Here is a 227,115-nt window from a genome sequence, read left to right as displayed (position 1 = left end):
CGCCGTCGCGATCGCCTCGCCGATCAAGACCGTGGGCAGCCACAAGGTCTCGGTCAAGCTGCACGCCGACGTCCAGGCCAACCTCGACGTCAACGTCGTCGCCGCCTGAGCGCAGTCGTCACGCAGTCCGGAAGGGCCGGACCCCGTCACGGGGTCCGGCCCTTCCGGCCGTTCCGGGCCTGCTGCTCCGGCCGTTCCGGGGCTTTCCCGGGCCCTCCGGCCGTTCCGGGGCCCGTTCAGCCGCGGACGGCGCCGGTGACCATCCAGTGGCCGGTGCGCACCCGGCCGACCAGGAACGCGGCCCGGGTCAGCATGAACAGGTTCATCGCCCACCACAGCCCGGCCAGCCCCAGGCCCAGCGCGGGCACCGCCAGCGCCGCCGGGACGAACGCCAACAGGGTGGCCAGCATCGCCCGGGCCAGGTAGCGGCCGTCGCCCGCGCCCATCAGCACGCCGTCCAGCACGAACACCAGCCCGCCCACCGGCTGGGTCAGCGCGGCCAGTAGCAGGGCGGCGGACAGCTGGTGCTGCACGGCCGGGTCGGAGCTGAACAGCGGGACGTACAGCGGCCGGCCCAGCACCATCAGCAGCCCGAACAGCACGCCCGCGCCGAGGCCCCACTCGACCATCCGCCGGGTCGCCGCCCGGGTGCCGGGCAGGTCGCCCGCGCCCAGGTAGCGGCCGATGATCGCCTGCCCGGCGATGGCCACCGCGTCCAGCGCGAAGGCCACGAAGGACCAGACGGTCATGGTGATCTGATGGGCCGCCACCTCGGCGTCGCCCAGGTTGGCGGCCACCGCGGTGGCCAGCAGCAGCACCGCGCGCAGGCTCAGGGTGCGCACCAGCAGCGGGCCGCCGGCCCGGGCCGAGGCGCGGATGCCCGCGGTGTCCGGCCGCAGGGCCGCGCCCTCCCGGCGGGCGCCGCGGACCACCACCGCGACGTACACCGCGGCCATCGCGTTCTGGGCGATCACGGTGCCCCAGGCGGAGCCGGCCACGCCGAGCCCCGCGCCGTACACCAGGCCCAGGTTGAGCAGCAGGTTGGCGGTGAAGCCGCCGATCGCCACCAGCAGCGGGGTGCGGGTGTCCTGGAAGCCGCGCAGCACGCCGGTGGCGGCCAGCACCAGCAGCATCGCGGGCACCCCGAGCGCGCTGATCCGCAGGTAGGTGACGGCGTACGGGGCGGCGGTGGCGGAGGCGCCGAGCAGCCGGGCGGCCTGCGGGGCGAGCAGCAGGGTGAGCACCACCAGGCCGGCCGAGAGCAGCAGCGCCAGCCAGATCCCGTCGACGCCCTGCTGGACGGCGGCCCGCCGGTCGCCGGCCCCGATCCGGCGGGCCACCGCGGCGGTGGTGGCGTACGCGAGGAAGGCGAACACCCCGACGACGGTGGTGAGCGCGGCGGAGGCGACGCCCAGGCCGGCGAGCTGGGAGGTGCCGAGGTGGCCGACGATCGCGGAGTCGGCCATCAGGAACAGCGGTTCGGCGACCAGGGCGCCGAAGGCCGGGACGGCCAGGGCGAGGATCTCCCGGTCGTGGCGGCGGCGTTCGGCGGCGGCGGGGGACCTGACGGGCATGGGCCCAGCCTACTCATCCACAGGTAAGAGGTGAAGAGGCTTTTGAACTCTTACCGCCCTGTGGACGGCCGGTGTGTCGAACACCTCTTCGGGGGCGCGCCTGGTCGTGTGAAGAATTTCTCATGCACAGGCTAAGTGGGGAGTAGTCGCAGGTCAGCGAGTTGACATCGGGACGATAGGATGGTTATCCACAGGGTTGTGCACAGCTTTGGCCGGGTTCTCCACAGGCTGTGGGCAGTTATCCACACGCCCTGTGGATAACATCCCGGCGCGTCGGCCCTCCGCAGCCCCCCGCGGACCCGCCCCGACGGCCGTTCAGCACCGACCCGCGCGGGGCGGGTTCTGTCGGCTCGGTACCGTAAGAAGGACAGGCGCGGAGGACGGTACGCCACCGGACAGGCCCGCACCAACTCGCACGCTCGCTGATCGGGGAACACGCGTGACCGGCCCCCAGTACGACGACCACGACGCCCCGCCGCCCCCGGAGGACGACTGGCAGCCGTCCGACGACGCCTTCCCGCTCGACGCCTTCCCCGACGTCCCGGGCGACCGCCTGCCGGTCTCCCGCCGCTCCAACGGCCAGTCCGGTAGTTCCGGCGGCCGCGACGGCGGGCGCGAGGGCGGGCGTGACGGCGGCTCCGGCGGGCGCGAGGGCGGCTCCGGCGGGGGCTTCCAGCGGCGCGACGGCGGCAAGGGCGGCGACCGCTTCTCCGGCAAGGGCGAGCGCCGCGACCGGGACGGCGAGCGCGAGGGGGGCTTCGGCGGCGAGGGCTTCGAACGCGTCCCGCCGCAGGACCTGGCGGCCGAGCAGTCCGTGCTCGGCGGCATGCTGCTCTCCAAGGACGCCATCGCGGACGTCGTCGAGGTGCTCAAGCCCGCCGACTACTACCGCCCCGCCCACGAGCTGATCCACGGCGCGATCCTCGACCTCTACGCCCGCGGCGAGCCCGCCGACCCGATCACCGTGGCCGGTGAGCTCACCAAGCGCGGCGAGCTCACCCGGGTCGGCGGCGCCTCCTACCTGCACACCCTGGTCAACTCCGTCCCCACCGCGGCCAACGCCGAGTACTACGCCGAGATCGTCCACGAGCGCGCCGTCCTGCGCCGCCTGGTCGAGGCCGGCACCCGGATCGCCGGCATGGGCTACGCCGCCGAGGGCGACGTCGACGACATCGTCAACGCCGCCCAGGCCGAGATCTACGCCGTCACCGAGCAGCGCACCAACGAGGACTACGCGCCGCTCGCCGACATCATGGAGGGCGCCCTCGACGAGATCGAGGCGATCGGCTCCCGCTCCGGCCAGATGTCCGGCGTCCCCACCGGCTTCGCCGACTTCGACCAGCTCACCAACGGCCTCCACCCCGGCCAGATGATCGTCATCGCGGCCCGCCCGGCCATGGGCAAGTCGACCCTCGCACTGGACTTCGCCCGGGCCTGCTCGATCCACAACAACCTGCCGAGCGTGATCTTCTCGCTCGAAATGGGCCGCAACGAGATCGCCATGCGCCTGCTGTCGGCGGAGGCGCGGGTGGCGCTGCACCACATGCGGTCGGGGAACATGACCGACGACGACTGGACGCGGGTGGCCCGGCGGATGCCGGAGGTGAGCGCGGCGCCGCTGTACATCGACGACTCGCCGAACCTGTCGATGATGGAGATCCGGGCCAAGTGCCGGCGGCTCAAGCAGCGCAACGACCTGCGGCTGGTGGTGATCGACTACCTGCAGCTGATGCAGTCCGGCGGTTCGCGGCGGGCGGAGAGCCGGCAGCAGGAGGTCTCGGACATGTCCCGGAACCTGAAGCTGCTGGCCAAGGAGCTGGAGATCCCGGTGATCGCGCTCTCCCAGCTGAACCGAGGCCCCGAGCAGCGCACCGACAAGAAGCCGATGGTCTCCGACCTGCGCGAGTCCGGCTCGATCGAGCAGGACGCCGACATGGTCATCCTGCTGCACCGCGAGGACGCCTACGAGAAGGAGTCCCCCCGCGCGGGCGAGGCCGACCTGATCGTGGCCAAGCACCGCAACGGCCCGACCGCGACCATCACGGTGGCCTTCCAGGGCCACTACTCGCGCTTCGTCGACATGACTCGGGACGTGACCTGACCCGACCTCCGGGTTCTCGCGTTGCGCGGCGGCGGCCCGTGGCCGGTGCCGCCATCGCGGGGGGAGATGCCCGGGCGGGCCGTCCGTTCGGTGTGGGTGGGGGGATTTGAACCCCCAGCCTGTCGCCTTCATCGAGAGGCGGCTGCTCTGGACCGGTTGAGCTACACCCACGAGGCCCGGTGGGCCGTGCCGTCGATTCTGGGCCACGGACGGCCCGTCGGGCACCGGGTTTTGCGGCGCGGTCAGAACCAGTGCAGGCAGTGCGGCTCGCGGTCGGCGCGGAACAGGGCGTCGGCGCGGGCCGGGACGGCGGGGTGGTGGGCGCGGAGGTGGCCGGCGCGGACCAGGGTGCTGGGGGTGGTGCCGCCGAGCAGGATCGAGCCGAGGTCGCTGACGTCGAGGGAGAGGTCGGGGTCGCGGTCGGTGGGGACGCAGGTGGCCTCGCCGCCGCGGACGGTCAGCAGGTGGCGGTGGTGCTCGCCGAGGAAGGGGTCGTCGACGTCGAGGACCAGCGTGCCGTCGGTGCTCCAGCCGCGGGCGGTGAGCGCGCCGGGGACGTCCAGCACCCGGGCCCAGAGCCAGTCGGTGTGCTTGCCGGGCTGGGCGGCGTTGTGGTCGACCAGCTGCCAGGGCAGCGGGCTGTCCGGCGGGACGTGCCGGAGGACCACCTCCTGGACGAGGTCGTGGCCGAGCAGGTAGCGGACGAGCGCGGTGTGCGCGGCGTCGGTGACGGCGACGGTCTCGTCGACGACCAGGCTGCGCCCGTCCTCGATCGCGTAGCTGGCGTACCCGTCGGGCGTGCCGTCGGCGTCCCGGTGCAGGGCGATGTAGCGGGGCTCGGGGGCGATCGGCGGCCGGCCGGCGGCGCGGGCCCACCAGCGGTGCGGGCGGGAGACGGAGCCGGGGCGGGTGCGCCGGTAGCGGTCGTAGACCTGCTCCAGCAGGTCCACCGCCCGTTCGCGGCGCAGCAGTTCGACCGTGCCGTCCGGTTCGGCACCGGCCCGGGGCGGGGTGAGCGTGGCGCGGTGCCGGGGCACGGTCAGGCTGCGGGTGTAGGTGGCGGGGCCGTAGCCGAAGCGCCGGTAGATCACCGACTCGGAGGCGAGCAGCACGGACAGCACCTCGCCGCGCCCGCGCAGCTCGGCGAGCTGACGGCGCATCATCGCGGTGAGCACGCCCCGCCGCCGGTGCGAGGGCAGCACGCCGACGGCCGTCACCCCGGAGACCGGGACGATCCGCCCGCCGGGGAGGGTGAGTTCGAAGGTGTACGCCCCGGCGGTGCCGATCGCCCGGCCGTCGGCGTCCCGGGCGAGCAGGCCGCGCTCCGGCTCGAACGCCGACCACCAGACGCCGGTGCCGTCCTCGCCGGGCGGGTCGGGGAGCAGCGCGAACGCGGCGTGCACGGTCTCCACGAAGAGCTGGTGGTCCTGCTCGCCGCTGGGCCTGATGTCGATCACTGCCGCCGCCTCCGGGGTCGCCGTCTCGTCCGTCCGGCCCAGTGCAGCCGCCTGACGCGCGCACGGTCAAGCGATGAGGCGGCGCCGGGCGGTCGGATAGGGTCGGCCGCCATGGACGAGGAGCTGGAGCTGTACCCGCTGCCGGACGAAGTGCTGGCGCTGCTGGGCGAGTTGGAGGCGCCGCCGCGGCTGGTGGCGCACCTGCGGCTGGTGCACGACGTGGCGGTGCGGCTGGTGGACTGGACGGCCGAGCGCTGCCCGGAGCTGGTCCTCGACCGGGCCGCGGTGCTGTTCGGGGCGGCCACCCACGACATCGGGAAGGCGGTGCACCGCTCGGAGCTGTCCGGCCCCGGCTCGGCGCACGAGCCGGCCGGGCGGGAGCTGCTGCTGGCCGCCGGCGTGGAGCCCCGGCTGGCCCGGTTCGCGGCCGGGCACGCCGACTGGGGCCCGTCCTCCGGCCCCGAGGACCTGCTGGTCAGCCTGGCCGACAAGGTGTGGAAGGACAAGCGGGTGCCGGAGCTGGAGGACCTGCTGGTCGACGCCCTGGTGCGGGCGGGCGGCGGCGAGCGCTGGTCCTGGTTCCTGGCCCTGGACGAGCTGCTCACCGCCGTCGGCGCGGCCGCCGGGGCGCGCCTGGCCCACCAGGCGCGCCACCCCCTCTAGTCGAGCGTGACGGTGCTGCGGAAGACGGTCGCCCCCGGGCCGGTGAGCACCGTCTCGGCGCCGTCCGCGGGCAGGAACGCGGACTCGCCCCGGTGGAGCGTCAGGGTGCGTCCGCCGGAGGTGAGTTCGACCGTTCCGGCGGTGCACAGCAGGATCTGCGGGGCGTGGCCGGGCAGGGTGGCGGGGCGGTCGGCGAGGTCGTAGCGGGAGAGCCGGAACTCGTCGATCGGCACCGGGTAGAGCCGCTCGCCGTCCGGGCCGGCCTCGGGGCGCAGGACCTCGGGCCGGCCGCCCTCGAACCGGACCACCTTGAGCAGTTCGGGGACGTCCACGTGCTTGGGGGTGAAGCCGCAGCGCAGCACGTTGTCGGAGTTGGCCATGATCTCCACGCCGGTGCCGCGCAGGTACGCGTGCGGGAGGCCGGCGCCCAGGTAGAGCGCCTCGCCGGGCTGCAGCCGGACGTAGTTGAACAGCAGCGCGGCGATCAGCCCGGGGTCGCCGGGGCACTCGGCGGCGGCGAAGGCGTACCCGGCCAGCGCGCCGGTCGGGTCGGCGGGGGCGGCGTCGGTGACGGCGCGGGCGACGGCCGCCACGGTCTCCCGGCCCTCGGCGTCGGTCATGCCCAGCGCTACGGCCAGCGCCCCGGCCAGCGCCTCCGGCTCGGGCTTGGTGCGCAGCAGGTCGATCAGCGGGTCCAGCCCGGGGACGCCGAGCGAGGCCATCAGGTCGGCCGCCCCGGCGGGGTGGCGGAAGCCGCACAGGCCCTCGAACTCGCTGAGCGCGCAGATCAGTTCGGGCTTGTGGTTGTCGTCCTTGTAGTTGCGGTGCGGCGCGTCCAGCGGGACGCCCCGGGCCTCCTCGTCGGCGTACCCGGCCCGGGCCTGCTCGCGGGTCGGGTGGGCCTGCAGGGACAGCGGCAGCGCGGCGGCCAGCACCTTGACCAGGAACGGCAGCGTCGGCCCGAACCGCTCGACGGACGCGGCGCCCAGCTCGGCGACCGGGTCGGCGGCGATCACCTCGTCCAGCGCGACCGGGCCGTCCGCGCGCTCGATCCGGGACGGCGCGCCCGGGTGGGCGCCCATCCACAGCTCGGCCTGGGGCACCCCGGTGGCGGGCCGTCCGAGCAGCTCGGGGATGGCGGTCGCCGAACCCCAGGCGTAGTCGCGGACGGTGTTGTCGAGCCGGTCCATCAAGTGCTCCCAGATTGCGTGCGTGCGGAGGTGCCCGGTGCCCGGGGACCCTCGACAATAGTCGACGCCTCCGGCGCCCCGAGGGGTTGCGGTGATCACCCTCCTGGGCGTGCCCACCCGGCGGTACGGGGGCCCTCCGGCCAGGCTGGACGGGTAACGGGGCCGTCCTCGGCCCGCCGCACCGACCCGGGGAGCAGCCGTGACCGCGTCACCGACCGACGAGAGCGCCCGCGGCCGCGCGCCGGCCCCCCGCCCGCTGGAGGTCGAGGTCTTCACCGGCCCGGAGAGCGCGTTCTTCGCCACCTCCAGCCTGGTGATGGGCGAGCGCACGGCGATCCTGGTCGACGCCCAGCTGACCCGCAGCGCCGGGCGCGAGCTCGCCGAGTGGACCGCCGCCAAGGGCCGCGAGCTGCTGGCGATCGTGGTCAGCCACCGGCACCCCGACCACTACTTCGGCGCGGAGGAGGTGCTGCGGCTGTTCCCGGCCGCGCAACTGGTGGCCGCGCCCTCGGTGGTCGAGGGGATCGGGCGGACCGCCGCGGCGGAGGTCGCCGCGTGGAAGCCGGTGTACGGCGACGACGTCCCCGACCGGCCGCTGCTGCCCGCGCCGCTGCTCCCGCAGCCGCTGATGATCGACGGCCAGCTGATCCGGGTCCTCCAGCTCGGGCAGGGCGACACCGCGGGCTCCACCATCACCCACCTGCCGGGCACCCGCACCGTGATCGCGGGCGACTTCGTCTACAACGGCACCCACGTCCGGACGTCCGACACCGACCCGGACGCCCGCGGCCGATGGTCGCGCAACCTGGGCCTGATCTCCGACCTCGGCGCGGACCGGGTGATCGCCGGGCACCGCGCCCCCGGCATGGACGACGACGCGCACCGGGTGCTCGCCTTCACCGCCGGCTACCTGCGCGACTTCGACGAGGCGCTGCACGACCACCCCGAGGACCCGGAGGCGCTCACCGCCGCGATGAACGAGCGCTACGGCGGCCTGACCCTGCCGGCCATCCTGGAGCACGGCGCGGCGGCGAACACCGCCCGCCGGGAGATCCCGAGCACGGACGACGGGACCGACCGGGCCGGAGCGGCGCAGGCCGTCGACGGCGAGCGGTGATACTGCCGGTGTGACGGAGCATGTGACGGAGCGGGCGGTGGAGCGGGCCGTGGAGCACGCGGCGGGGCGCGGGCACGACGCGGTGGTGGTGGCCGGCGGCGCCGGGCGTCGGCTCGGCGGGGTGGACAAGCCGGCCCTGACGGTCGGCGGCCGACCGCTGCTGGACCGGGTGCTGGCGGCCTGCGCGGACGCCCGCGAGGTGCTGGTGGTCGGACCCGAGCGGCCCACCGAGCGGGCCGGGGCCCGCTGGCTGCGCGAGGACCCGCCGGGCGGCGGCCCGCTCGCGGCGGTGGCCGCCGCGCTGCCCGCGGTGTCCGCGCCGCGGGTCCTGCTGCTCGCCGCGGACCTGCCGTTCCTGGACGCCGGGACGGTGCGGCGGCTGCTGGCCGCCCTCGACGACCCCGCCCGGGACGGTGCCCTGCTGACCGACGCCACCGGCCGCGACCAGCCGTTGGCCGCCGCCTACCGCACCACCGCCCTGCGCGCCGCGCTCGCCGCCCTCGGCGACCCCGCCGACCGCCCCCTGCGCCACCTGCTCGCCGATCTCCGGCTGGCCCGGCTGCCCGACCCGGCCGACGCCTCCTTCGACTGCGACACCTGGACCGACCTCGCCGAGGCCCGCGACCGGGAGGCGGGACCGGGGGCTCGGTAGCAACCACCGGGGCGCGGGGAACGGCGGGAGGCGAAACCGGGGGCTCGGGGAACGGCGAGGCCGTGGCTGCCAGCGGTGCACTGCCGTTGCGCGCGACTGCTCCGGGTTCTGTTCGCCTGGCCCGAAGCAGCACGGACCGTCGGCGGACTCCGGTCGGCAGCAGCATCGACCCGCCGTTCCCCGGGCCCGCGTCCTCACGGCCGTGCGGCGCGGGCGGTGAGCGAAACGAAGCGCTGCGCTCACGGGGGAAGCGGTCCCCGGGGCACCGGATCGGGCAGCATGGGCGTCATGGAGCGCACATTGGACGAGTGGATGGCCGCGGCCGCTGCCGAACTGGGCCTGGACCTGGCGGTGGACGTCCGCGGGCTGCTGGACATGACCCGGGTGGTCGCGCACGGCGTCGAGCGCCCGGCGGCGCCGCTCACCGCGTTCCTGGTCGGCTACGCGGCGGCCGCGCGCGGCGGCGGCGCGGCGGCGGTGGCCGAGGCGAACGCGAAGGTGACGGCGCTGGCCGAGCGCTGGGCGGCCGGGACCGACGGTCCGCCGGGCGGACGGACGGTGAGCCGGGCGGCGGCGGGCGTGGCGGGCGAGGTCGGGGCGGACTCCGTCGCCGCGATGCTGCGCGGGTGCCCGTGGCCGGCGGCCCGGCACGCGGCGCGGTCGGCGGTCCGGCCGCTGCCCGCGGAGCGGTGGGCCTGGCGGCGGCGGCCGGGCGGACGCTGGCGGAGCCGCTGGCGGCGCTCACCGACCTGCCGGCCTTCGACACCTCGGCGATGGACGGCTGGGCGGTGGCCGGCCCGGGCCCGTGGCGGATGGCCGGCCGGGTGCTGGCGGGCCAGGACTGCGGGCCGCTGGCGGACGGCGCGGCGGTGGAGATCGCCACCGGCGCCCAGCTGCCGCCCGGCGCCACCGGGGTGCTCCGGCGCGAGCACGGCGTGCTCACCGAACGTCCGGACGGCGCGGCGCAGTTGCGCGGCGAGGTGGTGCCCGGGCAGGACGTCCGGCCGCGCGGCCAGGAGTGCGGCCGGGGCGAGGAACTGCTGCCCGCGGGGCTGCCGGTGACGCCCGCGGTCCTCGGCCTGGCCGCCGCCGCCGGGCACGACCGGCTGGCCGTGCACCGCCGACCGACCGTCGAACTGCTGGTTTTGGGCGACGAGTTGCTGGTGGCGGGGCTGCCCGGCCCGGGCCGGGTGCGGGACGCGCTGGGCCCGCTGCTGCCGCCGTGGCTGGCCGGGGCGGGGGCCGAACTGCTCGGCAGCCGCCACGTCCGGGACGACTTCGGGCTGCTGCGGGACGCGATCCGGCACTCGCCCGCGGACCTGGTGCTGACCACCGGCGGGACGGCCGCCGGGCCGGTGGACTTCCTGCACGCCGCGTTGGCGGCGGTCGGTGCCCGCCCGCTGGTGGACGGGGTGGCGGTGCGGCCCGGGCACCCGATGCTGCTGGCGGCGCTGCCCGGCGGCCGCCACCTGGTGGGCCTGCCCGGCAACCCGCTGGCCGCGGTGGCGGGGGCCGTCACGCTGGCGCTCCCGCTGCTGCACGCGCTGTCCGGCCGGGCGCTTCCGGCGGCCGGGCCCGCCGAACCGCTGGCCGCCGCGCTGCCCGGGCACCCCGTCGACACCCGGCTGCACCCGGTGCGCCGGAGCGCCGCCGGGCTGGTCCCGCTGCCGCACGACGGCCCGGCGATGCTGCGCGGCCTGGCCCGGGCCGAGGCGCTGGCGGTCGTCCCGCCCGGCGGCCTGGCGGCGGGGGAGTACGCCGAGGTGCTGGCGCTGCCGACGTCCTGAGGCCCGGCCGCGATGTTCCACGTGGAACGGCGGGGGGCGAAACCAGGGGCTCGATGAGAACGGCGGGAGGCGAAACCGGGGGCTCGGGGAACGGCGAGGCCGGGGCTGCTGGCGGTGCACTGCCGTTGCGCGCGTCGGCTTCTGGTTCCTGTTACGGCACGCAGCAGCACGGACACTTCGATGGGCTCCGGCCGTCAGCAGCACGGCCCCGCCGTTCCCCGGGCCCCTGAAGGGGCCACTGCGCAGCACGGCCCCGCCGTTCCCCGGGCCCCTGGTGTGCTCTCCCGAGCCGATCAGTGGGTGATCGGGGTGCCCGGCTTGATGACGATCAGGCGGTCGGTGAGTTGCAGGGCCGCCGCCTCCGGCTCGGTGTAGTTGAGCACCCGGCGGCCGCGCACCACCGCCACCACCAGGTCGTCCAGCTCGCGCGGGCTGCGTCCGGCCTCGGCCTTGGTGACCGGGCGCTCGGCGACGTCCAGGCCGTTGCCGTAGGTCAGCAGGTCCTCCATCACCGAGCCCGCGTTCGGGCTGAGCATCGACATGCCCAGCAGCCGGCCCGCCGAGCTGGACGAGGTGACCACCACGTCCGCGCCGCTCTGCCGCAGCAGCGGGGCGTTCTCGTCCTCGCGGACGGCGGCGACCACGGTGGCGCCCTTGTTCAGTTGGCGGGCGGTCAGGGTGATCAGCGCGGCGGTGTCGTCGCGCTGGGGTGCGACCACCACCTGGGCGGCGCGGGGCAGTTCGGCCCGGATCAGGGTCGCGGCCCGGGTGGCGTCGCCGAGCACGCCGACCAGCCCGTCGTGGGTGGCCTGGTCGATGGCCTTGGCCTGCGGGTCGACCACCACGATCGAGTCCTTCGGGACGCCCTGGCCGAGCAGGGTGTCCACGGCGCTGCGGCCCTTGGTGCCGTAGCCGATGACGACGGTGTGGTCCCGCACGGTCTGCCTCCAGCGTTCGATCCGCCACTGCAGGCGGGTGCGTTCGGTCAGCACTTCGAGGGTCGTGCCGACCAGGATGATCAGGAAGAGCACGCGCAGCGGGGTGATCACGAAGATGTTCACCAGCCGCGCGGTGTCGCTCACCGGGGTGATGTCGCCGTACCCGGTGGTGGAGAGGGTGACGGTGGCGTAGTAGGCCGAGTCGAGGAGGCTGACCGAGGAGTCCGCGTTGTCGTTGTAGCCCGCGTGGTCCGCGTACACGATCAGCGTGGTGGCCACCAGCACGCCCAGCGCCAGCAGCAGCCGGCGGGCGACCTGGCGCGTCGGCGGGCGGGTCGGCCGGGACGGCAGGGCGATCCGCCGGGTGGGGTCGGTGGTGTCGGTACCCGGGTCCCGGAAGCGACTGAGTGTCAGACGGGACGGCCGGGCACCCGGGTCGTGGGGCGGGTTGGAATTCGGCACAGGGACAAGGATGGAGGGTGCGGACGCCGCCGGGTGACGCCGGGGCCGGAGTGTCGCCACCCTGTCGCCCCGGCCCGGCGGGCCCTGACGGACTGTCCGTTGACGGCGAGGGGCACCTGGCGTACGGGAGCCGGGGGCGTAGCGTGGCGGCCATGCGAGCCATCACGATTCCCGAGCCCGGCGGCCCCGAGCGGCTGGTCTGGGCCGAGGTCCCCGATCCCGTCCCCGCGGCCGGCGAGGTGCTGGTCGAGGTCGCCGCCACCGCGGTCAACCGCGCCGACCTGCTCCAGCGCCAGGGCTTCTACGACCCGCCGCCCGGCAGTTCGCCGTACCCCGGCCTGGAGTGCGCGGGCCGGATCGCCGCGCTCGGCCCCGGGGTGGCCGGCTGGGCGGTCGGCGACGAGGTCTGCGCGCTGCTCGCGGGCGGCGGCTACGCCCAGCGGGTCGCCGTCCCGGCGGGCCAGCTGCTGCCGGTGCCGAAGGGGCTGACCGTCCAGCAGGCGGCGGCGTTGCCCGAGGTCGCCTGCACGGTGTGGTCGAACGTGTTCCAGGTCGCCCACCTGCGCCCCGGCGAGACCGTCCTGCTGCACGGCGGCGCCAGCGGCATTGGCACCATGGCGATCCAGCTGGCCAAGGCCGTCGGTGCCAGGGTCGCGGTCACCGCGGGCAGCGCCGAGCGGCTGGCCCGCTGCGCCGAGCTGGGCGCCGACCTGCTGATCGACTACCACCGGCAGGACTTCGTCGAGGAGGTCGCCGCGCTCGGCGGGGCCGACGTCGTCCTCGACATCATCGGCGCCAAGTACCTGCAGCGGAACATCGACGCCCTGGCCGTCAACGGCCGCCTGGTGGTGATCGGCCTGCAGGGCGGCACCAAGGCCGAGGTCGACCTCTCCGCCCTGCTGGCCAAGCGCGCCGCCCTGGTCGCCACCAACCTGCGCGGCCGCCCGCTCGGCGAGAAGGCCGCCATCGTCGCCGCCGTCCGCGAGCACGTCTGGCCGCTGGTCGAGGCGGGCGTGGTGCAGCCGGTGGTCGACCGCGTCCTGCCGATCACCGAGGCCGCCGAGGCGCACCGGGTGGTCGAGTCCGGCGCCCAGATCGGCAAGGTCGTCCTGGAGCTCTAGGGGGGTGCCGGGGCGGGGGTCGAAATGCCCGGAGTGTCTGAGTATGTGAGTCTGGTCACAAGCTGTTCCGCCTCCGTCCGCATCCCACTGCGGGCGGCCGTCGGGAGGACCTGCTTTCCATGCTCGCTCGCCGCCGCTCCGCGCTCCCCGTCCCGGCCGCCCCGGTTCCTGCGGCCCGGGCCACCGCCGTCCGTCCGTCCGTGCTGTGCCGCTGGGCGGTGCTGACCGGGGCGGCGCTGCCGTTGCTGCTGGCCGCCCCCGCGCTGGCCGTCGATCCGGCGGTCGGGGCGCGGCAGCAGGCGCAGGCGCAGCTGGACGCGGCCCGGCAGCAGGCGAGGGAGCAGCTGGACGCCGCGCGGCAGCAGGTGGCGGGGCTCGTGGCGCAGGCCGCGGAGCCGCCGGGGCCCCGGCGGACGGGCGGACGGGGCGGGCGGGGCGTCGGACGGGGCGATATCCGTGCCGTCCGCGCCGGCCGCCGCCACTGCCACCGCCACCCGGACTGCCGCGGCACCGGCCGTCCCGGCCGTGCCGGTGCTCCCCGTGCTGCCGCCCGTTCCGGTCGAGCCGGGTGAGTCGGGCGAACCGGCGGAGCCGGTGGGGTCGGGGCGGCCGCAGGTGCCGGTGGAGCCGTCCCCGGCCGCGTCGCTGCCGCCCGCTCCCGCACCGGCCCCCACGCCCTCGCCCGCCCCGGAGCCCAGCGCCGCGCCCGAGCCCACGCCCGAGCCTGTGCCCGCGCCCTCGGCGTCGGCGTCGGTCGGCGCGGCGGTGCCGGAGCCGCCCGCGCCGGAGCCGTCCGCCCCGGCCCCGGGCACGGGCGGCACCAGCAGCCGGTGGTGCCGATGCTCCCGGTCGGGCCCCGGACGCCGCCGTCCGCGGAGCGCCCGGCGGGCGGGCCGGACGGCGGGCAGCGGGCGGTGCCCGGCCGGGGCACCGGCCAGGGTCGGACGGGGACGCGGGCGCGGCCACCGGCGCGCCGGGCGCGGAGGCGGGCACCGGGCCGCCCCGACGGCCCGGGGTCGGAGCCGGAGCCGGGGGCGGACGCGGAGGAGCCGGCGGTGGCGGGCGGGGAGCTGGCGGCGGGCCCGCTGGTGCCGGTGGTGCCCGGGGTGCGCCACTGGGGCGACCCGTCCGTCCGGCAGCTGCCGCTGGGCGTCGGCCTGGGGCTGATGGGCCTCGGCCTGGGGCTGGTCGGTCTGCGGCTGCGCCGCCGGTGACGGGTGCGGCCGGGCCGGGACGATCGGCGGGCCGTTCGCGTTGACCACCGTGGCGGACGAAGCATATGAAGGAGTTATGACCAACCCGATGAACGAGCGGTCGCAGCAAGAACCCTTCCCGGCGGCACAGGCGGCGGGCGGGAGGCCAGAGGACAGTCCGAAGGTGCTGATCGTCGGGCCGGACGGGATGGCCGTGGGCACCGCGCCGGCCGGCGGACTGGGGCGGGGCGGCGAGGACGACGAGCCGCGCGAGCTCCCGGTGACCGAGATGGTCGAGCAGCCGGCGAAGGTGATGCGCATCGGCAGCATGATCAAGCAGCTGCTGGAGGAGGTGCGGGCGGCGCCCCTGGACGAGGCGAGCCGGGCGCGGTTGAAGGACATCCACGCCAGCTCGATCAAGGAACTGGAAATGGGCCTGGCCCCGGAGCTGGTCGAGGAGTTGGAGCGGCTGTCGCTGCCGTTCGCCGACGACACGATCCCGACCGAGGCCGAACTGCGCATCGCCCAGGCGCAGTTGGTGGGCTGGCTGGAGGGCCTGTTCCACGGCATCCAGACCGCGCTGTTCGCCCAGCAGATGGCGGCGCGGGCGCAGTTGGAGCAGATGCGGCGGGCGCTGCCCCCCGGTCTGCCCGGCGCGGAGGGTGACCAGGAGGAGGGTCCGGGCCGCGGAATCCGTTCCGGTCCGTACCTGTAGCCCTACCCTCGGTGGCCTCGCGGGGGCCGCGTTTCGGCGCGGCCCCGAACCGCTACCCTGACCGGTGTCCGGAAGTACCGCGCGCCGAGGGGGAGCTGGGACCATGACAGAGGGCACCACCGGGGGGCACTCGCTCGGGCACGGCCGCTACGTGCTGCAGCGGATGCTCGGGCAGGGCGGCATGGCCTCCGTCCACCTCGCCCACGACACGGTGCTGGACCGTCAGGTCGCGGTGAAGACGCTGCACACCGAGCTGGGCCGGGAGGCCTCGTTCAAGGAGCGGTTCCGGCGCGAGGCGCAGGCGGTGGCGCGGCTCCAGCACACCAACATCGTCTCGGTGTTCGACTCCGGCGAGGACGTCGCCCCGGACGGGTCGACCACGCCGTACATCGTGATGGAGTTCGTCGAGGGCCGTTCGCTCAAAGACGTGCTGGACGAGCAGGTGACCACGCTCGGGGCGATGCCCAACGAGCAGGCGCTGAAGATCACCGCCGCGGTGCTGGCGGCCCTGGAGGCCTCGCACGACCAGGGGCTGGTGCACCGCGACATCAAGCCGGCCAACGTGATGGTGTCCACCAAGGGCGTCGTCAAGGTGATGGACTTCGGCATCGCCCGCGCCCTGCAGTCCGGCGTCACCTCGATGACCCAGACCGGCATGGTGGTCGGCACCCCGCAGTACCTGTCGCCGGAGCAGGCGCTCGGCAAGAGCGTGGACGCCCGGTCCGACCTGTACTCGGTCGGCTGCATGCTGTTCGAACTGCTCAGCGGGCAGCTGCCGTTCGACGGCGACTCGGCGTTCTCGATCGCCTACAAGCACGTGCAGGAGACCCCGCCGGCGCCGTCCACGCTGAACCGGGCGGTCACCCCGGGGATCGACGCGCTGGTGGAGCGGGCGCTGCGGAAGGACCCGGCGCACCGGTTCCCGACCGCGGAGGCGATGCGCGAGGAGCTGGAGCGCGTCCTGGCGGGGGAGCGGAGCGGCGGCAACACGCCGTTGCAGGCGTCCACCCCGCTGGTGATCGGCGAGGGCCCGCGCTCGGTGCACGCCGCGCCGTCGCTGACCAACTTCCCGCCGGTGCCGCCGCCGCAGCAGCAGCCGTACCAGCCGGTGCCGGGCCCGCAGACCCCGCCGCCGTACGCGGCGCAGACGCCGCAGCCCTTCCCGCAGGTGGCGCAGACCCCGCCGCCGTTCCCGCAGCCGGTCTTCCCGCAGCAGCAGTTCCCGACGCACACCCCGCCGCCGATGATGGTGCCGCCGTACCCGGCGCCGAAGAGCGAGCGCAACGGCTGCTCGACCGCGGCGATCGTGATCTGCGTGATCGCCGGCGTGCTGATGCTGTCGTTCGTCATCCTGATGATCGTGGTCGCCAGCGCCAGCAACTGACGTCCGGGCGCAGCCGGTCAACACCGTACTCGAAGCCGCCGATCCGGCGGGCCCGCAGTGCCCGATCCGACCCCCGCGCGCGTCCTCCCGTTCCACGCCGGAGGGCGCGAGACGGTAGCGTGCTCGGGAAGAACCGACAGGGCGAACGCGCGCCGAGCGGGTGCCCGGGGCGAGGAGCGATGGGTCAGAGCGAACGACCGGACGACGGCGAGGACCAGCGACGGGACGTGCCCGGCGAGGACGCCCGGGACGGGGACGCGGGCGGGCCCGAGGAGGCCACCGGACCCACCGAGGCGATCCCGGCCGGGCCCCGGACCCCCGGCCGCGGCAGCGCCGTTCCGTTCCCCACGGTCGGTGACGGCCGCTACCGGCTGACCCGGCGGCTGGGCCGCGGCGGGATGGCCGAGGTGTTCGCCGCCCAGGACATCCGGCTGGGCCGCACCGTCGCCGTCAAGCTGCTGCGTTCGGAGCTCGCCGAGGACGACACCGCCCGGCTGCGCTTCACCCGCGAGGCGCACGCCGTCGCCGCGCTCAACCACCACTCGATCGTCGCGGTCTACGACACCGGCGAGGAGCAGCACGGCGGGGAGTCCACCCCGTACATCGTGATGGAGCTGGTCGAGGGCCGCACCGTGCGCGAGCTGCTGGTGGACGAGGAGGCGCCGCCGGTCGACCAGGCGCTGATCATCACCGCCGGGGTGCTGGAGGCGCTGGCCTACAGCCACCGGCACGGCATCGTGCATCGCGACATCAAGCCGGCCAACGTCATCATCACCACCACCGGCGCGGTCAAGGTGATGGACTTCGGCATCGCCCGCGCGCTGGCCGGCGGCGCCACCACCATGACCCAGACCGGCATGGTGATGGGCACCCCGCAGTACCTGTCGCCCGAGCAGGCCCTCGGCAAGTCCGTCGACCACCGCTCCGACCTGTACGCGGCCGGCTGCATGCTGTACGAACTGCTCACCCTGCGGCCGCCGTTCGTCGGCGAGACGCCGCTGTCGGTGGTCTACCAGCACGTCCAGGACGCGCCGGTGCCGCCGTCCCGGGCCAACGACCGGGTGCCGCCGCAGCTGGACGCGCTGGTGATGCGGGCGCTGGAGAAGAACCCGGACGACCGGTTCCAGAGCGCCGACGAGTTCCGCGCCCACGTGCAGCACGCGCTGCGGCAGATGCACGGCGCGGCCGGCGCGGGCTACCCGCCGGGCGCGGCCGGGCTGGCCGCGGCCGCCGCGGCCGGTGCCTGGGAGCGCACCCCGCAGACCGGCTCCGCCTCGCTCACCGAGCCGATGAGCCCGATGGCGGGCGGGGCGGGCGGGGCGGACGCCACCGAGGCGCTGCCGTACCGGGCCACCTCGGCGTACCGGACGCCCGCGCAGCCCTACCCGGCGGTGGTCGGGGCGGGCGGCGGCGGCGACGACGGCGGGGAGCCGGGCAAGCCGCGCCGCCGCAACCCGTGGGGCTGGGTGCTGGGCGCGGTCGCGCTGGTGCTCGCCGCCACCATCGGGGTCGCGCTGGCGCTGACCGCCAACAACGACAAGGAGACCCCGAAGGAGCAGCGGACCACGGCGCCGGCGCAGACGCCCAGCGCCCCGGCCTCCGACGAGCCGGTCGAGCGGCCCACCACGGCGGCGCCGACCCGCACCCCGAGCAACGGCACCCACCAGCAGGAGACGCCGAGCAGCACGCCCTCGCCGTCCGCCTCGCACTCGGCCAGCCCGTCCGCGTCCGCCTCGGCCAGCCCGTCGGCCTCGGCGTCGGCCAGTGCGTCGCCGAGCCCGACCGGGACCAGGACGGGCGGGTCGACGTCCTCCCCGTCCGCGCCCGCGTCCTCCAGCCCGAACGCGCCCAGCAGCCCGGCGGCCGGGGGAGGGTCGGACGCCCAGTAGGAGCCGGTGCGGGCAGGTCAGTTGGTGAAGGCGTCCATGACCTGCTCGTACTCCTGGCACCACCAGGTCAGCTGCCCGGCCGCGCCCGGGAACAGCGGGTCGGCGCGGTGGTCGCGGCGCTGGTAGCGCCACTGCAGCATCCACAGGTCGTTCAGCCGTTCCCACCAGACCCGGTGGACGGCGCGGGCGACCTGTTCGGCGTCCGCGGCGCCGGTGGCCCGGTAGGCGCGGGCCCAGTGGCGGACCCGGGGGAGGTCGAGGACGCCGGTGGCGCGGTCGTTGAACAGCAGGGTGGCGGCCCGGACGGCCTCCTCGGCGACCGGGTGCGGGGCGAGCTTGTCCCAGTCCAGGACGGCGCTGACGGTGTCGCCGAGGTGGAGCACGTTCAGGCCGTGGAAGTCGCCGTGGGTCCAGCCGGTGGGCGGGGCGTCGGCGGGGCCGGGGCGGCGGTGGCGGTGGGCGTCGAGCAGCTCCAGCCGCTCGGTGAGGTGCTCCTCGGCGCACCGGTCGAAGGCGTCGTAGGGGCGGTGCGCGCGGGCCAGGGCGCGGAGCTCGGCGACGATCCGCCGGGTCTCCTCGACCTCGGCGCCGAGCACCCCGTCCGGCTGCCGCAGCGGGGCGCACACCTCGGCCAGCGCGCCGTGCAACGCGCCCAGCAGGGTGCCGAGTTCGCCGCACCGCGCCGGGTCGAGCGCGGTGCCGTGGCGGTGGTTTCCGGCCACCCACGGGTAGAGCGCGAACAGCCGCCCGCCGTGCGCGGTGACGGTGCGGCCGTCCCGGGCGGCGAGCGGGGCGGGCACCGGCAGGCCGCGGGCGGCCAGGGCGGTGGTGGCGCGGTGCTGCGCGGTGATCGCGGGCCGGCCGGCGGTGGCCCGGTCGACGTAGCACTTGAGGAAGTAGGTGCCGTCCCCGGTGGTGACCCGGTAGCCCCGGTTGAGCAGGCCCTCCGCGACCGCGGTGACCGCCGTGGGCGGCGGTACGCGGTAGGCGCGCAGGACCCCGGCCACGGCGGCGTGCGCGACCGGGGGGCTGAGGGTTCCGACGGGGGGAGCGGTGGCGTCCGGGCGGGCCGGCGCGAGGGAGAGGGTCTGTCCGTCCGTCACGCACAGAGCGTATTACTCGGCGTGATGGGTGCTTGACACAGCGTGTGCGAATGTGCTCAGTGCTGCTGGTCGGCCTGGCGGCGGGCCACGTAGGCGGCGGCCTGGGTGCGGCGCTCCATGCCCATCTTGGCCAGCAGGCTGCTGACGTAGTTCTTCACCGTCTTCTCGGCCAGGTGCAGCTCGTTGCCGATCTGCCGGTTGGTCATCCCCTCGCCGATCAGATCGAGGATCCGGCGCTCCTGCTTCGTCAACTGCGCGATCCGCTCGTCCTCCTTCTCGCCCCCGTCGCGCAGCCGGGCCAGTACGCGGCTGGTGGCCACCGGGTCGAGCAGGGATTTGCCGGCCGCGACGTCGCGCACCGCGGAGAGCAGGTCGGTTCCGCGGATCGCTTTCAGGACATATCCGGAGGCCCCCGCCATGATCGAGTCGAACAGCGCCTCGTCGTCGGAGAAGGAAGTGAGCATCAGGCATTTCACCGAGGGGTCCTGGGAGCGGATCTCGCGGCACACTTCGACGCCGTTCCCGTCGGGGAGCCGGACGTCGAGCACCGCCACGTCCGGGTGGACGGCCGGAATGCGGTTGAGCGCCTCGGCGGCCGTCCCGGCCTCGCCCACCACCTCGATGTCGCCCTCCATGGAGAGCAGGTCGTGCACGCCGCGGCGGACCACTTCGTGATCATCGAGGAGAAACACCCTGATATGTCCGTTATCCGTCATTTGCAAAGCGTCGCACAAATCGATGCCGGTTACCCCCTATCGCAGCGGCCCGTGCCCGGATACCGTGCGCTGGTGTCCTGACCGGAACGGGTAAGCCGCGTCACACCGTCGGTTTCCCCACCGGAGAACAACTAGGACGTCCTAGCGCAAGCGCGCCAAAGGGCGTCGCTGGGTAACGTTCTCGTGAGGGACGCCGTCGGAAAGGGAACACCGCCTGCCCGCACTGGTGCGCACACCCACGCGCACGGGCCGGGGAGGCGACCGGACCGGCCACCGGCGACCCCGGGCGGCCGGACAGACCGAGGAGTGAACGTGACCGTCAAAAGCACGTCGAGGGCGCGCAAGAAGGCAGCCCCCGGCGTCCCCGACCCCGCCCGGGCCGGCATCGGCGCCGAGCCGGAGCTCGTCCAGCTGCTGACCCCGGAGGGCGACCGGGTCGAGCACCCGGAGTTCCCGCTCACCGTGACGCCGGAGGAGCTGCGCTCGCTCTACCGGGACCTGGTCCTGGTGCGGCGCTTCGACGCCGAGGCGACCTCGCTCCAGCGACAGGGCGAACTGGGCCTGTGGGCCTCGCTGTTGGGCCAGGAGGCGGCCCAGGTCGGCTCCGGGCGCGCGATGCGCACCGGCGACTACGCCTTCCCCACCTACCGCGAGCACGGCGTGGCCTGGTGCCGCGACGTGGACCCGCTGAACCTGCTCGGCATGTTCCGCGGCGTGAACCACGGCGGCTGGGACCCGAACGAGAAGAACTTCCACCTCTACACCATCGTGATCGGCTCGCAGACCCTGCACGCCACCGGGTACGCGATGGGCATCACCAAGGACGGCGCGGACGACGCGGTGGTCGCCTACTTCGGCGACGGCGCCTCCAGCCAGGGCGACGTCAACGAGGCCTTCACCTTCGCCTCGGTCTACAACGCGCCGGTGGTGTTCTTCTGCCAGAACAACCAGTGGGCGATCTCCGAGCCCACCACCGTGCAGACCCGCATCCCGCTGTACCGCCGCGCCTCCGGCTTCGGCTTCCCCGGCGTCCGGGTCGACGGCAACGACGTGCTGGCCTGCCTCGCGGTCACCCGCTGGGCGCTCGACCACGCCCGCAGCGGCCAGGGCCCGGTGCTGGTCGAGGCGTTCACCTACCGGATGGGCGCGCACACCACCTCCGACGACCCGACCCGCTACCGGCAGTCCGAGGAGACCGAGTCCTGGAAGGCCAAGGACCCGATCCTGCGGCTGAAGGCGCACCTGGAGAAGGAGGGCCTCGCCGACGAGGCGTTCTTCGCCGGGGTCGAGGCCGAGAGCGAGCAGCTCGGCCTGCGGGTCCGCGAGGGCGTCCGGTCGATGCCCGACCCCGACCCGACCCTGGTCTTCGACCACGTCTACAGCGAGCCGCACCCGCTGGTGGACGAGGAACGCGCCGAGTACGAGGCGTACGCCGCCTCCTTCGAGGGTGGGGAGCACCACTGATGGCCGGCCAGCTCAGCATCGCCAAGGCGCTCAACGACGCCCTGCGCAAGTCGCTGGAGAACGACCCGAAGACCGTCCTGATGGGCGAGGACATCGGCAAGCTCGGCGGCGTCTTCCGGATCACCGACGGCCTGCAGAAGGACTTCGGCGACGACCGGGTGATCGACACCCCGCTCGCCGAGTCCGGCATCGTCGGCACCGCGATCGGCCTCGCGCTGCGCGGCTACCGCCCGGTGGTGGAGATCCAGTTCGACGGCTTCGTCTACCCGGCCTTCGACCAGATCGTCTCCCAGCTCGCCAAGATGCACGCCCGCGCGCTCGGCCACGTCAAGATGCCGATCACCGTGCGCATCCCGTACGGCGGCGGCATCGGCGCGGTCGAGCACCACAGCGAGTCGCACGAGGCGTACTTCGCGCACACCGCCGGCCTGCGGGTGGTCAGCCCGTCCAACGCGCACGACGCGCACTGGATGCTGCGCCAGGCCATCGAGTCGGACGACCCGGTGGTCTTCCTGGAGCCCAAGCGCCGCTACTGGGACAAGGGCGAGGTCGGCGAGGACCCGATGCTGCCGCTGCACGCGGCGCGGATCGTCCGGCCCGGCACCGACGCCACGCTGATCGCCTACGGCCCGATGGTCAAGGTCTGCCAGGAGGCCGCGCAGGCCGCCGAGGAGGACGGCCGCCGGCTGGAGGTCGTCGACCTGCGCTCGATGTCGCCGATCGACTTCGCCACCCTGGAGGAGTCGGTCAAGCGCACCGGCCGCGCCGTCGTCGTGCACGAGGCCCCGGTCTTCCTGGGTCTGGGCGCGGAGCTCGCGGCCCGGCTCACCGAGCGCTGCTTCTACCACCTGGAGGCGCCGGTCCTGCGGGTCGGCGGCTACCACGCCCCCTACCCGCCGTCGCGGGTCGAGGAGGCCTACCTCCCCGACCTGGACCGCGTGCTCGACGCCGTCGACCGCGCGCTCGCGTTCTGAACAGGGGGCTGAGATGACCACTGACGTTCGCTCGCTCCGCGAGTTCAAGATGCCCGACGTGGGCGAGGGCCTGACCGAGGCCGAGATCCTCACCTGGTACGTCAAGCCGGGCGACGCCGTCACCGACGGGCAGGTGGTCTGCGAGGTGGAGACCGCCAAGGCCGCCGTCGAGCTGCCGATCCCGTTCACCGGCGTGGTCGAGGCGCTGCACTTCCCGGCGGGCGCCACCGTCGACGTCGGCACCTCGATCATCGCGGTGGCCGTCGCGGGCGCCGCGCCCGCGGGCGCGCCCGCCGCTCCTGCCGCTGCCCCCGCCGCCGAGGCGCCCGCCGAGGCGGAGCCGGAGCGGCGCGAGGTGCTGGTCGGCTACGGTCCGCGCACCGGCTCGGCGCAGCGCCGGGCCCGGCGCACCACCGGGACGGCCGCCGCGCCCGCGCCGGTGGCCGTTCCGGTGGCCGCGCCCGCTCCGGCCGCGCCCGCTCCCGCCCCGGCGCCGGTCGCGCCCGCGCCGGCCGTGCCCGTCGCGGCGGGGGAGCGTCCGCTGGCCAAGCCGCCGGTGCGCAAGCTCGCCAAGGACCTCGGGATCGACCTGCGCTCCGTGGTGCCGACCGGCCCGAACGGCGTGATCACCCGCGAGGACGTGCACGCCGCGGCGAGCACCGCCGCCGAGGCGGTCGTCGAGCCGGTGGCCGCCCCCGCCACCGCCCCCGCCCCGGTGGCGGCGGCCGAGCCGGCGCCGGTGCTGCCGGTGCCGAACGCGGCCGGGGACGTCCGGGTGCCGGTCAAGGGCGTGCGCAAGGCCACCGCGCAGGCGATGGTGGCCTCCGCGTTCACCGCGCCGCACGTCACCGAGTTCGTCCAGGTCGACGTGACCCGGACGATGAAGCTGGTGCGCAAGCTCAAGGAGAGCGGCGAGCTCGGCGCCGGGGTGCGGGTCAGCCCGCTGCTGCTGGTCGCCAAGGCGCTGCTCACCGCCGTCAAGCGGCACCCGGAGATCAACGCCAGCTGGGACGAGGCGGCCCAGGAGATCGTCATCCGGGGCGCGGTCAACCTCGGCATCGCCGCGGCCACCCCGCGCGGCCTGATCGTCCCGAACGTCAAGGACGCCGGCTCCCGCACCCTCTCCCAACTGGCGGTCGCCCTGGGCGAGTTGGTGGAGACCGCGCGGCAGGGCAGGACCGCTCCGGCGGACATGTCGGGCGGCACCATCACCATCACCAACGTCGGCGTGTTCGGCGTCGACACCGGCACCCCGATCCTCAACCCGGGCGAGGCGGCGATCCTGGCCTTCGGTGCCGTCCGGGAGCTGCCCTGGGTGCACAAGGGCAAGGTGGTGCCCCGCCAGGTCACCACGCTGGCGCTCTCCTTCGACCACCGGCTGGTCGACGGCGAGCTGGGCTCCAAGGTGCTGGCGGACACCGCCGCGATCCTGGAGTACCCGAAGCGCCTGATCACCTGGGGCTGACCGGCCCCGCCCCGCAGGGCCCCGTTCCGCACGCCGGAGCGGGGCCCTGCGGCGTTGCGCGGGCCGGCCACGCCGGGGGCGCCGGGCCCGGTGTCAGGCGCGGGCGGAGTGCCAGCTGTCCCGGGCCAGCGCGTGGAAGTCCGCCGAGGCCGGGACGCCGAGGCCGAGCGCCGCGGACAGCAGGGCGGCGGTGGCCGGGCGCGGGCCGGCCACGCCGCGCTCCAGGTCGGACAGGGTGCGGACGCCGAGCCCGGCCTTCGCGGCCAGTTCCCGCTGGGTCAGCCTGGCGTCCCTGCGGTGGGCGCGCAGTGCGCACCCGAACGTTTCGCGCGGGTCGGTCCCCCGCCTGGTTTCCACGGCCTCGTCCCCCCTGTCGTTCCCCCGTTCGGCAGCGTATCCCGTCCGGCGGGCGGCCGGTCGGCTTTCCAACTCCGGTGCTTCGATTCGGAATTGGGAATTCCGGCGACGGCCTAGCGGAAATCACCCGGCCGGGTCCGGCATTGGGCCGCCCGAGGGAGTTTCGCGCCGACCCGGCCCGGCGCCGGGCCGCGACGGGTACGTGTGTGCGACCAAGCCGCCCGCGCAGCCAGGCCGGGCGGCCGTCGCAGCGAGGACCCCCGCGTATGCCGACTGGTGCTCCCGGACCCGTGATGCGTTCGGCGGCCGCCCTGCTCCTGGTGGCCGCCGCCGTGCTGCCCGCCGTGGTGGAGCTGGCCTCGCCCGCGCCCTCGACCGCGATAGGGCCGCCGCCCGGCCCCGAGCGGATCGCGCGGCCCGTCGGCCACCCCGACCTGCGGGCCCCCGGCGCACCCTCGGTGGACCTGCGGCTGACCGGCGCGGCGTCCAACCGGATCACCCTGGTGCTGCTGGGCGACGGCTACACCGCCGCCCAGCAGCAGCTGTTCCACGACCAGGCGGACCGGGCCTGGCGGGCGCTGCTGGAGATCGAGCCGTTCCGCACCTACCAGGGGTTCTTCAACATACGGCGGGTGGACGTGGTCTCCCCGGTGGCCGGGATCGCCGAGACCGAGAGCGCCGGGAAGGCCACCGCCACCCCGCTCGGGATGCGCTTCTGGTGCGAGGGCACCGCCCGCCTGCTGTGCGCGGACGAGCAGGCCACCGCCCGCTGGGCCGGGCAGGGCGACGGCCCGCAGTACCTGATCGCGCTGGCCAACTCCACCGAGTACGGCGGCGCGGGCGGCACCGGGGTGACCACGCTGGCCGGCGGCAGCCCGGACGCCGGGCGGATCATCCAGCACGAGATCGGCCACACCGTCGGCACCCTGGGCGACGAGTACGACTCGGCGCCGAACGACCCGGACTACCCGAACCTGTCCACGGTGGACGCCGACGAGATGCTGCGCCAGAAGACCAAGTGGTGGCGCTGGCTGGGCGCCGAGTCGCCGGACGGCGACGGCGTGATCGGCGCCTACCGCAGCGCCAACGGCCTGTACCGGCCGACCGCCGACTCGGTGATGCGGACCCTGGGCAGCGCGTACAACCTGCCCTCCCGGGAGGCGATCATCGAGCAGCTGTACCGCCGGGTGAAGCCCGCCGACGAGCCCGAGCCGGCGGCCGGGCAGGTCGACGGGCGGCCCCGGCTGCACGTGCGGCCGCTGGCGCTGACCGGCCCGCGGCAGCTGCGGATCAGCTGGACGCTGGACGGGCGGCCGGTGGAGGCGAGCAGCGCGGACGGCACCTGGCTGGACACCGGGGCGCTGGCGCTGGAGCCGGGCGGCCGGCACACCGTCACGGCGACCGTCCAGGACACCACCGACTGGGTGCGCGACGAGGCGTTCCGCGAGCAGTACATGACCCGGACGGTGAACTGGACGCTGACCGGCTGAAACCGGACGTTCCGGCCACCCCGGCCGAAAGGTCAGGTCATGGGATGACTAGCCTGGTCCCACTATGAGCGTGGACCCCGCCCCGACCGCCCCGTCCCCCCTGTCCGCACCCGCTCCCCGCCGCCCGGCCGACACCCCCGTCGCCGCCCCGGCCCCCGCCACCGCCGCTCCCGGACCGGCCCCCGCCCCGGCCGCGGCGGCCTTCCACCCGCCGGGCGGCCGCGCCGCCTGGTTCGCCTGGTCGCTCGGCGTCGCCGTCTACGTCCTCGCCGTGGTGCACCGCACCAGCCTCGGCGTGGCCGGGCTGGACGCCTCCGCCCGGTTCGGCATCGGCGCCTCCGCCCTGTCCACCTTCTCGATCCTCCAGGTCCTGGTGTACGCCGGGATGCAGGTCCCGGTCGGCCTGCTGGTCGACCGGATCGGCCCGCGCCGGGTGCTGCTGCTGGGCGTGGCGCTGATGAGCGCCGGGCAGCTGGCGTTCGCCTTCTCCACCGCGTTCGCGCCCGCGCTGGCCTCCCGCGCGGTGCTCGGCTGCGGCGACGCGATGACCTTCATCAGCGTGCTGCGGGTCGCCGCCCGCTGGTTCCCGGCCGCCCGCAACCCGTTCGTCGTCCAGCTCACCGGCCTGATCGGCACCGGCGGCAACCTGGTCACCACCGTGGTGCTCGCCCAGGCGCTGCACGCCGCCGGGTGGAGCGCCACCTTCGGCACGATCGCGCTGACCGGCGTGCCGGTCTTCGTCGTCGTGCTGGTGCTGCTCAGGGAGGCCCCGCCGGGCGCGCCGGCGCCGGTGCGGCACGAGAGCCCGCGGCTGCCGGTCGGGCAGCAGATCCGGGCCGCCTGGTCCGAGCCCGGCACCCGGCTCGGGATGTGGGTGCACTTCACCACGGCGTTCCCGGCCTCCGCGTTCGGCCTGCTGTGGGGGCTGCCCTACCTGGTCGAGGGGCAGGGCATGTCCCGGGCCGGGGCGGGCGGGATGCTCAGCCTGCTGGTGCTCAGCGGCATGGCCTTCGGCCTGCTGTTCGGCCGGCTGGTCTCCCGCACGGCCGCCTCCCGGCTGCCGATCGCCTTCACCGTGCTCGCCGTCACCGCGCTGTGCTGGACGGCCGCGCTGGCCTGGCCGGACGGGCACCCGCCGCTCTGGCTGCTGGTGGTGCTGATGCTGGTGATGGGCAGCAACGGCCCGGCCTCGCTGATCGGCCTGGACTACGCCCGCGCGTACAACCCCGCCGAGCGGATGGGCACCGCCTCCGGCATCGCCAACATGGGCGGCTTCATCGGCTCGATGATCACGCTGCTCGGCATCGGCGTCCTGCTGGACGCGCTGGCCGACCCGGGCAGCGACGGCTACGGCGCGCACGCCTACCAGGTGGCGTTCTGCTTCCAGTTGCTGCCGCTGCTGCTCGGGACGGCGATGATCCTGCGGCTGCGCCGCAAGCTGGACCGGTAGGGCGCCGGGCCCCGGCGGTTCAGGGGGTGCTCACCAGGTGGGCGAGCACCCGGCCGCCCAGCTCCTGGTCGCCGATCACGTTGACGATCGCGGTCTCCGGGCGGACCCGGCCGCAGCACAGCCGGACGAAGGTCTGCCAGTCCATCGACAGCCGCACCTCGGGGGCCAGCACCACCGAGTCGTCCACGGTGCCCCGGCCGTCCGCGCCGATCCGCACCGTGCGGTGGAACGGCAGCGCGCCCGCGACGTCGAAGGCCACGGTGGCGCCGATCGGCGCGCCCGCCTCCTTGGCGACCTGCCTGGGCAGCGAGTCGATCAGCAGGTCCCTGGTCACCACCGCGGCCGGGGAGTCCAGGTTGCCGGGCACCTGGAGCGCACGGCGCAGGTCCTGCTCGTGCACCCAGACGTCGAAGGCGCGCAGCCGCAGCAGCGTCGCGTACGGGACGTCCCGGGCGAGCGGGCCGGCCGGCCAGCGCACCGGGTCGTCCGGGCCGTGCTTGGCGTTGCGCAGCGCCCGGGAGCGGCGGATCACCGTGTACTCCAGCTCGCTGGTGACCTCCACCGGCGTCCAGCAGCGGCGCTTGTCGACCGGCAGCTCCATGTACCGGGTGAACTCGTTCGTCACGTGCCGCAGGTCGCGCGGGAGGGCGTGGATCGGCCGCGGGTCGCCGAGCAGCTCGGACTCGACGCCGATGATGTGCGAGACCACGTCCCGCACCGACCAGCCGGGGCACTCGGTGGCCCGGTTCCACGCGTCGGTCGGCAGCGGGGCGAGCAGCTCGGATATGGACTCGATCGACTGCGTCCACGCGTCGGTGTACGCCTGCACCGTCTGGTTGTCCGTCACGGGTATCTCCGGCCCCTCCGTCGGCTTGCGTCGTCCCACGTCGCCCGGGCTGCCGAGACCTCGCACGGACGCGCATAGGGCACGTTACGCTGCCGGGTGAGAGCAGGGCAGCGCTTTCGGGTGACGATCGTAGGACTCTTGCCGTGGACGGTGGTACTGTGCGCGCTTCATTGATCCAACTCGCCGTGTCGGACGCCGAACCGGCCGCCGAGCGGCGGGCCAGGGCCGCGGCCCTGGTCCGCGCCCAGGACGGCGCCGACCTGGTGGTGCTGCCCGAGCTGTGGCCGGTCGGCGGCTTCGCGTACGACGCCTGGGCGGGCGGCGCCGAACCGCTGGACGGCCCCACCGCCGAGGCGATGGCCGCCGCCGCGCGGGCCGTGGGCTGCTGGCTGCACGCCGGTTCGATCGTCGAGCGGGACCCGGACGGCCCGATCTACAACACCTCGCTGCTGTTCGCCCCCGACGGCGAACTCGTCCGCACCTACCGCAAGATCCACCGCTTCGGCTTCGACAGCGGCGAGGCGGTCGCGATGGGCGCCGGCCAGGAGATCGTCACCGCCGACGCCGGTTTCGCCGTGCTGGGCCTGGCCACCTGCTACGACCTGCGCTTCCCCGAGCTGTTCCGGGCCCTGCTGGACGGCGGCGCCGAACTGCTGGTCGTCCCGGCCGCCTGGCCCGCCCGCCGGGCCGAGCACTGGAACCTGCTGGCCCGGGCCCGCGCCGTCGAGGAGCAGGCCCTCGTGCTCGCCTGCAACACCGCCGGCACCCACGGCGGGGTCGAGCAGGCCGGTCGCAGCATCGTGGTCGACCCCTGGGGCCGGGTGCTGGCCGAGGCCGGGCCGGACGAGCAGGTGCTCACCGTCGACTTCGACCCGGCCGAGGTCGCCCGGTGCCGGGCCGACTTCCCGGTCCACCGGGACCGGCTGCTCGGCATCCCCGCCCCCGTGCAGCGCTGACCCCGGGCGGCCCTGCCACCCCCGTGCGGCGCCGGGGGCGCCGGTCCGACGGCGAGGGCGCGGAATTTTTCCGTGCCCTTGGTCCGGATTGACCATTCCGGGGTACTCTGTGCGCGTTTTGTGGGCCGGGTCCCGGCCGCGTGAGGGCGCGGCACGGAGAGGGGGCGGCGATGAGCGCTGCGGGAACCGGGGACGGACGCGCCCTGATCCGGCGCAACAGCCTCCGCGAACAGATCGCCGACGCCCTGCGCGAGGAGATGATGGCCGGCCGGCTCCCGGCCGGGCGCAACTTCACCGTCAAGGAGATCGCCGACGTCTACGGCGTCTCGGCCACCCCCGCCCGGGAGGCGATGGTCGACCTGGCCGCCCAGGGGCTGCTGGTCAGCGAACCGCACCGCGGCTTCACCGTCCCGGAGTTCAGCTGGGAGGACTTCCTGGAGATCTTCGAGGCCCGCACCCTGCTCACCGACAACGCGCTGCGCCACCTGGCCGACCGCGGGCTGCAGGACTACGACTGGTCCCGGCTGCCCTCGCTGCGCCGCCGGGCCGACGCGGCCGCCCGGGCCGCCCGGGCCGGCCAGCTCGACGTCCTGGTCGGCTGCGACCTGCGGTTCTGGCAGGAGGCCGCCGCGCTGCTGGGCAACGACCGGATCGCCGACTACCTCGGCTGGCTGCGGATCCAGTCCTGGATGTTCGCCGCCCCGCACCTGCGGGCCGTCGGCGGCGACCTGGCGGGCATCTGCTGGGACCGGCACAACGAGCTGGTCGACCGGATCGAGGCCCGCGACCGGTACGGGGCGCACCGGGTCGTCAACGAGTACAACCTGTTCACCGTCGAGCTGCTCGCCCGGCGGCTCGGCCGGCCCCTCGACGGCGTCGCGGTGCTCCGGCTGCTGCGCGAGCCGGTCGGCCCGGCCACCGTCGCGACGGTGGCGCAGCCGCCCGCGATCGTCCCCCAACCGGCCGCCGGGGCCGTCGGGTTGGGCCGGGTGCCGATGCCGCGCTTCGTGCCCCCCGGCCGCTTCGCCCGGCCGTTCCGACCGGGCAGCGGCGAGCCCGCCGCGGGCCGGTAGGGTTGGGGCCCGTTGCCCCGCCACCCGAGAGGATGAGCCGGCCCATGGCCTGCGACCTCTGGCTCGTCCCGCTCGTGGACGTGCTCTCCCACAGCCCCGAGAACCCGTTCCGCGAGGACCTCGACCGCTACGACGCGGTGCTCGCCCAGCACGGGCTGCCGCCCGTCCCGGTCCACCCGTACGTGCCGGGCTTCTCCGGGGACGTCGAGGCGATAGCCGCGTTCGACTACGACTCGCTGCACTTCCTGCGCCGCGCCTACCTGTTGGGGCTCACCGGGTTCGAGGTGACACCGGTGGACGCGCTCGGCAGCGACTACGAACAGCTGCTGGAGATGTTCGAGAGCACCGCCGAACAGTCCCACCTGGTCTGGCACTTCGACCACGCCGGGGCGTACCTGCCGGTGGAATTCCAGGCTCCGCTGGTCGCCGACGAACTCCTGGCCGCGGGCGGCCCGTTGGGCTCCTCGTACGGGCTGCTGCGCGAACTCCAGGCCGTCGCCCCGCTGTTGGGGATCGACCCGCTCGACCCCCCGATGCCCACCCGCCCGCTGGGGCCCACCCAGCTGGAGCAGACGTTCGGGCCGCCGATCGACGACCTGCACCCCTACGCGCGGGAGCGCCACGCCTGGGCCGGGCTCTACACGGCGGCGACCCGCAGCGTCACCCAGGGCTCGATGGTCGTCTTCGCCTAGCCGGAGCCGGAGCCGGAGCCGGAGCCGGAGCCTGGCCCGGGCCCGCCCGGCCCGCCGTCCGCCCGGCCCGCCGTCCGCCCCGGTCTAGCGCAGCGGGCCCTCCGGCGGGCGCTGGCGCGGCATGGTGGGGCGGGTGCCCGGCGGGGGCAGGACGCGGACCTGGGCGCCGGAGCCGCCCTCGCTGCGGCCGCCCCAGGCGCCCGGGCCCTGGGTGGGCAGCTGGCTCATGCCCGCGCGGAACTCCAGCATCCACTCGGAGGTCTCGGTGCGGACCATGTCGGAGACGTCCTCGCAGAAGCGGCGCAGCACGCCGAGGCAGCGCTCGGCGGCCTCGCCCGCGGTGCCCTCGGTGGGGCCGAGGACCTCCCGGACGCACTCGGAGGCCCAGTCGAACTGGAAGGCCTCCAGCCGGCGCTGCAGGGCCTGCGAGGTGGAGACGTCGCGCATCCAGCCGGAGGTGAGCCCGAAGGCGCGGTCGGCGAGCAGCGCGGCGGCGGCCAGGGCGAGGCCGGTGTAGCCCCACTCCATCGCGTGCGGCAGCCGGTCGGTCAGCGAGACCAGCGGGGCGGTGACGCCGCCCACGGTGAAGACCGCGGCGGAGAAGCGCAGCAGGCGGGCCCAGCGGCGCTTCCAGACCCGGTCCCGGCGGTACCAGTCGATCGCCTCGACGGCGCGCTCCTCCGACCAGCGGTAGAGCTCCTCCAGCCGTTCGGCGGGCTCGCCCCAGTCCCCGAGCGGGAACTGGCGCGCGCTCAGGTCCGCGCGCCGGCGGGTCGGCGTCCGTCCGCCGGCGCCCGGGACGGACTGGTCGTCGTCGGCGACCTCCTTGCCCCAGGGGCTCTCCTCGGGCTGCATTTCCGGCTGGCTCACCTGTGGCGCTCCCTGTGGCGGGGTGACTGCGGAGGCCCGGCGGGCACCGGGACCGAACGGTACGGAGTCCGAGCGTCCCGGGGGGTCGGGCCGTCGGCTCGTGGAACTGGCGGTTCGTGGTACGGCGGGACGGACCCGTGGCGCCGAGCGCGGGCCGCAGCCGCCCATGGTGCCGTGCCCGGCGTGCCGCCGGGTCCTGGTCCAACAGCACTTCTTACCGCCAAATGGCTGACCGTGGGGGCGCTTCCGCAGTGATCGTTATGTGATTTCACCTCCGGAAGCCGAGGTGGGAGGGTTGCGGCGGGTGGCCGGATTTCACCCGTCCGAGCGAGGCCGGGCCGGGTCGCCGGTGTGACGGCACGGCTGTTCGGGGAACCTCCGGTGTCTTCCTGCGAATCCGGGCGGCGCGCGGGCCGCCGGAGCGGGAGCTCGCGACGGAGCCGCCGACGGTGCGGAACCGGCCACCGACTAGGCTTGGCAGGCGTGAAGGTCCTCGTCATCGGAACCGGCGCCCGCGAACACGCCCTGTGCCGCTCACTGTCCCAAGATCCCGCCGTCACCGAGCTGCACTGCGCCCCGGGCAACGCCGGGATCGCGCGGGTCGCCGCCCTGCACCCGGTCGACCAGCTGGACGGCGCCGCGGTCACCGCGCTCGCCCAGGAACTGGGTGCCGACCTGGTGGTCGTCGGCCCGGAGGCCCCGCTGGTGGCCGGCGTCGCCGAGCCGCTGCGGGCGGCCGGCATCCCGGTCTTCGGCCCCGGCCGGGAGGCCGCGCAGCTGGAGGGCTCCAAGGCCTTCGCCAAGGACGTGATGGCCGCGGCCGGCGTCCCCACCGCGCGCTCCTACGTCTGCACCACCGAGCAGGAGGCCGCCGCGGCGCTGGACGCGTTCGGCGCCCCGTACGTGGTGAAGGACGACGGCCTGGCGGCCGGCAAGGGCGTCGTGGTCACCGAGGACCGCGCCGCCGCGCTGGAGCACGCCGCGGCCTGCGACCGGATCGTCATCGAGGAGTACCTGGACGGCCCCGAGGTGTCGCTGTTCGCGATCACCGACGGCACCACCGTGCTCCCGCTCGTCCCCGCGCAGGACTTCAAGCGCGCGCTGGACGGCGACCAGGGCCCCAACACCGGCGGCATGGGCGCCTACTCGCCGCTGCCCTGGGCCCCCGAGGGCCTGGTCGCCGAGGTGCTGGAGAGCGTCCTGCAGCCGACCGTGGACGAGCTGCGCCACCGCGGCACCCCGTTCTCCGGCCTGCTGTACGCGGGCCTGGCGCTGACCTCGCGCGGCACCCGGGTGATCGAGTTCAACGCCCGCTTCGGCGACCCGGAGACCCAGGTCGTGCTGGCCCGGCTGCGCACTCCGCTGGCCGGCGTGCTGCTGGCCGCCGCCGACGGCACGCTCGGCGGGCTGGAGCCGCTGCGCTGGTCCGACGAGGCCGCGGTCACCGTGGTGATGGCCTCCGAGGGCTACCCGGCGAACCCGCGCACCGGCGACCCGATCGAGGGCCTGGAGGCGGCGGAGGCCGACGGCACCGCCTTCGTGCTGCACGCCGGCACCAAGGCCGGCCCGGACGGCGAGGTGCTGACCGCGGGCGGCCGGGTGCTGTCCGTCACCGCCGTCGGCGCGGACCTCGCCGAGGCCCGGGCCAGGGCCTACGCGGGCGTCGCGGAGATCTCCTTCAAGGGCGCCCAGCACCGCACCGACATCGCGGCCAAGGCCGCGCAGTAGGCGCGGTGGCCGTGCAGTAGCAGATCGCTCCCGCGGGGCGCCGTGCCCGGACCGACCCGTCCGGACGCAGCGCCCCGCGGCGTTTCCCGAGGTCGCGGCGGTCAGCGCGGGCACCGGAAAACCAGCCCTTCGGGTGATGGGCCGGGCATCCTGCTGACGGGGCGCGAGCGGGGGCCTTAGGGTGCGCTGCATCGCGCCGGGGCGGGGGCCCGGGCGCGGACGCGGCTCGTCGCCCCGGCGCGCCGGGGGGATGCTGGGAGCGGTGGCGCGCCCTGCCGCGGTGTCACCAGGACGGGTGGAATCGCCGGAGTTCCGGAACACCCGCCCGCACCGCGGCGTCGAGACTGGCAGGAGAGCGCCACGCGAGTCGTACCACCGGGTTCGGCATCCGCCGCTTCCCGTACCGGAATTGATCGAGTCGAGTCGGCTGCGAAGGGGGTGCCGCGGCGATGGCTGCAGTGGACACCGCACGCGCACGAGCCCAGGCCGTCCTGCGTCTGCGCGGACGGGCCGTGGCCACCGCCGCGCTGCCCGCCGCCTGCGCGGCGGTGCTGCTGGCCGGGCGGTTCACCGGACACATAGGCGCCCCCGGGTCGCCGGACGCCCCGCTCTGGGACGGCGTCCGGTGGGCGGTCTGCGCGGTCGCCGCGCTCACCCTGGCGCTGGCCGCCCTGGTGGGCCGGGCGCACCGGCGGGCCGTCCCGCCGGTCATCCCGGCGGTGCCGCTGGCCCGGGCCGACGCGCCGGAGCTGTACCGGCTGATCGAGGAGCTCGCCGAGCGCCTCGACGTGCCGGCGCCCGCCGCGATCGCGCTCACCCCGGACTGCGACAGCTGGCTGGAGGAGCCGCACCGCCCGCCGGGCCGGCGGACGGGAGCGACCGGCCGCGGGGCGGCCCCCGCCGCGCCGGTGCTGGTGATCGGCTCCCCCTTCCTGTGGTGGATGCGGGCCGGCGAGCTGTGCGCCCTGCTGGCCCCGGTGGTGGCCGGCGGCGCCGCGGCCGCCGACCCGGACATCGCCGCCGCCCGCCGCTGGGTGCGCACCCTGGACGCCTCGCTGGGCGAGCGCCGGCGCGGCCCCGCCGCCCTGGTCGGCCTGGTCGACCGCCGGCTGCTGGGCGCCTGCCGGGAGCACTCCGCGGAGCTGGAGCACGCCGTCGCCGCCTGGTCCTCCGAGCAGGCCAGGGCGGTCGACTACGGACCGCGGATCGCCGCCCAGGCCCAGGTCGGCCTGGCCTACGCGGGCTGGGACCGGCTGCTCACCCGGGTCGCGCTGCCCGCCTGGCGGCTCGGCCTGCACCCCGCGCACCTGAACGCCGGCGTGGTCTCCGCGCTGACCGAGCTCTCCCGCCGGGACCGGCTCGCCGACGGCTACGAGAACCGGCTCGGCGACCGCCCCGCCTGCGACCTGCTGGAGGAGCCGGGCCTGGTCGACACCCGGGTCTCCCGGCTGGCCGCCGAACTGCTGCACGAGGAGCCCGCCGAGGGCTGGCAGCAGCTGGACTGGGAGGACTACCCGCGGCTGGTGGTCGACCGGGGCTGGCGGGCCCAAGCCGCCGCGCTGCAGGCCGCGCTCGGCGACGACCGCGTGCACACCGGCCCGGCGCTGGACCGGCTGCTGGCCCGGCTGGCGGCCGGCGAGGCGGAGGAGCTGGCCGCCGCGCTGGCCGGCCAGGTGGCGCGCGCCGCCGAGGTCGCGCCCCCGCTGCCCCCCGTGCGCAGCGGCCGCGACCTGCTGGTCGAGCACCTCACCGCCACCGTCTGCTGCGCCGCGGTGGACGCCGGCACCGCCGCTCCGGGGCTGGACTGGCTGGACGGCCCGGTGCTGCTCTGCGCGGCCGCCCCCCGGGGCGAGCTGGCGCCCGCGGTGGCGATGGCGGTCGAGGACGGGCAGGACGGTCCGCTGCGCGGATGGCTGGAACGGGCCGGGATCAGGGTGGAGCGACCGGTGCGACTTTCGGGCTGAACCGGGACGGTTTCGGACCGTCCGGGGGAAGCCGGTTTCATCCGTACCAATTGCTACGGTGGGGTGACGCTTCGCCGACCAACTGTGGTGTGCTGGTCGGCACGCACATCCGCATGGCAATTGCCAACCCTCGGTGGATGGGCGAAGGGTGGGGAGGGGCGCGTGGGGACGGAGTCCAACCGCCGGTGGGAGTCCGGCACGCTGGCGCACGGGGTGTCCGACCCGTTCGGGCAGGGCCCGCTGCCGTGGCTGCGCAGCCCGGACCACTACCTGGCGGACGGCGAGGGCGTGGTCCCCTGGTACGTGAGCGTGGACGCGCCCGGCCAGCGCCCGGTCGACGGCTCGGCCCGGCCGCGCCCGGCGGTCAGCGGCCCGCGCAACGCGGACGACGTGCGCCGGCAGATCAAGGGCTTCGCCTCGGCGGGCGTGGCCCGCCCCGGCGGCTCGGTGGACTTCCGGGTGACGGTCAACCCGCCGCAGGAGTTCCAGGTCGACGTCTACCGGATCGGCCACGACGCCGGGGACGGCGCCCGGCAGGTGTACTCCAGCCCGCTGATCTCCGGCCTGGCCCAGCCCGCGCCGATGGTCGCCGACCGCACCGTCTCCTGCCACCACTGGTGGCTGTCCTGGCGGCTCCAGGTCCCGTCCGACTGGCGCTCCGGCGCGTACGTCGCCGTGCTGACCACCGCCGACGGCGGGCACCGCAGCCACATCCCGTTCACCGTGCGGGACTTCGCCCCGGCGGACCTGCTGCTGGTGCTGCCGGACGTCACCTGGCAGGCGTACAACCTGTTCCCCGAGGACGGGCACCTGGGCGCCAGCCTGTACCACGCCTGGGACGGGGCCGGGCACCTGGTGGGGGAGGGCGAGGCCGCCGTCACGGTCTCCTTCGACCGGCCGCACGCCGGGGCCGGGCTGCCGCTGCACGTCGGGCACGCCTACGACTTCATCCGCTGGGCCGAGCGCTACGGCTACGACCTGGGCTACGCCACCGCGACCGACCTGCACGCCGGGCTGGTGGACGCCTCCCGCTACAAGGCGCTGGTCTTCCCCGGGCACGACGAGTACTGGTCGGAGCCGATGCGGCGGGCCGCCGAGCGGGCCCGGGACGGCGGCACCTCGCTGGTGTTCCTGTCCGCCAACAGCGTGTACTGGCGGGTCGAGCTGTCCGCGGGCGCCGACGGCGAGCCGTCCCGGCTGCTGAACTGCCGCAAGCGCCAGCGGGTCACCCCCGACCACCCCGCCGCCGGGGTGCCGGGCGCGGCCTCCGCGCTGTGGCGGGACGCCGGGGAGCCCGAGCAGCACCTGCTGGGCATCCAGTACGCGGGCGGCGTGCCCGCGCCGGTGCCGCTGGTGGCCCGCAACACCGGGCACTGGCTGTGGCAGGGCACCGGGCTGGCGGACGGCGACGAACTGCCCGGCCTGGTCGCCGGGGAGGCCGACCGCTACTACCCGAAGGTCCAACTGCCCGCGCACACCGAGCGGGTGCTGCTCGCGCACTCCCCGTACCGGGACGCGGCCGGGCGGGCCACCCACCAGGAGACCTCGCTGTACCGGGCGCCCAGCGGCGCGTACGTGTTCGCCGCCGGGACGTTCGCCTGGTCGCCCGCGCTGGACCGGCCCGGGCACACCGACGAGCGGATCCAGCGCGCCACCGCCAACCTGCTGGACCACCTGTGCAAGGAGGGGCGCACCGGCGACTGAGCGCGCGGGCGTGAAAGACTCGGTCGCAGAGCCCCCCAGCTGTGAGGACTGACTGAGCGTGAGCGGATTCGTCACCAAGCCCGAGCCGGTCCAGGTGCCCGGCCTGGTCCACCTGCACACCGGCAAGGTGCGCGACCTGTACCGGGACGCCGACGGGAACCTGGTGATGGTGGCCAGCGACCGGACGTCCGCGTACGACTGGGTGCTGCCCAACGAGATCCCCGACAAGGGCCGGATCCTCACCCAGCTCTCGCTGTGGTGGTTCGAGCGGATCGCCGACATCGTCCCCAACCACGTGATCTCCACCGAGCTGCCCGCGGGCGCCCCCGCGGACTGGGCCGGGCGCACCCTGGTCTGCCGCAGCCTCGACATGGTGCCGGTGGAGTGCGTGGCCCGCGGCTACCTGGCCGGCTCCGGCCTGGAGGAGTACCGGGTCTCCCGCACGGTGTGCGGCGTCGGGCTGCCCGAGGGCCTGGACAACGGCTCCGAGCTGCCCGGCCCGATCTACACCCCGGCGCTCAAGGCCGAGGTCGGCGAGCACGACGAGAACGTCCCCTACGAGGAGACCGCCCGCCGGGTCGGCGTCGAACTCGCCGCCACCCTGCGGCAGACCACCCTCGCGGTGTACTCCCGGGCCCGGGACATCGCCCGCGAGCGCGGCCTGATCCTGGCCGACACCAAGTTCGAGTTCGGCCTGCTGGACGGCGAACTGGTCATCGGCGACGAGGTGCTCACCCCCGACTCCTCGCGCTTCTGGCCCGCCGACGCGTGGGAGCCCGGCCACGACCAGCCGTCCTTCGACAAGCAGATCATCCGCGACTGGCTGACCTCGCCCGCCTCCGGCTGGGACCGCAAGAGCGAGAACCCGCCGCCGCGGCTGCCCGACGAGGTGGTCGCCCACACCCGGCAGCGCTACATCGACGCGTACGAGAAGCTCACCGGCCTCACCTGGAAGTGACGCCCCGTCACGGCCGGCTGTGGGGCCCGCCTCACAGCCAGCCGTGCTCGCGGGCGATCCGGACCGCCGCGTGGCGGTTCTCCGCGCCGAGCTTGCCCGCCGCCGAGGACAGGTAGTTGCGGACGGTGCCCGGCGAGAGGGCGGCCCGTTCGGCGATCTCGGCGACCGACGAGCCGTCCGCGGCCAGCTCCAGCACGTCCGTCTCGCGCGGCGTCAGCGGGGAGTCGCCCGCGCTGATCGCCTCCGCGGCCAGCTCCGGGTCCACGTAGCGGCCGCCGGCCCGGACGGTGCGGATGATGCCGGCCAGGTCGGAGGCGGAGACCGTCTTGGGCAGGAAGCCGCGCACCCCGACCTCCAGCGCCCGCTTCAGGTAGCCCGGGCGGCCGTGCCCGGTCACGATCATCACCCGGCACTCCGGCAGCCGGTGGCGCAGCTCGGCCGCCACCTCCAGGCCGTCCAGGCCCGGCATCTGGAGGTCCAGCACCGCCACGTCCGGGCGGTGCGCGGCGGCCATCGCCAGCGCCTCCGGCCCGGAGGCCGCCTCGGCGACCACCGTCAGGTCGTCCTCCAGCGCCAGCAGCGCGGCCAGGGCGCCGCGGATCAGGTGCTCGTCGTCCGCGAGCAGTACCCGCACCGGGTCGGTCATCTCTTGAACTCCACAGTGTCGATCGGTAGTTCGGCGGTCAGTCGGAACCGCCCGGGGCCGCTGCCGGCCGTGCTCAGGGTGCCGCCGTGCGCGGCCAGCCGCTCGCCCAGGCCGCGCAGGCCGTTGCCGGAGCCCTCCGCGCGCGGCGGCGGCACGGCGGGCACGCCGTCGTTCTCCACCTCCAGCAGCGCGGTGCCGCCCGAGACCCGCAGCCGGAACCGGCAGTTCGCGGCCTCCGAGTGCCGCAGCACGTTGGTCGCGGCCTCCCGCACCACCCAGCCCAGCACCGACTGGGCCCCGGCGGGCAGGCCGTCCGCGCCGGACAGCTCGGTGCGGCAGTCCACGTTCGCGGCGCGCAGCACCGAGGCGGCGCCGGTCAGTTCGGTGTGCAGCTCGACGGTGCGGTAGCCGCGCACCACCTCGCGCACCTCGCGCTGCGAGTCCTGGGCGATCCGCTGCACCTCGGTCATCTGGTCGACCGCCTCCGGCCGGCCGCGGCGGGCCAGCTGCACGGCCAGCTCGCTCTTCAGCGCGATGGTGGCCAGGTTGCGGCCCAGCACGTCGTGCAGGTCGCGGGAGAAGCGCAGCCGCTCCTCGGCGACCGCCAGGCGGGCCTGGGTCTCCCGGGCGGCGTCCAGGTCCCAGACCACCTTGGCGTTCCAGGCCGAGCCGCGGGCGGTGCAGGCGGCGATCGCCGACCCGATCAGGCAGCCCGTCGACATCCCGGCCACCGACCCGGGGGAGGCGCCCGTCAGCAGCAGCGGCAGCGCGAGCAGCAGCAGGCCCGCCACGGCGGCCGCGGCCGTCTCCGGGGCCGGGAGCGCGACCGCGGTGGTGGCGATCCAGAAGGTCATGGTCAGGATCGCGACCGTCAGCGGGAACGAGGCGCCCTCCGACTCCGCCGGCGGACCGAGCAGCAGCACCGCCACCGAGACGCCCACCGACACCGCGCCCGCCGCCCCCGCCCAGCCGCGGGGGCGGGGCCGCCGGCCCAGGTAGGCGGCCAGTCCGTTGCGGACCAGCACCGCGTTCAGCGCCGCCGCCGCCGGGGAGCCGACCGCGCCCACCGCCAGGGCCGCGCCCCCCACCTCGCCCCGGCCGAAGCTCCCGGCCACCATGCCGAACGTCACCACCGGCTGCATCAGCGCCACCGCGTACAGCGACCAGCGCACGTACAGCTCGTTGCGCTGCGGCTTGGACAGCGCCCGCCAGCGGCGGACCGGTCGTGGCCTGCTCACCCGCACCGTTCGGCCCCCCCGTTCCTCGACGATCGTCGGACGAATCTAGCGGCGCGGTTCCCAGCGGAACCAGCGGCGGGCGGCCCAGGCCGCGGCGGCGGCCCAGGCGGCGGCCAGCAGCAGGGGCGGTGCGGCCGGGCCCCACGTCCCGGCGAAGCCCTCGGACGGGCCGGTGCCGTCGGTGCCGAGCCAGCCGATGCGCAGCAGCTGGAACGCGGGGGTGGTCGGGAGCAGGCGGCAGACGTTCGCCACGGCGTCCGGCACGGACTCCAGCGGGATCATCAGGCCGGAGCCGAACTGGGCGGCCAGCAGCAGCGGGAGGGTGGTGATGCCGGCCGTCTCGACGGTCTTGGTGGCCGCGCTGGACAGCGCGGCCAGGGCGGTCAGCAGCAGCGCGGACAGGGCCAGTCCGGCCAGCACCAGCAGCGGGTTCGCGGGGGCGCGCAGGCCGAGCAGGGCGAGGCCGCCGACGCCCAGCAGCAGGCACTGGAGCAGCGCCAGCCCGATCGAGGGGACGGCGGTGCCGAGCAGCACCTCGGTGTCGGCGGCCTCGCCGGTGCGCAGCCGCTTCAGCACCAGCTCGTTGCGGCGGGCGGTGTAGGCGGTGGTCAGGTTGGTGTAGACGACCACCAGCAGGACGACGCCCATCGAGCTGGTGACCAGGTTGCCGTTCACGTCCAGGCCCGGGGTGTGCTCGGCGGCGGCCCGCAGGATCGAGCGGAGCGAGCCGACCAGGGCGAACGGCAGCACCAGGGCCAGGAACACCGCGGTGCGGTTGCGGCGCAGCAGCACGACCTCGGCCCGGCCCAGGGCCAGCAGCCGGGAGAGCGGGGTCGGGGCGGGGGCGGCGGTGCTCATGCGGCACGTCCGATCTGCGACGGGGCGGCGGGGGAGCCGGGGGAGGCCGGGTCGGCCGGGGACGCGGCGACGGCCAGGAAGGCCTCCTCCAGCGAGGCACTGCGGGCGTCCAGCCGGGCCAGTTCGACCCGGTGCCGGGCGGCCCAGCCGAGCAACTCGGTGAGCGTGCCCTGGAGGTCGTGGGTGCGCAGCAGCACCCGGCGGCCGTCGAGCTCGGTGCTGGTGCCGGGCAGCGGCGGCAGGGCGGGGGCGGCGGGTTCGCCGGTGCGCCCGGGCAGTTCGAAGCCGATCCGGGCGGGGTGCGCGGCCAGCACCTCGGCGACGGTGCCGCCGGTGACCACCCGGCCGTGGTGCATGATCGCCAGCCGGTCGGCCAGCTCCTCGGCCTCCTCCAGGTAGTGCGTGGTGAGCACCACCGTGGTGCCGGCCGTCCGCAGGTCGCGGATCAGCCGCCAGACCGCGGCGCGGGCCTCCGGGTCCAGGCCGGTGGACGGCTCGTCCAGGAACAGCACCTCGGGGCGGCCGAGCAGGGCCATCGCCAGGTCGAGCCGGCGGCGCTCGCCGCCGGACAGCTGCTTGACCCGCACCGAGCGCCGGGGCAGCAGGCCGACCAGGTCGAGCGCCTCGTCGACGGCCCGGGCGCCGGTGGTCAGGCCGGCCCAGCAGCGGCCGGTCTCGGCCAGGGTGAGCTCGCCGGGGAAGCCGCCCTCCTGGAGCATGATGCCGATCCGGGGCCGCAGCGCGGCCCGGTCCCGGCGCGGGTCGAGGCCGAGCACCCGGACCTCGCCGGCGCTGGGCCCGGCCAGGCCCTCCAGCACCTCCAGGGTGGAGGTCTTGCCCGCGCCGTTGGTGCCCAGCAGGGCGAACAGCTCACCGGGGGCGACGCCGAGGTCCAGGCCGCGGACGGCCTCGAAGCCGGCGGCGCCGGACGGCCCGTAGCGGCGGTGCAGCCCGCGGGCCTCGACGGCGGGGCGGGAACGGCTGGTGTCGGTCATGGCTCCAGCCTCCCGGCGGCCGGGGCCCGCCAGTAGTGCGGACCGTCACCGGGCGCCGGTGCGCGCGCACGGGTGGGCGGTGACAAATGTCATCGGTGCCGACCGGCCGGGCGGCGTGGTGCGGGCACGGAACGCCGAAGGCCCCCCTCGGTGGAGGGGGGCCTTCGGAACCGAGCGGACGACGAGATTCGAACTCGCGACCCTCACCTTGGCAAGGTGATGCTCTACCAACTGAGCCACGTCCGCAGGATATGGAGTTGTACTGCACCAGTCTGTTCACGCTGACTGCGAGCGGACGACGAGATTCGAACTCGCGACCCTCACCTTGGCAAGGTGATGCTCTACCAACTGAGCCACGTCCGCACGGCGCCTGGGCGCCGGCCGCCCCGCTCGGGTTCCCCCGGTTGCGGCGACGAGAAATACTCTACAACATCGATCGGCGTGCTCGCCCCACCCTTCTCCGGCGCCTTCCCCGGCGGCGTGGCCGGGGAGGGCCGGCGGGCCCGCAACGGGCCCGTGGCGACGGTCAGTTGTTCTCGGCGAACGCCTCGTACACGTGCTTCGGGATGCGGCCGCGGGCGGGCAGCTCGTGTCCGTTCGACTGGGCCCAGGCGCGCACCGCGGCCGGGTCCGGGGTGAGGGCGGTGCGGCGGAAGGACTTTCCGCTGCGGCTCTGCCGGCGGCCGGCGGCGACGAACGGGGCGAGGGCCTCCCGGAGCTTTTCCGCGTTGTCGGCGGACAGGTCGATCTCGTACGACTTCCCGTCCACGCCGAAGTGAACGGTTTCCGCGGCGGTGCCGCCGTCCAGATCGTCGGAGAGCGTGACGACTACACGCTGAGCCATGGGTGTCAATCCTCTCGGGCAATTCGGCCGTCGGGGGTCTCGGATGCCCCGCCGGTCCGCTGGGCCGGGATCGCGGCATCCGCCGGCGGGCAGGGGAGCCCACGCCGAGATGCGGCGCGTTCGGCTGCCGGTCGCCCTATTCTGCACCCCTGGGGCGGTGAAATCGTAGAGTTGGGGATTCCTTTTTTCGGGATATTCACGTGCTTCCCCCGGCCGCCGATACCCGGGTCGATACCCGGGCCGATACCGGCCCCGATAGCCGCCGGTTGCAGACGGGATTAAAGCGGCGAAATCGGATGCCCGGGAGGGGCGTCGGGGCCGCTGGACCCTTGGGGCGTAAGGGGTGTTGGTCTACGCGCGTTACCGCCGGTGGCCCGCAAGCGGCCCCCCGACCCCAGGTAGTCTGGAGTTCCCCCGCCTTCACGCAATCACCACCGGGAGTGCCAGTGGCACGCGTCGTAGTCGACGTCATGCTCAAGCCGGAGATCCTCGACCCCCAGGGCCAGGCGGTGCAGCGTGCACTGCCGCGTCTCGGGTTCGCCGGGATCGCCGACGTCCGCCAGGGCAAGCGTTTCGAACTGGAGCTGGAGGGGCCGGTCGACGACGCCGCGCTCGCCCGCATCCGCGAGGCCGCCGAGACCTTCCTCGCCAATACCGTGATCGAGGACTTCACCGTCCGCGTCGAGGAGGAGGAGAAGTGACCACCCGTGTCGGCGTCGTCACTTTCCCCGGTTCCCTCGACGACCGCGACGCCCAGCGCGCGGTCCGCCTGGCCGGCGCCGAGCCGGTCGCCCTCTGGCACCGTGACAAGGATCTCCACCAGGTCGACGCCGTCGTCCTGCCCGGCGGATTCTCCTACGGCGACTATCTGCGCTGCGGCGCCATCTCCCGCTTCTCGCCGGTGATGGACACCGTCATCGAGCAGGCGAAGCTCGGAATGCCGGTCCTCGGTATCTGCAACGGCTTCCAGGTGCTGTGCGAATCGCACCTGCTGCCCGGCGCGCTCACCCGGAACGACTCGCTGCACTTCATCTGCCGCGACCAGAAGCTGCGGATCGAGAACGCCGCCACCGCCTGGACGTCGGATTACTCGGCCGGCCAGGAAATCGTCGTTCCGCTGAAGAACGGCGAGGGCCGCTTCGTCGCCGACGAGCACGTGCTCGACGAGCTGGAGGCGGAGGGCCGCGTGGTGGCCCGGTACCTCGATCTGAACCCGAACGGTTCGTACCGCGACATCGCCGGCATCACCAACGCCGCCGGCAATGTCGTCGGCCTGATGCCGCACCCGGAGCACGCCGTGGAGCCGCTCACCGGTCCGACCACCGAGGGCCTGGGCTTCTTCACTTCCGTCCTGAAGCAGCTGGTGAACGCCTGATGAGCCTCGACACCGTCAAGAACGCCGAGCAGACCCCGGACGCCGGTCAGCCCTGGGCCGAACTCGGCCTCAAGGAGGACGAGTACGCGCGGATCCGCGAGATCCTCGGCCGCCGCCCGACCGGCGCCGAGCTCGCGATGTACTCGGTGATGTGGTCGGAGCACTGCTCGTACAAGAGCTCCAAGGTGCACCTCAAGCAGTTCGGCGAGAAGGCCCCCGCCAACGACGCCATGCTCGTCGGCATCGGCGAGAACGCCGGCGTCGTCGACGTCGGCCAGGGCTACGCCGTCACCTTCAAGGTCGAGTCGCACAACCACCCGTCGTACATCGAGCCCTACCAGGGCGCGGCCACCGGCATCGGCGGCATCGTGCGCGACATCCTGGCGATGGGCGCCCGCCCGGTCGCCGTGATGGACCCGCTGCGCTTCGGCGCGGCCGACCACCCCGACACCCGGCGCGTGCTGCCCGGGATCGTCGCGGGCATCGGCGGCTACGGCAACTGCCTGGGCCTGCCGAACATCGGCGGCGAGGTCGTCTTCGACTCCTGCTACCAGGGCAACCCGCTGGTCAACGCGCTCTGCGTGGGCGTGATGAAGCACGAGGACATCCACCTCGCGCAGGCCTCCGGCCCCGGCAACAAGGTCATCCTGTACGGAGCCCGCACCGGCGGCGACGGCATCGGCGGCGTCTCGGTGCTCGCCTCGGAGACCTTCGACGCGACCGGCCCGGCCAAGCGCCCCGCCGTCCAGGTCGGCGACCCGTTCCAGGAGAAGCTGCTCATCGAGTGCACCCTGGAGATCTTCAAGGAAGACCTCGTCGCGGGCATCCAGGACCTCGGCGGCGCCGGGCTGTCCTGCGCCACCTCGGAGCTGGCCTCGGCCGGCACCGGCGGCATGCGGATCGAGCTGGACACCGTCCCGCTGCGCGACCACACGCTCTCGCCCGAGGAGATCCTCATGAGCGAGTCGCAGGAGCGCATGTGCGCGATCGTCGAGCCCGGCAAGGTCGACCGCTTCCTGGAGATCTGCGAGAAGTGGGACGTCATCGCCACCGTCATCGGCGAGGTGACCGACGGCGAGCGGCTGGAGATCTTCTGGCACGGTGAGCTGGTCGTCGACGTGCCGCCGCGCACCGTCGCCCACGAGGGCCCGACGTACCACCGCCCGTTCGCCCGCCCGTCCTGGCAGGACGCGCTCCAGGCCGACGCCCCGACCGCCGAGCGCCTCGCGCGTCCGGCGAACGGCGCGGAGCTGAAGGACGCGCTGCTCAAGGTCGCCGGCTCGCCGAACCAGGCCTCGAAGGCGTGGATCACCGACCAGTACGACCGCTACGTGCTGGGCAACACGGTGCTCGCCACCCCCGAGGACTCCGGCATGATCCGGATCGACGAGGAGACCAACCTCGGCGTCTCGGTCGCCACCGACGGCAACGGCCGCTACGCCAAGCTGGACCCGTACACCGGCGCCCAGCTGGCCCTGGCCGAGGCGTACCGCAACGTCGCGGCCGGCGGCGCCAAGCCGCTCGCGGTCTCCGACTGCCTCAACTTCGGCTCCCCCGAGGACCCGGACGTGATGTGGCAGTTCGCCGAGGCCACCCGCGGCCTGGCCGACGCCTGCCAGGTGCTCGGCACCCCGGTCACCGGCGGCAACGTCTCGCTGTACAACCAGACCGGCGACGTCGCCATCCACCCGACCCCCGTGGTCGCGGTGCTCGGCGTCATCGACGACGTCACCCGGCGCACCCCGGTCGGCTTCGGCGAGGAGGGCCAGCTGCTCTACCTGCTCGGCGACACCGCCGACGAGCTGGGCGGCTCCGCCTGGTCGCAGGTCGTGCACAACCACCTCGGCGGCCTGCCGCCCAAGGTGGACCTGGAGCGCGAGCGGCTGCTCGGCGACATCCTGATCGCCGCCTCCCGCGACGGCATGGTCGACGCCGCGCACGACCTCTCCGACGGCGGCCTCGCGCAGGCCCTGGTGGAGAGCTGCCTCAAGGGCGGCAACGGCGCCCGGATCGTCGTCCCCGAGGGCGTCGACCCGTTCGTGTTCCTGTTCTCCGAGTCCGCCGGTCGTGCCGTGGTGGCCGTCCCGCGCAGCGAGGAGCTCCGGTTCAACGACATGTGCGGCGCCCGCGGCCTGCCCGCGGCCCGGATCGGCGTGGTGGACGGCGAGGCGCTGGAGGTCCAGGGCCAGTTCACCGTCACCCTGGCCGAGCTGCGCGACGCCCACACCGGCGTCATCGAGGCGCTGCTCGCCTGACGCCCCGCCGGCGTCCCGCGCCGACGTCGCGTCAACCCCGCGGGGCGGGCGGACCGGTACTCCCGGACCGCCCGCCCCGCGGGTTTTGTACGCTGCGGGCATGCCCACCGTGAAACCCCGAACCTACGACCCGGTGAAGGTGCGTGCCGCGCTCACCGGGCAGCTCGACGCGATCACCGCCGCCGTCCGCGAGCTGGACGACGACCGGCTGGCCCGGCCGACCCGGCTGGGGGAGTGGCGGGTGCGCGAACTCGTGGCCCACCTCGGCATGGTGGTCAGCTGGGTGCCGCTGCACCTGGACGAACCGCTGCCGCCGCAGGCCCCGATCACCCCGCTGGACTGGGCCGCGAGCACCCGCACCGCGGCCGCCGCCATCAACTCCACCGCCGTCGAGCTGGTCGCCGAGCAGTTCGCCGGGGACGCCGCCCAGGTCTCCGGCGAACTCGACCGGCAGGTCGGCGCGTTGTGGGAGGCCCTGGACAGCGAGGCGGGCCGGGACCCGGGCCGGATCATCCCCATGCGGTTCGGCCCGATGCCGCTGGCGGGCTTCCTGGTCACCCGGCTGGTCGAGACCGTGGTGCACGCCGACGACCTGGCCGCCGCGCTGGGCCTGGACGCCTTCCCGCACGACCCGTTCGCGCTGGCCTCCACCGCCCGGCTGCTCGCCGACGCCTTCGCCGTCCAAGTACCGGGCGGCTCGGTCGAGTTGCGCATCCCGCCGTACGCCGTGGTGCAGGCCGTCGAAGGCCCCCGGCACACCCGCGGCACCCCGCCGAACGTGGTGGAGACCGACGCCCTCACCTGGATCCGGCTGGCCACCGGCCGACTCGCCTGGACCGACGTGCTGGACACCGCGCTCACCGCCAGCGGCGAGCGCAGCGACCTGTCCGGGTACCTGCCCGTACTGGGCTGATCCCCTCGGCAGTCGGGCGGGCCGGATCAGCAGCCGTAGCGGAACTCGCCCAGGATGCCCGCCCAGACCGGGCTGTCGGCGAGCCCGGGTTCGACGGCGTCCAGCTTGGCGGCCAGCTCGGCGAACACCTGGTCGATGTCCGGCACGGGGTCCCCGTCGTCCTCGTCCGCTCCGGGGTGGTTCCCGTCCTCGTCGGGCTCCTCGTCGAGGTGGGCGGGGTACAGCTCGGCGAACCCCGCCAGGTGCTCGCGGCACCAGTCGATGTCCTCCTGGTCCAGGAGCCCGACCACGGTGAGCATCTCCGTTGCACCGAAGGCGAGTTGGCAGCGGGCGAGGGAGTGCAGGCCGCGGTGGGCCGGCCGCCCGCCGACGGTGGGCGGCTCGTGCACGTCCAGGGCGTAGACCTCGCCGGTGCTGCCGTCCAGCGCGAAGGTGGCGGACCCGGAGAAGCCCACCGCCACCAGGTCGGCGCCGTCCTTCGGCAGGGTGGGCCAGTACTCGGCGGGGCTGTGCGGCGCGAGGGCCTCGGCCAGGGTGCGCAACGGCAACGGCGCGGGGGAGACGACCGCGCTGGGGGCGTCGACCAGGCCGATCTCACTGAGGTGGGCCCGGGCGCCGGGATCGGTGATGACGCCCGGCAGCTCCTCGACGGGAACGCGGCGCAGGCCGTCGGCGCCGTAGACGGCTTCGAGTTCGGCCCGGGTGACGGGAGCGATCGGCGGCCGGGAGTCGGTGGACGTCATGCCGGGCAGCCTAGAGCTTGTCCGGCCGGTCACTGACTGCCTGGGCTGTGGCCGAGGTCCTGTGGTCGCGGTGGTGCCCCTGACCTTTGACAGGCGACCTTGACCGATTGACAGGTGAGTTCGACCGCCGAGTCCAAGGGGACAGCACGTTCTCGAGAGCGGCGGGGTCGGTGTCAGAGGCCTCTGCGAGAGTACGGATCATGAAGCGATCCGACGATCTCCTGGCAGGGCTGGACGACATCGACTGGGCGTCCCTGGGGCACGCCTACGGCAGCGCCGAGGACGTGCCCGACCAACTCCGGGCGGCGTGCGGGCCGGACGAAAGGGCCCGGGAGACGGCCTTCCGCGTCCTGTTCGGCAACATCTTCCACCAGGGCACCCGCTACTCGGCCTCCCCGTACGCCGTCCCGTTCCTCGCCCGGATCGCCGTCGCGGGCCCGGCCGCCGCGCGGGGCGACGCGCTGCTGCTGCTGACCCGGCTGGCCATCGACTGGCACGACGAGTACGACCTCCCCCTCGGGATCGACACCGCCGCGTGGCGCGCCGCAGCCGTCAGCCCCGAAGAGAACCTGCGCTGGTTCGACGAGCAGATCGCCACCGAGACCGACGCGGAGCGGCTGGAGAACCTGCGCAAGGGGCGGGCCTACTGCGCGGCGGGGCACCCCATCGACAGCCGTGAGGGTGCTCTGCGCTCCTACGACGCGGTCCGCGCCCAACTCCCCTCCCTGCTCGAACTGCTCGACAACCCCGCCCCGGACATCCGTACCAGGACCGCATACCTTCTCGGCTGGTTTCCCGAAGAAGCCGGCACCGCCCTGCCCCCGCTGCTGGAATGCCTCGACGGCGAGCAGGACCCGGTCTGCGCCGCCACGGTCCTCATCGCGGTCGGACTCCTCGACGACCGGGACCCGGACGGCCGCCTCCGGCGCCGCCTCGACCATCCCCTCCCCCTCCTGCGCTGGGCGGCCGCCACCGCCCTCGCCCGCCTCCTTGTCGCCCACCCGGCCGCCGCGCCCGGCCTCCCGCCGGTCGAGCGCGTCGCCGCCGAACTGGCCGCCTTCGGGGCCGCGCCCGTTCCCGAGCCCGCCACCGCCCACAACGCGGGAGACCTGCACGGCTACACCGTCCGCAGCCTGCTGCACTTGATGGGGGCCGCTCAGGAACCGGACGGGGTCCTCCTGGAGATCGTCCGCGCCCTGCCCCACATCAAGGAGACCGGCGTCGTGCCCCGCCCACTGGCGGCCCGCGCCGAGAACCTGATGGAAGCCCTGTTCGAACCCGCGGACGCAGCACCGGAGTTCATCGAGCTCTCCCCCGGACGACAGAAGCTGCTGGAGGTCCTGGCCGAGCTGCTGACCGCCGAAGACTTCCAGCCCTGGCCGATGGGCTCGGACCTCCACCAGCAGTTCACCCGGTGCGGCTTCCCTGGCACCCGCCCCGCCCTCCGCGCCTACGTCGGTCTGGACACCGAGGGCGAGGACCCCTACGCCCCCCTCCCCGACCCCTGGGCAGCATTCCGCTGACCCCGCCTCCCTCCAGGCCCTGGCAACTGGTCAAGATCGGCTGACAGGAACCCAGCACCGGTCAAACCAGCCCGGCAATCGGTCAAGTTCGCCTGTCAAAGGTCAGCCCCTGCGGAAGGACCATCGGGACGAGCTGTGGCACCCCCCGCCCCATGCAGTCGCACGTGTGTGTATCGTTCACGCGCGCCACACGGTTCGCACAATTACCTCCTCGGGCGAAATGCCCGTTTCACTGAGTTTCCGGGGGATATTTCCATGCGCTCCATTCGCCTGCTGGCCGCCTCGGCGGTTCTCGCCACGGCCGCGCTCGGGTTCGGCGCCGCCACCGCGTCGGCGACCGCAGCACCGAAGATGCCGTGTTTCGGCGGTGTCCAGCATCACCCCGAACTTGCCACCACCTGGCCGGGGTTCCCCGCCAAGCTGGTCAAGGGCGGTCCCGCCGTGGAGTCCACCGTCACCTTCCGGAACTCCGTGGACCACGAGGTCAAGGACTTCCAGACCGCGCTCTACGCCGCCTACCTGAGCGGCGAATTGCCGGCCGGGTCCTTCGCCGTCGAGATCAAGGCTCCCGGCGGTGCATGGAAGAAGGTCGACTTCGGCACCGGTGACTTCTCTTCCATCATCGATTCCGGGACGTACCAGATTCCGAAGGGTGCCTCGCTGACGCTCGCACTCCGTGTCGCGGCCACCGCCAAGGCGCCGGCCGGGAAGTACCAGACCACGGAGAGCGGCGGGTCGGCACTCCTGGAGGAGGACAGCGACACGTTCGTTCCGTTGGACTCGGCCGACCAGAAGCCTGCGTCCGACCAGAACGGCACGGGGGTCTGCACGCAGTTCACCGGATACGCGTTCCACGACTTCACCGTGGTGGACAGCGACACGACGACCACTCCGTCGGCCGAGCCCTCGCACTCGGCGACGGCGTCGGCGACCGCTGCCGCCAGCACGCCGGCTGCTGCGCAGACCACTGCATCGGCTGCTGCGCAGACCACTGCACCGGCCGCTGCATCGACCACGCAGGCCGCTCACAAGGGCGCTGAGCTCGCCGAGACCGGCGCGGGCAACACGATGCGGATCGCCGTCGGCGGTGCCGCGATCCTGGCGCTCGGTGCCGGAATCCTGGTGGCCCTGCGCCGCCGCCAAGGCACGCACAGCTGATTCGCGCGAACCCGACGGCCGCCCCGCCCGGTACTGCTGGGCGGGCGTCCGGCAGTACCGGCCTCATGGCGCACGGGCGCACCGTCCAGGAACGACACGGCGATCCGAGCGGGTGGCAGTCACATGATCGGCCGGACCGTGCTCAGTTCGGGAGGATCAACTTCCTTCGAAACGGCCGGACTTGAGGGCGGTGACGAAGGCGGCGAAGCTACCGGTGGTGAACAGCAGGACGGGGCCCTCGGGGTCCTTGGAGTCGCGGACGGGGACGGTGCCGGGGCGGGCCGTGGGAGCCCACTCGACGCAGTTGCCGCCGTCGGTGCTGTGGCTGCTCTTCACCCAGTGGGCGCCGGACAGGTCGGTGTGGGGCATCGGCGTTCCTTCCGCGGTGGGTCCAGGTCCGTCGGAACAGGGTTTCCCGGTTTGGGGCATGAAGAAGCCCCGCGTGCTCAAGTGCTTGAACTGCGGGGCCGGATACTGCTGCTCGTTGGTCAGATCTCGCCGAACTGACCGGACTTGGCCGCAGCGACGAAGGCGGAGAAGCCGGTCGCGGTGAACACCAGCGCGGGGCCGTGGGGGTCCTTGGAGTCCCGGACCGGGACGACACCGTGAGTGGTGGCGAACTCGGGCGCGAACTCGACGCAGTCTCCACCGTCGGTGCTGTGGCTGCTCTTCACCCAGTGAGCCTTGGGCAGGTCGATGCGGGTCATGAGAGTTCCTCCCGAGCGGTTCGGATCATGGCTAGCGAAGGGGCCGTCGAGGCGGACTCCACCAGAAGTCGATCGTATCGCTTGGACCAGGACGCGACGGTTTCCCGGCTTCGTTCCATATAGCCCCGGGCCAGGGACTCCGCGTAGCCGAGCATCGAACGGTCGGGCAGGGTGAGCAGCACCACCGGCATCCTGAACGGCACCCGCTCCCCGAGGTCGAACGGGGCAACCTGCAAAACGACTTGGGGGCTCATGGCCATGGTCTCAAGGTAGGCGAGCTGCTCCGCCATGACTTCGGGTCCGCCCACGATACGGCGGATGCAACCCTCGTCCAGCACGGCGTGCATGAGGGGCGCGGTCGGGCGGCGGAAGATCTGTTGGCGGTTCGCGAGGAAGGAGACCCGAGCCTCCGCCTGGGCCTCGGTGATGTCGCCGCGTCGTACCGCAGCCATCGCCAGGGCCGAAGCATAGGCGGGCGTCTGGAGTTGGCTCGGGATGACGCCCAACTGGAAAGTGCGGAGGACCCGGCACCTCGCCTCGGCCTCCACGTACTCGGTGAATCCCTCCACCAGACTCGCGTTCGAATAGAGTCGCCAGAGCTCCTGGAACCGCGAGCCCGTGCCGAACACCTCGTCGGCCTTGACCGCGAATGTAAAAGTCAGTCCCCGCTTACCTCGTTCGATGAGCGAGATGTAGCCGTTGCTGTAGCCCATCTGCTGGGAGAGCCTGACCTGCGACCAGCCCCGGGCCGCCCTTGACCTGGCGAGTTCCCGGCCGAAGCGCAGCGCGGGAGATGACACCACATCAACTTCGTTGTCGGTTTCCATCGTTGCGCCCCTTATACAGGCCGGAATAGTCGACGGTCGATCCCTGGCGAGCGTAGCCCTTCTTGCCGATGCTTGTGACACACAGAACGCAGAAAGAAGCGGACGGTGACAGGCGCGTAGGGGCGTTTCTCCGGCGTGCGCCCGGCCGTGCCCCGCCCCAGGGGCGTTGACGCCCCCCGCCCGCTTCTTTCCCGCACCGCCACTTGCGAGGTTCATCGCCATGCCAGACCGCCAATATGCAAGCCAGAAAGCCAGGTTGACGATTCGGGTCTACCGGGTGCGGCCTGACGGGGCCCGGGTGCCGGTCTCCTCCTGCTGTTCGGACGAGCAGGAGGATCTGCCGCTGGTCTCGGCGTTGACCTGGCCGGCCTGTGCCTGTCCGCGCTGCGCGGCGGCCGTTGCCGAAGTGGCCTGACCTCACCGAACACGACGAAGGGAAGCACGTGCTGTACACCGGACAACCGTTGGTGGCCGTCGACGTCCTGCAACGGTTCCTGCGCGGCGGGTTCGCCGACTGCGAGCAGGCTTCGGACTCGCTGGAGCGCGCCTTCCTGGCGGCCCGGTTGGACCCGCCGCCGGGGCTCTCGCCGGTCTACCGCGACGACGTCCCGCCGGAGAGCGCCGGTCTCGCGCTGGGGTGCGCGGGGTTGCCGTGGGCGCAGAAGCTGGCCGAGGCGCTGGTCGAACTCGCGGTGCTGCGCGGGGAGTTCCCCGCCGCCGTCCGCGTCGCGTCGCCGTCCGAGCTGGGCCCCGAGGCCCGCTCCGCGCTGGGGGCCGCCTCGTGAGCGACGAGGTGCTGCGGCAACGCGCCTGGCGGATCGCCGAACAGCTCGCCAAGGCGGGCGGCGGCGGGGAGGCCGAGCTGACCGTGATCCCGAACGGCTACCGGATCGAACTCGACATCCTCCGCCCGCACGGCACCGACGACCACGCGGCCGTCCTGACCGCCCTCGCGCTCGGCGACCGGTGGGGGCACCACTACTCCCCGCCCTCCCGCAACAACGGCACCGCCCGCGAGACCGTCTGGAGCGAGGTGCACCACAACGTGCCCGAGAAGAAAGGCAGTTAGGCGGCCGCGGGCGGCGGGAAGGACGGGCGGCGGCGTCAGGGGGCGGACGGGCCGCTGAGGTACTTGCCGTTCGAGTCGTAGGGCCAGGCGTTGGCCACGCAGCCCTTGAGGCCGTAGATCTGCTGCATCATCGCGGGGGCGGGCTCGCCCGGGCCGGGGCAGCTCTCGTGGCCGTGGCCGATCCGGTGGCCGACCTCGTGGTTGATGATCAGGGCCCGGTAGTCGTCCAGGCTGCCGTCGAACTGGGGTGAACCGGTCAGCCAGCGCTTGGAGTTGACCACCACCTGCTTGCCGACGTCGCAGTTCACCTCGCCCCCGGTGTCGAGGCCGCCGGTCGCGCAGATCCCGTCCGCGGTGTCGGGGGAGGCGATCTTGACGGTGAAGTCGTAGCTGCCGGAGGAGACCAGCTGGAAGCTGTCGCGCTTGTCCGTGGTCCAGCTGCGCGGGTCGGACAGCACGGCCTGGACGGCGGCCGCGGCGCCGTTCGGGTCGATGCCGATGCCGTTCTCGACCTCCACCCGGTAGCGGCGCACGACGCCGCCGGTGCCGACCCGGTCGCCGTTGGCGGTGGCGCTGGTGAAGCTGCCGCTGCCGTGGGCGACGATCTCCGGCTGCGCACTGGACGACGAGGTGCCGGACGACGGGGTGCCGGACGGCCCGCCGCTCGACGGCGGGGCGTCGGAGGGCTGCGGGCCGGGCTGCTCGGCGGTGGCCGAGGGGGCCGCGGTCGGGTCGGGCAGCTGCGGGACGGCCCGGGCCTGGGTGGTCGGGCCGCTGGTGGGCGTCCGCGGTGACTGCTGGTCCAGGGCGAACAGCCCGGCGGTGCCGAGGGCGGCGAGCAGCGCGGTGCAGCCCACGGTGACGCCCAGGCGCCGGCGGGCGGACCGGCGGGCGGGCCGGCGGCGGCTGCGGGGGGCTGCGCGCATCTGGACTTCCCTCGGGACGGCGGCATGGCAGGCGGTGCGGGTGGCACGTCCGTGCGAACGTGCCGCACCGTGAACATACGCGGTATGGCCCTGCTTGGTTCCCGGAACCCCCCGATCCGGACGTGAACGGACTTGGCAGGGTCCGGACCGGGGCTGACCAGGGGCGGAGCGGTGACCGGGCGGTGGCCGAGGGGAAGCCGCGCGGTGGCCGAGGGGCGGTCGGGCCGTGACCGGCCGGGGGATCAGGCGTGGATGCCGGCGGCGAGGCGGGCCAGCACCCGGCCGAGCGGCTCCCCGCTCAGCGCCCGTTCGCCGTCGTTCGGCGGGTTCTGCGAGAGCAGCAGCACGAGGTCCCCGTCGCCCTTCGCCGGGACGCGGGCGATCGCGGCCAGCCCGCCGTCGGGGGTGACCAGCGGTGCGGCGCCGGGGGCCGGGCGCTGGGCGTAGACGGTCTCCAGCCGGGCGGCCGAGAGCTTCCCGGCCGCCTGGATCTTCGGCAGCATCATGCTGACGCCGACGTCGTTCACCGGGACGGCCAGCAGGTCGAGGGTGATCGGGCCGCCGTCGATCATCCAGACGCAGGTGATCCAGCCGGTCGGCGGGCGTCCGGGCACGGAGGCCATGGACGGCGGCGGCTTCACCCCGGACGGCCAGGGCTCCGGATCGGTGGCCTCGGTGGTCTCGCCGGTGGCGGGCTTGTCCTCCTCGGTCCCGGCGTTGGCGGTCAGGCCGACGCCGGTGGCCTTGAGCGCGGCGGCGAGGTCCAGCCCGAACGGGCAGGTGCCGGAGCCCGCTGCGCCGAGTTCCTGCGCGGTGGAGCGGACCTTCGGGTAGGACAGCGCGGTGGCGTCCTTGCCGTCGTCGGAGCGGTCGGAGCCGCCGGAGCAGGCGCCCGCGCCGAGGACGACGGCCAGGGCGGCGGGCAGCGCGAGCAGGCGGCGGACGGTCGGGCCGGTGGTGCGGCGGGTGCGGTGAGCGATCACCGCACCAGGCTATGCCTCGTGCCGGAGACCGGAGTTGACGTTCCATCGGATCGGCAGGATCGGCCGGATCGGTCGCCCGGCCCGGGCGGTCGGCCGTCGCGGTCGGTCGTCGCAGTCGGTCGTCGCGGTCGGTCGTCGCGGTCAGCCGTTGCGGGCGGTCAGCGCCTCGGCGAGTTCGCGGATGCCGGCCTCGCGCTCGGCGGCGGTGTCGCCGTAGTCGAAGCTGTGGGTGAACTCGGCCTGCCGGAAGGTCTCGGCCATCCACACGCTGCAGTAGTGGCCGGGCATGAAGCAGGCCTGTAGCTCGGTGTAGACCTCCAGGACGCCCTCGGGCCGCGCGCCCCCTTCGGCCAGCCGCTGCCAGAGGGCCTCCTCGGGGTGCAGCGCGAGCGAGCCGTCGGCGGTGAGGATCTGCTCGCCGCCCTGCCGGTCGCGGTACTTGAACGCCGCGTACCCGGGCACGCCCCGGGTGTGCCGGACGTCCTCCAGCACCCGGGGCCACCAGTTCTCGTCGCTCTCGAAGGCCCGCAGGTCGGTGGCGCGCAGCCGGCTCTCGACCGAGCCGAACAGCCCGAAGACCTCCTGCGGCTGCTCGGCGGCGGCCAGCCGGCGCAGCACGTCGTCGAGCTCGGCGAGCGAGTCGAGGAAGGCGGCGAGGCTGCTGTTGACCGGGATCGGGCGCTCCCGGAAGGCGAGGAAGACCGCCCACACCCGGCCGGCCGGGTCGACGCACAGCTCGGCGCCGCGGTCGGTGCCCAGGCGCGCCCAGGGGTCCTCGCCGCCGGTCGGCGCGGGGAGCCCCCGCTGCGCGGCGAAGTCGGCCAGCGCCGGGGCGTCGTCCGCCGAGGTGGCGAAGTACGGACCGACCCGGAGGGGGAGACCGCAGTCGGCGAGCAGTCCGGCCGCCTCGGCGGGGAGCGCGGTCGCCGCGAGGTCCGCCGCCGTGGGGCGACGCAGGCCGCCGGGGCCGAACCGGTCGAGCAGGCGCCGGGAGAGTTCTGCGGTCATGCGGGAAGCCTATCGGTGCGGGGACGGACGGACGGCGGGACGGTCAGGCGGGCGGGCGGTGCAGGCGGGCGAGCAGCGCGGGCGGGCGGCGCAGGCAGGCGGCGCGGGACGGCGACGGGCCGCCCCCCGGTGCGGGGGACGGCCCGTCGGTTCGGTCGGGTGCCGGTCTCAGTGCTCCTGCTTGAGCACGGTGTACGCCTCGGCGCTGCTGTCCTTCAGGAACTGCCAGCAGCGGGCCTCCTCCTCGGTCTCCTTGATCGCGCCGGCGGCCCGGGCGAGCGCCGCCAGACAGCGCAGGAAGCCGCGGTTGCCGCGGTGCTCCCACGGCACGGGGCCGTGGCCCTTCCAGCCGTTGCGGCGCAGCGCGTCCAGGCCGCGGTGGTAGCCGGTGCGGGCGTACGCGTAGGACTCCACCGTCCGCCCGGCCGCGAACGCGTCGTCCGCGAGCATCGCCCAGGCGAGGCAGAACGCCGGGTACTCGGCCGCCACCTGGGTCGGCGAGGCCGACTCCTCGGCGAGCATCCGGTACGGGTGCTCCTCCTCCGGCAGGAGGGTCGGCCCGGGGCCGTCAAGAAGGTTCTTGTGCGTCTCCATGGTGTGCCAGTCTGCCACCCGGGGAGGCGGGCCGGTCACGGCCGCGGCGAGGGACCGGCCCGGTCCGTGCTTCCGCCCCGGGGGGTGGAAGCACGGGACGCGTGACGCCGGGGAAGAGGAGGGCCTGCCCCGGGGACGGGCCGGACGCCTGTGCGCGCCGCGGCCCTCCACCGGCGGATTCTGCGGTCCGCCGGCAGCCCCGGGGAGAAGGCTCCCCGCAGGCCTCCTCCCCGGGTCAGGTCGCGGGCCTCGTGCGGTCCGGACACGGCTCGGAAGCTTTCTCCCCACAGTACCCGCTTCTCCTGACACTGCAGACGTTCACGGGTGCCGTTTTCTGCCGTGTTCTTTCTCTCGGGGCAAGGGAATTGACTGTCCGTCAGGTATTCGTCAGCCGTCCGTCACCGGCCCGGCACGCACGTCGGGGGTGCCGGTTCCCTGGGTGGGAACCGGCACCCCCGACGAGCGTCCGATCGGGACGCCGGATCAGACGAACAGCACCAGCTCGCGGACCCCGTTGTTCTGGTCCACCAGCTGGATCTTGTTTCCGCTCTCGTGCTCACGTTCCACCAGGTCGAGGAGAGCGACGGCGCGGCGAACGGTCTCGGTGATGGAGATGCCGCGTTTCTTGTGGCGCTTCAAGACCTCCTCGGTCTCCGCGTTGATGTTGATGCTCAACCTGGTGAAGCCCTTTGGCTCGACGTTCTCCGGCATCTTCGAAGGCCCCTTGTTTCTCGTCCGCCGCGGCACAGGAATCGCGGCGCGGCCCGGTGGTGTGCGTGGATTCCGGGCCATGTGTGTCTGTATCGACCGACGCAAGGACGGGGCGAGCCCTGGCTGTTACCGCTCTCCGAAGTGCAGAAATTCCGGATCGCGCTGGCCGTGACGGGCTGCTCGGACCGGTGGATCCCCCCTGATGCGACGGGCTTGCGGATGCCATCCATCATGCCCCGGTGCGCATGCAGTGTCAACGAGGAATGCATACTGTGAGTGTCGGATGTTGAGAAAATGTTGATCTAACCAACACTAGGTACTACTTTCATCAACTTCGGTGGTAGGATCGACTTCCCGTGCATCCCTCGGCGCCGGGGCCGCTTGGCCCGTCCCGGACCCACACCGGGACAAGATCAACAGATCATCTGGGAGACCTCAATGTCTACCGATTCCGCGCGCACCGAACACCCAGTCCCGGACGAGTGCCCCTACTGGCACGCCAGGCGCCAGGGGGTCTCCCCCGAACCCGACCCGGTGTCCGGCTGCCCGCTGATGGCCGGGGTGGACTGCCCGGTGAACGCCTACGCAGGCCCGCCGGTTCCACAACCACCGGTCGGAGAAGACGAGTTGATCACTCGTGAGCTCCCCGACCCGGTCATCCCGCACCAGCGGTCGTTGACCGAGAACAAACCCCCGAGGTCAGCAGACCCCGGGGGTTTCGTGAAACTGCGGCCCGCCGGAGTCATCCGGTGCGACCGCTGCAAGCGGGGGCACGATGTCTGAGCACCTGCTGCCGGGCCTGCCGCCGCAGGACGGCGGAGCCGACTCCGGGCCGGGCGACACCGCCCGGCCCGAGCCGGACCAGGAACTGTCCGAGGACGCCCCGCCGGCGGCCGGCGGCTTCTGGGAGTTCCGCGCCATCCAGAACGACCAGCGGATGCACGAGACGCGCCGCCCGCTGGCGATCGGGCTGTTCTGCCTGCTGGCCTTCATCGAGGTGGTGCCGCTGCTCGCCTTCGTGGCCGGGCGGTGGACCCACTTCGGGGTGGAGCAGCTGACCGCGGCCGAGACCTTCACCACCCCGGTGGTGACCGTCATCGGCATGGCGGTCGCCTTCTACTTCGCGAACAACAACCGCCGCCACTGACCCCGGGAGGCCGACACGACGGCGCCCCCGCACCCCGAGGGACCCGGGGTGCGGGGGCGCCGTCGTGCGCGGAGCGCCTACTTCACGCGCGGAGCGCCTACTTCATGCGCTTGCCGGCCGAGCGCAGCTGCTGCGCGGCCTCGGTGACGCGGTGGGCCATGCCGGCCTCGGCCAGCTTGCCCCAGGTGCGCGGGTCGTAGGTGTTCTTCTTGCCGACCTCGCCGTCGACCTTCAGCACGCCGTCGTAGTTGCGGAACACGTGGTCCACGACCGGGCGGGTGAAGGCGTACTGGGTGTCGGTGTCGAGGTTCATCTTGACGACGCCGTTCTCCAGCGCGGTCAGGATCTCCTGCTCGGTGGAGCCGGAGCCGCCGTGGAAGACGAAGTCGAACGGGTCCTGCTTGCCGTACTTCTTGCCGATCTCGGCCTGCAGGTCGGCGAGCAGCTCCGGACGCAGCACCACGTTGCCGGGCTTGTACACGCCGTGCACGTTGCCGAACGAGGCGGCCAGCAGGTAGCGGCCCTTCTCGCCCAGGCCGAGCGCCTCGGCGGTGCGCACCGCGTCGGCCACGGTGGTGTACAGCTCGTCGTTGATCTCGTGGGTGACGCCGTCCTCCTCGCCGCCGGTCGGGGTGATCTCGACCTCGAGGATGATCCGGGCGGCGGCGGCCTGGGCGAGCAGCTCCTCGCCGATGGCCAGGTTGTCGGCCAGGGTTTCGGCCGAGCCGTCCCACATGTGCGACTGGAACAGCGGGTTCTCGCCGCGGGCCACGCGCTCGGCGGAGATCGCCAGCAGCGGGCGGACGTAGCCGTCCAGCTTGTCCTTCGGGCAGTGGTCGGTGTGCAGCGCGACGGTGACGTCGTACTTGGCCGCGACGATGTGCGCGAACTCGGCCAGCGCGACCGCGCCGGTCACCATGTCCTTGTTGTACTGGCCGCCCAGGAACTCCGCACCACCCGTGGAGATCTGGACGATGCCGTCGCTCTCGGCCTCGGCGAAGCCGCGCAGCGCGGCGTGCAGGGTCTGCGTCGAGGTGACGTTGATGGCCGGGTAGGCGAACTTGCCTGCCTTGGCCCGGTCGAGCATCTCGTTGTAGGCCTCGGGAGTTGCGATGGGCATGCGGATCCGCTCCTGTCGGTGTGGGGCGATCGGACGACGCTGTCCGAAGGCTCGATACGCCTGTGGTTCACGACATCGATGCGGTGCGAGCGAAGAGGGTGGTAGCTCGACCGCGGGCCGGACACCTCGGCCATCTTCCCAGACTCCCCCTCCGGACACACCCAGCGGCCCGCCACTTGGGACGGGCCGCCGCACCGGGCACCTGCGGCGCCGCCGCCGGGCACCCGCGGCGGGCCCGGCGGCGGCGCGGTTCGGACCCTCTGTTAAGGCTTCGCAAAGCAGTACGGGCTATCCTGCGCGCGTGGAACACATCCAGCTCGCCGTCAACGTCCTCGACGCCAAATCGCTCGTCGCCTCCGTCGGCGCCATCGGGATCCTGGCGATCATCTTCGCCGAGACCGGCCTGCTGGTCGGGTTCTTCTTCCCCGGTGACTCGCTGCTGATCCTGGCCGGTGTCGCCGCCTCCAGCGCCGCCGACAAGGTGCTCGGCGAAGGCGCCCAGATGAACATCGCCCTGCTGCTGATCGGCGCGCCGATCTGCGCCGTCGTCGGCGCCCAGCTCGGACACCTGCTCGGCCGGAAGGTCGGCCCGAAGATGTTCGACAAGCCGAACTCGAAGATCTTCCGGCCCGAGTACGTGGAGAAGGCCGAGGAGTACTTCGAGAAGTTCGGCCCGGCCAAGGCCGTGGTGATGGCCCGCTTCATCCCGATCGTGCGGACCTTCCTCAACCCGGTCGCCGGCACCCTGCAGATGCCCGCCCGGACCTTCTTCGTCTGGAACGTGGTCGGCGGTGTGCTGTGGACCGAGACCATGCTGCTGATCGGCTACTTCACCGGTGACCAGCTCGCCCCGGTGATCGACAAGTACCTGCTGCCCGCGATGGCGCTGATCATCCTGATCTCGGTCTCGCCGATCTTCGTCGAGGTGCTCCGCGAGCGGAAGAAGAAGAAGGCCGCCGCGGCCGCCGGCGGCACCGCCGCGCGGGAGAGCGAGCCGGTCTCCAGCGGCCGCCACCGCAAGAGCTGACCACGTAGCCGAGAGGGCCCGACCACCGGACGGTGGTCGGGCCCTCTTCGCGTGGTGCCCTCTTCGCGTGGTGTCGCCTTCGCGTGGTGTCGCCTTCGCGTTGTTCCACGTGGAACGTGGAACGGGGCTCAGCGGCTCACAGGCCCAGGTCGTCCAGGGTGTACGCGGTGACGTACGGCAGGCCCGCCTCGGCGATGGCCGGGGCCGCGCCGCGCTCCACGATCACCGCGACGCCGACCACCTCGGCGCCCGCCTCGCGCAGCGCCTCGACCGCGGTCAGCACCGAGCCGCCGGTGGTCGAGGTGTCCTCCACCGCCAGCACCCGGCGGCCCTTGACGTCCGGGCCCTCGATCCGGCGCTGGAGGCCGTGCGCCTTGCCCGCCTTGCGGACCACGAACGCGTCCAGCTTGCGGCCGCGGGCCGCCGCCGCGTGCAGCATCGCCGCGGCCACCGGGTCGGCGCCCAGGGTCAGACCGCCCACCGCGTCGAACTCCAGGTCCGCCGCCGCGTCCAGCATCACGGTGCCGACCAGCGGCGCCGCCTCGGCGTCCAGCGTGATCCGGCGCAGGTCGACGTAGTAGTCGGCCTCCCGGCCGGAGGAGAGGGTGACCTTGCCGTGCACGACGGCCTTGTCCTTGATCTGCGCCAGCAGGGCGTCGCGGTCGTTGCTCATGGGCAGCCAGTTTAGTGGGTACCCACTACGGCCTAGCGCCGCCGCAGGGCCCGGACCAGCACCACCGCGCCGCTGATCAGCGCGACCCCGCCGCCGATCATCCACGGCAGCGCGCTGCGCTCGCCGTGCGCGCCGGGCAGCAGCGTCGGCTCCGCGCCGCCCCAGCGGGAGGCGGCCCGGGCGCGGGCGCTGTGGGCCGGCGGGCGGGCGCGTACCGGCCGTGCGGCGGGGCGTGGTCGACCTCCTCGGCGGACCGGCCGACGATGCTGCGCCGCACCGGGGCGCCCTCCTGCTCGTAGCCGGGCTCCGGGCGCGGGGCGGCGGGCACCGGGGCGGGCAGGTCGTCCGCGTCGTCGAAGGAGATCAGGTCGGACAGGTCGTCGTCCAGGTCCTGGCCGCGGTCGCGGTCGTCCAGGAAGACCACGGTGGCGCCGTCCGACGGGTCGCCCTCCGGGCCGTCCGGGCCGTCCTCCTCGTCGCCGTGGTCGGCGGGCTCGGACAGCTCGGCGACCAGCGCCGCCACCGCCCGGTCGATCAGTCGGCGGCCGGTGGACTCCAGCGCCTCGTCGTCGAAGCCGGCCAGCCGCCCGGAGGCGGTCAGGCCGCTGGCGAAGCGGATCGCGGTCTCGCCGGTGCGCTCCTCCAGGGTGATCCGCAGCTCGGCGGCGACCGGGGCCGCGCCGCGGATCTCCTCGCCGCTCAGCCGCAGCACGAGCGCGCCGCCCTGCCAGGCGCCCACCACCAGCCGGCCGGCGAAGGTGATGGTCGACCCGGCGATCCGGATCCTGAGCCGGCTGTCCGCCCCCGCGGGCGCGGACGCCGACGCGACCGCGCTCAGCCCCGGCACGCAGCGGGCCACCAGTTCGCGGTCCACCAGCGCCTCCCGGACCACCTCGGCGGGCACCGGGACGACAACCTCATGCTCCATACCGGCGAGCCTACCGACCGCCCGCCGCCGTGCCGAGCCCTCCACGCGAAGCCGGGCCGACCAACCCGCCAATGGACGCACCGTCCCGCGCGCCCGGCCGCCCGACCCGCCCCGGGCCGAACTGACCGGCGGGGCGGGTCCCTTCGGCGGCGGGGCAGGTGCCTTCGGCGGCCGGGCGGGGCGTGCCGGCGGGCCTGCCGGGCCTGCGGCCGGGGATCGCGACGGCGTTCCGCGGTCGGGGCGCCGTCGCGGCGCCGTCGGGCGCGGGCCGGGCGGGCGCCTTCAGGGGCCGAGCAGGGTGTGCGGCGGCGGCAGCGGGCCGGGCGGCGGGCCGCCAGCCGGGCCTCGGAGGCGCGCAGCGCGGGCACGGTGAGCGAGCGCGGGGCCGGTACGTCCGGCGACAGGTCCAGCACGGGGGCGGTGCGGGCGGCCAGCAGGAACGCCGGGTCCGGGTCCGGACGCCCGCACTCCGCGGCCGCCGGGGCGCCGCCGCCCTGGTACGCCACCGCCGCCAGGCCCGCCGCGTCCAGGCCGGACTCGGCCGTCCACAGCCCGCCGTCCGGCACGCCGCCGCGGGCCGCCAGCCGGCCCGCCGGGGCGAGCAGGCGGGCGGCCAGGCCGAAGAACTCGCGGGAGCGGTACTTGCCGTTCGCGGCCGAGCCGTCCAGGTCCGAGACGATCACGTCGAAGCGCTGCCCGGCCGTCCGCAGCCAGCCCATCGGCTCGGCCAGGACCAGCCGCACCCGGGGGTCGTCGAAGGCGTGCCCGGTCAGCGCGGCGAACGCGGCGTCCCGGCGGGCCAGCGCGGGCAGGGCGGCGTCCCGCTCGACCACCAGCACGCTGCGCACCGCCGGGTGCCGCAGCACCTCGCGCAGCGCCAGGCCGTCGCCGCCGCCCAGCACCAGCACCCTCCCGCTCGGCCCGGCGGCCAGCGCGGGGCGCACCAGCGCCTCGTGGTCGCGGTACTCGCCGGGGCCGCAGACCGCCAGCCGGCCGTCCAGGAACAGCTCCAGCGGCGGCCCGGTGCGCTGGGCGGGCACCCGGGGCGCGTCGTCGGCGGTGGTGCCGTCGGCCGCGGTCCGGTCCGGGGCGCCGTCCGGGCCGCCGGTCAGCACGATCTCCTGGTAGCGGCTCTGGGCGGCGAACCGGATCGGGCCGCCGTACAGCGCGTGCCGGGCGGCGCGCTCGATCGCGCCGGTGCAGGCGGCGGCCAGCGCGAGCAGGGCGAGGACCAGGCCGCAGCCCGTCCACAGCAGCAGCCGGGTGCGCGGGGCCGGCTCGGAGCGGAACAGCCAGAGCACCACCACGGCGCCCGCCACCGCGTTCACCGCACCGGTCAGCAGCGCTCCGGCGGTCTGGCCGAAGGCGGGCAGCAGCACGAACGGGAAGGCCAGGCCGCCGATCAGCGCGCCCACGTAGTCGGCGGCGAACAGGTCGGCCACGGCGCGGCCGGCGTGCTCCTGGCGGATCCGCTGGATCAGCGTCATCAGCAGCGGGATCTCCGCGCCGATCAGCAGGCCGATCAGCACGGTGGCGGCGATCAGCGCGACCAGGGTGGCGCGCGGCTGGTGCAGCCAGGCCCAGCCGCAGTACAGCGCGAGCGCGGACAGGCCGCCGGTCAGCGACAGCGCGTACTCGACCAGGGCGAAGGAGGTGGCCGGGCGGCGGGTGAGGCCCTTGGCGAGCAGCGAGCCGACGCCCATCGCGAACACCATCACCGACAGCACCACGGAGGTCTGGGTGACCGAGTCGCCCAGCAGGTAGCCGCCGAGGGCGACCAGTTCGAGTTCGTACACCAGGCCGCAGGCCGCGCAGACGAACGCGGCCAGCAGGACCAGCACGCGGGCCGGGCGGGGCGCCAGGGCCAGCGGTATGGCGCCGCCGGCCCGGACCGCGCCGCTGGGGACCGCGGCGCGGGGAGCGGTGGGCCGGGGGGCGGCCGCGGGCGGTGGCGCGGTGGCGTCCGGACCCGGCTGCGCGGGCCGTCCGACCGGGTGGTTGATCATGAATGAACGCTAGGCGAGAGCCCGGGTGAATGGCTGCACCCATCCGGGGGACAGACCGGGGTGCCGGGTTGACGCCCGCTCACCACCCGACCTGCACCGGGGCGCCCGCGGCGGCCCGCGCCGCCGCGTCCCCGGCGGACCGGTCGGTTTCGGGGCGGCCGGTGCCGGGCAGCGAGAGCGAGGAGCGGGTGCACACCAGCCGGCCCTCCTGCGGGTAGGCGTGCCACGTCCGCCAGTGCACCCGGCGGTCCTCGCAGTGCGCGACCAGCGCGGTGAAGGCGCTCGGGTCGCCCGGGAAGACCCCGGCCAGCGCCCGCGGGTGCCCCTCGACCAGGGCCAGCAGCTCCTGCGCCCGGGCCTCGAACACGTACGGCGGCAGCTCCTCGATCCGGGCCGCGAACTCGTACTCCCAGCCGGCCACCTGCTCGGCCACCCGGGCGGGCAGCGGGGTGCGGCGGCCCGGCAGGCAGGCCACCGTCTCCAGGCAGTCGCCCGGCCCGGCGGCCAGCACCACCTGGTGCGAGGCGCCCAGCAGCCGCAGCTGGAGGGTGCCCCGGAGGCCGTTCGGGGCGCTGCAGGCGCCGTCGAGTCTGAGGTCGCGGACGGCCAGCGCGGGCAGCGGCTCGCCGCCCAGCTGCCAGGCCAGGTCGCCGGCGCGGGTGTCCGTGTAGGAGGTCTGCAAGGTGGTGAGCATGCTCGGCTCCGCGTTTCAGCTCCGTGCGCGCCCCCGGTGCGACCGGAGTCCGCCCTCGTGCGTGAGGCTGTTCGAGACTGTCCGATCCGGGGCGCTGCCGACCGTGGAAGGAAGGATTCCGGCTGGAGATTCAGCAGCAGAGAAGCACGAATTCTCCGGGTCCGTCGGGGATTTACCCATGTTTGGCACTCATTCACCGTTCTGGGGCCTGTGTCCGACTGGGTGTGATCGGTCCCGGGTTGCACTCTGCCCACCGTGCGCCTTCGCGCGGGTATCGCAAGCCGTGCGCTCCGGTAGCGCACGCCCCGCGCCCCCGCGCCAGGCCCGCACCACCCGCCCCCGCCGACCTCCGGGTCCGCCCCGGGCCGGCTCCCGAATCCGTGCCCGACGGGGCTCCACGAGGCTCCCACCACCGTGTCCGGCGGGCCCCGGTCCCCGGCAGGGGGACAGGAACCGAAGCGGAGGCTTGCGCGTCTACCCTGGCGCCACCGAGCATGACAAGTGCCTGTTCGAACTGGGGGGTTGGCATTGTCGATCGACCTGCCGTCGGAGCTCGTCTGGATCATGGACCTGATGGGGCTCAACTGGCCTGATGTGGACGAGGACGAGCTGCGCGAATGGGCTCAGCACGTACGGGAGTTCGGCCAGGGGATGGCGGAGTCCCACGACGACACGGACGTGCTGCTGAAGAACCTCGGCGGCGCGTACGAGGGCGCGGGCTACGAGGCCATGCTGACCCGCTGGGGCCAGGCCTCGACCGGGCACATGACCGTGCTGATCGACTGCTGCGGCGTGCTGGCGACGGCCCTGGAGGTCGCCGCCGAGGCGGTGACGGTGGCCAAGGGCGTGGTGATCGCCCAGCTGGTGGCGATGGCCGCCGAGATGGCGGCGGCGGCCGCGGCGGCGGTCGCCACCTTCGGGATAGCGGCGGCGGCGGAGGCGGCGATCGTCGAGGCGGGCAAGCGGATAGTGAACGCGATCATCCAGGAGATCGAGGACGCCGTCGTCGGACAGTTGGTCTCGATGGCGGTCGAGCCCTTCCAGGCGGCCATCGAGAAGGCGGTCTCCGGTCTGGTGTTCCAAGGGGTCGAGGCGGCGCTCGGAGTGGGAGGCGGCAAGTGAGCAAGGGTTTCAAGGCGGACCCGGAAGCGCTCGCACAGACCGCGAAGCGGGCCCACGAGCACGCCAACCGGATCGAGCGGCACTCGCGCGACCTGGACGCCAAGACCCGGGGCCGGGTCCTCGGACGCGGCAAGCTCGGCCAGATCGTCGACAAGGCGGTCCGCCCGGTCCTCGACTCGATGATCGGCGACATGTCGAAGGCGATGGCCGGCGGCCACCGCTCCATCGGCCGCGGCCTGGAGATCACCAGGAAGAACCTCGACGATGCCGAGGCGGCGGTCCAGAAGGGCTTCAAGAACGCGGGCAGCTCGCTCTCCAAGGAGAAGGTCAAGCTCGAACCCGGCCAGTCCGTACCGGGCAAGAAGGCGCTCCGCCAGCTCTACAACCGTCGGATCGGCGAGCGGGTGGACGACCTCGCCCAGCAGGGCCACGGCGTGGGCCGGCACCTGCGGGTGACGGACCAGCAGCTCAAGGACCGCCTGGGCACGCCCGTCATGCAGGGCCCGGCCCACGCGCAGACCGTTGCCAAGGAGAGGGCGACCGGTTACGTCCAGTCGACCAACAAGATCGACCCGCTGCACGGCCCGGACGCCAAGAACCGGCTGTCCCCGCCCGACCTCTACTACGACGGCGACCGCGGCGCCCCGAACAGGCACAAGTGCGACAGTTGCTCCACGGCCTTCAAGGACGAGGAGTCCTTCGTCTACGCGGACCAGTACGCGCGCTCCAAGATCGACCCCAGTCGCCCCGAGCCCCACGTCATCGAGTTCTCCCCGCAAGAGGCGTGGGGGCCGGGCGGGCACACCGGAAAATTCCGCGGCTACTACATAGACCCGGACAACCCGATCGGCCACGACGGGTCGGTCAACTACAAGGACGTCAATTTCAAGGACGCCACGATAAAGGCGATATACAAGTCGGACGGTAATGGCGAACTCAAACTCCACACGATGTTCCCGGAGCCGGCGTACAAGCACAACCGGTCCCGGCACCAGGGGATATGATACTCTGCCCCGTCGTAGTGCCGGCACCAGTGGAATGCGGTGAATTCTTATGGGTTGGACGGCTTGGGAGATTCCGGGCTGGCATGACGACGATCGGCTCCGCCAGTTCTACAAGAACGCTTTCCACCCGGAGTTGATCGACGACATCGAGATGTACCGCGACGGGGCGCGCGACGGCAGCCCGTACGCGGCCCGGCTGCGCGCGAGCCTGGAGTACCTGCTGGAACAACGGCCCGCGTCGGTCAAGGAGTGGTGGAGCCTCTCCCGGTACGCGTTCCAGTCGGAGGACGAGCTCTACGAATTCCTCGCGGACGTCCACGCGTATTTCTACGGCGATCGCGTCGAGCCGCCGATCGCTCCCGCCCCCTGATTTCCGACGGGCCGAACGAAGGAGACCCGCCCTCATGCTGTTCCGTGACGAACTGCCGCCCCGCACCGGCCCGTGGGCGAGCCGCTTCGATTCCGAGGAATCACTGGTCCAGGCCGAGGACGCCCTCCGGGCGGCGGCCCTGGCGACCCACGACCTCTCCCCGGTCCTGCCGTTCGAGGCCGTCTACGGTCCCTTCATGAACTGCGCGGGAAAGGCCACGGCGTTCGCCATCGACCCGCGGGAGCCCTACGGCCCCGACGGCGAGGTCAACTACGTCCGCGCCGACTTCCTGACGCTCGGCCTGCTGTACGGCGTCTACCGCCCGGCCGAGGGCACCGGCCCGGCCGGGCCGGTGGACGAGGGCGACCTGTGGAACACCACGGTCTACCCGTACCCGGGGGGCGTCCTGGACCCGACCACCGTCCCGCTCGCCGAACTCGGGCTCGACGTGCCGGGCGTGGACCGGCGCTTCGTGCACTTCTGCGCGGCGGCGCTCGGGGTCGAGGCCGTCGACGACCTCGGTGAGCTGCGCGACACCTTCGACGCCGCCTGGCCGGACTACCGCGAGGTCATCCGGGCCGGCCTGCTGCACGTCGTGCGCAACCGCCCACTGTCGGTCGACCGGTGGTACCAGCTGACCTACGTGCGCTTCCCCGACCAGCAGGACCTCACCGCCTACCTGGCCCAGGTGTACGCCTACCTCTTCGACGGCTTCGACGCGATGCCGCCGGCCCCCCAGTAGCGGGAGCCCTCAGAGCCGCCGCAGCCGGGCGACGGCCTCCCGCAGGACCTCGTCGCGCTTGCAGAAGGCGAAGCGCACCTGGGCCCGGCCGGCCTCGGTGTCGTCGTAGAAGACGGCGTTCGGGATGGCGACGACGCCGCAGCGCGCGGGCAGGCTCCGGCAGAACTCGATGCCGTCCTTCTCGCCGAGCGGGGTGATGTCGGTGGTGACGAAGTACGTGCCCTGCGGCTCGAAGACCCGGAAGCCGGCCTCGGCCAGGCCCCCGGCGAGCAGGTCGCGCTTGCGGTGCAGGTCGGCGCGGAAGTCCGCGTAGTACGCGTCGGGCAGCCGCAGCGCCTCGGCGACGGCGTACTGGAACGGGCCGGCGCTGACGTAGGTCAGGTACTGCTTGGCGGTGCGGACGGCGGCCACCAGTTCGGGGGAGCCGGTGACCCAGCCGACCTTCCAGCCGGTGAAGGAGAAGGTCTTGCCCGCGGAGGAGATGGCGACGGTGCGCTCGCGCATGCCGGGCAGGGCGGCGAGCGGGTGGTGGGCGCCGGTGAAGACCAGGTGCTCGTAGACCTCGTCGGTGACGACCAGCAGGTCGTGCTCGATCGCGAGTTCGGCGATCCCCGCCAGCTCCTCGGGGGTGAGGACGGTGCCGGTCGGGTTGTGCGGGGTGTTGACCAGCAGCAGCCGGGTGCGCGGGGTGATCAGCGAGCGCAGCTCGTCCAGGTCCGGGCGGAAGGACGGCTGGCGGAGCGTCAGCGGGACGCGCCGGGCCCCGGCCATCGCGATGCAGGCGGCGTACGAGTCGTAGAACGGCTCGAAGGCGATCACCTCGTCGCCTGGCTCCAGCAGCGCCAGCAGCGCGGCGGCGATCGCCTCGGTGGCGCCCGCGGTGACCAGCACCTCGGTGTCCGGGTCGTGGGCCAGGCCGTAGAACCGCTGCTGGTGCTCGGCGACGGCGGTGCGCAGTTCGGGGATGCCGGGCCCCGGCGGGTACTGGTTGCCGAGCCCCTCGCGCAGCGCCCGCACCGCGGCCTCCCGGACTTCCTCGGGCCCGTCGGTGTCGGGGAATCCCTGTCCGAGGTTGATCGAACCGGTGGCGGTGGCCAGGGCGGACATCTCGGCGAAGATCGTCGTGCCCATGCCCGCCAGACTGCGGTTCAGCAGCGGCCTCGTGCTCATCGGTGGCTCCTCGCGAACGGTGTGGTGGGGGCCATCATCCAGGGGCGCGCGGCGGACGCCAAGGGCGGTCAGCGCGGGAGCGCCCGGAGGGCCTCGGCGAGGGTGGTGCCGGCGGACCGCCGGGCCAGGAAGCCGTCGCCGACGTACTCGGCGAGGTGCCAGCGCCCGTCGGCCTCCAGCAGCGCCGGGCAGGGGTCGGCCTCCGGCGGGACGAAGAGCAGGGCGCGCAGCCACGGCCGCAGCCCCTCGAACCACTTGCTCCAGCCCGCGCACCCGCTCGGCCACAGGTGCAGCGAGCGCTGCCGGTCGGCGCCGCGTACCAGAGCAGGTCGGGGCTCGGGCTCAGCGGCAGGTGGGCGTCGAAGCACAGGTGCAGGGCGCGGAGCAGCAGGCTCGTGGCGGAGTCGTCGGCGGGGGCCTCCGGGTGGCCGAGCAGCCGGTCGGTGGTGCGGTGGTGGACGGTGTGCGGCTCGCGGACGGCGGACCAATCGTGGTACGGGCGGTTCGGCGGGGTCGCTTCCGCACCATCCGCACCAGGAGGTGACGGGACGCTCGGTCATTCCCTCCGTTTCCTCTGGAAAAGGAGCTTCACTCTGATTCCCGGGGGCGGTTTCACGCATTGTTCACGTTCGCCCGGCGAAACGCGGCAGCTCAGCGGAGTGCGGCCGGGAATTCTTCCTACGCCGTTCATCGTGGTTCACACCGCCGCTATTGACGTGTCACGTTCACCGGCGGCAGGGTAGCTCCCGCTCGACCGTCCGGTCGGGCGAAACCGCGAGCAGGGAGGTTCTCGTGAAGTCGACCGCTGCCCTCAAGAAGACCGCGAAGAAGATCACCGTCCGTCGGACCGGCGACGTCCGCCTGACCTCGGCCGCCTGTCAGTGCCCGTACCACGCTGCCGCCTGACGGTGACCCCGTGAGACGCGCCCGGGTCGGCCGGAACGCCCCGGCGCGACCGCCGTGCCGGGGAATTCCGGAAAACCCGTGCGGGCGGCGGTCCGGAATTCCGGCCGCCGCGGAACGCCAGACGATTTGGGGGCGCCGTGAACGAATCCACCATCGCGCTGCACGAGCTGAGTTTCGTTCCGGAGGGCGACGAGGTGCTGGTCGGCCGGCTCGACACCGGTTCGTACGCGGTGTTCCCGGCGGACGGCGCCCAGCTGCTCCGGCGGCTCACCGAGGGAATGCCGCTGGACGCGGCCGCCGAGTGGTACGAGGAGACCTTCGAGGAGGCGGTGGACGTCGAGGACTTCCTCGACACCATCCGCGAACTCGGCTTCGTCCGGGAGACCGGGGACGAGCGGGCCGAGCCCGCCGCGCCGGTGGGCCTGCGCCGGCTGGGGCGGGCGGCGTTCTCCGCACCGGCCTGGGTCTGCTACCTGGCCGTGGTGCTGCTGTGGCTGCTGGCACTGACCCGGTACGACGGGCTGCGGCCCGACCCCTCGCAGGTCTTCTTCGTGAAGTCGCTGCTGGTGGTGCAGCTGGTGATCACCTTCGGCCAGGTCCCGCTGCTGCTGGCGCACGAGGGCTTCCACATCCTGGCCGGGCGCCGGCTCGGCCTGCCGACCAAGCTGCGGCTGAGCAACCGGCTGACGTACATCGTCGCCGAGACCGAGACCAACGGGCTGCTGAGCGTCGAGCGCCGCAAGCGCTACCTGCCGTTCCTGGCGGGCATGCTGTGCGACGCCGTGGTGCTGGCCGGGCTCGGCCTGGCCGCGCTGGCCGGGCGGCACGCCGACGGGAGCTTCTCCACCGCGGGCCGGCTCTGCCTGGCGCTCGCCTTCACCGTGGTGATGCGGATCGTCTGGCAGTTCCAGCTCTACCTGCGCACCGATCTCTACTACGTCTTCGCCACCGCGCTGGGCTGCTACGACCTGCACGAGGCGGCCAAGGCCGTGCTGCGCAACCGGATCTGGCGCCGGCTCGGCCGCCCCGAACGGCAGGTCGACGAGAGCGGGTGGACCGCGCAGGACCGCCGGGTCGGCGCCTTCTACGGCCCGTTCATCGTGCTCGGCTTCTGCACCCTGGCCGCGATCACCGTGTTCGCCAGCATCCCGGTCACTCTGGAGTACCTGCGGATCGCCGCCCGCGCGCTCGGCTCGGGCCGGGTCGACGCCCGTTTCTGGGACTCCGCGCTCTCGCTGCTGCTGAACGCGGCCCAGGTCGCCACGCTGATCGTGCTGGCCCGCCGCAAGCGCCGCGAACAGCGCCGCCCCCTCGCCCCGGCCGCCCCCGGGGCCGTCACCACCGCCTAGACCGGGCCGCCCGCCGCCCCGACCGCTTCGGCCGTTCCCGCTTCGGCCCGCCCCGCCGCCCCGATCGCTCCCGCCGCCCCGCCGCCCCGCTCGCCTCGAAGGAAGGGTGAACCCGCAGATGGCCTCCCACCGCTGGATCGCCGGCACGCTCCCGACCCCCGCCGAGCCGGACGAGGACGGCACCGTCACCGCCCGCTGCCACCGGCGGCTGCGCGGGCCGTACACCGGGGTGGACACCGTGCTGCGCGCCGTGCTGCCCGAGGCGGTCCGCCGGTGGCCCGAGCTGGTCGACTTCCACCGGGTGGAACTGCTGTACGGGATGCCCGAGTTGGAGGACCTGATCGGCCCCGCGCCGCGCACCCTGGCACTCGACTCCTCGTACCGGGAGCGCACCCGGTTCTTCGGCGCCGGAATGATCCGCTGCATGAGCCAGGGCGTGGTCACCTTCCTGACCGAGCACGCCCGCCGGCTGCGCACGGCCGGCGAGCCGCCGCTGCGCCTGCTGCTCACCCAGGTCGAGCACGCCGAGCCGACCACCCAGGAGCTGATCGCCCTGCTGCTGCGCCGGGCCGACCCCGAACGGCTGCGGGTGACCGTCCGCACCGGCCCGGGCGAGCTGCCCGCCGACCTGCGCGACGCGCTGCGCCGGTACGCCGAACGGGCCGAGCCGGCGGCCGACGGCGAACGGGCGCCCGGTCGCGGCGGGGAGGAGGCCGTCCGGTCCTACGTGCGCGGCGACTGCACCTCCGACGACCCGGCCGAGCAGCGCGCCTACCGGGAGGCGGCGCCCGAGCTGCGCGCCCGGCTGCACGACCGGCGGGCCGAGGAGCTGGAACGCGCCGGGGCCGGCCCCGGGCAGCGGGTCGGCGCGCTGACGCACCACCGCGAGCACGGCGGCGACCCGGCCGGGGCCGGGCGGGCCGCACTGCTGGAGGCCCAGCGGTACTGCGTCGAGGTGGGCTTCTCGGCCGCGGTGGTCGACCTCGGACTGCGCGGCCGGGCCGTCACCGACCCGGACGAGCACCAGCACGACTTCTGGGAGTTCACCCAGCAGGCGGCGGCGGCCTGCATCCCGCTGGGCCGCACCGAGCAGTCGATGGAGCTGTACCTCGACGTCATCCAGCGCTTCCCGGACCCGAAGGTCCACATGATGACCAGCTACTCCATCGCGATGCTGCACACCCGCTTCCTGCGGCCGCGCGACCACGACCTGGCGCTGCGCTGGCAGAACAACGCGGCCGCGATCGCGAGCATCCTGCCCGACGAGGCCGAGCGGCTCACCTTCAGCGTCTTCCACGACAACGGCCTGGCCCTGGTCGAGATGCACCGCGGCAACCTGGAGCGGGCGCTGTCCCTGGTGGAGTCCTGCATCGCCCGGCTCGACGCCCGCCTGACCGAGGACCAGTGGCGCCTGCACCGCTCCCAACTGCTGTACAACCGGGCCCGGTTGCTCACCGCCACCGACCGGCTGGACGAGGCGTTCGCGGACTACTCCACCCTGGTCGACCTCGACCCGTACTACACCGACTACCTCTCCGAGCGGGCCCGGATCCACCGCGTCCGGGGCGACTTCGACGCCGCGCTGGCCGACTACGACCGCGCGGTGGAACTCGCCCCGCCGTTCCCCGAGCTGTACTACAACCGGGGCACCGCCCGGGCCGAGGCGGGCGATCCCAAGGGCGCGCTGGCCGACTTCGGCTACGCCCTGGAGATGGAGCCGGACGACCTCGACACCCGGCTGGCCCGGGCCGAACTCCTGCTGGAGGAGGAGGAGTTCGACGCCGCGATGGCGGACGTCGAGGCCGGCCTCGAACGGCGGCCCGAGGACGCCCGGCTGCTGTGCATGCGCGGCACCGTCGCCCTGCAGCGCGGCGACCTCGCCGAGGCGCTGGCCGCACTGGACGCCGCGCTGGCCCGCGACCCCGAGTACCCGGCCGCGCTGCTCAACCGGGCCGTCGTCCAGCACGAGCAGGGCCGCCCGGCGGCCGCCGTCGCCGACCTGACCGCCCTGCTCGACCTGGTCGGCGAGGACCCCGACGTGCTGCTCAACCGCGGCATCGCGCACCTGGCCGACGGCCGCCCCGACCTGGCCCTGGCCGACTTCGACCGGGCGCTGGCCCTGCCCGGCGCCGACCTCGCCGAACTGGCGGCGCACCGGGCCCGCTGCACCGGCTGACCGCCCCCGGGCCGGGGCGGACGTGCTGGGGGCCGACGAGGACGGCCGCGGACCGTCCTGCCGACGCGGACGGGCCCGCCGCCTGCGTGTCGCGCAGGGCGGCGGGCCCGTCCGGGGCTGCTGCGGGGGAGGGGTCAGGCCTCGTCGGCCGGGCCCTCGTCCTCGGTGGCGGCGTCGTCGCCGTCCTCGGCCTTGCCGTCGCCGAGCTGCTCGACCATCCACTGCTCGAAGCCGACCGCGGCCTGCGTCCAGTTGGCGGTGGTGCCGACGAAGTACTCCAGGTTGACGCCGTTGCCGACGATCATCTGGGACTCACCGATCAGCCGGACCACGCCGTCGTCGTGGGTGTGGGTGTAGACCTTGGGCCACAGGGTCTCGCGGTTCCACTCGTCGATCAGCGCGAGGATCTCGGGCTTCTGCTCCAGCGGGAACGGACGGTCGTAGAACGCCCGGACCGCGAACAGCTCCTTGTGGTCGCCGCGGAACATGTAGTAGACGCGGAAGTTCTCCCAGGGGGCGGTGAGGTCGCCCTCCTCGTCCACCACGTGCTTGAGCTGCATCTGGTCCAGCAGCTGGGCCACCAGGTTCTGGTCCGGGACGATCACCGGCGGCGGCCCGGCCGGAGCGCCACCGGGCTGGCCGCCACCCTGCGGCAGGCCGAAGGACGGGATGGACGACGGGTCGATGCTCACGGGGGTGTCCCTTTCACGGTGCACGGTCGGCTGCCGATGGGGGGCCGCCTTTCCTGTCTCCATCCTGCCTCATTCGGGGCCCGGGGCACAGGGTGCACCTCGGTGAGTGATCATGTCCCTGCAAGCCGTGGCGCCCGCACCGGAACCGCCGCCCGCGCCGCCCCGCCGGGGCCCGGACCGGACGGCCGGTCAGTGCCCCTGCCCGGTACGGGAGTTGCGCGGCCGGGGGCGGGCCGTTAGCGTCCGACCGGATATGTCCCGGGCCGGGCCGCGGGGGTGCGCCGCCGACCGGGGGACGTCGCACGGCTGGGGGAGCGCATGACGGTACGGGGTGCCTCCGGCACGCGCCGCCGGGTGGGCCGGGTGCCCGCGGCGGCGGCCGCCGGGCTGCTGCTGGCGGGCCTGGCGGGCTGCTTCCCGTCCGGCGAGGGGCGGCGGGCCCGGGCCTGCCGCCGCCGTCGGTCCCGGCCGCCCGCCGGCGCCGGCCAGCGCCCGGGCCGGGATGGCGGCCCTGCCGCTGGCCGCCTACGGGCAGGACGAGGAGCAGGCCCGCCGCCGCTTCCGGGCCGTCCGGGTGCTCACCGCGCAGTGCATGCGACAGGCCGGCTTCCCGTCCTACGACCCCGGGGACGGCTTCCTGCCGCCGGACGGCCCGACGGGCGAGACCACCGGCGCGGGAGGTGTCGCGGACGGCGGTACGGGCACCGGCGCGGGCGGTGTCGCGGACGGGAGCGCGGCCGGGGCGTTCGGGTACCTCGGGGCGCAGGCGGGCACGCGGGGCTTCCACACCGCCCGGGCGGAGCCGGCCGGGGCCGGGGCGCGGCAGGTCCCCGAGGCGGAGCAGCGGGCGGGCGACGACTGCGCGCGCAGGGGCCTGGAGCGGATCACCGACGCCGAGTCGGAGCCCGCCGAGCTGTACCGGCGGCTGTACGGGGAGTCGCTGCGGGCCACCGCCGCGGACGCCCGGGTGGTGGCCGCCACCGCCGCCTGGCGGGAGTGCGTGGGCCGGGCGGGCGTCCGGGCCGAGGACCCGCAGTCGCTGGCGGTGCAGTACCAGGGCGCCGGGCCGGACGTCACGCCGCAGGAGCTGGCCGCGGCCCGGGCCGACGAGCGGTGCACCGCCGAGGTGAACCTGGCGGGCCTGTGGTTCGCGGTGCTGGCGGGCTACCAGCGCGAGCAGGTCGCCCGGCACGCCGGGGAGTTGGAGCCGCTGAAGCGGGCGCTCGTCGAACAGGACCGCCGCTACGCCCGGATCATCGACACCGACGGCTGAAGCGGCGGCCGGGTCGGCGGCGCACGCGCGTCGGCGGGCGGCGCCGGGAGGAGCCCGGTGCCGCCCGCCGACGGTGCGTCACTTCGCCAGTGAGGTGCGCGGCCCGACGGTCAGCCGGTCGGCGGAGCCGTCGTGGTCGACCACCACCGTCTCGCCGTCGTGCACCCGCCCGGAGAGGATCTCCTTGGCCAGCTGGTCGCCGATCGCGGACTGCACCAGCCGGCGCAGCGGCCGGGCGCCGTACGCCGGGTCGTAGCCGGTGAGCGAGAGCCAGTCCCGGGCCGCCGGGGTGACGTCCAGGGTGAGCCGGCGCTCGCGCAGGCGGCGGGAGAGCGCGTCGACCTGGAGGTCGACGATCCGGCTCAGCTCGGCGGTGCCCAGCGGGTCGAACACCACGATGTCGTCCAGCCGGTTCAGGAACTCCGGCTTGAAGGACTGCCGCACCGTCTCCAGCACCAGCTCCTTCTTGCGCTCCTCGGGCGTGGCCGGGTTGACCAGGTACTGGGAGCCCAGGTTGGAGGTGAGGATCAGGATCGCGTTGCGGAAGTCCACCGTGCGGCCCTGGCCGTCGGTGAGGCGGCCGTCGTCCAGCACCTGGAGCAGCACGTCGAACACCTCGGGGTGGGCCTTCTCCACCTCGTCCAGCAGGACGACGCTGTACGGGCGGCGGCGGACCGCCTCGGTGAGCTGGCCGCCCTCCTCGTAGCCGACGTACCCGGGCGGGGCGCCGACCAGGCGGGAGACCGAGTGCTTCTCGCCGTACTCGCTCATGTCGATCCGGACCATGGCGCGCTCGTCGTCGAAGAGGAAGTCCGCCAGCGCCTTGGCCAGCTCGGTCTTGCCGACGCCGGTCGGGCCGAGGAACAGGAACGAGCCGGTCGGGCGGTCCGGGTCGGCGATGCCGGAGCGGGTGCGGCGCACCGCGTCGGAGACGGCGCGGACGGCCTCGTGCTGGCCGATCAGGCGGCGGCCGAGCTCCTCCTCCATCCGCAGCAGCTTGGCGCTCTCGCCCTCCAGCAGCCGGCCGGCCGGGATGCCCGTCCAGGACGCGACCACGTCCGCCACGTCGTCCGGGCCGACCTGCTCCTTGACCATGGTGGTGCTCGGCTCGTCCGCCGCGCGGTCCTGCGCCTCGGTGAGCTCGCGCTCGGCGGCCGGGATCTCGGCGTACATCAGCTTGGAGGCGCGCTCGAAGTCGCCGTCGCGCTGGGCGCGGTCCAGGGCGCCGCGCAGGTCGTCCAGGCGCTCCTTGAGCTCGCCGACCCGGTTGAGCGACTTCTTCTCCTGCTCCCAGCGGGCGTTGAGGGTGCTCAGCTGCTCCTGCTTGTCCGCCAGGTCCCGCCGGAGCTTGCCGAGCCGCTCGACCGAGGCCGGGTCGGACTCCTTCTCCAGCGCCAGCTCCTCCATCCGCAGCCGGTCGACCGAGCGCTGCAGCTCGTCGATCTCCACCGGGGAGGAGTCGATCTCCATCCGCAGCCGGGAGGCGGCCTCGTCGACCAGGTCGATCGCCTTGTCGGGCAGGAAGCGGGCGGTGATGTACCGGTTGGACAGCGTCGCCGCGGCGACCAGGGCGGCGTCGGTGATCTCCACCTTGTGGTGCGCCTCGTAGCGGCCCTTGAGGCCGCGCAGGATCGCGATGGTGTCCTCGACGGTCGGCTCGCCGACCATGACCTGCTGGAAGCGGCGCTCCAGGGCCGGGTCCTTCTCGATCCGCTCGCGGTACTCGTCCAGCGTAGTGGCGCCGACCATCCGCAGCTCGCCGCGGGCCAGCATCGGCTTGAGCATGTTGCCCGCGTCCATCGAGGAGTCGCCGCCGGCGCCCGCGCCGACCATGGTGTGCAGCTCGTCGATGAAGGTGATCACCTGGCCGTCGGACGCCTTGATGTCGTTCAGGACGGCCTTGAGCCGCTCCTCGAACTCGCCGCGGAACTTGGCACCCGCGACCATCGCCGCCAGGTCGAGCGAGACCAGGCGCTTGCCGCGCAGCGACTCCGGCACGTCGCCCGCGACGATCCGCTGGGCCAGGCCCTCGACCACGGCGGTCTTGCCGACGCCGGGCTCGCCGATCAGCACCGGGTTGTTCTTGGTGCGCCGGGAGAGCACCTGCACCACCCGGCGGATCTCCTGGTCGCGGCCGATCACCGGGTCGAGCTTGCCGTCCCGGGCGGCCTGGGTCAGGTCCGAGCCGTACTTCTCCAGCGCCTTGTAGGTGCCCTCCGGGTCCTTCGAGGTGACCCGGGCGCTGCCCCGGACCTCCTTGAACGCGGCCAGCAGCGCCTGGGCGGTGGCCCCCTGCTGCCGCAGCAACTCGGCGACCGGCCCGCCCTCGGCGGCCAGGCCGACCAGCAGGTGCTCGGTGGAGACGTACTGGTCGTCCAGGTCGTCGGCGCGCTTCCCGGCCTCCTCCAGCACGGCCAGGGTGTCGCGCGCGAGGTTCGGCGCGGCGACCGTGGAGCCCTGGGCGGCGGGCAGGGCGGCGGCCTGCTGGCGGGCGGCGGCGGTGACGCGCCCGGCGTCCGCCCCGACGGCCTCCAGCAGCGGGCGGGCCAGGCCGTCCGGCTGGTCGAGCAGGGCCAGCAGGATGTGCACCGGCTTGACGTCCGGGTTCCCCGCGGCGCTGGCCTGCCGGATGGCGGAGGACAGCGCCTCCTGCGTCTTGCTGGTGAACTTACTGGCGTCCACTGCGGGCATACCCCTCTCGTCTCGGGACTGGTGCGAGTCTGCTGACTACAGCATGCACTAAGTTGAGTCTATTCCGCTCAGGTTTTACGAAGGGTTTCCGCTCAGTTCTTCCGGACGCCCCGCCGTTCGGGCGCGGGCGCCCGGGTCAGCCCCAGCAGCTCGCGGGCTGGCCCGGCCGGGCGCTGGCCGGCCGGCCAGACCGCGCGCAGCGGCCGCTGGAGCTCCAGGCCCTCCAGCGGCACCGCCACCAGCCGACGGGTGGCCAGCTCCTCGGTCACCGCCAGCTCGCTCAGGCAGACCGGGTCCGCGCCGGTCATCGCGGCCGCCTTCAGCGCCGTCGAGGAGGCCAGCTCCAGCCGGGGCGCGGCCGGGCCGCCGTACGGGGCGAGCGCCTCCTCCAGCACCTCCCGGGTGCCGGAGCCGACCTCGCGCAGCACCAGCGGGGTGGCGGCCAGCTCGGCGCCGGTCACCGGGGCGCGGCGGCGGGCCCAGCGGTGCTCGGGGGAGACCACCACCACCAGCCGGTCGGCGGCCACCACCGCGCCGGACAGGCCGGGCGGGGTGGAGGTGCCCTCGACGAAACCGAGGTCGGCCTCGCCGGCCAGCACCTGGGCGGCCACGTCGTGCGAGTTGGCGGTGCGCAGGGTGACGGCGGTGCCCGGGCTGGCCTCGTGCAGGGCCAGCAGCCAGCCGGGCATCAGGTACTCGGCGACGGTCAGGCTGGCCACCACCCGCAGCCGGGCGTCCCGGCGGCCGCGCAGCGCGTCGATCCCGGCGTCCAGGGCCTGCGCGGCCTCCACCACCTGCCGGGCCCACTCGACCACCAGCCGGCCCGCCTCGGTGGGCCGGGAGCCGCGCGGCGAGCGCTCCAGCAGCGGCACCCCGATCTGCCGCTCCATGCCCTTGATCCGGGCGCTCGCGGCGGGCTGGCTGACGCCCAGTTCGGCGGCGGCCCGGCCGACGCTGCCCAGCCGGGCCACGGCGAGCAGCAGCTCCAGGGCGCCGAGTTCCGGGACGTGCGGGGAGAGAGCCATAGGCCCAGGCTATGTCCTCATAGCGGACGTCCCGCTACCCGCGTCCCCCGCGGCGGCCGAGGGTGGAGCCATGGCAACCCTCCTCGCGCCGCGCGCCACCCTGCGCGGCCTCGACCTCTCCCGGCTCGGACCCCACTGGTACGCCACCGTGATGGGCACCGCGATCACCGGCAACGCCGCCGCCGCGCTGCCGGTGGACGTCCCCGGCCGGGCGGCCCTCGCCGAGGCGGTCTGGACGCTCTCGCTGCTGATGCTGGCCGTCCTGCTGGCCGGCCGCGCCGTCCACCTGACCCGGCACCGCGAGCAGGCCCGGCGCACCCTGCTGGAGGACCCGTCCGCCGCCGTCTTCTACGGCTGCCCGCCGATGGCCCTGCTGGCCGTCGGCTACGGCGCGCTGACCGTCGGCGGCCCGCTGCTCGGCGACCGGACCGCCCTCGCGCTCGACGTCCTGCTGTGGACGACGGGCACGGCGTACGCCCTGCTGGTGGCCGCCGGACTGCCGTACCTGATGATCACCCGGCACCGGCTGTCCGCGCTGGAGGCCAACCCGACCTGGCTGCTGCCGGTGGTCGCGCCGATGGTGTCCGCCGCGCTCGGCCCCGCGCTGGTCCCGCACCTGCCCGGGGGGACGGCCCGGCAGGCGCTGCTGTACGGCTGCGCGGCGATGTTCGGCGCCAGCCTGCTGGCCACCCTGGTGCTGCTGCCGGTGGTCCTCGGCGGCCTGCTCCACAGCAAGCTGCCCGCCCTGGTGCTCACCCCCTCGCTGTTCCTGGTGCTCGGCCCGCTGGGCCAGTCCACCACCGCCGTGCAGAAGTTCGCCGACGCGGTGCCGCTGGCCCTCCCCGGGGGCGGCGAGCGGGCCGCCGCCGTCGCCCGCGCCCTGGCCGAGGTGTACGGCGTCGCGGTGATGGGATTCGCCCTGCTCTGGCTGGCGGTCGCCCTGGCGGCCAACCTGCGGGCCCTGCGGGCCGAAATGCCGTTCGCGATGACCTGGTGGGCCGCCACCTTCCCGGTCGGAACGCTCGTCACCGGCTCGATCGGGCTCGCCGCCCACACCGGATTCGCCGGATTCACCGCGCTCGCCGCCGGGCTCTACCTGCTGCTGCTCGCCGCCTGGGCGGTGGCGCTGGTGCGCACCGCGGCCGGTCTGCGGGCGGGCCGCCTGCTGTGACCTGCGCGGATGCGGGGGCGCGCTGGCGCACCGGCGCCCGGGCGCCCGACGGTGCGGGTGGGGCCGGGGGCGTCGGCAGCGGTGCCGGGGCCGGGCCGGAGCGGGCGGTTCGCGGGCGGCCGTTATTCAGCGGTGCGCATTCCGGATCGGTGGATTCTGCGGAGGACCGTCGAATTCCGGTGGAGGGCAGTGACATTCCGGGCCGCCGCGACGCCACCGGCCCGCACCTGCCGCGACGGCCTCCCGAATGCGTGTTCGGGAGAGGGGGGGCAATGCGGCGGAAAGCGCCATTCGGGGCGCCGCGCCGGGGCGTTTGCTGCAGGTTCCTGCACTTGCGGGAACCTGCACCCGGAGAGCACTTGTTCGGAGTTCGCGCCGCTGTGAGGGTGTAGTCACGCCAGGTCGTCCGGGGCAGCCGCAGCCCGAGTCGGCGACTTGCTCTTCGCGTGGGGGCGACAGGTGCGTTCGTATCTGCGCAACGGGGGGAAGAGCACCGGCCGGTACGCCACGTGTGGTGGTGGCTACCGGGACCGGATCGGTGAGGCGTTGCTGCTCCGCCTCACCGAAGCGCCATGACGCTGGCGTGACACGAGCGGGTCCTCCGGGATCCGGGTGCCGAACGGCACCCGCCCCGGGGGACGCGCCCGTAACCGCGGACGACTCCCGCCGTCGGACCGGACGGCCCGGCTGGGATCATCATCCGCAAACGGAGGAACACGGCAGGGAGTGCTCGACGTGGCAGCGGACCACCCGAAGTCCGAACCGGACACCGCGCCGCCCCGACCGGGCGGCGGGCCCGCGGACCGGGACACCGCACCGTCCGGACCGGACGGCGGACCGTCCGACCCGACGACCGGAGCGTTCGACCCGGGGACCGTGCCTTTCGAGCCGGGCGCCGGAGCGTTCGACCCGGGCACCGGCCTGCCCGAGGAGGACGCCACCCGGCTCTACCTGGCCGTCCTCGCCGTCGGCGGCCGGGTACCGTTCGACGGGCCGCCCGCGCTCGGCCCCGACCTCACCCCCGAACGCCAACAGGCCCTGCTGGAACAGCTGGTGGCGATCGGACTGGTCCTGCCCAACCGGGCTGACCGCTGCTACGTCGCGGTCAGCCCGCGCGCCGTCGCCGAACGCCTCGGCGCCGACCTGCGCTCCCGCGCCACCCGCCTGCTGCTCGACGCCAACCGGCTGCCCGCCGCCCTCGACCCGCTCGCCCGCGCCTACGACGCCGTCCCCCGCCCCGTCGGCCGGACCGGACGGGCCGTCTACGTCGACGGCCAGGAGGACATCCGGCTGCGGATCGCCCAACTGGTCTCCGACTGCCGCCTCGAACTGCTCAGCGCCCAGCCCGGCCTGCGCCCGCCCGCCGTCCTCGAACTCGCCCACACCCAGGACCGGCGGATGCTCAGCCGGGGCGCCACCCTGCGCGCCCTCTACCAGCCCGTCGCGCTCACCGAGGACAGCGCCGTCCGGCACGCCACCTCGATGACCGAGCACGGCGCCCAACTGCGCGTCCTGGACGAGCCGTTCCTCCGCCTGATCGTCATCGACCGGCGGATCGCCGTCATCCCCGCCACCGAGGACCACAGCCGCGCCGCCTTCGTCGAGGACCCCGCCGCCATCGCCTACCTGGTGGCCGGCTTCGAACGGGACTGGTCCCGCGCCGAACAGGTCCACTGGCACCGCCTCGACACCCGCACCCTCACCCGCACCATCACCGACCGGGTCGGCCGCCTGCTCGCCCAGGGCCTCACCCAGCGCGCCGTCGCCACCCGCCTCGGCCTCTCCGAACGCACCGTGGCCGGCCACATCTCCCGCCTGCGCGACCTGTACGGCGCCGGCACCCTGTTCCAGCTCGGCTGGCTGATGAGAGGCGGCGGCGGGCATGGCTGACCCGATCCCCACGCACGCGGCCCCGCCGGTCCCCGCGTCCGCCGCCGCCGTGTCCGCGTCCGCCGCGTCCGCCGCCGTGGCCGCCGCGGTGGCCGCCGCCGCGGCGACCGGGTGCGGGCCGCTGGACGAACGGGCCTGGCGCCTCTACCTGGACGTCCTCGAAGCCGGCGGCCGGATCGCGGCCGAAGCCGTCCCCGCCGCCTACGTCGCCGCCCGGGCTTCGCACGCCGCCCGTGCCGCCCACGCCGCCGACCCCGGCCGGGGCCCGCTCGCCGAACTGCTGCGCACCGGCCTGCTGGTCTCCGACGGCATGGACGGCTCCTACCTGGCCGTCGATCCCCGCTTCGTGGCCGACACCCTCGGCACCGAGATGAACGCCGAGGCCACCCGCCTGCTCAACCGGGCCGAGCGCCTGGCCGCCGACCTCGACCCGCTGATCGCCGCCTACGACAGCGTGCCCCGCCCGTCCGGACCCGGCTCCGCCGACGTCCAGGTCACCGGACGCGAGCACATCCGGCAGCGGATCGCCCAACTCGGCGCCGCCTGCCGGGAGGAGGCCCTGACCGCCCAGCCCGGCCACGCCGTCCCCGCCGCCCTGGAACTCTCGCTGCGCCAGGAGCTCCCGCTGCTGCGCCGCGGCTGCCGGATCCTCACCCTCTACCAGCCCACCGCCCTCGCCGAACCCGCCGTGATCCGCTACGCCGCCACCGTCACCGAGGCCGGCGGCGAGGTCCGGCTCCTCGACGAGCCCTTCCAGCGCGCCCTGGTCTTCGACCGCGCCACCGCCGTGGTGCCCGCCTCCGACGACCTCGGCCGGGCCGCCGTGCTCTCCGACCCCGCCACCGTGGCGATGATCGTCGCCAACTTCGACCGCGACTGGGCCCGGGCCGAACGCGTCTGCTGGAACACCCTGCTCGACAGCACCCCCACCCGGCCCGCCGCCGCCGACCGGATCGGCCGCCTGCTCGCCCAGGGCCTCACCCAGAAGGCCATCGCCACCCGCCTCGGCCTCTCCGAACGCACCGTGGCCGGCCACATCTCCCGCCTGCGCGACCTGTACGGCGCCGAGACCCTGTTCCAGCTCGGCTGGCTGATGCGGGACGGCGGGCACCGTGCCTGAACCGATGGGGTCCGCGCCGAACGAGGCCGAGAAGGCGCTGTACCTGGCCGTGCTGCGGGCCGGCGGCCGGGTGCCCGTCCGGGAGGCGGCCGAGCAGGACGCCGCCGCCACCGCCCGGCTGATCGCGCTGGGGCTGCTGGTCCACCACGACGAGAGCGAGCAGCTCACCGCCGTCAACCCGCGCACCGTCAGCGGCCGGCTGAGCCGGGAGCTGCGCGAGGCCGGCACCCGGCTGTTCGAGGCGGCCGAGCACGTCCCCGCCGAACTCGACGGCCTCACCGACGCGTACGACAGCGCCGCCCGGCGCGAGGACCACGGGCGGCAGATCATGCACGTGCTGGACGTGGACCGGATCCGCCACCGCCTGCTGCAGATCGAGGCGGACTTCCGCGAGGAGGTGCTGGCCGCCCAGCCCGGCCGACGTCCGCCGGTGTACCTGGAGAAGAGCGCCCGCAGCGAGAAGGCGCTGGCGGGCGGCGCCCGGATGGACATCCTCTACCAGCCCGTCGGCAAGTCCGACCCGGCGGTGGTCGACTACGCGGTGCGGGCCACCGGCTGGGGCATGCGGCTGCGCGTCCTGGACGAGGACTTCACCCGGATGCTGATCTTCGACCGCAAGGTGGCGATCATCTCCGCGTCCGCCGACAACCGCACCGCCGCGTTCATCGAGGACCCCGCGGTGGTCGACCACCTGGTACGGCTCTTCCTCCGCGACTGGGAGCGCGCCGAACGCGTCCCCTGGCACGACCTCGCGGGCGACAGCGTCCCCCCGGTCGCCGAACAGATCGGCCGCCTGCTCACCACCGGCCTCACCCAGCGCGCGGTGGCCTCCCGCCTCGGCCTGTCCGAACGCACCGTCGCCGAACACATCGCCCGCCTGCGCGAACGCTACGACGCCGCCACCCTCTTCCAGCTCGGCTGGCTGATGCGGGAGGGGGCCCGGTGAGCACGAGCCTGCCGAACGGGGCCGAGCGCGCCCTGTACCGCGACGTGCTCGCCCAGGGCGGCCGGGTGCTGTTCCGCGAGGCGATGCAGCAGGACCCGGACGCCACCCTCGGGCTGATCCGGTCGGGCCTGCTCGTCCGGCACGACACCGACCAGTCGCTGACGGCCGTCAACCCGCGCGCGGTCGGCGCCCGGCTCAGCGCCGACCTGCGCAGCGCCGCCACCCGGAAACTGGTGCAGGCCGAACGCGCCGCCGGGCAACTGGACGACCTCACCCACGCGTACGACAGCTCCCCGCAGCGCGTCGACCGCCGCAGCGAGGTGCAGCACGTCACGACCGGCCAGCAGATCCGGCACCGGATCATGCAGATCGAGGCCGAGATGCGCGAGGAGACGCTCGCCTACCAGCCCGGCGGCGCCAGGCCCACCCGCTTCATGCGGCAGTCCCTGATCCGCGACCGGCACTTCCTCGCGGCCGGGATCGCCCTGCGCACCCTCTACCAGCCCGGCGCGCTCACCCACCGCCCCACCGTCTCGTACGCGGCCTCCGTGACCCGCGCGGGCGAGGGCATCCGCGTCCTGGACGAGCCGTTCCGGAAGATGCTGATCTTCGACCGCAAGATCGCGATCATCAGCGCCGCCCCCGACGACAGCAGCGCCGCGTTCGTCGAGGACCCGGCCGTGCTGACCGCCATGGTCGGCCTGTTCGAGCGCGACTGGGCCCGCGCCGCGATCGTCGACTGGCACGCCCTGGCGGGCCGTCCGCGCACGACGGGCGTCCCGCCGGAGCTGACCGACCTGCTCGCGGCCGGCCTGACCCAGAAGGCCATCGCCTCCCGGCTGTCCCTCTCCGAGCGCACCGTCGCCGCGCACATCGCCCGCCTGCGCGAGCACCACGACGCCGAAACCCTGTTCCAGCTCGGCTGGCTGATGCGCGGAGGAGCCTGAGATGACGGTCCGGTTGCCGAACGAGGCCGAGCGCGCCCTGTACCGCGACGTCGTCGCGCAGGGCGGGATGGTGCTGCTCCGCGAGGCGATGGAGCAGGACCCGGACGCGGCCCTCGGGCTGATCGGGCTCGGGCTGCTGCTGCACCACGACCACGGGGAGATGCTGACGGCGGCTCACCCCGGTTCGTTCGGCGCGCGGTTGAGCGCCGAGCTGCGCAACTCGGCGACGGGGAAGCTGCGGGCGGCCGAGCACGCCGCGGCCCAGCTGGAGGACCTGGCGCAGGCGTACGACGCCGCCGCGCGCCGCGGCCGTTCGGCGCGGCCGCTGCAACTGGTGGCGGGGCCGCAGATCTCGCACCACATCGCCCGGATCGAGTCCGAGATGCGCGAGGAGACGCTGGCGGCCCAGCCCGGCGGGGCCCGGCCGATCCATGACATGCGGCAGACCAGGGCCCGTTCGCTGGGCTTCCTGGCGAGCGGCATCGAGCTGCGTTCGATCTACCAGCCGGGCGCGCTCCTCGACCCTCCCACCGTCTCGTACGCGGCCGAACTCACCGCCGCGGGCGAGCGGTTCAGGGTGCTGGACGAGCCGTTCCGCCGGATGGTGATCTTCGACCGCCGGGCCGCGGTGGTCTCGGCGGCCCCGGACGACCGCCAGGCGGTGCTGGTGGAGGACCCGGCGGTGCTGACCACCCTGGTGGCCCTGTTCGAGCGGGACTGGGCGCGGGCCGAACGGGTCGACTGGCAGGCCCTGGCGGGGCGTCCGCGGGAGAGCGGGGTGCCGTCCGAGCTGACCGACCTCCTCGCGGCGGGTCTGACCCAGCGGGCGATCGCCTCCCGCCTCGGGCTTTCGGAGCGGACGGTGGCCGGTCACATCGCCCGGCTGCGGGAGTTCTACGATGCGGAGACCCTGTTCCAGCTCGGCTGGCAGCTGCGCGGGGTGTCCGGACGACCCACCGTGCCGCCGGGGTAGGACCCGGGGCGGACGGCCGAGGAGGAGTGGGAGCTGTGAGCGAGTCGAACGGAGCCGCACTGCCGAGCGAGTCGGAGCGGCGGTTGTACCAGCAGATCCTGGACCAGGGCGGGCGGGTCTCGTTCCGCGAGGCGGTCGAGCAGGACCCGACCGGGGTGCTGCGGCTGATGGAGCTGGGGCTGCTGGTGCACGACGCCGCGGACCAGGCGCTGACGGCGGTCAACCCGCGCGCGGTCAGCGACCGGATCAGTGCCGAGCTGCGCGCCGAGGGCACCCGGATGCTGCTGCGCGCCGAGGAGATGCCGACGCTGCTGGAGGACCTCACCCACGCCTACGACGCGACGCCGCGCCGGGCCGACCGCTCCAGCGTGGTGCAGCACGTCGACCGGACCGAGCAGATCCGGCACCGCGTCCAGCAGTTGGCGAGCGAGGCGTACGAGGAGGAGCTGTCCCTGCACCCGGGCGGGGCCGGGCCGGCGGACCTGCTGGAGGAGTCGCCGGAGCGCACCCGCCGCTTCCTGGAGCGGGGTGCGAGCATCCGCACCGTCTACGAGCCGACCGCGCTGCTGGACGAGACGACGGTTCGCTGGGCGGAGAGGGTCACCGGCTGGGGAGGCCGGTTCCGCACCTTGAGCGAACCCTTCAGCAGAATGTTGATCTTCGACCGCCGGATCGCCGTCGTTCCGGCGTCGGCCGACCATTCGAGTGCCGCGTTCATCGAGGATCCGGCGGTGGTCTCGTTCCTGGTCGCCGCCTTCGAGCGGGACTGGGAGCGGGCCGAGCGGATCCAGTGGCGCTCCGCCGAGCACGAGGGCGAGAGCGTGGTCCCGGTCCACGAGCAGGTGGGCCGGCTGCTCGCCCAGGGCCTGACCCAGAAGACCATCGCCTCCCGGTTGGGCCTCGGTGAGCGCACCGTCGCCGCGCACATCTCGCGGCTGCGCGAACTCCACGACGCGGAGACCCTGTTCCAGCTGGGCTGGCAGATGCGGGGAGCCGGGGAACCGCGTGCGGGGGACGCCGACGACTGACCCGCGGTCAGCCGGTGGCGATCTCCGGGGACCAGAAGCCGTACGGGGCGTGCTCGCGGCGCGGACGCGGGAACTGCTCGCCGGGCGCGGTCCAGAAGCCGCCGCGCAGCGACAGCGCCATCCCGGCCCAGTCCAGCGCGGTCTCCACGGTGTGGTGCAGCGCCTCCTGCGACCAGGTGTCGTCGAACACCAGCGGCAGCACCGGCGAGACCTGCTCGATGGTCGCGATCAGCGGGTTGTGCGTGATCGCCTCGTCCACCAGCAGCACGATCGGCTTGCGCAGCGCCGACGCCCAGCCGAGCTCCAGGCTCACCCCGGCCGACAGCGGCGCGCCCACGTAGGCGAACACCAGGTCCGCGCTCTGCATCGCCCGGAAGTCGGAGGGCACCCGCTGCTCCGGCGCCCGCCCCGCCACCGTCCACGCGTCACTGTGGTGCGCGCTGTACACCGCCGCCCCGCTGTCCAGCAGCGTGCTTCGCAACGTGGTCAGCCGAGTCCGGCTCGCCAACGTCACCACACTGTCCGCCGGCCCGGTCAGCCGCATCAGCGGCGCGGCCAGGAAGACCCGTGCGCGACGCCCTTCGGCGCGGTGCTGCAGGTGGTGCTCACTCATGTCGACTCCGGGTGATTTGCCTGCCAAAGGGAGCTAGGACTGGCAGGCGGATCGGACAATGGCTGCTCAGCGGACTGTTGTGACGCGTTGATCGTCTATTTGAATGAGCATCGGCAAGTGTGGTGAGCCTGTCGAGCCCAATCGAGAGCGAACTGATCGTCCATCGCGGCGCGACCCCTCGTCCAGGTTCGAGAGGTGTCATCTGGACGCCTGGCAGAGAGATGACAGCCTTCCCCGCGCCCAGGGGTGACATGGCGTAACGCTTGCGGTACCTTCGCACGGTAGTTTGGTGCCCGGTGTCGGATTTGTATCGAGAGGGGAATTAGGGGTGGGCATAATGTCGCGCATGCGCCGGATTGTCCTGAAGGCGGTACTTCCGGTGGCCTGTGGCGTTGCGGTGGTGCTCGGAGCGCTGGTCTTCAGCCAGGACGCAGCTTCGGACCGGGCGAATCAGGCGGGCCAGGCGGGCCAGGCGGATCGATCGGTCACTCTGGCCGCATTGGATCTTAACTGGGGTTGATGGGATCGGTTCTGAGCGCGGGTGCTGTGCCTGGACGGGGGCGTTTTCTCCCTGTGGGCGTAGAAAATGCCGGGCCTCCGCACCTCGCTGTGGTCGATCCTTGTCACTCTTCGGCGATTTCGGTTGTGCTCGTTGCGGATCGGCCCAGGGCGTAGCCCAGTTGGAAGAGCGAGTCGACATTGTAGTCCTCTCGCATCTCCGCCAGGTGCCTGGCGAGCGTCCTCTCGCTGATTCCCAGGCGGCGGGCGATGACGCGGTGGTTGGTTCCCGCGAGGAGTAGGTCCACAATTGTCTGCCTGAGTCGCGAAACCACTTCCTGTGGGACGTTCCGCTCTCCGTCGAAATCTAGCGCGCGGGTCCAATTCCGCTCAAATACTTCTTCCTGCAGGAAGTTGACCACTGATTGGTCATGGATGAAGGTGGCGAAGTTGTTGATGTCCTCGACCGACGGCAGGACGGCGACCTTTCGATCTATGATGATCAGCCGGGTATAGGGCTCGTCGAGGGTGCGGAACTGCCAGCCTTCTGCTGATAGGGTCGCCACGTAGTCGCGGGTCGACTGGTGGTAACGGGTGCTTGCGTGGTAGATCGTTCGCATGGCCGTGCCGCGGCGGACGGATTTCAGATCGCCTTCCAGGCTCCCGGCAAGCAGTTCGGGAGGGCGAGGCCCCCCGGGTTGCATCGCCACTGCCTCGGTGATTCCCGCCGCAGTGATCTGCTGCAGACGCTGGTTTATGAGCGCCTGTCCGCGGACGTATTCGATGGCACCGCCGCTCTGCTCTGGTGAGTGAAACGCATCGGCGAGCTCGGTGAGTTCGGACGGAATGGAAACTGCGCGGGACAGCAGGTCCAATGCTTGGCGTTGCCAGCGGATGCTCAGCGTGGATGCCAACTGTGAGGGGTCGATTGCGACGAGATTTCCGGCGTGATCGGTGTCGTGGACGAGCAGGCCCAGCGAAACCAGTTCGTCGAGTGCGGCGCCGGATATTTCCGAGTCGATTTTGACGGTGCCGCCGAGATCTTTGATGATCCGGAGGTAGAGCGCATGGGCTTCGGCGGACAAGCTGTTCGAACCGTAGGCCGTGCCAGGGAGATCACGCGCGCTCATCCTCACCCCTTGTCGCTGGCCTGTCAGTTCACCCCACGGGCTCCGGGCATCTGACTGAGTTTAGGCCGGAGTCGGATGCCCGAGCCGGATTATTTTCTACTCTGGCTGGTCCTGCCAGCTGGTGCTCGCTGGCACTCTCTCACGGAACGGAGAGTCGCCGGCACCCCCCGAACGGGAGGTACCGGCGGCGTCGTGCCGATGGTGCTCAGCGCTTGGGCCGCCACACCACCAGTGCGCTGGACTGCTGGACCTGCTGGTAGGGGACCAGGTCGCGGCGGTAGGAGGCGTGGACGGCGGCCTCGCGCTGCTGGAGGGTGGCGGCGGCGCCCTCCAGGGCGTCGACGAGTTCGGCGACGCGGGACTGGAGGGCGGCGACCTGGTTCTCCAGTTCGATGATGCGCTTGATACCGGCCAGGTTGATGCCCTCGTCCTGGGAGAGGCGCTGGACCTCGCGCAGCTGCTGGATGTCCCGGGCGGAGTAGCGGCGGCCGCGGCCGGCCGTGCGGTCGGGGCTGACCAGGCCGAGGCGGTCGTACTGGCGGAGGGTCTGCGGGTGCAGGCCGGAGAGTTCGGCGGCGACGGAGATGACGTAGACCGGGGTGTCCTCGGTGAGGACGTACGGCGGGGCGGCGGCGCGGGGGCGGCCGCCGCCGGGCAGGCCCTCGCCGAGACCGGGGCCGGGGCCGATCCGGCCGGTGCCGTCGGGGCCGTGGCTACTGTCGGAGTGGGGACTCATCGGGATCTCACGCTCCCTCCGCCGCCTTGAACAGGGCGGCTCGCGGGTCGTCCGAGGCGGTGGCCTCGCGGTACTGCTCCAGTGCCGTCAGCGCGTCTCCGGTGACGTGCGTGGGCACCGTGACCTCCACGGTGACCAGCAGGTCGCCGCGGGTGCCGTCTTTGCGGGTGGCGCCCTTGCCGCGGGCCCGCATGGTCAGGCCGTTGGCGCTGCCGGGGGGCAGCTTGAGCTTCACGGCCGGGCCGTTCAGGGTCGGCACCTCGATGGTGCCGCCGAGCGCGGCTTCGGGGAAGCTCACCGGCACCGTGACCGTGAGGTTGTCGCCCTTGCGTCCGAACACCGGGTGCGGGTCGACGTGCACGGTGACGTAGAGGTCCCCGGGCTGGCCGCCGCGCTCGCCCTGGGCGCCCTTGCCCTTGAGCCTGATCCGCTGGCCGTCCTGCACCCCGGCCGGGATGCGGACCTGCATGGTGCGGGCCGAGGAGGCCCGGCCGCTGCCGTGGCAGACGGTGCACGGGTCGTCGACGATCATGCCGCGGCCCTTGCAGTCCCGGCAGGGCTCGGAGAGGGCGAAGGCGCCCTGGCCGCGGCTGACGGTGCCGGCGCCGACGCAGGTCGGACAGACCCGCGGGGTGGTGCCGGCCTTGGCGCCCGTCCCGGCGCAGGCGCGGCAGGCGGCCTGGGAGGTCATCCGCAGCGGCACGGTCGCGCCGTCCACGGCCTCCTCGAAGTTCAGCGTGACCTCGGTCTCGACGTCCGCCCCGCGGCGCGGCTGGGCGGTCTGTCGGCCGCCGCGGTTGAACAGGCCGCCGAACACGTCGCCGATGCCGCCGCCGCTGCCGCCGCCCCCGCCGTTGAACAGGTCCCCGAAGTCGAAGCCGCCGGCCGCGCCCGCCCCGCCGGGGCGGAAGCCGCCGCCCGCGAACAGCGAGCGGGCCTCGTCGTACTCCTTGCGGCGCTTCTCGTCGGAGAGCACGTCGTACGCCTCGGAGATGTCCTTGAACCGCTCCTCGGCCTTGGTGTCACCCTTGTTCGCGTCCGGGTGGAACTCGCGGGCCAGCTTGCGGTAGGTCTTCTTGATCTCTGCGGCGGTGGCGTCCTTGGGCACGCCGAGGACCTTGTAGTAGTCCTTCTCCACGTAGTCCTTAGCGCTCATGGCCTTTGACCGCCACCTCCCGGAATCCCGAAGTTCTGTTGCGAAGCGGCGCCGCGGCGCGGCGCCTCGATACGGCGCTGCGGAGCCGGCCGCCGTACTGGACGACGTACGACTCCGCAGCGCACGGGGACTCTACTCAGCTGTCGGACGAACCGTCAGCCTTGTCGTCGTCCGGCTCGCCGGTGGTCTGGGTGCCCGGCTGGGGCTCCGCGACCGCGACCATCGCCGGGCGGATGATCCGCTCGCCGATCCGGTACCCGGGCTGGAGGATCTGCACGCAGGTGTCCTCCGTCACGTCCGACGAGTAGCTGTGCATCAGCGCCTCGTGGATGGTCGGGTCGAAGGGCTCGCCCTCCTTGCCGAACTGCTGCAGCCCGAGCTTGGCGACGACCGTCTCCAGCGACTCGGCGACCGACTTGAAGCCGCCCGTCACCTCGCCGTGCTCGCGGGCCCGGCCGATGTCGTCCAGCACCGGGACCAGCGACTCCAGGATGTTGGAGACGGCGATCTCGCGGACGGTGGACCGGTCCCGCTCGACCCGCTTGCGGTAGTTCTGGTACTCGGCCTGGAGCCGCTGCAGGTCGGCGGTGCGCTCGCCGGCCTCGCGCTTGGCGGCGGCCAGCTCGTCGGCACCGGCGCCCGCGACGGCCTCCTCGGCTGCCTTGAGCACGGCCTCCTCGGCGGCGGAGTCGTCGCCGGGCTGCTCGCCCTGCGGCTTCTCCGTCATGCCGCACCGCCCTTGGGCTTCTCGTCGTCGACGATCTCGGCGTCCACCACGTCGTCGTCCTTGGCGCCCGCCTCGCCGGCCCCGGCCGCACCGGCCGCCGCGCCCGCGCCGTCGGCCTGCGCGTACAGCGCCGCGCCGAGCTTCTGGGCGGTGGTGGAGACCTTCTCGGTGGCGGTGCGGATGGCCGCGATGTCCTCGCCCTTGAGGGTCTCCTTGAGCTCGCCGATGGCGGTCTCGACCTCGGTCTTGACGTCGGCCGGGAGCTTGTCCGCGTTGTCCGCGATGAACTTCTCGGTCGAGTAGACGAGCTGCTCGCCCTGGTTGCGGGTCTCGACGGCCTCGCGGCGCTTGGTGTCCTCCTCCGCGTAGCGCTCGGCCTCCTCGCGCATGCGGTTGACCTCGTCCTTCGGCAGCGAGGAGCCGCCGGTGACGGTCATCTTCTGCTCCTTGCCGGTGCCGAGGTCCTTCGCGGCCACGTGCATGATGCCGTTGGCGTCGATGTCGAAGGTGACCTCGATCTGCGGCAGGCCGCGGGGGGCCGGCGGCAGGCCGGTCAGCTCGAACATGCCGAGCTTCTTGTTGTACGCCGCGATCTCGCGCTCGCCCTGGTAGACCTGGATCTGGACGGAGGGCTGGTTGTCCTCGGCGGTGGTGAAGATCTCCGAGCGCTTGGTCGGGATCGTGGTGTTGCGCTCGATCAGCTTGGTCATGATGCCGCCCTTGGTCTCGATGCCGAGGGACAGCGGGGTGACGTCGAGCAGCAGGACGTCCTTGACCTCGCCCTTGAGGACACCGGCCTGGAGCGAGGCGCCGATGGCGACGACCTCGTCCGGGTTGACGCCCTTGTTGGCGTCCTTGCCGCCGGTCAGCTCCTTGACGAGCTCGGCGACGGCCGGCATGCGGGTCGAGCCGCCGACCAGGACCACGTGGTCGATCTCGGACAGCTGGATGCCGGCGTCCTTGATCACGTTGTGGAACGGGACCTTGCAGCGGTCCAGCAGGTCGGCGGTGAGCTGCTGGAACTGGGAGCGGGTGAGCTTCTCGTCCAGGTGCAGCGGGCCCTCGGCGGAGGCCGTGATGTAGGGCAGGTTGATCGAGGTCTCCGAGGAGGAGGACAGCTCGATCTTGGCCTTCTCGGCGGCCTCGCGCAGGCGCTGGACGGCCATCTTGTCCTTGGACAGGTCGACGCCGTGGCCGGACTGGAAGACCTTCACCAGGTGGTCGACGACCCGCTGGTCCCAGTCGTCGCCGCCGAGGTGGTTGTCGCCGTTGGTGGCCTTGACCTCGACCACGCCGTCGCCGATCTCCAGCAGCGACACGTCGAAGGTGCCGCCGCCGAGGTCGAAGACCAGGATGGTCTGGTCGTCCTTGTCCAGGCCGTAGGCCAGGGCGGCCGCGGTCGGCTCGTTGACGATGCGCAGGACGTTCAGGCCCGCGATCTCGCCGGCCTCCTTGGTGGCCTGGCGCTCGGAGTCGTTGAAGTACGCCGGGACGGTGATGACGGCGTCGGTGACCGTCTCGCCCAGGTAGGACTCGGCGTCCCGCTTGAGCTTCTGCAGGACGAAGGCGGAGATCTGCTGCGGCGTGAAGTCCTTGCCGTCGATGCCGATCTTCCAGTCGGTGCCCATGTGGCGCTTGACCGAGCGGATGGTGCGGTCCACGTTGGTGACCGCCTGGCGCTTGGCCACCTCGCCGACGAGCACCTCGCCGTTCTTGGCGAAGGCGACGACGGACGGCGTGGTCCGAGCGCCCTCGGCGTTGGTGATGACCGTGGGCTCACCGCCCTCAAGAACACTGACGACGGAGTTCGTCGTACCGAGGTCGATGCCGACCGCGCGTGCCATCGTGAATACCTCCGGGGAGAAGTTGAGCAGTACGGACTCAAGGATGCACGACCGGTCCGGCGGCGTCAACAGCTTTGAGCCGGTGTCGCTCAACTTTACTGAGCGCTTATGTCGCGAGGGGTGCGGCGGCTGCGCCGGACGGGTGAGTCGGGGCTTAGTGACTGCCGCCATACCTTGAACATCTTCTGGTGGAGTGTTAACGAGCGGTAATGTCCGGCGGGTCAGCCCTCCAAGTTACCGACCAGTACACTCTCTGGAGGACTGGGCACCACTGGGAACAAGCCGCTGGAGACGGAGAGCCGATGCAGCTAGCAGCGATCGTCATCTCGCTGGTCACCTTCGTGATCGGCACCGCGCTCGCCGCCCGGGCGGCGCTGTACATCTACAAGGTGGTGCGCACCGGCTCCGCCGACACCACCCGCTTCGGGCAGCCCGCGCAGCGGGCCGCCACCGTGGTCAAGGAGTTCCTCGGCCACACCCGGATGAACCGCTGGGGCGTCGTCGGCGTCGCCCACTGGTTCGTCGCCGTCGGCTTCTTCTCCCTGGTGCTCACCCTGGTGAACGCCTTCGGGCAGCTCTTCGACGCCGAGTTCGTCCTCCCGGTGATCGGCCACTGGCTGCCGTGGAACGTCTTCGTCGAACTGATCGGCACCCTCACCACCCTGGGCATCCTCGTCCTGATGGCGGTCCGCCTGCTCAGCCTGCCCTCCCGGGCCGGCCGCAAGTCCCGGTTCGCCGGCTCGATCGCCTGGCAGGCCTTCTACGTCGAGTACACGATCCTCGGCATCGGCCTGTGCATCATGATGCTCCGCGGCCTGGAGGGCGCCCTGGAGGGCGTCGACTCCTACGACCCGGCCTACCTGGTCTCGTACCCGATCGCCGCCGCCTTCCACGGCACCGCGCACGGCACCCTGGTCAACCTGGTCTACCTGTTCGCGATGCTGAAGATCTGCATCTCCTTCGCCTGGGCGATCACCATCGGCGTCAACCCCTCGATGGGCGTCGCCTGGCACCGCTTCCTGGCGTTCTTCAACATCTACTTCAAGCGCGAGGACGACGGCGGCACCGCGCTCGGCGCGCTGCGCCCGATGACCAGCGGCGGCGCCCCGATCGACTTCGAGGACCCGGCGGACGACGCCGTGTTCGGCGTCTCCCAGGTCGAGCACTTCTCCTGGAAGGGCATCCTCGACTTCTCCACCTGCACCGAGTGCGGCCGCTGCCAGTCGCAGTGCCCGGCCTGGAACACCGGCAAGCCGCTGTCGCCCAAGCTGCTGATCATGAGCCTGCGCGAGCACGCCTTCGCCAAGGCCCCGTACCTGCTGGCCGGCGGCGGCAAGTCCGTGGAGGGCGAGGAGCGGGCGACGGCCGAGCAGCTGGCCGGCGTCCCTGCCGCCGCCCTGGCCGAGGCCGAGCGCCCGCTGATCGGCACCGCCGAGGCCGGCCCCAACGGTGAATTGGGCGGCGTCATCGACCCGGACGTGCTGTGGTCCTGCACCACCTGCGGCGCCTGCGTCGAGCAGTGCCCGGTCGACATCGAGCACATCGACCACATCGTCGACATGCGCCGCTACCAGGTGATGATCGAGAGCAGCTTCCCGACCGAGGCCGGGACGATGCTCAAGAACCTGGAGAACAAGGGCAACCCGTGGGGCCTGGCCACCAAGGCGCGCCTGGACTGGGTCAAGGAGCTGAAGAAGGAGACCGGCATCGAGGTGCCGGTGATCGGCGAGGACATCGACCCCGCCGAGGTCGAGTACCTCTACTGGGTCGGCTGCGCCGGCGCCCTGGAGGACCGGGCCAAGAAGACCACCAAGGCCTTCGCCGAACTGCTGCACACCGCGGGCGTGAAGTTCGCGATCCTCGGCAAGGAGGAGACCTGCACCGGTGACTCCCCGCGCCGCCTGGGCAACGAGTTCCTGTTCCAGATGCTGGGCGCGCAGAACGTCGAGACCCTGAACGCCGCGCTGGAGGCTGCGTCTGAAGGAGTGATGGGCCCCACCAAGCGGATCGTCGCCACCTGCCCGCACTGCTTCAACACCATCGCCAACGAGTACCCGCAGCTCGGCGGCCACTTCGAGGTCATCCACCACACCCAGCTGCTCCAGCACCTGATCGACGAGGGCAAGCTGCTGCCGGTCAACCCGGTGGAGGGCCTGATCACCTACCACGACCCGTGCTACCTCGGCCGGCACAACAAGGTCTACACCCCGCCGCGCGAGATCATCGGCAAGGTGCCCGGCCTGCGCAACGAGGAGATGCACCGTCACAAGGAGCGCGGCTTCTGCTGCGGCGCCGGCGGCGCCCGGATGTGGATGGAGGAGCGGATCGGCAAGCGGATCAACACCGAGCGGGTCGACGAGGCGCTGTCGCTGAACCCCGACATCGTCTCCACCGCCTGCCCGTTCTGCCTGGTGATGCTCTCCGACTCGGTCAACGGCAAGAAGAACGAGGGCGCGGCAAAGGAGCACCTGAAGGTGGTCGACGTGGCCCAGCTGCTGCTGGAGTCGGTCAAGGCCGTCCCGACCGCCGAGGCCGAGCCGGTCGACGCCTGACGCCCGCTCACCCCGCCCGTCACCCCCGGACCCCGGACGCTCGCAGCGGCGCCGGGGTCCGGCCCGTTCGGGGACGCAGGGGCCGGGCGCGGGCGGGGCGTGGGCGGGGTGCGGGCCGGGCACGGGCCGGGCACGGGCCGGGCGCGGGTCCGCCGGGGCGGCTCAGGGGCGGCCCAGGGGTGGCTCCGGGCGGGACTCCGGGGCCCGGGCCCCCGGGCGGCAGCCACTGCGGAGCGTTCCCGGCGGGCCGTCGCGGCCGGATGTGCCGATTCGTACACCGGATCGACCTGGCCGGTGGCGCTCGGACGCTGTTCGGGCAAATAGAGTATGCGGCGGAGCCAGGGAGAGTACTGGCTCCGTCGAGGGGCGTGCCGCGCCGCCTCGACCAGTTCACCGAGCGAGCACACCGGACCCTGTCGTGCCGGGCCGCCGGAATTCGACCACGGGAGACATCACATGACCCAGGCGATCATGCTGGTCGGCGGAAAGGGCACCCGACTCCGCCCGCTGACCACCCACACGCCGAAGCCGATGCTGCCCGTGGCGGGCGTCCCCTTCATCGCCCACCAGCTGGCCCGCGCCGCCGCGGCCGGCGTCACCCGCGTCGTGCTCGCCACCTCGTACCTCGCCGACGTGTTCGTCGACCACTTCCAGGACGGCAGCCCCTACGGCATCGAGCTGGTCTACCTCACCGAGGAGGAACCGCTGGGCACCGGCGGCGCGATCCGCAACGCCGCCTCCGGCCTGACCTGCGGCCCGGACGAGCCGGTGCTGGTCTTCAACGGCGACATCCTCTCCGGCCTGGACATCGCCGCCCTGCGCGACGGGCACCGCGACTCCGGGGCCGACGTCACCCTGCACCTCACCCGGGTGGCCGACCCGCGCGCCTTCGGTCTCGTCCCGACCGACCGGGACGGCCGGGTGCTCGCCTTCCTGGAGAAGCCCGAGACGCCCGAGCAGATCGTCACCGACCAGATCAACGCGGGCTGCTACGTCTTCACCCGTTCGGTCATCGACCGCATCCCGGCCGGCCGCGAGGTCTCGGTCGAGCGCGAGACCTTCCCCGAGCTGCTCGCCACCGGCGCGCTGCTGCGCGGCGTCGTCGACACCTCGTACTGGCTGGACCTGGGCACCCCCGGCGCGTTCGTCCGCGGCTCGGCCGACCTGGTGCTCGGCAAGGTCGACTCCCCGGCCGTCCCCGGCCCCACCGGCGAGGCGCTGCTGCTGCCCGGCTCGGCCGTCGACCCGGCCGCCGTGCTGAGCTCCGGCACCGTCGTCTCCAAGGGCGCGCAGATCGCCGCCGGCGCCATCGTCGAGGGCAGCGTCGTGCTGCCGGGCGCCCGCATCCAGGCCGGTGCGTACATCAAGGACTCCATCGTCGGCGCCTACGCCGAGATCGGTGAGCGCTGCTCGCTGGACGGCGTGGTGATCGGCGACGGCGCCGTCCTGGAGGCCGAGAACGAGCTCCCCAACGGCCTGCGGATCGCCTGCGGCACCCGCCTCCCGGTCGGCGCCGTGCGCCTGTCCGCGGGCCCCGGCGGCTGCGAGGCCGGCCTGAGCAACGCCGCCGCGGTGCACGCGCCCGGCGCCCGCGTCAAGGGCTGACCCCACCGCGCACCCCCTTCGGCGGGGCCGGACCGCAGCGTCACAGGACGGCTGCAATCCGGCCCCGCCGCCATGATCACCCGACGGCGGGTCAGCCCTTGCGGGTACCGTCGAAGCGTGGCTGGCAATCGACACGACGACGGACGGGGCGCCGACCCCCGGCACGGCTGGTCGGCACCCCGACCGGGCGTCCCCCAGGGCGACCCGTACCAGGGCGTGCCCACCGGCGCCCCCGAGTACTTCACCGCCCCGCACCCCGCCCACCCCGGCCCGTCCGGGCCCGGCGACCAGCCCGGCCACACCAGGGCCTTCGCCCTCGGCGAGCAGCCCTACGGCGAGCCGTACCCGTACGGCGGCCAGGACGGCCACGGCTACGGGCAGGACGGCTACGGGCACGACGGCTACGGCCAGGGCGGCCAGGGCGGGTACGACGGCTACGACGGCTACGAGCAGGGCGGTCACGACGGCTACGGCCGCGGCGGCTACGAGCAGGGTCCGGCGGACAACGTCGCCGTCTACCGGGCCGGCGGGCAGGCCGCGCCGCACACCGGCGGGCCCCGGCTGCCCTGGCGGCAGCTGCTGGTCGGGATCTACCGCAGCCCCGGCGCCACCTTCGACCGGATGCGCGACCACCAGGTGTGGCTGCCCGCGCTGTGCGTGTCGCTGCTGTACGGCGTGCTCGCGGTGTTCGCCATCGACTCCACCTACGACCAGGTGGTGCACTCCACCTTCGCGGTCGCGCTGTGGGCGCTCGGCGGCGCCGCGCTCGGCTTCACGCTGGCGGGCGGGGTGCTCTCCGCGGTGACGTACGCGCTGGCCCGGCAGTTCGGCGGCGACGGCCCCTGGCAGTCCACGGTCGGCCTGGCCGCGCTGATCAGCTGGACCACCGACGCCCCGCGGCTGCTGCTCGCGCTCTTCCTGCCGGTCGGCAACCCCGTCGTGCAGGCGGTCGGCTGGGCGACCTGGGTCGGCTGCGCGGTGCTGCTGACCGTCATGGTGCGCCGGATCCACGACCTGCCCTGGGGCAAGGCGGCCGGCGCGGCCGCGGTGCAGCTGCTGGCGCTGCTGGTGCTGATCAAGCTGCCCACCCTGGGCTGACGCCACCCGCGGGCCCGTCCCGCGGCGCGTCCCGGGGGCGGTGCCGGGGGCGGTGCCGGGGGCGGTGCCGGGGACGGGGTCGGGGACGGTCCGTCCGGGTTTGTAGGGTGGGTCGTCCGGCCCGCCCTCACCCTCACACCCCGCCCGGAGCCCGCGCATGAGCCTGCCCACCACCCACGTCAGCTTCCCGGCCGGGGCGGTGACCGGCGAGTCCCCGGTCCTCGTCGTGCACGCCCTCCCCGACGGCCGCACCGCCGTGGTCACCGAGGCCACCCCGTTCCACCCCGTCGACCACACCTGGCCCGACCAGCCCGCCGACCACGGCACCCTCACCGTCGACGGCACCGCCCACCCCGTCGTCGACTGCCTCACCGGCGCGGCCGGTCCGGCCGGCGAGTTCGCGGTCGGCGCCGACATCCCGGTCCGGCGCGGCGAGGAGGACTGGGCCTGGCTGGTGCTGCACGTGCTGCCCGCCGGCGCGCTCGGCCCCGACGCGGTCGGACGCACCGCGCACCTCGCCGTCGACGCCGACCGCCGCGCCCGGCTCTCCGCCGCGCACACCGGCTGCCACCTGCTGGCCCTCGCGCTGAACGCCGCGCTCGCCCCGCGCTGGCGCAAGGACCCGGGCCGCGCCGACGCCCTCGGCCACCCCGACTTCGACAGCCTCGCCATGGACGGCTCGGTGATGGACACCGCCGCCAGCACCGACACCTACCGGATCGGCAAGTCCCTGAAGAAGAAGGGCTTCACCGCCGACGCCACCGACACCCTGCCGGCCCTGGCCGACGCCCTCCCCGCCCTCACCGCGGACGTCAACGCCCGCCTGGCCGCCTGGGTCGCCGCCGACGCCCCGGTCCGGATCGACACCCCCGGCCCCGGGCTCACCGCCCGCCGCCGCTGGCACACCGACCTCCCCGAGGGCCCCGCCGACATCGCCTGCGGCGGCACCCACCTCCACCACCTCGGCGAACTCACCGCCCTGCGCACCGAACTGGCGCTCTCCGCGGACGGCACCGAACTCACCGCCGTCACCACCCCCGTCCGCGCCTGAGCCGCCTGCGCCCGACCTCTCGCGCCCGACCTCTCGCGTCCGGTCCTCTCGTGGACGCGGCGGAGGCCGGCCCCGTGCCCGGGACCGGCCCCCGTCGCCGCACTCCGTCGGGATCAGACCTGGGTGCGGTGGAAGTTCAGGTAGGAGCGGGACGGCGTCGGGCCGCGCTGCCCCTGGTACCGCGAGCCGTAGCGCTCCGAGCCGTACGGGTGCTCGGACGGCGAGGAGAGCCGGAACAGGCACAGCTGCCCGATCTTCATGCCCGGGTACAGCTTGATCGGCAGCGTCGCGACGTTCGACAGCTCCAGCGTCACGTGCCCGCTGAATCCCGGGTCGATGAAGCCCGCCGTCGAGTGCGTCAGCAGCCCGAGCCGGCCCAGGCTCGACTTGCCCTCCAGCCGGGAGGCCACGTCGTCGGGCAGCGTGATCACCTCGTAGGTGGACGCCAGCACGAACTCGCCGGGGTGCAGGATGAACGCCTCGTCCCCCTCCGGCTCGACCAGCCGGGTCAGGTCCGGCTGCTCCTCGGAGGGGTCGATGTGCGGATAGCGGTGGTTCTCGAAAACCCGGAAGAACCGGTCCAGGCGGACGTCGATGCTCGACGGCTGGACCATCGACGGCTCGAACGGGTCGATCACGACCCGCCCCTTGTCGATCTCGGCACGGATGTCGTTGTCGGAGAGCAGCACGCCCCGAGCGTACGTGCCACGGGGCGGACGCCCCAAAAGCGCCCGCCCCGTGGACTGCTCCGGCCGGGCCGCTACGCCAGCGACTCCACCGCCACCAGCCGCAGACCGCGCGCCAGTTCGTCCGCCGACAGCTCCGAAACGTCCGCCGGCACCGAACTCCGCAACCGCCCGCACCTGGGGCACCGCAACAACCGCCCCGGCCCCAACCGCCCCGCCTGCAAGTGCTGCATCGGGAACGCCGCCGTACTGAACACGTGCCCCTCGGCACAACGAACCACGGTGCGCTGCTCCATCGGTCCCCTTCCCACACTTCCGCCGACAGCGTCACATTAGGGGATCTACCGGACACCGCCCACCCAGGCTCGCCGCCACCGGAAACCCTGCGCTCACCACCCCGCACCATGGGGTACAGTGGTCCTTGATCGGGCCGTCACTGACGGTTCGTCAGCTGCGGGTGTAGTTTAATGGTAGAACATGAGCTTCCCAAGCTTAGAGCGCGAGTTCGATTCTCGTCACCCGCTCCACGGTAAAGCCCCAGGTCAGCGGCCTGGGGCTTGCTCGTTGTCTAGACCAATTTCGAGCTCTTGCGCGACTAGCGCGCAGAAAAATGTACCTCCAGGGATGACGGACCGTCAGATTTTGGGGTACTCGGAATTTTGTTCGATGGTCGTCTTGAATGGCGAGACGCATTTTCTGTGATCTGGGTCACGGGATTTTTCGGGCACATGTGATCTGCGCCACGTGCCGTGCGGGCGGGTGTTTCTGATGAAACGCCAGGTCAGGAAGGTGATTCCGACTCTTTCCGATCCTCCGTGCCTTAACCATTATTGTCCCCTGGTGACCGCCGGAGGCCTCCGCAAGGAAGTGACGATCCGTCAGATCAGGGGTGGAAACGGCTGCGCGACTAGCGCGCGACTATGTACCTCCACAGCACGCTCAACCGCTTCGAAGCCCAACTCGGTCATGGTCGGGCGAGGCCCCGACCGGACCCGGTGAGGGCGGCTGAGAAGGTGACGCCCTGTTACTGGCGGTTGTTCTTCCGGTCGAGGCAGGCGGCCGCGTCCACGCGGATGTCGTCGTCGAGTTCGGGGTTGTCGGCGAGGGCGGTCAGCCGCTCCACGCCCGCCTCCCGGTAGCCGTCTACCTCGGCCAAGGCGGCAGCCGCGTCCACGCGGGCGTGGTCGTCGAGTTCGGGGTTGTCGGCGAAAGCGGCCAAGCGACTCGCGCCGGCCTCAAGGATTTCATCAACTCCTGGGCTCAGGCCGGGCCTTCCCGAATCAGTCCCACCGACCGCAGGAGAGAACCTGATGGATCTTCACCCGTTCGCCCTCGCCACCGTCCCGCTCGTGTTCGTCCGTCTCGTCCGCCGACCGCGCGACGCCCGTGCCCTCGCCGGTGCCCTGCGCGACCTGCTCACCCTGTGGCTGGTCCTGCGCGGCACCGACCCGGCCGAGCGCGGGCCGCTGCTGCGCGCCCACCGCTCCTGGCGGCTGCCGGACAGCACGGTGCCTGCGGTCCGGCGCGGGCGCCGGAGTCCTGGCGGCCGATGAAGAGGGCGGCGCTCCGGAACTGCTGCACCCTCAGGCCCCGGTGATGCGGGGAGGCCGGGGCAGCATGACAGGCGGCCCCGGCGGGGCAGGTGAGGTGTGAAGCCCTACCCGCCTCGCCGAGGCCGTGGCTGCGGCGGATCCGGTGCCCGTGCCGGGCGGACCGCCGCTGTCGTCTGCCCTACCTGGCCAGGTCGCGGACGAGGGTGCTGCTGACCTGGGGCAGTTCTCCGTACTCGGGGTCGTCGCTGTCGACGGGGAGTTGGTGGATCACGGCGGCGAGGCGGGGCGGGAGCTTCACGTCGAGGCCCTCGTGGCACAGGGTGAGGATCTCGGCGAGGACTCCGGCCGGGAGCAGGGAGCTCTGGAAGTCCAGGGCGCGCTGCGGAGTGCGGGGTTCGGCATCCAGGGCGTCGGCCTGGTGGCGCCAGACTTCGGCGTCGCCGAGTTCGCCGAGGCTGCGGTGGAGCAGGCTCAGGCAGGATGCGGCGGTATAGGAGCCGCCGCCGGCCGCGAACTGCCACCAGAACTGGGCGCCGTCGCGGTGGCCCGCGACGTACAGCAGCGCGCCCAGCACGAGGGCGCCCTCGGGGTGGATGCGGTCGTTGTTGACGAGCAGGTCCAAGGACGCGGCGGCGGTCGGCATCCCGAGGACCAGGGTGGTGGCGAGGCCGAGTTCGTGGGTGGCCTGGGCGTGCTCGGTGGAGAACGGACGCGGGGCGACCAGGAACCTGTTCCAGGCGTCGTCGTCCGCCTCGGTCGGGTTCCGGGGAACTTGGACTTCCCTCGGGTTGGGCTGCACGCCGCGGCCGGTGCTCATTGGCGCTCTCCCCGCGTGCCGCCGAGCGCCACGGCCAGGCGGTCGAGGGCCTGGGAGGCGGTGGAGCGGACGTTCACCTCGCCCGTCCCGAGGTAGTCGGCGATCTGGGCGTCCGGCAGGTCGAGCAGGTAGCGCAGCACGATCACATCGCGGCGCCGTTCCGGCAGCCTTCGCAGCGCGGCGTACAGCTGCTGGTGGCTGCCCTCGGTCATGAGGTCCTGTGCCCGCTCGGCGGCGGACTTCACGGCGTAGACCCAGCTCGGGACGGACTCCCGGGTGGGCAGCGGACGGCCGGTCAGGAGCATCTCGGCCAAGGCCGCGCCGATCTCCTCCTTGAGGATCGTCCAGGCGTGGAAGGCGGGGATCTGCTCACGCAGGATGCGCGGCCACTCCTGCCACACGCGCTTCCGCACGGCCGACAGCGCCTTGGCAGCGGCCTCTTCGTCACGCAGCTGTGCCCTGGCGAACCCGGCCCACGCCTTGGTGCGCGACTCGCAGAACGCGTCGAACGTCAGGCGGCTCCGGTCTCCTACCGCCCAGTCGCTCTCGTTCACGTTCCATTCCTCCCCGGCGGCGCCTGTTCGGTCGCCACCCCAGCGGGCCGCCGGCACCGGGAGCCCCGGGGCCGGTCGGCGGTCACAGCGGGAACTGGCGTCCCGCATAAGAACATTAAGTCGCAATAAGGGCCCAGATGTTAAATCGCTGCACAGAATTTCAGGGCCGGAAATAAGTGCTGATAAATGAAAAGCCTACTTTTCTCGGATGGCGACCGAGAATGATCAACTGGCGACCGGGGCTGACCGGGTCGCCAGGTGCTTCTCGGGGACGTGCTGCGCGGCTCTTGATTGCCTGTTCACAGGTATGGGCATAGTGGGGTGGGGGTCGCGCCAGGGTTCGCCACCGTTCGCCACGGCGGCGTAGGTTGCGGTTCGACCTGCCCGGTGTACGGCGAACTAGCGGACTTTCTGGGGGAGTTCATGGCAGACGCAAGCGCTCAGGCCGATGACGTCGAGGTCAAGCTTGACATCCACCGCCCGCACTCGGCGCGCATGTACGACTTCTACCTGGGCGGCACCACCAACTTCCCCGCAGATCGCGAGGCGGCTGGGCAGGCCCTCGCGGTGTTCCCCTTCGCGCGTTCCGCCGCCCGTGCCAACCGGGCCTTCATGCGCCGCTCGACGCGGATACTGGCCCGTTCCGGTATCCGGCAGTTCTTGGACGTCGGTACCGGCATCCCGACGTCGCCGAACTTGCACGAGGTCGCGCAGCAGGTCGCGCCGGACGCTGCTGTCGTCTACGCCGACAACGACCCGATCGTCCTGCTGCACGCCAAGGCGCTGTTGCACGGCACCGAGCAGGGTGTCACCTCCTATGTCCAGGCGGATGTCCGGGATCCCGCCTTTCTGTTGGAAGCCGCCGCTCGTACCCTCGACTTCAGCCGCCCGATCGCGCTGTCGATGAACGCACTGCTGCACTTCGTCCCCGATGAGGCGCGCCAGATCGCCGAGGGCTTCAAGGCCGAGTTGCCCAGCGGCTCCGCGCTGGTGATCAGCCACCTCACCCAGGACTTCGCGCCGGAGGAGACCGCCCGCGTCATCCAGGTCTACACCGCGGCCGGAACGCCCGTCGTGGCCCGCACCCGTGCCGAGTTCGCCGAGTTCTTCACCGGCTGGGACCTCCTGGAGCCGGGAGTCGCGGCAACGCCCCGCTGGAACCCGGAGTCCGACACCGACATCGAGCCCGTTACCGACATCGAAGCCTCCTGCTACGGAGCGGTCGCCATCCGCCCCTGAACCCTCACGACGAGTCTGCCACCTGCGGGGCCCCGTTGTTCAAGCCCCGGAGGACTGGTTCGGACGAATGCGCCGAGGGGCGTCCGGCTGCTGGTGTGTGCTGGAGAAGGCGCAGCGTCGGCGGTGCCGATGACGTGGTCAACGCTCCGGGGCTGGTGTGGGAACGGCCCCCTGCAGCAGCCCCGGAGCGTTCATGGACTCAGCCGTGCCGGGTACCAGGGCCGCGCCGGGCCGGCCGCCGCCGCATCGGACGGCGGGACTTCTCCACCTTGCGGGCGGTCGGGCCACGCCGAGAAGTGGGGCGCTGCCGCCGCTGGTAGATGCGGTGGAGTTGGTCGTGCCTACCGGTCCGGGAGCTGGCCTGGCGCAGTGAACCGGGGCTCGAACGGTGCTGCTGTCGGTGGTGGAGCAGGAACTGCAGCCAGATGTCGAGGCCGCCCACGAGCATGAGGGCGACCAGCTTGACGAGGGTCTCCTCGCCGAGCGACTTGAAGAAGGACACCAGAGGTTCCGATCAGGAAGAAGGGTCTCCGCTTGTGGTCGGAGGGGGTGGTCCTGATCAGGCGGCCAGGGCCAGCTGCTGCCCGAGATGCCGGGCAGCACTGGCCGAGGGCGGCCGGGGAACCAGCGGCGTCGTCAGTCTCGTCACCCCGCAGGCCATCGTCAGTGGCTCCGTCTCCCATCCACAGACCGGCAGGGGAGACGCAATCGCAATCTTGACAATGACACTGGGAAGCAAGAGCCAACTTGCAGAAGCAAGTTGCCGCGCGGTGAGGGACTGAGCGTGCCCCCATCGCCACTTTTCGAGCAGCACGACCACCTGGCCCGTCGGGATGACCGGTACGAAATCGACGGGCTCGCTGGTCGGCCGGCGGGTGTGGGAAGCGGGCAGGAGATAGGCATCCATGACGGCGGACGAGCCGCCGCGGAGGTCATTTCCCTGCTGGAGCATCTCCTGGAGCCAGTGTTCCAGGGCGTATGAAGCTATACAGATCTTGATGGCGCCGGTAGCGATACCGATCTCTGCGGCACCGTCCGCACCGTGAGACCTGGCGTGCGGGCTTGACCGGAGGATCTTGGCCTGCTTCACGACGCGATCGTCGATCAGTGCCAGGTGCCGCCTCAGGTTCGTCGACCGGAGATGCCGTAGCCGTGCCCGGCTGGCGGATGCCGGTAGAGCGGCCAGAGCCATGGAGCTGGACAGGTCGGACTCGACCTTGGGCAGCTCAATGGGTCTCATATATCCGAATCTAGTGTCGCCAGGGCGGTGGCACGGGAGAGGCCGAGATCTTCACCCGATCGGGTGATGCCCGTTGGTGCGCGGGGTGGCCAGCGCGGGATCGGACTCCACCAGCCTGACCGCCAGATGGATGGTGCCGTCCAGCGAGAACTCCCGGCTGAGGACCGAGCGGACTTCGGACGTATCGGGGATTTCAAGCAGTGTCCACTCTCTCCGAAATCCCCTGCCTACTGATCAACTCCCGCACTACGATGCGCAGATGAACGATCTGGTGCCACCCGGTCGGCGCACCCTGTACCGGCGCGACTCGCTGCGCCGCGCCCTGCTGGACACCTCCGTGTTGACCACGGACATCATCGCGGCGACCAGGCGCAAGGCGCCGTCCTCGTTCGTCGCCGGAGCCCGGGCAGGGACGGTGCGGTGCCTGATCCCGGAGCACGTGTGGAAGGAGGTACCGCGGGTGCTCGCCGACCGGCACCGCGAAGGGGGCCGGTTCGACCTGGAGCGGGCGCTGCAGCTGTGGAACTCCCGGTACGCGCCCGTCCTGTACGTCGTCAAGGCCGACGGCCTGCCGATGACCCCGCACGCCCAGGTCCTCGCCACCCGCGACGCCTCCGACGTGCCGATGCTGCAGCTCGCCGCCGTGATCGCCCCGGTGGTGCTCATCGGCACCGACGCGGACCTGCTCGCCAGCGGACTCGCCGCCGGCGACTGGATCGCCCTGCGCAAGGCTTTGGGAGACGTAGGCGTGACCGAAGGCGACATGGCCGACCTGGAGAACAAGATCGAGTCAGCGATGGTTCTCGCAGTGCGTGTGGGCATCGAGGTCACCATGGCGCCCAAGCGGCTGGCCGCGACGGCGCTGACCGGCGCGGCGGCGGCCGGAGCCCTGTACTGGTGGCGCAAGACCCACCCCCGGCCGGCCGAGCGCTCCCAGCGGCAGCCGGTGCTGCCCATGCTGCTGAGCCGCTTCTCGACCAAGGTGGCCGGGCTGGCGGAGCGGCACACCCGCGGGGAGGACCTGTGGCAGCAGGCCGAGCTGGGCACCCCCGGCGACACGGTGCTGCACCAGGTCGCCCGGACCCTGGTCGGCTCCCGGAGACCGATGACCCGCACCGCGATCGTCGAGCGCCTGGGCGAAGTTGTGCCCGGCACCGGACACACCGCGCGGATGGCCTCGGTCCTGGACGTGCTCACCGCGCACGAGATGTTCGTGGAGGTCGACCGCGGGCACTGGCAGGTCGGACGGCTCGGTCGCCCCTGATCCTGCTGCCTGTTCAGAGCGTCAAGGACCGACCGATACGACCCACGGGTTCGGCAACCTTGGCGAACTGGCCAGCATCCGCAAAGCCCTTCCTGAAGTGCAGTTTTACCCTTCACCAGGTCGGGCGCCTGCCCTGGGGAGGAAGTTGTCTTCGCCCCCAGGACCAGATCCAATTGGCCGAGCCGCGCCGCACCTTGCAGCATCATCTGCGGCAGGGCGCAGATACGATCCGGCAGTGACCCCAGCTGAGCTGCGCAGTTTGCTGATCAACCACCTTCCGTCCATGCCCGGAATCGAGGCGGCCGTTCCCTGGCCTGGCCGTCCGTATGGGCTTGCCGTTACCGCCGCTGGAGCGGGCACCGTCTACTGGACGATCACCGGGGCGTCGAACACCGCGCCCAGCGCCGAGCCCGGCGAGCGCCTGGCCGAGCAGCCGGCCCCCGATCTGCCTGGTGGGAAGGCGGCGACGGCGGAGATCGAGCAGGCCCTACTGACTGCCGCGAAGGCCGGTGACACCGAGGAGCACTTCGTGCGTGCCAAGCGCTACAGCACCGAGCCCACCCCGCCGGCCGTCGGCTACGGGGTGACGATCGACGCGGTGGACGGCTGGCGACTTTTCCTGGCGTGCATCGGCACCGCCCGGCGCGGCGAAGAGTTGCACCAGCAGCGCTACTTCCATCCCGATGCCACCGTCTGAGAGTGACCAGCTGGGTGAGGTTCGCTGACCCGACCGAACCCCGCACCCAGGGTGATCGACAGGGTCTCCAGCCTGTGCCGTACCGCCTCGTGCGGTGCTGGCGCCCCGACTGCGGATCATGGCGACCATAGTGGAGACCTTGACGACCCGGGCCGAGCCCGGGACACCTCAGGGCAGTCGCGTACCAGCCCGTCAGCGTGTTCTGCGGATGGCGTCGGTGGCGGCCTGGGCGATGGCGGCGGGGGCGCTGGAGGGTCGTGGCAGGTGGAGCAGGGTGGTTCCGGGTAGGTGCCGGGATCCGGCGGTGAGGGTGAGTTGGAGTACGGCGCAGCCGGCGGAGGTGAGGCGTTTGATGCGGGTGACGGCCGGGGCTGTTTCGTCGGGGTCGTAGTGGGCGTCGGTGACGATCACCAGGAGGCGGCCGGTGCCGGGGCGGCTGAGGTCGAGGCCGTGGTCGAGTGCGTCGATGGCGGCGTGGAGGTTGTGGGCGCCGCCGTTGGCGTTGAATGTCGTCACGCGCTCCGGTGCCCGGTGGGTGGGGCGGGTCAGGGCGGTCAGGTTCTGGTCGTAGGCGATGGTGGCGGTGCGGGAGTCGGGGTCGGTCAGGGTTGCTGCGCGGGCCACGATCCAGGCGGCGGAGGCGACGGGCGCGCAGGCGGCGCGCATGGAGCCGGAGACGTCGACCGCGATCCCCACCCGCAGCGGCGGGGTGGGGGAGTGGCGGCGGCGGGTTTGGGTGAACGGCTCTGCGGTGGGCACCGCGCCGGCGGCGCGTTGGGCGTCGCGGGCGAGGGCGGCGCGCATGTTGAGGCGGCCGGGCGGGGTGGGGCTGGTGGTCCGCTCCTCGGTTCGCTCGCGGTAGGCCGCGGCTCGCAGTGCGCGGCTCAGGCGGGCGGCGGCGCTCTGCTCGGCGGTGGTGGGCCTGCGGGTGCCGGTGATCGGGTTGCTGCTCGGCCTCGGTGCGCCGCGGGGGCTGACGGTGGTGCCGTTGGGGGTGAAGACCGACTTGGCGGTGGAGGCGGCCCGGCGTCGCTGGGCGGCCTGCTGGGTGCGGTTCTTGGCCTGGGCGCTGGACCGCTTGGCCATGGCGTTGTTCGCGGCGGCTTGTGCCGCGAGGTCGGCGGCGTCGTTGGCGTCCATGCGGTCCATGACGACGCCCACGGCTTTGGAGAGCAGGTCGGCGAGGTTCTCCGGCACGGGCCGGGTGGGGGCGGCGCTGTCCAGGGCGGCGCACCAGTCCTGGGCGTGCGCGAGCATGGTGGCGGCGTCGTGGTCGGCGCACTGGTGGGCGGCGGTCCATATGCCGGTGAGGGTGGCCAGCAGGTCGGCGCCCAGGACCTTCTTGCACAGGTTGGCCATGGCCTGGGTCTCGCCGGCGTCCAGGATGCCGGCGTCCCGGCGGCCGAGGATGAGGGCTGCGGTGCCGGCGGCGTGCGCGATGCCCTGGAGGGTGGGGTTGGCGATATCGGGCGCGACCAGGGTTCGGGCGCTGGTGCGCAGGTACGTGCGGTCGGTGGGACGCCTGACCAGGTGGGCGCCCTCGGCGCGGCTCTCCTCCAGCAGGAGCGCGGCCTCGATGACACGGGGATCTTCCGCGTCGGCCTGCTCCGTCCACCGGGTGTGGACGGCGTGGGCGGCCTCGTGAACGAACACGCCCCAGGCGGCGGGGTAGCGGTCCTCGTCGCCCACGATCCGCGGGTGGACCTCGTGGGGCTGGAGGGGGTCGAACAGGGCGGAGTCGAACTCGATCTCCCCCAGCCAGGGGGAGAACGCGGCCGGTGCGCCGCTGCGGGTGCCCGGCCGGCAGGTGACGAGCAGATCCTGACGGCCGGACAGGGCGACCAGCCGGTCGCCGAGTTCGGCTCCCACCCGCAGCCACGCGGCCGGGGAAGCAGAGGGTCGCCGGGGCAGGGCGCCGTCGTCGTCCCAGCGCGCGAGGTCGGCGTCATCGCCAGCTGTGGTGGTGGAGGGCTGGATGTGGTGATGGGTGCTCATCGCTGGCGGCTCCGGGGTGCGGGTGCGGAGCTGACCGGCGGACGCTGAGCGGCGGCGGTGGCGGAGAGCTGCTGGCCGAGGGTGAGGGGGGAGAGCTGCTTGATGCCGGTGGCCTTGGTGACGGCGTCGGCGACGGCGTCGCGGTCCTCGAGGGGCGCGATGCCGACCAGGTTCGCGAGCGCGGCCTTGGTGCCGAGGACGGCCTCCGTCTTCTGGTAGCTGATCAGCTCCCGCAACTGGGGAGCCCAGCCCAGTTCGCCGACCTCGACCTGGCGGGCCAGGCTCCGGGCGGCTCGGACCACTCGGGCGTCGATCCGCAGGGCCAGCGCGAGGTCGTAGTCCGTCGAGACCTGGACCTGCACGGCGAACCGGGACGCCAGCGCGTCCGTCAGGACCGCGCCGTGGACGCCGGGGTTGTGGCCGGCCAGCACGAAGAAGCCTTGCTTGGCCTGGATGGTCTCGCCCTTGTGGGCCTTGACCTGGATCTGGCGGCGCCCGTCCATCGCCGGGTAGAGCGCGGCCAGCACTTTGGGTGAGATCAGGGACGCATCGTCGATCAGCAGGGCGCGGCCCTCGGTCATCGCGGTGACCAGCGGGCCGTACTGGAAGACGTAGCCTCCGCCGTCGGCCTGCGTGTACTCGCCGATCAGGTCGCCGACCGTGGTGTCGCCGTCGCCGGCGACGGTGATCAGGTCGGGGAAGGCCGCCTCCACCAGCGAGGTCTTGCCGGTGCCCGGGGGGCCGTAGAGCAGCACCGGCACGTCCGCGGCGCGCAGGCGGGCCAGCACCTCGACGTCGGGCAGGTCGGCCAGCTCTCGGGGGTGGTAGAGCTGGCCGCCCGGGCGGCGGATCGGGCCGCCAGGCTTGGGTGCGGGTGCGGGTGCGGGTGCGGGTGCGGGTGCGGGTGCGGGTGCGGGTGCGGTCGTACGGGCCTTGGCCGCGGCGGCGCGGGGGGAATGGGTGCCCGGCGGGCTGATCACCGGGTTCTGCCCGGCAGCGGCGGTCAGCGGGTTCGCGCGGTACTGCTTCCCGCCGACCCGGTCGGCCTCACCGCGTTTCACCAGGGTCTCGACCGCCTGCACGACGGCCCCGCTGGAGTGGCCGAGCGCCTTGGATATCTGCCCGGTGGTGAGCGCGTCCGCCGACCGGTCGGCCAGCAGGCGGGCGATTTTGGCCCGCAGCTCGCCGGGCCTGGCGGGGTCTGGTTTGACGGGCGGTGCAGGTGTGGTCAAAGCGAGAAGCCTCCAACGGGTGTGCGTGCGGGCGGAGTTCGGTTAGGCGGGTCGGGATCTGGGCCGGCTGACCGCTGTGTGGTCGGAAGTGCTGGACGGGAGGTCGGGGCGGGGCGGCTGGAGAGGCGCGGCTGCTGTCCCGAGGCGGCGGAGCGGCGAGCGCGGGTGCTGGCCCTGCGCTTTGGCAGCTGCCGCGCGGTCGGTGCCGGGTTCGGTACGGGATGCCGCGGGCGGCGGTTCGCGGTGCTCTTCGAAGCGCTGCCCGGCCTGCTCCCACCAGGACTTCGCCAGCTCGCCGTCCTCTGATACCGCTTGGCACTGGAGGCGGTGGCTGGGCATGTCGCCGGTGAGAGGTGCGAGGGCGTGGGGAACGGCGGCGGTGACCAAGTCGGTGTGGGCGTGCTCGCCGAGGACGATCACGTCGGCATCGTCCAGGCCCAGGTACAGGGCCTGGTTGCGGATGGTGTCGGCGCGCACCGACTTCTCGTCGCCCACCTGGATCTCGTTGTACATGAGCCAGAAGTCCAGGTCCACGAGCCCGTGCAGGTCGTTGACGATGTAGATCAGGCCCCGTTCGGCGGTCAGCGCGTCGGCGGCTGTGCGCAGGGAGCGGTGGTGGCCACTGTAGAACTCGCCGGCCCGCAGCGCGTTGGGCCGACCGGCCTCATTGGTCCCGGGGTCGGTCCTCTCGGCGCCGCCCGAGATCACCACGATCCTGCGGCGCGGGGTGTCCACCCCGTGCTGCCGGGCGTAGGCCCGCCCGGCAGCTGTGAGGTGGATGTCCGGCGGGCCGAACAGCTCCTCGTACCGGTAGGTGCGGCCCCCCGTGGTGCGGGGGCGCATGTAGGCGAGTCCTTCGCGCATCAGGACTTGGTGTGTGCGGGCGTTGAAGCGGTTGGGGACCTGGTGGTTGGGGTCGCCGGCTGCCGCGATGACGGCGTCGTGGGGCTTGGGGGAGAGCTTGGACGGGTCCGGCAAGCGGTTTCTCCAGATGGGTTGGCAGGTAGGGCGGGGTCAGGCGCGGCGTCGGATGGGGTGGACCGTCGCCATCGGGCCGGAGGTACCGTGCGGCGGTCCGGGGCGTGGAGGCTGGGGCTGCTGCGTGCCCATGTCGTGCCGGACGCGGGACTCCATCTTGGCGGCGAGTTCGCGCTGGCGGCGCTCGGTCGAGTGCTGGTAGATCATCGCGGCGCGCACCGAGGAGTGGCCCATGCGGACCATGAGGTCCTTCAAACTGGCACCTTCCTCGGCCAGCAGGTTGTTGCCGGTGCCGCGCAGGTCGTAGAACGTGAAGTTCTCGGGCAGCGGCTCGACCTGCTCGACGGGTTCCTCCTCTTCGACGAGTTCGGCCAAGCCTTGCTCGTCGAAGCCCTTGAGGATCTCCCCGACCGGGACGTCGGTGGCCGGGAGAGCGGAGAGGTCACGCCGCTCCTTCTGCTCGACGGGTTCCTCCTCTTCGACGAGTTCGGCCAAGCCTTGCTCGTCGAAGCCCTTGAGGATCTCCCCGACCGGGACGTCGGTGGCCGGGAGAGCGGAGAGGTCACGCCGCTCCTTCTGCTCGACGGGTTCCTCCTCTTCGACGAGTTCGGCCAAGCCTTGCTCGTCGAAGCCCTTGAGGATCTCCCCGACCGGGACGTCGGCGGCCGGGAGAGCGGAGAGGTCACGCCGCTCCTTGCGGGTGAACTCGTGCGGTTTGAAGGGATTCTGAGCCGATCGGCCGACCTTGGCGCGGGCCTTGCGGAACTTGCGGCCGAACGTCGACCCGCGCAGGCGCCCACCGCGTTCACCGACGAACAGGTACCCCTCAAGGCCCTCCTCGGCGAACCAGGCCATGTGCTGGCGCAGGGGGGTATCGAGGAACGGGGGCAGGTGCACTCTGCGTTTGCCGGCCCTCGACTTGGTCTCGCCGGTGACCCGCTGACCGCTGTTCAGCTCCGGGGCGGCCTCCGTGATCCGCAGGATGCGCTTGTCCACGTCCACGTCGCGGCGGCGCAGGGCGGCGAGTTCCTCGGGGCGCAGGGAGGCGAACGCGCCGAGGAAGACCATCAGCCGCCAACGCGGGCCCATGTACTCGGCGAGTTCGAAGACCTGGGCGACGGTGGCCACCGGCCGCTCGTCCGGGTGCTCCTCGCCCGCGCCCTTGATCTGGCAGGGGTTGCGGGGGATCGCCTCGTCGTCGGCGGCGGTCTGCATGATCGCCTTCAGCAGGCGGTAGGACTTGGCGACCGTGGTGGCGCCGGTGGTGGCCTTCTTCTTGGCGTGCCAGGTGCGCACCGCGGCGGGCGTGATCTCGTTGAGCGGGAGTTCGGCGAAGGTCGGCAGGATGTGCAACCGCAGCAGGCGCTGGTACAGCTCCACGGTGAGCGGGAACAGGCCGCGTTCGGCGACCCACTGCGCGGAGAAGTCCTTGAAGAGGACCTTCCCGGCGGTGGGGTCGATCCACGTGCCCTTGTGGATCTCGGCCTCGGTGACGGTGAGCCAGACCTCGGCGTCGGTCTTGGACTCGAAGGTGTGGGGGGCGTTGTGGGTGGTGCCGGCCGGATCACGGTAGCTGGCTCCCCACCGCCCGGACTTGTGCTGACGGATGTTGCCGAATCTGCGGCGGGTGGGTTCGGTCTTCTTGCGCGGGCTCAGGCGGCACCGCCCCCGTGCCGGTCGCGCCGGCTGCGGACGGCGGCGACGGTACCGGCGGCGATGTAGGAGTCGAGGGTGCTCTGGGCGATGCGGACGTGGGTCCCCATCTTGACGAAGGCGATCCGCCGCTCGGCGATCAGGCGACGGACGAACCGCTCGCCGGTGCCGAGGCGTTCGGCGACGCGGGCAACGGTGAGGTACTGCTCGGGCATGGGGAGGTGGCGCCTTTCTGCGGGACGCCCCAGGCGGGCGTCGTGGGTGGGGATCGCCCGGCAGCGCGAGGTCGAAAGAGGCCGGCCCGGTGACAGGGCGGTTCTCTATTCCCTCCGGGACGAAGTGAGACATCGGCAACAACGCCTGGTATATGCCGATTTGGGCATGTAGTGTGGCCGGTCCATCCGCCGGAGCGGCCCGGCGGGGGAGGAACGAGGGGGGACCGACATGGTGCTGCGGGTATTCCGCCGGGACGGCGACTCGGCGACGGAGCTGGTCGGCACGGCCGTTCTGCTGGAGCGGGACCTCCAGGCGTACGTCGAGCGGAACATGGCGACGTTGCTGGGCGTCCGCTTCCTCGACACGGAGGTTCGGACCGGTCCGCTGCACGGCGGCCGGATCGACTCGCTCGGCCTGGACGAGGACGGCAGCCCCGTGATCGTCGAGTACAAGCGGACCCGGGATCACAACGTCATCAACCAGGCGCTGTTCTACCTGGCGTGGCTGCGCGACCACCGAGACGCCTTCGAGGCGCTGGTGGTGCGCCGGCTCGGCCAGGAGGCGGCCGCCGAGGTCGATTGGAGCAACCCGCGGATCATCTGCATCGCCGCCGACTACTCCCGCTACGACGTGCACGCGATCGGGGAGATGAACCGGCGCATCGACCTGGTCCGCTACCGCGCCTTCGGCGAGGAGCTGCTGACGCTGGAGCTGGTGGCCTCGGTCGCCGGGAGCGCGGCCCGCAGCGGCAGCGGCGCCCTGGCCGTGGCACGGCCCACGGCCGAGCAGCGCCTCGCCGGCGCCGCGCGGGTCGTGCGGGCGCTGTACGACGACCTCGACGGCCGGCTGCTCGACTACGGCGACGTGCACAGCGTCCAGCTCAAGCAGTACGTCGCCTACCGCCGGGGGCCGAACTTCGCCTCGGTGAAGGTCCAGGTGAGCTCGCTGCTGGTCTACCTGCGCCTGGACCCGGCCGCCGTCGACCTGGAGGAGGGCTTCACCCGCGACGTGCACGGGATTGGCCACCACGGCACCGGCGACCTGGAGGTGCGGATCGCCTCACCGGCGGCCCTGGTGAGGGCGGCGCCGCTGCTGCGGGCGGCCTACGAGGCGGTGGCCTAGCCGCCGCGGCGTTTGCGTCTGCCCAAGGGGAGCCAGAACACGGGGCCGGCGGTCAGCGGCTGCGGGGCCGGGGCGGGGCGGAGGGGCCGGCGATGGGTGCGTCGGTGCGGGCGGTCGCGTTGCTGCGCGGGGCCGCCGGCTCGGCGGCCAGCGAGGCGAGTCGGGCGTGGGCGCCGGGGAAGACCGCGGCCCGGATGCGCTCGCGGGTGTCGGTGCCGCGCATGCGGACGGCGTGAGCCAGGTCGGGCTGGACGGCGGTGGTGTAGTGCCCGCGCTGGAGCCGCTCCACGGCCACGGCCACGGCGTCGAGTCCTTCGCCCGGTTGGGAGGGGGCGAGGTAGAGGTCGAGGCCGGGACGGTAGCGCCAGCCGGCTTGGCTGAGGACCGCACCGGGGTGGATGGGCAGGCCCTCGGCGACCATGGCGACGATGGCCCCGTCCGGGTGCTGGGCGAAGGCGACGTCCGCTTGCCCGCGCGGCGGCAAGGTGGTGCCGGGGACGTCGAACGGCGGCTCGGTGTCGACGCGGTGGCCCATCGTGCGCAGGGCCCGCACGGCTGTCCGGGTCCGTTCCTCGCCGCCGCGCTCGGGATCGGAGAGGCGGAAGAAACCGGGGATCTCGCCCGGCAGGAAGCCGACGGCGGACAGGAGCGCGTCGGCCAGGGGCCCGGTCCACCGCCCGCCGTACGAGGCGTAGACGTCGGGGCGTTGGTGGTGGCGGAAGATCGTGACGTCGATGGTGCGGTTGTCGCCGATCGGGGCGTCGTCGTGGATGGGGTCGGGATTCAGCGGTCCTCGGCTCGGGTCGGGGGCACTGGGGCGGCGGGGTCGGCGGAGCGCCGGTCCGCTCGGAGCGGGCGGTGACGGCTACCGCGGGTTCAGCGGGCGGGGCGGCCCATTGGAGGGGATGCCGCTTCGGCGGGCGCCGCGCCGTCGGCCGCCGCGGCGGCGGCGAGGATCGGCTTCGTGGTGCGGGAGGCGGCTGCGGCCACCCGTTGGGCGATGGTGGTGGCGGGCGGCGTGATGCGGGAGGCGGGTTGTTCGGGTGCTGGCGGATCGAGCCGAGCCAGGGTGGAGAGCAGCCGCTTGTCCATCCGGCGCGCGTCCCGGGTGACCGGGTCTGGTGAGGTCAGGGTGCGGGCGAGCGCGTCGGTGATGACGGTGGGCGCGCCGGCGCTCACCTTGGCCTGCCAGTAGGGCGGCTGCCCGCTCCGACCGCGGGGGCCGGCCTCGACGTGGATGTGGGGATCGCCCAGGTCGAGCGGGTCGCCGGGCGGATCGACGCGCACCCGCACCCGGGCGAGGAGGTCGGGCGACTCCACGACGAGGGCGCCGTCGCGGTAGACGCTGCGCCAGCCCGCACCGCTCAGGATGCCCAGCAGGGAGCGGCAGTCGGTGGGCGTCCGGAGGGCAGGGTGCTCCTCACCGGAGCGGGCGGCCGTGTCGCGGTCAGTGGGGCCGAGCGGTTCGCGGACGGCGGTGATGCGCCACCAGTCGTCGGGGTCGGCCAGGGCTTCGCCGAGCCAGAACCGGCGGTCGGGGCTCCACGCCAGGTACGAGCTGAACGGCAGGTGCTTGTCGATCTTCCAGGCCCATTCACCGGTGACCCATTCGAAGGGATGGAAGTCGGGGGCGGGGCCGGCCAGGTAGGCGGGGTGCACGTCGATGATGGCGGGCTGGGTGTCGGGGATGGGGCGGGTCCGTTCATGGGCGGGTGGACGGGGCGGTGTAGTGGGTCAGCGCTGGCGGCCCCGATGCGGGAGGTGGTGCTGCTCGGGTGCACCGGCGGCGTCGGCCCGGACCGTGTCGGCGTCCACGGAGCGGTGCCGGGCGGCCGTGGCGCGGTCGACGCTCGCCGTCGGGCGCGGCTTCAAGGGGGTGATGGTCAGGTCCACCATGTGCGCGGCGGGGACCTGGCGGGCGAGCCGGGCGACCGGCTCGGTGCGGGTGAGGGCGGTGGCGAGCGCGGTGCGCAGTGGCCGGGGCACCAGGTCGGTCATCTCGATGGTCCATCCCGTCCGCACGTCCGGGCTGACGTCGCCCCCGGTGATCAGCCAGCCCGGAGCGCCGCTCTGGGCGCGCGGGAGGTTGCTGGTGTGGTCGACCATGGCGGTTCCGCCGTCGGGCGAGGTCCACATGGTGTGGCCGTCCACGCTGTCCTGGCCCCAGCCGGCCTCGGCCAGGGGCTCCAGGCCGCCGGACGGCGTGGAGTGGTGCAGGTCGGCCGGTGCGGTGGCGTAGGTGGTGGCGAGCGCCTGGTGGACGGCGGTGGTCATCTCCGCGGGGGTCTGCCGGTCGGCGCAGAACTCCCACAGCGGCTGACGGGTCGACGGGTCGGTGTAGGCCGTGCGCCACACGCTGCCGTTGGCGTAGGTCGTCTCGGTGGTGCTGATCCGGCCGCAGGGGCTGACGTACGTGGTGGACCGGGTGTCGGCGAGCGTCCATCCGGCGGCCAGCAGCGGGGCCGCGGGGGCGGTGGCTGCGAGGTGGCCGCGTCCGGCGAGGTGCGGGGGCGCTGCTTCGACCAGCGGTGCGGAGCGGGGGGAGCCGGGGGCGAACAGCTCGCCGGCCTTGTCGCCGAGGGCGGTGAAGCGGCGGCAGATCTCGTCGGAGGCGCTCTGCCAGAGGTGGTCGGGGAGATCGTGCCACCGCGTGCCCTCGACGGCGCGGCTGGCGATGTGGTCGCCGATGCCTTCCAGGATCCCCGACGGGTCGTCGACGGTGGCGATCATCTCGGCGGCGATCAGGCTCGCCGCGCTCCACAGGTCCTCGTTGCCGAAGCGCAGTTCGCCCAGCGGCAGCGCGGGCACGGCCCCGCGGGTCTGCTCCTTCCACACCTGCTGGTGCGGTCGGTCGGTCAGGCCGAGCAGCTGGTGGCTGTAGCGGGCGGAGTCCATGACGAGGTCGAGGGTGAGCATCGCGGCCAGGTGCTGCTGCTCGCCGGGGAGTTCACCCCACGTGGTGCGCCCCTGGCGGCTGGCGAGGGGGAAGTCGGCGAGGCATTCCACGGCCTCCTCCACGGTCAGGTAGCCGTCGGCGCTGGTCAGCAGGCTGGTCAGCGCCTGGGCGGCGGCGCGGGTGAGGTCCTCGTCGGTGTGGGCAGGAGGAAGGGGGGTGAGGCCTGTCTCGGTGATCGTGTATCCGGCGTGGGCGAGGAGGCGCTCGTCCATCCGTTCCGGGTCGCGGCGCAGCGGGGCCGGGTCGGTCAGCGCGCGGGCGAAGGCGCTGGTGACCTGGTCGGGGGTGTTCGTGGTGAACCGGGCCTGCCAGTAGGGATCGTGCTGGTCGGGGCCGACCGTGACGGTCAGCGCGCAGCCGGCTCCGAGGTCGAGCGGGTCGGCGGCGCGGCGCAGAAAGGCGTGGGCGAGGTAGTCCGGCGACACGGCGTGCCGCACGCCGTGGGGTTCGCTGAGGCCGCGCCATCCGGTGGCGATGAGGCTGTCGAGGAACGCGTCGCCGTCGAAGGCGTCCTGCCCGCCGGGGCGCCTGTTGTGCTCCGGCAGGAGGGGCAGGGTGTGGGCGGTGGCGGTGACGAGTTCTTCCGGGGTCTGCGCGGAGAACGCGGCCGTCCACAGCGGCGGGGCGGTGGCTTCGGGGGCGGCCGAGATGCGCCATCGGGTGTCGGGGTCGAGCCGGTTCGAGGTCAGGCGCAGTCGCTGGTCGGGGCTGGTGACGGAGGTCTGCTCCATGGGCCGGTCGTAGGTCTGCTGCCAGGCGGGTTCCAGGAGCAGCCGGTTGATGGGCAGGCTGCGGTTCTCGGCTCCCGCGAGGTAGCGGGGCAGGACGGGGAGGGTGCCCGGGACGGGTTCGGTGGTGATCGGGGACGGTCCCTTCAGGGGGTTGCGGGTGGGGCGGTCGGGGGTCGCCCCGGCGGCGGGCAGGGTGCTGTGGGCGGTGGCTCCTGCGGGTGCGCGGCCCGGGCCTCTGTGCGCGAGGACGCCGCTGCGGGTCAGCGCCGGTACCTCGGGTACGGGCTGTGCTGTTCGGGCACGTGGGGGCTGTCGGCCGGGGTCGTGCCGGTGCCCACGGTGCGGTGCCGGGCGGCCGCGGCGCGGCTGATGATGACTGCGGGGGCTGCCGGGCGCGGCTTCAGGGGGGTGAGGGTCAGGTGCTTCGCGTGTTCGGCGGGGACCTGGCGGGCGAGCCGTGCGACCGGGGTGGTGCGGGTGAGGGCGGTGGCGAGAGCGGTTTTCAGCGGCCGGGGCGCACGGTCGGTCATCTCGATGGTCCAACCCGCCTGCACATCCGGGCCGATGTCGCCCCCGGTGACCAGCCAGCCGGGAGTGCTGCCCGGTGTGTGCACGAGGTCGCTGGTGTAGTCGATCATTGCCGTCCTGTCGCCGGGCGGGCTCCAGAAGACGTGGCCGGCCTCGCTGTCCTGGCTCCAGCCGGCTTGGGCCAGGGGTTCCCGCCAGGAGGAGTAGCGCAGGTTGGTCCGGGCAGTGCCGGGTGCGGCGAGCGCCTGGTGGACGGCGGTGGTGATCTCGGCGGGAGTCCGTTCGTCTGCGTCGAGGATCCACAGCGGTTTGCCGGTGGCCGGGTCGGTGCAGACCGTGAGCCACCCGGTGCCGTTGGCGGTGGGTATCTCGTCGGCACGGAACCGGCCGCAGGGGCTGGCATACCTGGGGAACAGGGCATCGGCGAACGTCCACCCGGCGGCCAGCAGAGGTGCTGCGGGAGCGGAGGCCGTGAGGTGGCCGGGTCCGGCGAGGTGGGCGGGAGCCACTTCGACCAGCGGGGCGGGCCGGGGCATGCCGGGGGCGAACAGCTCGCCGGCCGCCTCGCCGAGCGCGGTGAAGCGGCGGCGGACCTCGTCGTGCGCAGGCCACTGGGCATGGTCCGGCAGTTCCCCCCAGCACACGCTTTCACCGTCCGGGGTGCTGCGGCCGGCGATCGGCTGGTCGTAGAAGCCCGCCACCACTCCGTCCGCCTCGATGCTGCGGATGACGTGGGCGGCGACGGTGCCCGCTGCCGCGTACAGGTCCTCGTTGGTGAAGCGCAGGCTCTCCAGCGGCACGGCCGGAACGGCCCCGCCGACGATGCGGTCCCACGCCGGGCGGTTGACGACGCCGTCTGGGCCGAATCGGTCGTGGCTGTGGGCGGCGGCGTCCGCGTCGCTCAGGCCGAGCAGGCGGTGGACGTACCGCGCCGAGTCCTTGACCAGGTCGAGGGCGAGCATCGCGCCCAGCAGCCGCTGCTCCAAAGGCAGTTCGCCCCAGACGGTGGGCGCCCTGGGGCCCTGGCCCGTGCTGGGCAGGACCTGGTCGGCCAGCACGGCGATCGCGTCGTCGACCCTCACCACCTGCTCCGCGAAGGCGAGCAGGCTGGAGAGCGTCTGCGCGGCGGCGAGGTCGAGGTCGTGGTCGGTGTAGGCGGGTGGGAGCGGCACGGGGCCGTCCTCGGTCATGGTGTACCCGGCGTGGGCGAGCAGGTGCTTGTCCATCCGTTCCGGGTCGCGTCGCAGCGGCGCCGGGTCGGTCAGCGCGCGGACGAAGGCGCTGGTGACCAGCTCGGGGACGTCCGAGGTGAACAGGGCCTGCCAGTACGGCTCGCCGGCGTCCGCGGGGCCGGCTTCGATCGCCAGCGCGCAGTGCCCCATCAGGTCGAGGGGGTCGGCGTTTGGGCGCAGGACGGCGCGGGCGAGGTGGTCGGGGGACTCGACGCGCCGGACGCCGCTGGTCTGCTCCCGCTCGCGCCAGCCTGCGGCGACGAGCGCGTCCAGGGCGGCGTCGCCGTTGAACTGCCCCTCTTTCAGCGCCGGGTGGACCTCGCCGGTCCAGTCCGTCCCGGGCCGGGCGACGATGAGGGACTCGGTGATGGCGGTGATGAACTCCTCGGGGGTGCCCTGGGAGAGGGCGACCATCCACTGGGGTGGGCCGAGGGGTTCGCGGGCGGCCGAGACGCGCCACCGGGCGCCGGGGTCGAGCTGGCCCGAGGCGATGCGGATCCGGTGGTCGGGGCTGGAGGTGAAGGTCTGGCCAAGGGCGTAGTTGTGGTTGTGCAGCCAGTGGAGGCCCAGGACGTGGCGGGCAACGGGATCGGACGGGCCGCCGGGGCCGGCGAGGTGGCGGGCGGCGATGTCGAGGTGGGGGTCCGAGTCGGGGTCGGCGGCGATCGGGGATGCGTCCTTTCGCGGGTCAGCGGTGGCGGCGTTCACCGCCGGGCGATGGGGGATCGGTGGCGGCGGGGGCGGGCGTGGTGCCTTCGGAGGGGCGGTGAAGGCCGTGGGCGGTGGCGGCGGCGGAGCGGGTGGGGCGGGCCCCGATGCGGACCTGGGGCACGTGGGCGGCCGGGACCTGCCCGCGCAGGCGCTCGGCCGGCTGTGGTTCGACGACCTCGGTGAGCGCGGCGATCACGAGCGCGTTCGGGCAGTGGGTGGTGAACTCGGCCTGCCAGCGGAGGTGTTCGTATCCGCGCGGCCCGCCCCAGACGACGGCGCCGGGCACGGTGACGGCGGAACCGGAGACCTGGACGGGCAGGTGGATGCCGCCGGTGCCGTCGGCGCGGGTGAAATCGCTGCCCAGAGCGGTCTCCCTCCACGGCGGGTCGGCGTCCTCCACCGTGAGGTGGACGGCCGCGTCCAAGGGGCGGCCCTCCCACAGCAGGGCGTCGTACCGGGCGTCCGGGTGGTGGTCGAGCGAGGAGGTGAGGTGGTCGGCGACGGCCATCACGACCTCCACCGGGGTGCGGGGGCAGAACCGGGCCTGCCAGTGGAGTTCACCGACGGGGGAGGTGTAGGCGGCGATGGTCCAGCGGGGCTGGTCGCCCTCGGCTTCGTGGTCCAGCTCGATTCGGGCGGTGTGCTGGTCGTGGACGGCGAAGGTGGTGCTGTCGTGGGGGCGCCAGCGCTGCCAGGTCTCGTTCTCCTCGAAGAACTGGTGGAACGCGGTATCGGGGTTACCGGGGCCGGCGAGGTGGCCGGGGGTGACGATGACGGGGGTGCCGGGGGTCAGGTGGAACTCCGTACGGCGTGCAGGGGCGGGGTGTCGAGGGTCATCTGCCGTTCCTCTTCGCAGGATCGGCCGCGGCCTGGGCCGCGGTGGCGTTCGGGCCGGACAGTGGTCCCGGTGCGGGTGCGGTCGGCAGGACGCGGCTGACCGTGAGTGCGGCGGCGGATCGCCCTGACGCCCGCTGCGGGTCGGGGGCCTGGCGGTCGAGGTGGCGCTGCAGCAGCTCGGCGGCGGCGGTGAGGCTCTCGCGGGCGCCCTCGAATGCCCGCTGCAGGTGCTCGACGGCCTCGGCCCGGCGGGGGCCGTCGGCGTGGACGGCGAGGTACTCGGCCTGTTCGAGGACTGGGCCCAGGGTGCGGATCATCGTCCGGCGGGTGGTGATGAGCAGCTCGGCCTGGATTTCGTGGCCGCCCTGCAGCAGGAGGTCGATGCCGGCGGTGGTGGCCTCGATCGGCTTGGTCATCAGGCTGACGTGGTCGTCGGCCAGGACTGTGTCCCAGCCGGCGGCCCTGAACATGGCGAGGCCCTCGGTGAGGTCGCCGGTGACCTCCGCGAGGGCCTGGGCGGCGAGGTGGAGGGTGAGGTCGCCGTCGTTGCCGGGGCCGAGGTTGTGGGGGTGTGCGGCGCGCAGGGCCTGCAGTTCGGCCGGGGTGTAGGCGGGCACAGGGATTCTTTCAGCGGTGGGGAGCGGGGCGGGGCGCGGCCGTGGTGAGGCTGCTCGGCGGCGGGGCGCTCAGGACGGTCTTGGGCCCGCCGGCCGCGACGAGCGTGGGGCTCGCTCCGGTGGCCGCCGCGGCCCGTCGGCCGGCGGCAACCGGTACGGCCGTCAGCCGCTCCGGGAGCCCGTCGGCGTTGCGCAGCAGCGGCTCGGGACTTGCGACGGCGGAGGCGAAGGCGTGCAGTACCGGTAGCGGGACGTTGGCGGTGAACCGGGCGGTCCACGAGGTGGCCCGGTCGCCGCTCTCGCACGTGACCTTGAGGAACGGGTCGCGCCAGGGGCCGTCCCTGTGCAGCGGCGGGGCGATCAGGGCCAGGCGCGCGGTGACGAGACGGTCGGGCGAGGCGAGGGTGAATGACCGGGCGGTGACGGTCTCCGACCACCCCTGCAGCGCGAAGGGGTACATGGCCCCCAGCCCCGAGCCGCCCCGGACGAACGCGCGGTTCTCGTTGGCACCGTTGCTCTCCTCCAGCACGGTGGCGACCTCGTCGAGCGCGGCGGCGACCATTTCGGGCGGGGTGTGCCAGCCGAAGGCCATCTGCCAGTCGGCCATCCCCCCGGAGTAGGCGTCGCTGCGGGCGACGATCTGCCACGGGTCGTCGTGGTCGTTGCGGAAGCCCATCCGGATTCGCTCGCAGGGCGAGGCGAACGGGGTGAAGTACTCGGCGGGGCCGTCCACGGCGGGGCGGGTGTGCCAGCCGTACGCCTCGGGGATGGCGCGCAGGACGGTGTCGATCTCGCCGTTCTCGGAGCCGGCGAGGTAGCGCGGGGTGACGTGGACCATGTTGTCCGGCTCGTACCAGTCCTGGGCGCGGACGACGGCGTCGGTGAAGAGGGGAAGGGGAGTCAGGGGGGCCTCTCGGGCGGGTTGGTGGCGGAAGTAGGGCACCGGTCAGCGACGGTGGGGCCGGGGGCGGTCTGCTTCCGAGGATGCGGGGGCTGCTTCGGTGCCGGGCTGCGTCGCCGCGTCGGGCCTGCTGTCGAGGCGGGCGGCCTCGGCGCGGTCCCGGGCGGACGGCAGCAGGGGCGTCTCGATCCCGCGGATCCACTCGGTGGCAGCTTCGCGGCTGCTGAAGGTCGCGCCCCGTAGGCGCGAAGTGGACTCGCCGGTGCGGAAGCTGACGAACACGGTCACGGGCTTGCTGGGGTCGGGCGGGGTGCGGTCGGTGGCGATGGCGTAGGTCACGAAGCGGTCGCCGGCTCGGCTGGAGTGGGAGTAGTGGATCTTGAACCGCTTCCCCGATTTCCCCAGCAAGGCTTCGATCTTGGTGGACTCCGAGTCGCCTAAGGGGAGGAAGACCTCTCCGGCGAGTCGGCGGAGCCGGTCGCGGTCGGCGCCCTGGCCGGCCAGCCAGTTCTCGGCTAGCGGCGGCAGCGGCTGCTCCCGCATCTCGGCGCGCAGCTCCGTGTGGCCCGGCTCGATGTGCAGGTGGACGCCGACGAAGGGCGCTCGGCCCTGGTGGTGGCGGCCGTGGTCGTAGACCAGGTAGTAGTGGTCGCCCGCGCCGCCCTCCGGTGGGCCGTAGCCGTAGAGGACCACGCGGTCGCGGTCGTAGTCGGCGAGCCACTCCAGGACTTCGCGGGTGCGGTGGCCGGCGGCCTGGAGGTCGTCGAGGCCGAGTTCGCTGGCGAGGTCGCTGACCTCGGGATAGTACGTCAGGGGCGTTCTTCTATCGGGCGAAGGGGACATGGCGGCAGGGCGGGGGCTCCTGTGGGCGCGGGCCCGGTGTCAGCGCGCCGGGCGTGGGGCTTCGGCCTGGGGCAGGGTGCTGGTGGCGAAGGGCCCGGGCGGACGGGGGATGGGACCGGTGGGAGCGGGGTGTCTACGGGCGGCCGCCATGCGGGGGCCGGGCGCACGGTGGTGGACGAGCGGTGGGAGGGGGTGGACGAGGACGCGGGCGGCGGCCGCGACCAGGTGTGTCGGGGTGTCGCGGGTGAAGTCGACTGTCCACCGGCGGGGGCTGTTATCGGCTCCGCACCAGAGCGTGATCGTGTCCTCGTACCGGTCGAGTTCGTCGCCCTGCCAGGGCTCGGGGTGGCGCTGGAGGGACAGTCCGGCGAGCCCGGCTCGGGGCTTGGGCGAGGTGACGGTGGTGCGGATGTCGGTGTGCTCGGTCCTCCAGCCGGCCGCGGTGAGGACGGCGGTGGCTTCGGCGACGTCGCGGGTGGCGCCGGTGAGGCGGTCGGGGTCGCTCTCCAGGGTCCGCGCCACCGTGTCGAGGATCGCGGCGACGACCAGCGGGGGTGTCTGCGGGGAGAACTCGGCCCGCCACTGGGGCAGTTGGAAGGGGCCGTCGGTGACGTCGAGCTTCCACGGCCAGAAGTGGTCGGGCAGGTGGCCGGCGTGCACCAGGCCGCACGGGCTGGCCACGAAGGTGTTCCCGGTCTCGGGGTTGTGGTGGTGCGGCCAGCCGCGCTCGCCGGTCAGGACGCTCAGGGCCTGCTGGACGTCGCCCGGGGATCCGGGGCCTTCCAGGCAGTGCCCGGCGACGGCCGACGGACCGCCGCTCATCGACTCGCGGCTCAACGCTCCTTCTCCCGGAGGGAGTTCACGGCGTCCGGTCGGCTGTTGGTGCTGTTCATCGAGTGCTCCCTGGCTGCGGGCGTGATGGGCGGAGGGGTGCTGTGCGCCGTCGGGGCGCCCGGGTGGCGGGCCGCAGAGGTCCGCCGCCCGGGCGCGCCTCTACGGGCGGTCGGCCCGTTCGGCCTTGAGAATCGCGACGGCCTCCTGGGCGCGGCGGGTGCTGACGCCGAAGCCCTGGGTCCGGACCGCGGCCGAGACGGTGCGGATGTTGACGGGGCTGCCCTCCGGCAGGTCCTCGCGGGCGATCCGCAGAACGCTCTCCAGCGGGACTCCCTTGGCCCGCTTGCGCGGTGTGCGCGGGGCGGGCTCGGTCGGCCGCTCGTCCGCGTCCGCGTCCGGGGTCGTGTCGTCGAAGGCGGGGAGCACGGTGGACGCGTTCTCGGCGGCCTCGGCCCGTCGGCGCTCCTCCTCCTCGACGAGCGGCCGGCAGGCGGCGGCGACCAGGTGGGCCGGGGTGGCGTCGGCGAAGCGGACCTGCCAGCGCTCACCCTTCTCGTCCCGGCCCCACAGAGTCCAGGCGAGTCGGCCGCCGAGGTAGGAGTGCTCCAGGCCGAACTCCTGCCGGTACCGGCCGGTCTCGGGCAGGCACGCGGAGGCGTTCTCCACGCGCGGGCCGCGCAGGGCCCGCCGCTGGTCGCGCGGGTTCGGCTCGGCCAGGTCGCGGGCGAGCGCGCACAGGAGCGAGGCGAAGACCGCGTCGGGGGTGCGGGTGCTGAACTCGGCCCGCCACAGGACGTCTCCGGCAGGGCTGGCGTAGGCGGTCACGGTCAGCGCCGGCTCCCAGGTGGCGCCGGGGTCGTCCTCGACGCGCACCCGCTGGCACGGGCTGACGAAGACGTCGCGGCCGTTGGCCAGGTGGTGCAGCGACCAGTCGCTCGCGCACCAGCCCGGGCAGCCGCTGGCGCCGCAGCCGTCGGAGTCGGGACCGCAGCCGGAGGTCCGGTCGGGGTCGGGGGAACAGGGGGTGGGCAGGGTGGATCTCCTTGCGGTGGTGGGTGGTTGGGGGAAGGCGGCTAGGTCAGGCCGGGTCGGCTTCGGCGAGGCTCTGCCGGGCCTCGGCCAGGCGGCGCTCGGCGATGTCCGCGTAGTGCTCGGTGAGCTCGATGCCGAGGAAGGAGCGGCCCTCCAGCAGGGCGGCGACCCCGGTGGAGCCGCTGCCCGCGGTGAAGTCGAGGACGGTGCCGCCGGGCGGGCAGATCTTCACCAGCTCGCGCATCATGCCGAGCGGCTTCTGGGTGATGTGCTCGCGGCTGGAGCCCTTGGGCTGGCTGCCCTCCAGCAGTCCGCGCAGGTAGACGGGGTTTCGGTCGCCGTCCATCGCGCCCTTGGAGCCCCAGGCCACGAACTCCGCGTTCTGGGTGAAGCGGCCCTTCTGCGGGCGCGCGGCGGGCTTGTACCAGGGCACGATGCCGCGCCACAGCCAGCCGCCGGCCTGCAGCGCGTCGGTCGTGGTCGGCAGCTGCCGCCAGTCCGAAAAAACGGCCACGGTGCCGCCGTCGACGGTCAGCCGGTACGCCTCGGCGAGCAGCTGGGACAACCAGAAGCCATAGCTGCGCTGATCCTTGTGCTCGCCGGGGAAGTCCGGCAGTACGACCTTCACGCCGCTCGTGTACTTCTCGCGGGCGGTCCGGCCGGTGCGCTCCTGGGTGGTGCGGCCGCCGCTGTTGTACGGGGGGTCGCAGATCACGCAGTCGACCGTCCGGCCGGGCAGTTCGGTCAGCCGGGTCAGGGCGTCGCCCCGAAGGAGGGTGTAGTCGGGGTCGGTTCGGGTCAAGTGGTCATGTCCTCGCAGGGGTTGGGAGTGCCGCCGGTCGGCGGGGGCGCGGCCCGCGCGCTGTCGCGCAGACCGGCCGAAGGCCCGGTGACGGGGCGGGTGGGGAGGACCCGCCGCGATCCTCGCCGCTGGGCCTGGACAAGAACGTAGGCGGGCCGATATCTCCCGGGCAAGGAATTCAGGAATGTTCGCGAACATCCGCGGATTCCTTGCCCGGGAGATATCGGCCCGCCTAGCGTCTTGCTTGTCGCCAGGGACACCGAGGCGCTGACCTGCACCGACGGAAGCGGGAACTTCCTTCGAGCGCAGGCGCATCGGAAGTCCGGCCGATTCCACCACACCCCCCGGCAGCGCACGCACGCCCTTGGACGAGTCTGCCCGCGCTGCCACTCACACGATCGGAGACACCCGTGCCGGGAATCCCCCTGCCCGCTTTCTGGACCGCCCGCGACCCGGGCCCGCGCCGAGGAGGTCCGCGCCGCCGGCGGCGCCGGTGAAGAAGATCGCCGCCGCCCTCGCGGCCGGGATCCTGCTGGCCCCGTTCGCCGTGGTCGTGCCGTTCGCGGCCATCGAAGGGAACGCGGCGGCGGCCTGTCCGACCGCGGAGGCGCAGGGCGTGGACAGCGCCGCCGTCGAGGCGGCGGTCAAGCTGATCCTGGGCGGAGGCTCCGGCCCCACCGTCCCGGTGGAGGGCCTGGATCTGCCCACCACCCAGATCCCGATGGCCAAGGCCATCGTCGCCACCGGCATCGCCCTGCAGGTCCCGGCCCGCGGCCAGATCATCGCCCTGGCCACCGCGATGCAGGAGTCCCGCCTGCGCAACCTCACCTACGGCGACCGCGACTCGATGGGGTTGTTCCAGCAGCGGCCGTCCCAGGGCTGGGGCACCCCCGAGCAGGTCACCGACCCCGTCTACGCGAGCACCTCCTTCTACAAGGCGCTGCTGGCGGTGCCCGGTTGGCAGGAGCTGCCGCTCACCGTCGCCGCGCAGAAGGTCCAGCTCAGCGGCTTCCCCGAGGCGTACGCGCAGTGGGAGCCGTTGGCCACCGCCCTTCAGCAGGCGATCGGCGCCTCGCTCGGCGCACCCGCCGCCGGCACCGCGCCGACGCCCACGGCCTCACCGGGCTCGTGCACGCCGCCGGGCGCGGACACCGACTGGGGCGTGATCCCGCCCGGCACCCTGCCAGCCGGCTACCAGATCCCCAGCGACGCACCCCTGCCCGTGCAGTCCGCTATCCGCTGGGCCCTCGGCCAGCTCAACACCCCCTACCAGTGGGGCGGTTCCTGCACCAACAGCCACGGTGAGGACCCGATGGGCCGCTGCGACTGCAGCAGCCTCGTGATGCAGGCGTACCGGGCCGCGGGCGTCAACACCCTCGACCGCGTCACCTACGACCAGGTCAAGCAGGGCACTGCCGTCCAGGTCGGCGACCTGCGCCCCGGCGACCTGCTGTTCACCGAGCCGGGCGCGAAGGGCCCCGAGCATGTCGGGATGTACATCGGCTCCGGCCTGGTGGTGCACGCCCCGCACACCGGCGACGTGGTCCGCATCGCCCAGTGGGACTCCTGGAAATCCGGCGTGATCGCCATCCGCCGCATCGTCCCCTGACCTCCCCCTCCCTTCCCTTCCTTCCCCCTTTCCTCCGTGCCGCAGCGGCGCGCCGTCCCGCGCCCCGGCATGCCCAAATCCCCCTGGAGAAACGTTTGTCCATACTCGCTGAGGCGATCACCCACCTGGCCTACGACCCGGGCGTCACCCCGGCCGAAGGCGGTCTACCTGGCCTGGCGGTCTTGAAGAAGGTCGTCTCCTCGATCAACCTGTTCGCGATCATCGCCACGGTCGGCGCGCTCGCCGTCGCCGGCGTCGTGTGGGCCTGGGGCCACCACACGGGCAGCCACGGCGCCGAGGCGAAGGGCAAGCAGGGCGTCCTGGCCGCCGGCGGTGTCGCCCTGCTGCTGGGCGCCGCGAACGGCCTGGTGAGCTTCTTCAGCACCCTCGGGACGCAGGTCAAGTAAGTGACCAAGTCCCATCTGAGCAGCAGCAATCCGGTCTTCGGGCGGCGGCTGCTGATCGGGCTGGGCGTGCTGCTGGCCGCCGCCCTGCTGGCCGGGCTCGCCGCCCGGCTGGCGGGCGGCGGCCACGCCGACCACTCCGCCACCCAGCCCACCGCCGCCCCCCGGCCCACCTCCTCGTCGACCGCCTCCGCCGAACCGTCCGGCGAGGCCACAGGGAACGTGGCCCGTCCCCCGCACACCACCTCCCCGACCGACTACGCCACCGCGCTCGCGCGCACCCTGTGGTCCTACGACACCCGCGCGCTCGACCAGCAGAACTTCGTCAACGGCCTTCGGCTGTGGCTCACTTCGGAGAGCCAGTATGCCGACGGCGCCTCCGTCGAGGCCCAGGTCCCCGACCCGGTGCTCTGGTCGCGGATGCGCGACAACGAGCAGACCTCCACCGCCCGCGACCTGGAGGCGCACCTACCGGACGGCTTCCGGCAGGCCGTCGCCCAGGACCCCGGCGCGCTGAGCCGGGCGTACATCTACGCCGTCACCGTCACCGGCACCGTCGACATCGCCTGGAGCGGCGGCGGCCGCGGCGGCGAGTCCCGGGCGATCACCCTGGCCGTGCAGTGCCGCCCGCAGCAGGACTGCGCGCTGGCCGCCATCGCCCCCACCGTCTACCCGTGAGCCGACCGCTCCCCTCTCCATAAGGAGCTGATCCCCTATCGGGTTCTGCGACCTCCCCCTCGCCGGCGCGCTGTGCGACCTCACCCCCGGCGGCGTCGCCAGCGGCATCACCACCAGCATCGGCAACTGGATCGCCCAGTCGGCCGGCGACCTCGCCAAGTCCGCGGTCGACATGGCCAGTCGGGCCGTCGACCAGACCACCTTCGTCGACCTCTCCGCCCAGTGGTTCCGCGACACCTACTCGCTCATCCTTCCCATCGCGCTGACGGTGATCGTCTGCACGTTCACCCTGCAGCTCGTCAGGGCCGCTTGGCGCCGCGACGGACAGGCCCTCGGCCAGGCCGTCACCGGCACCGTCTCCTCGGTCTTCTTCGCGATGTGCGCGATCACCTTCACCTCCGTCGCCATCGCCGTGGTCGAGGCCCTCTCCCGGGGCCTGTTCACCATCGCCAACTCCAGCATGGACGACGCGGTGCGCCGCCTCGTCAAGGTCTCGATGATCACCGCGACCACCCCGCTCGGCTGGGCGATCCCCGCCCTGACAGCCCTGGGCTGCGCCGTCGGCGCGATCCTCTACTGGGGCATGATGATCTTCCGCAAGGTCAGCATCCTCGTCCTGGTCGTCCTCGCGCCGCTGGCCGCGTCGGGCGGCCCCTGGGAGCCGACACGCGACTGGAGACGCCGCTGGGTAGAGGCCACCGCCACCGTCGTCGTCTCGAAGCTCGTGATGACGATCATCATGCTGGTGGGCGTCTCCGCGATCGGCGAGAGCGACACCAAGGACGGCCTGACCGCGCTGAGCGACATCATCGCCGGCCTGGTCGTGATGGCCCTGGTCCTGTGCTGCCCGTTCATGGTCTACAAGTTCGTTCACTGGGCGGGCGACGGTCAGGCCCACGACCTGCACCGCTCCACCGCCGCGGGCCTGCAGACCGCCACCGCCGCCGCCAAGAAGGGCGGGCAGATGGCGATGAGCGCGGGCGCCGGAGGCTCGGGTGCCGCCGCAGGCGGTGCCGGAGCTGTCGGCGCGGGCGGTGCCGCCAGCCCGCAGGGCCCCTCCCAGGTACCCGGCCAGAGCGGCGCGGGCGGCGGGTCCTCGGCCGACAGCGTCACCAGCACCCTCGCCAAGGCGACCCCGACCAGCTTCCGCTACGGGGCACCCACCCGCTCCGGGCCGGGCGACGGCGGCGTCCCGCTGCTGACCCGCTCCACCCCCGCGCCGCGATCCGACGGCGACCAGGCCACACCCCTGCTGGCCTACAGCGGCTCCTCCGGCTCCGCCCCCGCGGCCTTCCCGGCAGGCGGATCCCCGGCCGCGTCCCCCACCGGCGGAGCCCCGGCCGCCTCCCCCGCGACGAAGGCGGCCAGCGCCTCCGGCTCGCCCCGGATCTCCACGCCCGGCTCCACCGGCGCACCCCCCGCGGCCGGACCCTCCGCCGCAGGGCCGTCCCCGGCCGGGCCTTCCGCCGCCGTGCCCGCCGCTCCCGTCGGCGGCGCCGCTTCGCCCGCAGCCGCCGGTCCGGCCTTCAACCCGGTCATCGTGCCGCCCGCAGGCCGCCCGTCCACCCCGTCCCCGGCCGGGCAGCGCTTCCGCTTCCCCGAGCGCCCGCCGTCCTCCTGACGCCCGCTGCCCCCTCCCCGCCTCCAAGCGCCCTCCCGGACTGCCCATCGTCCGGGAGGCCCGGGACCGGCCCCTCCGCCCCCGCACCCCAGGTAGAAAACAGCCCTGACCAGCGAATACCCCGACACGATCCGATTCCCCTCCCGCACCCGCCGAGGCATCCTCCTCGGCCTGACCCTCCCGCAGCTCGCCATCGCCGGCACCGGCGGCCTGCTGCTGCTCGCCGTCCTGATGACCATGGGCGTCGCCGCCGCCCTGGCCTTCACCCCGCTGTGGGCCCTGCTCGGCGCCGCCGTCCTCGTCCGCATCCGCGGCCGCTCCGTCGCCGAGTGGGTGCCGATCGCCCTGCGCTACCAGCTGCGCCGCACCCGCGGCCAACTCCTTTGGCTGGCAAGGCCGTCCACCCGCCCCCGCCGTGAGGGGCTGCTGCACCTGCCCGGTACCGCGGCCTCCCTGCGCGCGGTCACCAGCCCCGACGGCCGCCTCGGCGCCGTCCACGACCAGCAACAGAACACCCTCACCGCCGTCACCCGCGTCTCCTCCCGCGCGTTCGCCCTCCTCGACCCCGCCACCCAGAACGCCAACGTCTCCGGCTGGGGCCGGGCCCTGGCCGCGCTCTCCCGCTCCGGGCAGATCGCCCGCATCCAGGTCATCGAGCGCACCGTCCCCGACTCCGGCGACACCCTGCAGCGCTACTGGCTGGAGCACGGCCGCCCCTCCACCCCCGTCGCCGGCCCCATCTACGAGGAACTCCTCGCCGCCGCCGGACCGAGCGCCGCCCCGCACGAGGCGTACATCGCCGTCTCCCTCGACCTGCGCGAGGCCCGCCGCCTGATCAACCAGGCCGGCGGCGGCCTAGCCGGAGCGTTCGCCGTCCTGCAGCAACTGACCGCCTCCCTCGACCAGTCGGTGCGCGGCGCGGGCCTGGCCCCGGGCGGCTGGCTGACCGCCGGAGAGATCGCCGCCGTCGTGCGCACCGCCTACGACCCGGCCGTCCTGGGCGCGCTGGAGCGCTGGAGCGAGAACGGCCGCCCGGAGGCCGACGTCGCCGCCGCCGGCCCCGTCGTCCTGGTCGAGGAGGCGGAGTCGATCCGCACCGACTCCGCGCACCACACCGTCTACTGGATCGAGCAGTGGCCCCGCACCGAGACCTCGGCCGGGTTCCTCCACCAACTGCTCTACAGCAGCGGCGTGCGCCGCACCCTGTCGATCACCTACGCCCCGCAGCAGCTCGACGCCGCCCTCAAGGACGTCCAGCGCCGGAAAGCCACGATCATCGCGGACGCCGCCGAGCGCGTGCGCCGCGGCCAGGTCGACTCCGAGACCGACACCGTCGAGTACGCCGACGTCAAGGCCCGCGAGCTGCAGCTGATCGCCGGCCACGCGGACGTCGCGATGACCGGCCTGCTCGTCGTCTCCGCCGACGACCCCGAGCAGCTCAGCGCCGCCTGCGCCCAGGTCGAAACCGCCGCCGTCGCCGCCCTGATCGACCTGCGCCGCCTGACGATGCAGCAGGCCGAGGCGTTCACCGCCGCCCTGCCCCTCGCCCGACTCTGACCGCCGAAGGGCACCCCGCTCCTTGACCCACGACCTCCCCGACCGCTCGGACCTGCTGCGCTTCGCCTGCGCCGCGATCGACGTCCACCACCACACCCGCCTCGCCGACGGCGAGGCCGTCTCCCGCACCGAACTCGACGACCTCCACGCCCACACCGTCGCCCTGTTCGGCCTCCTGGACACCGCCACCACCCGCACCCGCCCCCACGCCCCCGCCGCCGCGGAGCACCTCCACAACGCGAGGATCCGCCTGTGGCAGGTCTGCGAGCACCTCCACGACGCCTACCACGACGCCCCCCGCGTCGACGGCCGCCGACCCACCCGCGAAGCCTGCGCCTCCCGACTGCCCTACGGAGCGCCCGACCTGACGATCTGCCAGCGCCGCGCCGTCACCGCCGCCCGGCTGCGCCAGATCACCACCCCCGCCGACCTGCACGCCCCCGCCCCCGGCCTCCTGCGCCGCTGAGCCCTACCTGCAGAGAGGAGACCGGTTGCGCAACCGCACCACCACCAGCGCCAGTCCCCTGTTCACCCCCGCCCGCGGCAACCGTGCCGAGCGCCGCCGCGCCCGCCGCGACCTCGCCGAGGCCCGCCGCCAGGCCCGCCTCGCCGACCAGCCGGTACGCCGCACCGCCGGAGAGGTCGACGAACTCGACGAACGCCCCCTCTACCCGGCCACCGGTAGGCCCGGCCCCGCCTCCGCCCGCGGCGGCAAGCTCAAGCTGCCCCCGCACCGCATGACCACCGCGGTGGCTGCCCATGCGTTCCCGTTCCTCGCCGAAGGCGGCCTCGGCGCGGGCGGCGTCTACCTCGGCCGCGATGTCCACTCCGAAGCGTCCTACCTCTTCGACCCCTTCGCGTTGTATGGCCGCGTCGAAGGCTTCACCAACCCGAACGTCGTGCTGGCCGGCGTGATCGGCATGGGCAAGTCGGCGCTCGCCAAGTCCATCGCGACCAGGTCGATCGCCCACGGCTACAAGGTCTACGTCCCCTGCGACCCGAAGGGCGAATGGACTCTCGTCGCAAAGGAGTTGGGCGGCCGGACGATCTCGCTCGGGCCCGGCATGAGCGGACGCCTCAACCCGCTCGACGCCCCGCCCCCGCCGCCGGGCTCCGACCCGGACGACTGGGCGGCCGAGGTCCGCAAGCGCCGACTGCTGCTGCTGGCCGCGCTGGCCCGCACCGTCCTGCACCGCGACCTGCTGCCGATGGAGCACACCGCGCTCGACGTCGCCCTCGACGAGGTCGTCGCCGACGCCCACCGCACCGGCCGCGTCCCCCTGCTGGGCCACATCGCCTCCATGCTCGGCAACGCTGCCCGCCTCGACGACGCACTCGGCGACCCGGCCCGCCGCCTGGGCACCGCCGCCGAGGACCTCGCCCACGCCCTGCGCCGCCTCGTCCAGGGCGACCTGGCCAACATGTTCGACGCCCCCTCCACGGTCGCCTTCGACCCGAGCGCGCCGATGCTGTCGATCGACCTGTCCGCCCTGGGCTCCGCGGGCGACGACACCGGCCTGATCCTCGCGATGACCTGCGCCTCCGCCTGGATGGAGGCCGCGCTCTCCGACCCGCGCGGTGGCCGCCGCTGGGTCATCTACGACGAGGCGTGGCGCCTGATGCGCCACCTGCCGCTGCTGGAGCGCATGCAGGCCCAGCTCAAGCTCGCCCGCGGCCTGGGCATCGCCAACCTCATCGTCATCCACCGCCTGTCCGACCTGCTGTCGGCCGGCGACGCCGGATCCCGCGGCCGAGTCCTCGCCGAGGGCCTGCTCTCCGACTGCGCCACCCGCATCATCTACCGGCAAGAGCCCGACCAACTCGCCGCCACCGCAAGCCTGCTGGGCCTAACAGGCGTGGAGACCGAGGCCATCGCCAACTGCGGCCGGGGCCGCGGACTCCACAAACTCGCCGGCCGCTCCTTCATCGTCCAGCACGTCCTGCACCCCGCCGAGCGCGCCCTGTTCGACACCGACGCCCGGATGGGCGAGAACCCCCGCGGGTTCACGAACCCCGAAGCCCTGCGGGCCGCGTGACCCGCTCCCGCCTCCCCACCGCCCGCCCTGCCCGGCGGTGACCCTCGACACCGACCCCACCCAAACCAGGAGAACCCCCCCATCGAAGCCCATCCCACCGCTGCCGTCTTCCCCATGCTCGACGACGACGATCTGCACGCGCTCGCCGAGGACATCAAGGAACTCGGCCAGATCCACCCGATCGTCCTCGACGAGCACGGCCGGATCCTCGACGGCCGAAACCGCCTCGCCGCGTGCGAGATCGCCGGAGTCGAGCCGCAGTTCACCACCTACGACGGCACCGACGCCGCCACCTACGCCCTGTCGGTCAACATCCGCCGCCGCAACCTGACCAAGGGCCAACTGGCCATGATCGCGGCGAAGGCCGGTTCACTTAGTGAACAGCAGGGCCGTTCACCGAGTGAACAGCCCGTCCGTTCACTGAGTGAACAGACCGGGGTCTCCCTCGGCCGTATCGGACAGGCGAGCACCGTCCTGCGCCACGCCCCCGACCTCGTCGAATTGGTGATCAGTGGTGCCATCGGCCTCACCGAGGCATACAAGACCGCCCGGGAAAACAAGGCGCAGGCGGACTCCGCCGAGTCCCAGCTCGCCCGGCTGCGGGCGGAGGACCCGGAGCTGGCCGACAAGGTCGTCGACGGGGAGCTGACGCTGCCCGGGGCGTGGGCGGAGCGCAAGGAACGCGCGGAGGAGGAAGTCCGCCGGCGCAAGGTCGCCACCACCTTCCTGTGCGAGACGGTCCCGCCGCTGGCCCAGGCCCGCGGCACCGGCACCGCCCTGCTCTACGACCCGCAGTTCATGCTCACCGGCCGGGCGATCACCGCCGAGGTCATCGACCAGGCCATCGAGGCCCTGGCCGAGATGGCCCAGGCGTGGCGTGAGCGTGAGGCCGCGTGAGCGTGACCGCCGACCTGCGGCTGTGGCAGATCGTCGAGGACGTCGCCGCCCACGTCACCGACGAGGCCGGACGCTTCCGCCGCAGCGACCTGGAAGCGGAACTGCGCGAGCGGCTGGCCGACGAGGACCTGGACGTCCACGTCCGTTCGGCCGCCGTCGGCAAGCTCGCCGGCTCCCTCGTGCGCGGCTTCGGCGAGCGCCGCAGCCCCAAGCCCCGCCGCCGCGCCTCGATGTTCCACCCACAGGGCATCTTGAAACTGGGCGGCGGCGTGTGGGTGTGGATGGAGCACGCCACCCCCACCGACCTCCTCGAATGGGGCCGCCTGTCCACCCGCAACCTGGCCAAGGTCGCCGTCGCCGAGGCCGACCGCCAGGACTACGTCGCCGAGCGCCTGGACGCCTTCCGCCTCCACAGCGGCCTCACCCACCTCGGCGAACTGGAACGCGCGGTCTACGGCTACACCGGCCCCGACCCCGCCGGCTCCGGCGGCGGGGGGCAGGAGCCGTGACGCACGTGAGCGTCGCCTACGACGCTGCCCTGGGCGTCCACACCGCCCTCGCGCCCGACGCGGTCTGCGCCGCGCAACTGGTCGAGGCCGGCTTCCTCCAGCACAGCGCCGACATTCTGTACCGCCTGCCCGAGGAGCCGGTGGTCTCCGCCGAGCGGATGATCCGCGACGCCGCCCGGTTCCTGGCCGCGCACGGGTGCGGCCTGCTGCGCCTGTACTCCGAGGACGAGCAGCGCCAGCAGGTCGAGCAGGCCGGTCCGGCGGGCGAGGCCCGCCCGGTGCGGACCACCGGCCCCGGGACGGTCTTCCACCACCACGTGAGTGCGGACATCGAAGCCGGCCATCTTGTCATCAACGCCCGCTACTCGGGCGCGCACGGCGAGGTCGAGCTGCTCGGCACCTATCCGGCCACCGGGAAGGCCGCGACCTTCTACACCGAGTCCGGCAGCACCTGGTGGGGCGTCATCCACTACCCCGACCTCTCCGCCGCCGAAGAGGGCTTCGGGAGGCCGCAGTCCCTGCCCGCGGCGACCTCCCCGCCCGCCGCCGCCGACGCTCGCGCCTCGGCCGCCCACACCACCACGCGCAACGCCGACCGTCTCCACCCCGACCGGCCCAGCACCCCCGCGCCCACGGCGCCCGCTCCCGCTAAGGCTCCCCGCCTGGCGTTCTGACCCGCCCGCTTCCCCGCCCCCGGAGGTACCCATGCCCGCCCTGTCCGCACCCCTCACCCGCTTCGACGCCCGGGTCGAGGCGGCCACCAGCCTCAGCATCGCCGCCCTGCACGCCCAGGACGGCCTCGACGACGCGGACGCCCGCCTGCGCGACGCCCACCGGCGCCTGGCCCAAGCCGAGACCCAGACCGCGTTCGAGCTCGTCCGGCTGCGACTGGCCACCGACCGCCAGCGCCGGGTCGACGACCAGCTGCTGGACGACATCGCCACCCAGCTGGAAGTCCTGGAGGACATCGCCACCGCGCGGGACGAGGCCGAGCAGGACCTGCTGGACCTCCTGGCCCGGGCCGAGCAGCAGCACAGCGCCGCCGCCGTGGCCGCCACCGCGGCCCGGATCGCCGCGCAGGGCCGATGACCCCCGCGCACCGGCCGGCGGTGGCCTTCGGCTGGAATTGCGACGTCGGCGAGTTCGCCATCGCCTCTGACGAGGACGACCCGCTGGTGCGGCTGGCCCTCGACCACTGCGGCTTCGACCGCCGGATCGAACCGCTGGGAGCCTGGACGATTGCACCGGGTGCTGCCGACGAACACGAGCAGATCGAGGCCGCCTCCACAGCCGTCGACCTGCTGATCGTGGCCGGCCACCGCGTGGCCAACTGGCACGAGCCCGGCCAGAGTTCGGCGGATGTCGCCCGCCACTACCGATGGCTGCGCAGCCAGGACCCGTTTCCCGACGCCGCCGCAGTCGCCCGCACCGCCAGCGCCCAAGCCCAGGCCCGGCTGGCGGCCGACATGGTGCCCCGGCACGCCAGAGCCCTCACCGAAGAGGTCGCCGACGGGCGGCTGCGGGTGGAGGCCCGGCGCATCCTCGGGGGAGTCGAGTGGATGCTGGCCACCCCCGCCGCAGAGCCCGACCACTACCTCGGCCTGCTCCATTCCCGGCGCTACGGCTACCTCGGCATCACCGACGACTACGCCCACTGGCACGCCGGCCAGGCCCGCCGGGACTTCCGCGTCCACACCCTGCGCGAGACCGCAGTGCCAAGGCCCGCCCGCACCCGCGCGCCGGCCCCCGCCGCCCCGGTGCCCCTGCCCGCCCGCCTGGCGCAGCGCCCCGTTCACCCCGCCGTCGCGGTACCCGACGCCCGCCGCCGCTGACGCCGCTTCCCGTCCCTCTTCGATCAGCGAGACCCCATGCCTGCAGACATCTCCTTCGCCCCCGGCCCGGACGGCGCGATCACCGCCCGCACCGTGGCCCGCCTGCCCGACAGCGCCCGCCGACTCCTCGAACAGCAGGACGCGGTGCGGACCGGCGACGGCTCCTACCTCTTCACCGGCTCCGACGCCGTCGCTCGCGCCGCCCGCGCCGCCTTCTTCCTGAACGTCGGCGGACTGCGGGTGGACACCTTCAGCGGTCCGCTGGAGCCGGAGCGCGTCCTCGTCCCGGACGGCGCCGACGTCGTCTTCGCCCGCCACCCCGTCGAGGGGATCGTCGCGGCGACCGCCACCGACGCCGCCGAGACCCTGGTGCCCCAGGTCCTGGCGAAGTTCGGGTTCACCCACGACAGCGGCCGGGACATCTACCTGCAGCCGTCCGGCCTGGGCGAGCACCAGACGTTGGTGGCCGCCGCCCGCGTGAGCCTGGTCCTGCAGAACCTGGGCGTCCAGGTCGCCACCCGCGGGCTCGCCGCCCCGCCGGCCTCCGCCGACCGGCTCGCCGAGGCGGTCGAGGACCTCGCCGTCGAACGGGTCAACATCCGAAGCCTGACCGACAGCCGCGACATCGCCGACCTGCTGGACGCCGCCAGCGACCAGGACACCGGCGCCCTGTCGCAACTGTCCGGCCTGCTCGACGACATCGGCCACTGGGCCTCCGGCCTGCCCGTCGGCCAGGACCAGCAGATCGGCGGCCGGATCGACGAGGCCCGCATCGCCACCGAGGCCCTGCACATCAGCATCGCCGACCTGCAGCGCCACCTCTCCGGCCTCGACGCAGTCCTGGACACCTCCGCGGTCCGCTCGGCCCGCTCCAGCGCCGCCACCGCATCCACCGCCGCGGCCGCCCACGCCCTGATCGGCGGACCGATCCTGCAGAGCCCCGCCCCGGCGTCCGCCGCCGTCCTGCCGCAGGCCGCCCCCGTCGCCTCTCTCTAGGAGCTTCCATCCCCGACCCCACCATCCAGTTCGTCCGGCACCCGGTGCACGGCGTCGCGGTCACCGGCATCGACCAGGCGACCTACCAGCACCGCCGCCTGCTGGCCGACTACGGCTTCACCCCGCTGGCGGGCGCCGACGACCTCCTCGTCCTGACCGCCCGCACCGACAGCGTCTTCCTGCACGCCCGGCAGGCCGTCGCCGCCCTGCGCTCCACCGGCGCCGCCGTCAGCGCGGACGCCGTCTTCGACTACGCCGAGCACCCGGGCTACCCCAGCCCGGCCGCCGCCGCTGCCGGACCCAACCCCAGGATCGTCACCCCCGGCACCGGGCCTGCGGCCGACGTCGTCCTCGGCACGCACCCCGAGCACGGCATCACCGCCGCCGACCGCTCCGGCCGTGATGACGCCGCCCAGCTCCTCGCCCAGCAGGGCTTCTACCGCACCCCCGGCAACCCGGAGCTGTTCGCGCTGAACCTCCCGGACAACGACGGCACCCGGCGCGCCACCGACGCCGTCACCGCCCTGCGAGCCGCCGGACTCCACGTCAGCACCGACCTGGCCTACGAGTCCCGCGCCGCCGAGGCCGCACCGGCGCCGCCCACGCACACCGGGCCCGCCGACCCGTTCCTGACCCGGCCCGCTCCCGCCGTGCCACCGAAGGACACCGCCCTGTCCGAGCGGTCCGCACCGCCCGCCGGCACCGCCGCGGCCGACCCGTTCCACACCCGGCTGCACCCCGCCCCGGCCGCCGAAGGCGCCCCCGACGCCCGGATCGCGGCCATGGTGACCAACCGGCAGAAGACGCTCACCGTGATCGGCGAGATCCTCGCCGCCCTGTCCCAGCAGCTGCGCGACGACCCGGACTCGCTCGACCCCGTCGCGGTCGCCGCCACCCTGGCCGACGCCCAGAGCACGCTCGGCGGCGTCCGGCAGGACCTGGAGGCGATCACCGCCGCCGCCCCGGCCCGCCCCCGCGCCGCCGCCCACACCGGTCGAGCGGCCGTCACCCCCGCGCTGAGCGCCCGCGCCCGAGCCGCCCGCGCCACCAGCGTGCGCCTGGGCCGCGTCACCGCGTCCCAGCCCGCCGAGGCCGTGCGCCGCGCCGAGGACCCGCGCGTCGCCTACAGCATCCACACCCGCTGACCTGGAGATTCTCCCACCTTGCCCGTCAAGAAGATCTGGACCGTCGAGCACGCCTGCTCGCACAGCACCGACCACGACCTCTCCACCCGCCCGGCCGACCGGCGCGCCGGCTACGCCCGCTGGCTCGCCGGGCGCGACTGCACCGACTGCTGGCGCGCCCAGCGAGAGGACGACGACGCCGGCCGCACCGCCTGGCTGGAGACCCGGCGCGCCGAGGAGCAGCAGGCCGCCACCTGGTGGGCCAACCAGTTCCGCATGCCGCCGCTGTCCGGCCCCGAACGCGCCCTGGCCTGGGGCGAGCGCTCGCGCCACCAGCTGATGACCGCCGCCTACCGCGTGCTGGTCGCCGAGGGAAGCCTCACCGAGAGCGCCTGGGAAGAAGTCGAGGCCCAGGCGCGCGCCGTCGACCGGGCCGGCTGGTGGATCGACCAGCGCGACGCCGAACCGGGCGACCTGCCGGAGCTGCTGGCGGCCGCCACCGACGCCGACCGCTCCACCGAAAACCCCCACCACTGACCAGCCAGGAGACCCGCACCCCTTGCCACCCCTGACCACAGCTCTCGCCCACGACCAGTCCGACACCGCCGAGACCGGCCGGATCGCGGCTCAGGCGATTCGCCGCCTCGGCGACGCCCTGCACGACAATCCCACCCCCGCCGCCGGCGCCCTCGCCCTCACCGCCATCGAGACCGCGCTGTTCGAGATCGAGGAGGCGCTGCGCCTGGCCGCGGAGAGCGCCGCAGTCAGCGGCGGGACTCCCGCCGACTTCGTGCTGTCGGAGCAGCTGAGCGCCGCGGCCCTGAATGCCGTCCGCCTGCGCACGCAGGTGGAGGCCGCGGCGATGCGACTGCTCGGGCACGCCAACGCCTCCCCGACGCCCGCGCCGGCCACCCGCATCGAGCGCCGCCGCGCCGCCGCACTCGCCTCCGCCTCCGCCTCCGCGACAGCGACGCCGTCCCCGGCCACGGCCACCGGCATCGAACTGGCCGCCAACACGGGCTCCGTCGCCCGGAGCATGCGCTGAACACGCCCGAGATCAGCATCGTGCCGGGCTCCTTCGGCCCGGTGGAGGTACGCGGCGCCGACGAGAGGGCCCTGCGCCTGATCGCGAACCTCGGCTTCCGCCCCCCGCGGAGGGCCGCCGCCCCGGTGCACCTGCAGACGCAGGAGGGACCGCTCATCTGGCGCGCCCTGGCCACCCGGGCCGCTGAGCGGCTGGCCGCCGCCGGCTACCGGGTCGACCTCGATGCGGAGTTGCGGGTCTCCGACCTCGACGAGCGGACGATGGAGGCCCTCGACTCCATGTCCCGCAGCATCGACCAACTGCTGGGCCTGCTGGAGGAGATGGACAGCGTCCACGACCTCTCCGACGCCGCCGCCCAGCTGGTCAGCGGCCCGCACGGCCCCATCTACGCGATGGCCGATGTGCTCCAGCGGGCAGGCGACCACGTCCGCCGCACCGCGGGCGAGGGCCCCGACGGCGGCCTGGCCGACTTCTTCCACACCGGCAGCCGGAGCATGGCCGACCTCGCCGCCTCCGCCGACGCCGTCAGCTACCTTCCCCGCCCCGCGGCCACCGCGGACCGCCGCCAGGCCGCCACCGTCCGCTCCACTTCCATCGGGACCGGAGCGTCCCCACCGCCCGTCCGCGCCGAAGCCGCCCCCGCTGCGGAGCGCGCGAACGGGAGCAGCTCCCTCCAGGCGGCGAGCACGGAACCCGACCCCGCCACTGCGGTGCGCCGGCTTACCGCCCGGCTCGACGAGACGGCCGACCCCGCCGAGGCGGCCCGCCTCGTCGAGCAGGCGGAGCAGCACCTCGAAGCGCTGTCGGACTTCTTCGGCGCCGCGGCGCGCTGGAGCGGTGCCCGGGAGGGGACCGCCCACCTACAGCTCGACCTCGGCCGCACCAGCCAGGACGTGTACGACGCGGGCGCCGACCTCGCGGACGTGGTCGTCGGCCTGCGCGACGCCGCCCCCCGCCCCGCCGGCATCCGTTCCACAGCCGCCCCGACGGCCGCCACCGCGTCGGCCGCAGCCCCGGCTGCACCGGCGCAGGCCCGGCCGGGGCTGCGGCGATGAAGAAACGTTCCTTCCCTTGATTCCGAGCATCACCCGCTACGCCAGTACCCGGGACCTGCTGGTATCCGCCCAGCAGCAGGCCTGCCACCGCCCCGGCCACCCGCGGGTGCGGGTCGTCGCCGCCTGGCGCCCCGTCGTCGAGCTGCCCCGGCCGGAAACCGCCGAACTCGACGCGCTCGCCGCCGACCTGGACGCCGACCTCATCCGCCTGCGGCCCGAGCGCGAGCGCCGTCCGGGGCGCGAGCGGGACGTGTGGCACTGCACGCTGCGCGACCACCCCGACTCGCCCCTGCTCACCGACGCCCGCTGGGCCGAGGCCATCCGCCGGGTGCTGGCCGCCACCGGCATCGCCCCCGGCGGCGACGCGCCGTCCTGCCGCTGGATCGCGCTGCGGGTGGACAGCCACGAGGTGCGGATCATCGCGCCCCTCGCCCGCCCGGACGGCCGCCCCCCGCAACTGGAGCGCGACCTGTCCCGCGCCATGGCCGTCTGCCAGCTGCTCGACGTCGAATCCCGCCGCCTCGCCGCTGCGGCGCTGCTCGGCCCCGGTACCCGCCCGGTCCGCAGCACCCCCGCCCCGGCCCGAGAGCCGACTCCCGCACCGCCCGCACGCCGATCCCGCTGAACGAAAGGCACCCTCCTGCCCCAACCCCACGCCCGCCCACCCGCCAACCGTGCCCACGACGCCACCGCCCGGATGTCCCACGCCATCGCCGAGCTGGGCGAATACGTCGAGGCGATGAACCCCGACGAGGCCGCCGAACTTCTCCACGGGCTGTTCCTGCCGCCCGGCCCCGTCCAGGCGCTCGCCGCGCTCCTCACCCGCCTCGGCGCCTACGCCGCCGACGCCTGGAGCGACCCGGCCGTCCACGAGCCGCTCTATCGCGAAGGTGCCGAACTCGCCCTCGGCGCCTACCGGGTGGCCGCCGTCGCCGACCGGCTCGGACACCTCGACGCCGCCGAAACCCGGCGGCGGTACTCGGCCGCCCGCGCCTTCTCGCCCGCCGCCCAGGCGGCCGGACCGGGCGCCCGCATCCACCAGGCCGCCACCGCCGAGGCCGCCCGCACCGCCGCCCCGCACCCGCGGATCGCCGAGCCGCCCGCACGCTGACCGCGCCCCACCCGACGGGGCGACGGCACCCCTTCCCGCCGACTGCGCTGCTTCGAGCCGCAGTTGAGCTTCCCCACGCCGACCGCGCTGTCTTCGCGCGCGCTGCGGCTTCCCCGCGCCGACCGCGTGCTGCTTCCCGCGGTCCGGCTTCCCCTGCAAGGACCCCCACTGCCCCCCTCCTCCCCTTCCTCACCGTCCCCGTCCCCGGGCACCGACGCCCTCCTCTACACCCTGATCGGCGCCGGATCGGCGCTGATCGCCTACGGCTCCCTCGCCTGGGTCTGCGGCAACACCACCAACACCCTTGCCGGGAGCGGCAGCTGGGCGCCGTTCCAGCCGATCGCCGCTGCCCTGCACCCGCAGCAGACCTGGCCCGCCCTGGGCGCCGTCGCGCTCCTGCTCGGCGCCCGGATCGCCCCCGGCCTCCTCGCCGTCGCCGCCGCGGCCCTCGGCCTGCGGGTGTGGCTGCGCCGCCGCTCCAAGTCCGCCGGTCTCGCCACCAGCCGCGACCTCGCGGTGCTGCTGCCCAAGGAGATCACCGCGAAGGCCAAGAGCCTGCGCCCCAGCCTGGCCGCGGCGAAGCCCGGCAGCATCCGCCCCCAGGACACCGGCATCCTGCTCGGCACCCTGGGCGAGAGCGGCCCGGAGGTCCGCGCGTCCTGGGAGGACGTCGCCGTGGCCATCATGGCGCCGCGAAGCGGCAAGACGACCAGCCTGGCGGTGCCGTCGATCCTGTCCGCCCCCGGCCCGGTCCTGCTGACCTCCAACAAGGCGGCGGGCGACGCGTTCACCGCGACCGTCGATGCCCGCTCTGCCGTCGGCCGCGTGTGGACGATGGACCCGCAGCAGATCGCCCACACCGAGCAGGCCATGTGGTGGGATCCGCTGCACGACGCCCGCGACCTGCCCGGCGCCCGCCGTCTGGCCGGGCACTTCGTCACCGCGAGCGTCGACGCCTCCAACGCCACCGACTTCTGGTCCACCGCCGCCGCCAACACCCTCACGGCGCTGTTCCTCGCGGCGGGCGCCGACGGCAGGCCGATCACCGACGTCCTCGGGTGGCTCGCCCAGCCCTCCGACCGCACCCCGATCGACCTCCTCAAGGCGAACGGGCTCACCGCCATCGCCGCCCAGCTGCAGGGCACCGTCTCCGGCGCCGTCGAAACGCGCGACGGCATCTACGAGACGGCCCGTCAGTACGCGGCCTGCCTGCTGGACCCCGGCATCGCCGTCTGGGTCACCCCGTCCGACACCCTGCCGGAGTTCAAGCCGTCGGCCTTCGCCTCCAGTCGCGACACCCTGTTCCTGCTGTCCAAGGACGGCGGCGGCTCGGCGTCGGCGCTGATCGCCGCGGCGGCCGACTCCGTGATGCGCTCCGCCGTCGTCCAGGCCGAGCGCGACGGCGGCCGGCTCGACCCGCCGTTGCTGGCCATCCTCGACGAGGCCGCCAACGTGTGCAAGATCCAGGATCTCCCGGATCTGTATTCGCACTTGGGTTCGCGCGGGGTCATCCCGATCACGATCCTGCAGTCCTACCGGCAGGGCCAGAAGTGCTGGGGCGAGGCGGGCATGGACGCCATGTGGTCCGCCGCCACGATCAAGGTCCTGGGCAGCGGCATCGACGACGCCGACTTCGCCGACAAGCTCAGCCGCCTGGTGGGCGAGCACGACGTCGAGAGCGTCTCCCACTCCACCTCGGAGTCGGGCCGCTCCACCTCCACCTCGATGCGGCAGGAGCGGATCCTGCCGCCCGACCAGATCCGCGCCCTGCCCAAGGGCAAGGCCCTGCTGCTGGCCACCGGTATCAAGCCCGCCCTGCTCCAACTGCGGCCTTGGTACAAGGAGCCCGGCGCCGCGGGGATCGGCAAGGCGTCCGCCGCGCAGACCGCAGCGATCACCGCACGGGCCCTCGCCAAGGCAGGGGCCGCCGCGTGAACCCCACCCCCGCCCCCTCCGGCACGGCCCCCGCGGTGCCGACCGTGCGCACGCTTTCTCTAGGTGCCGGCGTGCAGTCGACCACCCTGCTGCTGCTCTCCGCCCTCGGAGAACTGCCCAAGTTGGATGCCGCGATCTTCGCCGACACCGGCTGGGAGCCGAAGCGCGTCTACGAGCACCTCGACCGCATCGAGCGCGAGATCGCCGCCCCGGCCGGCATACCCATCCTGCGGGTCGCCTCCGGCAACATCAGGTCGGACGCCCTCGACCCCGGCCACCGCTTCGCCAGCATGCCGCTCTACGTCCTCAACCAGGACGGCAGCCCCGGTATGACACGTCGTCAGTGTACGGGCGAATATAAGATCAAACCAATAAAGCAGCAGGTCAGGGCGCTCCTCGGATACCCCTACCCGGCCCGCATCCCGTCGGCGGTCTTCGCTGAGCAGTGGATCGGCATCTCGACGGACGAGTTCCACCGGGCCAAGGACGCCGACGTCCGCTACACCCGCAACCGCTTCCCGCTGATCGAGCTGGGCCTCTCGCGCGGCGACTGCCTGGCCCTGCTCGCCGAACACGGGCTGGAGAGCACCCCGAAGTCCAGCTGCCTGGGCTGCCCGTTCCACGGCAACGCCCAATGGAGGGCGATCCGCGACGGAGACCCCGAGGAGTGGGCCGACGTCGTCGAGTTCGACGCCGCGATCCGCACGGGCAACGCGCGGGCGACCGCCGACGGCCGACCGCTGCTTGGCCAGGCGTACCTGCACCGCTCCCGCGTCCCGCTCTCCGAGGCGCCCATCGACCACCGCACCCGCCGCGAACGCCTCGGCACGCAGGAGCGCATCGCCTTCGACCGCGAAGAGTTCGGGCCCGAGGACGGCTGCTCCCCGTACTCCTGCCGCTCCGGGGAGCCGGTATGAGCTTCTCCGGGATGATCGACAACCTGTGCAGGGAATGGACCGCCTCCGACCAGCACGGCGCCGCGATCCTGCGCCACCTCTGGTGGGACCCCGAGCAGTACGAGCCGGTCGCCAGCTGCCAAAATCGCGACGGCAGCGAGCACTTCATCGTGGTCTCGGACGTTCTGGCCTACGGCATGCCGTGGGTGGAACAGCGGGCGACAGGAATCCACCTCCGGCTCGACCCGGCCGAACGGATCTGTCACGCCCGTGAGCAGGCCGCCATGACCTATGCGTGGGCGAGCCACTGGCTCGTGCAGCGCGGAGCCGACCCGGCTGCCCTCGCTCAGTACCGGCCCGTCCCGGCCGACCCGTACGGGTGGGGCGACTTCAAGGCCACGGGCCTGATATCGGCCGGCGACTACCGCTACGCCCGGCCCGCCGATGCCCGTACCCGGGTGATCGAGGAGCGCATCCGCCGCTCCGGCGACCGCTACCGGCTCCTCGGCCAGCAGATGGCCTACTCGGGGAATGCCGTCGACGACGATCTGCGCGAAGCCCACTACGTCCTGCTGCTGGACAACCACCCCCACGCCGCAGAGCGCCGCTACGTCGTGCAGCTGGAGACGGTCCACCGCCTACGGGCCGTCTACACCCTCGACGAGGGCGGGTTCCAGACCGAGAAGGAAGCGAAGCAGTGGGTCGACCGGATCGATGCGCGCGACGTCGCCCCGTTGCCAGCCACCGACCCGGCCACCGGACTCCCCGCCGCTCCACGGATCGCCGCGCCCACTGCGGCGCCCGCCGCCTTCCAACCGCCCAGCACTCCAAGGCGGTTCACGCGGTGAACACAGCCGATTGGTCTCGCCAGACACTTCCTGGGCGCTGGCGCGGCCGAGGCCGCCCCGCTGCCGCCCGCAGCCCGTGGCTCCTCGGCATGGCTCCGACTCCGGCCCGCCCCGTCCTTTGTCTCCTCACCCCTACCTGGAGGTATCCCCCTTGGATCCCTGGCGCACCCCCATCGTCCCCGAAGACGGCCGCTCCTCGCACTCCTGTAGGTCCGGGGGGGCCGTGTGAACTTCGTCGAGATGATCGACAATCTGTACCAGCAGTGGAAGTCTGCCGACGAGGCCAGCGGCCGTTTCCTGCGCGACCTGTGGTTCGACAGCGAGCACTACGTGGTGGCCGCGGCTGACCAGAACTCCGACGGCGAGCACTTCATCATCGCCGGGAACGAGCTGGCCATGGGCGAGCCGTGGGCGGATGAGCGCGCGGTGGCCATCCACGTCCGGCGCGACCTGGACAAGCGGACCTGCCATGTCCGCAGAGCCCACACCCTCACCTACGGGTGGGCCGGCCACTGGCTCGTGCGGCGTGGCGCCGACCCCGACGCCCTCGCCCGCTACCGTCCCCTGCCCGCCAACCCCTACAGCCGGAGACCCGGCGGTGACGACTGCCAGGCTGAGGGCCTGATCTCGGCCAGCCACTACTGGTACGCGCGGCCCGGCGACGCTCGCACCCGGACGATCGAGGACCGCATCCGCCGCTCCGGCGACCGCTACGAGATCCTCACCAGGCAGATGGCCTACTCCGAGCACGCTACGGACGGAGAGCGTGAGGCCCACTGGGTGCTGCTGCTGGACAACCACCCCCGTGCCGCAGAGCGCCGCTACGTCGTGCAGCTGGAGACGGTCCACCGCCTACGGGCCGTCTACACCCTGGGCGAGGGCGCTTTCCGGACCGAGAAGGAAGCCCAGGAGTGGACCTACCGCATCGACGCGCGCGGCAGCGCCCCGCTGCCGGCCACCGACCCGGCCACCGGACTCCCCGCCGCTCCTCGGAGTACCGGGCCCGCTGCGGCGCCCGCTGCCTTCCAACCGCCCAGCACCCCGCGGCGGTTCACGCGGTGAACGCACCCGCCCAGCTCACGCCCCGGGCTCGGGCACCGGAACCCAGCGGCCCTCCCGCTGCCCGCGGCCCTGCGGAACAGCTGCCGCCTCCGGCCCGCCCGCACCTCTCTGTCTCCCCATCCCACCCGGAGGTACCCCACTTGGATCCCTGGCGCACCCCGGTCGACCGGGCCAAGGCGCTGCGCCTGATCAGCCCGCTGCCCGACGGCACCGTAGCCGGTGTCCAGCAGGTGGCCCGGCGCGGCGACATGACCGTCACCGCCATCCTGACCCAGACCATCCGCCAAGACACGTGGTCCGGCATCCAGGTCAGCATCCTCTCCCCGAGCGCCGGCGCGGTCGCCTCAAACTGGTTCGGCTTCGCGGAGCACGGCACCTTTGACGAGAGCCGTTACCCCCGCGACGTGCGCGACGGCGAACTGGACCGGCTCAACCAGCAGGCGTACCGCCTGCGACCGGATCGGCTGCGCGACGCCGTGGAGGACTACACCGCGGCCTTCGCGCTGCCGTGCGCCCCGCAGTTCGCGGCCGCCGCCCGCCTGGGGGCGCTGTCGGCGATGGCCCGCCGACTGGACCACGTCCGCTCCACCCACTCCGCGGTCCTGGCCGGCCGGGCCTTCGAGCACGCGGAAGTCCTGAGGGAGGTGGCGCAGGAGATCCATGCCTCCCTGCTCCCGCTGACGGGCGAGTGGAAAGCCGCCGACAGTGCGCCGTTCAGCCTGCCCGCCGGACTGAGCGCCCTGCGCAGGCTCCGCGACGTGCTCACCTGCGTGGCGGACCGCGCCGACGAGGCCGGGCGCGGCGAGGGGACGGCGTTCAGACTGCACGCCAAGGACCTGGACGACATCGACACGGAGATCACCGCAGACCTGGCAGGCCCCCGTGCCGCCGACGGTACCCGTGCCGCCGCGGCGACGAGCTCCTCCCCGGCGTCCTCTTCGACGCCCGCCCCCGACCGCCCCGCCGCCTCCCCGGCCCCGACCCAGGTCCGGGGGAGCGGGCACCGGCCGGCGGGGCGGCGGTGACCCCGCAGATGGAGGCCGAGCAAGCCGTCCTCGGCGCACTGCTCCTCGCACCACATCAACTAGGCACTGTTGCGCGCTGGTTGAGGCCGGAGCACTTCTACCGGCCCGCGCACGCGGCGCTGTTCGACGCGCTACTCGCCCAGCAGCGGGCGCGCCACCCGGCGCTCGTCGGGGAGGACGCCGAGGCGCGGCGGGCGTGGGCGCTGGAGGCGATGGGAGCGGCCGCGGCGGCCTGCCCGGCCTTCGCCCCTTCCTACGGACACACCCTGATCTCGGCCTGCCCCGCCTCCGAGCACGCCGCTGTCTACGGCCGGATGGTGCTGGAGAGCGCGGTGCGGCGGGAGGTCCACGAGCACGCCCACCGGTTGCTGGCCGCCGCCCGCACCGCCGACGCCGAGCCCGAGGCGGTGCTGCGGCTGACTGCGGACCTGCGCGCCGTGATCGACCGCCTCGCCGACACCTGGGGCGCTCTCGATGCCCGCCCGCTGCCCGCCCCGGGCACGTGGCCGACGGAGCTGTCCGAGACCGCGGCGAGGCAGACCCTGCACCAGGAGGAGGCGCTGCTCGCCTCACTGAGCGCCGCACCCGGCGAACTCGCGGACCTGGTGGGCTGGCTGCACCCTGGAGACCTCCTCGACGCCGGGCACCGCGAGGTCTACCGGGCCTTGGCCGCCCTCGGCCACCGCAGCGAGCCGATTGACCCGCTGACCGTGCTGTGGGAGGTCCAGCACCGCGGCGCCCTCACCGACGGCGCCCTCACCGCCGACCGCGTGCGCACCCTCACCCGCGCCGGCTACCAGGGAGAGCCGGGCTACTGGGCCGAGCAGGTCCTGCGCGCCTCCCTGCTGCGCACGACCGCCTCCCGCGCCGGAGCGGTGCGCCTGCTGGCGATGGATGCCTCCGTCCCCGCCGCCCGCCTGCTCGGCTCGGCTCTGCACACCCTCCGCGGCGCCGAAGCCGTCCAGGACCGCTGGTGCACCGTGACCGGCCACGACGGCCCGCCCGCCCGGGGCGACCCCGCCATGGTGCGCCGCGGCGCCGCCCGCGCCCGCACCCTCACCCCGCAGCCCGCAGCGGGCCCCGCAGCCGGGCCTTCACCGGCCCAGCGGGCGGCCCCTGCCCGAGCACCCGTCAGGAGCACGTACTGACCCAGCAGCACATCGACCCGCCGCAGCGGCCGCCCACCCCGGCCGCCACCCGGCTGCGGGCCCACGCCGACACCGTCGACCAGTTGGCTGCCGCCCTGCCTCGCGCGTACCGCGAGCAGGGGCCGCCTTCGGTGGAGGAACTCCTGGTCCACGCTGAGCGGATCAGCGAGCGCCACCAGGTGGTGATGCGCACCGCTGTCGCCCTGGCCCGGGCGCCGCTGGCCACCGGCGTCCAGCGCGCCACAGCCCGGGCGCTCGCCGACGCCGGAGCCCATATCGCCCAAGCCCTGGCCGCCGTCAGCCGGGCCGGTGCCATGGCCGCCCGACTCCACGAGGTCGACGGCCTCGAAGGTCCGATCGCCGATAACGTCCGCGGACGGGCGGGCCTGGGATTGAACATGGCGCTGTCGCGCACCCGGCTCGCCCTCGCGGACGCCAGCGACGGCCTGCGCCTGCAGGCCCGCACCAGCCACTCCGAGGCCCTCCCGGCCCGCCGCCGCGCCGCCGTCGCCCGCAGCACCGCCACCGCCCGAGCGGCATCCGCCCTCCCTGCCGCGGCCCCTCTCACGGCTTCCGTCCTCCCCGCTCCCGCCGCCGCACCGCGCCGCTAGCCACCCCTGTCCCTCCGGAGACCCCCATCCCCACTACCACCCCCACACCCGCCGACCTGCCCAGGGAGATCGCCGACCTGCGCGGTGTGTTCCACCACCTGGCCCTCACGCTCAACTCCCACCCGTCCATCCCCGCCCACCCCACTGTCCCCACCTCCGAGTCCCTGACCCAGGCCGCCGAGAGGGCCATGACCGTGATGCGGCACTGCACGATCCGCCTCGACGAACTCGGCAGCCTCGCCACCGACCCGGTCGGGCGGATCGCCGCCCGGGGCTTTCGAGCAGGACGCCAGTACGCCACATACGCCAACCGCCACCTGGCCGAAGCGATCGAGGGCGCCACTGCCCTCGAAAGCGCCGCGGACGCCGACCCCAGCGACCCGCAGGCCAAGGACGGCGAGGAAAAGCTCGCGTGCCAGGTCCTGAACTCCGCGGCCATCGCCTACAACTCGCTGATCGCCGGCATGCGGGCGGTTGCCACGGCCGCGGAGGACTTCCCGCGCCTCGGGGTGCCGCAGCCCGCCGCCGTTGCCCGGCGCCCCCGATCGGCCTCCACGGTAGCCGCCGCGCAGGGCCTGGCGGTCGACCACGGCGGGCGGCGCCGGTGAGCGACATCGCGATCGAGGACATCCAGCGTCTGGCCGACCTCGCCGACCGGCTGGCCGACATCCGGCGCGACGTGCGGCGCACCGCCCGCCGCCCACCGGCCAAGAGGCCCGCTCTGCTGGCGCAGCACATCGCCGACCTGGGCACCTACATCGCCATAGCGGCAGGGCTGCGGGCCGAATTGTCGCAGAGCCCCGGACCGCGGGTCCTCAACGTGGGCGAGGACTGGGGCCCCAAGTTCGCCGCCACCCGAGCAGCCGATGCCCTGCAGCGGATGACCGATCTGCTGGACAACTCCTGCGCTCTCGCCAACCAGACCCGCACCCGGGGCAACATCCGCAGCCACTTCTACTCGCCCGGCCTGGCCGAGCGCGTCGCACAGCGATTCACCGACATCGACGCGCTGCTCTCCCACACCATCACCGAGATCCGCCGCACCCGCAGCGGCCTCGCCCAGGCCCGCAGACGCGAACTCGAACGCGAGCAGGAGGCGCTGGCTGACCCGAACGGCACGGCCGCACGCTACCTGGCCGAGCAGGCCCGCTACCTGGCCCAGCCCCTGGTCATGGTGCCGAACGGGTACATGGCCGAGGCCGCGGAGAGCGCCGCCCAGGCCGCCCGCCGCCGCGGCGCCACCCGGATCGTCTCCTCGCCGCCGCCCACCGGCACGCCCGACACCCCCAGTAGCACCGCGGCCGCGAAGGCCGCGCACCGCTGACCCGGATCGGAGAACAACGCCTTGCCCGACAGCGACCCGCAGGCGCTGCTGCGCAGTACCGCCTACCGGCTGGAGTCCGTGCGCAGCACGCTGATCCCGGTGCTGGCCTTGGGCCGGGCGGCCGAGGCCGCCTGGCCCATGACCCACCTGACGTCGGTGCTCGCCGACTTCACCGACGAGTACCTCTTCAGGGTCTCGGACCCCGCCGCAGACCGCGGCTTCCTGGCAGCGCTGACCGGCGCGGCCGAGCACGCCGCCCGTGCCCTGGCCGACATCGCGGGCACCGCCACCGCCCTGCTCGACCCGCGATCCGACCGGCCCCCGCAGGTCGGCGAGGCCCTCGCCCGCGCGGACGAAGCGGTGGCCGAGGCCGCCCGCCTCCTGAGCGAGGCGGCCGACCGGATCGCGTCCGCCCCGCTGCCCGCCCCGCTGCCCGCCGTCACCGAGTTGGCCCGTCGCCGCGCCACCCGCGGCGCCGCCACGACCCGGTCCGCGATCGTCAGCACCCCGCCCCCCACCTCCGCCCCCGATGCCCCGGCCGCCCCTGGTGCCACCGTCACCCCCCTGCACCGGGGCCGCTGAGGCCCCACCATCTGGAGCCCGCCCTGCCCCGCCTCACCGACCGCCAGCAGCAACTGCTCGCCCTCACCGAACACGTGGACGCCGCCGTCGCCGCCTGGCCCTCCCGTCCCGGAGAGCCCTTCCGCCTGCCGTCCTGCGAGTTCGCCGTCGAGCAGCTGGCCACCCTGCAGGCCCTACACGCGCGGGCCGTCGCCGTCGCCGCCCACCCGCGAGACCCGTTCGCCGCCCCGGACGTGGCGGAGACGGCCCGCCGCGAGGCCACGGCCGCCGCCCGCACTGCCAGCCTCGTCGCCCTCGCCTCGTACAACCTGAGCGAGATCCTCGAACTTGCCATCGACGCGGACGGCCGGGAGCGCCCGCCCACCCCGCTGGTCCTGGGATTCGCCGAGCATGCGCACCGGTCCGTGGGCGACGCCCTGGGCGATGCCGCCCGGCGCCTGCACCTGCACACCGACCACCTCGCCGGACGGCCGGACGGCCCCCGCAACCAGTACGGGGCCGTGCGCCGCGCCGCCGCCCAGCTGCGCTCCGCCGTCCGCCCGGCACCCGAGGACGCGCCGGCCCCCGCAGCCGACACCGCGGCGCCCGCCCCCGAGACGTCCAAACCTTTCCCGCGCCGCTGACCGTCCGCGGCGTTGCCCGCCCCGCCCGGCTGCCCACCCGCCGGAGCGCGAGGCCACCTCCTCCCACCCGCTGTCGCCGACCACCCGCGACCGGGATCCCCCGCTTCCCCGGAGCCCCACCTGTACCTCCCCCTCCACGTCCAGGCCGACATCCTGGCCGCCACCGCCCATATGCTGCGCGACCACGGCAAAAGGATCGCGCAGCTCGCCCAGCTCCCCGCCATCCCCCCGTCCAGCACCGTCAGCGACCACCTGCACGGCTTCGTCCGGCTCCACGACCACCTCCTCGGCGAGAGCGAACCGTCGATGTCGGGCGCCGACCGCGACTCTGTCGACGCCGTCGCCCACCAGCGGGCCGGCGTCGCCTACGCCTGGGCCGCGGTGCTGACGGCCCGCGCGCACCTGGTCGCCGCACCCGCCCTGGTGGCCGCCGTCCAGGTCGAAGGACGCGGCCGGGCCGCCACCGCCGAGGAACTGGCCCTCTTCCGCACCGCGCTGAGCGACGCCCGCACCGTCATCGAGGAGGCCGCCAGCGCCACCGTGCGCGTCGCGCGCAACCTGTCGGGCCCCGAGCCGGACGTGCTGCGCACCCTCAACTCCCGTCCCGCCGGGGCGAAGGCCGCCAGCGCCGCCCGCGCCAGGGCCAAGCCCGCGCGGATCGTCTCGGCGACCGCGCCGCACAGCGCTGCCCCGGCGGTGCAGGCCGCCTCGTCGTCGGGGCGGACCCGGTGAGCGCCGACTTGCCGGGGCCGCGGATCGGCTCGCTGTGCTCCGGCTACGGCGGCCTGGACCTAGGCGTCCAGGCCGTCCTGGGCGGCAGCATCGCCTGGCACGCCGACCCCGCCCCGGCCGCCGCCGCGATCCTCGAACATCACTGGCCGGGCGTCCTGAACCTGGGCGACATCGAGACGGTCGACTTCCGCACCGTCGAGCCGGTGTGCGTGCTCGTCGCCGGCTTCCCGTGCACCGACGTCTCCGTGGCCGGCACCCGGCGCGGCCTGGCCGAGGGCACCCGTTCCGGGCTGTGGCACACCATCGCCCGCGCCATATCAACTCTCCGACCCTGCCTGGTGGTTCTTGAAAACGTCCGCGGCCTCCTGTCCACCGCCGCCCATTCCCCGGCAGCCGATGGCGACGTGGAATTCTGCCCGTGGTGTCTGGGAGAAACAGGAGCTGAGCATCCTCTGCGGGCACTCGGTGCCGTACTCGGAGACCTGGCCCTGCGCGGGTACGATGCGCGCTGGCAGGTGCTACCCGCAAGCGCCGTCGGAGCCCCCCACCGCCGCGAGCGCGTCTTCCTCACCGCCTGGCCTGCCGACGCCGAGTGCCCGGGACTTCAAGGGCCCGGACACGCGCCGGGAGAGCCTGGGGCATGTGGTGCTGCTGCTCACCCCCACCTCCAACTTGGGCACGATCGGGGGCAGTCAGCATCCGGACCTGCGCAGGGCGGGCGGGCACGGCCCGAACCTCTCGGACCTGGTGGAGCACCTGCTGCCGACCCCGCGCGCGTCCGGCAGGGCCAAGGGCGGGCCGAACCGGCGCGGGAGCCGGGGCGACCTGACGATGTCGAGCGCCGCGGCGAGGATGCTGCCGACACCGAGGGCCGGCGACGCCGGGACGCCGGGTCGCCGCGGCGGCGGGGGCTTCCGGCCGCCGCTGTCGCAGGTGGCGCTGCCGATGTGGGCCTCGAAGCCGGGGGAGTCGGCCGCTGGGGGGAGTACACCGCCGCCATCGCCCGATGGGAGTACGTGACCCGCCCCGCACCGGCCCCGGTGGATTCGCGAGGGCGCCTCACCCCGGAGTTCGTGGAATGGGTCATGGGCCTCGAAGAAGGGTGGGTGACGCAGATCACAGGGCTTTCCAGATCTGCGAAACTGACCGCCCTCGGCAACGGAGTCGTTCCCCAACAGGCGGCCATGGCAATGGAATTGCTGACACCGGGAATTCCTCTGTGCGGGAATCACCGAATTCCTTGACAGGGGGATTCGGGCTTCCATAAGCCATCGGATATCTCCCGCGCAAGGACATGGGCGGCGGGCAGGGTCGTGGTCATCACCCCGACCCGCCGAGATTCCGGAGCAGCTCTTGTCCACCTCACCTCCCGACGACCCGCCGGAGCGCGGCCAGGTCACCGCCGAGACGCTCGCCGAGTGGCGCGCGACCCTGGCTGCGCTCCAGGCGGAGCGGGACTCGCTGGCGATTGTGGCCGACCGCCTCGCCCAGGACTACGACGAGGGCGACGACGACCTCCTGGACCTGGAGTTGGACCTCGGCCCCGGCTTCGACGGCGCCGACGGAGCCGAGGGCGAGTCCGTGTCGTTGACCATCCTGGCCTTCGATGACGCGTCCCTCGCCGAGGAGGTCCGCACGATGACCCCTTGGGTGGACCACATCCTGCTGTCCGCCTACGGGGCGGAGATCGCCTCCGGCCGGCCGTGGTGCACCCGGTGGCCCGAGCACGACGAGGCTCTCGCCCGCATCCACCACTGCTGGCTGGCCTGGCAGGAGCTGACCGACTCCCGCTCCGGGGCGACCGGCCCGAGCGTGTGGCAGCGCGACCACCTGGAGCCGCTGCTTCTCAAGCTCCGCTCCCCGGACGGCCCGTTCGGCGCGTGCACGACCAACCCGGACCATCCGCACCACCGGCTGCTGCCGACCCCGCCGCACACCGACCTCTCCTCGCTGCCCGTCGCCGGGCAGCCCCGCGCCAGCGTCTGACCCTCCCGGGCGGTGACCTCCCCGCCCACCGCCGACGCGCGCACCCCCCCGCCGCCCTCCCCAGTGCCCCAGCTCCGCGAAGGATTCCACCACCATGTCTACGCCCACCCCCGTGCCCTCCTCGGTCGTGCCCGACCTCTCCCTGGCCCCCCGCGTGCAGAAGGCCATCGCCGCACTGGGCGCGTCGAACACCATCTCGGTCCTGCGGACCCTGGACCGCAACGGCGGCAAGCTGCTGAACGGGTCGTTCTCCAGCGCGATGCCGTGGATGGGCTCCGCCCTGGGTGCCCGGCTGGTGACGATGGAGGAGGACGGCCTCGTGGCGCGCTCCGGCTCCGGCCGGGACGGCGCGGTCGCCCTGACCGAGGCCGGGCGCGAGGCCCTGCAGATCCAGGTGCCCGTCGCCCGCTGGGCCTCCGCCCACCAGAGCCGCCCGACCACCGGCACCGGCCCCGGCGCCTACACCGCACAGGCGCTGGCCTCCCTCGACCGCCGCTACACGGTCGCCACGCTGTGGGCGATTGCCTCCGAGGGCGAGCCGGTGTACCCGTCGGAGATCCAGGACCTGGTTCTGCCCGCCGAGGGCCCGCACCCCGCTGTCCTCTACCAGCGCCTGGCCAAGCTGTGGGAAACGGGCCTGGTCGTGCGCACGGGCGAGCGCCGCGCCTACCTGTACGACCTCTCCGAGGCCGGCCGGGAGCTGCTGGAGCCGCTTGAGGTCCTCGCCCGGTGGGCCGAGCGCCACGTTCCCGCCCCGGAAGCCGACAAGGCCCCCGCCCCCGAGTCGCGGCAGGCCGCCCGGCCCGTCCTCCCGTCGCCCGTGAGTGCGCCCGCCCCCGCCGCCGTGCCCTCGCCCGCCGCCCTGACCGCCGCCCGCGCGGGCGCCGCCACCGTCCGCTCGACCGCCGCGCTCAGCTTCAGCCACGAGCCCGCCCCGCAGGCGGCCCTGCTGGTGGCCAACCACGTTGCCGCGCACCGGCGCTGACGGGAGGACGCACACCATGGAAGCCACCCCCACCGCCCCCGCCAGGGGATCGAACCCGATACTGCACCGCATGGGGCAGCCCGACTCCTACCTGCCCGAACGGCTCGCCGACGCCCTCGTCGACATCCGCCCCGCCTACCTCGCCCCGCCCACCCTCCGATCCACCGCCGCGGCGGCGCGCACCCTGAGTGCCGCACGGTGGCGGGCGGGCGAAGGACGCCTGGGCCGCGAGTTCCACCACCCGCGGAGCCGGAGCGTCGTGCTCGTCACCGCATTCAGCAGCGAGCGCCCGCAGGACGCCCTGATCGCCAGCGGTCCTGGCTGGCACGCGACGTTCAGCGCCCTGGCGCCCGACGAGGTCCTCGCGTACGCCGCTGCCGGGCTCGTCGACCACGCCGAGAACGGACCGGACGGCGCCGACCCGGAGGGCGCGCTGGCCGGCCTGGCCGAGGCCGGATGGAGCGGCGCGCACCGCCGAGCAGGCATGGTCGAGGCCATCGCCCCCGACGCCTTGGCCGAACTGCGCTGGGGCCCCGACGAGGACACCGGCCAGCCGTCCCTGCAGATCATCGCCGGAAGTGCCCACCGCAACCCCTGGTACGCCGAACTGCGCGGATCGGCCTGCCCCGCCCAGCTCACCGAGGCCGTTCTGACCGCTCTGGCCAGCCCGGCCCCGGCCCGCCGCCGACTGCGCGAGGTCCCCGTCGATCTGCTCCAGGACCTCGACATCACCCCCACCCACCCCCGCGCCGCCGCGGCCACCGCTCCGTCTCCTTCGGCCGCCGCCCGCGCGGCAGCCCTCGGGGCGCCGATCCTCAGCTCGCCCGCACCGCTCAGCTCCGACTCCGCCCGGAGGGCCCGTTGACGTCCCCGACCCTTTCCCTGCCCGGCAGCGCCGCGAGCGACCTGGCGGCCGACCTGGCGGAGGAGAGCGAGCAGGTCCAGGCCCTCGCCCACGCCCTCGGCCTGCCGCCGACCGCCCCCGACGGCACCCGCCTGCTCAGCCGCCACCTGCTGGCCACGCTCGTCCACCTGGCCACCGCCACCGCGACGGCCGCCGCCCTCGTCGACCTCACCGACGCCCCAGCCCTGGCGCACCTGCGCCCCCTGTCCAGCATCACCTCCGCCCTGTCCGGCCTGCTGGCCGCGAACGCGGCGATGGTCGACACCCTGCACCACCTCGCAGCCGAACCCGCCGCCGCCGAGGCCGCCGGCCTGCTGCGCACCAGCCGCGGGCAGGCCGCCGCCCTGCTCACCAGCGCCTCGGCCCACCTCGGCACCGCCGCCGCCCAACTGCGCCCGCCGCTCGTCTCGCCGTGAACGCGCACCCACCCCACCCGCCTCTCCCGGAGCCCGCGACCATCACCTCCCCGCGCCCGCCCGCTCTGCACACCGTTCTCGCCGCCCCGCACGTCACCCCCCTGCTTGCCGGAACCCTCACCGGTCGCCTGCCCGCCGCCATGGCGCCGATCGCCCTGCTGCTCACCGTCCGGGCCGAGCACGGCCCCGTCCTGTTGGGCGCCGCCCTCGCCTCGCTCTACGCCTTGGCGAGCGCGATCGGCCAGCCGCTGCTCGGCCGGCTCGTCGACCGCACCCGCCTGGTGCCCGTCGCCGCCGCCACCGCCGCGCTCTCCACCACCGCGTTCGCCCTGCTCGCCGCCTCGGGTTGCACCGCCCACCCGGCCGCCGCCGCGGTGTTGGCCGTGCTCGCCGGAGCCGCGACCCCGCCGCTGGAGGCCGCGATGCGTGCCATGTGGCCCCGCCTGCTGCCCCGGCCCGAGGAACAGCGCGCCGCGTTCACTCTCGACAGCGTCAGCCAGGAGCTGCTCTTCGTCATCGGGCCCCTGACCGCGACCATCCTCGCCCAACTCGCCTCACCCGCCAGCGCCCTGGCGGTGTGCGCGGTCGCCACGGCGGCGGGCACGGCGGCCGTCGCCGCGCAGCAACCCTCCCGCCGCACGCCACCGGCGGCCCACCGCGAGGTGCACTGGACGGGAGCGCTGCGCTCGCGCGGACTGCTGCTCCTGCTGGCCGCGATGTTCTTCCTCGGCGTCAACCTCGGCGCGTTCAACGTGCTCGCGCTCACCCTCGCCGACGCCACCGGCAGCACCTGGCTGGCCGGACTCCTGCCCGCCACCGTGTCCGTCGGAAGCCTGGCCGGCGGGCTCCTCTTCGCCCGCTCGCCCTGGCCGCACCCGCCCAGCCGTCAACTCCTCTACGCTGCAGCCGGATTCGCCCTGTGCGGTCTGCCGCTGCTGCTCGTCACCTCCCCGCCGTTCGTCCTCGCCGTCAGCTTGTGCCCCGGCCTCTACCTCGCCCCGCTGGTGGCCACCGCGTTCCTCCTCGCCGACCGGCTCGCCCTGCCCGGCACCGCGACCGAGGCCGCCGCCTGGCTGATCGCCGTGATCGGCCTCGGCCAGGCGGCCGGCTCCGCCGCTGCCGGCCGCCTCGCCGCTCTGGGCACTACCGGCGCCGCCTGCGTCCCGGTGATGGCCGCCGTCCTGGTCGCCGCGATCCTCGCCGCCCGCCACGACCTCCTCACCCCCACCACCCCTATGGAGAAGCCCGCTTGACCCACCGCACCACCACCGGCTCGACGTCCCGCATCCATCTCGTGTGGGATTGGAACGGGACGGTCCGCGACGACCTCGACGACCACGTCGCGGCCCTCAACGCAACGCTGCCCCGCATCGGCGGCCCCCTGATCGACACCGCCACCTACCGGGCGCTGCACGCCGTCCCGATCCGCGGCTTCTACGACACGCTGGTCGGCCGGACGATCACCGACGAGGAGTGGAGCCGCAGCAACAAGGAGTTCCTCGACGTGCTCCACCGGCGGCCGGTGCGCCTGCGCGCCGGGGTCCGCCAGCTCATGCTGGGCCTGCGAGCGGCCGGCCACCGCCAGAGCCTGCTCTCCCTGGCCCCGCACGATCGGCTGCTGGCCGAGGTCGAGCAGGTCGGGATCGGAGGGCTGCTGGAGCGGATCGACGGCCGAACCGGAGAACCGGCGCACTCCAAGGCCCCGGCCCTGGCCGCCCACCTGGCCGCCCTCGGCGTCGAGCCGAGCCGCGCCCTGGTGATCGGCGACAGCCTCGACGACGCCGTCGCCGCCCAAGAGGTCGGCGCCGTCGCCGTGCTGCACACCGGCGGCCTGCACAGCGCCGAGCGCCTGGCCGCCGCCGGCGTCCCCCTCGCCGACACCCTGCGCGAAGCCGCCGAGATGGGCATCGCCCTCCTGAACAGCCGCCCGGGGGTGGGACGGTGACCCAGCCCGCTCCCCAAGGCGCTCCCCGCTCGACCCGGGTCGGCACCGAGATGGTCCTGCGCATCCTCGACGTACCCGACCTGCGATCGATCCCCGGCTGGAGAGAGGACGAGAACACCCCGCTGGGCCGCTCCGCCGCCGACATCGCCCACCTCGCCCGACGTCTGGACATCCTCCAGCAGACCCTGGTGAACGTGGCCACCAGTATCCGCCGCGATATGGACCGGGTAGTCGACGGCACCGACGTCGACCTGCAGTCCTGCGGTGTCCTCGGCAGCAGCGGTCAGAGCCTGGACTCCCTCATCGTCCGCCGCACCGCGCTCCTCCAAGAGCTGGAGCGCTCCGTCGGGCTCCACCTGGCCCTCGCCGCCTCACCGTTGGCGCCGCCGTTCGGGCAGCGACCCGCTGCACCCGCGCCTGCGAAGAAGGACAAGAAGCTCACCGCTCCCCAGCGAGAGGCGCTGGAGGCGGTGTCCACCGGCAAGGTCACCATGTACAGCAGCAGCAAACGGGGGGAACTGCGGATGCTGACTCACGGGGCGAAGGTCAGCCGCAAGGCTCTCGGCAACCTGCTCCAGCGCAAGCTGGTTGAGCGCGACACCAGCACCAGCCTGTTCGTGGGGCAGACGGTCCGGCCCACCGCCACCGGGCTGCGGATGCTGGCCGTCCAGAACACCGCACCGGCCCCCGCGCCCGCCGCGTCCCCGCGCAGCATCGCACCGGCCATCGCCGCTGCCCGGAGGCCGCGGTGAACGCCGGCCCGGCGCCCGCACGGACGCTCGACGGCACCCCGGCCTTCGCCGGGCGGCTGATCGTCATGGAGCGCCTCGGCCTGGACACCTACGACATGCTGGACCGGCATCCCGATCCCGGTGAACTGCGGACCCTGGCAAGGCTGCTGAGAGGGCAGGCGAACCGGGTCGACGACGCCGACGACCAGCTGCGCCGCCTGGCCGCCTCCGCGATCACCCGCCTGGAACGCACCCGCAACGGCGACCACATGGACATCCGCTCCCACGGCCTGCTGCGCACCCTCGCCACCGACATCGAGACCCTCGCCGCCCGCTACGACCTCGGCGTCGAGCAGCTCGGCCGCGACCTGCACGCCTACCGGCAGGCAGTCGAGCGCTCCACCGGGACCGAGCAGCACTCCCGCACCCAGGCCGCCCAGGCCCGCTCCTCCGCCGCGGCCGCCCCCGACGCCGCGCTCACCGCCGCGGCGCCCGGGACGCGCACCCCGCCCGGCGCCGGAGCACAGCCCGCCCCATCCCGTCCGTCCCGCTGAACCGGGCCAACACGCCCAGGAGGCAAGCTTGGGAACCTGGGACATCGGCGCGTTCGACAGCGACCACGCCGGAGAGTTCGGCACCGAGGTCGGCAACGCCCGGCCGGGGCGCCGAGGCGCCGTCATCGAGGAGCGCCTGATGCGCTTCAACGCCGCGCCCGAACCCGACTACTACCTGCGCGACGAAGCCATCGCCGCCGCGGCCCTGGTGGCCGCGCAGTGCCCCGGCGGACCGGACGGCAGCGCCCCGTACTGGCCCCGGGTGAAGATCCCGCAACTCCCGGCGCACCTGCGCCCGCTGGCCGCCACCGCCCTCGACAAGGTGCTGGCCGGCGTGCAGGACGACATGGAGCTCTGGTGCCGGACCGGCAACCGAGAAAAGGGCGAGCAGTGGCTGGAGGGGATCGAGGACCTGCGAAGGGTCCTCGACCCGCACACCCCGCACACGGTCGCCTACACGCCTGCGCCGCCGCTGCCCACCGAGGTTGGCACCCTCGCCGTCCACCGGGCGCTCGGCGTCGACCGGATCCGCGCCCTGTCCGGCGCGGGAAGCAGCGGCCCGCTGGGCTCACTGGTCCGGCAGCTCGGCCGGGCCGCGCTGCGGCTGGACGCGGCGCACAAGAGCGTCCAGACGGCCGTGGAGCACACGGTGCAGGAACTCGACGGCGTCCGGCAGCGCCTCCAGGACGCCGCCGCCGACTCCGAGGGGGAGTTCCATCCGCGCGACGTGCCCTCCTTCGCGGTCCCCGCCGCGCTCGCAGCGGCCATGGCCCAGCGGGCCGAGCGCCACCGGCACCTGCAGGACCTGATCGGCCTGTACCGGGAGCTGTCCGCCCCGCATCCCGCCGCCGGCCGTGCGGCAGCCGCACGGGCCTCCACCCGCACTTCCTCCCGAACCGCACCCAGCCCCGCGGCGCAGACCGTGCTGCCCGTCCCGGCATCCGACACCGCCCGGCGCCACTGACCGAAAGAACCCCTCATCGACCCCGCTCCCTCCTTCACGAACTTCGGCTTCCGCGTCGACGACCTCGAACCGGCCAGCGCCGAGACCGATGCCCACCTGGCCGTCATGGACCTCGTCGCGGTTTCAGAGCAGCACCGCGTCGACGGTGAGCGCGACACCTCCTATCTCGTCCTCTACAACGGCGCGCACGCGTTCGACGACGTGCCGGGTCTGCTCGCGATGGTCGCTGTCCGCGTCCAGCGCGACCGGGCGGCGGAAGTGGTCGAGATGGAGCGAGCGTGGCACCCCCTGGTCGCCTTGGCCGAAGCCTGGCTGGTCCGGCGCGGCGCCGACCCGGCGGCCTTCACCCGCCACGGCGGGATCGAACCGGCAGACGGGGAGACTGAGCGTATCGAGGTGCTGCTGCGGGGCTCCGGCACCCTCCGGTTCGAAATCCATGACGACTACAGCTTCGACACCCCGCCGTACGACACCTGGGTCATCGCCACCGACACCCTGGCCGCCGACCCCGCCCGGTCGGTGCGCGTCTTCCACGACCGCCGCCAGGTCGACGACGACACCCGCACCCTGCGCGAGGGCCACTTCGCCAGCGTCGAGGAGGCCCTCGCGTGGACCGAAGACCTCGACTCCCCGCTCCCGCTGGCCGTCCTGTCGCCCAGCGCCCGCGCCGCGGCGGCCTTGCTCGGCACCTCCTCCGCGGCCGCCGGCTGGGCGCACGTCGTCAGCGCCCCGCCGCCCGCCGCCCCGCCGGAGCACCGGTCGGCCGCCGAGCCGCTGACCGCCCCTCATCCGCTCCCTGTACCCACGCACCGACCGACCGGTGCCGGCCACCACCGGCTGCTGCGACCGGTGCCCGTCCACCGCAGCCAACCGAAGAGGAAACCCCGACCATCACCACTTCCCTCCACGTCCAACCGCTCTACCTCGCCGGCCCCGGTGACACCTCCGCCGTCACCACGGCTCTCTCCCGCCTCGGCTGGCGCCCGGAGCACAACGGCGTCAGCATCCTGCGCTCGCCCTGCGGGTCAGCACGGCTCGAACCACCGGCCGACGACGACCTCTGGTTCCTCGCCCGTACGGCTCCCGAGGGCGGATACGACCTGTGGTCGGTCACCTTCACCGCCGGCACGCCCGCCGAGATCCTCGGCGCCACCGTACTCACCGTCGCCCACTCACTCCGCGGCGCCGCCCCTACCCGCCTGGAGCGCCTCGGCGACCCCAATAGCGTCATGTCCGGCAGCAACTGGACATACCGTGCACCAAGGTCGATGACCAGCCTGGTACGCACGTGGGTGTCGCCTGATCGGCAGGCCACCGCCGAGTTCAACGAACGCCTCCGCAGCCCGGAGAAGCTGACCATCATGGTCAAGAACGGTCGCGCCGACGCCGGAGGTTGGGCGGCGGACTTCGAGCGCGATGCACCGAACTATGTTGTCAATGCCGCGTTGGAACTGGCCGTCGGCGACCGGAGTGCCGCCCGCCCGGTCAGCGATCTTCCCGTCGCGAACCTGACCCTGCTCTCCACTCCCACCCCGGCCGGAGGCCCGGTCGACCGGCGCTCGGCGGCACTCTCACTCTCGCGCCCTGTCCGCCTGCCCCTGGGGGCGGTGCGTCCGCCCGCACCGGCGGCACCCGCACCGGCTGCGCCACTGACCGGGGGCCGCCGATGCTGACCGGCCCCGACCTCGCCACCACCCCCGACGAACAGGTCGGCACGCTGCTCCAGTTCGGCCAGGACCTCGCCGCCCGGCTGCCGGGCACATGGTCCGCCGACAGCATCGACATCAGCACCGGCGCCGCCCGCTCCGACCTGCACGATCAGTTGTGGGACCAGGCCGTCGCTGACTGGATCTTGTGGGCGCTCGCCTACCAGCGCGCGGGAATCGTCACGGACGGCGGGCTGCGGACGCTGCTCGTCCTGCCACGCCCGCACCCGTACACCGGCCAGTACGCCGTCGCGCCCCTGCTGCCCGAAGCCCTCGGCACCGCCTATGACTTCGAGGACCTCACCCCGCAGGGCATCACCGTCGGCTCCGACCCCGCCCGCGCCGCCTTCGCCGTCCGCACCCGGCTGCTGCCCCGCTACAGCGGCGCCCTGCGCGCCGTGCTGGCACGGGAGATCGGCACGAGCCCGCCTAGCGGAGCCGAGACGGCCGACGGGACCGCCGCCGGCGAATCCGGCTCGGAGCCCGAGGACGCACCCGCGTACGTGAGCGACGGCCGCCGCTGGCACAGCGATCCGCGCGACGCCCTGGTGCTGCGCCAAGCCGTTCGGTCCCTGCTGCTCGCCGCCGAAGTGCGCTTCGACGAGGAGCTGACGGGCGCCACGGACGTCCTGGCGGGCGGCGGCGAATACATCTGCGACCGCGAGGGCCTCGATGCGGACCTCGCGCCGGTCATCGAGGCCGCCGCCCTCACCGCGGTGCTGGACGCCGCCGGCCTGCGCGTGCACTCCCTCCTGGACCCGGCACTGCCCGACCGCGTGGAGCAGCTGGAGTCCTGGCCGCAGCAGCGGCAACGCCAGGCGTTCCAACTCGCCGCCCGCCCCCTCGCCCCGCAGGCCGCCGGCCGGCACGCTGCCGCGCGCGTCCGCTCCGCCACACACCCGGCGCCAGTCATCCGCCCCGCCACCGCAGCGGCCCCCGCCCCCGCCCCGCCGGCTGCCCACCTGCCGGCCCGACCGACCCTGTGAAGGAACCCCGTTCTGCCCACTGCCCCGCACCTGCTCGTCCGACCGCTGCACCTCGCCGGCCCCGGCACAGGCACCGACGACGCCATCGCCGACCTTGTCGACCACTTCGGCTGGAGGCTGCACCGCAGCACCTACTCCGGCCCGGTCCTGCGCTGCCCCCAGCAGATGGCGTGGCTGGGCCGCCGCTTCGACCTCCTCGGTGAATCCCCCGGTTGGGAACTGGAGTTCTCGAACCCGATGTGGACACGTCGGCCCTGGTGGTTCGCCTTCGACGACGCCACCCCGGGCGAGGTCACCGCCACCGTCCTGTCCGACCTCGCGCACCGGCTGGAGTACGCCTCCGGGCAAGCCTGCTACCCGGCACCCGGCTGGGGCGGTGCCCTCGCGGTGCTGCGGGAGGGCGGGTGGGCGCTCGGGCAGCGCGACGGCCACGACGTCCTGCTCGCCCCCGACCGCCTGGCCGCCCTCACCCGCTCCCTGTACGACGAGAGCGCCCCCACGGTGCTCACCGGCGCCGCCGACCACGGCACGTGGAGCGTCACCTTCAGCCCGCACGCCCCCGCCTTCCTGCTGCACAGCGCCGCGGCCGCCCTGCTGCGCCCGGCGGTGCGCCCGACGGACCAGGTGCCCGCCGCTCACCGGGAGCGGATGTCTCTCGAACCGCTCCCGCCTTCGCCGGGGCCCCGCTCCCTGGTCTCCCCCCGTTACCTGGCCGGCCCTGCGGACCGCGGGCCGATGCCGCCGCGCCTCTCGGACCTGTGGCACGCCGCCAAACCCGGCCAGGTGGTCAGCCCCTGCGGACGGGCACGCATGGAGACAAGCCCAGAGGGTGGCCTGCGGGTGTACGCGAACCCGCACCCCCTCGATATCAACGTGGCGTGGCGGGCACGCTTCACCCCGAACACGCCCAGCGAGATTACCGACGCCTGGCTGGAGCACCTGACCGACTCGGTGGCCGCCGACATCGACCTCGGTACCGACTTCACCTACGTCCAGGGCGGGGACATGACGCTGGGTGAGGCCGTCGACCCGCTCACCTCGGCCGGATGGAGCGCGTACTCCGACGCCACCTGTCTGCGCCTGCGCGCGCCCGGCGGTTACGCGAGCGCGAGCATCCCGCACGGCCGGGCCCCGCACTCCCCGCAGACCACGATCGCCGAAGCCCTCGCTAGCCCCCTGCGCTGGGGCGCATCCTTCGACGTCACCGCCCCCTCGGGACGCTGGCACGCCCACCTGACCAGTCTCACCCCGCCGCACCTTGTCCGCGCCCTGATAACGGAGCTGGCCGACCCGGCCCCGCTCCCGCGCGACGCCGGCCGGATTCCTCGGCAGCTCCTCACCTCGGTGCGCCTCGCGGCCGCTTCCCCGCCGCTGTCCCCGGCCGCAGCCGCCTCGCGCGTGCGCAGCCTGCACACCGCACCGTCACCCGGCACGGCCCCGGCCGCTCCCCGCCCGACACCGCAAGCGGCCGACCAGTCGGCCCGCCGCACCGCGCACACCCGATAACCGCCGCCCCACCACCGGAGACTGCCCTGTCCACCAGCTTCCGCGACCTGATCGAGCGCCAGGACTGGGCCGATCCCTCCAACATGGTCGCCGTCACCCCCCGCCACTTCGTCGGCCCTCTGCACGACGACGAGCGGCTCCTCGCCGAGTTCCTCACCGACCGGGGCTGGCAGCAGCCCCGCGAAGACCGGCTGATCCGCTCCTGCGGCCGACTCGGCGTCCACCTGCCGCGCGGTACTTTCCCCGAGTGGACCGTGTGGGGCGCCCAGCACCACGGGGCCCAGATCGCCTGGAGCCTCACCGTCCGCTCGTCCGTCCCGATCGAACTGCTGGCCGCCACCGTCACCGAGGCGGAAGTCATCCTGGACGAGGCCCCGGCCGGCGCCCGCGAGCCCTACGTCCGGGGCCTGCTGGCCCTCGGGCTGATCCCCCTGGCCCGGGCCGGCTGGACGGACGAGGTCAACCCGCGCGGAGCCGTCACCTTCCGGCCCCCCGACGGCTACGCCAACGCCGTTGCCAAGGTCCCGTCCGGCCTGCACGAGCTGCGGGGGAGGGCCGCCGCGACCGTCTCCTCCTACGGCCCCAACAGCTACTGGGAGGCGCAGTTCACCACCGGCACCCCCTCGCGCGTCCTGGCCGCCTTCACCCGCGAACTCGCCAGCGACGAACCCCTGCTGCGCACCGCCGACTTCCGCGACCTCACCTACACCCGCCCGCACGTCACCATCCGCTCCCTCGCCGAGACCGGCGAGGAGGGCCTCTCGCCCGCGGCGCTGGCGGCCCGCAGCAAGAGCAGCGCCCCCACCCCGGCCCCCGCGCCGGTCTCCTCCACCCCTTCGGCCGCCCCGGCCACCGCCGCCCCGGCGAACACCGCCGGCCGGTAGAACACCGCGCCGACACCGACCCCGTGAACGGAACCCATGCCCACGCCCACCGACCCGATCGACGCCGTCTCCACTGCCGTCCGCGGCATCCAGCAGGCCATGGCCGACTGGAACGCGGTCAGCGACTCCTTCTGCGACAGGGACGGCCAGGTCGTGGACACCGGCGGCTGGGAGAGCGGCATCGTCACCCGAGACCTCGCCGCCTGGCGGCACTTCCGGGCCGTCCTGGAGCACGGCGTCCCCTTCCTGCTCCTGACCAAGGACGTCGCCCGCCCCACCACGCCCGACGTCACCCACGCCCACCGCACCCTCGTGGCAACCCTTTCCAGCGCCCATCGCACCCTCCACGCGATGATCGACTCCCCGCACGAGGAGGACCACCCGCTGCGGGAGAACGTCGCGGCCGAGATCTGGCACGAGATCGTCAGCTGGGCCGAGCACGCGCCCCTCGTCCTGGACGCCCGGCGGCGCGCCGAAGCCGCCCCGCCGAAGGCCGCCCTGCCCAGGCCCACGCGGGCGGAGCGGACCGCGCTCGTGCGCACCGCCGCCGGCCGGATGCCCGACGTCGCGCACGCAGCGGTCCTCGCCGCCGCGGCCCAGCCCGAGCACCTCCTCGACAAGCGCTTGCACCAGCGCACGCTGGACTACCTGATCGAGCGGGGCATGGCCCAGGTCCGGCCTCTGCCCGACGGCCACCGGATCACCCGCGACCACCAGTTCGCACTCGCCGTCCACCTCACCGAGGCCGGACGCCAGTACGCGCTGGAGCAGGGAGCCCGCGCCCTGCCGCGCCGCGCGGTCGTCGTCGCCTGCGGATCCCGCAAGGCCGCCCCGGCACCCGGGGCGACCACCGTGCCGGCCGGAGACCTCTACACCGGCAGCTACCACCGGGCCCTGCGCCGCACCGCCGAGGTCCTCACCGGCGACTGGGGCACCGTCTACATCCTCTCCGCCCAGGCCGGGCTGGTGCCCACCGACCGCCTCCTGGCCCCCTACGACCTCCGCATCACCGACCCGCGTGCCGTCACCGGCGAGCAACTGCGCCACCAGGCAGCCGCGCTCGACCTGGAGCACGCCGACGTGATCTTCCTCGGCGGCGGCAAGTACGCGCGCGCCCTCGCCTCCGCGGTCCCGCACCGCGCGATGCCGCTCGCCGGCACCCGCGGCATGGGCGAGCAGCTGCAACTGCTCAAGCACGCCCGCGCCGACACCGACGACGGCCTCCAGCTGCGCACCGCCTGGTGGGCGCAGGCCGATTTCATCCGCACCCGGCAAGCCGCCTCGCGAGCAGCGAATTTCGGCCGCCCGGCCGCCCTCCCCGGCACCGCCGACCGCTCCGCACCCAGACGCTGACCACCACCCCGGCGTGACCGACTCCCGCCGCTCTCGTTGGACCGCCCGACGGGCGGCGCGCTCCGACACCCCCCGGTACGCGCGCCGCCCTGCGCTCACCGCCCCGACCCCCACACCCCGCAGTCCAGCTCGTGGACGCTGGTGACCATCACCGTCCCGCCCAGCGCCACCCTGCGGGTCACCGCCGCCGTGCAGCAGCGCACCGGCTCCGCCGCTCGCTCGGGGCCGGCCCGGGGCACGGGCGGATCCGCAGCATCCTCACCGCCGCGGCCGACGGCGTCCTGCTCAAGCTCGTACAGGCTGATACCGAGCTGCGCCGCACGGGCACGGCGTCGGCTCCTACGGGGTCCTCGACGGTTCACCGCACCAGCATGCCCGCCCAACTCCCGGACATGGCGGAACCGGCCCGTGCCGGGCCGAACGCCCCGGAGCTGGAGTCGTGGAACTTCGGCGCGGTGTTCGCCTGGGGCAGACGCCATCCGCTACGCGAACCGGCCTGACCAGAGCAAACATGGACGTTCCCCCCCGCCCGACAGGAAGGGACGCCCCATCACCTCCACTCCCGCCGTCCCGGACTCCAAGCTCGTCGGCCTCTTCGCCTCGGTCCGCTACATCGCTATCGTCGGCACCGTCGCCACCGCCTCCACCGCCGCCGTCTGCCTGGTCCTGCACCACGTACTCCTGTGCACTTCCCTCGCCCTGACCTGCTGCCAGCAGGTCAGCCTCCAGATCAAGCTCCACCGGCTCCAGAACACCGTGCTGGCCCTCGCCGTCGCGCAGGTGCCGCCGCAGCGCCGCCCTTCCGAGTAGCCGACGGCACACCGCCACCCCGGCCCGTCCGACCCCCTCGCTCCGCCGATCTGGAGAAGCCTTGAAGCCGAAGCTGTTCGTCCGCACCCGTAAGGCCGCTGTTCTGCTCTGGGGCGCCGCGAGCGCTGCCACGGCGCTGACCTGCGCCGTCCTCACCGTCCACGACGCCTTCGACCATGACCCCGTTGTCGCCTGGCATCTGATCGTCATGGGCCTGGCCGCCTTCAACCTTTGGGGCGCCGCCACCGTCTTGGATCGGCGCACCGACACTGAGGTCTTGCACCGCCTGCGGCTGGTCCGGACCCCCAGCAGCGCCGCCGATCTCGCCCGCCACCTCGGCCGCCGACCCGGCCCGGTGCGCCTGAGCCTGCTGCGCCTGGTCCGCCGGGGCCAGGCCGTGCAGGCGGACATCGTCAGCGGTGTTGCCCGCTACACCGTCCGCTGACCGGCGCAGCCCGCCGACGGCGGGAGTGCTGAAACACGTAGGGCCCGCACCGCGAACGCGGTGCGGGCCCTACGTGTTTGTCGTGCCGGTCGGCTTCGGGGCGGCGGCGCCCTACGGGCTGCCGGTCGAACGAGGACGGGCCTGCCGGAGCATCGGCGAGCTGCTGGTGGTGCGGGGAACCGCGCCGGCTACTACCCGAAGTAGGTGTAGGCGAGGAGGCCGTCGAAGCCGAGGCCGCGGTACATCTCCTCCATGCTGCTCCACTCGGTATCGGGGCCGGGAAGTCGCGCCTCGATGGCGCCCTTGGTGTCCAGGTCGTGCTCCAGCCACTCCATGGTGCAGCGGCAGCGGACGAAGACCTCGGGACCGATCGTGGTCAGGAGCCAGTCGCGCTCGGCGCCGCAGGCCGGGCAGGTGATGAGGGTGCCGCGCGGGGTGAGCGGGGCGGGGTGGGGGATGGCCAGGACGGCGGGCGGCTCCGGCGCGGGCTCGGGGCTCTGGCCGAAGCGGTAGTGGGTGTATCGGGGGGTGTGGGGGTCGCGGCCGTCGGGAGTAGTCAAGGAGCCCCTCTCGCGTGGTGTCGTGCGAGAGGGTAAATGCTCGGAGACGAGAGTTAGTTCCGTAATGTCAGGATTTGCCGATGTGGGGTGCGTCACTCCGTTTCGTGCTGTCGGTCTTGTCGGGGAAGGGAGTTGACGGCTGTGAGGCTGTCGGTGGGAGGGTGGCGGTGCGGCGGGCCCGGCGTGAGCAGTGCGTCGGGCCCGCCGCTCGGGGTCAGCCGGTGGGGGAGAGGCGGATGTCGAGCAGCGCGGCGGCGTGGTTGAGGCGTTCGTCGACCTCGGCCGTGGTGGTGCCGGTGGCGACGAGGTGGGCGAGGCGGGAGGTGTGGAGGGTGCCGCCGTCGGCGGGCAGCAGGATTTGCTGGCCGGGTCCGCGTTCCCAGCGAAGGCGCTCCAGCCAGGCGGGGGTGCCGAGTTCGGGGCGGGCCTGGGCGTGGTGGACGGTGCCGGAGGAGTGGGGGGAGATGAAGCGGACGCCGGCGGTGGCGCGGCGGGTGGGGGTGAGGTCGACGGGGCGGCCCAGGGCGAGGTCGGCGGCGACGGCGGGCAGGTCGATGCCGGTGGCGAGGTTCACCAGGTGGCCGATGAGGTCGCCGCCGAGGCGGCCGTTGGCCTCGATCAGGCGGGGCCCGGTGGGGGTCAGGCGCATCTCGACGTGGCTGATGCCGCGGGTGACGCCGAGGGCGGCGAGGGCGGCGGCGGCGACTGGACCGACCCGGTCGAGCAGCGGGTCCTCGGCGGTGACGGTGTGTCCGATCTCGTCGAACCGAGGCTCCGGGCCGAGCTGCTTGTGGGTGACGGCGACGGGGGTGGTGATGCCGTGGACGGTGACGCACTCGACGCTGATCTCCGGGCCCGGCAGGTACTCCTCCACCAGGACCCCGCCGTCCTGCGCGGCCTGGTCGGCGTAGGCGAAGGCGGCGGCGAGCTCCTCGGCGGTCTCGGCCTTGACGACGCCGATGCTGCCCGCGTGGGAGGTCGGCTTGAGGACGACGGGGAAGCCGATGCGGCGGGCGGCGGCGGTGGCCTCGGTGAGGGAGGCGGTGTGGATCGAGAGGGCGGAGGGCACGCCGTCGGCGGCCCAGACGGCGCGGGCGGCGCTCTTGTCGCGGCAGGCGGCTGCGGTCGCTGCGCCCGGGCCGGGCAGGTGGAGGTCGGCGGCGACGGTTGCGGCGGGCACCAGGCAGTACTCGTCCCAGGTCAGGACGCCCGCGATCTCGTGCCGGGCGGCGAGGCGGGCGACGGCGGCGCGCAGGGCGTCCAGGTCGTGGGGGTCGGCGACCTCGTGGTCGCGCAGGTGCTCCAGCTGCCAGGTCGGCGCGGCGGCGTCGATCAGGGCGACGGGGTGGCGGCGGGCGACGCTCTCCAGGCAGTAGGCCCGGTAGGCGGGGTTGCCGATGGCGATCACGACGAGCACGCGGTCGGTGTCGGGGTGGGGCATTCGGTCCTTTCGGGGAACAGCGGAAGTGGTCGTGGACGGCGTGGCCGGGGTCAGGGCCGGTGCGCCAGGGGGCGGTTGTCCTGCCGGGTGAGGGCGGCGGCGCACAGCGCGGCGAGCAGTGCGCTGCCGGCCCAGAGCCAGCCGGTGCCGAGGTCGAGTGCGGCGGCGCCCAGCAGCGGGGCCAGGAGGGCGGAGCCGCCGAACGCCGAGCCCCAGATGCCGAGGTAGCGGCCCCGGGCACTGTCGGGGGCGAGGGAGGAGACGTGCGCGGCGGCGCCCACGCAGAACGTGATCTCGCCGACCGTCCACACCACGGCGGCGCCGACGTACCCGGCCGTGCTGTGCGCGAAGGCGTTCGCGCCCATGCCGAGCCCGATGGCGGCCGCGCCCGCGGCGCACACGCGCAGCGGCGCGGTGCGGTCCATCCACGGCTGCAGCAGCGGCTGCAGGGCCAGGACGGCGAGCGCGTTGGCGACGTTGACCGCGCCGTAGACGCCTGCGGACAGGCCGTCGGCGTGGATGGCCAGCGGCACGCCGTAGACCATCTGCTGGTAGACCGTCAGGACGCCGAGCGAGAGCGCGCTGAAGGCCAGCAGGCGTCCGTCGCGCAGCGCCTGGTGCTGGCCGGAGGGGTTGGTGCCGCCGCGGCCGGCGGGCCGTTTGCCGCCGGGCAGGGCGAGGATGGCGAGGGCGAAGACGGTGCAGGTGGCGGCGTCGACCGCGCACAGCCAGGTGATGTGGGAGGAGGCGAGGTAGCCGCCGACGACGCCGGACAGGGCGCCGCCGACGTTCAGCGCCCAGTACTGGATGCCGTAGCCGCGGGCACGGCGCTCGGCGGGGACGAGGTCGGCGATCCACGCGCCGACGGCGGTGCGCGGCGCGTCGAAGACCAGCCCGATCACCGCCGCCAGGGTCATCAGTTCGGGGACGGTGGTGGCGCGGGCGAGCAGCGCGTACGCGGCGGCGGTGGCGGCGAGCGCGCCGGCGATGGTCGTCTTGCGGCCGAGGCGGTCGGCGGCCGCGCCGGCCAGCGGCTGGCCCAGCACCCACCCGACGCCGAACACTGCCAGCACGGTCCCGGCCTGGGCGGCGGACAGGTGCAGGCTGGTGACCAGGTACAGGGTGAGGTAGGGGACGAGGACGGCTCCGGTGCGGCTGACGCCGAATCCGGCTGCCAGCACCCAGAAGGCGAGGGGGAAGCGGGCGGGCGCGGGCGGGGGTGCTGTCGCCGGGAGGTGGTCGGCGGCGGCGTTCGGCAAGGGGGAGGCTCCAGGGAAGGTCGATGGGGGAGGGGCGGTCAGGTCCGGGAGGGGAGGGAGTCCTCGTCGACGCGCAGGTCGAGGGCGGTGTACAGGTCGGCGACGGCCCGGTCGACGACGTCGTTGTCGCAGCTGCCGTAGAGGATCCGGCCGGCGGTGGTCATGGTGCCGATGCCCTCGGGCACCTGGTCGCCGACGGTCAGGCGGATGTCGGCGTCCAGCACGCCGGGCAGGGCCTCGATGGTGGCGCGGTCGGCGACGCGGGTGACCCTGCCGGGCGGCGCGGAGATCATCGCGGCGGTGAGCGCCGCGAAGCGCGCAGTGGTACCGAGGACCGGGAACTGGTCGGCGGCCAAGGCGGCGAGGGTCTGCGGCAGGTCGAAGGCGTACATGCGGGAGGCGAGTTCGGTGATCGCACCGCCGCCGGGCCGGGCGGCGGCCTCGCCGACGACCCACCCCAGGTCGCGGGTCTCCAAGATCTCGCAGTGCACCACGCCGGTCTGCTGGCCCAGTGCGGCGGCGGTGCGGCGGGCAAGGTGAACCAGGTGCCGGGCCACCGGCAGGTCCGGGCGCAGCACGGTGTCGTAGGAGCGGCCGTTGAGGGTGGTCAGCAGCGGGGCGTTGTAGCGGCCGGGCACCGCGAGGAGGACATCGCCCCGGTAGACGTACAGGTCGACGAAGTACTCGGCTTCGACATCGAGGTACTTCTCGACGAGGAACCCGTTCGCCGCCTCGTGGAGGGAGTCCAGGACGTGGCCGGCGGTGAACCGCCCGGTGGGGTCGGTGGCCCGGGTGTCGAACGCGCCCTGGTCGGCCAGCTCCCGCAGGTGCTGCTCGTCGTTGACCACGAGGGTGTGCACCGAGGCGAGGCCGGCGCGGGGCTTGACCAGGACGGGCCACCCGTACTCCTGGGCGAACTCGGGGATCTGCTCGGCCCGGTGGATGACGCGGTGCGGCGCGACCTGGAGGTCGGCGGCGGCCAGCGCGGTCTTCATGACGGCCTTGTCGGTGTAGGCGAGGGCGCCCTCCAGGCTCAGGCCGGGCAGGCCGCGCAGCTCGCGCAGGTAGGCGGCGGCGACGACGGCCTGCTCGTCGATGGTGGCGACGGCGTCGAGGTGCGGCAGCCACGGCTCGAGTTCGGCGAGCGCGTCCATGTCGTCCCAGTGGGTGACGGTGTACCGGCCGGGGTCATCGGCGCTGCCGGTGCCGACGGGCTGAAGCAGGAAGACGGTGTGGCCGGCAGCGGCGAGGGCGTGCTCCAGGACGGGGTTGCCGGTGGACAGGACGAGGATGCGCATCGGGGCGGCTCCAGACGTGGAAGGGGAGTTGGGGAGAGCGGAGTTGGCTCGGTACTCGGGATCGGTGCGGGGTGGTGCGGCCGCCGACGGAGCCGAAGGGGGCGTCCGTCGGCGGCCGGGTCAGCGGCGGCGGGACGAGTCGGCCGGACGGGTGTCGGCGACGGCGGCCGCAATGGAGGTGCCGGCGGGTTCCGGGGTCGGCCGGCGGGCCGGGACGGGGAGCTTGGCCAGGTGTCGCACCCGCCAGGTCAGCACTGCGGTCACGGAGTCCGCGGTGCCCAGCTCCCGCCAGGCCCGGGCGCGCTCCAGCAGCGCCTGCGGATCGTGGCCGACAGCCTCGGCCTCGGCCAGAGCGGCGGCGAGCGCGTCGAACTCCGGCTCGGCCAGCAACCGCCCGGCCTCGCCGGGGGCCGCCCGGCGCAGGGCCTGCTCCTGGCGCCCGCGCACCTCCGGGGGCAGCTGCCGGCCGCGCTGCGCGAGTGCGGCCATCGGCCGGGCGGCGGCCTGGCGGTAGGCGGCTCGCAGGTGCTCGGCGCTGGCACGGGCGGCGGCGGCCTGCTGGCGGTGGCCGTGTTCGGCGTGCCAGCGGCTGCTCGCGATCACCAGCAGCAGTAGCGCGGCCAGCAAGGTGGCCGCGGCGGCGGCGTCCGGCGCCCGGTTGGTGGTGTAGCCGCCTGCCAGGATCTGCCGGGCCGCCGAGCGCATGCCGTAGTCCGCGTCGCGGGCGGCCCGGATGTGCGAGCGCGACGCCCGCTCGTACGCCCTGGCGGCCGCGAGGAGTTCGGCCCGCTGCGCGGGCATCGCCGTGCCTACGAGCGCGTCCAGCACCTCGCCCGTGTCGGCGATGACCGCGGCGGCGCCCTGGTCGTCCTCACCGTCGAGGACATCGAGGACGTCGTCGACGGCGGCGGACGCCACGTAGCGGGCCCGGGCCGGGGCGGAGCGGCGCTCGCCCGCCAGCCCAGCCGCCGGGGACTGCCGCTCCTCATCGGCCCCGGTGCCCGGTGCGCCGAAGCGGGCCCGGATCTTCGGCAGCGTCAGGTCCGGCGCCAGCCGATACCCGCCGAAGAACACCGGATTCCCGGCGGCGTCGCGCTCGCCGACGACGGCCACGCTGTAACCGAAGGTGTCCCCGGACGGGCCCGTCTTGCGGTTGACCAGCACACCGGTGCTCTCCAGCCGGGCGAAGAACTCCTCCTCGCTGTCCGCGCCGGCCAGGGCCTGACGGACCGCATCACGGAGCCGCTGCCGACTGGTGTCGGGATGGCCCAACCGCTGGGCCTTGTGCTTCTCCCGGTTGCTCGGCTCCTTCGCCTTCGTGCCGTCGCCCGGGTTGAGCTCGCGCAGCCCCCACTCCTTCTCGATCTTGCGGCACTCCGCCTGCGCCCGGCTGAAGTCGTGCTCGATGTCGGCCTTGCGCAGGTCGCCGCGCACGATGGTGGCGGCGATGTGGATGTGGTCGGCGGCATGTCGCACCGCCACCCACCGGCAGCCGTCCGGGTCGCCCTCGGGCGCGATACCGGTGGCGGCGACCACCCGCCGGGCCACCTGCGCCCACTCCTGCTCACTGAGCGGCCGGTCCTCCGGGGCGGTGCGGACCGAGCAGTGCCAGACGTGTCTCTTCAGCGCCCGCTTGGTGCCGCGCTGCTGCACCCGCAGCTCCAGCGCGCTCTGGAGTTGCTTGAGCGAAGCACCCGGGTCGCGGCCCGGATCGGGCGCGAAGTTGTCCCAACTCGCGATCAGGTGCGGGTCGGTGTGCTCATCCCGCCGGCCAGGGCCATAGAGGTAAGCGAGCAGCCCGTACAGCCGCGACCCGCGGGTGATGTTGGGGTTCAGGACTACTTCCGATCCCTCAGCAGACCTGAGGCGGTCGAGTCCAGTTGGGTGATCGTGTCGCGGACCGCCGCGAGCGCGGCCACCAGGTCCGCCGGGTGCGGGATCCCACCGGAGTTCAGCTGGTGGGCAATCTGGTTCAGGTTGTTGCCGGCACGGGCAGCTTCGCTGCGCGCGGCGGAGAGCGCGTCGATCGCTCGGTCGAGCTGGTCGGTGGAGTCGAGGGAGGAGTCGGGACGGGATGCGGCGCTCAGCGCGACGCTCGCGACGAAGCGGGCGACGGTCACGGCGCGCTCGTCAGCAGCACGACGAATCGCTGCTTGCTCGTCGCTGCTCACACGGATCGTCAAGAAGCGCTTGCGTTGCACGGGGAAGTGGTGGCGGCGACGCGGACGGCGGACGGGGCGCTCGTCGGTGTACTCGTCATCGTCGTAGTCGATGGACTCGATGCTCATCAGGTGCTCTGGTCTTCCTGTCGGTTCGTCCTCCGGAGCCCCCTGGCTCCGGAGGCTGGGATTCGAGCCGAGCGCCCTCGCTCGGCTCGAATCCCAGCTCCCCGCCCTCGCGGGCGGGGCCGAGCCCTTGGAGTGCCCTTTAGGGCACTCCAAGGGGATAGCTCGCTCCGCCGTAGGTGGCAACTCGCTTGCCATGAAAGCGGGTTGAAGGCTTCTCGGCGGGGGTTCGCGTTGCTCGCGGCCGGCTAGAAATCGGCGTCCATGTCGGCCAGTCCGCGGGCGGCGAACGCGCCGATCACGTGGTCCATGACCAGCTCCTCGACCTGGTCCGCGGTGAGATGCTCGGGGTGTCCGGTGCCGGTGCGGCGGACCCTCCACCGGCCGCCCCCGAGCTGCTCGGCCGTGTGCAGGTGGCGGTGGGTGACGAGGACGGTCATGAAGTCGCCGACGATGTCCTGGTCGATGGTGAGAACGGCGGTGCTCATGGGGGTGCTCCTGGAGTGGGTCTGGGGGAGAGGGAAGGGAGGTCAGCGGCGTCGTGCCGGTGGTGACTTGTCGGCCCGCAGGACCTCCAGGACCGCGCCAAGCGCCTCGTTCGACGCCCGGTGGCCCGCCTGCCGGAGGGCTGTGCGTACGACGGTCCGGGACGCCCGACCAGCAGCCGCGGCAGCCTCGCGTCCGATAGCCAGCAGCACGGGATCCGCTGACGGTTTCGTCGAGATGCCGGGTCCGCTCGGTCCGCGGGTCTGGTCCGGTCCGTCCGGGGTGGGGTGCTCCGGTCCGCTCGGTCCGCTCGGTCCGGCCGGTCCGCTCGGTCCGCGGGTCTGGTCCGGTCCGTCCGGGATGGGGTGCTCCGGTCCGCTCGGTCCGCTCGGTCCGCTCGGTCCGGCCGGTTCGCTCGGTCCGCGGGTCTGGTCCGGTCCGTCCGGGGTGGGGTGCTCCGGTCCGTTCGGTCCGCTCGGTCCGTCCGGTTCGCTCGGTCCGTCCGGTCCGTTCGGTCCGTCCGGTCCGTTCGGTCCGCTTGGTCCGTCCGGTCCGCTCGGTTCGCTCGGTCCGGCCGGTTCGCTCGGTCCGCGGGTCTGGTCCGGTCCGTCCGGGGTGGGGTGTTCCGGTCCGTTCGGTCCGCTTGGTCCGTCCGGTCCGCTCGGTTCGCTCGGTCCGTCCGGTCCGTTCGGTCCGCGGGTCTGGTCCGGTCCGTCCGGGGCGGGGTGTTCCGGTCCGTCCGGTCCGTCCGGTCCGCTCGGGGCGGTGTGCTCGGTCTGTGGTCCGTTCAGGACTGTCTGCCGGCCGCGCCGTTGGGTCTCACGGGTGTATCTGCGGACGGACTGGCGGTACAGCTGGAGGTTCTTCTCGGCGGACCGGGTGCCGGCTGTGGGCGAGAGACCGGTGCTCAGTTCTGCCGCTGCGGTCCGCTGCATGGTGTGGTCCAGCTCAGGAGTACTGGTCGGGCTTGCGGTTGCTTGGTCGTCGGCTCCGACGCGCTCGTTGGAGACCTGGCCGATGGCCGGGGCGGGTGAGTCCGGTTCGGGCACGTCCGTCGTTGAAGCGGTGTTGTGCCGGTTGACGAGGATGCCGAGGTGGACCGCGCCGGCGAGGGCCAGCGGTGCGATCGTGCTCAGGAAGGCCACCGGGACGTCGCCCAGCTTCAGGGCGTCGGCCGTTTGCCCGGGGGCTTGTTGGTTGAGGCGGACGGCGTGGAGCGCGTTGGCCCAGACGCTGGTGCCGGTCGCGCCGGCGAAGAGCGACCAGGTGTAGGTGCGGGCCTTGAGGGGTGCTTCCTGCAGGAGGACCAGGGCGCGGACGCCGTAGCCGATGAAGCCGTCGACGACGACCGGGAAGATGTAGGTGAGCTGGCTGCGGATGTGGATGGCCTGCGCCATCTGCTGCAGGGCGTCGTAGCTGAGGGTGAAGCCGGCGGTGCCGAGCAGGCCGATCGCGGCGATGTCCCAGGGGGAGACCTTGGAGCGGGGCAGCTTCACGCCGCGACGGCCAGGACGACGGGGGCGAACTCCTGCTGGTGCTGGCGCAGCTCGTCGGCGAGGGCGATCTCCTCGATGCGGTCGCGCTCGGGGATGTTCGCCAGCTCGCTGTTGGCGTTCCGGCGGCGCTTGGTCGCGGCCTTGTATCCGATGCCCATCGCCGGGGCCCAGACCTCCCAGCCGATGCCGGCCAGCTCCGCGATCCGGACGACGGCGCGCTTCTCCGCGTCGGTCAGCCGGACCAGTGCACCGAGCAGGGCCGCCTTGATCTGGTCGAACCGCGGCTGGTCCTCGCGATGGGTGAGGCGCAGACCGATTTCCTCGCCGGTGACGCCGCCGCGGATGCCCTCCGTGGTGCGGCACGCGACCGCGTCGTCCAGGCACTCACTGCGCACGGGGCAGCTCTGGCAGATGGCCAGTGCCCGGCGGTGGGCGGCGATCCGCGGCGGGGCGAACCAGTCGTCCGGCTGGGGATCGCGGGCGCACAGGGCCTGCAGCCGCCAGTGCTGGCTGCCGCGGACGAGGCCGCTGACGAAGGCGGTTTCCAGTTCCCGGACGACATCGGTCTCCGTTTTGGAGAGGACGTCGGCCTCCGGCATGCGGGGCTTGAGCTGGTGGATGGTCGCGTTCATGGGGTGGTGTCTCCATCGCGCCGCAGATGTGCGGTCGGCGCGGGGCAGAGGCGCTCCGGGGCACGGCGAGGCCGGGCCCGCACGGGCGCTGGTTCGGTGAAGGGATGAAGGCGCGGTCGGCGGCCGCGCGCAATGCCCGGACTGGGCCGCGGCGGTCGGTCGGCGGGGCCGAGGCCATGCTCGGCGACCGACGGTGCGAGCGAGCGGTCTTAGCGGCGGTGCTCGTCGCGGCCGCGGTGCTCAGCGGCGGGCGCCGTTGCGGCCGGGCACCGGTAGGCCGGGGCCGCGCGGTGCGGCGTCGCCTCGGCGGCGCGGGCCGCAAGCAGCGCCGTCGCACCGGCGCTGCGGGCGCCAGCTCCCGCGGGTTGCTCTGTACGCAGTGGCGTCATCGTGGTTCAATCCCTTCCGTGAAGGGCAGCAGCCCGACTCGTCCAAGGGCGGGGCCGCTGCTCTGGGTGTTGTACGTCACAAGTGGGCGTGCACGACCGACGCCTGCGAGTTCCCGCTCGCGGGCGTTTCGTCGTTTCTGGGGCCTGTTTCGCCGCCCGATCGCTACGGCTCGTGGCCGTATCCCGGGCTGGTCGTCGGTCGGCCGAGCGACACCGTCGCTGTACGTGGCCGACCCGCGAGGTGGTCGCCGCTACGCGTCGTGACGCCCGAAGGCGTCACGCGTTCCGCGCCGACCGGAGAGCCCGCGGCAGGGGCAGGCGGTGTGCGGCTTGTGTGCCATCGCCTGACTTCCCCTCAGATGGTTCGTGTGCCGTGGGCTCTGGGGAATACGTTAGGTATTCGCCTGGATACCGGTCAACGAATTCAATATATCTACGCGAGTAGATAAAGGGTTTTTTCAAGGACTGAGAAATGATCATGAAGTCCACCCGGCTAACCCTGCGCAAACCGGACAACTCGCCTGACCTGCGCCTGCGACCTGCGATCTTTGCCGTGGGTGACGGAGCGTATCGGCTACCCAGGGTCACGGACCGCATGTTGTCCGCTAGTGGATCTTGAATGTCCGGGTGATGAGACCCTTGCTCAAGGCGAGGGGGGTGCTGATTCTCGGGGGTATATTCGCTGCCCGGGTGAATCTCCCAGTCAAGGGATTCACCGAAGAATCCACCGTGCAATATTTAGGATTGAACGATGCGAGCTGTAGTTGTACGCGAGTTCGGCGGCCCCGAGGTGCTGGAGCTGAGCGAGATGCCCGAGCCGGCGACGCGCCCCAGCAGCCTCAAGCTCCGCACCCGCCTGGCCGGTGTCAACTTCGCGGACGTCCACCTGCGGGAGGGCACGTACCCGGCGCCGATGCCCTGCCCGTTCATCCCGGGCAACGAGGTCCTCGGGGAGAGCGAGGACGGCCGCCGCTTCGTCGCCCTCGGCAAGGGCGGCGGCTACGCCGAGGCGGCTGCCGTCCACCGCAAGTTGGCCTTCGAGGTCCCGGACGCCGTCGCCGACCGCGACGCCATCGCCCTCATGCTCCAGGGCAACACGGCCTGGCACCTGCTGCACACCGACCTGCGCCTGACCGCCGAGGACACCCTGCTGGTTCCCGCGGCCGCCGGCGGAGTCGGCTCCCTGGCCGTGCAGCTCGCCAAGCACACCGGCGCGAAGGTCGTCGCGATGGCCGGCACCGAAGCCAAGCGGCAGCTCGCCGCCGACCTCGGCGCCGACGCCGTCGTCGACTCCTCCACCGCCGAGGGCCTGACCGAGCGCATCCTCGACGCCGCGGGCGGCCACGTCACCGCCGCCATGGAGATGACCGGCGGAGACGTCTTCCACGCCACGCTCGACGCCCTCTCGCCCCGCGGCCGACTCTCCGTCTTCGGCTCCGTGACCGGGACTCAGGGCCTGGTGCCCATCGCGCAGCTCGTCGGCCAGTCCAAGTCCGTCACCGGATTCTGGCTGCCCTCGCTCTACCCCTCGCGCACGCTGCTGAACGAGTCGATGGCCGCGCTGTTCGCCGCGGTTGCCGACGGCTGGCTCAAGCCGCTCCACGGCCCGACCTACAAGCTCGGCCAGGCCCGCCAGGCCCACGCCGACCTCGCCGCCCGCCTCACCACGGGCAAGGTCGTCCTCGACCTGAGCCTCTGAACCACCCCTGACTTCTCCTTCTCCCTCTTCTCTGCTGCCCGCACCAGGCGGGCACGCGGCCCACCAAGTCGCGCCGCCGAGCGCCACGCGACGATCCCTCTGGGGGGTTCTTGATGAACAGCGCCATCACCACCACCGCGCCCGACCGCCAGGACCGGCCGGTCGCCAAGCCTGCCTCGCTCGCCGACAAAGCGTTCAGTGTCCAACAGGCTTTCACCCGGCTCTCCACCCCCGGCAGCGTGCACGCGCTGCGCGCCATCGCCGAAGAGGCCGGCCTGGACGACGCCACCGTCCACCGCATCCTGCAGACCGGCGTCAGCCGGGGCGTCTTCGAGCAGGTAGGCCGGGGCCGATACCGCCTTGGCACCGGGACGGCCCGCGCCGGACTCCATGCCATGGCCGATGCCCCCGGCGCCGCCTCCACCCACAGCATCCTGGTCACCCTTCACCGGGCCACCGGCGGACTCGCCCTCCTCTACGTCCTCAGCCCCTTCGGCGGCGCCCGCCGCCTGTGCACCGACTACGCCATCGGCGACCGAGACCCCGCGGAGGTCGGCATGACGGCGGAGGACGTCGTCACCGTCTCCCGCTCCCTGCGCACCGGCGCCTCCGGGCGCGTCATCCTCGCCTACCTCCCCCAGAGGATCCGGGACCTGGTCCTGGCCGAGGACGTACCCCCGACCGCCGGACCGGGCGTCATCCGCGACAACGACGCCCTCGCCACCTCGCTGGGCGAGATCCGACGACTCGGCTTCGCCATCGGCCGACAGGAGTGCATGACCGGCTGGGACAGCGTCTCGGCCCCTGTTTTTTGGGACGACACGATCATGGGCTCCGTCCTCCTGCTCCGCCCCAGCAACGAGATGCCCGCGGACCTGCGCCCGATGATCTACCACACCCGCCGGGCGGCGGAGGAGATCTCCCAGCTCACCCTGTCGCCCGTAACGCCGACAGGATGAACCGCCACTACGCGAGCGCCCGGGCCGCGCAGCAACCAGCCCACGGAGGAAGAGAGCAGTGGTGCCAGAACGCCTGATCCGGGCCCTGGTCTACGCGGGCATCCTCGCAGGGATCCTGCTCTGGGCGCGCTTCGCGGTCGTCGCCACCGACTGGCTCGACAAGGCCGGCGGAGGCTGACCATACCCACCGCTTCCCGCCCTCCCGCCGATGCGAGAGCGCCGCGCGGCGGTAGGGCGGGAAGCCGCCGCTCAGCCCACCGAGACCACCCGGCCCCCCGTCGGGCGCAGCCCCGCCCGCGCCCGCGCGGCACCCGCCGGGGTGCTCGCCTGCCCGCCGCCGACCTTGACCGCGGGCTTCGGGCGGCCCTGGCACGGCCCGCACAGGCCCGAACGCGGGACCGGATCACCGCAGTTGGCACACTCGTGCTTCTGCGGTGCCTGCGGCTGCTCGGGGGCGCACACGGGCGGCAGTTTGTCCACCAGCCGGCTCCGGACCACCGCCCGCGGCGAGTGGATCCGCTCCGGCAGTCCCGGCAGCAGCGCCTGCGCCAGCTCCGCCGCGCCGAAGCCCCGCGCCAGCCACCGCGCCGCCAGCGGGGCCAGCGCCAGCGCCTCCGCCTCCCCCAGGCGCAGCCGCGGCTCCGGCCGCAGTGCCCGGTGCAGCGCCAGCGCCGCCGCCCGGGTCCGCTCGTCCGGCGGCTCCACCTTCTGGTCGTCGGACTTCGTCCGCCCGCCCGCGCTCCGCACTGCCGACCGCTGCTCGGCGCTCGTGCTGCCGTCGGCCGCCTTCGGGGGGAGGGGGGAGGGTGCTTTCTCACCGTTCTTTACAGGAAGGGCCTCACGTACACCGGACGCCGGCTCACCGGACGCCGGACGGGGGGCAGCCGGTCGGGCCTGCCGCTCGGCCTCCTCCTGGACGGCCTGCCGGATGATCTCCGCGCCCGGCCGATGCGGGACGTCGAACACGTGCGCCTCGCTGCGGATCGTCCCGTCGGGCATCCGCACCTTCACCACCAGGTAGTAGCCGGCCTCCCGCAGCTCCTTGAAGGCCGCGCGGATCGCGGAGCGCCCCTGGACGCTGGAGTCCGCGATCTGCTGGGCGTCCTCCGACCAGCCGTCGGGGCGGGAGAGCAGGTCCGCGAGGAGACCGCGGGCGGTGAAGGACAGTCGCCGGTCCTGAGTGAGGGTGTTGGGCAGCACGATGAAGCCGCGCGCGTGCGCGCTACGATGAACCTGCAAGGGGAGTGACTCTCCTGTTGCCGGACCCCGGGGTGTTGACGCACCGCCGGGGTCACCTGTTTTCGGTTGGACCACGGAACGTAGCAGGGCATGGTTTGGCGAAGCGAGTCTTGCTCCAGCGACCTTGATCACATGCCTGCCCATGCGGTAGCTGGTGCCTAGGCATGGGTTAGTTACGGTCCGCGCTTCGGATGCCGTCGGCGACGGTCCCCTTGTTCTGGGGCATCATCGGCCGGAGCTGTCAGTGTAGGGTTTCTGGTTGCGCTGGTGCGGACTCCGCCGTGGTCGGAACGCATCGTGGTAGTCGGCTCATCTTGGAGGACAGGTGCCAGCGGTTCAGCGGATCACCTCTCGCAACGCCCGGTTCCAGCAGTGGGAAGCCGTGCTCACCAACCGGAAGAAGCGCAACCAGCTCGGCGAGTTCCTCGTGCAGGGAGTCCGGCCGATCTCGCTGGCGGTGGAGTACGGCTGGCCGATCCACGCTCTGCTCTACGACGACCGGCGGAAGCTGTCGAGCTGGGCGCAGGAACTGCTGCGGACGACCCGGGCCGAGCGGGTCGTGATGGCCCCCAAGCTGCTGGCAGAGCTGGGTGAGAAGACCGAGGGCGCGCCCGAGGTGATCGCGGTGGTCGGCGTGCCGGCGGACGACCTCGGTCGGATCGAGGTCGGGCCGGACTTCCTGGGCGTCTTGTTCGACCGGCCGACCACGCCGGGCAACATCGGGAGCATCATCCGGTCGGCGGACGCCTTCGGCGCTCACGGGATGATCGTTTCGGGCCATGCCGCCGATGTCTACGACCCGAAGGCCGTGCGGGCGACCACGGGAAGCCTGTTCTCGCTGCCGTCCGTCCGGGTGCCGGGGCCGAACGAGGTGATGGCCTGGGTGGAGCAGCAGCGCGCGGCCGGCCGCCCGCTGGTCCTGGTGGGCACGGACGAGAAGGGCGACGCCGACGTCTACGATTTCGACCTGACCCAGCCCGTGCTGCTGCTGGTGGGCAACGAGACGACCGGGCTGTCCAGCGCGTGGCGGGAACTGTGCGACTTCACGGTGAGCATCCCTATGACGGGCGCAGCCAGTTCGCTGAACGCCGCGAACGCCACGACCGCCATCCTGTACGAGGCTTCCCGGCAGCGGATCGCGGCCGGGAAGCGCTCGCGCTGATCGCTGGTCAGGTCCAGGTGCCGCCCGCGAGGGAACGGCGGTAGACCTCCAGGTACTTCGCGGCGATCACCTGGTGGCCCCAGCGCTCGACGGCGGTGGCCCGAAGGTACGCCGGGGTGGGGAGGCCGGCCAGGATCTTGGCGGCCTCCTCCCGGGTGGGCGTGCGCTCCACCGGCACGACGGTGCCGACGTGCGGGGCGATCTCGGCGAGGCAACCATTGTCGGTGGCGATGACCGGCGTGCCGCTGACGGCGGCCTCGGCGACGACGGTGGCGCCGGGCTCGATCCACTCGCATCCGAAGGGGCCTCCGAACGGCTGGGAGAGGACCAGGAGGGCCTGGGCGGCGGCGAGCAGGTCAGTGCGGTGGCTGCCTCCGACCTCGCCGAGGTACTCGGCGGTGCCGGGGTAGTCGGTGAGGATGCCGCGCAGGTAGTCCGGTTCCCATGCCGGTCCGGCGAGTTTCAGCGGGAGGCCAGCGGCCTCGGCGAAGGCGGCGGCGTCCCGCGCACCCTTGTGGACGGAGACCCGACCGAGGAACAGCAGGAAGTCCTCCTTCTCCTCTCGGTAGGTGTAGCGGTCGGGGTTGACCGGCAACCGGATGACCGGCGCGTCCGCGGACCCGGCGGCGCGGCGCTGGGCGTGGGAGAGGTAGATGCCGTTCGCCGTGTGCTCGGGTACGCCGTTGAGGTGGTGGGTGCGGACGGCGGGCCAGTCGGGTTCGGCGGGCAGCAGCTGGCCGTTGGTGTGGTCGTGCACCACGTCCGGGCCGAACGCGCTCAGCGCGGCCCGGGTGGTGGCGGCGGAGACGGTCAGGCCCGGCCGGACGGTGCTGCCCGGGGCACCGATCAGGAGGATCTCGCAGCCCGCTGCGAGGAGTCCGTCGATGAGGGTGGCGACCACCCACTGGATGCCGCCGTAGCCCTGTGGCGGGACGGTGATCCACTGGCTGGTGTCCTGCCCGTATCGGTGGGGCGGGTTGAGCATGGCGATCTTCACGGCTGCCTCTGGGCCGGGTCGAGGAGTTCACGGCCGATGCCGGCCAGTACGGCGGCGGTGTAGAGGAGGGCGAGCGCGGTGGGCCGAGCGCCGGGGCCGCCGGAGCGGTTGCGTCTCCATTCCTTGTGCAGGCCGGCGCGGGCGGCGCGGCGGCGGACTTCGCTGCGGCCCTGCCAGTAGGCGCGGCGCAGGAGGTAGTCGGGGCGGAGCCGGTGGGCGGGGATCAGGTGGCGGACCTGGGTGTCGTGGAGGACGGTGGTAGTCGCGCCGAGGGCGGTGAGCTGGCGTACGAGGGTGGTGTCTTCGGCGGAGGCCAGGTTGGTGCCGACGCGGCCCAGGCGGCTGTCGAAGTCGAGGCCGAGCAGGCGGGCGTGGTCGCGGTCGAGGGCGAAGCACCCGCCCCAGATGCTGGCGGGCAGATCGGGATGGTGGGAGCCGAGGTAGTGCAGCTGCCCGGCGGTGAGCCACCTCGGGGTTCGGCGGCCTTGGAGGTCGGCGGTGATCCGGGTGCCAGCCACGTGTGCTCCGTCGCCGAGCGCGGTGCGCAGGTGCTCGATGGCGTCGGTGGTGGGGACGATGTCGTCGTCCACGAACACGACGTGCTGGGTGGGGGCCTCTTTCAACGCGAGGTTGCGGCTGTAGGACAGGCCGATGGTGGCGCCGTTGAAGAAGATGGTGCATCGCCGGTCGGCGGTCTCGGCGAGCCGCCGCTGGGTGGCGGCGTCCGCGGCGGCGTCCACGACGACCAGGAGATGGTCGTCCAGGCCGAGGAGGCCGGTCAGCCGGTCGAGGGCGGCCAACAGCAGGTTCGGCCGGTTGCTGCACACCGCCACGGTGAGCGGGACGGTCACCGGGTCACCGCCGGGCGGCGCCGGGCCGGAGCGCGGCCGGTGAGCCGGGTGGCCAGGTCGGCGAGGTCGCGGGCGTGCAGGCTGTGGTCGGCGGCGGGGTGCCGGCGGACCTCCAGGCGTTCGGCCCGCACCTCCCGGTAGGCGGCGACCAGTGCCGGGTCGGTGCCGGGCGGGGCGCTCCAGCCAGTGGGCGGGGTGACGAGGGCGGCGTGGGCGCCGAGGCGCTGGGCGGGGGCGGCGTCGTGGTCGGGCCGGTCGCCGACCATGAGGGTGGTGGCCGGGTTCCAGCCGAGCTGCTCGATGGCCCAGCCGAGCAGGCCAGGGTCGGGCTTGGCGACGCCCGCGGTGGTGTCGAGGGCGACGAGGGCCAGGTGCTGGGCGGCCCCGCTGGTGCGCAGGACCTCCTCGCACTCGGGGGGCTGGTTGGCGACCACGCACACCGGCCGGTGCTCGGCGAGGGCGGCGAGCGCGGTGACGGAGCCGGGGACCAGCTGCGCGAGGTCGGCCCAGCGGCGGCGGACGCTGGTCCAGGCGTGCGCGCCAGCCGGGCTGTAGAGGCCGGGGCTGGCGGTGGCGCTGGCCCGCTGGAGGTAGAAGCGGCGCATCTCGGCGGTGAAGCGCTCGATGGTCAGGGTCGGGTCGGCTTCGCTGGCCAGTTCCAGGACGCCTTGGAGCCAGGCGAGTTCGAAGGGCTCGTCGTAGTAGAGGACACCGCCGACGTCGGTGGCGACGGCCTCGACGGCCGGGGCGGGGGCGGGCTTGGTCACGGGGTGTCCGTCCGGGAGGTGGCGGTGGTGTACCACTCGGGCTGGGTGTCGGAGCCGGTTTCGAGGGTGAGCGTGCTGCGCGGGGTGACGGGGCCGTGGGCCTTGGCCCAGGCGGCGGTGGCGGCCAGGCCGGCGGCCAGCGGGGTGTCCTCCCAGCCGCCGAGGAGCATCCGGGCCAGTTCGCTGCTGGTGTAGGCGGCGTGGACTTCCTCGCGGGTGTCCAGGTGGCGGATCGGGTGGTCGGGGACGCCCATGGCCTCGCGGACCGCGTGGGCCATCTCCAGGACGGTGCAGGGCTGCTGGCTGCCGACGTTGATCACCCGCCCCCAGTGCTGGGGGTTATCGGCGGCGTCGAGGAAGCAGCCGACGATGTCGTGTACGTAGGTGAAGGAGCGGCGCTGGCTGCCGTCGCCGTAGACGGTGATCGGCTCGCCGCGCATGACCTGGTTGAGGAAGATCGCCACGGCGTTGCGCAGCGGGTCGGACATGTTCTGCCGCTCGCCGTAGACGTTGTGCATCCGCAGCGCGGTGAACGGCAGGCCCTGCATCTGCGCGGTGATGGCGAGTTCGCGCTCGATGGTCAACTTGGCGTTGCCGTAGCTGTCGACGGGCTGGGGGTGGTCGTCCTCGCACATCGGGACGCGGCCGGTGCCGTAGACGGCGACGGAGGAGGCGTAGGAGAAGTACCGGACCTTCGTGCGCAGGGCGGCGTTGACCAGGTGGATGCTGCCGAGGACGTTGACCTCGTAGTTGTGGGCCTTTACGGCGTGGCTGATGCCTTCGGCGGCGAAGGCGGCGAGGTGGAAGACGCTGTCGAAGGCATGGCTGGCGAAGAGGTCGTCCACGGTGGCGCGGTCGGCGATCGAGCCGACGACGAGCCGCGCGCCGTCGGGGACGTTCTCCTTCTTGCCGCCGTCGAGGTTGTCCAGGACGACGACGTCGTGGCCGGCGGCCAGGAGCCGGTCGGCGAGGTGGGAGCCGAGGAATCCGGCTCCGCCGGTCACCAGGTGCAGGGCCATGCGGTTCTCCGATCGGGTTGGGAGGGTCAGGAGTTGAGGAGGGCGCGCACCCGGGCGATGTCCGCGGTGGCGAGCGCGACCTGGGTGGGGAGCCGGGTGGCGAGGTGGTCGTGGAGCTTGGCGGTGTCGAGGCGGGCGAGGTGTTCGGCGGCGGCCGGGTCGGCCGTGAAGTCGGCGATGTCGCGGTGGACGTCCGCGGACGGGACGGCGGGTCCGTAGGTGTCGGCGAGGACGCCGTGGAACTTCGGGCTGTGGCCGAGGGCGACGGCGGGGGTGCCGCTGGACAGGGCGCCGATCGAGGCGTGCAGGCGCTCGGAGATCACCAGCTCCGCCCCGCCGAGGACGGCCTTGTAGTCGGCGGCCCCGGTCCCGGCGCCGTCGAGGACGTGTACCGGCACGTTCGGGAGACGGGCCGCGATCTGCCAGGCCAGGAGGCGGTCGTCGTTGTGCTCGCGGGAGTCGTGGCAGTGCGGGACCAGGACCAGCGGGCGGCGGCGGACGCGCCACAGGGTGTCGGCGAGGCGGGTCAGCGCATCGAGGTGCTGGGCGTCGGTGACCGTGCTGTAGCGGGTGACGCCCCGGCTCGGTGCGAGGCACACGTACTCCTGGACGGGGTCGAGGCCGGCGTCGGCGAGCAGCTGCGCGGTGCGGTCGGTGCCGGACGGTTGGAGGAGGAATGCGGGGTCAGCGGAGAGCACCACCTGGTCGGCGGGCAGGACGAGTTCGCCGGTGAGGTAGGCCAGGGTGGTGGTCTCGCGGACGGTCAGCAGGTCGAGGCGGGCGGCGGTGGCGGTGAACGCGGTCTGCTCGGCCGGGTCGGTGAACGGGCCGACGGACTGGCCGACCATCGCGGTGGGGACGCCGAGCTTGTGGGCCCGGTCGAGCACCGCGAGGTAGGAGGTGGAGACGCCGTAGTCGGAGGTGTGCAGGTCACCGCCCGTGGCGAGGACCAGGTCCGCGTGCTTGACGAGGCGGGAGGCGCGTTCGCGGCGGTGCTGCTCGGTTTCAACCGGCCGCATCGTGGCCCAGGAGCGGGAGACGACGAACGGGTCCGCGGTGCAGTCGGCACCGCTTCCGGCGAGCGCTTCGGCGTCCAGGTCTGGGGTCTGGGTGAGGACGATGACCGTGGTGTCCGCCGCGACGGTCAGCGCGGTGGCCAGGGAACGGACGAGGGCCTCGACTCCTCGGCTCTCGCAGCTGGTGACGCCGGTGATCAGGATGTTGGGCACGGTGGGCTCCCGGGCTAGTTGGTGAAGGCGAGGAGGTCGCCCAGGACGCGCCGGTAGTTGAATCGGCGGCGGAGGCCGTCCTGGACACGGCCGAGCCGCTGGCGGTTGGCGTGGCTGTCGCGCAGGAGCCGCGTGAGGTCCTCGGCCAGGTCGCCGCCGAGCAGGAACGGGGCGATCTCCTCGCCGTAGAGGTCGGTGGTGTAGGCGAGTTCGGGCGGCAGGACGGGCATGGTGCCGGCCGCGACAGTCTCGAACATGCGGGGGGTCAGCAGGTGCTGGTGGGCGAACAGGGGACGGGCCAGGACCGGAGTGATCTCAGCCTTCGCCATCTGGGTGAGGACCTGGCCGAACGGGACGGGGCCAGTGACCTTCACACCGTGCTCTGCCAGCCAGCCGGGCCGGTTGGCGGTGGCGGTGAGGTGATCGGGGTGCGGGTCGCCGGACCACCAGCGGCCGGCCACCCGCAGCCGGGTCAGCGGCGGCCTCGCCGACCGGGCGGCCTCGATGAGCTGGGCGACGGCGTCCCAGCGCCACCAGTTCGCGCCGACGTACTGGAGGTCGTAGGTCGCGGCCGGTGCCCGCTCCGGGCGGTGCACCGGCTTGGGCATCCCGAAGTAGGAGAAGAACCGCGCGCCGTCGGGGAGTTCGCCGAGGCGCGGCTGGAGGATCAGGTCGCTCAACCGCCGGTACAGCTGCTGCCACGGCTGGTGGCCGTAGGCTCCGGCGGAGTCGTCCACGCCGAGGACGGTGTGCTCGCCCCAGTGGGCGTCCGGGTCCAGGACGATCCGGCGCTCCCTCGGGAAGCGCTCGCACAGCTCCAGCCGCTGCTCGTCCAGGAACTGGCGGCCCTCGAAGACCAGGACCAGGTGGGTGCCCCAGGCGAGGTCGTCGACGACCGGAAGCAGGCCGGGAACCTGGTCGTCCAGACGGCACAGCGGCCCGGCGAGGGCGACTTCGCAGTCCAGCGCCGGGGCGGCGCGCACGTACTCGGCGACCATGTGCGCCGATCCGGCCTGCCAGTGGAAGTCCCCGGCGAACAGCACCCTCACCGCATGACCCCGGCGGCGCGCAGGCGGCGGTGGGCGCGGCGGCGGCGCGCGATGGTCGGGGCGAGCCGCAGCAGCCACCACGTGGCGGCGGCCGTCTCCGCGCACCCGCGGAGCGGGGTGGTGTTCCCGCCGACCGAGCGGCCGGCCAGGTCCTGGCGCAGCCACCGCCCGGCCAGGGAGATGATCGCGGGCCACGTCCAGCTGATGTCCGTGAGCAGGAAGTAGTACCGGTTGCGGCGCATCTGCACCCGCCGGTAGGTGCTCGCGCCGGTTCCGCCGCCGCCGTAGTGCTGGATGCCCAGGTCCAGGTTGAGAGCCACCCGCCAGTTCGCCCAGCGGGCTCGGCGGCACAGGTCGGTCTCCTCGTAGTAGGTGTGGAAGACCCGGTCGAACAGGCCGAGGGTGCGCAGGACGTCGGCGCGGACGAAGAAGGCGGCGCCCTGGACGTAGGCGTGCTCCAGGGTGGCGGGCGCGCGGCCGTGCGCGGGTCCGGCCGGGGAGGGCTGGTTGGGGCGGTCGCCCACGAAGCCGTCGGCCTCGCCGAGCTTCAGCGCGAGGGTCGACCAGTCGTTGTGCTCGTCCAGCGCGACGGTGCCGCCGTCGGCGTCGCCGTAGATGTACTGCATGGGGCCGCAGATGCCGTAGGTGGGCCACTGCTCCATGAAGGCGGTCAGCTGCTGGACGAGGTCGGCCGGGGTGCGGGTGTCAGGGTTGACGAGGAACACGTAGTCCGCGCCGTCGGTCAGGGCGGCGCGCATGCCGACGTTGTTGGCGCGGGCGAAGCCGAGGTTGGCGTCGTTTTCGATGATCCGCACCGTGGGGAAGGTGTCGCGGACCAGTTCGGTGCTGCCGTCGGTAGAGGCGTTGTCGACGTACCAGACGGTGAGGTCGAAGTCGGGGGCGTTGCTGGCGAGGAGGGTGGACAGGCAGGTGGGCAGCCAGCGCGCCTCGTTGGTGCCGACCGTGATGGTGGCGACCTTCGGGCGGCGGGGCGCGGGGCTGGTCACGGTGCCTCCGTGGTGTCGGGGATGAACTCGATGACGAGGCTGCGGCGGGGCCGCTCGGTGGGGTTGGGGCGCGAGGCGTGGACGGCTCGCACGTCGTGCACGGCCACGTCGCCGGCCAGCGCGCCGACCGTCAGCACGGGCCCGGCCTCGCGGGCCTGGGCCACGTCGGCGACGTCGGGCAGCAGGTGGCTGCCGGGCACGAACTCCAGGCAGCCGTTGGCGGCGTCGGAGTCGTCCAGGAACAGGCTCAGGTTGATGGCGCGGCCGGGTTCGGCGTCGGTGCGGTCGCGGTGCCAGGGGACGGCGGCGGCCACGCGCGGCATTTTGACGATCATGGCGATGACCCGGGCCCGCGCCGGGCAGCCCAGGATGGACTCGGCGAGGTGGTGCAGCGGGCCGGTGGCGAACAGCCCGGCCGCGAGCGGGGCGCCCGGCTGCCGCTCGAGATTGTGGACGCGGAAGAGCACCGGCGTGCTCTCGCCCTCGCGGGTGAAGGACCAGAAGTCGTCGCTGCGGTGGCCGTCCTCGAAGGCGGCCACCAGCGCGTCGGCCTCGGCGCGCAGCCGCTCCAGCAGCGGATCGGTGACCACGGCCGGGACGACGGTGAACCCGTCCGCCCAGAGCTGGCCGAGGACCTCGGCGGTCGGCGCGCTCACCGGGTGGCCCCGGCGGCGAGCTGCTCGGTGAACCAGACGACGGTGGCGGCCAGGCCGTCCTCGATCGTCGTCTTCGGCGCCCACCCGAACACCTCGCGGGCCAGCGTGGTGTCGGGCCGGCGGCGGCCCGGGTCGTCCTCGGGCAGGGCGGTGAACTCGACCTCCGCGGCGGAGCTGGTGAGGTCGAGGACCAGGTGGGCGATCGCCAGGACCGTGCGCTCGTCCTCGGTGCCCAGGTTGACCGGGCCCGGGTGGTCGCTCGCCGCGACCGCCAGGAGGCCGGCGACCGTGTCGAGCACGTAGCAGAGGGAGCGGCTCTGGTGACCGTCCCCGGCGACCTGGAGCGGCTGCCCGGCCAGCGCGCGGGTGACGAAGGCGGGCACTGCGCGGCCGTCGTCGGTGCGCATCCGTGGGCCGAAGGTGTTGAAGATCCGCACGATCGCGGTGCTCACGCCGTACTCGCGGCGGTACGCGGCGGTGGCAGCCTCGGCGAAGCGCTTGGCCTCGTCGTAGACGCTGCGCGGGCCGATCGGGTTGACGTTGCCCCAGTACGCCTCGGTCTGCGGGTGCTGGTGCGGGTCGCCGTACACCTCCGAGGTCGAGGCGAGAACGAATCGGGCCCCGCGTTCCTTCGCCAGCTCCAGCGCGTTCAGCGTGCCGATTGAGCCGACCGACAGCGTCGGGATGGGGTGGCGCAGGTAGTCCGCCGGGGAGGCCGGCGACGCGAGGTGGAACACCACGTCCACCTCGCCCGCGACGGCGAGCTTGTCGTTGACGTCCTGCTCGACCAGCTCGAAGTGCTCGGTGCCGAGCAGGTGGGCGACGTTGTCACGGCGGCCGGTCAGGAAGTTGTCCACGCAGACCACGGCGAGGCCGTCGCGGATCAGCGCGTCGCACAGGTGGGAGCCGATGAATCCGGCTCCGCCGGTCACGACAGCGGTCCTTCGGGGCATGGGGCTCCTCCAGGCTCGGGCACGCCCGACCCGCCCATCGGCACGAGGGCACGGCGGACTGGAACGGCGTACGCGGTGAACGGGTGCGGGCGCGGCCGGCTTGTCGCGCCCCAGGTGATCGGTGCGAGTGGTCCGTCCGTCGGTGGACGTCTTCTCGCTGCGCGGCCAGGTCATCGACACGGACGTGAAGTGGTCCCCGGCCGAGCGCCCCGGGGTGCCCGGCCGCAGTTCAGCCAGCCGGACACCCGTCGGGGGGGGGAGCACTAGCTAACCCCCGATCAACTGCCAGTGAAAAGAGCGCGTTTGTCGTCTTCCTGTCGTCTTCTGACCTCAACCGTCCCGGATGTACCATCAGCGCACAGTGGCGGACTGGCTACGGTCCGGTGATCACATCGGGGGGTTGGGAATGGGCCGATCGACCGGCTTACGCGCACCGGTACGCCTGGTCCATCCCTTGAGCGTTGTGCGGGACGAACAGGGCTGGACCTTCCAGGACGTGGTCGACATCGTCGCCAAGGCCACCCGCCGGTCGGCCGACCGGCGCAAGGCTTGGCGGTGGGAGCACTGGGGTGTCGAGCCGGATGCCGAGAGCCAAGCCGCCCTCGCCGCCGAACTCGGCATTCCGATGAAGGAGGTGCACCGGCTCGGCTGGCCCGGCTGGCTCCCGGACGGCGGCCCGGTCCGCACCGGTTTCCCCTGGACCCGGGAGGGCACGCTCCAAGCGCTGGACGACACCCTGGAGCACGCCATGCTCGACCGACGCGGATTCATGAAGCTCGGCGGCGAGGCCCTGACCGTGCTGGCCGGCCAGTGGCTCACCGAAGATCCCGAGCCGGTGACGGCGGCGCTCGCCGGAGGCCGCATCGACGCGCAGTTCGTCGCGGACCTGGAGGACGGCCTGCCCCGCCTCCGCCGACTGGAGGCCCGCCTCGGCGGCCCTCGCGCTCGCCACCTCCTGGGCGCCGAACTCGACACGGTCGCCGGCATCCTCAAGGAGGCGTCCTACACCGACCGGATCGGCCGGCGGCTGCTGCGGCTCGGAGCCGAACTCGCCCGCCTCGCCGGGTGGTCGTCCTTCGACGCCGGCCTCCACGCCGCAGCACAGCGGTACTGGACCAGCGGCCTGCGTGCAGCCCACGCCGCCGACGACCGCGCACTGGGCGCCAACATCATCAAGTCACTCAGCCTCCAGTGTTACGACCACGGCCTCTTCGCGGACGCCCGCGCGCTCGCGGCAGCCGCCGTCGACGGCGTCGGCGAGGTCACTGCCCGGACCCTGGCCATGCTCCTGCTGCGGCAGGCCCGTGCGGCGGCGGCGTGCGGCGACCACGCCGAGTGCGACCGCCTGCTGTCCGCGGCCGAGACCCAGATGGACCGCACCGGAGCCGGAGACGACGACCCCGCCTGGACCGGCTACTTCGACGCAGCGGAGTTCCACGCCCAGACCGCCACCTGCCATGCCGACCTCGGCCGCCCGCGGCTCGCCCAGCGCCACTTCGCCACCGCCCTGGACCTCATGCCGGCCGCCAAGAGCCGGGACCTGGCCACCTACACCGTCCAGAGCGCCCGGACCCACACCGCCCTCGGCGACGCCGACCACGCCGTCCACCTCCTGGAGACGGCCATTCCGATGATCACCGCCGCCCCGTCCCAGCGGAACGCGGCCCGCGCCGCCGCCGCCCGCGCCGAACTGCCGCTCACCGCAAAGGACCCGAAAGTCCAGCACCTCGACCAGTTGCTCGGCACACTGGCTGCATGACCATGCCCCCCGTCTCCCGTGTCGCCCTCGTCTCCGGCGGAAACCGCGGCCTCGGCTTCGCCATCGCCACCCGCCTCGCCGAACAGGGCATGCAGGTCGTCCTCGGCGTGCGCGACCGCCTCGCCGGCCGCGAGGCGACGGAAGCACTCGCCCGCAAGGGGCTGTTCGTCCATTCCCACGAGCTCGACGTCACCGATCCCGCCAACGTCGCCCGCTGCGTCGCCGACGTCGCCGCTCCGCTCGGACGCCTGGATGTACTGGTCAACAACGCCGCCGTCGCCATCGACCGTGGCCAGGCCGCTGCCGCGCCGGACTTCGAGCGCGTCCGCGCGACCCTGGACACCAACTTGCTCGGTGCCTGGCGGCTCGCAGCCGTCGCGGCCCAGGAGATGCGGAAGAACAACTACGGTCGCATCGTCAACATCACCAGCCACCTAGGCTCACAGAGCAACATGGGCACCGGGAACGTGAGTTACCGCGTCTCCAAGGCAGCCCTCAACGCCCTCACCCAGATCCTCGCCGCCGAACTCCATGGCACCGGCATCCTCGTCAACGCCGCATCGCCCGGGCGCATGGCGACGCGCATGGCCTACGGCGAAACCGACCGCACCCCCGAAGAAGCGGCCGACACCCCGGTGTGGCTCGCGACCCTCCCCGACGACGGCCCCACCGGCGGCCTCTTCTACGAGGGCAAGCCGCTGGACTGGTGACCTTCCGCGCCTTCGGGATCCGGGGAGGAGGACCCGACTGCAACGGTCCGGATGAACCGCACCAGGTCCTCCGCCGTATACCCCAGCAGGCCGGCCCGGTAGATTGCCAGAAGAAGGTGCTGCGCAACCGTCTCCGCGCCGAAGCCGTTCAAGCCGTCCTCGGACCACTCCTGCAGCTTGACCACACCCAGGTCGTTCAGGACAAGGCCGTAGCGTGCCCGCACCTCGCCAGCAACGTCGGCGACGCCCTCAAGAAGGCTCTCCGCCTCCCGGTGGCACTCCAGGAAGAACGGCCCGTCGGCCAGGGGGACACACCCGGCCGGCGGCGAGGTCATGAGGGCATGGAGGGGCGAGGACTGTGACACGCCCCGCCCCTCGTGATCATCAAGGCCGAGCGTGAAGTGGTGGTCCAACGTGACTCCTCAACATCCCCAACCGCAGTAATTGGGTGGGTATGCCGCTGGCTATCACTCGTGAGAATGGTTGACCTTCAGGGGAGTTGACGTCTGGAAGGGCTCGATGCAGAACGCCTCGATCGGCTGCCACCAGGCCCATGCCTACCTGTGGGCGGTGCCGTAGCGCCGATCAGCTCCCGGGCCCGGTCCGCGAGGAGCGGTGCCAGTCCGGGGTAGTAGCCGCGGTCTACCGCTTGGAGCATCTCTGCGAGGGCGATCAGTTCGCCGACTCGGCCGGCTGAGCTGGCGAAGGTGTCGGCGAACTCGGTGCGGATGCGGTCGGCGATGGCCGGGACTTGGAGGCTGTTGGCCCAGAGCATCGCGGGGTCGTAGCCGATGGGTACGAGGCCCCAGCGCTCCCAGTCCAGCAGGGCCAGCGGTTCCTGGGTCAGGTTGGCCCATTGGAGGTCGCCGTGGCCGGTCACCCGCTCGATCCCGGTCGGTGCGGGGATGCCCAGGTACTGGGGGATGTTCTTGTCGATCCACGCCTGGTGCGGTGTCGCCTTGGTTCCGGTGGCGGTGGCGGTGTCGGCCAGCGCGGTCTTGAGCGTGTGCCACCAGGTGTCGTCGAGGCCGGGGTCGTGGCGCAGGTCCGGGGTGGTGGAGATGGCGGTGCCGGCGAAGTCGGCCAGGTCGCCCTTGTAGAAGTGCTCGCCGTCGATCCAGTCGACGGTCCGGTGGATTCGGGGGCGGAGGACGGAGTCGGGGAGAAGTTGCTCGGCGCCGAGGGCGCCCTGGCCGGTCGGCCGGGGCGCCCGCGTGCGGCTGCTGCGGGAGACGCGGAGCCACAGGTGGTCGGCCCGGCGCCCGGCGGTGGTGCCGGAGGTGCCGAAGGCGATCGGTCCGGTGCACCGGAGGTCGAGGAATCCGGCTGCCCTGGCGTGTGCCGCTGTCAGGGCGGCCCGGGTCGGTTCATCCGGAGGAGAGGACATCGAGTACCGTCCTGAGGTGGCCGAGGGGGATCGGCTGGGCGAGTGCTGCTCCAGCATCTTCCCAGTGCCGGCGGGTGCTGGCCGAGGTGAGGATGACGTCCAGGGCGGGGCAGGCCGCGACGGCGCGGAACGCGGCGGTGTGAGGGGTCGTGCCGGGGCTGACGAGGTTCACCAGTTCGGGTGTCATCAGCGCAGGCAGCTCGCCCCCGTGCAGGGGTGCGGAGCCGAAGGCGGTGAGGCCGCTCCCGCGTGCCTCGACGAGGGGGCCCGTGCCGTCGAGGGCCTGGCGCACGGTGTCGTACATGACGAGGCTGACGGGCATCTGCACCGCGCCGAGGTGGTGTCGGGGCGATCCGGCCGCCTCGCTCGCCAGGGTGGTGAGTTCGGCGATCGTGAACGCCCCGGAGGTGAAGCCGTTCCAGGTGGCGATGCCGTAGCGGCCGATGCGGCCGGCGTCGGCGAACTCCTCCAGGACGGTGAACGCGTCGCGGATGCCGCGGTGCAGGTGCCCGCGGTCGTGGCCGTGGTGCTCGGGGTTGTGGACGAAGATCAGGTCGGCGCGGCCGAGGACGGCGAGCGACTTTTCGACCTGGGCGCGTACGTCGGTCGGGGCGAGGCTGTGCCGTCCGCCCGGGTGGAACCCGGTCTTCGTGGCGACCTTCGAGGCCGGGTGGTCGGCCAGGACGGGCGCGAGGGCACGGTGGACGTGGCCGTGGCCGTAGTTGGGGGCGGTGTCGATCCACGCGGCGCCGTCGGCGAGGGCGGTGCGCGCCGCCTCGGCGGCGGCGCGCACCCGGTAGGTCCCCAGGCCGAGGACGGGGCTCACTGGCCGGTCCCGACGACGGCCAGCATCTGGCTGCGGATGAGGACGGTCAGCAGCTCCGCCAGGTCCTTGAGGTGCAGCCCCGTGGTGTCGGCGAGTTCGCCGAGTGTGGTGCTCCGCCCGGTCAGCAGGGCCTGGAGTACGGGTTCCGCGCCGGCGGCGACGTCGCACTCGGTGCTGGCGGCGGCCAGCGTGAGTGTGGTGCCGTCCGGGTCGGCGGTGAGTTCGGCGCGCGGCGCGGTGAGCCGCACGGTGATTTCCCGGTCCTGAGGCAGGGCGGTGACGTGGGGCAGCGACGGCATCGGCCGACCGGGGTGCGTGGCGGCGGTCGACCGTGTCCAACGGTCGATCAGGTCCGGGTCGGACAGCACGGCCAGCACCGACTTCCGGAGCCGTTCCAGGTAGTCGGCCTGTTCGGTTGCCGTGGCGTGGACGGGGACGTCCGCCCGGATCGCCTCCTCGCAATGCAGTTCGTCCGTCACCCAGCCCAGGAGGGAGGCGCCGGTCTGGGCGACGAGGCCGAAGGTCAGGTGCAGGGATTCGACGCCCTGGTCGGCGGTGACGCTGTGCCACCAGCCGCGCGGGAGGTAGAGGACGTCGCCGGGGCGCAGGACGATGTCCGCGACCGGTTCGCCCTCGGGTTCCGGCGGGAACTCCACGTCGCGGAAGGCGGGCACGGGTCTGGTCGGCGGCCACAGCCGCCAGCGCTTGGCCCCGTATTGCTGGACGACGACCACGTCGTGGTCGTCCCAGTGCCGGCCGAAGCCTTCCTGCTCGGTCCAGGAGGCGTAGACGTTGGTCTGCACCGGGGTGCGGAAGAAGCGCTCCAGCTCCGCGGCGGCGGCGCGCACCGGCGGGTGGATCTCGTCGATCGCGTCCAGGACCAGGGAGGCGCCCTCGGCGAGGAGGGCGTGGAGCAGGGCGGGCTGCAGGCGGCTCCAGTGCACCCCGCGCCGGTTGGCGGCCGGGACGGTGTAGCGGCCGGCGGGGATGCTCTCCCCGTTCTGCGACAGCCGCAGCCGGGGCGGCTCCAGCCGGTAGGTGGCCAGGACGGCGTTCAGGTCGTCCCAGGACAGCAGCGTCCCGGGGGTGCTCCCCTGGGCGGGGAACAGGGCGTAGGAGCGGTGGAGCACCTGGGCGAGGAAGTCGTCCCCGCCCAGGCGCACCGCCCACGAAGCGTGTTCGGGCATCGTGGGCTTCCCGATCAGGTGTCGTTCTGGTCGCTACGGCCGCCGGTGTTGTCCGACGGCACGTCCGCGCGGGAGCGCGCGGCCCGGATGTCGCGGACCGCGCGCACGAGGCCGCCCTCCTCGGTGGCCGGGTTGTTCGGTTCGGTGATCGGCATGCAACTCACCTTCCGTCCCTGAGTTTTCCACCGGACTGTCCGGCAGAGAACCAGGGAACCGCCACATGCCGGGTACGAACAGGGCAGAATTGCTGCATCTATGAGGCGTCCATGATGCAAATGCGCCTCTGAGCAGGCAAGTGCGCCGCAGAGTCTGCTCTCCGTGCGCAGGGGGTGGCTGGTGGAGGAACGACGCGAGGGCCTCGTCGCGCTCCGGCGGCGGGCGGGCTACACCCAGGAGGGGCTGGCCCGCGACATGGGCGTCGACCGCACGACGCCCGGCCGCTGGGAGCGGGGAAAGGCAACGCCTTATCCCTGGCAACTGCCCAAACTGGCAATGCTGTTGAAGGTCTCCCCGGACGGCCTCGCCGAGGCCCTGCAAGGCCGCCCCGGCGATCAGGGGCCCACAGGCGGCGCCCTGCGGCCGGAGCAGCCGCCGGGGCCCGCGGCTGCCGGTGGTCCCGGCCCGGGCAGCGCTCCCGTCGGGGGCGGGTTCTCCACGACGGAGTTCGCCGACGGCGGCATCCGGGCGGGCTGCAGGACGGCGGACGGGCGGATCGTGTTCCTCACGCTCCCGCGCCAGGCCCGGCTGCCCGGGGGAGCGGTACTGCCCGGGGCCGCTCGGCCTGTCGGCCTCGTGCTGCCCGACCCGCCGGACACGTTCCCCGAACTCACCTCGGACCGGCACCCGGTGGAGAGCCTGGCCGCGCTGCGCCGCTCCCTGGTCGAGTGCGACAACGTCGTCGGCCCGCGGGACGTCGTGGCCACCGCCCACGAGCACGTCCGACTCGTTCAGCGGCTCCGCACCCAGGCCGACGGCCGGGACCGGCTGGAACTGCTGCGCACCCTGGCGGAGTACGCGGAGTTCTGTTCCTGGCTGCACCAGGACAGCGGCGACCACCAGGCCGCACAGTACTGGGCGGACCGCGCCGTCGACTGGGCGAACGCCTGCGGCGACCACGACCTCACCACGTACATCACCGCCCGCAAGGCCCAGCTCGCCGGCGACATGCTCTCCGGCGCCGATGCCGTCGACCTCGCCGACTACGCCCAGCGCCTGGCCCGCCCGGGCACCCGGCTGAGCGCCATGGCCGCCGTCTACGGAGCCCACGGCCAGGCCCTGCTCGGCGACGGGCGCGCCGCCCAGCACACCTTCGACCGGGCCCTCGACCTGCTCGCCGACCCCGCCGATTCCGACACCGGACGCGGCCGGTGGCTGAGCGCCGGCTACGTCGAGGCCCAGCGGGCCCGAGCGCTGGCCCTGCTCGGCCACCACCGCGAGGCGGCAGCCGGCTACGAACAGGCGATCCGCGCCCTGCCGTTCACCTTCCGCCGCGACCGCGGCGTCTACCTGGCCCGCCTGGCACGCTCGCAGGTCGCCGCCGTCGGACCCGAGCAGGCCGCGGCGACCGGCCGGGCGGCGGCGGCCATCGGGGCCGCCACCGGCTCCGGCAGAATCCTCACCGAGCTGGCCGCCCTCGACGAGCTGCTCCGGCCCCGCCAGAGTCTCCCGGAGGTCCAGCACTTCCGGGACACGCTCGACGGGCTGCTGCTCCACGAGACCTGACCGACTGCCGGCTTCCTTCACCCAACCGACGACAGAACGGACCGCCATGCCCGCCACCCGCCGCCCCCACGTCCTGCTGAGCGTCGCCACCTCCGTCGACGGCTACATCGACGACACCTCGCCCGAGCGCCTCCTGCTCTCCAACGCAGCCGACTTCGACCGCGTCGACGCAGTCCGCGCAGGCAGCGACGCCATCCTCGTCGGCGGCAACACCCTGCGCTCCGACAACCCCCGGCTCCTGGTGAACAGCGAGCAGCGGCGCGCAGCCCGCGTCGCCGACGGCAAGCCCGCGTACCCGCTCAAGGTGACGATCAGCGCCAGCGGCGACCTGTCCCGCGACCTGAAGTTCTGGCACCACGGCGACAAGAAGGTCGTCTACACCACCGACAGCGCGGCCCCCAAGCTCCGCGAAGAACTCGACGGCCTGGCCGACGTCGTCAGCACCGGCGAGGCGGTCGACTTCGGCGCGATGCTCGACGACCTGGCCACCCGCGGCGTCGAGCGCCTCATGGTCGAGGGCGGCGGCACCGTGCACACCCAGTTCCTCGCCCTGGGCCTGGCCGACGAGGTCCATCTCGCCGTCGCACCGCTGCTCGTCGGAGACTCCGCCGCGCCCCGCTTCCTCCACCCGGCCGCCTACCCGGGCGGCAGCACCCGCCGGATGCGCCTGCTCGGCGCCGAGACGGTGGGCGACGTCGTCCTCCTGCGCTACGCCCCCAAGGAGGAGTCGGCCTGAACCGACCGGCCAGCCGGGTCCGGCGCGGCCGCGCGTCGGGCCGGTGATCGGCGTCCCCTCGTGGGTCTCGGCTGCGCCGGGGCCACCGGCGGCGGGTAGCCTACGGGCTGCCAGGAGGCCGGCACCGAAGGGATCGACGGCATGACCGAACACGGCGGGTTGTCCGCTGGGTGGGTGGCCCGGACGACGGTCGCTCTCGACGAACTCCAGGTCTCCGATGGCCGGTTGTGGTGGCTGCAGTCCGATCCCGAGCACGGGGGTGTGCGGCGGGTCGCGCGGGCGGAGCCGTCCGGAGCGGCCAGGTTCGTCACCCCGGCGGACCGGCCGGTGGGCGGCGGCCTCCACGCTTACGGTGGCGGTGCCTTCGCGGTGACCGGCAGCACCGTCTGGTTCACCGGCAGGGACGGCTCCCTGCTGCGCCGAACCCATCAGGGCGGTGCCGAGGTCGTTGCCGCTGCCGGTGAGCACCAGTACGGCGACTTGGCCGCCGACGGCGAGGGGCTGCTCGCGGTGCGGGGTGGAGACGGAGAGGACGAGATCGTCTCGGTGGCGGCCGACGGCCGCATCGAGGTACTCGTCCGTTCGACGGGGTTCCTCGGCTCCCCCCGCTCGGCCAGCGGCCGGCTGTGCTTCACCGAATGGGACCGCGATCGGATGCCCTGGGACTCCTGCCGGGTCCTGACGTCAGCCCTCGGCGATCCCGGAAGTGCCGAGACCGTTGCGGGCGGGAGCGGCGAGTCGGCGGTGCAGCCGGGTTGGGGGCCCGAGGGCCGGCTCTACTTCTTCTCCGACCGGACGGGCTGGTGGAACCTGTACCGCCGCCTGGAGCGGGGCGGCATCGAGTCCGTGGCCCCGATGGAGGCCGACTGCGCGCCGGCTCCGTGGGAGGGCGGCTACCGCTCCTACGCCTTCACCGGCCGGGGCGGGATCGTGCTGACGGCGTCAGACGGCATCACCACCGAGCTGCTGCTCGTCGACGGCGCAGGACGCCAGCGCCGCATCGGGACCAACCTCAGCTCCGTGAAGCCGTACTGCGCGGTCCTCGGCGACGCCGTGGCGGTCATTGCCTCCACCCCGGTGAGCGCGCCGTCCCTCTGGCTCGTTGCTCTGGAGGGGAACTCCACGGCCGAAGCCCACCCGAACCTGGAGGTTGCTGCCGACAACGACACCCCGCCGACCGTCCGGCCGCAGGTTCTTGCCGCTCCGGGGCCGGGGGGCGACGTGCGCTTCGTCCTCCACCGACCCGCAACTCCCGGGCGCGTGCCCCTGCTCCTGCGCGTCCATCCCGGCCCGACCGACGACGTCCGGCTGCGCCTCGACCGGACGACGCAGTTCTGGGTGAGCCGGGGCTTCGCGGTCGCCGAGCCCCTCTACCGCGGCAGCACCGGGCGGGGCAGGGCCTTCCGCAGCCAATTGTACGGGCGCTGGGGGGAGTTCGACGTGGAGGACTGCGCCGCCGTCGCCGAATATCTCGTCGGGCAGGGCGTCGCCGACGCCGACGCTGTCTTCATCAGCGGTGCGAGCGCCGGAGGCTATACCGCGCTCAATGCCGCTTGCCGGACGGAGCCGTTCGCCGCGGCCACTGCGATCTCCGCGATCATCGACCCCGGCCGCTGGGCGCGCTCCGTCCCGGCCTGGCAGCGTCCGCACGCCGTCGCGTTGCGGGGCCCTGCCGGCGCCGTCCGGCCCGAGCGGGTCCGTCGTCCGGTGCTGGTGGTTCACGGCTCCATGGACGACATCACCTCCGCAACCGATGCGATGGCCTTCGCCGACGCGCTCGGCGAGCGCGGGATGGGGCGGGGGCTGCTGTTGGAAGGCGGCGACCATTACCTGTCGAACCCCCGGGACCTCGAAGCGGCGCTGGAGGCCGAACTCGCCTTCTACCGGGACGTCATGTCGTACCCGGCCGGGGGAAGGTGCTCGGGAGTACCGCGCGGGTGAAGTCGTGCAGCTCCTGCACCGGCGCGTAGTCGAGGTGGGGGCCGAGGGCGTCCAGCACGGTGGCGACGCGCTCTACGCAGCGGCCGGAACCGGTGCGCGCCGTGTACTCGACGGCCTGCCTCCCGACGGCCACCGCCTGGTCCAAGTCGCCCGAGACCACCCAGGTCGAGGCGAGAAGGGCGGCGTCGAGAGCACGGCGCCGGACCCGGTCGCCGCCGACCCCGCTGAGGGCGTCGACCAACTGAGTCCTCGCGGCGGGCGGCCGACCGAGGTCGTGCAGGCAGTGCGCGGCCTCGTCCGCCAGGTAGGCCGGCGTGAAGTAGCCGATCCACAGCGGGTCGTCGCCCTGAACGGACTCCAGCAGGTGTTCGGCTTCGATCAGCATCGCGGTCGCCTCCGCCTCCCGGCCGAGCCGCGCGTTGGCCCGGGCGACGACTGCGGCCACGGCCGCCCGGGTGGCCGGGCTCGCCCCAGTCGAGGAGGCCCTCGCGGTGGAGGCCCACTGCAGCGCCAGCTCCGGACGGCCGCAGTGAAGCGCCAGGTGGCCCAGGTTCACGGCGGTCAGATACGCGCTGTAGGCACGGTCGCCCACCGACGAGGACAGTTGCAGGGCCCGCTGGTAGTACTCCTGGGCGCGGGCCGGCTGCCCGTTGTCGACGGCCTGGTAGCCCGCCAGCTCGCAGAACTCCGCCGTCAGCATGGCGCGGCGCACTGCCACGTCCGGTGAAGCCGCCGGACGATGCAGGACTGCCCCGATCTCCCGGTCGAGGTAGTCGACGACCTGCTGCGCGTGGGTGCGGCCACCGAAGGTGTGGTCGAGCTGCCGGAACATCGCCAGCATCTGCCCGATCAGCGCCAGGTCCTCCTCCGTGGCCCACAGCGTGTGCGCGGGTTCGGCACCGGTCGGCCCCAGAGCCGCCCAGTCGGTGACTGCGCTGTCCAGCTGGTTCCACGACGGCATGCCCGCTGATGGCTCGGAGACTTCAGGCGGCGATCCCTGTTCGGTGGTCTCGGGGCCCTGCTGCCACAGCAGCGCCCCGATGTCCCCCGGGCGCCGACCGAGCAACTGGGCGAGCCGCGGGATCTGCCAGTCGCGCGGTCTGCTCCGGCCCTTCTCCCAGCGGTGGACCGTCGAGCGGTCGACATCCATCGCTGCCGCCAGCTTGTCCTGGGTGTATCCCGCCGACCGCCGCCACACGGCGAGCAGATCAGGGTCTGTCATCACTCGCTCCAGAGATTTTATCGACGGGGAAGGCTGCAGCTCACCGCCAAGTTTGTCGCACAGATGCCACACGATGCATCAAATCTGCACTGTTGCAGCGCTGTTGTTCGGTGTTCCGTATGACTCCCACGGGACGTCGGTCCGGCTGGATCCAACTACCCCGGTCGTTGCACTGGTGAGACCCGGCAGCGACGACGGTGGTTCGCGACTGCCAGTCCGCACCCCGGAGAAGGAACCGTCCAAAGGGCCTTCGGGAGACGGACGGATCACCAGGCCGGCGAATTCCCGCAGGTCATCATGTCATGTCCACGCGCGAAAGGGGGGTTTGTTGTGTCCGAGTTCCGACTGCGCTACCACCCTGCAGGGTTCGACGGTCCGCTCCGTGCAGCGGTGGACGACCTGCTGGCCGGCCGGTGGCTGTCGACGGAGCGGCTGCTGGCGGGAACGGAGCGGTTTTCGAGCCTGTGGGTGTCCCGGACTCAAGTGCTGGGCTTGGCCGCCGCCCGGTCAACGGTGCTCACTGCGTGGGCCCGCGAGAATCCGACGGCCTCGGGGCTCGGCATCCTGCGGCTTCGGGTGTTGGTCGAGCACGCCCTGCTCGCCGGCAGGGAGGCTCAGCGGGAGGCCGGGCGGTTGGAGCAGGAGGCCCGTGAGGCGTGCTGGGCTGCGGCGCAGGAGGACCCGTCCGATCCGGTTCCGTGGGTGTGCCTGCTCGCCCTCGCCGAGCTCGACCACGGCCAGTTCCGCCCCGAGCACCGGGTGCTGTCGGGGGATCCGCTGCTGCCGCCGGGCCCGTGGGGGCTGCTCGACGAGGCACTCCGGCGGGATCCCGGGAGCCGGGAGGCGCACCACCGGGTGTACCGGTACTGGCGGCAGCGCAACCGCGCCGCGGCTCTCGACTTCGTGCACACCGCGGCGCTGCGGGCGCCGGCCGGTTCGCCGCTGGCGGCGCTGCACCTGTACGTGTCCGTCGACCAGTACCGCAACACGGCGGTCCGGGACGCGGTGACGCGGGGGCAGTGGCGGCGTGAGCCGCACTTCTCCCACGCCCAGCGGGCCTTCCAGAGCTGGTCGGTCGCGGAGCCGGAGTCGTGGCCGGTAGCGGACCTCAGCTACCTCGCGCACGCCCTGTGGGCGTCGGCGCAGATGGGCGCGGCGGTCCGGGTATTCGAGGCCCTGGGCCAGTTCGCGTCGCGGACGCCCTGGTCCTACGTCGCGGACTCGCCCGCGCGCGGTGAGGAGCTGCTGCTGACCGCCCGACAGCAGGCTTACGCGGGACGCCCGATGGCGTTCGCCTGACCTTTCTGCCGCGCCTCCTCCTTTTTCTTCCTTCCTTCTTCTCCTTCACCCTGTACGGAGGTTGTCCCTGATGTCCCCTGCCCACGCCGCGTCTTCGCCCCCGAGCGACGAGGAGCACCTGCGGCGGCTCGGCTACGAGCCCAAACTTGCCCGTCGGATGGGCGCGTTCGGGAACTTCTCCTCGTCCTTCTCCGTGATCAGCATCCTGTCGGGCTGCATGACGATGTTCGCGTTCGGGCTGAACGCGGGCGGCCCGGCGGTGATGCTCTGGGGTTGGATCGGCGTCGGCGCGATGGTGATGTTCGTCGGCGCCGCGCTGGCCGAGGTCACCTCCGCCTACCCCACCAGCGGCGCGCTGTTCTACATGGGCCACGCCTTGGGCGGCCCCCGCTGGGGGTTCCTGGTCGGCTGGCTGAACCTGCTCGGGCTGATCGGCGGGATCTGCGGCATCGACTACGGCGCGGCCAGTTTCGTCGGCGCCTTTCTGAACATGCAGTTCGGCTACGAGCCCACCGCGCTGGGCCTGCTGGGGATCTTCACGGTGATCCTGCTGCTGCACGCGGGGCTGAACCTGCGGGGCGTGCGGTTGGTGTCGGTGCTCAACTCCGTCTCGGTGTGGTGGCACCTCGGCGGCGTCGCGCTGATCGTCGGGGCGCTGGCCGTGGTGCCGGACCGGCACCGCGGCACCGGCTGGCTGATGACGCACTTCGTCAACAACACCGGCTGGAGCAACCCGGTCTACGTCTCCTGCCTGGGCCTGCTGCTGGCGCAGTACACCTTCTGCGGGTACGACGCCTCCGCGCACATGAGCGAGGAGACTACGCGGGCGTCGGTGGTGGCGCCCCAGGGCATCGTCCGCTCGATCTGGGTGTCCTGGATCGCGGGCGCGGTGCTGCTGGCCGGGCTGCTGCTGGCCGTCGGCGACTACGACGGCGTCCTCAACTCCCCGACGGGCGTGGCGCCCGCGCAGATCTTCCTCGACGCCCTCGGCCCGACCGGGGCGAAGGTGTTGCTGTCGGTGGTGATCGTGGCGCAGCTGTTCTGCGGCAACGCGGAGACCGCGGCGTCCAGCCGGATGGTGTTCGCCTTCGCCCGGGACGGGGGGCTGCCCGGATCGGGGCTGTGGAGCCGGGTCTCGGAGCGCACCGGAACTCCGGTGCCGGGGGTGTGGCTGTCGGTCGGCGCGGCGTTCGTCCTGGCGCTGCCCTCGCTGTGGTCGCCGGTCGCCTACGGGGCGGTGACCGCCGTCAACGTGGTGGGGATGACCCCGGCGTACGCGGTGCCGGTCTACCTGCGCCTTCGCAAGGGCAGTCCGTTCCGACCGGGCCCGTGGAACCTGGGCCGCCGCGGGCGGCTGGTGGGGTGGGTCGCGGTGGGCTGGGTGGCGCTGGTGACGGTGCTGGTGTGCCTGCCGCAGTCCTACCCGGTGACCGTGGACACGTTCAACTACGCGCCCGTCGCGGCCCTCGCGGCGCTGGGCCTGGCGGCCGGTTGGTGGCGGCTGCGGGGCAGGTACGACTACGCGCCGCCGGTGCAGCAGTCGGCCGAGCTGGTCGAGCTGGCCGAGGAGGTCGTGTGAGCAGGCGCGCGCACCGCCGCGACGAGGCGGCGAAGCCGGCCGACGAGCCGCAGCCGGAAGGGCAGGGCCCGGAGATCCGGTTGGTAGAGCTGATCGACGGCGGCCTGGTCGAGGCGGTGATGGTCGCGGTGGCCGACGCCCAGGGCCGGTTGAAGGGCAAGGTGTTCGACGCCGGCGTCCTGCGCGGGCGCTTGGCGCGGGGGCTCGTGTCCAGCGAGGTGTGCGGCTACCTGCTGGGCACCGACCTGGGTATGACGCCCGCCGACGGCGGCGTGTGGTCGTGGGCGTCGGGGTTCGGCGACGTGGACCTGGCCTGGGAGCTGGGCCGGGCGCGGGTGCTGCCGTGGCTGCCGGGCACGGCGCTGGTGTGGGCGCGGCCGGTGCAGGCCGAGGGCCGGCCGCACGCGCTGTCCCCGGTGACGGTGCTGGAGGAGCAGATGATGCGGCTCGCCGGTGCGGGCCTGGTGCCTATGGTCGGGCTGGAGACGGAATTCGTCCTGGTCGAGGGCAGCGAGCGTGACGCGGAGCGCTCCGGCTGGCGCCCGCGCCCGGCGACGGTCGGCAACCTCGACTACGGGTTGGACGTGCCCGCGGGCGCCGCCGCCGTCCTGCGGGAGCTGCGGCGGGTGCTCGCCGAGGCGGGCATGCCGGTGGAGGCGTTGAAGCTGGAGGGCGCGCCGGGCCAGGTGGAGGTCACCTTCCCCTACGGGCCGGTCGAGCGGGCGTGCGAGCAGCACCTGCTGTTCAAGCACGCAGCCCGGGTGGTGGCCGAGCGGCACGGGATGTCCGCGCTGTTCATGGCGGCCCCGTTCACCGGGACCGGCTCGGGCCTGCACCTGCACCTCTCGCTGCACCGGATGCACGACGACGGTGGCGACGGCGCGGTGTTCGCCCCCGACGGCGAGGGCGAGCTGCTGTCCGAGACGGGGCGGCAGGCGGTGGCCGGGCTGCTGAACGTGCTGCCGGCGGTTGGCCCGATGTGGGCGCCGACCGTCAACTCCTACCGGCGCCTGGCCCGTGACCACGGCTTCGCGCCGACGAGGGCGACGTGGGGGTGGGACAACCGCTCCTGCGCGGTGCGGGTGGTCGGGCACGGCGGCGGCCGGCACCTGGAGGTGCGGGTGCCGGGCGCGGACGCCAACCCCTACCTCGCGGTGGCCGCCGCCCTGGCCGGTGTCCGGCACGGCATCGAGGGCGGCCTGGTGCCGCCCGCGCCCGCCCGCGGCGACTCCTACCAGGAGGCGAAGGCATGGCGCCTGCCGCGCGACCTCGCCTCGGCGGTCAAGGAGTTCGAGACGGACCAGGCGGTGGCCGAGCTGTTCGGCGTGCAGCTGGTCGCGCACCTGGCCTCCCTGGCCCGCCTCGAACTGGACCACCACGCGCCGCTGGTGAGCGCGGCCGAGGTCGCCCGCGGCTTCGCCCAGTCCTGAGCCCCGGCCCGGCCGCGCACCTCCCCGGCGGCCCGGCCGGGCCGGACCACCCCCTTCCCCTTGTTCAGCACGTTGGAGAGCAGCATGGCCACCGCCCCCACCCTGACCACCGCCACTGGTGCGGAGCCCGACCCCGGTGCGGAGCCCGACCCCGCCGGTCTTCCCGCGGCCCTGTCCGCGGTGCACCTGGCCGGCGTCACCGACCCGGGCATGGAGGGCCTGGCCCTGCACCTGGCCGCGCGCGGCGCCCGGGTCAGCGGCAGCGCCCGCCCCGACCAGGTGCGCGGGCACGTCGCCGACCGGCTCCGGAAGGCCGGGGTGAGCGTGACGGAGCGCCTGGCACCGGAGCAGGTCGGGGAGTTGGGGTCGGTGGTGTGGTCGCGGGCGGTCGTCGGCCCGCACCCCGAGCTGGACGCGGCCGTCTCGCAGCGGGTTCCGGTGCTCGCCCGCACCCACGCCCTCGCGCTGGCCGGCGCCGGGTTCAGCGGCGGCACGCTGGCGGCAGTGTGGGGAAGCCACAGCACCGCGACGGCCGCTGCCGCCCTCGCCCACCTCCTCGACGACGGCCGCACCGGCTGGATCCTCAACACCCCCGCGCTCGGCGCACCGGCCGGGCACCACGGCACCGCGCGCCTGGTCGCCGACCTCTCGCCCGACACCGGCACCCACGAGACGTCCCCCACCGCCCCGGTGCGGCTGTCCCCCGGGGCCGTCTCCCGCCCTACCCTGGCGCCCGCCGCGATGCTGATCACCGCCGTCGACCCGAACTCCCCGCACCACGAGGACCTGCCCGCGGCGCTGGCCATGGCCGAGCACCAGGCCCGCACCGCGCGCACCCTTCTCGTCCCGGACCTGTCGTGGTGGAACAAGCCGCTGGTGCTTATGCGCGAGCGGCTGGCCGAGCGGCCGGGCCCGCAGGTGGTCACCGTCGGCCCGTCCTCCCGCTGCGGCGTGCGGATCACCGACCTGGAGAAGACCGCCGTCGGCACCTACTGGGCCGAACTGCGTCACGGGAGCAGCAGGTTCCGGTCGGTGGTGCCTGCCACCGGGCTGCACCACGCGGTGACGGTCGTCTGCGCGGTGGCCACCGCCCTCGTCCTGGGCGAGGACCCCGACGCCCTCGCCCAGCGCCTGGCCGGCTTCGGCGGCGTCGAGGGGTCGATGCAGCACCTCGGCACCCGGGGCGGGGTCAGCGTCGTGCGCTCCCGGGCCCGCCACGTCTCCGAGGTCGCCCGCGACCTGCAGGCCGCGGGCGAACTCGCCGGCCGGGGCAGTGTGATCACGGTGCTGGAGCCGGACGGCTACGTCCGTACCCGCGCCCAGGCGGACTTCCTCGGCGCGGCGCTGGACCGCGGCCACCGTGCCGTGCTGCTGCCGGTGGCCGCGGGGATGCCGGTGCTCGACGTCGAGGACCCGCTGGAGGCGGTGGTGGCGGCGGCCCGCAAGGGCCTGCCCGCCGAGCGGGTGCACACCGTCCGCACCGGTCCGAGCTCACAGAGCGCCGAGGAGATCGTCGCCGGCCATGCGAAGGACGGCGACGTGGTCCTGGTCGTCGGCACCCACCGGGCACCCGCCCTGGCCGAGCGCCTGCTCACCCGCCTCGACACCACCGTCTGACACCCCTCACCCGGCAAGGAGCCTCTCGTGTCCATCGGACAGCCCGCCCACGACCTCGACGCCGACCAGGTTGCCCTGGTGAGGCACGTCGTCGCCGGTACCACCCGCAGCACTCTTCGCGCACAGCTCGGCCTCGACAACGTCGACGCCGCCATCGCCGGCCTGCACGCCGCCACCGGTACGAGGAACACTGTCCACCTGGCGGCCTGGGCTGCGGCCTGCGGGATCGTCACCGCCCGGCCGGGCACCGCGCTCGCCGGACGCCCGCACCTGACCCCTCGGTACCGGCAGGTCCTCGACGCGCTCGTCGCCGGGGCCGACGAGCGGGAGATCAGCCAGGAGCTGGGCGTCGCCCCGGCGACCCTGCGCACCTATGTCAAGACGATCGCCCAGCAGCTCGGTGCCGCCGGCCGCACCCAGCTGGCCGCCGCGGCCGTGCTGAACGGCGTGGTGCGACTGTCCGCGGTCATGCCGGGCTGGCCCGACGAGCCGCTGACCGCCACCCGGGACAGGGCGAGTGCCGCGTGAAAGCGCCCCGCACCGCCCGCCGCGCCGCGACGGCGATCGTCTGCTTCCTCCTCGGCACGGGCACCGGCAGCGCCGGGATGTTCCTCGTCGAGCACCGCGACCGGGCGCAGCCGGCCTGGCTGGGCCTGTTCGCGGCGGGTGCCCTGACTGCGGCGGCGGCCGCCGACGGGCTCTCCCGCCGCCGAGCACCGCAAGCCTTCACCACCCTGCACCACCAGCACGAAACCCATGGCGGCCGTCCGGGTCAGGGCCGCACCCGCGTCTACCGAAACCGCTGATGGCCATGACTACTACCCCCCTGTCTCCTCCCGAGCGGCCCCGATGACCGCCCCCGCAAACGGGGCGAGAGCGGTCCGTGTCGGTCCCCGGTACATCGAGGCCCCGGCCCCGTTCCTCCCCGACGGCAGTCCGTCGATCTACCTGTTCGGCAAGACCGCCGGGTGCCCCGACTGGCAGATCCACGTGGTCCGCCTGCTGCGGGAGCTGCGCTGGACCGGCACGGTGCTCAACCCCCGGCCCTCGCTCACCCCCACCGGCAGCCCGTACGACGCGTGGAGGCCCTTCGGCTGGCAGGACCGCAACGTCCCCAAGTGCGACGTCGTCCTGTTCTGGAACCCGATCAGCGCCGACCGGGTCCTGTCCGTCTACACGGCCGGGCTGCTCGCCGAGCCGGGCACCGCCGTGGTCTTCGGCAGCGACCCGGCCGACCCCGAGCAGCAGGCCCTACGCGGCGAGCTGGAGCGCCGGCTGCCGTGGCTGCCCGTCGCCGACACCCTCGCGGCCACCGTCCACGCCGCCCTCGCCGAACTCGAAGCCGCTCCGGCCCGGAGCTGACCGCCCATCACCCACCTGCCCATGCAAGGACTTCCATGCTCCGCGCCACGACCCCGTACCTGATCGAGGACCACGCGCTCCTCGGCAACACGGCCTCGGCCGCCCTGGTCCTCCCGAACGGGACCATCACCTGGGCGTGCCTGCCCGACTTCGACTCCCCGCCGCTGTTCACCTCCCTGCTCGGGACGCCCGCGCACGGCTACTGGCGCGTCGGGCCGGCCGTCCCGGATGGGCCGCCGCCGGTCGCCGACCGCCGCCAGTACCTGGGCGACACCCTCGTCCTGCGCAGCGAGTACGACACTCCCAGCGGCACCCTGGCCGTCACGGACCTCATGCCCGCGCCCGACAGCCTCGGCGTGGTCGCGCCGAGGATCGTGCGGATCGTCGAGTGCGTGAGCGGCGTGGTGCACGCCGCCTCCGTCTACCGGCCCCGCGCCGACTACGGTGCCACCGCGCCCATCATCCAGCGGGCCACCTCCGGCGCCCCGTGGCTGGAGGCGACCGCCGGGGACGACACCTACTGGCTGCACAGCGACCACGACCACTCGGTCAACCGCGACCGGGTGTGCCGCGCCGACTTCACCCTCACCGCCGGCCAGAGTTCCGCTTTCGCCCTCACCTGGGGCCCCACCAGCCGCTCGGCCCCCGCTCCCGCCCGGCCGGACGCCTTCGCCGAGCTGGCCGCGACCGTGCAGCACTGGGAGGCGTGGGCGCGCGGGTGCACCTACCGCGGCCCCCACCGGGAGGCGGTGGTGCGCGCCGCCCTCACCTTGGCGGCGATGTGCCACCCCGGCGGCGGCATCGTCGCCGCGCCGACCACCTCCCTGCCCGAGGAGATCGGCGGCGAACGCTGCTGGGACTACCGGTACACCTGGCTGCGCGACGCCTCGCTGACCATCGCCTGCCTGCTGCGCCTGGGCCTCACCGAGGAGGCCCGGCGCTGGCGCGACTGGCTCCTGGAGCACCTCGACCCCGAGCACCTGCAGCCGATCTACCGCCTCGACGGCGGCACAGACCTCACCGAGCGGGTGCTGGACCACCTGCCCGGCTACGAGGACTCCCGGCCGGTACGCATCGGCAACGGCGCCGCCAAGCAGCTCCAGCTCGACGTGTACGGCGAACTCGCCGACGCCCTGCTGCTGGCCGAGGACGCCGGACTGCCCGCCGACCCGCGGCTCGACGCCCTGCTGCTGGCCCTGGCGGGGCAGGTGGAGCGCCGCTGGCGCGAAGCGGACGAGGGGATCTGGGAGATCCGCGGCCGGGCCCGGCACTTCACCCACTCCAAGGTCATGTGCTGGGTGGCCGTCGACCGCACCGTGCGCCTGCTCCGGCGCCGCCCCGACGCCGACCCCGCCCTGCTGCTCCACCTGGAGGGCCTGCGCGAGGAGATCCACGCGGACGTGTGCGAGCGCGGCGTCGACGAGCATGGCGTGTTCACCCAGTACTACGGCGGCCGGACCCTGGACGCCGCCCTGCTGCTGATCCCGCTGGTCGGCTTCCTCCCCGGCGACGACAAGCGCGTCATCGCCACCGTCGAGGCCGTCCAGCAGGGCCTCACCGAGGACGGCCTGGTCCTGCGGTACGCCACCGGCCGGAGCGCCGCCGCGAACGTGGACGGCCTGGCCGGGCACGAAGGCGCGTTCCTGGCCTGCTCGTTCTGGCTCGCCGAGGCGCTGGCGGCCATCGGCCGCGACGACGAGGCGGACCAGCTGTTCGAGCGGCTGCTGGCCCTGCGCAGCGACCTGGGGCTGCTCGCCGAGGAGTACGACCCCCGCGCCCGCCGCCACCTGGGCAACTACCCGCAGGCGTTCAGCATGTGGGCGCAGGTCGACGCCGCCCTGCGCCTGGGCCGCCGCCCGGCGGCGCGGGTGGCACTCCCCGAGCAGGCCACCCGCCCGTTCTCGCCGCCATTCCAGGTCACCACCTTGTCCCGGGCGGCGCAGCTCACCGGGCAGGTGAGCCGGTGACCGCCGCCGCGCCCGCCGGCCCCCTCGGCGCCGCGCTCGCCCGCTTCCCCCTCACCCCCGGCGCGACCGCGCGGGTGGCGCCGCCGCTGCCGGAGCGGGTCGAGGAGGTGGCCGCCCTCGCCCGCCGCGCCGTCGACCGGGCGGAGGCGGGGCTGGCCGGCGAGGTCCACCGCCGCGCCGCGCAGCTGTACTTCGACCTGGGGCTGCCGGGCTCAGCGTACGCGGTGTGCAACCTCCACACCGCCCGGGTCCTCCAGCACCGCCCGCTGGACGCCCGACTCGCCATGTGCGCGCTGACGTCGCAGCTCACCCACGCCGACCTCCTGGTCCGCGAGGGCCGGCCCGGCACCGCCATCGCGCTGCTGGAGGAGATCCTGCGGGCGATCGGGACCGGCACGGACGCCGAGACGGCCGGCGTCGGGCTCCTGCCGCTGGCCGGCCTGAGCGCCACCGGCCGAGACCGCGGCGACCTCTACGACTGGTGGGAGGACGCCTCCCTGCTGCCCCTGGCCCGCGCGCTGGCGCGCAACGGCGACTGGGAGCGGGCCCGGGGCACCCTGCTGGCCGACCCGGCCCCGCCGCCCGGTCCGGGCGCCGCGCTGCAGCTGGCGACGATCGCCCTCGCCGTCGGCGGCCAGCCCGAGATCGCCGCGGTGCGGCTGGCCAGGACCCGGCTCGACCGCCACACCCCCTGGGAGCACGTCGTCGCCGCCGCGCTCCACCTCGCCTGCACCCTGACCGGACCCCGGGCCGAGCGCGCGCTCGCCGACCAGGTCACCACGCTGTGCGAGGCCCACGAGACCTACCAGCCGGGCAACAGCCCCGAGTTCGACACCGAGCTGGCCCTGGTCTGCGTCGACCTGTGCACCGCCGCGGACACGCCGCCGACCGCCGACTGGTTCTACGCGACCGCCACCGACTGGGCGCTCGCGGCCGGCGACGGGTACGGCGCCCGCGCCCTGCTGCACCACCCCCTCGCCGCCCGACTCCCGGACAACGACCGCACGGAGCTGGCCTCGATCGCCCAGCGGGCGGGGCTGGGAGCAGGCGCGCTGCCGCCCCACCTCGACGACCAGCTCATCCACGCCCTCGCCCTGGCCGCCGAAGCCATCACCGCTGCGGTGGGGACGGGCAGCCGGCCCCGGCCCGCCGACCCATCCAGCACAGGAGGCACCACCTCGTGACCCCGCCGCACGGGCCGGTGGCCGACCTGCTCGCCCGCCTCCCGCTGACCCCCCGCACCAGGTGGGCCGCGCCCCCGCTGCACCAGCGGGTCACCGACCTGCACGCCCGCGCCCGCCGCGCCTCCAGAGGGAAGTCTGCGACCACCGCCGGCACCGTCCTGCACCAGGCCGCCGTGCTGCTGGCCGACCTCGGCCGCCTGCCGCAGGCCCTTGAGCTGAGCGCGGAACACACCCGGCTGTGGGCCGCGCGCCGGCCGCTGAGCGCGGAGACGGCCCGGCAGGCGCTGGCGCCGCAGAGCACGGCCGCGGCCCTGCTGGTGCGCGCCCGCCGGGCCGAGGACGCCCTGGCCCTGTGCGCCGAGATCACGCGGGCCCTGGCCGAGGACGACGCCGCCGCACTGCCCCACGGGCCGCTGCCGCTGGCCCGGATCACCGATGACGACGGCGACCGCGAGAACGTCGGCAACTGGTGGGCCGCCGCCCAGGCCGAGCACGGCGCCCGCGCCCTGGCCCTCCAGGGCCACTGGGAACAGGCCCACCTCCACACCAAGACCGCCCGCGGGGCCAGCCCGCAGTCCGGCCTGCTCTACGCCCGCCAGATCGCCGTCATCGCCATGGCCGTCCAGGGCCACCCGGACCTGGCCCGGCACCTGATCGACGACACCCGCCCCACCACCCCGTGGGAGCGCGTCGTCGCGGAGGTGCTGCGCGTCCTGTGCGCGCTGATCGGCCAGGACACGCCCGACGAGCAGATGCTCGATCGGATGTTCACCACCCACGACGCGATCACACCCCGCTCCCGCGACCCTTTGTGGGACACCGAACTGTGGCTCGCCCTCGTGGACACGGCCGCGGCAGCGGGCAGACCGGCCTGCGGTCTGCACCGCTACGCCGCCGACTGGGTCAAGAGGTCCGGGGACGGCTACAGCGCCGCCGCCCTCCTCGAACACCGCCTCGCCCAGCACCTGGACGAGAAGAACCGGGACGCGCTCACCCGCCTCACCGACGCCGCCGGCCTCGGCACCAAACCGCCGCCGGCCAGGACCGAGCGCCGCATCGACGAAGCGATCGGCCTCGCCACCGCCACCCTGGCCGCCGCCACCTAGCCGGACCCCGCGGCGACCTTTCCGCCGGCCGCCCCGCCGCCGAGCGGAGGCGGCCCCGCGCCCTCGACCGATTCACGGAGTTCCCCGTTGACCGACGACCTCAGCGCCGACGAGCAGAACCTGCTGGCCGCCCTCGCCCACCTGCCGTCGCACCTCGACCTGCCCAACGCCCTCGCGGCGACCCGCACCCCGCCCCACCTGACCGAGGCCCTGGCGCGCTCCCTCACCACCCGGGGACTGCTGACCACCGTCCCCGGCAGCAGCACCCTCCACACCCTGGAGCGCGGCGCCGCCGCCCAGGCCCTCGGCCCCGCCTTGTCGAAGACCGGGGCCCAGGCCCTCGGGCGCTACCTGGACGCCCAGCTCGACACCGCCGACCAGGCCGCCCGCCTGCTCACCCCCGACCACCGCCCGCGTCCGCACACCCGCCGCCACCAGCCCTTCCAGGCCCGGCAGCTGACCTCCGAACAGGACGCCCGCACCTGGATGGAGGCAACGGCCGCCTACCTGCCCGCCGTGCTCACCACCGCCCTGGAAGCCCGCGAGGACACCGCTGCCCTCGCCCTCACCACCGCCTTCACCGCGCACGAGTACCTGCTCCGCCACCGCGACCTGCGCATCTCCGTCCACACGCTGGGCCTGATGGCCGCCAAGGAATGCCGGGACCGGGCCGCCGAGCACACCATCCTCCAGGTCCTGGCCGCGGACTACCTCGACAAGGGCCGCTACGACCTGGCGATCACCCACCTGCAACAGGCCCGCCGCATCGCCACCGCCAACAAGGACGCGGCCAGCATCGCGCGGCACACCCACGGCATCGGCGCCTGCCACCACGCCGCCGGACGGTGGTCCGCCGCCGAGGTCCACCTGGAGGAAGCCCAGGACCGGCTGCGCCCGCTCGGTCCCTCCCAGGACCTGGTGCTCGTCCTGATCCTCCTCGGCTCCGCCCGCACCGCCCTGGACAACCCCACCGCCGCCATCGAGCTGCTCAAGGAAGCCCTGCAACTCCTCGGCACCCTCCCGGAGCGCGACCCGGTGACCGCCGGCCGGGCCCTGGGCTACCTCGGCGAAGCCCACTCGGTGGCCGGCGGACGCCCGGAGGCCACCGCCCACATCTCCCGCGCGCTGTACGAGTTCTCCGGTGCCGGAGCGCACCGCTGGACCGCGTGGGTGATGGAACTGCACGGCCAGGCCGCCCGGCGCGCCGGAGACGAGAAGGGCGCCGCGATCTGGTTCAACGCCTCGCACGCCGTGTACAAGGCGCTCGGCCTCACCGCGGACGTCCGGCGCCTGGCCCGGCGGCTGAACGGAGCCGAGGACCGGTGACGGGCGGCGAAGCCGCGTGCGTGCGGCAGGTCGAGGCGGCGACGGCGCTGGCCGCTGGCCGCGCAGCGGTTCGAGGCAGCCGTCGCCGCCGCGCCGGAGCCGACCGGCTGGTCGACGCCATACGCCGACGCCTTCCGCCTCTTCGCCAGCGGCTCTCCGCACCGGCAGACCTGCGCGCAGCTGCACATCGCGCCCGACTCGCTGCGGTGGCGGATGAGGCGGATCTACGACCGCCTCGGCACCCGCACCCCGCTGCTGGCCGCGCTGGTCGGGCTGGCGCACCGCATCGTCTTGCCCGAGGACCTCGCCCCGTGGTGGCCGAACCCGCCCACCCTGACCGACCGGGAGACCTGCGCGCTGGCGCTGGCCGCGACGGGACTGCACCGCTACGAGGCCGCGCACCACCTTGGCCTCACCCCCGACGCACACGCCTACCGCCTGCGGCTGCTGCGCCGAAAGCTCGGCGTCTCCAGCACCTTCGACGGCGTCGTCGCCGCGGCCGTCAACGGCGTACTCGACCTGCCCGCGGTACCGCGCCGGCAACCACCACCGCTTGTCGCCCCCGTCCGGAGGACGACAGCAGCCCCACCTCCGGACACCGGCCGGGAACACCTTCTCCACCCAGCCCCCGAAGGACCTCGATGACCAGCTCCCTGTCCGTTCCCCTTCGCACGGCCGAGGCTCCGGATCCTGCCGACACCGCCCGGCAGGCGCTCACCGACGCGGCCCTGGACCAGGGGTTCGACCCGGACGGCGCCGAACTGCTGCACAACGCCCGGAACTGGGTCTTCCGCCTGCCCAACAGCGGCCTGGTCGGCAAAGTCCACAGCCGCTCCACCCACTACTCCGACGTGGCACGCCAAGCCCGTACAGCGGACGCCCTGCTGGCCGCCGACTTCCCCACCGCCGCGCCGGTCGGACGCATCAGCGTGGTTCGCGGCCACTTGGTCGACTTCACCAAGGACTTGGGGCCGGACCACCCCAGCCAGCGCCAGCACGGCGCTCTCCTCCGCCGCCTCCACCTCCTCCCGCGGCCGGCCAGGCTCGACATCGTCCGCGTGGACAAGGTCGCCCGCGCGTACGCGCGTCTGGACCGACTGCGCCCGAGCGCCGTCTCAGACACCGGCCGCGTCGGTCTGCGCCGCTTCCTCACCACCGCCGCCGACAGCTACCACCAAGCGCGCCGGTCTGAACTCTGCCTGACGCACGGCGACATCACCGTTACCAACGCCGCCCTTCCCGAGGACGGGGACGCGGCGCTCCTCGATCTGGAGACCTTCGGTCTCGGGGACCCCGCCTGGGACCAGGCCGCCAGCGCCTTCGCCCGGGCCGTCTTCGGCAAAGACCCCCAGGAGCACGAGGAGTGGGTGGGCGGGTACGGCTACGACATCGCCGAAGCCGACCCGGGGATGTACGAGCTGCTGGTGCCGATCATGGGCGTCAACTCGGCCCTGTTCTACCTCGACTGGGCCGACCGCATTCGCCCCGAAGCCCGCCACGAGGCGGAGCACCGCCTCGACACCCTCCTGACCGGCCGTCCGCTGCCCTGGGACTGGGCTCCCGTTCACCTCGTCAAGCCGTCGGCCGCCCCGAGCGGCAGCGCCCCGTGAGCCCGATGTTCCGCCCGCACCCCCTGTGTGCCTCCATCCACGCCGCCCTCGTCGCAGCCACCACCGGCGACCACCCCGTCGCCCTCGGCCTCCTCCAGGACACCGAGCCCGGCGGCCCATGGGAGAACGCCGTCACCGCCCTGTGCCGCCCCGGCGACCGGCACGCCAACTCGATCTCCGCTGCCACCCGCTCCCACGACGGCGGGCCGGTGGGCTACTACGATGCGGAGCCGTACGCCCAGCAGACACCTGATGACCTTGAGCACCAGGTCCTCGAAGGCACGCTCGGCACCGCGAACCCGGCCGCGCACCTGGGTGTGCCATGGGAGGCGACGGTCGGGTACTGGGAGGACGGTCGAGGCGACCCAGACCCGTGGGGGAGCACAGGATCGGCCTGGTGCTGGCGACCCGGCCCGTCGCCGGCGCCGTGGCCTGCTACCGCACCCACCGCAGCGAGGCCGCGCGCAGCGCCTCCGACCACCTGCCGGTCGTCGTCGACCCCGCCGCCCTGCCCTGACACACGATCACCGCGCCGAGCCCGTCTCCCGACCGAACAGGAGCACCGCCATGAAGCCGTTCTTCACCCCCCACCGGATGTGGCCTGGCGGCGGCCCGTACCCCCACTTCCTCATCCTGCTGGACCGCTACCCCGCCTACCGGGCGTTCGTGCGCGCCCACCACGACCTGCTCGCCGAGTATGGCGAGCGCCTGGGCGTGGTGCCCGAGCAGTGGCTCCACTCCACCGTCCAGGGTATCCACCACCCCTGTGACGCCGCGCAGCTGGACCAACTGCGTGCGGTCAGCCGGCGCGAGTTGCGGGGCCTGGCTCCCTTCACGCTCCAGCTCGGCCCGACCTGGCCGGGCATCACCGCGATCACGGTGGCCATGTATCCGGAGAACGGCATGGCCGAGCTCAACCGGCGTGTGCGGGTCGCAGCCGACGCCGTCCCCGGCATCGCCCTCCGCGACCAGCCGGCCAGGTTCTGGCCGCACACGTCCTTGGCCTACGCCCGCGACCACATCGGCGACGACGAGAGGCTCAACCGGGCCCTGCGGGCCCTGCGGCCCGAGCGGGTGGAGATCACCGTCGACCGGGTCCACCTCGTCAACCAGCGCCAGGACGTCGAGCAGGGCTGCTACACCTGGGACGTCGTCGAGGAGTTCCCCCTCGCCGGCTGAACTGCCGCCCCTGCCCGGCCGCGTTGCCCCCGCTGCCGGAAGAACCTCTCTTCGCACTGGATCTTCAACACCCACGGAAGGACCCCATGCACGTCATCACCGGTGAACTCCCCGGCGGCAGCCGCCCCTCCGAGGACCGCGTCCTCGTCAGCGACGACCACGACCTGGTGGTCGTCCTCGACGGCGTCTCCACCCTCAGCGACGACACGCCCCGCGGCGGCTGGTACGCCCAGACCCTCGGCGAGGAGATCCTCACCGCCCACCGCCGTACCCCGCACCTCGACCTGCGCGACACCCTCCACGCCGCCCTCACCACCGTGGCCGGCACCCACACCCTGACACCCGGCGTATCGCCGGCGGCCACCGTCGCGATCGTGCGCCACCGCCCCGACGACCACATGGTCGACGCCCTGGTCCTGTGCGACACGATCGTGCTCGCCCAACAGCACGACGGCAGCGGCAGCGTGGAAGTCCTGCGCGACGACCGGCTGGAAGACCTGGTGCGCCCGCACCCCGACATGGAGCGGATGTACGAGCACCTGCGCGCCGGGCACGGTTTCTCCTCGCCCGAGCACCGCGAGATGCTCGGGCGGCTGCGCCAGCACCAGATGCAGCACATCAACCGCGTTGGCGACCCGCAGGCGTACTGGGTGGCCGAAGCGGTCCCGGCCGCCGCCCGCCACGCGGTGGTCCGGTCCTGGCCGCAGGCGCAGCTGCGGCGCCTGCTGGTGGCGACCGACGGCGTCCAGGCCGGCGTCGAACCCTACGGCCTGTGGAACTGGGGGGCCCTCGTCGAGGCATGCGCCGACACCGGCATCGGGCCACAGCGGGTCGCCGAGCGCATCCAGGCGTACGAACACACCGACGACCCCGACGGCGCCAAGCACCCGCGCTACAAGGTCTCCGACGACAAGGCCGTGGCGCTGCTCTGGTTCTGAGCAGCGCCACGGCAACCGGACCCGGCCCCAGCACCCGTCCTGCCTTCACCGGTCAGCCCTGTCACGGTCGGTCCAGGAACACCTCTGCACTGCTGCCCTTCCCGCGACGAAGAGGCGAACCCGCCCACTTTGTCTGACCGCACCACCAACCGTCCTTCCCCGCACCGCCGGGCCCAGTAGATTCACCAGCAGCACGATTCAAGCCCACCTGCGGCCGGAGCTGTTCGCCCGGCTCCGGCCGCAGGCCGCCCCGCTCCCGCCAGTCGCGCGCGGAGCAGACCCGTCGTCGAAACGGAGAATTCCCGATGGCCGACACCGCCCTCCTGCGTGCCCGGGCCGTCCGCTGGCGCGGCACCGGCGGCTCCGCCTGTTGGGAGCGGGCATGGGAGCGGGCCTTGAACGAGATCCTCCCGCTCTACGCCCAGGAGAACAGGGAAAGGGAAGAGGGTGACTTCCGCCTTGTGCGTTGGGCCGAGGGCATCGCTGGCCTCGCCCTGGCCTACTACCTCATGGCCGCCGCCACCGGCACGCCCGTCGAGCAGGTGCCCTCCGACGATGTCCGCGCCCTCGCAGCCCCGGACCCGGACACCCACAGCGTCCTGCCCGTAGTCGCCCGCATCGACGCCCTGGTCGATCGCGCCGGGCACCGCCGTGACACCCAGGGCGACCCGGTCGCTGCCTGCTGGCTGGACCTGCGCGAAGACTGCTCCCCGGCCGCGCACGGCATTTACGACGACGCGGTGCTGGCCCAGCCGATGTGGCGCCAGGGCCCTGACAAGGCCCGCTCCTTGTCCGTCGTCCTGGAACACACCGCAGCGGCGGGTACCCGGTGACCGGGTACCCGCCGCTGCGCGTGGTCACGTTCAACTCCTTGTTCGGTGGGTACTCCGACGACGGCCTCGGCTTACCGGAGCGCTGGGACGGGCAGATGGAGTTCCTCCGGAGCCTGCGGCCGGACGTGCTGCTGGTGCAGGAGTGCAACTTCTGGGACCTGCTGGGCGGGCGCCGCCTGCACCGCGCCGTCAACGCCATCGGCATGGCCGCCGGCCACCTCGCCAGAGCCAACAAGACCACGGGCGGGCACCGCTTCCACTCCGTGATCATGATCAGCGACCGCGTCCGAGTGCTCGCCCAGGACTACGACCGCGCCCGCTACCACCACACGATGGGCTGGGCGAACCTCGCGGTGCCCGGCCACCCGGGCATCACCCTTGAAGTGCGCAACCTGCACCTCGATCCGTTCGACCCGCGTAACCGCTCCCGGGAGGTCGGGCCGCTGGAAGTCCTCGCCGCACCCGGCCGCCACGCAATGGTCGCCGGCGACCTGAACGCCATCGGTGCAGACTTCCCCGAACCCGACTGGGGACAGATGTCGCCCCATCTGCTCAACGGCCATCTGCGGCCGCCCGGCGAGGCCGAGGTCGGTGACCGCGGCGCGGTGGCCCTGCTGGCACGCGCCGGATTCGTCGACGCGGCCGTCATGGCCGGCCAGGCCGACGTTCCCACCGCTGCGTTCGGCGACGGTGACGTACCGCGCCGCCAGGACCTGATCTTGGCCAGCCCCGCTCTGGCCCCGGCGGTGGCCGGCTACCAGGTCCACCGCCGACCGGTCGACGAGGGGCTGTCCGATCACTGCGCGGTCAGCATCGACCTCAACCTGGGCTGAGGAGTCCAGCCCGATTGCGGCGCTCCAAAGCAGGCCCAGCCGCCCCTCTGCACGGCTAGCATGGTGACGGGCTCTCCACGGTGGCGAGGATGCGGGCCTCAATTCGGTGCAGGGCCAGAGATGGAGACGCGATGGCCTGGAAGATCACTGTTGACGGGCCGATGAATGTCCATCAGAAGTCGCCTCAAAACGCCAGCTACGGTCGCGTCCGCGACTTCGCCAGCTGCTACGGTCGGCCGCTTCCCAAGCCGCCGCCGGTATTCGACAGCGTGCCCGTCGAATGCCGCTACTGCGGCAGTACCAGCGGCTTCCTCGTCACCGGGGACTGGGACGGTATCGGGAAGCTCTGCTGCCTGCGGTGTGATCGGGAGTTCGGCCTGGGCGATCCGCTCCTTGCCGCCGGCCTCCTCAAGGAGTGCATCCTCGCCTCGATCAGCCAGTCCGGCCGCGACGCCAATGCCATCTGGGAGATGCCCGCGCCCAGCCTCACGGCGGCGATCCGCCCGAAGGCCGCCGCCGCTCGTACCGCGTTCGCCTCCGGGCTGTGGGTTCTGTCCAGCGAGACCGTCTCGTTCCTGGAAAGCCTGCTCATCCGCTTGCGGCGGCCCCAGAGGATGGCGGGGTACTCCCTGGGGGAGCGCATCGACCAGGTCCAGCGTGCCGTGGTCGCCCTCCACGAGCAGCGGGGTTCCGAGTGGACGGTCCAGCAGTGGCTCAGCGAGTGCGGCCAGGCCCTCGCCCCCGCCGCGGCGTTCAGCGACAGTGAGTTCCGCACGTCGCTGCCGGTCGGGCTGATCGACGCTGAGGAAGCACTCGGCCGGGTCCGCGAGGAACTGCGCCGCGCGATCGACCAGACGGGCACCGCCTGAGTACGAGGCGATTCGCGGACGGCGGATACCGGCCAGGGTTGGGTCCGGCGCGCCCGGTTCGGGCCGCTGCCTGGCCTGACTCCGGGCTGTTGTTTCGAGCAGCTCTCCCGCGACCCCTGCTGCGGTCGGGCGTGGACGCTACGGCTCCTGGCCGTCCGCCAGTTCGGCGTGCAGGCCGGCGGGGTACAGCGGGGCCTTCAGGGCGACTTCGAGCAGTAGGACGGTGTGCACGGAGGGCAGGCGGCTGCCCTGCAGGACGGTCATGACGGTGGGGTGGGTCACCTGGGAGCCGGTCAGCCGCGAGAGTTCGCGGGCGCCCAGACGCTGTCGCTCCATGGCGGCCCTGAGCGCCTCGGCGATGGCCTGTCCGAGGTGCGCGCCCGGGGGCGCGTCGGGGACGAGGGGGCCGGCGGGCCAGATGCCGCCGTCGGCGAGGTAGGCCCGGGGGACGACCTCCCGCGGCATCTCGCACCCCACAACGTCGATCGTCTCCGAGCTCACTGACCCGCCCCATTCTTCCGTGCCCCGGTGCGCCGACCGCGCCATCTCGGGTGGTAGTTTTTTCTACCACCTGGAGGGGGTGTTCGAACGCATGCTCTATGTGGGCATTGACTGGTCGTCGGGGTGGCTCGACCTCGCGGTGCTCGACGGTGCCGGCGTCCTGCTGCTGGAGCGCCGCATCGTCTATGCCGACGAAGCCGACCCGGTGGCCGCCTACCTGGATCTGCTGCGGTCCCTGGCCCGCACCTGGCGTTCCGCCAGCGTGACCGGGATCGAGGAGGTGGGGCTGCCGTTCGCGCGGGCCCTGCTGGCGGCCGGACTGCGCGTGGTCCACGTCGATCCGACCCTGGCTGCCCGCCACCGCGCCGCCCTGGGCATCGCGAAGTCGGACCGGGCGGACGCCAGGTTGCTGGCGGACCTGGTCCGCCAGGGGATTTACCGCCGCGTGCTGGAGAGCAGCCCGCAGGCACAGGCGCTGCGGGTGGTCGCCCACGCCCACCGGGCGGCCGTCGAGGACCGGATGGAGGCCGTCCATGCGCTGCGCGCCGCCCTGGAGCGGGCCTGGCCGGCCGCCATCACCGCCTGGCCGGCCTCCCGCGGCGGCCTGAGCAGTCCGCAGGCCCTGGCTGTCCTGCGCGCCGCGCCCGGACCCCGGGCGGCCGACCTGCTCACCCGCGCCCGACTGGCCGACCTGCTGCGCGAAGCCGGGCGCACCCGTCGGCTGGAGGACGAGGCCGAGCGGCTCCACCTGGCCTTCAGCAGACCCGCGATGCTGCTGCACCCCCAGCTGGAGGAGGCCGAGGCCATCCGGATCGCGGACCTGGCCGAGACCCTGTCGAGCGCGGTCGCCCGCGTCCGGCGGCTGGAGGTGCACCTGGCCTGCCACTACCGTCGCCACCGCCACCACCACGTCACCACCGGAATCCCGGGCATCGGCGATATCCTCGGCGCCCAGCTGCTGGCCGAGATCGGCGACCGGCCCGGCGAGCGCTTCGGCGACGCCCGCGCCCTGGCCGCGTACGCCGGGGTCTCACCCGTCACCTGGTCCTCCGGGACCATCGTCCGCGTCTCCCTGCGCCGCGCCTCGTCCCGCCTGCTGCGCTCCACGCTCCACCGCGCCGCGTTCTCGTGGTCCCGGCACTCCCCGGGCGCGGCGGCCTACTACCGCGCCCGGCGCGAGGCCGGCGACCCCCACACCACCGCCCTGCGCAAGCTGGGCCGCAAGCT

Annotated in this window: 220 protein-coding genes, 3 tRNA genes and 6 pseudogenes (2 of these 229 only partly in view); 136 read left to right on the top strand and 93 right to left on the bottom strand. The window is 73.6% G+C overall.

Annotated features, from left to right (window positions below; translation table 11 throughout):
- Positions 1–109, top strand: the final stretch of a protein-coding gene (gene rplI, locus HUT16_RS18215) for a 50S ribosomal protein L9 (RefSeq protein WP_176189214.1). Its footprint begins 338 nt before the window's first position; only the last 109 of its 447 coding nucleotides appear in the window; the start codon falls outside the window, past its left edge; the stop codon is at positions 107–109.
- Between the two features lie 127 nt (positions 110–236).
- Here rplI and HUT16_RS18210 read toward each other — a convergent pair whose 3' ends face one another.
- Positions 237–1,574 (bottom strand): MATE family efflux transporter, encoded by a 1,338-nt coding sequence (locus HUT16_RS18210; protein WP_176189213.1) that lies wholly within the window; start codon positions 1,572–1,574, stop codon positions 237–239.
- 439 nt (positions 1,575–2,013) lie between these two features.
- Here HUT16_RS18210 and dnaB point away from each other — a divergent pair, with 439 nt between their 5' ends.
- Complete coding sequence (gene dnaB, locus HUT16_RS18205; protein ID WP_176189212.1) at positions 2,014–3,675, top strand: replicative DNA helicase; 1,662 nt, start codon at positions 2,014–2,016, stop codon at positions 3,673–3,675.
- A gap of 91 nt (positions 3,676–3,766) precedes the next feature.
- Here dnaB and HUT16_RS18200 read toward each other — a convergent pair.
- Positions 3,767–3,846 (bottom strand): annotated as a pseudogene (locus HUT16_RS18200).
- Between the two features lie 71 nt (positions 3,847–3,917).
- Complete coding sequence (locus HUT16_RS18195) at positions 3,918–5,129, bottom strand: GNAT family N-acetyltransferase (protein ID WP_176192734.1); 1,212 nt, start codon at positions 5,127–5,129, stop codon at positions 3,918–3,920.
- A gap of 114 nt (positions 5,130–5,243) precedes the next feature.
- Here HUT16_RS18195 and HUT16_RS18190 point away from each other — a divergent pair, with 114 nt between their 5' ends.
- Complete coding sequence (locus HUT16_RS18190; RefSeq protein ID WP_176189211.1) at positions 5,244–5,795, top strand: HD domain-containing protein; 552 nt, start codon at positions 5,244–5,246, stop codon at positions 5,793–5,795.
- Here HUT16_RS18190 and manA read toward each other — a convergent pair.
- Positions 5,792–6,985, bottom strand: coding sequence for a mannose-6-phosphate isomerase, class I (manA, locus tag HUT16_RS18185; protein WP_176189210.1), 1,194 nt, complete (start codon positions 6,983–6,985; stop codon positions 5,792–5,794). The genes HUT16_RS18190 and manA overlap by 4 nt on opposite strands.
- Positions 6,986–7,184: 199 nt before the next feature.
- Between manA and HUT16_RS18180 the strand changes: the two genes are divergently transcribed.
- The 3 genes and pseudogenes from HUT16_RS18180 to HUT16_RS18170 all read left to right on the top strand — a co-directional run.
- Positions 7,185–8,102: an MBL fold metallo-hydrolase gene (locus HUT16_RS18180; protein ID WP_176189209.1), complete on the top strand. Its 918-nt coding sequence runs from the start codon at positions 7,185–7,187 to the stop codon at positions 8,100–8,102.
- Positions 8,103–8,151: 49 nt separating this feature from the next.
- Positions 8,152–8,730, top strand: a pseudogene (locus HUT16_RS18175) (molybdenum cofactor guanylyltransferase); the annotation flags it as partial.
- A gap of 86 nt (positions 8,731–8,816) precedes the next feature.
- Positions 8,817–10,541: pseudogene (locus HUT16_RS18170) on the top strand (DUF6457 domain-containing protein); the annotation flags it as partial.
- 293 nt (positions 10,542–10,834) lie between these two features.
- On the opposite strand, the gene HUT16_RS18165 reads toward HUT16_RS18170, so the two are convergent.
- Positions 10,835–11,941, bottom strand: coding sequence for a TrkA family potassium uptake protein (locus tag HUT16_RS18165; protein ID WP_176189208.1), 1,107 nt, complete (start codon positions 11,939–11,941; stop codon positions 10,835–10,837).
- 152 nt (positions 11,942–12,093) lie between these two features.
- Here HUT16_RS18165 and HUT16_RS18160 point away from each other — a divergent pair, with 152 nt between their 5' ends.
- The 6 genes and pseudogenes from HUT16_RS18160 (at position 12,094) to HUT16_RS18135 (ending at position 18,243) form a co-directional block, all read left to right on the top strand.
- Complete coding sequence (locus HUT16_RS18160; protein WP_176189207.1) at positions 12,094–13,062, top strand: NAD(P)H-quinone oxidoreductase; 969 nt, start codon at positions 12,094–12,096, stop codon at positions 13,060–13,062.
- A 119-nt stretch (positions 13,063–13,181) separates the two neighbouring features.
- On the top strand, positions 13,182–13,634 hold the full coding sequence (locus tag HUT16_RS18155) for a hypothetical protein (RefSeq protein WP_176189206.1): 453 nt from the start codon (positions 13,182–13,184) through the stop codon (positions 13,632–13,634).
- A gap of 483 nt (positions 13,635–14,117) precedes the next feature.
- The gene (locus HUT16_RS18150) at positions 14,118–14,276 is read left to right on the top strand and encodes a hypothetical protein (RefSeq protein WP_176189205.1); all 159 of its coding nucleotides are present in this window, start codon (positions 14,118–14,120) and stop codon (positions 14,274–14,276) included.
- Between the two features lie 187 nt (positions 14,277–14,463).
- Entirely contained in the window at positions 14,464–14,970 is a 507-nt protein-coding gene (locus HUT16_RS18145) for a bacterial proteasome activator family protein (RefSeq protein WP_254898320.1), read from the top strand.
- A gap of 181 nt (positions 14,971–15,151) precedes the next feature.
- Positions 15,152–16,249, top strand: a pseudogene (locus tag HUT16_RS18140) (protein kinase); the annotation flags it as partial.
- A 284-nt stretch (positions 16,250–16,533) separates the two neighbouring features.
- Positions 16,534–18,243, top strand: a complete 1,710-nt coding sequence (locus tag HUT16_RS18135; RefSeq protein ID WP_176189202.1) for a protein kinase — start codon at positions 16,534–16,536, stop codon at positions 18,241–18,243.
- Between the two features lie 17 nt (positions 18,244–18,260).
- Here HUT16_RS18135 and HUT16_RS18130 read toward each other — a convergent pair whose 3' ends face one another.
- Together HUT16_RS18130 and HUT16_RS18125 are read right to left on the bottom strand one after the other, a co-directional pair.
- Positions 18,261–19,346: a phosphotransferase enzyme family protein gene (locus HUT16_RS18130; protein WP_176189201.1), complete on the bottom strand. Its 1,086-nt coding sequence runs from the start codon at positions 19,344–19,346 to the stop codon at positions 18,261–18,263.
- Between the two features lie 56 nt (positions 19,347–19,402).
- A complete protein-coding gene (locus tag HUT16_RS18125; protein ID WP_030457586.1) occupies positions 19,403–20,062 on the bottom strand; it encodes a response regulator transcription factor in 660 nt (219 codons plus the stop codon).
- 312 nt (positions 20,063–20,374) lie between these two features.
- Between HUT16_RS18125 and pdhA the strand changes: the two genes are divergently transcribed.
- From pdhA to HUT16_RS18110, 3 genes are read left to right on the top strand one after another with little or no spacing between them, the layout of a single operon-like run.
- Complete coding sequence (gene pdhA, locus HUT16_RS18120) at positions 20,375–21,526, top strand: pyruvate dehydrogenase (acetyl-transferring) E1 component subunit alpha (protein ID WP_254897855.1); 1,152 nt, start codon at positions 20,375–20,377, stop codon at positions 21,524–21,526.
- Entirely contained in the window at positions 21,523–22,500 is a 978-nt protein-coding gene (locus HUT16_RS18115; RefSeq protein ID WP_176192731.1) for an alpha-ketoacid dehydrogenase subunit beta, read from the top strand. The genes pdhA and HUT16_RS18115 overlap by 4 nt, the downstream gene beginning before the upstream one ends.
- 13 nt (positions 22,501–22,513) lie before the next feature.
- Positions 22,514–23,965: a dihydrolipoamide acetyltransferase family protein gene (locus HUT16_RS18110; protein WP_176189199.1), complete on the top strand. Its 1,452-nt coding sequence runs from the start codon at positions 22,514–22,516 to the stop codon at positions 23,963–23,965.
- Positions 23,966–24,058: 93 nt separating this feature from the next.
- Here the strand turns inward: HUT16_RS18110 and HUT16_RS18105 are convergent, their stop codons facing one another.
- On the bottom strand, positions 24,059–24,322 hold the full coding sequence (locus HUT16_RS18105) for a helix-turn-helix domain-containing protein (protein ID WP_176189198.1): 264 nt from the start codon (positions 24,320–24,322) through the stop codon (positions 24,059–24,061).
- A gap of 293 nt (positions 24,323–24,615) precedes the next feature.
- Here HUT16_RS18105 and HUT16_RS18100 point away from each other — a divergent pair, with 293 nt between their 5' ends.
- Both HUT16_RS18100 and HUT16_RS18095 read left to right on the top strand, forming a co-directional pair.
- Positions 24,616–25,812 (top strand): M64 family metallopeptidase, encoded by a 1,197-nt coding sequence (locus tag HUT16_RS18100; RefSeq protein ID WP_176189197.1) that lies wholly within the window; start codon positions 24,616–24,618, stop codon positions 25,810–25,812.
- Positions 25,813–25,876: 64 nt separating this feature from the next.
- A complete protein-coding gene (locus tag HUT16_RS18095) occupies positions 25,877–27,262 on the top strand; it encodes an MFS transporter (protein ID WP_176189196.1) in 1,386 nt (461 codons plus the stop codon).
- A gap of 19 nt (positions 27,263–27,281) precedes the next feature.
- On the opposite strand, the gene HUT16_RS18090 is transcribed toward HUT16_RS18095, so the two are convergent.
- Complete coding sequence (locus tag HUT16_RS18090; protein WP_176189195.1) at positions 27,282–28,109, bottom strand: maleylpyruvate isomerase family mycothiol-dependent enzyme; 828 nt, start codon at positions 28,107–28,109, stop codon at positions 27,282–27,284.
- A gap of 158 nt (positions 28,110–28,267) precedes the next feature.
- On the opposite strand from HUT16_RS18090, the gene HUT16_RS18085 reads away from it, so the two are divergent.
- From HUT16_RS18085 to HUT16_RS18075, 3 genes are all read left to right on the top strand, one after another.
- The gene (locus HUT16_RS18085) at positions 28,268–29,065 is read left to right on the top strand and encodes a carbon-nitrogen family hydrolase (protein ID WP_176189194.1); all 798 of its coding nucleotides are present in this window, start codon (positions 28,268–28,270) and stop codon (positions 29,063–29,065) included.
- A gap of 170 nt (positions 29,066–29,235) precedes the next feature.
- A complete protein-coding gene (locus tag HUT16_RS18080; protein ID WP_176189193.1) occupies positions 29,236–30,138 on the top strand; it encodes a GntR family transcriptional regulator in 903 nt (300 codons plus the stop codon).
- A 44-nt stretch (positions 30,139–30,182) separates the two neighbouring features.
- Positions 30,183–30,830 (top strand): hypothetical protein, encoded by a 648-nt coding sequence (locus HUT16_RS18075; protein WP_176189192.1) that lies wholly within the window; start codon positions 30,183–30,185, stop codon positions 30,828–30,830.
- A gap of 84 nt (positions 30,831–30,914) precedes the next feature.
- Here HUT16_RS18075 and HUT16_RS18070 read toward each other — a convergent pair whose 3' ends face one another.
- Positions 30,915–31,685 (bottom strand): SLATT domain-containing protein, encoded by a 771-nt coding sequence (locus HUT16_RS18070; RefSeq protein ID WP_176192730.1) that lies wholly within the window; start codon positions 31,683–31,685, stop codon positions 30,915–30,917.
- A gap of 498 nt (positions 31,686–32,183) precedes the next feature.
- On the opposite strand from HUT16_RS18070, the gene purD reads away from it, so the two are divergent.
- The 4 genes from purD to HUT16_RS18050 all read left to right on the top strand — a co-directional run bounded on the left by purD (position 32,184) and on the right by HUT16_RS18050 (position 38,054).
- A complete protein-coding gene (purD, locus tag HUT16_RS18065; RefSeq protein ID WP_176189191.1) occupies positions 32,184–33,428 on the top strand; it encodes a phosphoribosylamine--glycine ligase in 1,245 nt (414 codons plus the stop codon).
- A 449-nt stretch (positions 33,429–33,877) separates the two neighbouring features.
- The gene (locus HUT16_RS18060; protein ID WP_176189190.1) at positions 33,878–35,392 is read left to right on the top strand and encodes a hypothetical protein; all 1,515 of its coding nucleotides are present in this window, start codon (positions 33,878–33,880) and stop codon (positions 35,390–35,392) included.
- A gap of 162 nt (positions 35,393–35,554) precedes the next feature.
- The gene (locus tag HUT16_RS18055) at positions 35,555–37,096 is read left to right on the top strand and encodes a N,N-dimethylformamidase beta subunit family domain-containing protein (RefSeq protein WP_176189189.1); all 1,542 of its coding nucleotides are present in this window, start codon (positions 35,555–35,557) and stop codon (positions 37,094–37,096) included.
- A 58-nt stretch (positions 37,097–37,154) separates the two neighbouring features.
- Positions 37,155–38,054 carry a phosphoribosylaminoimidazolesuccinocarboxamide synthase gene (locus HUT16_RS18050; protein WP_176189188.1) on the top strand — a complete coding sequence of 300 codons (900 nt, stop codon included), beginning with the start codon at positions 37,155–37,157 and terminating at the stop codon, positions 38,052–38,054.
- Positions 38,055–38,085: 31 nt separating this feature from the next.
- Here HUT16_RS18050 and HUT16_RS18045 read toward each other — a convergent pair whose 3' ends face one another.
- From HUT16_RS18045 to HUT16_RS18015, 7 genes are all read right to left on the bottom strand, one after another.
- The gene (locus HUT16_RS18045) at positions 38,086–38,700 is read right to left on the bottom strand and encodes a response regulator transcription factor (protein ID WP_176189187.1); all 615 of its coding nucleotides are present in this window, start codon (positions 38,698–38,700) and stop codon (positions 38,086–38,088) included.
- Complete coding sequence (locus tag HUT16_RS18040; RefSeq protein WP_217712079.1) at positions 38,697–39,938, bottom strand: sensor histidine kinase; 1,242 nt, start codon at positions 39,936–39,938, stop codon at positions 38,697–38,699. The genes HUT16_RS18045 and HUT16_RS18040 overlap by 4 nt, the downstream gene beginning before the upstream one ends.
- A gap of 45 nt (positions 39,939–39,983) precedes the next feature.
- Positions 39,984–40,796: an ABC transporter permease gene (locus tag HUT16_RS18035; RefSeq protein WP_176189186.1), complete on the bottom strand. Its 813-nt coding sequence runs from the start codon at positions 40,794–40,796 to the stop codon at positions 39,984–39,986.
- Positions 40,793–41,791, bottom strand: a complete 999-nt coding sequence (locus HUT16_RS18030) for an ABC transporter ATP-binding protein (protein WP_176189185.1) — start codon at positions 41,789–41,791, stop codon at positions 40,793–40,795. Before HUT16_RS18030 ends, HUT16_RS18035 begins: the two co-directional genes overlap by 4 nt.
- Before the next feature lie 173 nt (positions 41,792–41,964).
- Positions 41,965–42,037: transfer RNA gene (locus tag HUT16_RS18025), tRNA-Gly, on the bottom strand.
- Between the two features lie 44 nt (positions 42,038–42,081).
- Positions 42,082–42,154: transfer RNA gene (locus tag HUT16_RS18020), tRNA-Gly, on the bottom strand.
- A gap of 163 nt (positions 42,155–42,317) precedes the next feature.
- A complete protein-coding gene (locus HUT16_RS18015) occupies positions 42,318–42,635 on the bottom strand; it encodes an Lsr2 family protein (RefSeq protein ID WP_033214256.1) in 318 nt (105 codons plus the stop codon).
- A gap of 446 nt (positions 42,636–43,081) precedes the next feature.
- On the opposite strand from HUT16_RS18015, the gene purS reads away from it, so the two are divergent.
- The 4 genes from purS (at position 43,082) to HUT16_RS17995 (ending at position 47,178) form a co-directional block, all read left to right on the top strand.
- A complete protein-coding gene (gene purS / locus HUT16_RS18010; protein WP_176189184.1) occupies positions 43,082–43,336 on the top strand; it encodes a phosphoribosylformylglycinamidine synthase subunit PurS in 255 nt (84 codons plus the stop codon).
- A complete protein-coding gene (purQ, locus tag HUT16_RS18005; RefSeq protein ID WP_176189183.1) occupies positions 43,333–44,010 on the top strand; it encodes a phosphoribosylformylglycinamidine synthase subunit PurQ in 678 nt (225 codons plus the stop codon). Before purS ends, purQ begins: the two co-directional genes overlap by 4 nt.
- Positions 44,010–46,265 carry a phosphoribosylformylglycinamidine synthase subunit PurL gene (gene purL, locus HUT16_RS18000; protein ID WP_176189182.1) on the top strand — a complete coding sequence of 752 codons (2,256 nt, stop codon included), beginning with the start codon at positions 44,010–44,012 and terminating at the stop codon, positions 46,263–46,265. The genes purQ and purL overlap by 1 nt, the downstream gene beginning before the upstream one ends.
- 100 nt (positions 46,266–46,365) lie before the next feature.
- Positions 46,366–47,178: a maleylpyruvate isomerase family mycothiol-dependent enzyme gene (locus HUT16_RS17995; protein ID WP_176189181.1), complete on the top strand. Its 813-nt coding sequence runs from the start codon at positions 46,366–46,368 to the stop codon at positions 47,176–47,178.
- 26 nt (positions 47,179–47,204) lie between these two features.
- On the opposite strand, the gene HUT16_RS17990 is transcribed toward HUT16_RS17995, so the two are convergent.
- Positions 47,205–47,921: an SUKH-4 family immunity protein gene (locus HUT16_RS17990; RefSeq protein WP_176189180.1), complete on the bottom strand. Its 717-nt coding sequence runs from the start codon at positions 47,919–47,921 to the stop codon at positions 47,205–47,207.
- A 200-nt stretch (positions 47,922–48,121) separates the two neighbouring features.
- Between HUT16_RS17990 and HUT16_RS39255 the strand changes: the two genes are divergently transcribed.
- Both HUT16_RS39255 and HUT16_RS17980 read left to right on the top strand, forming a co-directional pair.
- On the top strand, positions 48,122–49,444 hold the full coding sequence (locus HUT16_RS39255; RefSeq protein ID WP_176189179.1) for a hypothetical protein: 1,323 nt from the start codon (positions 48,122–48,124) through the stop codon (positions 49,442–49,444).
- 255 nt (positions 49,445–49,699) lie between these two features.
- Complete coding sequence (locus HUT16_RS17980; RefSeq protein WP_176189178.1) at positions 49,700–50,602, top strand: hypothetical protein; 903 nt, start codon at positions 49,700–49,702, stop codon at positions 50,600–50,602.
- Positions 50,603–50,758: 156 nt separating this feature from the next.
- Here the strand turns inward: HUT16_RS17980 and HUT16_RS17975 are convergent, their stop codons facing one another.
- From HUT16_RS17975 to HUT16_RS17965, 3 genes are all read right to left on the bottom strand, one after another.
- Positions 50,759–50,971: a DUF397 domain-containing protein gene (locus HUT16_RS17975; protein ID WP_176189177.1), complete on the bottom strand. Its 213-nt coding sequence runs from the start codon at positions 50,969–50,971 to the stop codon at positions 50,759–50,761.
- 119 nt (positions 50,972–51,090) lie between these two features.
- On the bottom strand, positions 51,091–51,309 hold the full coding sequence (locus tag HUT16_RS17970) for a DUF397 domain-containing protein (RefSeq protein ID WP_176189176.1): 219 nt from the start codon (positions 51,307–51,309) through the stop codon (positions 51,091–51,093).
- Complete coding sequence (locus tag HUT16_RS17965) at positions 51,306–52,136, bottom strand: helix-turn-helix transcriptional regulator (protein WP_176189175.1); 831 nt, start codon at positions 52,134–52,136, stop codon at positions 51,306–51,308. Before HUT16_RS17965 ends, HUT16_RS17970 begins: the two co-directional genes overlap by 4 nt.
- A 443-nt stretch (positions 52,137–52,579) precedes the next feature.
- Here HUT16_RS17965 and HUT16_RS17960 point away from each other — a divergent pair, with 443 nt between their 5' ends.
- Positions 52,580–52,921 (top strand): hypothetical protein, encoded by a 342-nt coding sequence (locus HUT16_RS17960; protein WP_176189174.1) that lies wholly within the window; start codon positions 52,580–52,582, stop codon positions 52,919–52,921.
- Positions 52,918–53,205, top strand: coding sequence for a hypothetical protein (locus tag HUT16_RS17955; RefSeq protein WP_176189173.1), 288 nt, complete (start codon positions 52,918–52,920; stop codon positions 53,203–53,205). Before HUT16_RS17960 ends, HUT16_RS17955 begins: the two co-directional genes overlap by 4 nt.
- Positions 53,206–53,240: 35 nt before the next feature.
- Here the strand turns inward: HUT16_RS17955 and HUT16_RS17950 are convergent, their stop codons facing one another.
- The 5 genes from HUT16_RS17950 to HUT16_RS17930 form a co-directional block, all read right to left on the bottom strand.
- Entirely contained in the window at positions 53,241–54,131 is an 891-nt protein-coding gene (locus tag HUT16_RS17950; RefSeq protein ID WP_176189172.1) for a DUF3152 domain-containing protein, read from the bottom strand.
- 242 nt (positions 54,132–54,373) lie between these two features.
- Entirely contained in the window at positions 54,374–55,114 is a 741-nt protein-coding gene (locus HUT16_RS17945) for a hypothetical protein (protein WP_176189171.1), read from the bottom strand.
- Positions 55,115–55,255: 141 nt separating this feature from the next.
- Entirely contained in the window at positions 55,256–56,122 is an 867-nt protein-coding gene (locus HUT16_RS17940; protein WP_176189170.1) for a nucleic acid/nucleotide deaminase domain-containing protein, read from the bottom strand.
- Between the two features lie 168 nt (positions 56,123–56,290).
- Positions 56,291–56,716, bottom strand: coding sequence for a DUF3151 domain-containing protein (locus HUT16_RS17935; protein ID WP_033214276.1), 426 nt, complete (start codon positions 56,714–56,716; stop codon positions 56,291–56,293).
- A 483-nt stretch (positions 56,717–57,199) separates the two neighbouring features.
- Positions 57,200–57,427 (bottom strand): CopG family transcriptional regulator, encoded by a 228-nt coding sequence (locus HUT16_RS17930; RefSeq protein WP_176189169.1) that lies wholly within the window; start codon positions 57,425–57,427, stop codon positions 57,200–57,202.
- Between the two features lie 775 nt (positions 57,428–58,202).
- Between HUT16_RS17930 and HUT16_RS17925 the strand changes: the two genes are divergently transcribed.
- Positions 58,203–58,574 carry a hypothetical protein gene (locus tag HUT16_RS17925; protein ID WP_176189168.1) on the top strand — a complete coding sequence of 124 codons (372 nt, stop codon included), beginning with the start codon at positions 58,203–58,205 and terminating at the stop codon, positions 58,572–58,574.
- Positions 58,575–58,671: 97 nt separating this feature from the next.
- Here HUT16_RS17925 and fbaA read toward each other — a convergent pair whose 3' ends face one another.
- Positions 58,672–59,694 (bottom strand): class II fructose-bisphosphate aldolase, encoded by a 1,023-nt coding sequence (fbaA, locus tag HUT16_RS17920; protein ID WP_176189167.1) that lies wholly within the window; start codon positions 59,692–59,694, stop codon positions 58,672–58,674.
- A gap of 301 nt (positions 59,695–59,995) precedes the next feature.
- Between fbaA and HUT16_RS17915 the strand changes: the two genes are divergently transcribed.
- Positions 59,996–60,721 carry a DedA family protein gene (locus HUT16_RS17915; RefSeq protein ID WP_254897854.1) on the top strand — a complete coding sequence of 242 codons (726 nt, stop codon included), beginning with the start codon at positions 59,996–59,998 and terminating at the stop codon, positions 60,719–60,721.
- Positions 60,722–60,857: 136 nt separating this feature from the next.
- Here the strand turns inward: HUT16_RS17915 and pyrE are convergent, their stop codons facing one another.
- The 4 genes from pyrE to HUT16_RS17895 all read right to left on the bottom strand — a co-directional run bounded on the left by pyrE (position 60,858) and on the right by HUT16_RS17895 (position 65,022).
- Entirely contained in the window at positions 60,858–61,394 is a 537-nt protein-coding gene (gene pyrE, locus HUT16_RS17910; protein WP_014136939.1) for an orotate phosphoribosyltransferase, read from the bottom strand.
- Positions 61,395–61,491: 97 nt separating this feature from the next.
- Entirely contained in the window at positions 61,492–62,322 is an 831-nt protein-coding gene (locus HUT16_RS17905) for an SRPBCC domain-containing protein (RefSeq protein ID WP_176189166.1), read from the bottom strand.
- Positions 62,229–64,328 carry a spermidine synthase gene (locus HUT16_RS17900; protein WP_176189165.1) on the bottom strand — a complete coding sequence of 700 codons (2,100 nt, stop codon included), beginning with the start codon at positions 64,326–64,328 and terminating at the stop codon, positions 62,229–62,231. The genes HUT16_RS17905 and HUT16_RS17900 overlap by 94 nt, the downstream gene beginning before the upstream one ends.
- Positions 64,329–64,407: 79 nt before the next feature.
- Complete coding sequence (locus tag HUT16_RS17895; protein ID WP_254897853.1) at positions 64,408–65,022, bottom strand: DUF2617 family protein; 615 nt, start codon at positions 65,020–65,022, stop codon at positions 64,408–64,410.
- Positions 65,023–65,550: 528 nt separating this feature from the next.
- On the opposite strand from HUT16_RS17895, the gene HUT16_RS17890 reads away from it, so the two are divergent.
- From HUT16_RS17890 to HUT16_RS17875, 4 genes are all read left to right on the top strand, one after another.
- On the top strand, positions 65,551–66,144 hold the full coding sequence (locus HUT16_RS17890) for a hypothetical protein (protein WP_176189164.1): 594 nt from the start codon (positions 65,551–65,553) through the stop codon (positions 66,142–66,144).
- Positions 66,141–67,148: a hypothetical protein gene (locus tag HUT16_RS17885; RefSeq protein WP_176189163.1), complete on the top strand. Its 1,008-nt coding sequence runs from the start codon at positions 66,141–66,143 to the stop codon at positions 67,146–67,148. The genes HUT16_RS17890 and HUT16_RS17885 overlap by 4 nt, the downstream gene beginning before the upstream one ends.
- 133 nt (positions 67,149–67,281) lie before the next feature.
- Positions 67,282–67,518, top strand: a complete 237-nt coding sequence (locus HUT16_RS17880) for a hypothetical protein (protein ID WP_176189162.1) — start codon at positions 67,282–67,284, stop codon at positions 67,516–67,518.
- A gap of 34 nt (positions 67,519–67,552) precedes the next feature.
- Complete coding sequence (locus HUT16_RS17875; protein WP_176189161.1) at positions 67,553–68,260, top strand: hypothetical protein; 708 nt, start codon at positions 67,553–67,555, stop codon at positions 68,258–68,260.
- A gap of 9 nt (positions 68,261–68,269) precedes the next feature.
- Here HUT16_RS17875 and HUT16_RS17870 read toward each other — a convergent pair whose 3' ends face one another.
- Together HUT16_RS17870 and HUT16_RS17865 are read right to left on the bottom strand one after the other, a co-directional pair.
- Entirely contained in the window at positions 68,270–69,430 is a 1,161-nt protein-coding gene (locus HUT16_RS17870; protein WP_176189160.1) for a pyridoxal phosphate-dependent aminotransferase, read from the bottom strand.
- A 68-nt stretch (positions 69,431–69,498) separates the two neighbouring features.
- Positions 69,499–69,798 carry a hypothetical protein gene (locus HUT16_RS17865; protein WP_176189159.1) on the bottom strand — a complete coding sequence of 100 codons (300 nt, stop codon included), beginning with the start codon at positions 69,796–69,798 and terminating at the stop codon, positions 69,499–69,501.
- Between the two features lie 675 nt (positions 69,799–70,473).
- Here HUT16_RS17865 and HUT16_RS17860 point away from each other — a divergent pair.
- Positions 70,474–71,685, top strand: a complete 1,212-nt coding sequence (locus tag HUT16_RS17860) for a hypothetical protein (RefSeq protein WP_176189158.1) — start codon at positions 70,474–70,476, stop codon at positions 71,683–71,685.
- A gap of 106 nt (positions 71,686–71,791) precedes the next feature.
- The gene (locus tag HUT16_RS17855; protein ID WP_176189157.1) at positions 71,792–73,861 is read left to right on the top strand and encodes a lipopolysaccharide assembly protein LapB; all 2,070 of its coding nucleotides are present in this window, start codon (positions 71,792–71,794) and stop codon (positions 73,859–73,861) included.
- Between the two features lie 134 nt (positions 73,862–73,995).
- Here the strand turns inward: HUT16_RS17855 and HUT16_RS17850 are convergent, their stop codons facing one another.
- On the bottom strand, positions 73,996–74,553 hold the full coding sequence (locus HUT16_RS17850; RefSeq protein WP_176189156.1) for a YbjN domain-containing protein: 558 nt from the start codon (positions 74,551–74,553) through the stop codon (positions 73,996–73,998).
- A gap of 502 nt (positions 74,554–75,055) precedes the next feature.
- Between HUT16_RS17850 and HUT16_RS17845 the strand changes: the two genes are divergently transcribed.
- Positions 75,056–75,826 carry a hypothetical protein gene (locus HUT16_RS17845; protein WP_176189155.1) on the top strand — a complete coding sequence of 257 codons (771 nt, stop codon included), beginning with the start codon at positions 75,056–75,058 and terminating at the stop codon, positions 75,824–75,826.
- Between the two features lie 78 nt (positions 75,827–75,904).
- On the opposite strand, the gene clpB is transcribed toward HUT16_RS17845, so the two are convergent.
- Both clpB and HUT16_RS17835 read right to left on the bottom strand, forming a co-directional pair.
- Positions 75,905–78,508, bottom strand: coding sequence for an ATP-dependent chaperone ClpB (gene clpB, locus HUT16_RS17840; protein ID WP_176189154.1), 2,604 nt, complete (start codon positions 78,506–78,508; stop codon positions 75,905–75,907).
- A gap of 101 nt (positions 78,509–78,609) precedes the next feature.
- Entirely contained in the window at positions 78,610–79,542 is a 933-nt protein-coding gene (locus HUT16_RS17835) for a LysR family transcriptional regulator (RefSeq protein ID WP_176189153.1), read from the bottom strand.
- Positions 79,543–79,612: 70 nt separating this feature from the next.
- On the opposite strand from HUT16_RS17835, the gene HUT16_RS17830 reads away from it, so the two are divergent.
- From HUT16_RS17830 to HUT16_RS17800, 7 genes are all read left to right on the top strand, one after another.
- Positions 79,613–80,713 (top strand): C4-dicarboxylate ABC transporter, encoded by a 1,101-nt coding sequence (locus HUT16_RS17830; protein WP_176189152.1) that lies wholly within the window; start codon positions 79,613–79,615, stop codon positions 80,711–80,713.
- An 876-nt stretch (positions 80,714–81,589) separates the two neighbouring features.
- A complete protein-coding gene (locus tag HUT16_RS17825; RefSeq protein WP_254897852.1) occupies positions 81,590–82,603 on the top strand; it encodes a LuxR family transcriptional regulator in 1,014 nt (337 codons plus the stop codon).
- Positions 82,596–83,723 (top strand): LuxR C-terminal-related transcriptional regulator, encoded by a 1,128-nt coding sequence (locus HUT16_RS17820; RefSeq protein ID WP_176189151.1) that lies wholly within the window; start codon positions 82,596–82,598, stop codon positions 83,721–83,723. The genes HUT16_RS17825 and HUT16_RS17820 overlap by 8 nt, the downstream gene beginning before the upstream one ends.
- Before the next feature lie 4 nt (positions 83,724–83,727).
- Complete coding sequence (locus tag HUT16_RS17815) at positions 83,728–84,669, top strand: LuxR family transcriptional regulator (RefSeq protein WP_176189150.1); 942 nt, start codon at positions 83,728–83,730, stop codon at positions 84,667–84,669.
- Entirely contained in the window at positions 84,666–85,616 is a 951-nt protein-coding gene (locus HUT16_RS17810; RefSeq protein WP_176189149.1) for a LuxR C-terminal-related transcriptional regulator, read from the top strand. Before HUT16_RS17815 ends, HUT16_RS17810 begins: the two co-directional genes overlap by 4 nt.
- Position 85,617: 1 nt before the next feature.
- Positions 85,618–86,589, top strand: a complete 972-nt coding sequence (locus HUT16_RS17805) for a LuxR family transcriptional regulator (protein WP_176189148.1) — start codon at positions 85,618–85,620, stop codon at positions 86,587–86,589.
- A gap of 35 nt (positions 86,590–86,624) precedes the next feature.
- Entirely contained in the window at positions 86,625–87,617 is a 993-nt protein-coding gene (locus tag HUT16_RS17800) for a LuxR C-terminal-related transcriptional regulator (protein ID WP_176189147.1), read from the top strand.
- A 7-nt stretch (positions 87,618–87,624) separates the two neighbouring features.
- Here the strand turns inward: HUT16_RS17800 and HUT16_RS17795 are convergent, their stop codons facing one another.
- Entirely contained in the window at positions 87,625–88,230 is a 606-nt protein-coding gene (locus HUT16_RS17795; protein ID WP_176189146.1) for a hypothetical protein, read from the bottom strand.
- 346 nt (positions 88,231–88,576) lie between these two features.
- Here HUT16_RS17795 and HUT16_RS17790 point away from each other — a divergent pair, with 346 nt between their 5' ends.
- Positions 88,577–88,750 (top strand): hypothetical protein, encoded by a 174-nt coding sequence (locus tag HUT16_RS17790; RefSeq protein ID WP_176189145.1) that lies wholly within the window; start codon positions 88,577–88,579, stop codon positions 88,748–88,750.
- Between the two features lie 103 nt (positions 88,751–88,853).
- Here HUT16_RS17790 and HUT16_RS17785 read toward each other — a convergent pair whose 3' ends face one another.
- The 5 genes from HUT16_RS17785 to dnaK form a co-directional block, all read right to left on the bottom strand.
- Entirely contained in the window at positions 88,854–89,858 is a 1,005-nt protein-coding gene (locus HUT16_RS17785; RefSeq protein ID WP_176189144.1) for a helix-turn-helix domain-containing protein, read from the bottom strand.
- 205 nt (positions 89,859–90,063) lie between these two features.
- Positions 90,064–90,594, bottom strand: a complete 531-nt coding sequence (locus HUT16_RS17780; protein ID WP_254897851.1) for a heat shock protein transcriptional repressor HspR — start codon at positions 90,592–90,594, stop codon at positions 90,064–90,066.
- Between the two features lie 7 nt (positions 90,595–90,601).
- On the bottom strand, positions 90,602–91,750 hold the full coding sequence (gene dnaJ / locus HUT16_RS17775) for a molecular chaperone DnaJ (RefSeq protein ID WP_176189143.1): 1,149 nt from the start codon (positions 91,748–91,750) through the stop codon (positions 90,602–90,604).
- A gap of 136 nt (positions 91,751–91,886) precedes the next feature.
- Complete coding sequence (gene grpE / locus HUT16_RS17770) at positions 91,887–92,477, bottom strand: nucleotide exchange factor GrpE (protein ID WP_176189142.1); 591 nt, start codon at positions 92,475–92,477, stop codon at positions 91,887–91,889.
- Positions 92,474–94,321, bottom strand: coding sequence for a molecular chaperone DnaK (dnaK, locus tag HUT16_RS17765; protein WP_176189141.1), 1,848 nt, complete (start codon positions 94,319–94,321; stop codon positions 92,474–92,476). Before dnaK ends, grpE begins: the two co-directional genes overlap by 4 nt.
- Positions 94,322–94,623: 302 nt before the next feature.
- Here dnaK and HUT16_RS17760 point away from each other — a divergent pair, with 302 nt between their 5' ends.
- The 4 genes and pseudogenes from HUT16_RS17760 to HUT16_RS17745 all read left to right on the top strand — a co-directional run bounded on the left by HUT16_RS17760 (position 94,624) and on the right by HUT16_RS17745 (position 100,627).
- On the top strand, positions 94,624–96,873 hold the full coding sequence (locus HUT16_RS17760; RefSeq protein ID WP_176189140.1) for a (Fe-S)-binding protein: 2,250 nt from the start codon (positions 94,624–94,626) through the stop codon (positions 96,871–96,873).
- Between the two features lie 456 nt (positions 96,874–97,329).
- A pseudogene (locus tag HUT16_RS17755) lies at positions 97,330–98,403 on the top strand (sugar phosphate nucleotidyltransferase); the annotation flags it as partial.
- A gap of 192 nt (positions 98,404–98,595) precedes the next feature.
- Entirely contained in the window at positions 98,596–99,576 is a 981-nt protein-coding gene (locus HUT16_RS17750) for a Yip1 family protein (RefSeq protein WP_176189138.1), read from the top strand.
- Between the two features lie 157 nt (positions 99,577–99,733).
- Positions 99,734–100,627: a metal-dependent hydrolase gene (locus HUT16_RS17745; protein ID WP_176189137.1), complete on the top strand. Its 894-nt coding sequence runs from the start codon at positions 99,734–99,736 to the stop codon at positions 100,625–100,627.
- Between the two features lie 113 nt (positions 100,628–100,740).
- On the opposite strand, the gene dcd is transcribed toward HUT16_RS17745, so the two are convergent.
- Together dcd and HUT16_RS17735 are read right to left on the bottom strand one after the other, a co-directional pair.
- Positions 100,741–101,316: a dCTP deaminase gene (gene dcd, locus HUT16_RS17740; protein ID WP_176189136.1), complete on the bottom strand. Its 576-nt coding sequence runs from the start codon at positions 101,314–101,316 to the stop codon at positions 100,741–100,743.
- Between the two features lie 71 nt (positions 101,317–101,387).
- Positions 101,388–101,609 carry a hypothetical protein gene (locus tag HUT16_RS17735; RefSeq protein ID WP_033214317.1) on the bottom strand — a complete coding sequence of 74 codons (222 nt, stop codon included), beginning with the start codon at positions 101,607–101,609 and terminating at the stop codon, positions 101,388–101,390.
- Between the two features lie 157 nt (positions 101,610–101,766).
- On the opposite strand from HUT16_RS17735, the gene HUT16_RS17730 reads away from it, so the two are divergent.
- Positions 101,767–101,840 (top strand) — tRNA-Gly (locus HUT16_RS17730).
- Positions 101,841–102,337: 497 nt separating this feature from the next.
- Here the strand turns inward: HUT16_RS17730 and HUT16_RS17725 are convergent.
- Positions 102,338–102,532: a hypothetical protein gene (locus HUT16_RS17725; protein WP_176189135.1), complete on the bottom strand. Its 195-nt coding sequence runs from the start codon at positions 102,530–102,532 to the stop codon at positions 102,338–102,340.
- A gap of 91 nt (positions 102,533–102,623) precedes the next feature.
- On the opposite strand from HUT16_RS17725, the gene HUT16_RS17720 reads away from it, so the two are divergent.
- Complete coding sequence (locus tag HUT16_RS17720) at positions 102,624–102,866, top strand: hypothetical protein (RefSeq protein WP_176189134.1); 243 nt, start codon at positions 102,624–102,626, stop codon at positions 102,864–102,866.
- Positions 102,867–103,044: 178 nt separating this feature from the next.
- On the opposite strand, the gene HUT16_RS17715 is transcribed toward HUT16_RS17720, so the two are convergent.
- Positions 103,045–103,683, bottom strand: coding sequence for a hypothetical protein (locus HUT16_RS17715; RefSeq protein ID WP_254897850.1), 639 nt, complete (start codon positions 103,681–103,683; stop codon positions 103,045–103,047).
- On the bottom strand, positions 103,680–104,237 hold the full coding sequence (locus tag HUT16_RS17710) for a sigma factor-like helix-turn-helix DNA-binding protein (RefSeq protein WP_176189133.1): 558 nt from the start codon (positions 104,235–104,237) through the stop codon (positions 103,680–103,682). The genes HUT16_RS17715 and HUT16_RS17710 overlap by 4 nt, the downstream gene beginning before the upstream one ends.
- Before the next feature lie 423 nt (positions 104,238–104,660).
- Here HUT16_RS17710 and HUT16_RS17705 point away from each other — a divergent pair, with 423 nt between their 5' ends.
- Positions 104,661–105,476: an SAM-dependent methyltransferase gene (locus tag HUT16_RS17705; RefSeq protein WP_176189132.1), complete on the top strand. Its 816-nt coding sequence runs from the start codon at positions 104,661–104,663 to the stop codon at positions 105,474–105,476.
- A gap of 199 nt (positions 105,477–105,675) precedes the next feature.
- Here HUT16_RS17705 and HUT16_RS17700 read toward each other — a convergent pair whose 3' ends face one another.
- Both HUT16_RS17700 and HUT16_RS17695 read right to left on the bottom strand, forming a co-directional pair.
- Positions 105,676–105,978, bottom strand: a complete 303-nt coding sequence (locus HUT16_RS17700; protein ID WP_176189131.1) for a hypothetical protein — start codon at positions 105,976–105,978, stop codon at positions 105,676–105,678.
- 57 nt (positions 105,979–106,035) lie between these two features.
- Positions 106,036–106,566 carry a hypothetical protein gene (locus HUT16_RS17695; RefSeq protein ID WP_176189130.1) on the bottom strand — a complete coding sequence of 177 codons (531 nt, stop codon included), beginning with the start codon at positions 106,564–106,566 and terminating at the stop codon, positions 106,036–106,038.
- A 409-nt stretch (positions 106,567–106,975) separates the two neighbouring features.
- On the opposite strand from HUT16_RS17695, the gene HUT16_RS17690 reads away from it, so the two are divergent.
- Both HUT16_RS17690 and HUT16_RS17685 read left to right on the top strand, forming a co-directional pair.
- Positions 106,976–107,980 carry a PIN domain-containing protein gene (locus tag HUT16_RS17690; protein ID WP_176189129.1) on the top strand — a complete coding sequence of 335 codons (1,005 nt, stop codon included), beginning with the start codon at positions 106,976–106,978 and terminating at the stop codon, positions 107,978–107,980.
- A gap of 235 nt (positions 107,981–108,215) precedes the next feature.
- Positions 108,216–108,677 (top strand): hypothetical protein, encoded by a 462-nt coding sequence (locus tag HUT16_RS17685; RefSeq protein WP_176189128.1) that lies wholly within the window; start codon positions 108,216–108,218, stop codon positions 108,675–108,677.
- A 192-nt stretch (positions 108,678–108,869) separates the two neighbouring features.
- Here HUT16_RS17685 and HUT16_RS17680 read toward each other — a convergent pair whose 3' ends face one another.
- The 5 genes from HUT16_RS17680 to HUT16_RS17660 form a co-directional block, all read right to left on the bottom strand.
- Positions 108,870–110,672 (bottom strand): hypothetical protein, encoded by a 1,803-nt coding sequence (locus tag HUT16_RS17680; protein WP_176189127.1) that lies wholly within the window; start codon positions 110,670–110,672, stop codon positions 108,870–108,872.
- Positions 110,669–111,841: an AAA family ATPase gene (locus tag HUT16_RS17675; protein ID WP_176192725.1), complete on the bottom strand. Its 1,173-nt coding sequence runs from the start codon at positions 111,839–111,841 to the stop codon at positions 110,669–110,671. Before HUT16_RS17675 ends, HUT16_RS17680 begins: the two co-directional genes overlap by 4 nt.
- Positions 111,842–111,946: 105 nt before the next feature.
- Complete coding sequence (locus HUT16_RS17670) at positions 111,947–112,882, bottom strand: hypothetical protein (protein WP_176189126.1); 936 nt, start codon at positions 112,880–112,882, stop codon at positions 111,947–111,949.
- A 36-nt stretch (positions 112,883–112,918) separates the two neighbouring features.
- Positions 112,919–114,343, bottom strand: a complete 1,425-nt coding sequence (locus HUT16_RS39250; protein ID WP_368662742.1) for a tyrosine-type recombinase/integrase — start codon at positions 114,341–114,343, stop codon at positions 112,919–112,921.
- Positions 114,344–114,534: 191 nt separating this feature from the next.
- On the bottom strand, positions 114,535–114,750 hold the full coding sequence (locus HUT16_RS17660) for an excisionase family DNA-binding protein (protein ID WP_176192724.1): 216 nt from the start codon (positions 114,748–114,750) through the stop codon (positions 114,535–114,537).
- Between the two features lie 229 nt (positions 114,751–114,979).
- On the opposite strand from HUT16_RS17660, the gene HUT16_RS17655 reads away from it, so the two are divergent.
- Positions 114,980–115,873 carry a DUF5655 domain-containing protein gene (locus tag HUT16_RS17655; protein WP_176189125.1) on the top strand — a complete coding sequence of 298 codons (894 nt, stop codon included), beginning with the start codon at positions 114,980–114,982 and terminating at the stop codon, positions 115,871–115,873.
- A 52-nt stretch (positions 115,874–115,925) separates the two neighbouring features.
- Here the strand turns inward: HUT16_RS17655 and HUT16_RS17650 are convergent, their stop codons facing one another.
- The 11 genes from HUT16_RS17650 to HUT16_RS17595 form a co-directional block, all read right to left on the bottom strand.
- Complete coding sequence (locus HUT16_RS17650; RefSeq protein WP_176189124.1) at positions 115,926–116,426, bottom strand: hypothetical protein; 501 nt, start codon at positions 116,424–116,426, stop codon at positions 115,926–115,928.
- A gap of 323 nt (positions 116,427–116,749) precedes the next feature.
- Positions 116,750–117,532, bottom strand: a complete 783-nt coding sequence (locus tag HUT16_RS17645) for a DUF317 domain-containing protein (protein ID WP_176189123.1) — start codon at positions 117,530–117,532, stop codon at positions 116,750–116,752.
- Positions 117,533–117,607: 75 nt separating this feature from the next.
- Positions 117,608–119,560: a DUF317 domain-containing protein gene (locus HUT16_RS17640; RefSeq protein ID WP_176189122.1), complete on the bottom strand. Its 1,953-nt coding sequence runs from the start codon at positions 119,558–119,560 to the stop codon at positions 117,608–117,610.
- Positions 119,561–119,820: 260 nt separating this feature from the next.
- Positions 119,821–122,028: a DUF317 domain-containing protein gene (locus HUT16_RS17635; protein ID WP_176189121.1), complete on the bottom strand. Its 2,208-nt coding sequence runs from the start codon at positions 122,026–122,028 to the stop codon at positions 119,821–119,823.
- Positions 122,009–122,662: a DUF317 domain-containing protein gene (locus tag HUT16_RS17630; RefSeq protein WP_303392142.1), complete on the bottom strand. Its 654-nt coding sequence runs from the start codon at positions 122,660–122,662 to the stop codon at positions 122,009–122,011. The genes HUT16_RS17635 and HUT16_RS17630 overlap by 20 nt, the downstream gene beginning before the upstream one ends.
- Before the next feature lie 202 nt (positions 122,663–122,864).
- Positions 122,865–123,485, bottom strand: coding sequence for a hypothetical protein (locus HUT16_RS17620; RefSeq protein WP_176189119.1), 621 nt, complete (start codon positions 123,483–123,485; stop codon positions 122,865–122,867).
- Positions 123,486–123,495: 10 nt separating this feature from the next.
- The gene (locus HUT16_RS17615; RefSeq protein ID WP_176189118.1) at positions 123,496–124,428 is read right to left on the bottom strand and encodes a DUF317 domain-containing protein; all 933 of its coding nucleotides are present in this window, start codon (positions 124,426–124,428) and stop codon (positions 123,496–123,498) included.
- Positions 124,429–124,431: 3 nt separating this feature from the next.
- The gene (locus HUT16_RS17610) at positions 124,432–125,229 is read right to left on the bottom strand and encodes a hypothetical protein (protein ID WP_176189117.1); all 798 of its coding nucleotides are present in this window, start codon (positions 125,227–125,229) and stop codon (positions 124,432–124,434) included.
- Between the two features lie 39 nt (positions 125,230–125,268).
- Positions 125,269–126,066, bottom strand: a complete 798-nt coding sequence (locus HUT16_RS17605) for a DUF317 domain-containing protein (RefSeq protein WP_176189116.1) — start codon at positions 126,064–126,066, stop codon at positions 125,269–125,271.
- 156 nt (positions 126,067–126,222) lie between these two features.
- The gene (locus HUT16_RS17600; protein WP_303392141.1) at positions 126,223–126,978 is read right to left on the bottom strand and encodes a DUF317 domain-containing protein; all 756 of its coding nucleotides are present in this window, start codon (positions 126,976–126,978) and stop codon (positions 126,223–126,225) included.
- 163 nt (positions 126,979–127,141) lie between these two features.
- On the bottom strand, positions 127,142–127,897 hold the full coding sequence (locus HUT16_RS17595) for a site-specific DNA-methyltransferase (RefSeq protein WP_254897849.1): 756 nt from the start codon (positions 127,895–127,897) through the stop codon (positions 127,142–127,144).
- A 493-nt stretch (positions 127,898–128,390) separates the two neighbouring features.
- Between HUT16_RS17595 and HUT16_RS17590 the strand changes: the two genes are divergently transcribed.
- The 41 genes from HUT16_RS17590 to HUT16_RS17390 all read left to right on the top strand — a co-directional run bounded on the left by HUT16_RS17590 (position 128,391) and on the right by HUT16_RS17390 (position 163,642).
- Positions 128,391–129,506, top strand: coding sequence for a C40 family peptidase (locus tag HUT16_RS17590; protein ID WP_176189113.1), 1,116 nt, complete (start codon positions 128,391–128,393; stop codon positions 129,504–129,506).
- 95 nt (positions 129,507–129,601) lie between these two features.
- Entirely contained in the window at positions 129,602–129,913 is a 312-nt protein-coding gene (locus HUT16_RS17585) for a DUF6112 family protein (RefSeq protein WP_176189112.1), read from the top strand.
- Positions 129,914–130,588, top strand: a complete 675-nt coding sequence (locus HUT16_RS17580) for a hypothetical protein (protein ID WP_176189111.1) — start codon at positions 129,914–129,916, stop codon at positions 130,586–130,588. It begins immediately after the preceding gene.
- 37 nt (positions 130,589–130,625) lie between these two features.
- A complete protein-coding gene (locus HUT16_RS38250) occupies positions 130,626–132,209 on the top strand; it encodes a conjugal transfer protein TrbL family protein (protein ID WP_368662741.1) in 1,584 nt (527 codons plus the stop codon).
- Between the two features lie 105 nt (positions 132,210–132,314).
- Positions 132,315–133,766, top strand: coding sequence for an SCO6880 family protein (locus HUT16_RS17570; RefSeq protein WP_176192723.1), 1,452 nt, complete (start codon positions 132,315–132,317; stop codon positions 133,764–133,766).
- Positions 133,767–133,788: 22 nt separating this feature from the next.
- Positions 133,789–134,232, top strand: coding sequence for a DUF6238 family protein (locus HUT16_RS17565; RefSeq protein ID WP_254897846.1), 444 nt, complete (start codon positions 133,789–133,791; stop codon positions 134,230–134,232).
- Positions 134,233–134,257: 25 nt separating this feature from the next.
- Positions 134,258–135,802 (top strand): type IV secretory system conjugative DNA transfer family protein, encoded by a 1,545-nt coding sequence (locus HUT16_RS17560; RefSeq protein ID WP_176189110.1) that lies wholly within the window; start codon positions 134,258–134,260, stop codon positions 135,800–135,802.
- A gap of 114 nt (positions 135,803–135,916) precedes the next feature.
- Positions 135,917–136,699 (top strand): ParB N-terminal domain-containing protein, encoded by a 783-nt coding sequence (locus HUT16_RS17555; protein ID WP_176189109.1) that lies wholly within the window; start codon positions 135,917–135,919, stop codon positions 136,697–136,699.
- On the top strand, positions 136,696–137,208 hold the full coding sequence (locus tag HUT16_RS17550; protein ID WP_176189108.1) for a hypothetical protein: 513 nt from the start codon (positions 136,696–136,698) through the stop codon (positions 137,206–137,208). Before HUT16_RS17555 ends, HUT16_RS17550 begins: the two co-directional genes overlap by 4 nt.
- Positions 137,205–137,882, top strand: coding sequence for a hypothetical protein (locus tag HUT16_RS17545; RefSeq protein ID WP_176189107.1), 678 nt, complete (start codon positions 137,205–137,207; stop codon positions 137,880–137,882). Before HUT16_RS17550 ends, HUT16_RS17545 begins: the two co-directional genes overlap by 4 nt.
- Before the next feature lie 31 nt (positions 137,883–137,913).
- On the top strand, positions 137,914–138,297 hold the full coding sequence (locus tag HUT16_RS17540; RefSeq protein WP_176189106.1) for a hypothetical protein: 384 nt from the start codon (positions 137,914–137,916) through the stop codon (positions 138,295–138,297).
- Positions 138,294–139,040, top strand: coding sequence for a hypothetical protein (locus tag HUT16_RS17535; RefSeq protein ID WP_176189105.1), 747 nt, complete (start codon positions 138,294–138,296; stop codon positions 139,038–139,040). The genes HUT16_RS17540 and HUT16_RS17535 overlap by 4 nt, the downstream gene beginning before the upstream one ends.
- Before the next feature lie 36 nt (positions 139,041–139,076).
- On the top strand, positions 139,077–140,036 hold the full coding sequence (locus tag HUT16_RS17530; RefSeq protein ID WP_176189104.1) for a hypothetical protein: 960 nt from the start codon (positions 139,077–139,079) through the stop codon (positions 140,034–140,036).
- A 44-nt stretch (positions 140,037–140,080) separates the two neighbouring features.
- Positions 140,081–141,181, top strand: coding sequence for a hypothetical protein (locus HUT16_RS17525; RefSeq protein WP_176189103.1), 1,101 nt, complete (start codon positions 140,081–140,083; stop codon positions 141,179–141,181).
- A gap of 18 nt (positions 141,182–141,199) precedes the next feature.
- Complete coding sequence (locus HUT16_RS17520) at positions 141,200–141,697, top strand: hypothetical protein (protein WP_176189102.1); 498 nt, start codon at positions 141,200–141,202, stop codon at positions 141,695–141,697.
- A 22-nt stretch (positions 141,698–141,719) separates the two neighbouring features.
- Positions 141,720–142,205, top strand: coding sequence for a hypothetical protein (locus HUT16_RS17515; protein WP_176189101.1), 486 nt, complete (start codon positions 141,720–141,722; stop codon positions 142,203–142,205).
- Between the two features lie 20 nt (positions 142,206–142,225).
- Positions 142,226–143,260, top strand: coding sequence for a hypothetical protein (locus HUT16_RS17510; RefSeq protein WP_176189100.1), 1,035 nt, complete (start codon positions 142,226–142,228; stop codon positions 143,258–143,260).
- 16 nt (positions 143,261–143,276) lie between these two features.
- A complete protein-coding gene (locus HUT16_RS17505) occupies positions 143,277–143,885 on the top strand; it encodes a hypothetical protein (protein WP_176189099.1) in 609 nt (202 codons plus the stop codon).
- 72 nt (positions 143,886–143,957) lie between these two features.
- Entirely contained in the window at positions 143,958–144,371 is a 414-nt protein-coding gene (locus HUT16_RS17500) for a hypothetical protein (RefSeq protein WP_176189098.1), read from the top strand.
- 168 nt (positions 144,372–144,539) lie between these two features.
- The gene (locus tag HUT16_RS17495; protein WP_176192720.1) at positions 144,540–146,306 is read left to right on the top strand and encodes a type IV secretory system conjugative DNA transfer family protein; all 1,767 of its coding nucleotides are present in this window, start codon (positions 144,540–144,542) and stop codon (positions 146,304–146,306) included.
- A gap of 86 nt (positions 146,307–146,392) precedes the next feature.
- Complete coding sequence (locus tag HUT16_RS17490; RefSeq protein WP_176192721.1) at positions 146,393–147,223, top strand: hypothetical protein; 831 nt, start codon at positions 146,393–146,395, stop codon at positions 147,221–147,223.
- 11 nt (positions 147,224–147,234) lie between these two features.
- On the top strand, positions 147,235–148,050 hold the full coding sequence (locus tag HUT16_RS17485; RefSeq protein ID WP_176189097.1) for a hypothetical protein: 816 nt from the start codon (positions 147,235–147,237) through the stop codon (positions 148,048–148,050).
- Between the two features lie 240 nt (positions 148,051–148,290).
- Complete coding sequence (locus HUT16_RS17480) at positions 148,291–149,112, top strand: hypothetical protein (RefSeq protein ID WP_176189096.1); 822 nt, start codon at positions 148,291–148,293, stop codon at positions 149,110–149,112.
- Positions 149,113–149,252: 140 nt separating this feature from the next.
- Complete coding sequence (locus HUT16_RS17475; RefSeq protein ID WP_176189095.1) at positions 149,253–150,137, top strand: hypothetical protein; 885 nt, start codon at positions 149,253–149,255, stop codon at positions 150,135–150,137.
- Positions 150,138–150,145: 8 nt separating this feature from the next.
- Positions 150,146–151,285, top strand: coding sequence for a DnaB-like helicase N-terminal domain-containing protein (locus HUT16_RS17470; protein ID WP_176189094.1), 1,140 nt, complete (start codon positions 150,146–150,148; stop codon positions 151,283–151,285).
- A gap of 83 nt (positions 151,286–151,368) precedes the next feature.
- The gene (locus tag HUT16_RS17465; RefSeq protein WP_176189093.1) at positions 151,369–151,896 is read left to right on the top strand and encodes a hypothetical protein; all 528 of its coding nucleotides are present in this window, start codon (positions 151,369–151,371) and stop codon (positions 151,894–151,896) included.
- An 86-nt stretch (positions 151,897–151,982) separates the two neighbouring features.
- Positions 151,983–152,504 (top strand): hypothetical protein, encoded by a 522-nt coding sequence (locus HUT16_RS17460; RefSeq protein ID WP_176189092.1) that lies wholly within the window; start codon positions 151,983–151,985, stop codon positions 152,502–152,504.
- Entirely contained in the window at positions 152,501–153,220 is a 720-nt protein-coding gene (locus HUT16_RS17455; RefSeq protein WP_176189091.1) for a hypothetical protein, read from the top strand. The genes HUT16_RS17460 and HUT16_RS17455 overlap by 4 nt, the downstream gene beginning before the upstream one ends.
- A 21-nt stretch (positions 153,221–153,241) precedes the next feature.
- A complete protein-coding gene (locus HUT16_RS17450; RefSeq protein ID WP_176189090.1) occupies positions 153,242–153,802 on the top strand; it encodes a hypothetical protein in 561 nt (186 codons plus the stop codon).
- A 74-nt stretch (positions 153,803–153,876) separates the two neighbouring features.
- Positions 153,877–154,425: a hypothetical protein gene (locus HUT16_RS17445; protein ID WP_176189089.1), complete on the top strand. Its 549-nt coding sequence runs from the start codon at positions 153,877–153,879 to the stop codon at positions 154,423–154,425.
- Positions 154,426–154,596: 171 nt separating this feature from the next.
- Positions 154,597–155,157, top strand: coding sequence for a hypothetical protein (locus HUT16_RS17440; protein ID WP_176189088.1), 561 nt, complete (start codon positions 154,597–154,599; stop codon positions 155,155–155,157).
- Positions 155,154–156,401, top strand: a complete 1,248-nt coding sequence (locus HUT16_RS17435; RefSeq protein ID WP_254897845.1) for a DNA cytosine methyltransferase — start codon at positions 155,154–155,156, stop codon at positions 156,399–156,401. Before HUT16_RS17440 ends, HUT16_RS17435 begins: the two co-directional genes overlap by 4 nt.
- Positions 156,402–156,510: 109 nt before the next feature.
- Positions 156,511–157,143: a DUF4913 domain-containing protein gene (locus tag HUT16_RS17430; RefSeq protein ID WP_176189087.1), complete on the top strand. Its 633-nt coding sequence runs from the start codon at positions 156,511–156,513 to the stop codon at positions 157,141–157,143.
- Positions 157,144–157,237: 94 nt separating this feature from the next.
- A complete protein-coding gene (locus HUT16_RS17425) occupies positions 157,238–158,128 on the top strand; it encodes a hypothetical protein (RefSeq protein ID WP_176189086.1) in 891 nt (296 codons plus the stop codon).
- 70 nt (positions 158,129–158,198) lie between these two features.
- The gene (locus tag HUT16_RS17420) at positions 158,199–158,993 is read left to right on the top strand and encodes a hypothetical protein (protein WP_176189085.1); all 795 of its coding nucleotides are present in this window, start codon (positions 158,199–158,201) and stop codon (positions 158,991–158,993) included.
- Positions 158,990–159,448, top strand: coding sequence for a hypothetical protein (locus HUT16_RS17415; protein ID WP_176189084.1), 459 nt, complete (start codon positions 158,990–158,992; stop codon positions 159,446–159,448). The genes HUT16_RS17420 and HUT16_RS17415 overlap by 4 nt, the downstream gene beginning before the upstream one ends.
- A 140-nt stretch (positions 159,449–159,588) precedes the next feature.
- Positions 159,589–160,701, top strand: a complete 1,113-nt coding sequence (locus HUT16_RS17410; protein WP_176189083.1) for an MFS transporter — start codon at positions 159,589–159,591, stop codon at positions 160,699–160,701.
- Positions 160,698–161,393, top strand: coding sequence for an HAD family hydrolase (locus tag HUT16_RS17405; protein ID WP_176189082.1), 696 nt, complete (start codon positions 160,698–160,700; stop codon positions 161,391–161,393). The genes HUT16_RS17410 and HUT16_RS17405 overlap by 4 nt, the downstream gene beginning before the upstream one ends.
- Positions 161,390–162,145, top strand: a complete 756-nt coding sequence (locus HUT16_RS17400; protein WP_176189081.1) for a hypothetical protein — start codon at positions 161,390–161,392, stop codon at positions 162,143–162,145. Before HUT16_RS17405 ends, HUT16_RS17400 begins: the two co-directional genes overlap by 4 nt.
- Positions 162,142–162,678: a hypothetical protein gene (locus HUT16_RS17395; RefSeq protein ID WP_176189080.1), complete on the top strand. Its 537-nt coding sequence runs from the start codon at positions 162,142–162,144 to the stop codon at positions 162,676–162,678. The genes HUT16_RS17400 and HUT16_RS17395 overlap by 4 nt, the downstream gene beginning before the upstream one ends.
- 28 nt (positions 162,679–162,706) lie before the next feature.
- Positions 162,707–163,642, top strand: coding sequence for a DUF4259 domain-containing protein (locus HUT16_RS17390; protein ID WP_176189079.1), 936 nt, complete (start codon positions 162,707–162,709; stop codon positions 163,640–163,642).
- Positions 163,643–163,765: 123 nt separating this feature from the next.
- Here the strand turns inward: HUT16_RS17390 and HUT16_RS17385 are convergent, their stop codons facing one another.
- Positions 163,766–164,224: a hypothetical protein gene (locus HUT16_RS17385; RefSeq protein ID WP_176189078.1), complete on the bottom strand. Its 459-nt coding sequence runs from the start codon at positions 164,222–164,224 to the stop codon at positions 163,766–163,768.
- Positions 164,225–164,250: 26 nt separating this feature from the next.
- Here HUT16_RS17385 and HUT16_RS39770 point away from each other — a divergent pair.
- The 6 genes and pseudogenes from HUT16_RS39770 to HUT16_RS17360 form a co-directional block, all read left to right on the top strand.
- A pseudogene (locus tag HUT16_RS39770) lies at positions 164,251–164,802 on the top strand (DUF317 domain-containing protein); the annotation flags it as partial.
- A 108-nt stretch (positions 164,803–164,910) separates the two neighbouring features.
- Complete coding sequence (locus HUT16_RS38245; protein ID WP_254897844.1) at positions 164,911–165,315, top strand: hypothetical protein; 405 nt, start codon at positions 164,911–164,913, stop codon at positions 165,313–165,315.
- Complete coding sequence (locus HUT16_RS17375) at positions 165,309–166,334, top strand: hypothetical protein (protein ID WP_176189076.1); 1,026 nt, start codon at positions 165,309–165,311, stop codon at positions 166,332–166,334. The genes HUT16_RS38245 and HUT16_RS17375 overlap by 7 nt, the downstream gene beginning before the upstream one ends.
- Before the next feature lie 165 nt (positions 166,335–166,499).
- A complete protein-coding gene (locus tag HUT16_RS17370; RefSeq protein WP_176189075.1) occupies positions 166,500–167,840 on the top strand; it encodes a DUF317 domain-containing protein in 1,341 nt (446 codons plus the stop codon).
- Positions 167,841–167,923: 83 nt separating this feature from the next.
- Complete coding sequence (locus HUT16_RS17365; protein WP_176189074.1) at positions 167,924–168,724, top strand: DUF317 domain-containing protein; 801 nt, start codon at positions 167,924–167,926, stop codon at positions 168,722–168,724.
- 36 nt (positions 168,725–168,760) lie between these two features.
- Positions 168,761–170,077 (top strand): DUF6884 domain-containing protein, encoded by a 1,317-nt coding sequence (locus HUT16_RS17360; protein WP_176189073.1) that lies wholly within the window; start codon positions 168,761–168,763, stop codon positions 170,075–170,077.
- 95 nt (positions 170,078–170,172) lie between these two features.
- Here the strand turns inward: HUT16_RS17360 and HUT16_RS17355 are convergent, their stop codons facing one another.
- A complete protein-coding gene (locus tag HUT16_RS17355) occupies positions 170,173–170,316 on the bottom strand; it encodes a hypothetical protein (protein ID WP_176189072.1) in 144 nt (47 codons plus the stop codon).
- A gap of 169 nt (positions 170,317–170,485) precedes the next feature.
- On the opposite strand from HUT16_RS17355, the gene HUT16_RS17350 reads away from it, so the two are divergent.
- Together HUT16_RS17350 and HUT16_RS17345 are read left to right on the top strand one after the other, a co-directional pair.
- The gene (locus tag HUT16_RS17350; protein ID WP_176189071.1) at positions 170,486–170,887 is read left to right on the top strand and encodes a hypothetical protein; all 402 of its coding nucleotides are present in this window, start codon (positions 170,486–170,488) and stop codon (positions 170,885–170,887) included.
- 61 nt (positions 170,888–170,948) lie between these two features.
- On the top strand, positions 170,949–171,332 hold the full coding sequence (locus tag HUT16_RS17345; RefSeq protein ID WP_176189070.1) for a hypothetical protein: 384 nt from the start codon (positions 170,949–170,951) through the stop codon (positions 171,330–171,332).
- A 191-nt stretch (positions 171,333–171,523) separates the two neighbouring features.
- Here the strand turns inward: HUT16_RS17345 and HUT16_RS17340 are convergent, their stop codons facing one another.
- From HUT16_RS17340 to HUT16_RS17295, 9 genes are all read right to left on the bottom strand, one after another.
- Positions 171,524–171,892, bottom strand: a complete 369-nt coding sequence (locus HUT16_RS17340; protein ID WP_254897843.1) for a hypothetical protein — start codon at positions 171,890–171,892, stop codon at positions 171,524–171,526.
- Between the two features lie 214 nt (positions 171,893–172,106).
- Positions 172,107–173,333 carry an ATP-grasp domain-containing protein gene (locus tag HUT16_RS17335; RefSeq protein WP_176189069.1) on the bottom strand — a complete coding sequence of 409 codons (1,227 nt, stop codon included), beginning with the start codon at positions 173,331–173,333 and terminating at the stop codon, positions 172,107–172,109.
- 50 nt (positions 173,334–173,383) lie between these two features.
- Positions 173,384–174,592 carry an MFS transporter gene (locus HUT16_RS17330; RefSeq protein WP_176189068.1) on the bottom strand — a complete coding sequence of 403 codons (1,209 nt, stop codon included), beginning with the start codon at positions 174,590–174,592 and terminating at the stop codon, positions 173,384–173,386.
- 38 nt (positions 174,593–174,630) lie between these two features.
- Positions 174,631–175,890 (bottom strand): acetyl-CoA carboxylase biotin carboxylase subunit family protein, encoded by a 1,260-nt coding sequence (locus tag HUT16_RS17325; protein ID WP_176189067.1) that lies wholly within the window; start codon positions 175,888–175,890, stop codon positions 174,631–174,633.
- A 120-nt stretch (positions 175,891–176,010) separates the two neighbouring features.
- Entirely contained in the window at positions 176,011–177,543 is a 1,533-nt protein-coding gene (locus tag HUT16_RS17320) for a mobilization protein (RefSeq protein WP_254897842.1), read from the bottom strand.
- A 185-nt stretch (positions 177,544–177,728) separates the two neighbouring features.
- Positions 177,729–178,178: a plasmid mobilization relaxosome protein MobC gene (gene mobC, locus HUT16_RS17315; protein WP_176189066.1), complete on the bottom strand. Its 450-nt coding sequence runs from the start codon at positions 178,176–178,178 to the stop codon at positions 177,729–177,731.
- Positions 178,179–178,423: 245 nt separating this feature from the next.
- Positions 178,424–178,663: a hypothetical protein gene (locus tag HUT16_RS17310; RefSeq protein ID WP_176189065.1), complete on the bottom strand. Its 240-nt coding sequence runs from the start codon at positions 178,661–178,663 to the stop codon at positions 178,424–178,426.
- A 42-nt stretch (positions 178,664–178,705) separates the two neighbouring features.
- Positions 178,706–180,157 carry a DUF2637 domain-containing protein gene (locus HUT16_RS39765; protein ID WP_368662688.1) on the bottom strand — a complete coding sequence of 484 codons (1,452 nt, stop codon included), beginning with the start codon at positions 180,155–180,157 and terminating at the stop codon, positions 178,706–178,708.
- The gene (locus HUT16_RS17295; protein ID WP_176189064.1) at positions 180,154–180,789 is read right to left on the bottom strand and encodes a WhiB family transcriptional regulator; all 636 of its coding nucleotides are present in this window, start codon (positions 180,787–180,789) and stop codon (positions 180,154–180,156) included. The genes HUT16_RS39765 and HUT16_RS17295 overlap by 4 nt, the downstream gene beginning before the upstream one ends.
- A gap of 1,140 nt (positions 180,790–181,929) precedes the next feature.
- Between HUT16_RS17295 and HUT16_RS17290 the strand changes: the two genes are divergently transcribed.
- Positions 181,930–182,877, top strand: coding sequence for a zinc-binding dehydrogenase (locus HUT16_RS17290; RefSeq protein WP_176189063.1), 948 nt, complete (start codon positions 181,930–181,932; stop codon positions 182,875–182,877).
- A 113-nt stretch (positions 182,878–182,990) separates the two neighbouring features.
- The gene (locus HUT16_RS17285) at positions 182,991–183,836 is read left to right on the top strand and encodes an IclR family transcriptional regulator (RefSeq protein WP_176189062.1); all 846 of its coding nucleotides are present in this window, start codon (positions 182,991–182,993) and stop codon (positions 183,834–183,836) included.
- Positions 183,837–184,085: 249 nt separating this feature from the next.
- On the opposite strand, the gene HUT16_RS17280 is transcribed toward HUT16_RS17285, so the two are convergent.
- Entirely contained in the window at positions 184,086–185,075 is a 990-nt protein-coding gene (locus HUT16_RS17280) for a hypothetical protein (RefSeq protein WP_176189061.1), read from the bottom strand.
- Positions 185,076–185,400: 325 nt separating this feature from the next.
- On the opposite strand from HUT16_RS17280, the gene HUT16_RS17275 reads away from it, so the two are divergent.
- The gene (locus HUT16_RS17275; protein ID WP_176189060.1) at positions 185,401–186,237 is read left to right on the top strand and encodes an RNA methyltransferase; all 837 of its coding nucleotides are present in this window, start codon (positions 185,401–185,403) and stop codon (positions 186,235–186,237) included.
- Between the two features lie 7 nt (positions 186,238–186,244).
- Here the strand turns inward: HUT16_RS17275 and HUT16_RS17270 are convergent, their stop codons facing one another.
- From HUT16_RS17270 to HUT16_RS17230, 9 genes are read right to left on the bottom strand one after another with little or no spacing between them, the layout of a single operon-like run.
- A complete protein-coding gene (locus tag HUT16_RS17270; protein WP_176189059.1) occupies positions 186,245–187,234 on the bottom strand; it encodes a glycosyltransferase in 990 nt (329 codons plus the stop codon).
- The gene (locus tag HUT16_RS17265; protein WP_176189058.1) at positions 187,231–188,085 is read right to left on the bottom strand and encodes a glycosyltransferase family 2 protein; all 855 of its coding nucleotides are present in this window, start codon (positions 188,083–188,085) and stop codon (positions 187,231–187,233) included. The genes HUT16_RS17270 and HUT16_RS17265 overlap by 4 nt, the downstream gene beginning before the upstream one ends.
- Entirely contained in the window at positions 188,082–188,852 is a 771-nt protein-coding gene (locus HUT16_RS17260; RefSeq protein ID WP_176189057.1) for an HAD family hydrolase, read from the bottom strand. The genes HUT16_RS17265 and HUT16_RS17260 overlap by 4 nt, the downstream gene beginning before the upstream one ends.
- The gene (locus HUT16_RS17255; RefSeq protein WP_176189056.1) at positions 188,849–189,871 is read right to left on the bottom strand and encodes an NAD(P)-dependent oxidoreductase; all 1,023 of its coding nucleotides are present in this window, start codon (positions 189,869–189,871) and stop codon (positions 188,849–188,851) included. Before HUT16_RS17255 ends, HUT16_RS17260 begins: the two co-directional genes overlap by 4 nt.
- A gap of 26 nt (positions 189,872–189,897) precedes the next feature.
- Positions 189,898–191,100, bottom strand: coding sequence for a polysaccharide pyruvyl transferase family protein (locus tag HUT16_RS17250; RefSeq protein WP_176189055.1), 1,203 nt, complete (start codon positions 191,098–191,100; stop codon positions 189,898–189,900).
- Positions 191,101–191,114: 14 nt separating this feature from the next.
- Positions 191,115–192,149: a hypothetical protein gene (locus HUT16_RS17245; RefSeq protein ID WP_217712077.1), complete on the bottom strand. Its 1,035-nt coding sequence runs from the start codon at positions 192,147–192,149 to the stop codon at positions 191,115–191,117.
- Positions 192,146–193,156 (bottom strand): glycosyltransferase family 2 protein, encoded by a 1,011-nt coding sequence (locus tag HUT16_RS17240; protein ID WP_176189054.1) that lies wholly within the window; start codon positions 193,154–193,156, stop codon positions 192,146–192,148. Before HUT16_RS17240 ends, HUT16_RS17245 begins: the two co-directional genes overlap by 4 nt.
- The gene (locus tag HUT16_RS17235; protein ID WP_176189053.1) at positions 193,153–193,812 is read right to left on the bottom strand and encodes a phytanoyl-CoA dioxygenase family protein; all 660 of its coding nucleotides are present in this window, start codon (positions 193,810–193,812) and stop codon (positions 193,153–193,155) included. The genes HUT16_RS17240 and HUT16_RS17235 overlap by 4 nt, the downstream gene beginning before the upstream one ends.
- Positions 193,809–194,744, bottom strand: coding sequence for an NAD-dependent epimerase/dehydratase family protein (locus HUT16_RS17230; RefSeq protein ID WP_368662687.1), 936 nt, complete (start codon positions 194,742–194,744; stop codon positions 193,809–193,811). The genes HUT16_RS17235 and HUT16_RS17230 overlap by 4 nt, the downstream gene beginning before the upstream one ends.
- 475 nt (positions 194,745–195,219) lie before the next feature.
- Here HUT16_RS17230 and HUT16_RS17225 point away from each other — a divergent pair, with 475 nt between their 5' ends.
- Together HUT16_RS17225 and HUT16_RS17220 are read left to right on the top strand one after the other, a co-directional pair.
- Positions 195,220–196,524, top strand: a complete 1,305-nt coding sequence (locus HUT16_RS17225) for a hypothetical protein (protein WP_217712076.1) — start codon at positions 195,220–195,222, stop codon at positions 196,522–196,524.
- Positions 196,521–197,234 (top strand): SDR family NAD(P)-dependent oxidoreductase, encoded by a 714-nt coding sequence (locus tag HUT16_RS17220; protein WP_254897841.1) that lies wholly within the window; start codon positions 196,521–196,523, stop codon positions 197,232–197,234. The genes HUT16_RS17225 and HUT16_RS17220 overlap by 4 nt, the downstream gene beginning before the upstream one ends.
- Here HUT16_RS17220 and HUT16_RS17215 read toward each other — a convergent pair.
- From HUT16_RS17215 to HUT16_RS17195, 5 genes are all read right to left on the bottom strand, one after another.
- Positions 197,207–197,647: an amidase gene (locus HUT16_RS17215; RefSeq protein ID WP_176189050.1), complete on the bottom strand. Its 441-nt coding sequence runs from the start codon at positions 197,645–197,647 to the stop codon at positions 197,207–197,209. The two genes, HUT16_RS17220 and HUT16_RS17215, sit on opposite strands and share 28 nt — an antisense overlap.
- Before the next feature lie 77 nt (positions 197,648–197,724).
- Positions 197,725–198,621 (bottom strand): phosphotransferase, encoded by an 897-nt coding sequence (locus HUT16_RS17210; RefSeq protein WP_176189049.1) that lies wholly within the window; start codon positions 198,619–198,621, stop codon positions 197,725–197,727.
- Positions 198,602–199,447 carry an aldo/keto reductase gene (locus HUT16_RS17205; protein ID WP_176189048.1) on the bottom strand — a complete coding sequence of 282 codons (846 nt, stop codon included), beginning with the start codon at positions 199,445–199,447 and terminating at the stop codon, positions 198,602–198,604. Before HUT16_RS17205 ends, HUT16_RS17210 begins: the two co-directional genes overlap by 20 nt.
- A complete protein-coding gene (locus tag HUT16_RS17200; protein ID WP_176189047.1) occupies positions 199,444–200,634 on the bottom strand; it encodes a cupin domain-containing protein in 1,191 nt (396 codons plus the stop codon). Before HUT16_RS17200 ends, HUT16_RS17205 begins: the two co-directional genes overlap by 4 nt.
- Before the next feature lie 14 nt (positions 200,635–200,648).
- Entirely contained in the window at positions 200,649–200,789 is a 141-nt protein-coding gene (locus tag HUT16_RS17195) for a hypothetical protein (RefSeq protein WP_176189046.1), read from the bottom strand.
- A gap of 181 nt (positions 200,790–200,970) precedes the next feature.
- Here HUT16_RS17195 and HUT16_RS17190 point away from each other — a divergent pair, with 181 nt between their 5' ends.
- The 3 genes from HUT16_RS17190 to HUT16_RS17180 all read left to right on the top strand — a co-directional run bounded on the left by HUT16_RS17190 (position 200,971) and on the right by HUT16_RS17180 (position 205,033).
- Positions 200,971–202,356 (top strand): helix-turn-helix transcriptional regulator, encoded by a 1,386-nt coding sequence (locus HUT16_RS17190; RefSeq protein ID WP_176189045.1) that lies wholly within the window; start codon positions 200,971–200,973, stop codon positions 202,354–202,356.
- A 46-nt stretch (positions 202,357–202,402) separates the two neighbouring features.
- A complete protein-coding gene (locus HUT16_RS17185) occupies positions 202,403–203,092 on the top strand; it encodes a dihydrofolate reductase family protein (protein WP_176189044.1) in 690 nt (229 codons plus the stop codon).
- A 141-nt stretch (positions 203,093–203,233) separates the two neighbouring features.
- Complete coding sequence (locus tag HUT16_RS17180; protein WP_176189043.1) at positions 203,234–205,033, top strand: S9 family peptidase; 1,800 nt, start codon at positions 203,234–203,236, stop codon at positions 205,031–205,033.
- Here HUT16_RS17180 and HUT16_RS17175 read toward each other — a convergent pair.
- Positions 204,984–206,255: a helix-turn-helix transcriptional regulator gene (locus HUT16_RS17175; RefSeq protein ID WP_176189042.1), complete on the bottom strand. Its 1,272-nt coding sequence runs from the start codon at positions 206,253–206,255 to the stop codon at positions 204,984–204,986. The genes HUT16_RS17180 and HUT16_RS17175 overlap by 50 nt on opposite strands.
- A gap of 390 nt (positions 206,256–206,645) precedes the next feature.
- Between HUT16_RS17175 and HUT16_RS17170 the strand changes: the two genes are divergently transcribed.
- The 19 genes from HUT16_RS17170 (at position 206,646) to HUT16_RS17080 (ending at position 225,387) form a co-directional block, all read left to right on the top strand.
- Positions 206,646–207,554: a hypothetical protein gene (locus HUT16_RS17170; protein ID WP_176189041.1), complete on the top strand. Its 909-nt coding sequence runs from the start codon at positions 206,646–206,648 to the stop codon at positions 207,552–207,554.
- A gap of 70 nt (positions 207,555–207,624) precedes the next feature.
- Complete coding sequence (locus tag HUT16_RS17165; RefSeq protein ID WP_176189040.1) at positions 207,625–209,133, top strand: amino acid permease; 1,509 nt, start codon at positions 207,625–207,627, stop codon at positions 209,131–209,133.
- Complete coding sequence (locus HUT16_RS17160) at positions 209,130–210,563, top strand: glutamine synthetase family protein (RefSeq protein ID WP_176189039.1); 1,434 nt, start codon at positions 209,130–209,132, stop codon at positions 210,561–210,563. The genes HUT16_RS17165 and HUT16_RS17160 overlap by 4 nt, the downstream gene beginning before the upstream one ends.
- Positions 210,564–210,647: 84 nt before the next feature.
- Positions 210,648–212,180 (top strand): Mur ligase domain-containing protein, encoded by a 1,533-nt coding sequence (locus tag HUT16_RS17155; protein WP_176189038.1) that lies wholly within the window; start codon positions 210,648–210,650, stop codon positions 212,178–212,180.
- A gap of 27 nt (positions 212,181–212,207) precedes the next feature.
- Complete coding sequence (locus HUT16_RS17150) at positions 212,208–212,708, top strand: helix-turn-helix transcriptional regulator (protein WP_176189037.1); 501 nt, start codon at positions 212,208–212,210, stop codon at positions 212,706–212,708.
- Entirely contained in the window at positions 212,705–212,986 is a 282-nt protein-coding gene (locus HUT16_RS17145; RefSeq protein ID WP_176189036.1) for a hypothetical protein, read from the top strand. The genes HUT16_RS17150 and HUT16_RS17145 overlap by 4 nt, the downstream gene beginning before the upstream one ends.
- Positions 212,987–213,029: 43 nt before the next feature.
- Entirely contained in the window at positions 213,030–213,542 is a 513-nt protein-coding gene (locus HUT16_RS17140) for a hypothetical protein (RefSeq protein WP_176189035.1), read from the top strand.
- Positions 213,543–213,577: 35 nt separating this feature from the next.
- Positions 213,578–215,509, top strand: a complete 1,932-nt coding sequence (locus HUT16_RS17135; RefSeq protein ID WP_176189034.1) for a glycoside hydrolase family 15 protein — start codon at positions 213,578–213,580, stop codon at positions 215,507–215,509.
- Positions 215,506–216,693, top strand: a complete 1,188-nt coding sequence (locus HUT16_RS17130) for a hypothetical protein (RefSeq protein ID WP_176189033.1) — start codon at positions 215,506–215,508, stop codon at positions 216,691–216,693. The genes HUT16_RS17135 and HUT16_RS17130 overlap by 4 nt, the downstream gene beginning before the upstream one ends.
- Positions 216,690–217,799 carry a hypothetical protein gene (locus HUT16_RS17125; RefSeq protein WP_176189032.1) on the top strand — a complete coding sequence of 370 codons (1,110 nt, stop codon included), beginning with the start codon at positions 216,690–216,692 and terminating at the stop codon, positions 217,797–217,799. The genes HUT16_RS17130 and HUT16_RS17125 overlap by 4 nt, the downstream gene beginning before the upstream one ends.
- A gap of 87 nt (positions 217,800–217,886) precedes the next feature.
- Positions 217,887–219,125: a tetratricopeptide repeat protein gene (locus HUT16_RS17120; RefSeq protein WP_176189031.1), complete on the top strand. Its 1,239-nt coding sequence runs from the start codon at positions 217,887–217,889 to the stop codon at positions 219,123–219,125.
- Positions 219,126–219,338: 213 nt separating this feature from the next.
- On the top strand, positions 219,339–219,770 hold the full coding sequence (locus HUT16_RS17115) for a hypothetical protein (protein WP_176189030.1): 432 nt from the start codon (positions 219,339–219,341) through the stop codon (positions 219,768–219,770).
- Positions 219,767–220,735, top strand: a complete 969-nt coding sequence (locus tag HUT16_RS17110; protein WP_176189029.1) for a phosphotransferase family protein — start codon at positions 219,767–219,769, stop codon at positions 220,733–220,735. Before HUT16_RS17115 ends, HUT16_RS17110 begins: the two co-directional genes overlap by 4 nt.
- A gap of 373 nt (positions 220,736–221,108) precedes the next feature.
- On the top strand, positions 221,109–221,252 hold the full coding sequence (locus tag HUT16_RS17105; protein ID WP_176189028.1) for a hypothetical protein: 144 nt from the start codon (positions 221,109–221,111) through the stop codon (positions 221,250–221,252).
- 50 nt (positions 221,253–221,302) lie between these two features.
- Complete coding sequence (locus HUT16_RS17100; protein WP_176189027.1) at positions 221,303–221,914, top strand: 2'-5' RNA ligase family protein; 612 nt, start codon at positions 221,303–221,305, stop codon at positions 221,912–221,914.
- An 86-nt stretch (positions 221,915–222,000) separates the two neighbouring features.
- Positions 222,001–222,852, top strand: a complete 852-nt coding sequence (locus HUT16_RS17095) for a hypothetical protein (RefSeq protein ID WP_176189026.1) — start codon at positions 222,001–222,003, stop codon at positions 222,850–222,852.
- Between the two features lie 305 nt (positions 222,853–223,157).
- Positions 223,158–223,685 carry a hypothetical protein gene (locus HUT16_RS17090; RefSeq protein WP_176189025.1) on the top strand — a complete coding sequence of 176 codons (528 nt, stop codon included), beginning with the start codon at positions 223,158–223,160 and terminating at the stop codon, positions 223,683–223,685.
- Positions 223,682–224,518 (top strand): endonuclease/exonuclease/phosphatase family protein, encoded by an 837-nt coding sequence (locus tag HUT16_RS17085; RefSeq protein ID WP_176189024.1) that lies wholly within the window; start codon positions 223,682–223,684, stop codon positions 224,516–224,518. Before HUT16_RS17090 ends, HUT16_RS17085 begins: the two co-directional genes overlap by 4 nt.
- Before the next feature lie 131 nt (positions 224,519–224,649).
- A complete protein-coding gene (locus tag HUT16_RS17080; RefSeq protein ID WP_176189023.1) occupies positions 224,650–225,387 on the top strand; it encodes a hypothetical protein in 738 nt (245 codons plus the stop codon).
- A 138-nt stretch (positions 225,388–225,525) separates the two neighbouring features.
- On the opposite strand, the gene HUT16_RS17075 is transcribed toward HUT16_RS17080, so the two are convergent.
- Positions 225,526–225,888 (bottom strand): helix-turn-helix transcriptional regulator, encoded by a 363-nt coding sequence (locus tag HUT16_RS17075; RefSeq protein ID WP_176189022.1) that lies wholly within the window; start codon positions 225,886–225,888, stop codon positions 225,526–225,528.
- Between the two features lie 19 nt (positions 225,889–225,907).
- On the opposite strand from HUT16_RS17075, the gene HUT16_RS17070 reads away from it, so the two are divergent.
- Positions 225,908–227,115, top strand: the 5' portion of a protein-coding gene (locus HUT16_RS17070) for an IS110 family transposase (RefSeq protein WP_176189021.1). 247 nt of this gene lie beyond the right edge of the window; the window shows 1,208 of its 1,455 coding nt (coding positions 1–1,208); its start codon is at positions 225,908–225,910; the stop codon falls past the right edge of the window.

It is taken from the genome of Kitasatospora sp. NA04385, assembly GCF_013364235.1.
In the GTDB taxonomy this organism is placed as follows: domain Bacteria; phylum Actinomycetota; class Actinomycetes; order Streptomycetales; family Streptomycetaceae; genus Kitasatospora.
This window is presented reverse-complemented; position numbering and strand designations above follow the sequence as displayed.

Bases quoted from the DNA above. Each gene is read 5' to 3' on its own strand.
- HUT16_RS17905 (WP_176189166.1), bottom strand. From the start codon at position 62,322: ATGGAGCATGAGGTTGTCGTCCCGGTGCCCGCCGAGGTGGTCCGGGAG.
- HUT16_RS18070 (WP_176192730.1), bottom strand. From the start codon at position 31,685: ATGCAGCCCGAGGAGAGCCCCTGGGGCAAGGAGGTCGCCGACGACGAC.
- HUT16_RS18135 (WP_176189202.1), top strand. From the start codon at position 16,534: ATGGGTCAGAGCGAACGACCGGACGACGGCGAGGACCAGCGACGGGAC.
- HUT16_RS17360 (WP_176189073.1), top strand. From the start codon at position 168,761: ATGCCCACGCCCACCGACCCGATCGACGCCGTCTCCACTGCCGTCCGC.
- HUT16_RS38245 (WP_254897844.1), top strand. From the start codon at position 164,911: ATGACCAGCCTGGTACGCACGTGGGTGTCGCCTGATCGGCAGGCCACC.
- HUT16_RS39255 (WP_176189179.1), top strand. From the start codon at position 48,122: ATGAAGCGATCCGACGATCTCCTGGCAGGGCTGGACGACATCGACTGG.
- HUT16_RS18160 (WP_176189207.1), top strand. From the start codon at position 12,094: ATGCGAGCCATCACGATTCCCGAGCCCGGCGGCCCCGAGCGGCTGGTC.
- fbaA (WP_176189167.1), bottom strand. From the start codon at position 59,694: ATGCCCATCGCAACTCCCGAGGCCTACAACGAGATGCTCGACCGGGCC.
- HUT16_RS17485 (WP_176189097.1), top strand. From the start codon at position 147,235: ATGATCGACAACCTGTGCAGGGAATGGACCGCCTCCGACCAGCACGGC.
- HUT16_RS17990 (WP_176189180.1), bottom strand. From the start codon at position 47,921: ATGACGTCCACCGACTCCCGGCCGCCGATCGCTCCCGTCACCCGGGCC.
- HUT16_RS17805 (WP_176189148.1), top strand. From the start codon at position 85,618: ATGACGGTCCGGTTGCCGAACGAGGCCGAGCGCGCCCTGTACCGCGAC.
- HUT16_RS17900 (WP_176189165.1), bottom strand. From the start codon at position 64,328: ATGATCAACCACCCGGTCGGACGGCCCGCGCAGCCGGGTCCGGACGCC.
- HUT16_RS17420 (WP_176189085.1), top strand. From the start codon at position 158,199: ATGGGGCAGCCCGACTCCTACCTGCCCGAACGGCTCGCCGACGCCCTC.
- HUT16_RS17325 (WP_176189067.1), bottom strand. From the start codon at position 175,890: ATGCGCATCCTCGTCCTGTCCACCGGCAACCCCGTCCTGGAGCACGCC.
- HUT16_RS18110 (WP_176189199.1), top strand. From the start codon at position 22,514: ATGACCACTGACGTTCGCTCGCTCCGCGAGTTCAAGATGCCCGACGTG.
- HUT16_RS17290 (WP_176189063.1), top strand. From the start codon at position 181,930: ATGCGAGCTGTAGTTGTACGCGAGTTCGGCGGCCCCGAGGTGCTGGAG.
- HUT16_RS17690 (WP_176189129.1), top strand. From the start codon at position 106,976: ATGAACGATCTGGTGCCACCCGGTCGGCGCACCCTGTACCGGCGCGAC.
- HUT16_RS18210 (WP_176189213.1), bottom strand. From the start codon at position 1,574: ATGCCCGTCAGGTCCCCCGCCGCCGCCGAACGCCGCCGCCACGACCGG.
- mobC (WP_176189066.1), bottom strand. From the start codon at position 178,178: ATGAGCATCGAGTCCATCGACTACGACGATGACGAGTACACCGACGAG.
- HUT16_RS17705 (WP_176189132.1), top strand. From the start codon at position 104,661: ATGGCAGACGCAAGCGCTCAGGCCGATGACGTCGAGGTCAAGCTTGAC.
- HUT16_RS17540 (WP_176189106.1), top strand. From the start codon at position 137,914: ATGCCCGCCCTGTCCGCACCCCTCACCCGCTTCGACGCCCGGGTCGAG.
- HUT16_RS17845 (WP_176189155.1), top strand. From the start codon at position 75,056: ATGGCGGCCCTGCCGCTGGCCGCCTACGGGCAGGACGAGGAGCAGGCC.
- dnaK (WP_176189141.1), bottom strand. From the start codon at position 94,321: ATGGCACGCGCGGTCGGCATCGACCTCGGTACGACGAACTCCGTCGTC.
- HUT16_RS17835 (WP_176189153.1), bottom strand. From the start codon at position 79,542: ATGGCTCTCTCCCCGCACGTCCCGGAACTCGGCGCCCTGGAGCTGCTG.
- HUT16_RS17365 (WP_176189074.1), top strand. From the start codon at position 167,924: ATGGTCGCCGTCACCCCCCGCCACTTCGTCGGCCCTCTGCACGACGAC.
- HUT16_RS18095 (WP_176189196.1), top strand. From the start codon at position 25,877: ATGAGCGTGGACCCCGCCCCGACCGCCCCGTCCCCCCTGTCCGCACCC.
- HUT16_RS17175 (WP_176189042.1), bottom strand. From the start codon at position 206,255: ATGACAGACCCTGATCTGCTCGCCGTGTGGCGGCGGTCGGCGGGATAC.
- HUT16_RS18035 (WP_176189186.1), bottom strand. From the start codon at position 40,796: ATGAGCACCGCCGCCCCCGCCCCGACCCCGCTCTCCCGGCTGCTGGCC.
- HUT16_RS17285 (WP_176189062.1), top strand. From the start codon at position 182,991: ATGAACAGCGCCATCACCACCACCGCGCCCGACCGCCAGGACCGGCCG.
- HUT16_RS18045 (WP_176189187.1), bottom strand. From the start codon at position 38,700: ATGACCGACCCGGTGCGGGTACTGCTCGCGGACGACGAGCACCTGATC.
- grpE (WP_176189142.1), bottom strand. From the start codon at position 92,477: ATGACGGAGAAGCCGCAGGGCGAGCAGCCCGGCGACGACTCCGCCGCC.
- HUT16_RS17165 (WP_176189040.1), top strand. From the start codon at position 207,625: ATGTCCCCTGCCCACGCCGCGTCTTCGCCCCCGAGCGACGAGGAGCAC.
- HUT16_RS17480 (WP_176189096.1), top strand. From the start codon at position 148,291: ATGATCGACAATCTGTACCAGCAGTGGAAGTCTGCCGACGAGGCCAGC.
- HUT16_RS17090 (WP_176189025.1), top strand. From the start codon at position 223,158: ATGGCCGACACCGCCCTCCTGCGTGCCCGGGCCGTCCGCTGGCGCGGC.
- HUT16_RS17095 (WP_176189026.1), top strand. From the start codon at position 222,001: ATGCACGTCATCACCGGTGAACTCCCCGGCGGCAGCCGCCCCTCCGAG.
- HUT16_RS17310 (WP_176189065.1), bottom strand. From the start codon at position 178,663: ATGAGCACCGCCGTTCTCACCATCGACCAGGACATCGTCGGCGACTTC.
- HUT16_RS17555 (WP_176189109.1), top strand. From the start codon at position 135,917: ATGCTCGACGACGACGATCTGCACGCGCTCGCCGAGGACATCAAGGAA.
- dnaJ (WP_176189143.1), bottom strand. From the start codon at position 91,750: ATGAGCGCTAAGGACTACGTGGAGAAGGACTACTACAAGGTCCTCGGC.
- HUT16_RS17815 (WP_176189150.1), top strand. From the start codon at position 83,728: ATGGGGTCCGCGCCGAACGAGGCCGAGAAGGCGCTGTACCTGGCCGTG.
- HUT16_RS17375 (WP_176189076.1), top strand. From the start codon at position 165,309: ATGCTGACCGGCCCCGACCTCGCCACCACCCCCGACGAACAGGTCGGC.
- HUT16_RS17180 (WP_176189043.1), top strand. From the start codon at position 203,234: ATGACCGAACACGGCGGGTTGTCCGCTGGGTGGGTGGCCCGGACGACG.
- HUT16_RS17220 (WP_254897841.1), top strand. From the start codon at position 196,521: ATGACCATGCCCCCCGTCTCCCGTGTCGCCCTCGTCTCCGGCGGAAAC.
- HUT16_RS18145 (WP_254898320.1), top strand. From the start codon at position 14,464: ATGGCCGTGGGCACCGCGCCGGCCGGCGGACTGGGGCGGGGCGGCGAG.
- HUT16_RS17790 (WP_176189145.1), top strand. From the start codon at position 88,577: ATGCGCCGGATTGTCCTGAAGGCGGTACTTCCGGTGGCCTGTGGCGTT.
- HUT16_RS18155 (WP_176189206.1), top strand. From the start codon at position 13,182: ATGCTCGCTCGCCGCCGCTCCGCGCTCCCCGTCCCGGCCGCCCCGGTT.
- HUT16_RS17335 (WP_176189069.1), bottom strand. From the start codon at position 173,333: ATGCCCCACCCCGACACCGACCGCGTGCTCGTCGTGATCGCCATCGGC.
- HUT16_RS17950 (WP_176189172.1), bottom strand. From the start codon at position 54,131: ATGCGCGCAGCCCCCCGCAGCCGCCGCCGGCCCGCCCGCCGGTCCGCC.
- HUT16_RS17875 (WP_176189161.1), top strand. From the start codon at position 67,553: ATGCTGTTCCGTGACGAACTGCCGCCCCGCACCGGCCCGTGGGCGAGC.
- HUT16_RS18030 (WP_176189185.1), bottom strand. From the start codon at position 41,791: ATGACCGACACCAGCCGTTCCCGCCCCGCCGTCGAGGCCCGCGGGCTG.
- HUT16_RS18100 (WP_176189197.1), top strand. From the start codon at position 24,616: ATGCGTTCGGCGGCCGCCCTGCTCCTGGTGGCCGCCGCCGTGCTGCCC.
- HUT16_RS17715 (WP_254897850.1), bottom strand. From the start codon at position 103,683: ATGAGCACCGGCCGCGGCGTGCAGCCCAACCCGAGGGAAGTCCAAGTT.
- HUT16_RS17655 (WP_176189125.1), top strand. From the start codon at position 114,980: ATGGTGCTGCGGGTATTCCGCCGGGACGGCGACTCGGCGACGGAGCTG.
- HUT16_RS17425 (WP_176189086.1), top strand. From the start codon at position 157,238: ATGTCTACGCCCACCCCCGTGCCCTCCTCGGTCGTGCCCGACCTCTCC.
- HUT16_RS17975 (WP_176189177.1), bottom strand. From the start codon at position 50,971: ATGCCCCACACCGACCTGTCCGGCGCCCACTGGGTGAAGAGCAGCCAC.
- HUT16_RS17720 (WP_176189134.1), top strand. From the start codon at position 102,624: ATGGATCTTCACCCGTTCGCCCTCGCCACCGTCCCGCTCGTGTTCGTC.
- HUT16_RS17965 (WP_176189175.1), bottom strand. From the start codon at position 52,136: ATGGAAACCGACAACGAAGTTGATGTGGTGTCATCTCCCGCGCTGCGC.
- HUT16_RS17255 (WP_176189056.1), bottom strand. From the start codon at position 189,871: ATGGCCCTGCACCTGGTGACCGGCGGAGCCGGATTCCTCGGCTCCCAC.
- HUT16_RS17940 (WP_176189170.1), bottom strand. From the start codon at position 56,122: ATGACCGCAGAACTCTCCCGGCGCCTGCTCGACCGGTTCGGCCCCGGC.
- HUT16_RS17210 (WP_176189049.1), bottom strand. From the start codon at position 198,621: ATGTCCTCTCCTCCGGATGAACCGACCCGGGCCGCCCTGACAGCGGCA.
- HUT16_RS17110 (WP_176189029.1), top strand. From the start codon at position 219,767: ATGACCAGCTCCCTGTCCGTTCCCCTTCGCACGGCCGAGGCTCCGGAT.
- HUT16_RS17100 (WP_176189027.1), top strand. From the start codon at position 221,303: ATGAAGCCGTTCTTCACCCCCCACCGGATGTGGCCTGGCGGCGGCCCG.
- HUT16_RS17500 (WP_176189098.1), top strand. From the start codon at position 143,958: ATGTCCCACGCCATCGCCGAGCTGGGCGAATACGTCGAGGCGATGAAC.
- HUT16_RS17440 (WP_176189088.1), top strand. From the start codon at position 154,597: ATGCTGCGCGACCACGGCAAAAGGATCGCGCAGCTCGCCCAGCTCCCC.
- HUT16_RS17370 (WP_176189075.1), top strand. From the start codon at position 166,500: ATGGCGTGGCTGGGCCGCCGCTTCGACCTCCTCGGTGAATCCCCCGGT.
- HUT16_RS17830 (WP_176189152.1), top strand. From the start codon at position 79,613: ATGGCAACCCTCCTCGCGCCGCGCGCCACCCTGCGCGGCCTCGACCTC.
- HUT16_RS17410 (WP_176189083.1), top strand. From the start codon at position 159,589: ATGGCGCCGATCGCCCTGCTGCTCACCGTCCGGGCCGAGCACGGCCCC.
- HUT16_RS17680 (WP_176189127.1), bottom strand. From the start codon at position 110,672: ATGAGCACCCATCACCACATCCAGCCCTCCACCACCACAGCTGGCGAT.
- HUT16_RS17295 (WP_176189064.1), bottom strand. From the start codon at position 180,789: ATGAACGCGACCATCCACCAGCTCAAGCCCCGCATGCCGGAGGCCGAC.
- HUT16_RS17470 (WP_176189094.1), top strand. From the start codon at position 150,146: ATGGAGGCCGAGCAAGCCGTCCTCGGCGCACTGCTCCTCGCACCACAT.
- HUT16_RS17895 (WP_254897853.1), bottom strand. From the start codon at position 65,022: ATGCTCACCACCTTGCAGACCTCCTACACGGACACCCGCGCCGGCGAC.
- manA (WP_176189210.1), bottom strand. From the start codon at position 6,985: ATGGACCGGCTCGACAACACCGTCCGCGACTACGCCTGGGGTTCGGCG.
- pyrE (WP_014136939.1), bottom strand. From the start codon at position 61,394: ATGAGCAACGACCGCGACGCCCTGCTGGCGCAGATCAAGGACAAGGCC.
- HUT16_RS17115 (WP_176189030.1), top strand. From the start codon at position 219,339: ATGAGGCGGATCTACGACCGCCTCGGCACCCGCACCCCGCTGCTGGCC.
- HUT16_RS17640 (WP_176189122.1), bottom strand. From the start codon at position 119,560: ATGGAGCAGACCTCCGTCACCAGCCCCGACCAGCGACTGCGCCTGACC.
- HUT16_RS17200 (WP_176189047.1), bottom strand. From the start codon at position 200,634: ATGCCCGAACACGCTTCGTGGGCGGTGCGCCTGGGCGGGGACGACTTC.
- HUT16_RS17155 (WP_176189038.1), top strand. From the start codon at position 210,648: ATGGCCACCGCCCCCACCCTGACCACCGCCACTGGTGCGGAGCCCGAC.
- HUT16_RS17745 (WP_176189137.1), top strand. From the start codon at position 99,734: ATGAGCCTGCCCACCACCCACGTCAGCTTCCCGGCCGGGGCGGTGACC.
- HUT16_RS17970 (WP_176189176.1), bottom strand. From the start codon at position 51,309: ATGACCCGCATCGACCTGCCCAAGGCTCACTGGGTGAAGAGCAGCCAC.
- HUT16_RS17925 (WP_176189168.1), top strand. From the start codon at position 58,203: ATGTCTGAGCACCTGCTGCCGGGCCTGCCGCCGCAGGACGGCGGAGCC.
- HUT16_RS17080 (WP_176189023.1), top strand. From the start codon at position 224,650: ATGGCCTGGAAGATCACTGTTGACGGGCCGATGAATGTCCATCAGAAG.
- HUT16_RS17660 (WP_176192724.1), bottom strand. From the start codon at position 114,750: ATGCCCGAGCAGTACCTCACCGTTGCCCGCGTCGCCGAACGCCTCGGC.
- HUT16_RS17935 (WP_033214276.1), bottom strand. From the start codon at position 56,716: ATGGAGACGCACAAGAACCTTCTTGACGGCCCCGGGCCGACCCTCCTG.
- HUT16_RS17820 (WP_176189151.1), top strand. From the start codon at position 82,596: ATGGCTGACCCGATCCCCACGCACGCGGCCCCGCCGGTCCCCGCGTCC.
- HUT16_RS17135 (WP_176189034.1), top strand. From the start codon at position 213,578: ATGCTCCGCGCCACGACCCCGTACCTGATCGAGGACCACGCGCTCCTC.
- HUT16_RS17870 (WP_176189160.1), bottom strand. From the start codon at position 69,430: ATGAGCACGAGGCCGCTGCTGAACCGCAGTCTGGCGGGCATGGGCACG.
- HUT16_RS17140 (WP_176189035.1), top strand. From the start codon at position 213,030: ATGACCGCCCCCGCAAACGGGGCGAGAGCGGTCCGTGTCGGTCCCCGG.
- HUT16_RS17535 (WP_176189105.1), top strand. From the start codon at position 138,294: ATGACCCCCGCGCACCGGCCGGCGGTGGCCTTCGGCTGGAATTGCGAC.
- HUT16_RS17930 (WP_176189169.1), bottom strand. From the start codon at position 57,427: ATGCCGGAGAACGTCGAGCCAAAGGGCTTCACCAGGTTGAGCATCAAC.
- purL (WP_176189182.1), top strand. From the start codon at position 44,010: ATGAGCCTCGACACCGTCAAGAACGCCGAGCAGACCCCGGACGCCGGT.
- HUT16_RS18015 (WP_033214256.1), bottom strand. From the start codon at position 42,635: ATGGCTCAGCGTGTAGTCGTCACGCTCTCCGACGATCTGGACGGCGGC.
- HUT16_RS18125 (WP_030457586.1), bottom strand. From the start codon at position 20,062: ATGACGGATAACGGACATATCAGGGTGTTTCTCCTCGATGATCACGAA.
- HUT16_RS18190 (WP_176189211.1), top strand. From the start codon at position 5,244: ATGGACGAGGAGCTGGAGCTGTACCCGCTGCCGGACGAAGTGCTGGCG.
- HUT16_RS18075 (WP_176189192.1), top strand. From the start codon at position 30,183: ATGGCCTGCGACCTCTGGCTCGTCCCGCTCGTGGACGTGCTCTCCCAC.
- HUT16_RS17530 (WP_176189104.1), top strand. From the start codon at position 139,077: ATGCCTGCAGACATCTCCTTCGCCCCCGGCCCGGACGGCGCGATCACC.
- HUT16_RS17760 (WP_176189140.1), top strand. From the start codon at position 94,624: ATGCAGCTAGCAGCGATCGTCATCTCGCTGGTCACCTTCGTGATCGGC.
- HUT16_RS17185 (WP_176189044.1), top strand. From the start codon at position 202,403: ATGCCCGCCACCCGCCGCCCCCACGTCCTGCTGAGCGTCGCCACCTCC.
- HUT16_RS17995 (WP_176189181.1), top strand. From the start codon at position 46,366: ATGCCCACCGTGAAACCCCGAACCTACGACCCGGTGAAGGTGCGTGCC.
- HUT16_RS17785 (WP_176189144.1), bottom strand. From the start codon at position 89,858: ATGAGCGCGCGTGATCTCCCTGGCACGGCCTACGGTTCGAACAGCTTG.
- HUT16_RS17795 (WP_176189146.1), bottom strand. From the start codon at position 88,230: ATGAGTGAGCACCACCTGCAGCACCGCGCCGAAGGGCGTCGCGCACGG.
- HUT16_RS17780 (WP_254897851.1), bottom strand. From the start codon at position 90,594: ATGAGTCCCCACTCCGACAGTAGCCACGGCCCCGACGGCACCGGCCGG.
- HUT16_RS18080 (WP_176189193.1), top strand. From the start codon at position 29,236: ATGAGCGCTGCGGGAACCGGGGACGGACGCGCCCTGATCCGGCGCAAC.
- HUT16_RS17980 (WP_176189178.1), top strand. From the start codon at position 49,700: ATGCGCTCCATTCGCCTGCTGGCCGCCTCGGCGGTTCTCGCCACGGCC.
- HUT16_RS18060 (WP_176189190.1), top strand. From the start codon at position 33,878: ATGGCTGCAGTGGACACCGCACGCGCACGAGCCCAGGCCGTCCTGCGT.
- HUT16_RS17610 (WP_176189117.1), bottom strand. From the start codon at position 125,229: ATGTCCCCTTCGCCCGATAGAAGAACGCCCCTGACGTACTATCCCGAG.
- HUT16_RS17735 (WP_033214317.1), bottom strand. From the start codon at position 101,609: ATGGAGCAGCGCACCGTGGTTCGTTGTGCCGAGGGGCACGTGTTCAGT.
- HUT16_RS17195 (WP_176189046.1), bottom strand. From the start codon at position 200,789: ATGCCGATCACCGAACCGAACAACCCGGCCACCGAGGAGGGCGGCCTC.